The organism is Rhizobium sp. PP-F2F-G48 (assembly GCF_004342335.1).
Taxonomy (GTDB): Bacteria; Pseudomonadota; Alphaproteobacteria; order Rhizobiales; family Rhizobiaceae; genus Ferranicluibacter.
On record NZ_SLVH01000001.1, the window covers coordinates 451033 to 681718 of the forward strand.

At 64.2% G+C, this 230686-nt stretch carries 198 protein-coding genes, 2 tRNA genes, 2 other RNA genes, 1 pseudogene and 2 riboswitches (1 of these 205 cut by a window edge); of the genes and pseudogenes, 124 read left to right on the forward strand and 79 right to left on the reverse strand.

Annotated elements, in window-relative coordinates; genetic code table 11:
• The first annotated feature begins 4 nt into the window (after window positions 1-4).
• Window positions 5-1375, forward strand: a complete 1371-nt coding sequence (locus C8J36_RS02105) for an FAD/NAD(P)-binding protein (protein WP_132532094.1) — start codon at window positions 5-7, stop codon at window positions 1373-1375.
• Window positions 1376-1424: 49 nt separating this feature from the next.
• On the opposite strand, the gene C8J36_RS02110 is transcribed toward C8J36_RS02105, so the two are convergent.
• Complete coding sequence (locus C8J36_RS02110) at window positions 1425-4799, reverse strand: DNA methyltransferase (protein ID WP_132532097.1); 3375 nt, start codon at window positions 4797-4799, stop codon at window positions 1425-1427.
• A 265-nt stretch (window positions 4800-5064) separates the two neighbouring features.
• Between C8J36_RS02110 and C8J36_RS02115 the strand changes: the two genes are divergently transcribed.
• The 7 genes from C8J36_RS02115 to C8J36_RS02145 all read left to right on the forward strand — a co-directional run bounded on the left by C8J36_RS02115 (window position 5065) and on the right by C8J36_RS02145 (window position 10789).
• On the forward strand, window positions 5065-6591 hold the full coding sequence (locus C8J36_RS02115) for an aldehyde dehydrogenase (NADP(+)) (protein ID WP_132532100.1): 1527 nt from the start codon (window positions 5065-5067) through the stop codon (window positions 6589-6591).
• A 157-nt stretch (window positions 6592-6748) separates the two neighbouring features.
• Entirely contained in the window at window positions 6749-7507 is a 759-nt protein-coding gene (locus C8J36_RS02120) for a sulfite exporter TauE/SafE family protein (protein WP_132532103.1), read from the forward strand.
• Window positions 7508-7574: 67 nt separating this feature from the next.
• Window positions 7575-8183: a DedA family protein gene (locus tag C8J36_RS02125; protein ID WP_062592335.1), complete on the forward strand. Its 609-nt coding sequence runs from the start codon at window positions 7575-7577 to the stop codon at window positions 8181-8183.
• Between the two features lie 150 nt (window positions 8184-8333).
• On the forward strand, window positions 8334-8876 hold the full coding sequence (locus C8J36_RS02130; protein WP_132532106.1) for a sigma-70 family RNA polymerase sigma factor: 543 nt from the start codon (window positions 8334-8336) through the stop codon (window positions 8874-8876).
• Window positions 8873-9598, forward strand: a complete 726-nt coding sequence (locus C8J36_RS02135; RefSeq protein ID WP_132532109.1) for an anti-sigma factor — start codon at window positions 8873-8875, stop codon at window positions 9596-9598. Before C8J36_RS02130 ends, C8J36_RS02135 begins: the two co-directional genes overlap by 4 nt.
• Window positions 9599-9759: 161 nt before the next feature.
• Window positions 9760-10317 carry a fasciclin domain-containing protein gene (locus C8J36_RS02140; protein WP_062592338.1) on the forward strand — a complete coding sequence of 186 codons (558 nt, stop codon included), beginning with the start codon at window positions 9760-9762 and terminating at the stop codon, window positions 10315-10317.
• Between the two features lie 325 nt (window positions 10318-10642).
• A complete protein-coding gene (locus tag C8J36_RS02145; protein ID WP_082476848.1) occupies window positions 10643-10789 on the forward strand; it encodes a DUF1127 domain-containing protein in 147 nt (48 codons plus the stop codon).
• A 245-nt stretch (window positions 10790-11034) separates the two neighbouring features.
• Here C8J36_RS02145 and C8J36_RS02150 read toward each other — a convergent pair whose 3' ends face one another.
• Window positions 11035-12366, reverse strand: coding sequence for a dicarboxylate/amino acid:cation symporter (locus C8J36_RS02150; RefSeq protein WP_165914924.1), 1332 nt, complete (start codon window positions 12364-12366; stop codon window positions 11035-11037).
• Between the two features lie 211 nt (window positions 12367-12577).
• Here C8J36_RS02150 and C8J36_RS02155 point away from each other — a divergent pair, with 211 nt between their 5' ends.
• From C8J36_RS02155 to C8J36_RS02165, 3 genes are all read left to right on the forward strand, one after another.
• Window positions 12578-14428: an ATP-binding protein gene (locus tag C8J36_RS02155; protein WP_132532112.1), complete on the forward strand. Its 1851-nt coding sequence runs from the start codon at window positions 12578-12580 to the stop codon at window positions 14426-14428.
• Window positions 14425-15774, forward strand: coding sequence for a sigma-54 dependent transcriptional regulator (locus tag C8J36_RS02160; protein ID WP_132532115.1), 1350 nt, complete (start codon window positions 14425-14427; stop codon window positions 15772-15774). The genes C8J36_RS02155 and C8J36_RS02160 overlap by 4 nt, the downstream gene beginning before the upstream one ends.
• A 210-nt stretch (window positions 15775-15984) precedes the next feature.
• Window positions 15985-18810 carry an EAL domain-containing protein gene (locus tag C8J36_RS02165; RefSeq protein ID WP_132532118.1) on the forward strand — a complete coding sequence of 942 codons (2826 nt, stop codon included), beginning with the start codon at window positions 15985-15987 and terminating at the stop codon, window positions 18808-18810.
• Window positions 18811-18875: 65 nt separating this feature from the next.
• On the opposite strand, the gene C8J36_RS02170 is transcribed toward C8J36_RS02165, so the two are convergent.
• Window positions 18876-20597: a PAS domain-containing methyl-accepting chemotaxis protein gene (locus C8J36_RS02170; protein WP_132532121.1), complete on the reverse strand. Its 1722-nt coding sequence runs from the start codon at window positions 20595-20597 to the stop codon at window positions 18876-18878.
• A 321-nt stretch (window positions 20598-20918) separates the two neighbouring features.
• Here C8J36_RS02170 and C8J36_RS02175 point away from each other — a divergent pair, with 321 nt between their 5' ends.
• Window positions 20919-21326 carry a DUF4112 domain-containing protein gene (locus tag C8J36_RS02175; protein WP_132532124.1) on the forward strand — a complete coding sequence of 136 codons (408 nt, stop codon included), beginning with the start codon at window positions 20919-20921 and terminating at the stop codon, window positions 21324-21326.
• Window positions 21327-21434: 108 nt separating this feature from the next.
• Window positions 21435-21641, forward strand: coding sequence for a hypothetical protein (locus C8J36_RS02180; RefSeq protein ID WP_132532130.1), 207 nt, complete (start codon window positions 21435-21437; stop codon window positions 21639-21641).
• Between the two features lie 134 nt (window positions 21642-21775).
• Here the strand turns inward: C8J36_RS02180 and C8J36_RS02185 are convergent, their stop codons facing one another.
• The gene (locus C8J36_RS02185) at window positions 21776-21967 is read right to left on the reverse strand and encodes a hypothetical protein (RefSeq protein WP_132532133.1); all 192 of its coding nucleotides are present in this window, start codon (window positions 21965-21967) and stop codon (window positions 21776-21778) included.
• Window positions 21968-22200: 233 nt separating this feature from the next.
• On the opposite strand from C8J36_RS02185, the gene C8J36_RS02190 reads away from it, so the two are divergent.
• Window positions 22201-23565 (forward strand): pilus assembly protein TadG-related protein, encoded by a 1365-nt coding sequence (locus tag C8J36_RS02190; RefSeq protein ID WP_132532136.1) that lies wholly within the window; start codon window positions 22201-22203, stop codon window positions 23563-23565.
• 164 nt (window positions 23566-23729) lie between these two features.
• Window positions 23730-25604: a DEAD/DEAH box helicase gene (locus tag C8J36_RS02195; protein ID WP_062592359.1), complete on the forward strand. Its 1875-nt coding sequence runs from the start codon at window positions 23730-23732 to the stop codon at window positions 25602-25604.
• 62 nt (window positions 25605-25666) lie between these two features.
• Here C8J36_RS02195 and C8J36_RS02200 read toward each other — a convergent pair whose 3' ends face one another.
• From C8J36_RS02200 to C8J36_RS02210, 3 genes are all read right to left on the reverse strand, one after another.
• Entirely contained in the window at window positions 25667-26353 is a 687-nt protein-coding gene (locus C8J36_RS02200) for a sulfite oxidase-like oxidoreductase (RefSeq protein ID WP_132532139.1), read from the reverse strand.
• 75 nt (window positions 26354-26428) lie between these two features.
• Window positions 26429-26686, reverse strand: a complete 258-nt coding sequence (locus tag C8J36_RS02205) for a DUF982 domain-containing protein (protein ID WP_132532142.1) — start codon at window positions 26684-26686, stop codon at window positions 26429-26431.
• A gap of 126 nt (window positions 26687-26812) precedes the next feature.
• Complete coding sequence (locus C8J36_RS02210; protein WP_132532145.1) at window positions 26813-27541, reverse strand: GntR family transcriptional regulator; 729 nt, start codon at window positions 27539-27541, stop codon at window positions 26813-26815.
• A gap of 244 nt (window positions 27542-27785) precedes the next feature.
• On the opposite strand from C8J36_RS02210, the gene C8J36_RS02215 reads away from it, so the two are divergent.
• The 6 genes from C8J36_RS02215 (at window position 27786) to C8J36_RS02240 (ending at window position 34353) form a co-directional block, all read left to right on the forward strand.
• Window positions 27786-28874: an ABC transporter ATP-binding protein gene (locus C8J36_RS02215; protein WP_132532148.1), complete on the forward strand. Its 1089-nt coding sequence runs from the start codon at window positions 27786-27788 to the stop codon at window positions 28872-28874.
• 51 nt (window positions 28875-28925) lie between these two features.
• On the forward strand, window positions 28926-30221 hold the full coding sequence (locus tag C8J36_RS02220; RefSeq protein WP_132532151.1) for a PotD/PotF family extracellular solute-binding protein: 1296 nt from the start codon (window positions 28926-28928) through the stop codon (window positions 30219-30221).
• A gap of 170 nt (window positions 30222-30391) precedes the next feature.
• Complete coding sequence (locus C8J36_RS02225; RefSeq protein ID WP_062592371.1) at window positions 30392-31312, forward strand: ABC transporter permease; 921 nt, start codon at window positions 30392-30394, stop codon at window positions 31310-31312.
• Between the two features lies 1 nt (window position 31313).
• Window positions 31314-32135, forward strand: coding sequence for an ABC transporter permease (locus C8J36_RS02230; RefSeq protein ID WP_132532154.1), 822 nt, complete (start codon window positions 31314-31316; stop codon window positions 32133-32135).
• 8 nt (window positions 32136-32143) lie between these two features.
• The gene (locus tag C8J36_RS02235) at window positions 32144-32884 is read left to right on the forward strand and encodes an aspartate/glutamate racemase family protein (protein ID WP_132532157.1); all 741 of its coding nucleotides are present in this window, start codon (window positions 32144-32146) and stop codon (window positions 32882-32884) included.
• A 170-nt stretch (window positions 32885-33054) separates the two neighbouring features.
• Entirely contained in the window at window positions 33055-34353 is a 1299-nt protein-coding gene (locus tag C8J36_RS02240; protein ID WP_132532160.1) for an FAD-dependent oxidoreductase, read from the forward strand.
• A gap of 18 nt (window positions 34354-34371) precedes the next feature.
• Here the strand turns inward: C8J36_RS02240 and C8J36_RS02245 are convergent, their stop codons facing one another.
• On the reverse strand, window positions 34372-35121 hold the full coding sequence (locus tag C8J36_RS02245; protein ID WP_132532997.1) for a DUF1194 domain-containing protein: 750 nt from the start codon (window positions 35119-35121) through the stop codon (window positions 34372-34374).
• A gap of 230 nt (window positions 35122-35351) precedes the next feature.
• Between C8J36_RS02245 and C8J36_RS02250 the strand changes: the two genes are divergently transcribed.
• Window positions 35352-36641 carry a glucoamylase family protein gene (locus tag C8J36_RS02250; RefSeq protein ID WP_132532163.1) on the forward strand — a complete coding sequence of 430 codons (1290 nt, stop codon included), beginning with the start codon at window positions 35352-35354 and terminating at the stop codon, window positions 36639-36641.
• Between the two features lie 39 nt (window positions 36642-36680).
• On the opposite strand, the gene C8J36_RS02255 is transcribed toward C8J36_RS02250, so the two are convergent.
• From C8J36_RS02255 to C8J36_RS02270, 4 genes are all read right to left on the reverse strand, one after another.
• Window positions 36681-37469, reverse strand: coding sequence for a CbtA family protein (locus C8J36_RS02255; protein WP_132532166.1), 789 nt, complete (start codon window positions 37467-37469; stop codon window positions 36681-36683).
• 264 nt (window positions 37470-37733) lie between these two features.
• Window positions 37734-37910 (reverse strand): CbtB-domain containing protein, encoded by a 177-nt coding sequence (locus C8J36_RS02260; protein WP_062593342.1) that lies wholly within the window; start codon window positions 37908-37910, stop codon window positions 37734-37736.
• 48 nt (window positions 37911-37958) lie between these two features.
• A riboswitch (cobalamin riboswitch) is annotated at window positions 37959-38222 on the reverse strand.
• A gap of 93 nt (window positions 38223-38315) precedes the next feature.
• Window positions 38316-38789: an SRPBCC family protein gene (locus tag C8J36_RS02265; RefSeq protein WP_132532169.1), complete on the reverse strand. Its 474-nt coding sequence runs from the start codon at window positions 38787-38789 to the stop codon at window positions 38316-38318.
• A gap of 101 nt (window positions 38790-38890) precedes the next feature.
• The gene (locus C8J36_RS02270) at window positions 38891-39424 is read right to left on the reverse strand and encodes a hypothetical protein (protein ID WP_132532172.1); all 534 of its coding nucleotides are present in this window, start codon (window positions 39422-39424) and stop codon (window positions 38891-38893) included.
• A gap of 169 nt (window positions 39425-39593) precedes the next feature.
• On the opposite strand from C8J36_RS02270, the gene C8J36_RS02275 reads away from it, so the two are divergent.
• Window positions 39594-40097 (forward strand): ferritin-like domain-containing protein, encoded by a 504-nt coding sequence (locus C8J36_RS02275; RefSeq protein WP_132532175.1) that lies wholly within the window; start codon window positions 39594-39596, stop codon window positions 40095-40097.
• A 78-nt stretch (window positions 40098-40175) separates the two neighbouring features.
• Here the strand turns inward: C8J36_RS02275 and C8J36_RS02280 are convergent, their stop codons facing one another.
• The 10 genes from C8J36_RS02280 to C8J36_RS02325 all read right to left on the reverse strand — a co-directional run bounded on the left by C8J36_RS02280 (window position 40176) and on the right by C8J36_RS02325 (window position 51392).
• A complete protein-coding gene (locus C8J36_RS02280; RefSeq protein WP_132532178.1) occupies window positions 40176-41300 on the reverse strand; it encodes an ABC transporter substrate-binding protein in 1125 nt (374 codons plus the stop codon).
• A 6-nt stretch (window positions 41301-41306) separates the two neighbouring features.
• Entirely contained in the window at window positions 41307-42086 is a 780-nt protein-coding gene (fhuF, locus tag C8J36_RS02285; RefSeq protein ID WP_132532181.1) for a siderophore-iron reductase FhuF, read from the reverse strand.
• 6 nt (window positions 42087-42092) lie between these two features.
• Window positions 42093-44282 carry a TonB-dependent siderophore receptor gene (locus C8J36_RS02290; protein WP_132532184.1) on the reverse strand — a complete coding sequence of 730 codons (2190 nt, stop codon included), beginning with the start codon at window positions 44280-44282 and terminating at the stop codon, window positions 42093-42095.
• A gap of 180 nt (window positions 44283-44462) precedes the next feature.
• Complete coding sequence (gene msrA / locus C8J36_RS02295) at window positions 44463-45194, reverse strand: peptide-methionine (S)-S-oxide reductase MsrA (protein WP_062592393.1); 732 nt, start codon at window positions 45192-45194, stop codon at window positions 44463-44465.
• Between the two features lie 367 nt (window positions 45195-45561).
• Window positions 45562-46047, reverse strand: a complete 486-nt coding sequence (locus C8J36_RS02300) for a 6,7-dimethyl-8-ribityllumazine synthase (protein WP_062592395.1) — start codon at window positions 46045-46047, stop codon at window positions 45562-45564.
• Between the two features lie 88 nt (window positions 46048-46135).
• A riboswitch (FMN riboswitch) is annotated at window positions 46136-46301 on the reverse strand.
• A 73-nt stretch (window positions 46302-46374) separates the two neighbouring features.
• A complete protein-coding gene (locus tag C8J36_RS02305) occupies window positions 46375-47436 on the reverse strand; it encodes an ABC transporter ATP-binding protein (RefSeq protein WP_062592398.1) in 1062 nt (353 codons plus the stop codon).
• A gap of 14 nt (window positions 47437-47450) precedes the next feature.
• Window positions 47451-48239, reverse strand: a complete 789-nt coding sequence (locus C8J36_RS02310; protein WP_132532187.1) for an ABC transporter permease — start codon at window positions 48237-48239, stop codon at window positions 47451-47453.
• On the reverse strand, window positions 48236-49141 hold the full coding sequence (locus tag C8J36_RS02315; protein WP_132532190.1) for an ABC transporter permease subunit: 906 nt from the start codon (window positions 49139-49141) through the stop codon (window positions 48236-48238). The genes C8J36_RS02310 and C8J36_RS02315 overlap by 4 nt, the downstream gene beginning before the upstream one ends.
• A gap of 92 nt (window positions 49142-49233) precedes the next feature.
• A complete protein-coding gene (locus tag C8J36_RS02320) occupies window positions 49234-50337 on the reverse strand; it encodes an ABC transporter substrate-binding protein (protein WP_132532193.1) in 1104 nt (367 codons plus the stop codon).
• A gap of 161 nt (window positions 50338-50498) precedes the next feature.
• Window positions 50499-51392 carry a MurR/RpiR family transcriptional regulator gene (locus tag C8J36_RS02325; protein WP_244481100.1) on the reverse strand — a complete coding sequence of 298 codons (894 nt, stop codon included), beginning with the start codon at window positions 51390-51392 and terminating at the stop codon, window positions 50499-50501.
• A gap of 184 nt (window positions 51393-51576) precedes the next feature.
• Here C8J36_RS02325 and C8J36_RS02330 point away from each other — a divergent pair, with 184 nt between their 5' ends.
• The 6 genes from C8J36_RS02330 (at window position 51577) to C8J36_RS02355 (ending at window position 59092) form a co-directional block, all read left to right on the forward strand.
• Entirely contained in the window at window positions 51577-52344 is a 768-nt protein-coding gene (locus C8J36_RS02330) for an N-formylglutamate amidohydrolase (RefSeq protein ID WP_245506429.1), read from the forward strand.
• 215 nt (window positions 52345-52559) lie between these two features.
• Window positions 52560-54143, forward strand: a complete 1584-nt coding sequence (locus C8J36_RS02335; protein ID WP_132532199.1) for an amino acid permease — start codon at window positions 52560-52562, stop codon at window positions 54141-54143.
• Window positions 54144-54233: 90 nt separating this feature from the next.
• Complete coding sequence (locus C8J36_RS02340; protein WP_062592409.1) at window positions 54234-55598, forward strand: glutamine synthetase family protein; 1365 nt, start codon at window positions 54234-54236, stop codon at window positions 55596-55598.
• Between the two features lie 85 nt (window positions 55599-55683).
• The gene (locus C8J36_RS02345; protein WP_062593349.1) at window positions 55684-57069 is read left to right on the forward strand and encodes an aldehyde dehydrogenase family protein; all 1386 of its coding nucleotides are present in this window, start codon (window positions 55684-55686) and stop codon (window positions 57067-57069) included.
• Window positions 57066-58211, forward strand: a complete 1146-nt coding sequence (locus tag C8J36_RS02350; RefSeq protein ID WP_132532202.1) for an iron-containing alcohol dehydrogenase — start codon at window positions 57066-57068, stop codon at window positions 58209-58211. Before C8J36_RS02345 ends, C8J36_RS02350 begins: the two co-directional genes overlap by 4 nt.
• Before the next feature lie 188 nt (window positions 58212-58399).
• A complete protein-coding gene (locus C8J36_RS02355) occupies window positions 58400-59092 on the forward strand; it encodes a ParA family protein (RefSeq protein WP_062592414.1) in 693 nt (230 codons plus the stop codon).
• A gap of 58 nt (window positions 59093-59150) precedes the next feature.
• Here C8J36_RS02355 and C8J36_RS02360 read toward each other — a convergent pair whose 3' ends face one another.
• Entirely contained in the window at window positions 59151-60452 is a 1302-nt protein-coding gene (locus tag C8J36_RS02360) for an FAD-binding oxidoreductase (RefSeq protein WP_132532205.1), read from the reverse strand.
• Between the two features lie 172 nt (window positions 60453-60624).
• Window positions 60625-62001 carry a L,D-transpeptidase gene (locus C8J36_RS02365; protein ID WP_245506452.1) on the reverse strand — a complete coding sequence of 459 codons (1377 nt, stop codon included), beginning with the start codon at window positions 61999-62001 and terminating at the stop codon, window positions 60625-60627.
• 237 nt (window positions 62002-62238) lie between these two features.
• Here C8J36_RS02365 and C8J36_RS02370 point away from each other — a divergent pair, with 237 nt between their 5' ends.
• Window positions 62239-63165 carry a DUF4432 family protein gene (locus C8J36_RS02370; protein WP_132532208.1) on the forward strand — a complete coding sequence of 309 codons (927 nt, stop codon included), beginning with the start codon at window positions 62239-62241 and terminating at the stop codon, window positions 63163-63165.
• A 76-nt stretch (window positions 63166-63241) separates the two neighbouring features.
• Complete coding sequence (locus C8J36_RS02375) at window positions 63242-63583, forward strand: TIGR01244 family sulfur transferase (RefSeq protein WP_092984424.1); 342 nt, start codon at window positions 63242-63244, stop codon at window positions 63581-63583.
• Window positions 63584-63758: 175 nt separating this feature from the next.
• On the opposite strand, the gene C8J36_RS02380 is transcribed toward C8J36_RS02375, so the two are convergent.
• Window positions 63759-64706 (reverse strand): alpha/beta hydrolase, encoded by a 948-nt coding sequence (locus C8J36_RS02380; RefSeq protein WP_132532211.1) that lies wholly within the window; start codon window positions 64704-64706, stop codon window positions 63759-63761.
• A 199-nt stretch (window positions 64707-64905) separates the two neighbouring features.
• Here C8J36_RS02380 and C8J36_RS02385 point away from each other — a divergent pair, with 199 nt between their 5' ends.
• Complete coding sequence (locus C8J36_RS02385) at window positions 64906-65895, forward strand: ribonuclease (RefSeq protein ID WP_281029218.1); 990 nt, start codon at window positions 64906-64908, stop codon at window positions 65893-65895.
• Between the two features lie 152 nt (window positions 65896-66047).
• On the forward strand, window positions 66048-67697 hold the full coding sequence (ettA, locus tag C8J36_RS02390) for an energy-dependent translational throttle protein EttA (RefSeq protein WP_062592426.1): 1650 nt from the start codon (window positions 66048-66050) through the stop codon (window positions 67695-67697).
• A gap of 423 nt (window positions 67698-68120) precedes the next feature.
• Here ettA and C8J36_RS02395 read toward each other — a convergent pair whose 3' ends face one another.
• Window positions 68121-68642: an AAA family ATPase gene (locus tag C8J36_RS02395; RefSeq protein WP_207897443.1), complete on the reverse strand. Its 522-nt coding sequence runs from the start codon at window positions 68640-68642 to the stop codon at window positions 68121-68123.
• A gap of 147 nt (window positions 68643-68789) precedes the next feature.
• Between C8J36_RS02395 and C8J36_RS02400 the strand changes: the two genes are divergently transcribed.
• Both C8J36_RS02400 and metF read left to right on the forward strand, forming a co-directional pair.
• Complete coding sequence (locus tag C8J36_RS02400; RefSeq protein ID WP_132532217.1) at window positions 68790-69803, forward strand: metalloregulator ArsR/SmtB family transcription factor; 1014 nt, start codon at window positions 68790-68792, stop codon at window positions 69801-69803.
• Window positions 69804-70715, forward strand: a complete 912-nt coding sequence (metF, locus tag C8J36_RS02405; protein WP_132532220.1) for a methylenetetrahydrofolate reductase [NAD(P)H] — start codon at window positions 69804-69806, stop codon at window positions 70713-70715.
• A gap of 394 nt (window positions 70716-71109) precedes the next feature.
• Here the strand turns inward: metF and C8J36_RS02410 are convergent, their stop codons facing one another.
• Window positions 71110-72066 (reverse strand): DMT family transporter, encoded by a 957-nt coding sequence (locus tag C8J36_RS02410; protein ID WP_132532223.1) that lies wholly within the window; start codon window positions 72064-72066, stop codon window positions 71110-71112.
• A gap of 341 nt (window positions 72067-72407) precedes the next feature.
• Between C8J36_RS02410 and C8J36_RS02415 the strand changes: the two genes are divergently transcribed.
• The gene (locus C8J36_RS02415) at window positions 72408-73784 is read left to right on the forward strand and encodes a cation:proton antiporter (protein WP_281029219.1); all 1377 of its coding nucleotides are present in this window, start codon (window positions 72408-72410) and stop codon (window positions 73782-73784) included.
• Window positions 73785-73851: 67 nt separating this feature from the next.
• Here C8J36_RS02415 and C8J36_RS02420 read toward each other — a convergent pair whose 3' ends face one another.
• The 4 genes from C8J36_RS02420 to C8J36_RS02435 form a co-directional block, all read right to left on the reverse strand.
• A complete protein-coding gene (locus C8J36_RS02420; protein WP_245506431.1) occupies window positions 73852-75111 on the reverse strand; it encodes a lytic murein transglycosylase in 1260 nt (419 codons plus the stop codon).
• Between the two features lie 211 nt (window positions 75112-75322).
• Window positions 75323-76123, reverse strand: a complete 801-nt coding sequence (locus tag C8J36_RS02425; protein ID WP_062592438.1) for a GH25 family lysozyme — start codon at window positions 76121-76123, stop codon at window positions 75323-75325.
• Window positions 76124-76363: 240 nt separating this feature from the next.
• Window positions 76364-77014: a class I SAM-dependent methyltransferase gene (locus C8J36_RS02430; protein WP_132532226.1), complete on the reverse strand. Its 651-nt coding sequence runs from the start codon at window positions 77012-77014 to the stop codon at window positions 76364-76366.
• A 5-nt stretch (window positions 77015-77019) separates the two neighbouring features.
• On the reverse strand, window positions 77020-78300 hold the full coding sequence (locus C8J36_RS02435; RefSeq protein WP_132532229.1) for a DUF3419 family protein: 1281 nt from the start codon (window positions 78298-78300) through the stop codon (window positions 77020-77022).
• A gap of 251 nt (window positions 78301-78551) precedes the next feature.
• Between C8J36_RS02435 and C8J36_RS02440 the strand changes: the two genes are divergently transcribed.
• Entirely contained in the window at window positions 78552-79973 is a 1422-nt protein-coding gene (locus C8J36_RS02440) for a bifunctional diguanylate cyclase/phosphodiesterase (protein WP_165914926.1), read from the forward strand.
• Between the two features lie 248 nt (window positions 79974-80221).
• Entirely contained in the window at window positions 80222-81586 is a 1365-nt protein-coding gene (locus tag C8J36_RS02445) for a serine hydrolase (RefSeq protein ID WP_165914927.1), read from the forward strand.
• 156 nt (window positions 81587-81742) lie between these two features.
• On the opposite strand, the gene C8J36_RS02450 is transcribed toward C8J36_RS02445, so the two are convergent.
• A complete protein-coding gene (locus C8J36_RS02450; protein ID WP_132532235.1) occupies window positions 81743-82771 on the reverse strand; it encodes a lytic transglycosylase domain-containing protein in 1029 nt (342 codons plus the stop codon).
• A 292-nt stretch (window positions 82772-83063) separates the two neighbouring features.
• Entirely contained in the window at window positions 83064-84278 is a 1215-nt protein-coding gene (locus tag C8J36_RS02455) for a pyrophosphate--fructose-6-phosphate 1-phosphotransferase (RefSeq protein WP_062592448.1), read from the reverse strand.
• Window positions 84279-84624: 346 nt separating this feature from the next.
• On the opposite strand from C8J36_RS02455, the gene C8J36_RS02460 reads away from it, so the two are divergent.
• From C8J36_RS02460 to C8J36_RS02545, 18 genes and pseudogenes are all read left to right on the forward strand, one after another.
• Window positions 84625-85332 carry a DnaJ family molecular chaperone gene (locus C8J36_RS02460; protein WP_132532238.1) on the forward strand — a complete coding sequence of 236 codons (708 nt, stop codon included), beginning with the start codon at window positions 84625-84627 and terminating at the stop codon, window positions 85330-85332.
• Window positions 85329-86096 carry an N-acetylmuramoyl-L-alanine amidase gene (locus C8J36_RS02465; RefSeq protein ID WP_132532241.1) on the forward strand — a complete coding sequence of 256 codons (768 nt, stop codon included), beginning with the start codon at window positions 85329-85331 and terminating at the stop codon, window positions 86094-86096. Before C8J36_RS02460 ends, C8J36_RS02465 begins: the two co-directional genes overlap by 4 nt.
• 396 nt (window positions 86097-86492) lie before the next feature.
• Window positions 86493-86930, forward strand: coding sequence for a lytic transglycosylase domain-containing protein (locus C8J36_RS02470; protein ID WP_132532244.1), 438 nt, complete (start codon window positions 86493-86495; stop codon window positions 86928-86930).
• A gap of 55 nt (window positions 86931-86985) precedes the next feature.
• The gene (locus C8J36_RS02475; RefSeq protein WP_132532247.1) at window positions 86986-88167 is read left to right on the forward strand and encodes an FAD-dependent oxidoreductase; all 1182 of its coding nucleotides are present in this window, start codon (window positions 86986-86988) and stop codon (window positions 88165-88167) included.
• A 93-nt stretch (window positions 88168-88260) separates the two neighbouring features.
• Window positions 88261-88662: RNase P RNA component class A (gene rnpB, locus C8J36_RS02480), an RNA gene on the forward strand.
• 439 nt (window positions 88663-89101) lie between these two features.
• Window positions 89102-89542: a division/cell wall cluster transcriptional repressor MraZ gene (gene mraZ / locus C8J36_RS02485; protein ID WP_062592454.1), complete on the forward strand. Its 441-nt coding sequence runs from the start codon at window positions 89102-89104 to the stop codon at window positions 89540-89542.
• 14 nt (window positions 89543-89556) lie between these two features.
• A complete protein-coding gene (rsmH, locus tag C8J36_RS02490; protein ID WP_132532250.1) occupies window positions 89557-90582 on the forward strand; it encodes a 16S rRNA (cytosine(1402)-N(4))-methyltransferase RsmH in 1026 nt (341 codons plus the stop codon).
• Window positions 90583-90585: 3 nt separating this feature from the next.
• A complete protein-coding gene (locus C8J36_RS02495) occupies window positions 90586-90990 on the forward strand; it encodes a hypothetical protein (protein WP_062592458.1) in 405 nt (134 codons plus the stop codon).
• On the forward strand, window positions 90990-92741 hold the full coding sequence (locus C8J36_RS02500) for a penicillin-binding protein 2 (protein ID WP_132532253.1): 1752 nt from the start codon (window positions 90990-90992) through the stop codon (window positions 92739-92741). The genes C8J36_RS02495 and C8J36_RS02500 overlap by 1 nt, the downstream gene beginning before the upstream one ends.
• Window positions 92742-92804: 63 nt before the next feature.
• Window positions 92805-94259 (forward strand): annotated as a pseudogene (locus tag C8J36_RS02505) (UDP-N-acetylmuramoyl-L-alanyl-D-glutamate--2,6-diaminopimelate ligase); the annotation flags it as partial.
• Between the two features lie 115 nt (window positions 94260-94374).
• Window positions 94375-95811 carry a UDP-N-acetylmuramoylalanyl-D-glutamyl-2,6-diaminopimelate--D-alanyl-D-alanine ligase gene (locus tag C8J36_RS02510; RefSeq protein ID WP_132532259.1) on the forward strand — a complete coding sequence of 479 codons (1437 nt, stop codon included), beginning with the start codon at window positions 94375-94377 and terminating at the stop codon, window positions 95809-95811.
• A 95-nt stretch (window positions 95812-95906) separates the two neighbouring features.
• Window positions 95907-97007, forward strand: coding sequence for a phospho-N-acetylmuramoyl-pentapeptide-transferase (mraY, locus tag C8J36_RS02515; RefSeq protein WP_062592463.1), 1101 nt, complete (start codon window positions 95907-95909; stop codon window positions 97005-97007).
• 4 nt (window positions 97008-97011) lie between these two features.
• A complete protein-coding gene (murD, locus tag C8J36_RS02520) occupies window positions 97012-98400 on the forward strand; it encodes a UDP-N-acetylmuramoyl-L-alanine--D-glutamate ligase (RefSeq protein WP_132532262.1) in 1389 nt (462 codons plus the stop codon).
• A 149-nt stretch (window positions 98401-98549) separates the two neighbouring features.
• Window positions 98550-99704, forward strand: a complete 1155-nt coding sequence (gene ftsW / locus C8J36_RS02525; RefSeq protein WP_132532264.1) for a putative lipid II flippase FtsW — start codon at window positions 98550-98552, stop codon at window positions 99702-99704.
• A gap of 221 nt (window positions 99705-99925) precedes the next feature.
• Window positions 99926-101050: an undecaprenyldiphospho-muramoylpentapeptide beta-N-acetylglucosaminyltransferase gene (gene murG / locus C8J36_RS02530; RefSeq protein WP_062592468.1), complete on the forward strand. Its 1125-nt coding sequence runs from the start codon at window positions 99926-99928 to the stop codon at window positions 101048-101050.
• Window positions 101047-102474, forward strand: a complete 1428-nt coding sequence (gene murC, locus C8J36_RS02535) for a UDP-N-acetylmuramate--L-alanine ligase (RefSeq protein WP_132532266.1) — start codon at window positions 101047-101049, stop codon at window positions 102472-102474. Before murG ends, murC begins: the two co-directional genes overlap by 4 nt.
• The gene (gene murB / locus C8J36_RS02540; RefSeq protein WP_132532268.1) at window positions 102471-103445 is read left to right on the forward strand and encodes a UDP-N-acetylmuramate dehydrogenase; all 975 of its coding nucleotides are present in this window, start codon (window positions 102471-102473) and stop codon (window positions 103443-103445) included. The genes murC and murB overlap by 4 nt, the downstream gene beginning before the upstream one ends.
• Window positions 103445-103696 (forward strand): hypothetical protein, encoded by a 252-nt coding sequence (locus C8J36_RS02545; protein ID WP_132532270.1) that lies wholly within the window; start codon window positions 103445-103447, stop codon window positions 103694-103696. The genes murB and C8J36_RS02545 overlap by 1 nt, the downstream gene beginning before the upstream one ends.
• A gap of 178 nt (window positions 103697-103874) precedes the next feature.
• Here C8J36_RS02545 and C8J36_RS02550 read toward each other — a convergent pair whose 3' ends face one another.
• Window positions 103875-105179 carry an MFS transporter gene (locus tag C8J36_RS02550; RefSeq protein ID WP_132532272.1) on the reverse strand — a complete coding sequence of 435 codons (1305 nt, stop codon included), beginning with the start codon at window positions 105177-105179 and terminating at the stop codon, window positions 103875-103877.
• A 457-nt stretch (window positions 105180-105636) separates the two neighbouring features.
• Between C8J36_RS02550 and C8J36_RS02555 the strand changes: the two genes are divergently transcribed.
• From C8J36_RS02555 to C8J36_RS02610, 12 genes are all read left to right on the forward strand, one after another.
• Window positions 105637-106563, forward strand: coding sequence for a D-alanine--D-alanine ligase (locus tag C8J36_RS02555; RefSeq protein WP_132532275.1), 927 nt, complete (start codon window positions 105637-105639; stop codon window positions 106561-106563).
• Window positions 106564-106610: 47 nt separating this feature from the next.
• Window positions 106611-107486, forward strand: coding sequence for a cell division protein FtsQ/DivIB (locus tag C8J36_RS02560; protein ID WP_162242408.1), 876 nt, complete (start codon window positions 106611-106613; stop codon window positions 107484-107486).
• Window positions 107483-108814 (forward strand): cell division protein FtsA, encoded by a 1332-nt coding sequence (gene ftsA / locus C8J36_RS02565; protein WP_062474158.1) that lies wholly within the window; start codon window positions 107483-107485, stop codon window positions 108812-108814. Before C8J36_RS02560 ends, ftsA begins: the two co-directional genes overlap by 4 nt.
• A gap of 87 nt (window positions 108815-108901) precedes the next feature.
• On the forward strand, window positions 108902-110710 hold the full coding sequence (gene ftsZ / locus C8J36_RS02570; RefSeq protein WP_132532278.1) for a cell division protein FtsZ: 1809 nt from the start codon (window positions 108902-108904) through the stop codon (window positions 110708-110710).
• Window positions 110711-111029: 319 nt separating this feature from the next.
• Window positions 111030-111977, forward strand: coding sequence for a UDP-3-O-acyl-N-acetylglucosamine deacetylase (gene lpxC / locus C8J36_RS02575; RefSeq protein ID WP_132533009.1), 948 nt, complete (start codon window positions 111030-111032; stop codon window positions 111975-111977).
• A 222-nt stretch (window positions 111978-112199) separates the two neighbouring features.
• The gene (locus C8J36_RS02580; RefSeq protein ID WP_244481122.1) at window positions 112200-113018 is read left to right on the forward strand and encodes an outer membrane protein assembly factor BamD; all 819 of its coding nucleotides are present in this window, start codon (window positions 112200-112202) and stop codon (window positions 113016-113018) included.
• Between the two features lie 21 nt (window positions 113019-113039).
• Window positions 113040-114713 carry a DNA repair protein RecN gene (gene recN, locus C8J36_RS02585; RefSeq protein WP_132532281.1) on the forward strand — a complete coding sequence of 558 codons (1674 nt, stop codon included), beginning with the start codon at window positions 113040-113042 and terminating at the stop codon, window positions 114711-114713.
• A gap of 139 nt (window positions 114714-114852) precedes the next feature.
• Window positions 114853-117003 (forward strand): NAD-dependent DNA ligase LigA, encoded by a 2151-nt coding sequence (ligA, locus tag C8J36_RS02590; RefSeq protein ID WP_132532284.1) that lies wholly within the window; start codon window positions 114853-114855, stop codon window positions 117001-117003.
• 112 nt (window positions 117004-117115) lie between these two features.
• The gene (panC, locus tag C8J36_RS02595) at window positions 117116-117991 is read left to right on the forward strand and encodes a pantoate--beta-alanine ligase (protein ID WP_132532287.1); all 876 of its coding nucleotides are present in this window, start codon (window positions 117116-117118) and stop codon (window positions 117989-117991) included.
• Complete coding sequence (gene panB, locus C8J36_RS02600; protein WP_132532290.1) at window positions 117988-118821, forward strand: 3-methyl-2-oxobutanoate hydroxymethyltransferase; 834 nt, start codon at window positions 117988-117990, stop codon at window positions 118819-118821. The genes panC and panB overlap by 4 nt, the downstream gene beginning before the upstream one ends.
• Before the next feature lie 197 nt (window positions 118822-119018).
• Complete coding sequence (locus C8J36_RS02605; protein ID WP_132532293.1) at window positions 119019-119714, forward strand: AzlC family ABC transporter permease; 696 nt, start codon at window positions 119019-119021, stop codon at window positions 119712-119714.
• Window positions 119711-120037, forward strand: coding sequence for an AzlD family protein (locus tag C8J36_RS02610; RefSeq protein WP_132532296.1), 327 nt, complete (start codon window positions 119711-119713; stop codon window positions 120035-120037). Before C8J36_RS02605 ends, C8J36_RS02610 begins: the two co-directional genes overlap by 4 nt.
• Before the next feature lie 61 nt (window positions 120038-120098).
• Here C8J36_RS02610 and C8J36_RS02615 read toward each other — a convergent pair whose 3' ends face one another.
• The 4 genes from C8J36_RS02615 to C8J36_RS24740 form a co-directional block, all read right to left on the reverse strand.
• Entirely contained in the window at window positions 120099-121928 is a 1830-nt protein-coding gene (locus C8J36_RS02615) for an aminopeptidase P family protein (protein ID WP_132532299.1), read from the reverse strand.
• Window positions 121929-122381: 453 nt separating this feature from the next.
• On the reverse strand, window positions 122382-123263 hold the full coding sequence (locus C8J36_RS02620; protein WP_132532302.1) for a 50S ribosomal protein L11 methyltransferase: 882 nt from the start codon (window positions 123261-123263) through the stop codon (window positions 122382-122384).
• Window positions 123264-123379: 116 nt separating this feature from the next.
• The gene (locus C8J36_RS02625; RefSeq protein ID WP_132532305.1) at window positions 123380-123979 is read right to left on the reverse strand and encodes an SCO family protein; all 600 of its coding nucleotides are present in this window, start codon (window positions 123977-123979) and stop codon (window positions 123380-123382) included.
• Window positions 123980-124130: 151 nt separating this feature from the next.
• Complete coding sequence (locus C8J36_RS24740) at window positions 124131-124283, reverse strand: hypothetical protein (RefSeq protein WP_165914928.1); 153 nt, start codon at window positions 124281-124283, stop codon at window positions 124131-124133.
• A 224-nt stretch (window positions 124284-124507) separates the two neighbouring features.
• On the opposite strand from C8J36_RS24740, the gene C8J36_RS02630 reads away from it, so the two are divergent.
• The 3 genes from C8J36_RS02630 (at window position 124508) to pncA (ending at window position 127870) form a co-directional block, all read left to right on the forward strand.
• Window positions 124508-126574 carry a methyl-accepting chemotaxis protein gene (locus C8J36_RS02630; protein WP_132532308.1) on the forward strand — a complete coding sequence of 689 codons (2067 nt, stop codon included), beginning with the start codon at window positions 124508-124510 and terminating at the stop codon, window positions 126572-126574.
• A 2-nt stretch (window positions 126575-126576) separates the two neighbouring features.
• Entirely contained in the window at window positions 126577-127041 is a 465-nt protein-coding gene (locus C8J36_RS02635) for a chemotaxis protein CheW (protein WP_062474135.1), read from the forward strand.
• A gap of 178 nt (window positions 127042-127219) precedes the next feature.
• The gene (pncA, locus tag C8J36_RS02640; protein WP_132532311.1) at window positions 127220-127870 is read left to right on the forward strand and encodes a bifunctional nicotinamidase/pyrazinamidase; all 651 of its coding nucleotides are present in this window, start codon (window positions 127220-127222) and stop codon (window positions 127868-127870) included.
• Between the two features lie 27 nt (window positions 127871-127897).
• Here pncA and C8J36_RS02645 read toward each other — a convergent pair whose 3' ends face one another.
• On the reverse strand, window positions 127898-128398 hold the full coding sequence (locus C8J36_RS02645) for a CreA family protein (RefSeq protein WP_082476864.1): 501 nt from the start codon (window positions 128396-128398) through the stop codon (window positions 127898-127900).
• 245 nt (window positions 128399-128643) lie between these two features.
• On the opposite strand from C8J36_RS02645, the gene C8J36_RS02650 reads away from it, so the two are divergent.
• From C8J36_RS02650 to C8J36_RS02660, 3 genes are all read left to right on the forward strand, one after another.
• The gene (locus C8J36_RS02650; RefSeq protein WP_132532314.1) at window positions 128644-129885 is read left to right on the forward strand and encodes a YeeE/YedE family protein; all 1242 of its coding nucleotides are present in this window, start codon (window positions 128644-128646) and stop codon (window positions 129883-129885) included.
• 246 nt (window positions 129886-130131) lie between these two features.
• A complete protein-coding gene (locus C8J36_RS02655) occupies window positions 130132-131346 on the forward strand; it encodes a DUF2778 domain-containing protein (protein ID WP_132532317.1) in 1215 nt (404 codons plus the stop codon).
• A gap of 73 nt (window positions 131347-131419) precedes the next feature.
• Window positions 131420-132121 (forward strand): hypothetical protein, encoded by a 702-nt coding sequence (locus C8J36_RS02660; protein ID WP_132532320.1) that lies wholly within the window; start codon window positions 131420-131422, stop codon window positions 132119-132121.
• A 3-nt stretch (window positions 132122-132124) separates the two neighbouring features.
• Here C8J36_RS02660 and C8J36_RS02665 read toward each other — a convergent pair whose 3' ends face one another.
• The gene (locus C8J36_RS02665; protein WP_132532323.1) at window positions 132125-134746 is read right to left on the reverse strand and encodes a UvrD-helicase domain-containing protein; all 2622 of its coding nucleotides are present in this window, start codon (window positions 134744-134746) and stop codon (window positions 132125-132127) included.
• 232 nt (window positions 134747-134978) lie between these two features.
• Between C8J36_RS02665 and C8J36_RS02670 the strand changes: the two genes are divergently transcribed.
• The 4 genes from C8J36_RS02670 to C8J36_RS02685 all read left to right on the forward strand — a co-directional run bounded on the left by C8J36_RS02670 (window position 134979) and on the right by C8J36_RS02685 (window position 144976).
• A complete protein-coding gene (locus C8J36_RS02670; RefSeq protein ID WP_132532326.1) occupies window positions 134979-136205 on the forward strand; it encodes an efflux RND transporter periplasmic adaptor subunit in 1227 nt (408 codons plus the stop codon).
• On the forward strand, window positions 136202-139357 hold the full coding sequence (locus C8J36_RS02675) for an efflux RND transporter permease subunit (RefSeq protein ID WP_132532329.1): 3156 nt from the start codon (window positions 136202-136204) through the stop codon (window positions 139355-139357). Before C8J36_RS02670 ends, C8J36_RS02675 begins: the two co-directional genes overlap by 4 nt.
• A gap of 189 nt (window positions 139358-139546) precedes the next feature.
• Window positions 139547-140956: an FAD-linked oxidase C-terminal domain-containing protein gene (locus C8J36_RS02680; protein ID WP_132532332.1), complete on the forward strand. Its 1410-nt coding sequence runs from the start codon at window positions 139547-139549 to the stop codon at window positions 140954-140956.
• 198 nt (window positions 140957-141154) lie between these two features.
• On the forward strand, window positions 141155-144976 hold the full coding sequence (locus C8J36_RS02685) for an AsmA-like C-terminal region-containing protein (protein WP_132532335.1): 3822 nt from the start codon (window positions 141155-141157) through the stop codon (window positions 144974-144976).
• Between the two features lie 113 nt (window positions 144977-145089).
• Here C8J36_RS02685 and C8J36_RS02690 read toward each other — a convergent pair whose 3' ends face one another.
• The 5 genes from C8J36_RS02690 to C8J36_RS02710 all read right to left on the reverse strand — a co-directional run bounded on the left by C8J36_RS02690 (window position 145090) and on the right by C8J36_RS02710 (window position 147689).
• Entirely contained in the window at window positions 145090-145317 is a 228-nt protein-coding gene (locus C8J36_RS02690) for a ribbon-helix-helix domain-containing protein (RefSeq protein ID WP_132532338.1), read from the reverse strand.
• Window positions 145318-145387: 70 nt separating this feature from the next.
• Complete coding sequence (locus tag C8J36_RS02695; RefSeq protein ID WP_132532341.1) at window positions 145388-145597, reverse strand: DUF4169 family protein; 210 nt, start codon at window positions 145595-145597, stop codon at window positions 145388-145390.
• 6 nt (window positions 145598-145603) lie between these two features.
• Window positions 145604-146125, reverse strand: a complete 522-nt coding sequence (locus tag C8J36_RS02700; protein WP_132532344.1) for an SspB family protein — start codon at window positions 146123-146125, stop codon at window positions 145604-145606.
• A gap of 200 nt (window positions 146126-146325) precedes the next feature.
• Window positions 146326-146726, reverse strand: a transfer-messenger RNA (tmRNA) gene (ssrA, locus tag C8J36_RS02705).
• A gap of 84 nt (window positions 146727-146810) precedes the next feature.
• Window positions 146811-147689, reverse strand: coding sequence for a transglutaminase family protein (locus C8J36_RS02710; protein WP_132532347.1), 879 nt, complete (start codon window positions 147687-147689; stop codon window positions 146811-146813).
• A 340-nt stretch (window positions 147690-148029) separates the two neighbouring features.
• Between C8J36_RS02710 and C8J36_RS02715 the strand changes: the two genes are divergently transcribed.
• From C8J36_RS02715 to C8J36_RS02735, 5 genes are all read left to right on the forward strand, one after another.
• The gene (locus C8J36_RS02715; RefSeq protein WP_132532350.1) at window positions 148030-148824 is read left to right on the forward strand and encodes a thymidylate synthase; all 795 of its coding nucleotides are present in this window, start codon (window positions 148030-148032) and stop codon (window positions 148822-148824) included.
• On the forward strand, window positions 148821-149375 hold the full coding sequence (locus tag C8J36_RS02720; RefSeq protein ID WP_132532353.1) for a dihydrofolate reductase: 555 nt from the start codon (window positions 148821-148823) through the stop codon (window positions 149373-149375). The genes C8J36_RS02715 and C8J36_RS02720 overlap by 4 nt, the downstream gene beginning before the upstream one ends.
• Window positions 149376-149519: 144 nt before the next feature.
• On the forward strand, window positions 149520-150662 hold the full coding sequence (gene hflK / locus C8J36_RS02725) for an FtsH protease activity modulator HflK (RefSeq protein WP_062592530.1): 1143 nt from the start codon (window positions 149520-149522) through the stop codon (window positions 150660-150662).
• On the forward strand, window positions 150659-151600 hold the full coding sequence (locus tag C8J36_RS02730; protein WP_132532356.1) for a protease modulator HflC: 942 nt from the start codon (window positions 150659-150661) through the stop codon (window positions 151598-151600). The genes hflK and C8J36_RS02730 overlap by 4 nt, the downstream gene beginning before the upstream one ends.
• Window positions 151601-151842: 242 nt before the next feature.
• Window positions 151843-152229 carry an ACT domain-containing protein gene (locus tag C8J36_RS02735; RefSeq protein WP_062592534.1) on the forward strand — a complete coding sequence of 129 codons (387 nt, stop codon included), beginning with the start codon at window positions 151843-151845 and terminating at the stop codon, window positions 152227-152229.
• Window positions 152230-152278: 49 nt separating this feature from the next.
• Here the strand turns inward: C8J36_RS02735 and C8J36_RS02740 are convergent, their stop codons facing one another.
• Window positions 152279-152497, reverse strand: a complete 219-nt coding sequence (locus C8J36_RS02740; RefSeq protein ID WP_132532359.1) for an alkylphosphonate utilization protein — start codon at window positions 152495-152497, stop codon at window positions 152279-152281.
• 291 nt (window positions 152498-152788) lie between these two features.
• Between C8J36_RS02740 and C8J36_RS02745 the strand changes: the two genes are divergently transcribed.
• Window positions 152789-154435 carry a DegQ family serine endoprotease gene (locus tag C8J36_RS02745; RefSeq protein ID WP_245506432.1) on the forward strand — a complete coding sequence of 549 codons (1647 nt, stop codon included), beginning with the start codon at window positions 152789-152791 and terminating at the stop codon, window positions 154433-154435.
• 43 nt (window positions 154436-154478) lie between these two features.
• Here the strand turns inward: C8J36_RS02745 and C8J36_RS02750 are convergent, their stop codons facing one another.
• Together C8J36_RS02750 and serB are read right to left on the reverse strand one after the other, a co-directional pair.
• A complete protein-coding gene (locus C8J36_RS02750) occupies window positions 154479-155024 on the reverse strand; it encodes a GNAT family N-acetyltransferase (protein WP_132532362.1) in 546 nt (181 codons plus the stop codon).
• A complete protein-coding gene (serB, locus tag C8J36_RS02755; RefSeq protein ID WP_132532365.1) occupies window positions 155021-155923 on the reverse strand; it encodes a phosphoserine phosphatase SerB in 903 nt (300 codons plus the stop codon). Before serB ends, C8J36_RS02750 begins: the two co-directional genes overlap by 4 nt.
• On the opposite strand from serB, the gene miaA reads away from it, so the two are divergent.
• Window positions 155922-156818: a tRNA (adenosine(37)-N6)-dimethylallyltransferase MiaA gene (gene miaA, locus C8J36_RS02760; protein ID WP_132532368.1), complete on the forward strand. Its 897-nt coding sequence runs from the start codon at window positions 155922-155924 to the stop codon at window positions 156816-156818. The two genes, serB and miaA, sit on opposite strands and share 2 nt — an antisense overlap.
• Before the next feature lie 28 nt (window positions 156819-156846).
• Here the strand turns inward: miaA and C8J36_RS02765 are convergent, their stop codons facing one another.
• Window positions 156847-158913: an ATP-binding protein gene (locus C8J36_RS02765; RefSeq protein WP_132532371.1), complete on the reverse strand. Its 2067-nt coding sequence runs from the start codon at window positions 158911-158913 to the stop codon at window positions 156847-156849.
• Between the two features lie 356 nt (window positions 158914-159269).
• On the opposite strand from C8J36_RS02765, the gene C8J36_RS02770 reads away from it, so the two are divergent.
• Genes C8J36_RS02770 through ilvN form a run of 4 tightly spaced genes read left to right on the forward strand, consistent with a single transcriptional unit; the run spans window position 159270 to window position 162407 of the window.
• Window positions 159270-161057: an acetolactate synthase 3 large subunit gene (locus tag C8J36_RS02770; RefSeq protein WP_132532374.1), complete on the forward strand. Its 1788-nt coding sequence runs from the start codon at window positions 159270-159272 to the stop codon at window positions 161055-161057.
• 55 nt (window positions 161058-161112) lie between these two features.
• Window positions 161113-161427, forward strand: coding sequence for an AbrB/MazE/SpoVT family DNA-binding domain-containing protein (locus C8J36_RS02775; protein ID WP_132532377.1), 315 nt, complete (start codon window positions 161113-161115; stop codon window positions 161425-161427).
• Window positions 161408-161815, forward strand: a complete 408-nt coding sequence (locus C8J36_RS02780; RefSeq protein ID WP_132532380.1) for a type II toxin-antitoxin system VapC family toxin — start codon at window positions 161408-161410, stop codon at window positions 161813-161815. The genes C8J36_RS02775 and C8J36_RS02780 overlap by 20 nt, the downstream gene beginning before the upstream one ends.
• Before the next feature lie 19 nt (window positions 161816-161834).
• A complete protein-coding gene (gene ilvN, locus C8J36_RS02785) occupies window positions 161835-162407 on the forward strand; it encodes an acetolactate synthase small subunit (RefSeq protein WP_062474084.1) in 573 nt (190 codons plus the stop codon).
• A gap of 116 nt (window positions 162408-162523) precedes the next feature.
• On the opposite strand, the gene C8J36_RS02790 is transcribed toward ilvN, so the two are convergent.
• Together C8J36_RS02790 and C8J36_RS02795 are read right to left on the reverse strand one after the other, a co-directional pair.
• Window positions 162524-163366 carry an aldo/keto reductase gene (locus tag C8J36_RS02790; RefSeq protein ID WP_132532383.1) on the reverse strand — a complete coding sequence of 281 codons (843 nt, stop codon included), beginning with the start codon at window positions 163364-163366 and terminating at the stop codon, window positions 162524-162526.
• Window positions 163367-163429: 63 nt separating this feature from the next.
• Complete coding sequence (locus C8J36_RS02795; RefSeq protein WP_132532386.1) at window positions 163430-164524, reverse strand: AbrB family transcriptional regulator; 1095 nt, start codon at window positions 164522-164524, stop codon at window positions 163430-163432.
• A gap of 293 nt (window positions 164525-164817) precedes the next feature.
• Between C8J36_RS02795 and C8J36_RS02800 the strand changes: the two genes are divergently transcribed.
• Window positions 164818-165945 carry an ATP-dependent RecD-like DNA helicase gene (locus C8J36_RS02800; protein ID WP_132532389.1) on the forward strand — a complete coding sequence of 376 codons (1128 nt, stop codon included), beginning with the start codon at window positions 164818-164820 and terminating at the stop codon, window positions 165943-165945.
• 86 nt (window positions 165946-166031) lie between these two features.
• Here C8J36_RS02800 and C8J36_RS02805 read toward each other — a convergent pair whose 3' ends face one another.
• Window positions 166032-167315, reverse strand: coding sequence for a hypothetical protein (locus tag C8J36_RS02805; RefSeq protein ID WP_132532392.1), 1284 nt, complete (start codon window positions 167313-167315; stop codon window positions 166032-166034).
• Window positions 167316-167920: 605 nt separating this feature from the next.
• Here C8J36_RS02805 and C8J36_RS02810 point away from each other — a divergent pair.
• Window positions 167921-168676, forward strand: coding sequence for a pyridoxine 5'-phosphate synthase (locus C8J36_RS02810; protein WP_132532394.1), 756 nt, complete (start codon window positions 167921-167923; stop codon window positions 168674-168676).
• A gap of 34 nt (window positions 168677-168710) precedes the next feature.
• Here the strand turns inward: C8J36_RS02810 and C8J36_RS02815 are convergent, their stop codons facing one another.
• On the reverse strand, window positions 168711-169595 hold the full coding sequence (locus tag C8J36_RS02815) for an SDR family oxidoreductase (protein WP_132532397.1): 885 nt from the start codon (window positions 169593-169595) through the stop codon (window positions 168711-168713).
• 167 nt (window positions 169596-169762) lie between these two features.
• On the opposite strand from C8J36_RS02815, the gene C8J36_RS02820 reads away from it, so the two are divergent.
• Window positions 169763-170167 carry a helix-turn-helix domain-containing protein gene (locus C8J36_RS02820; RefSeq protein ID WP_062592567.1) on the forward strand — a complete coding sequence of 135 codons (405 nt, stop codon included), beginning with the start codon at window positions 169763-169765 and terminating at the stop codon, window positions 170165-170167.
• Window positions 170168-170176: 9 nt separating this feature from the next.
• On the opposite strand, the gene C8J36_RS02825 is transcribed toward C8J36_RS02820, so the two are convergent.
• Window positions 170177-170911, reverse strand: coding sequence for an aspartate/glutamate racemase family protein (locus C8J36_RS02825; RefSeq protein WP_132532400.1), 735 nt, complete (start codon window positions 170909-170911; stop codon window positions 170177-170179).
• Between the two features lie 164 nt (window positions 170912-171075).
• Between C8J36_RS02825 and C8J36_RS02830 the strand changes: the two genes are divergently transcribed.
• The 5 genes from C8J36_RS02830 to C8J36_RS02850 all read left to right on the forward strand — a co-directional run bounded on the left by C8J36_RS02830 (window position 171076) and on the right by C8J36_RS02850 (window position 176268).
• Window positions 171076-171540 carry an Lrp/AsnC family transcriptional regulator gene (locus C8J36_RS02830; RefSeq protein ID WP_062592571.1) on the forward strand — a complete coding sequence of 155 codons (465 nt, stop codon included), beginning with the start codon at window positions 171076-171078 and terminating at the stop codon, window positions 171538-171540.
• Between the two features lie 168 nt (window positions 171541-171708).
• Complete coding sequence (locus tag C8J36_RS02835; RefSeq protein ID WP_132532403.1) at window positions 171709-172353, forward strand: TetR/AcrR family transcriptional regulator C-terminal domain-containing protein; 645 nt, start codon at window positions 171709-171711, stop codon at window positions 172351-172353.
• A 37-nt stretch (window positions 172354-172390) separates the two neighbouring features.
• Window positions 172391-173410, forward strand: a complete 1020-nt coding sequence (gene ilvC, locus C8J36_RS02840) for a ketol-acid reductoisomerase (protein WP_132532406.1) — start codon at window positions 172391-172393, stop codon at window positions 173408-173410.
• A 572-nt stretch (window positions 173411-173982) separates the two neighbouring features.
• Window positions 173983-175212 carry a PLP-dependent aminotransferase family protein gene (locus tag C8J36_RS02845; RefSeq protein ID WP_132532409.1) on the forward strand — a complete coding sequence of 410 codons (1230 nt, stop codon included), beginning with the start codon at window positions 173983-173985 and terminating at the stop codon, window positions 175210-175212.
• Window positions 175213-175341: 129 nt separating this feature from the next.
• A complete protein-coding gene (locus C8J36_RS02850; protein ID WP_132532412.1) occupies window positions 175342-176268 on the forward strand; it encodes an SHOCT domain-containing protein in 927 nt (308 codons plus the stop codon).
• A gap of 52 nt (window positions 176269-176320) precedes the next feature.
• On the opposite strand, the gene C8J36_RS02855 is transcribed toward C8J36_RS02850, so the two are convergent.
• Window positions 176321-177379 (reverse strand): aldo/keto reductase, encoded by a 1059-nt coding sequence (locus C8J36_RS02855; protein ID WP_132532415.1) that lies wholly within the window; start codon window positions 177377-177379, stop codon window positions 176321-176323.
• A 167-nt stretch (window positions 177380-177546) separates the two neighbouring features.
• On the opposite strand from C8J36_RS02855, the gene C8J36_RS02860 reads away from it, so the two are divergent.
• The 4 genes from C8J36_RS02860 (at window position 177547) to C8J36_RS02875 (ending at window position 180593) form a co-directional block, all read left to right on the forward strand.
• Entirely contained in the window at window positions 177547-178650 is a 1104-nt protein-coding gene (locus tag C8J36_RS02860) for an endonuclease/exonuclease/phosphatase family protein (protein WP_132532418.1), read from the forward strand.
• Window positions 178643-179413, forward strand: coding sequence for an NUDIX hydrolase (locus tag C8J36_RS02865; RefSeq protein ID WP_207897445.1), 771 nt, complete (start codon window positions 178643-178645; stop codon window positions 179411-179413). The genes C8J36_RS02860 and C8J36_RS02865 overlap by 8 nt, the downstream gene beginning before the upstream one ends.
• 88 nt (window positions 179414-179501) lie before the next feature.
• Window positions 179502-180419, forward strand: coding sequence for a PhzF family phenazine biosynthesis protein (locus tag C8J36_RS02870; RefSeq protein WP_062592583.1), 918 nt, complete (start codon window positions 179502-179504; stop codon window positions 180417-180419).
• A gap of 98 nt (window positions 180420-180517) precedes the next feature.
• Window positions 180518-180593: transfer RNA gene (locus C8J36_RS02875), tRNA-Lys, on the forward strand.
• A gap of 134 nt (window positions 180594-180727) precedes the next feature.
• On the opposite strand, the gene C8J36_RS02880 is transcribed toward C8J36_RS02875, so the two are convergent.
• Complete coding sequence (locus C8J36_RS02880) at window positions 180728-181465, reverse strand: GntR family transcriptional regulator (RefSeq protein WP_062592585.1); 738 nt, start codon at window positions 181463-181465, stop codon at window positions 180728-180730.
• A gap of 283 nt (window positions 181466-181748) precedes the next feature.
• Between C8J36_RS02880 and C8J36_RS02885 the strand changes: the two genes are divergently transcribed.
• The 3 genes from C8J36_RS02885 (at window position 181749) to C8J36_RS02895 (ending at window position 185316) form a co-directional block, all read left to right on the forward strand.
• Entirely contained in the window at window positions 181749-183449 is a 1701-nt protein-coding gene (locus C8J36_RS02885; RefSeq protein ID WP_132532424.1) for a PAS domain-containing methyl-accepting chemotaxis protein, read from the forward strand.
• Between the two features lie 139 nt (window positions 183450-183588).
• Window positions 183589-184617, forward strand: a complete 1029-nt coding sequence (locus C8J36_RS02890; RefSeq protein ID WP_132532427.1) for a four-carbon acid sugar kinase family protein — start codon at window positions 183589-183591, stop codon at window positions 184615-184617.
• A gap of 3 nt (window positions 184618-184620) precedes the next feature.
• The gene (locus tag C8J36_RS02895; RefSeq protein WP_062592593.1) at window positions 184621-185316 is read left to right on the forward strand and encodes a FadR/GntR family transcriptional regulator; all 696 of its coding nucleotides are present in this window, start codon (window positions 184621-184623) and stop codon (window positions 185314-185316) included.
• A 106-nt stretch (window positions 185317-185422) separates the two neighbouring features.
• Here C8J36_RS02895 and C8J36_RS02900 read toward each other — a convergent pair whose 3' ends face one another.
• From C8J36_RS02900 to C8J36_RS02910, 3 genes are read right to left on the reverse strand one after another with little or no spacing between them, the layout of a single operon-like run.
• Complete coding sequence (locus tag C8J36_RS02900; RefSeq protein ID WP_165914929.1) at window positions 185423-186556, reverse strand: iron-containing alcohol dehydrogenase; 1134 nt, start codon at window positions 186554-186556, stop codon at window positions 185423-185425.
• The gene (gene pdxA / locus C8J36_RS02905) at window positions 186553-187518 is read right to left on the reverse strand and encodes a 4-hydroxythreonine-4-phosphate dehydrogenase PdxA (protein ID WP_132532433.1); all 966 of its coding nucleotides are present in this window, start codon (window positions 187516-187518) and stop codon (window positions 186553-186555) included. Before pdxA ends, C8J36_RS02900 begins: the two co-directional genes overlap by 4 nt.
• Window positions 187515-188711 (reverse strand): exo-alpha-sialidase, encoded by a 1197-nt coding sequence (locus tag C8J36_RS02910; protein WP_132532436.1) that lies wholly within the window; start codon window positions 188709-188711, stop codon window positions 187515-187517. Before C8J36_RS02910 ends, pdxA begins: the two co-directional genes overlap by 4 nt.
• A gap of 318 nt (window positions 188712-189029) precedes the next feature.
• Here C8J36_RS02910 and C8J36_RS02915 point away from each other — a divergent pair, with 318 nt between their 5' ends.
• The 7 genes from C8J36_RS02915 (at window position 189030) to C8J36_RS02945 (ending at window position 196502) form a co-directional block, all read left to right on the forward strand.
• Window positions 189030-190529, forward strand: a complete 1500-nt coding sequence (locus C8J36_RS02915; RefSeq protein ID WP_132532439.1) for an ABC transporter substrate-binding protein — start codon at window positions 189030-189032, stop codon at window positions 190527-190529.
• Between the two features lie 97 nt (window positions 190530-190626).
• On the forward strand, window positions 190627-191541 hold the full coding sequence (locus tag C8J36_RS02920) for an ABC transporter permease (protein WP_132532442.1): 915 nt from the start codon (window positions 190627-190629) through the stop codon (window positions 191539-191541).
• 10 nt (window positions 191542-191551) lie between these two features.
• Window positions 191552-192475: an ABC transporter permease gene (locus tag C8J36_RS02925; protein ID WP_132532445.1), complete on the forward strand. Its 924-nt coding sequence runs from the start codon at window positions 191552-191554 to the stop codon at window positions 192473-192475.
• Window positions 192468-194084: an ABC transporter ATP-binding protein gene (locus tag C8J36_RS02930; RefSeq protein WP_132532448.1), complete on the forward strand. Its 1617-nt coding sequence runs from the start codon at window positions 192468-192470 to the stop codon at window positions 194082-194084. Before C8J36_RS02925 ends, C8J36_RS02930 begins: the two co-directional genes overlap by 8 nt.
• 59 nt (window positions 194085-194143) lie before the next feature.
• The gene (locus C8J36_RS02935; RefSeq protein ID WP_132532451.1) at window positions 194144-195031 is read left to right on the forward strand and encodes a dihydrodipicolinate synthase family protein; all 888 of its coding nucleotides are present in this window, start codon (window positions 194144-194146) and stop codon (window positions 195029-195031) included.
• Between the two features lie 134 nt (window positions 195032-195165).
• Window positions 195166-195241 (forward strand) — tRNA-Lys (locus tag C8J36_RS02940).
• A 325-nt stretch (window positions 195242-195566) separates the two neighbouring features.
• On the forward strand, window positions 195567-196502 hold the full coding sequence (locus C8J36_RS02945; protein ID WP_132532454.1) for a dihydrodipicolinate synthase family protein: 936 nt from the start codon (window positions 195567-195569) through the stop codon (window positions 196500-196502).
• A gap of 81 nt (window positions 196503-196583) precedes the next feature.
• Here C8J36_RS02945 and C8J36_RS02950 read toward each other — a convergent pair whose 3' ends face one another.
• From C8J36_RS02950 to xylF, 4 genes are all read right to left on the reverse strand, one after another.
• A complete protein-coding gene (locus tag C8J36_RS02950; protein WP_132532457.1) occupies window positions 196584-197570 on the reverse strand; it encodes an aldo/keto reductase in 987 nt (328 codons plus the stop codon).
• A 184-nt stretch (window positions 197571-197754) separates the two neighbouring features.
• The gene (locus tag C8J36_RS02955; RefSeq protein WP_062593376.1) at window positions 197755-198510 is read right to left on the reverse strand and encodes an ATP-binding cassette domain-containing protein; all 756 of its coding nucleotides are present in this window, start codon (window positions 198508-198510) and stop codon (window positions 197755-197757) included.
• 98 nt (window positions 198511-198608) lie between these two features.
• Window positions 198609-199922 (reverse strand): sugar ABC transporter permease, encoded by a 1314-nt coding sequence (locus tag C8J36_RS02960; protein ID WP_062592612.1) that lies wholly within the window; start codon window positions 199920-199922, stop codon window positions 198609-198611.
• A gap of 142 nt (window positions 199923-200064) precedes the next feature.
• On the reverse strand, window positions 200065-201105 hold the full coding sequence (gene xylF / locus C8J36_RS02965; protein WP_062592614.1) for a D-xylose ABC transporter substrate-binding protein: 1041 nt from the start codon (window positions 201103-201105) through the stop codon (window positions 200065-200067).
• 222 nt (window positions 201106-201327) lie between these two features.
• Between xylF and C8J36_RS02970 the strand changes: the two genes are divergently transcribed.
• Complete coding sequence (locus C8J36_RS02970) at window positions 201328-202557, forward strand: ROK family transcriptional regulator (RefSeq protein WP_132532460.1); 1230 nt, start codon at window positions 201328-201330, stop codon at window positions 202555-202557.
• Window positions 202558-202615: 58 nt separating this feature from the next.
• On the opposite strand, the gene C8J36_RS02975 is transcribed toward C8J36_RS02970, so the two are convergent.
• Window positions 202616-204262, reverse strand: a complete 1647-nt coding sequence (locus tag C8J36_RS02975) for a Na/Pi cotransporter family protein (protein WP_062592619.1) — start codon at window positions 204260-204262, stop codon at window positions 202616-202618.
• Between the two features lie 191 nt (window positions 204263-204453).
• Window positions 204454-205107, reverse strand: a complete 654-nt coding sequence (locus C8J36_RS02980; RefSeq protein ID WP_062592621.1) for a TetR/AcrR family transcriptional regulator — start codon at window positions 205105-205107, stop codon at window positions 204454-204456.
• 128 nt (window positions 205108-205235) lie between these two features.
• Between C8J36_RS02980 and C8J36_RS02985 the strand changes: the two genes are divergently transcribed.
• The 3 genes from C8J36_RS02985 to C8J36_RS02995 are packed head-to-tail and all read left to right on the forward strand — an operon-like array spanning window position 205236 to window position 210474.
• A complete protein-coding gene (locus C8J36_RS02985) occupies window positions 205236-206321 on the forward strand; it encodes an efflux RND transporter periplasmic adaptor subunit (protein WP_165914930.1) in 1086 nt (361 codons plus the stop codon).
• Entirely contained in the window at window positions 206318-207385 is a 1068-nt protein-coding gene (locus C8J36_RS02990) for an efflux RND transporter periplasmic adaptor subunit (RefSeq protein ID WP_132532485.1), read from the forward strand. Before C8J36_RS02985 ends, C8J36_RS02990 begins: the two co-directional genes overlap by 4 nt.
• A complete protein-coding gene (locus tag C8J36_RS02995; RefSeq protein WP_132532488.1) occupies window positions 207382-210474 on the forward strand; it encodes an efflux RND transporter permease subunit in 3093 nt (1030 codons plus the stop codon). The genes C8J36_RS02990 and C8J36_RS02995 overlap by 4 nt, the downstream gene beginning before the upstream one ends.
• Window positions 210475-210533: 59 nt before the next feature.
• On the opposite strand, the gene C8J36_RS03000 is transcribed toward C8J36_RS02995, so the two are convergent.
• Window positions 210534-211391, reverse strand: coding sequence for a LysR family transcriptional regulator (locus tag C8J36_RS03000; protein WP_132532491.1), 858 nt, complete (start codon window positions 211389-211391; stop codon window positions 210534-210536).
• A 91-nt stretch (window positions 211392-211482) separates the two neighbouring features.
• Here C8J36_RS03000 and C8J36_RS03005 point away from each other — a divergent pair, with 91 nt between their 5' ends.
• Both C8J36_RS03005 and C8J36_RS03010 read left to right on the forward strand, forming a co-directional pair.
• On the forward strand, window positions 211483-212187 hold the full coding sequence (locus C8J36_RS03005) for a haloacid dehalogenase type II (protein WP_132532493.1): 705 nt from the start codon (window positions 211483-211485) through the stop codon (window positions 212185-212187).
• Between the two features lie 16 nt (window positions 212188-212203).
• Complete coding sequence (locus tag C8J36_RS03010; protein WP_132532496.1) at window positions 212204-212995, forward strand: aldolase; 792 nt, start codon at window positions 212204-212206, stop codon at window positions 212993-212995.
• Between the two features lie 21 nt (window positions 212996-213016).
• Here the strand turns inward: C8J36_RS03010 and C8J36_RS03015 are convergent, their stop codons facing one another.
• From C8J36_RS03015 to C8J36_RS03025, 3 genes are all read right to left on the reverse strand, one after another.
• On the reverse strand, window positions 213017-214519 hold the full coding sequence (locus tag C8J36_RS03015; protein WP_132532499.1) for a PAS domain-containing protein: 1503 nt from the start codon (window positions 214517-214519) through the stop codon (window positions 213017-213019).
• Window positions 214520-214695: 176 nt separating this feature from the next.
• A complete protein-coding gene (locus tag C8J36_RS03020) occupies window positions 214696-214848 on the reverse strand; it encodes a hypothetical protein (RefSeq protein WP_062592638.1) in 153 nt (50 codons plus the stop codon).
• Between the two features lie 91 nt (window positions 214849-214939).
• On the reverse strand, window positions 214940-215542 hold the full coding sequence (locus C8J36_RS03025; protein ID WP_245506433.1) for a DNA-3-methyladenine glycosylase: 603 nt from the start codon (window positions 215540-215542) through the stop codon (window positions 214940-214942).
• A gap of 111 nt (window positions 215543-215653) precedes the next feature.
• Between C8J36_RS03025 and C8J36_RS03030 the strand changes: the two genes are divergently transcribed.
• Together C8J36_RS03030 and C8J36_RS03035 are read left to right on the forward strand one after the other, a co-directional pair.
• Entirely contained in the window at window positions 215654-215995 is a 342-nt protein-coding gene (locus C8J36_RS03030) for a hypothetical protein (RefSeq protein WP_132532502.1), read from the forward strand.
• 30 nt (window positions 215996-216025) lie between these two features.
• Window positions 216026-217045 (forward strand): YihY/virulence factor BrkB family protein, encoded by a 1020-nt coding sequence (locus C8J36_RS03035; RefSeq protein ID WP_082476868.1) that lies wholly within the window; start codon window positions 216026-216028, stop codon window positions 217043-217045.
• 108 nt (window positions 217046-217153) lie between these two features.
• Here C8J36_RS03035 and C8J36_RS24745 read toward each other — a convergent pair whose 3' ends face one another.
• Complete coding sequence (locus C8J36_RS24745; protein WP_162242405.1) at window positions 217154-217330, reverse strand: DUF2735 domain-containing protein; 177 nt, start codon at window positions 217328-217330, stop codon at window positions 217154-217156.
• Window positions 217331-217753: 423 nt separating this feature from the next.
• On the opposite strand from C8J36_RS24745, the gene C8J36_RS03045 reads away from it, so the two are divergent.
• A complete protein-coding gene (locus tag C8J36_RS03045; RefSeq protein WP_062592644.1) occupies window positions 217754-218794 on the forward strand; it encodes a glutamine synthetase beta-grasp domain-containing protein in 1041 nt (346 codons plus the stop codon).
• Between the two features lie 470 nt (window positions 218795-219264).
• Here C8J36_RS03045 and C8J36_RS03050 read toward each other — a convergent pair whose 3' ends face one another.
• From C8J36_RS03050 to C8J36_RS03060, 4 genes are all read right to left on the reverse strand, one after another.
• Complete coding sequence (locus tag C8J36_RS03050) at window positions 219265-219948, reverse strand: TerC family protein (protein ID WP_132532508.1); 684 nt, start codon at window positions 219946-219948, stop codon at window positions 219265-219267.
• A gap of 176 nt (window positions 219949-220124) precedes the next feature.
• The gene (locus tag C8J36_RS24750; protein ID WP_165914931.1) at window positions 220125-220295 is read right to left on the reverse strand and encodes a hypothetical protein; all 171 of its coding nucleotides are present in this window, start codon (window positions 220293-220295) and stop codon (window positions 220125-220127) included.
• 102 nt (window positions 220296-220397) lie between these two features.
• A complete protein-coding gene (locus C8J36_RS03055) occupies window positions 220398-220580 on the reverse strand; it encodes a hypothetical protein (protein ID WP_062592647.1) in 183 nt (60 codons plus the stop codon).
• A 111-nt stretch (window positions 220581-220691) separates the two neighbouring features.
• Entirely contained in the window at window positions 220692-220877 is a 186-nt protein-coding gene (locus C8J36_RS03060) for a hypothetical protein (RefSeq protein WP_132532511.1), read from the reverse strand.
• Between the two features lie 629 nt (window positions 220878-221506).
• Here C8J36_RS03060 and C8J36_RS24755 point away from each other — a divergent pair.
• Together C8J36_RS24755 and C8J36_RS03065 are read left to right on the forward strand one after the other, a co-directional pair.
• Entirely contained in the window at window positions 221507-221671 is a 165-nt protein-coding gene (locus tag C8J36_RS24755) for a hypothetical protein (protein WP_156467990.1), read from the forward strand.
• A gap of 125 nt (window positions 221672-221796) precedes the next feature.
• Window positions 221797-222033 carry a hypothetical protein gene (locus C8J36_RS03065; protein ID WP_132532514.1) on the forward strand — a complete coding sequence of 79 codons (237 nt, stop codon included), beginning with the start codon at window positions 221797-221799 and terminating at the stop codon, window positions 222031-222033.
• Between the two features lie 30 nt (window positions 222034-222063).
• On the opposite strand, the gene C8J36_RS03070 is transcribed toward C8J36_RS03065, so the two are convergent.
• The 5 genes from C8J36_RS03070 to C8J36_RS03090 all read right to left on the reverse strand — a co-directional run bounded on the left by C8J36_RS03070 (window position 222064) and on the right by C8J36_RS03090 (window position 228069).
• The gene (locus C8J36_RS03070; RefSeq protein ID WP_132532517.1) at window positions 222064-224094 is read right to left on the reverse strand and encodes an acyltransferase family protein; all 2031 of its coding nucleotides are present in this window, start codon (window positions 224092-224094) and stop codon (window positions 222064-222066) included.
• A gap of 154 nt (window positions 224095-224248) precedes the next feature.
• Window positions 224249-225286, reverse strand: a complete 1038-nt coding sequence (locus tag C8J36_RS03075; RefSeq protein WP_132532520.1) for a sulfate/molybdate ABC transporter ATP-binding protein — start codon at window positions 225284-225286, stop codon at window positions 224249-224251.
• Window positions 225287-225302: 16 nt separating this feature from the next.
• Entirely contained in the window at window positions 225303-226190 is an 888-nt protein-coding gene (cysW, locus tag C8J36_RS03080) for a sulfate ABC transporter permease subunit CysW (RefSeq protein ID WP_062592658.1), read from the reverse strand.
• Window positions 226180-227037: a sulfate ABC transporter permease subunit CysT gene (cysT, locus tag C8J36_RS03085; protein ID WP_062592660.1), complete on the reverse strand. Its 858-nt coding sequence runs from the start codon at window positions 227035-227037 to the stop codon at window positions 226180-226182. Before cysT ends, cysW begins: the two co-directional genes overlap by 11 nt.
• Window positions 227038-227043: 6 nt before the next feature.
• Entirely contained in the window at window positions 227044-228069 is a 1026-nt protein-coding gene (locus C8J36_RS03090; protein ID WP_062592662.1) for a sulfate ABC transporter substrate-binding protein, read from the reverse strand.
• A gap of 165 nt (window positions 228070-228234) precedes the next feature.
• On the opposite strand from C8J36_RS03090, the gene C8J36_RS03095 reads away from it, so the two are divergent.
• Window positions 228235-228795, forward strand: a complete 561-nt coding sequence (locus tag C8J36_RS03095; RefSeq protein ID WP_132532523.1) for a DUF924 family protein — start codon at window positions 228235-228237, stop codon at window positions 228793-228795.
• Window positions 228796-228988: 193 nt separating this feature from the next.
• Window positions 228989-230686, forward strand: partial view of a mechanosensitive ion channel domain-containing protein gene (locus tag C8J36_RS03100; protein WP_132533015.1) — the 5' portion only. It continues 1203 nt past the right edge of the window; the window shows 1698 of its 2901 coding nt (coding positions 1-1698); its start codon is at window positions 228989-228991; its stop codon lies beyond the right edge, outside the window.

Here is a 230686-nt window from a genome sequence, read left to right on the forward strand (position 1 = left end):
GGTTTTGGTGTATGATGTGGCGGTTGTCGGTTCGGGGTTTTCGGCCATCGCGGTTAGCGTTCACCTGTTGCGGTCGCTGCCCGCGTCGGCCAGTATCGCGATCGTCGGCGACGATCCGGCTTTTGGCCGGGGCACCGCTTATCGGACCGAGTTTCATCTGCACCGGCTGAACGTGCCGGCCGGCCGCATGAGCGTTTTTCCCGATGAGCCCGATCACTTCCTTCAATGGCTCGAGCGGCAGGGGAGAGGCATCTCGCGTGACGAGTTCGCGTCGCGCGGGGATTACGGGCTGTATCTTCGGGACACATTGGCCTCGCTGCTCAGGGACCGGCCATCGCGGGCGAAGCTCGATTTCATCCGGGCGAAGGCGACGGGATGCGTTCGCCTGGCGGATGACGGGCTGCTGTTTCAGCTTGCCGAGGGTGAGAGCCTGCAGGCGCGGGCGGTGGCCCTGTGTCTCGGTGTCGGCACGGCGGATCTGCCGCTTCGCGACGCGCGGATTGCCGAGCCTGCCCGGCGGCGGCTCGTGCGCAATCCCTGGCGGTTGAAATGGCTGTCGAAGGTCAAGCCCGAGGAGACGGTCTCCATCCTCGGTTCGGGGCTGACGATGATCGACCAGGTGCTGACGCTGCGCGCCCGCGGCCATCGGGGCGTCATTCACGTTCTCTCGCGGCGCGGCCTTGTTCCGCATGCCCATGCCCGCCATCATGGGGCAGCCGTGCTGCCCGATCTTCCCGAAGATCCGCTGACGGTGAGCGGCATTCTGAAGGCGCTGCGGAGACAGGTTCGTCAGGGTGCGGAGTGGCGCACGGTGATGGACGGCCTGCGGCCGCGAACGCAGGCGCTGTGGCAGCGCCTGTCCCCACCCGAGCGCGCCCGCTTCCTGCGGCATGCGCTGGCCTGGTGGAACATCCACCGCCACCGTGTCGCGCCGGCCGTGTTCGAGCAGTTCGATGCCTTGCTGCGGGACGGCAGCGTGAAGGTTCATGCCGGATTTCTGAACGAGATCGGCTTTCGGGACGGCCGTCCCTGTCTTGCCTATCGGCCGCGCGGCGGGCGGAATGTCGTGTCCCTCCCGGTCGATTGGGTGATCAACTGTACCGGCATGGAGCGCGCGGGCATCGGGCATTCGCCCTTGCTGATGCATATGGCGGACCAGGGGATCATCGTTCCCGACGGTCTGGGTCTCGGTTTGCGTGTCGACGGCCTGTCACGCGCCATCGGCGCCGATGGCAACGCGCTGCCGGGCCTCTATGCCGTGGGTGCGCTGACGGCGGGGCAATTCTGGGAGATCACGGCGGTGCCGGACATCCGGGTGCAGGCGCAGACGGTCGCACACGCCATCATCGCCGAGCGCGCGGTTTCCGTCGCCTGACGTCACGATCACGTCGTTCCGTGCCCTGAGAGGCGTCATGCTTCAGGCGTCAGGCGGCGCGGCGGAAGGCGAAGGTGCGGCCCATGTCCGCGGTGGAGACCAGCCCCATCCGGTAGAGCGAGGCCAGCACGCTCGCGACCGCGGGACGGACCCGCTGACCCTGGCGAAAACGTCCCGCAATGCCTGCGGCATCTACGGCGCCGCCGGCCGCAATGAGAGCGTCGATGACGAGGGCGGTCTGAGCGGCGTCGTTGCGGCTGGGGAACGGGGGAAGGCTTCCTCTCGCCGCGATGCCAAGGGCCGGACCGAGATCGGCCTCGATCTGCCGGGCTTTCTCGGTTTCGGAGCCGAAGCGTTCGATCTGGTAGTCCGGGCGGACCCACCGAACGATGCCGCGCTTCTCCTCACGCGTGCGCTCTTTGTTCAGGGCTAAAAGATGGGCCAATATGTCTGTGTGCGCCAAGTCCGCCGGCCAGCCATAGGCGGCGGCTACCGCCGTATCCAGCTCGTCGTGCAGCTCCTTGAGTATCAGAAGGAGACCGTCCTCGAAAACACGGCGATCCCTGCGCTCCAGCCTGTCGGGATGCGTGCCGGAAACGATGAGGTCGAGCACGTTGTAGAGGCCTGTCAGCGTGAGATGCGGGTGGTCGGCGAGCACGCGCTTGCGGTGGGCGTCGAGCGCTTCACCGAGCAGGCCGATCGCCTGCCGGTCTGTGTTCGACAGCACGGGGAATGGGAAGGGGTCGAAGCAGCGGGATTTGGAGTAGCGCGGCCTGTCTTCCAGCGTGCCGCCCTGTGCCGATGCCCAGATCGTGTGCCAGCGCGACGAGAGGATGCCAAGATCGGCTGGGTCGGCTGTTGCGATGACGACCAGCATGTTGTCGGGAAGAACGTCCGCATCGAGGAACTGGAAGACGCGATGTTTCGCCGTCTCGACCGTGGCGACAAAGCGGGAGAGGCCTGCGAGCGCGGGGCGAAGCTCGCGACGGGGTTCGCCGAAGATCCACCAGTTGTCGCGATAGGTCGCCCTGTTGTTGCGATCGCGCTCCGGCTTCACGGTCAGCAACAGGTGCTGGTAGACCTCCGGATAGAGCCTTCGCACCGCGTCCTGTGTGCACCCGAACAGATCGATGGCCATGACATCCCGCGGCCGGTTCGTGAGATCGCGGCCGTTGCGATAGTTTCGGATATGCTTTTCAAGGCCCGGATGTCTGCCGCGGCCGAGATGCTCTGCCTCCTTCCGGGTGACGATGAAGCCGGACCCGTGAAGTTTGACGCCGGGAGAGCAGATCCCGGTGTTTCCCTTGAGCCCTTCCGCTGCGGTGACATCGACGCCGGTGGTCAGATCTGCATTGATCCGGCCGGATGTCTCGCGAAACAGGATCACCGGCGTGTCCGTGGCCACGCCGTCTTCCGATACCACCTGCATCAGCTGGCCTTCGAGCTTCCCCGCTTCCGCCACCGTCATGGCGATGCGCACTGCGGCGCTGTCGCGCGTGACCTTCGTCCAGGGGTGGTCGGGAATGGCCATGACCAGCGAAAGGGGAGACTTGGCGCCGAGATAGCGTTCCATCACGCGCCGCTGGAAAACCTGGCTGATGGAGTTGGTGGTGACGAAGCCGAAGCGTTTCAGGCTCGAGCCTTTGCGGGTCAGGAGTTCTGCCGAGCGATCCCACCAGTACATGACGAAATCGGCACTCTCGTTCATATGCGGATGCGCGGCCCAGAGCGCCTGCGCATAGGGCTGGCCAAGACGTGCCCGCAGGTCCTTGCCGCCGATGAACGGCGGATTGCCGACGATATAGTCGGCCTCCGGCCAGTCCGGTCGGCGCGGGTCCTCGGGCGAGACGAGCACCGCATCCATGCAGCGGATGTTGTGGAACGCCTTGAGGATCGGCTCGGAGGGGATGCCGCCATTGTTGCGGAAATGCAGCTGGAGATGGCCGATCCACAGGACGAGTTCGGCGATGGCCGCGGCGCGGGGATTGACCTCCAGGCCCAGGAACTGATGCGGATCGACCGTGTGGCTCTCCAGCCCGTGCAGCGCTTCCTGTCCGCCGAGATCGGTCAAGGCTTCCAGCACATCGCTTTCGAGCGTCTTCATCAGTTCGAGCGAGACATAGAGAAAGTTGGCGGTGCCACAGGCGGGGTCGAGAATGCGCAGATTGCAGAGACGGTCGTGAAAGGCCTGGACACTGGCGATCGCCTGCCGCTCGCGGCCTTCGCTCTTCTGTCGATCCGCCGTCGCGCGGATACCGGCCCATTCGAGACGCAGCGGTTCGATCACCGTGGCGATCACCAGCCGCTCCACATAGGCCCGCGGCGTGTAATGCGCGCCAAGGCGCCGCCGTTCCCCGGGGTTCAGCGCCTGCTCCAGGAAGGTGCCGAAAATCGCGGGCTCGACGTCCTTCCAGTCGTGATCGGCTGCCGCCGCCAGTTCGCCGATCTCCTCGCGCCGCAGCGGCAGGGCCCGGCGGTTGCGAAAGAATTCGCCGTTGAAGCGGCGCACCGGGTGGCGGATGGTGGCGGAGAAGCCGCCTTCGTCCATTGCGCGCCAAAGCTCCTCCATCATGCCGGGAAAAATCTCCGGTCGGTCGGCGCAATCCTTCAGGAGACGCTTGAAGCTGTTGCGGGGCAGGAGATCCACGTCTTCGGCAAACATGGTGAAGAGCACGCGCATCAGGAACATCGCCACGTCCTCGGTCGGATGCCCTGCCTTCTCCAGCGCTTGCGACACCTTGGCGATGCGGGTCGCGATTTCGCGGGTTACCTTGGCGGCGTGGCGGGCGGGATCGAGCGACAGCGGGTCGGACCAGATGGAGACGAGACGCTTGCGAACGGCCTCGTCGCGCAGATCTTCGAGGTAGATGCGATAGGTCCGGCGGTCGGGAAAAATGTCGTAGGCTTTTCCATCCCGGCGGAAATTGGCATAGATCTCGATGCAGTGGCCGACATCGCAGACAAGCAGGAACGGCGGCGGCTCGTGATCGGGCGGCAGCAGGCGCACGTAATCCTCGGCCTGGGCGCGCGCATTGCGCATCAGCACGTCCCAGGCACGCCCGGCCCCGCGCCGGCCCCGCGTCTGCGGTTCCATGCCGGGAAAGGGCAGCATGTTCTCCGCCGATCCCGCCGCGCCGCGCAGGCTCTTGTCGCCGAAGATCCGGCTCTGCTTGGCTTCGAGCACGAAGCAGTCCCGCTTGTAGAGGTCGATCCGGCGGCGCGTCGGGGCGCCATCGCGGTTGGGCTCCCGCACGACGCGCTCGAACACATAGTCGTTGGCTTCCGTGCTGGCCGCCGCCGGCTGGGCGTGGGGCAGGCCGAGCAGATCGCAGAGTTCGGTGAGAAACAGGGCGTAGTTGGCGCGCTCCTGCCCACCTTCCTGCCCCTGCCACCGACGAATGAACGTTTCGACCACAGACTGCACGCTTGGCCCTCTTCGAAGCGACAGTTCTCCGAAACTTCCGGCGAGGATGCAAGTAAAAATTACATTTCAACTTAACGCTCTTTTTGCGTGTATCGTCCGGTCTGTCGTGAGAGCCGAATTACCGTGCCGTCGTGCGGATATCTGGCGCCTGCGGTTTAAATCGCTGCCGCCGCGCCCTATACAGACCCCGACACGCGTTGGTGCGACCTGCGCCGGACGACTGGCGGCGCCAATGCCGCCTCATGACAGGACGAAGGAGACGAGCATGACCCTCACAGGCGAACTTCTGATCGGTGCAACGGCGCGCCGCGGGCAGGGCGGTGCGATCACCGGCTATGACGCGGCGACGGGCGCGGCGCTGCCCACGGTGTTTGCCGGGGCGACGGCGGCCGACGTCGAGGAAGCGGCTTCGCTCGCCTGGGACGCCTTCGCGATCTATCGCGAAACGGAACTGGAAGCCCGTGCCGCCTTCCTCGAAACCATCGCCCAGAACATCCTCGACATCGGCGACAGCCTGATCGAGCGGGCGAAGGCCGAATCCGGCCTGCCGCGCGGACGGCTCGAAGGGGAGCGGGGCCGCACCGTCGGCCAGTTGCGCCTGTTTGCCGCCGAAGTCCGTGCGGGGGATTTCCAGAGCCTGCGCTTCGATGCAGCCGATCCGGAGCGCAAGCCTGCGCCGAAGCCGGACCTGCGCCTGCGCAACATCGCCATCGGCCCGGTTGCGGTGTTCGGCGCCTCCAATTTTCCGCTCGCCTTCTCCGTTGCCGGCGGGGATACCGCATCGGCCCTCGCGGCCGGCTGCCCGGTGATCGTCAAGGCGCATTCCGCCCATCCGGGAACCTCGGAACTGGTCGGCCGCGCGGTGCAGAAGGCGGTTGCCGATTGCGGACTGCCGGCCGGGACCTTCTCCCTGCTGTTTGACGAGGACAGGGCGATCGGCCAGGCGCTCGTCGCCGATCACCGCATTCGTGCGGTCGGCTTCACCGGCTCGCGCGCCGGCGGCACCGCACTGATGAAGATCGCGGCGGAACGCCCGGTGCCGATCCCGGTCTATGCCGAGATGAGCTCGATCAATCCCGTCATCCTGTTCCAGCACGCGCTTGCCAACCGCGGTGCCGCCATCGGCAAGGCCTTCGCCGGATCGCTGACGCTCGGTGCGGGCCAGTTCTGCACCAATCCGGGCCTGATCCTCGCGATCGACGGTCCCGGCCTCGATGCCTTCATCGCGGCCGCCGGCGAAGCGTTGAGCGCCATTCCCGCGCAGACCATGCTGACGAGCGGGATCTGCAAGGCCTATCTTTCCGGCGTCGCACGCCTGTCGGGCCATGCCGAGGTGAAGACCTTGGCCGAAGGTCTGGAAGGGACGGCGACGCAGGGTCGGGCAGCCTTGTTCGAGACGAGCGCCAAATCCTTCCTCGCCCATCACGAGTTGCAGGACGAGGTTTTCGGTGCCGCCGGTCTCGTCATCCGCTGCGCCGATGCCGCAGAGCTCGAAAGCGTCATCGATGCCATGGAGGGCCAGCTGACGGCGGCGCTTCACATCGACGCGGCCGATCATGAGGCTGCGCGTACGCTGCTGCCGAAGCTCGAACTTCTGGCCGGACGCCTGCTCGTCAACGGGTTCGGCACCGGCGTCGAGGTCTCGCCGGCGATGGTTCACGGCGGTCCCTATCCGGCAACGTCAGATGGGCGCACCACCTCGGTCGGGACGCTCGCGATCTATCGCTTCCTGCGCCCGGTCAGCTATCAGGACATGCCGCATGCCCTTCTGCCGAAAGCGCTGGCTCGGTAAGTTCCGACGTCACCAACGCACTTTGACCGGCGCGTGATCGAAGGACTTGACGACGCGCCGCCGATCCTGAACAGATCGGCGGACACGCCGTCGCCTGCAGACCCGTCTCGACTTCGGCATACTCTTGCGTCGAGGCGGCGTCCGTGCCGGCAATCTCATGATCGAACATACGCCGTTGGTGATCGCCCTTGCCGTCGCCGCCGCTTTTCTGGTCGGGCTGTCCAAGGGCGGGCTGCCGATGGTCGGCACCATTTCGGTGCCGCTCCTGGCACTCGTCATCTCGCCGGTGACGGCGGCAGCGCTGCTGCTGCCGATCTACGTCGCAAGCGACATGGTCGGGCTCTATCTCTATCGCGAGGACTTTTCGCGCCGGAACCTTGCGATCCTCACGCCTGCCGCCATCTTCGGCGTGTTTCTCGGCTGGCTCTTCAGCGCCCATCTCTCGTCCGTGGTGATCGGCGCGCTGGTGGGGCTCGTGGGCGTGCTCTTCTGCCTCAATATCTGGTTCGGCGCACGCTACCGGACGGTCGCGCGCGAGGCCGATGTGCCGCGCGGGCTCTTCTGGGGCACGCTCACCGGATTGACGAGCTTCGTCTCCCATTCCGGCGCGCCGCCCTATCAGATGTACGTGCTGCCGCAGCGCCTCGAGAAGATGACCTTTGCGGGCACGTCCACCATTCTCTTTGCCATCGTGAACGCCGTAAAGATCCTGCCTTACTGGCAGCTCCAGCAGTTCTCCAACTACGATACATCGCTGGTCCTCTGGCTGGCGCCGGCTGCGATCATCGGCACGGTGGCCGGACGGCGCCTGACGCTGGTGATCCCCGATGGCCTGTTCTTCAAGATCGTGCAGTTCACATTGCTGCTACTGTCGATCAAGCTTATTGTCGATTACGTGATGACGCTGTTGCCGTAAGCCCCTTCCTTTCGCGCTGCAGCAACATAACATTGGGCTCGCCAAGACAGACGCGCTCCGAGGACCCATGGAAGATATCGTTGAAAGCCTGATGCAGATGTTCGGACCCTGGGGTATCGCGCTTCTGATGTTCCTCGAACACATCTTTCCGCCGATCCCCTCGGAACTCATCATGCCGCTGGCCGGCTATCGTGCATCGCAAGGCGATATGTCGATCGTCACCGTCATCGTCGCCGGCAGCATCGGCTCGCTGCTGGGAGTCATGCCGTGGTACTATGCCGGACGGAAGCTCGGCGAAGCGCGGATGAAACGGCTGGCGGCGCGACATGGGCGCTGGCTGACCTTGACCGAGGCGGATGTGGATGCCGCAAGCCGGCGGTTCCGCGAAAAAGGCGCGACCGCCATTCTGGTCGGACGGCTTATTCCGACGGTTCGGACGCTGATCTCGGTGCCCGCGGGCATCGCCCGGATGCCGCTGTCCACGTTCACGATCTTCTCGCTGATCGGGACGGTCGCCTGGACCTCCGGTCTGGCCATGGCCGGTTATCTCCTGGGGCAGGCTTATGACGTCGTGTCGGCCTATGTCGATCCCGTCTCCACCACGGTCATGGTGCTGATCGTGCTTTTCTACGGCTATCGCGTCGCGACCTTCAAACCGCAGCGGGGCGATGCCTGATGTCGCGTTGCCAAGGCCGAGCCCTGTGACTGGACAGGCTTGAAAAGCGCGGTATCTTCCGCGGCACTGTCGATGAGCAGCGGACGATCTGCTCTACCTTCGAAGCCACCGACCTTTTCGGTGGTTTCTTCCCGTGAGAAAGGCGGCTTCGTGCCAAGTCTTGATATCGCCGGACTGATCGCGAAGGTCGCCATGGGCGACCGTGCAGCGCTGGCATCCCTCTATTCCGCAGTCTCCCCGAAACTCTTTGCTATCTGCCTGCGTATCCTCAAGGATCGTACAGATGCCGAGGACGCCCTTCAGGATGTCTTCGTCAAGATCTGGCAGCGGGCGGACCGGTATGCGGCGACGGGCGTGAACCCAAACGGCTGGCTCGCCGCCATCGCCCGCAACCAGGCGATCGACATGATCCGGGCGCGACGGCCTTCTGCCGACACGATCGGCGAAGAAGGGCTTGAGATTGCCGATAGCAGTCCCGATCCGGAGGCCGTCTCGATCGGCCTTGGCGAGGGGCGGCGGATCGACCGCTGCATGGGCGAACTTCCGCCGGAACGGGCCGACGCCGTCCGGAACGCCTATGTCGAGGGATTGAGTTACCAGGAACTGGCGGAACGCTATAATGTGCCGCTGAACACGATGCGAACCTGGCTGCGCCGCAGCCTGCTCAAACTGAAAGAGTGCCTGGAGCGATGACCGAGATCGATGACAGCGACAGAGACCGCTCCCGCGACGAGGTGCTTGCCGCCGAGTATGCCGTGGGCGTGCTGTCCTTCGCCGACCGGAAGCGGCTGGAGGCGCGGATCGAGCGCGAACCCGCTTTCGCGCTGCTCGTCGCGCAATGGGAAGATCGCCTGAGCCCTCTGGAGCTGCCGACGGAGGAAGCTCCGCCGCGTTCCGTCTATCCGAAGATCGAGGCGCGCCTTTTCGGATCGTCTGCCTCTGCCGGTGCACGACGCGGGGGCTGGTGGCATTCGGTGGCGGTCTGGCGGGGCGTCGCCTTCGCCTCGATGGCCGCGGTCGTCGTTCTCGCGGCCATGCAGCAGGGCCTGTTCGGCGCCAAGCCGTCGCCGGCTCCGGCACCTCTCGTGGCTGCGATGAAGGGCGAGGGATCGCCGCTCGCACTGCTCGCCTCCTATGACGCTGCGAGCGGTCGTCTGGCCATCACGCCCGTGGCCGCCGATGCGGACGCGCCGCGCTCGCTGGAACTGTGGCTGGTTCCGGGTGGCGATGCTGCACCCGTTGCTCTCGGCGTTCTGCCGCAGGATGGTCGGGGCGTGATCGACATTGCTCCGGCGCACCGCGCGAACCTGAGCGAAGGCATCACGCTTGCCGTCAGCGTCGAGCCGCCCGGCGGGTCGCCGACCGGCCTGCCGACCGGTCCCGTGATCGCGGCCGGTGAGGCCCATCACCCCTGACGTCGCATGTCTGAACAATTCGTCAATTTTTTTCGGCCGGATCTCGATCCGGCCGAAACTGTTTCCGCGCCGGCCTCGTCTCTGTTGTGTCACCCGAGACGTGATGCCCCAAAAAGCGCGATCGCGCCGGGCCGAGAACCGAACAGGAAGAGGAACCACCCATGTTGACGTCCGCACTCCGTACCATCGCCCTTGCGACACTCGTTTCCGCCACCGCCGTTTCCGCCTATGCCGCCAATCCGAAGGTCGGCGGCGCCGCCATGTTCGAAGACAAGAACATCGTCGAAAATGCCGTGAACTCCAAGGATCACACGACGCTGGTTGCCGCCGTCAAGGCAGCCGGCCTGGTCGAGACCCTGCAGGGCAAGGGCCCGTTCACGGTCTTCGCTCCGACCAACGAAGCGTTCGAGGCGCTGCCGAAGGGCACCGTCGAAACCCTTCTGAAGCCTGAGAACAAGGCCCAGCTGACCAAGGTCCTGACCTGCCACGTCGTTGCTGCCGACGCGATGTCGACCGCGATCGCAAAGATGATCAAGGACGACGGCGGCGAGCATGACGTGAAGACCGTCGGCGGCTGCGTGCTGAAGGCCAAGGAGATGGGCGGCAAGATCACGCTCACCGACGAAACCGGCGGCGTCGCTCATGTGACCATCGCCGACGTCAAGCAGTCGAACGGCGTCATTCACGTCATCGACAAGGTTCTCCTGCCGAAGATGTAAGTCTTAGCAGAGACATGACGGCAAGCCGGTCGTCCCGAAAGGGGCGGCCGGCTTTTTCATGTCCTCTCGCGGTGACATGCCCCCCGTTCACCCCCCTATCGGTCCGCTTGTCGGCCTGGCTCTTTCCATGTGTTCACGGAAGGGCGAACCGATTGAATGTGGGCGAGCCGTGCGGCGGATGCATGGGTGGCCTGAGGGCTTCGCGCTGGTTGGCTGCGGTGTGCGGGCGTATAAACGGGACATCGAACACGAACGGGGCGCAACACTTCGGAAACATCCAGACGGTGTTTCGAGGCCCCCTTCAACACCTTGGAAAGGGAACATCATGAACGTCGCTCGCTCTTTCACTACCTGGCGCAAGTATCGTCAGACCGTCAACGAACTCGGCCGCATGTCGACCCGCGAACTGAACGATCTCGGCATCTCCCGCAGCGAAATCCGCACGGTTGCCCGTTCGGCTGCCGCTCTCTGATCGACCATCGAATGCCTGCCGCCGGCCTCTGCCGGACGGCTCCACCCAAACGCCCGCGCCTCGTCGCGGGCGTTTCGCGTTTGCGGATGAGGCGAGGGCGGACGTGGTCCGCGTATTTTCCGTCTGCTGATCGCTCAAACCAAAACCCCCGCTTGCGGCGGGGGTTCTGGCCTTGGGAGGCACCCCGCAGCGATGTCGGGGGAGTGCGGGACCAGACGCTCAGAAGCTCTGGCGCCGGACGAAGGTTACTCGGCCGCGTGGAGGACCGGAGCCGGCTCGAGCAGCGGCGGTGCGTTGCCGGCCAGCGCTGCGGCGAGCTGGTCCTTGTCCAGTTCGTTTTCCCACCGGGCGACAACCACGGTCGCGACCGCGTTGCCGATGAAGTTGGTGAGGGCACGGCACTCGGACATGAAGCGGTCGATGCCGAGGATCAGCGCCATGCCGGCGACCGGTACCGAGGGGACGACCGAGAGCGTGGCGGCAAGCGTGATGAAGCCCGCGCCGGTGATGCCGGCGGCACCCTTCGACGACAGCATGGCCACGAGCAGAAGCAGGATCTGATCACCGTAGGTGAGCGGCGTATCCGTCGCCTGGGCGATGAACAGGGCGGCAAGGGTCATGTAGATGTTCGTGCCGTCGAGGTTGAACGAGTAGCCCGTGGGGATGACGAGGCCGACGACGGAGCGCTTGCAGCCGGCCCGTTCCATCTTTGCCATCAGGCCGGGAAGCGCTGCTTCCGACGACGATGTCCCGAGGACGAGCAGCAGCTCTTCCTTGAGGTAGCGGATGAGCGCCACGATGGAGAAACCGTTGTAGCGGGCGACGGCGCCGAGGACGACGAAGACGAAGATCGCGGCCGTGAGATAGAAGGTGCCGATCAGGAAGGCGAGGTTGGCGATCGAGCCGATGCCGTACTTACCGATGGTGAAGGCCATGGCGCCGAAAGCACCGATGGGGGCGGCCTTCATGAGGATCGCCACGAGGCGGAACATGGGGGCGGTCACGGCATTCAGGAAGTCCGTGACGGGACGGCCCTTGTCGCCGACCATGCCGAGCGCGATGCCGAACAGCACCGAGAAGAACAGGACCTGCAGGATGTCGCCATCGGCAAAGGCGCCGACGATCGTCTGCGGGATGATGTTCATGAGGAAGCCGATGATGCTCGCCTCATGCGCCTTCGCCGTATAGGTCTCGACCGCCGTGGCGTCGAGCGAAGCGGCGCTGATGTGCATGCCGGCACCCGGCTGGACGACGTTAGCGACGACGAGGCCGACGGCCAGCGCCAGCGTCGAGAAGGTCAGGAAGTACAGCATCGCCTTGCCTGCGACGCGGCCGACCTTCTTCAGGTCCGACATGCCGGCAATGCCGGTGGTGACGGTGAGGAAGATGACCGGTGCGATGATCATCTTGACGAGCTTGATGAAGGCATCGCCGAGCGGCTTCAGCTGGGTTCCGAGCTGCGGGTAGAAGTGGCCCAGCAGGATGCCCGCGATGATCGCGGTGAGGACCTGGAAATAGAGATGCCGGTAAAAGGGCAGCTTTGCGCTCTGTTCCATGGGTTCAGGTATCGCGTGCATATCGTTCCTCCTTGCGTCCCCCGCCGACAGGCTCTCCCGGGACTGTTCCTTCTCGAAACTAAGATTGCAAAGAGCGTGCCAGTTTTGTCTCGCAGGTCTGGCGGTTGTTTTCATTCAGCTAAATTTTACAACCGTTCTTTCTCGAGCTTGGCGAATGCGGATATCCGCACGGTGCGGTTTGCGATGTGTCCGGATTTATGCACAATGGGACATGCACGATCCGCTACCGAAACCGTCCGTCTCCCGCTCGCGGAAACGCCTCCTCCCCTGGATCGTTCTCGGGGCCTTGGTGCTTGCGGGCCTTGTCGCGGCGATGGTGGCAGGGTCGTATTTCGGGCGGGAAGATGCGCTGCGGACGCTGGAGGCCCAGGCCCGGACCGATACGAGCCTCAAAGTTGCGCATTTGCGGGCGGTCCTCGAGCGTCCGCGCGCCTTGCCCATGCTGCTCGCCCGCGATCGCCAGCTGGCCGATACGCTGGAGCGACCCGATCCGCAGCGAAGCATCAGTCTCGATCGAAAGCTGGAGGAGATCGTCGCGGATACCGATGCCGCCGTGATCTACGTAATCGGGCGCGACGGGATCGCCATCGCGTCGAGCAACTGGAAGGAACCGACGAGCTTCGTCGGCAACGACTATACGTTCCGCGAATACTTCAGCAGGGCGATGGCGGCGGGCACGGCGGAGCATTTCGCCCTCGGTTCGGTCAGCAAGCGCCCGGGTCTCTATATATCCCGGCGGATCGAAGGCGCATCCGGGCCGCTCGGCGTGGTCGTTGCGAAGATGGAGTTCGACCAGATCGAGACCGACTGGCGCAGCGCGGGACGACCCACCTTCGTCACGGACCTGAACGGCGTCGTCTTGATCACCAGCATTCCGTCCTGGCGGTTCATGGCGATGACGCCGATCGCGTCCGATCGCCTCGCCGCCATCCGCACCAGCCTCCAGTTCGGCGATGCGCCCCTGACGCCGGTGCCGATGACGGTTCTCGAACCGGTGTCGGCTGGCGTCGAGCGGGTCAGCGCCGTCATGCCGGGGGAGCGCCAGCGGGATTTTCTGCGCCTGGCCGTCGCCGTGCCATCGACGGATTGGCGGCTCGATTATCTTGTCGAGACGGATGCCGCGGTTGCCGCCGCCGTCCAGAGCAAGCGCCTGCTCGGCCTTGCCATCGTGGTGCCGCTTGCAGCGCTCGCAGCCATCCTCACCGCCCGCCGGCAGCAGGCGATCGGTCGGCTGGCGCGGGAACTGGCCGCGCGCGAAGAGCTCGAGCGCCGCGTGCGGGAGCGCACCGAGGCGCTGACGTCGGCCCGTGACCGGCTGGAGGACGAGATTGCCGGACACCGGGCGACGGAGACGACGCTTCAGGGCGTGCAACAGGAGCTTGTCCATGCCAACCGGCTTGCCATTCTCGGGCAGGTGGCCGCGGGCGTCGCGCATGAGATCAACCAGCCGCTCGCCACCATCCGCGCCTATGCCGACAATGCCCGTGTTTTCCTGACGCGGGCACAGCCGGGGCCAGTCGACGAGAATCTCGAAAGCATCGCCGCGCTGACGGATCGTATCGGCAGCATCACCGACGAGCTGAAGACGTTTTCGCGCAAGGGCCGTGCCCCGGCCGGGCCGGTCTCGGTCCGTGCGATGCTGGAAAGCGCCGTAATGCTGCTGAAGAGCCGGTTTGGCGGGCGGCTCGATGCGCTGCAGATCGACTTTCCGGAGGACGCCCTTCTCGTTCTCGGCGATCGCGTGCGGCTGGAGCAGGTGCTGATCAACCTCCTGCAGAATGCGCTGGAGGCCCTGTCCGGCCGGTCCGATGCCCGGGTGGATATCGCAGTCGACACGGAGGGCGACGATGTCGAGCTGCACGTTCGCGACAACGGGCCGGGGATTTCTCCGGAGATCATGAGCGCTCTGTTCACGCCGTTCAACACGTCCAAGGAGCAGGGGCTCGGACTCGGGCTCGTCATCTCGCGCGACATTCTGGCGGATTATGGCGGGCGCATCGCGGTCGAGAGTTCGGATGCCGGCGCGCATTTCACCATTCACCTGAAAAGGGCGACGGTATGAGCGATGTCAACGTTCTCCTTGTCGATGACGATCCGGACCTCCTGAAGGCAACGCGGCAGACGCTGGAACTCGGAGGCTTCACCGTCCAGGCGGTGTCCTCCGCGCGCGAGGCGCTCCTGGGGCTCGATCGGCGCTTTGCGGGCGTCGTCGTCACGGATATCCGCATGCCGCAGATCGACGGGCTGGAGCTGTTCGACCGTGTCCGCCGCATCGACCCGGATATTCCCGTGATCCTGATGACTGGCCATGGCGATATTCCCATGGCGATCAAGGCGATCCGGGATGGCGCCTATGATTTCCTGCCCAAGCCATATCCGACGGACCGATTGGTGCAGGGGGTTTTGAATGCCGGGGAGAAGCGGCGGCTGGTGCTGGAGAACCGCGCGCTGCGGGAGGCCGCGGACGAGGCCCAGGACGGCGGCCTGCTGATCGGCCAGACACCGGCGATGGAGCGGCTGCGTGAAACCATCCGCCAGATCGCCGACACGGATGTGGACGTGCTGATGACCGGCGAGACGGGCAGCGGCAAGGAGGTCGTGGCGACGCTTTTGCATCGCTGGAGCCGGCGGGCGAAAGGGCACTTCGTTGCGCTGAATTGCGGGGCGCTTCCGGAACAGGTGATCGAGAGCGAACTCTTCGGCCACGAACCCGGCGCCTTCACCGGCGCGCAGAAGAAGCGCGTCGGGCGGATCGAGCATTCGAGCGGCGGCACGCTCTTTCTCGATGAAATCGAGAGCATGGCGCCGGCGACGCAAGTGCAGATGCTGCGCGTGCTGGAAATGCGCGAGGTGACGCCGCTGGGCACCAACGAGGTGCGCCCGGTCGATCTACGTGTGGTGGCGGCGACGAAGGTCGACCTTGGCGATCCGCGGGCGCGCGGCGATTTTCGCGAGGATCTCTATTACCGACTGAATGTCGTCACCCTCTCGATCCCGCCGCTGCGCGAGCGCCGCGACGATATTCCACTCTTGTTCTCGACCTTTGCAGCCCGTGCCGCAGCGCGGTTCAAGCGGGACGTTCCCGCCATGACCGACGCCGTGCGCCGATATCTGGCCGAGCACGACTGGCCGGGCAACGTGCGCGAACTCGGCCATTTCGCGGAGCGAACGGTTTTGGGATTCTCGCCGGACGGTCCGTCCAGGGGCAGCCTCGATGTGGCCGATGCGGGAACCGGCACGCTGCCGCAGCGAATGGACCGCATCGAGGCGGACTTCATCCGCGCGGCGCTGCGCGAGGCCCAAGGGGATGTGCAGCGCACGATCGAGGCGCTCGGCATTCCCCGCAAGACCTTCTACGACAAGCTGCAACGGTACGGCATCGTACGAAGTGATTTCGCGACGCGATAAAGGTGAGATTTCGACCCTAAATTTGGGACGTCTTAAACCTGTTTGAAGGTTTGGTGGATAGCGTAGGGTTCGTCATCGGCGGAGCCCGTACCGGGGCCTCTCGCCGATGGCCTCACATCTTTCCCCGCGCAGTCAGCCGACAGGGTGCCTGCCAATCCGATCTCCCGACCGTCGCGCGCTTCGCCACGAGGCGGTCGCCATGAGGCATCCATGCTCCGTGTTCTCTCCTGCATGTCACTCGAGCATGATGTGCGTCTGGTCGTTCTGGCGGCTCTTCTCTGCCTTGTCTCCTGCGCTTCGGCCATGATGCTGCTGAAGCGGGCGCATCGCGCGGACGGTTTTGCCCGGTGGATCTGGCTCGCTGCCGCCGGCATTTCAGGCGGCTTCGGTATCTGGGCGACGCATTTCGTCGCGATGCTTGCCTATGAGGCTGCGCAGGTGCTCGGTTACGACCCGTCGCGCACGCTGGCGTCGCTCGCCATCTCGATCGTCACCACGTTTCTCGCCGTCGCCGTCGCGACCTTGCTTGCGGGCCGTTCGGCCTATGTCATGGCCGGGCTCCTCTTCGGTCTCGGCGTCTCCACCATGCATTTCGTCGGCATGACGGCCATCGAGTTCCCGGGCGAGATCCTCTGGGACGTCCATCTCGTCTGGAGCGCCATCCTTTTTGCCGTGCTCTTCTCCGTTGCGGGATTTGCAGCCGTCCGGCACGGGCGTTGGGGCGCAAGGCGGCTGGCCTCTGCGGCGAGCTTTCTGGCGCTCGGCATCGTCTCCATGCATTTCACCTCGATGGGCGGCGTGACCATGACGCCGGTCGCGGACCCGCCCTTGCCGTCGAACCTGCTGTCGCCGGCCCTCATGGTGATCGTCATCGTCGCGACCGCGACGTCGCTGTTGTTCTCCGTGCTCGCGGCCGCGCTGTTTGCGAGCCGCACCGAAACGGCGACCCTCGCCACGAATGCGCGGTTTCGTCATCTCGTCCAGGGGGTCAGCGACTACGCCATCTATCTGCTCGATCCCGCCGGCTTCGTCACAAACTGGAACGTCGGGGCACAGCGTCTGAAGGGCTATGTCGATCGCGAGATCGTGGGCCGGAATTTTGCGCTCTTCTACTCGGAGGAGGATCGTCGCGCGCGGGCGCCGGAACAGGCGCTCGAAACGGCACTCCTCACGGGCAAGTTCGAGACGAACGGATGGCGCTACCGCAAGGATGGAACCAGGTTCTGGGCCTCCGTCGTCATCGATCCGATCTACGACGAGCACAAGCTCCATATCGGCTTTGCCAAGATCACGCGGGACTGCACGGAGGCAACCGACAGTGCGGCGCGCCTGCTGGATGTCACCAACAACCTCTCGATCGCGCTCAACACGATGGGCCATGGGATCGCGCTGTTCGACGCGAACGAGAAGCTCATTCTCCATAACGAGCTGTTCCGGGAGATCATCGCGTTTCCGCCCTCGCTCAATATCGTCGGGCGGAGCTTCCATTCGCTCTGCTACGAGCGCTTCAAGACCGATCAGACCGGATCGACGAATGCGGATGGGCTCTATGCGCTCCATCGCGCGCTGTTCATGGCTCCCGGCGGTGGCGAGACGGCGCGGGAGGTGGCCAACGGCCGGAACATCCGCACCGTGCATCGCCCGACGGGCGACGGCTCTTTCGTGATGACGCTGGAAGACATTACGGATCGCGTGCATGCCGAAGCAAAGATCCGGCATCTTGCGCGGCATGATGCCCTGACGGGCCTTGCGAACCGCCACCAGTTCGCCGAACGGCTGGACGCCGCGATCGACAGCGTCAGCGGGCTGGAGAAGGTTGCCGCGATCTGCATCGACCTCGACGAGTTCAAGGAGATCAACGACCGTTACGGCCATGCGATGGGCGACAAGGTTCTCTATGAGCTTGCCGGACGGATGCAGCGGCTGGTCGGTGAGAACGAGGCCGTGGGTCGCTTCGGCGGCGACGAATTCGTCGCCTTCAAGCGCTTCCTCGAGGACAAGGACCTCGAGGATTTCATCGGGCGGCTATTCCGGGCGCTGAACGAGCGCATCGTCATCGACACGACCGAGATCCTGCCCGGTGCCAGCATCGGCGTCTCGATCTATCCGCTGGATGCGCCGGATCGCGAGAAGCTTTTGAACAATGCCGACATGGCGATGTATCGATCCAAGGCACAGCCCGACCAGCGCATCAGCTTCTACGAGGCGGCGATGGACGAAGCGGCGCGCGAGCGTCGTGCCATCGGGCGCGACCTCAACGTGGCGCTCGACGAGAAACAGTTCTTTCTCGTCTATCAGGTTCAAAAATGCGCGCGCACCCGCAAGACGACCGGCTACGAGGTGCTTCTGCGCTGGCGGCATCCCCGACGGGGGCTGATCTCGCCGGCGACGTTCATCCCCATTGCCGAGGAATGCGGACTGATCTCCGCCATCGGCGACTGGGTTCTGGAGGAGGGCTGTCGGGAGGCTGCCCAATGGAATCTCGGTCACAAGATCGCGGTCAATCTTTCTCCCTTGCAATTGGGCGATGTCGCGCTGGTGGACAAGGTCCGTTCCGTACTCCTGCGCACGGGTCTCTCGCCGTCGCGCCTGGAGCTGGAGGTCACCGAAAGCGCCATCATCGGCGACAAGGGCAGGGCGCTGCACATCCTCCGCCAGATCCGCGCGATGGGCGTGACGATCGCGATCGACGATTTCGGCACCGGATATTCCTCGCTTGAAACGCTGCGGGCGTTCCCCTTCGACAAGATCAAGCTCGACCGGAGCTTCGTCCAGGATTTCGACGGCCGCCAATCGCGCGCGTTCATCCGCGCCATCGTGGCGCTCGGCAACAGCCTCGATGTCACGATTCTCGCCGAGGGTGCCGAGACCGAGGACCAGCTCGACGTGCTGGTTGCCGAAGGCTGCGATGAAGTGCAGGGTTTCCTCTTCGGCCGTCCATGCCCGATCTCGGAGCTCGCCGATCTGTCGCTCGATCGTCCGGCACTCACCGCCGGAAACCGCCCCCGTCCGGAAACCGGCATGAGAAACGCATAAAAAAGCCCGGTCTCAGCAACCGGGCTTTCGTTCGATGGCAGCGCGAAGGCTGTTCGCCTGACGCGTCAGGCGCTCTTGCGAAGTCCCCGTTCGCCCTGTTCCGCGTTATGACGGTCCGGCTTGAAGGTGCCGGGTTCGCGGGTGGTGGTGCGGCGGTTCAGCTGGAAACGGCAGACGAGATCGGCAAGCACGGCTGCGCCCTGCGCCAGGGTGTGGCTCAGTTCCGTGGTGCGCGCGACCATGGCGGCGTTTTCCTGGGTCATCCTGTCGAGATTGTTGACCGAGGCGCTGATGTCGCCAAGGCCGGTGGTCTGGTCCGAGGTCGCGGCGGCGATCGCATCGATGTTCTCGTTGATGGCGGCGACGAAAACCTCGATCTCGGTCAATGCCCTGCCGGTATCGCCGACGAGGCGGACGCCTTCGACGACTTCGTTGGAGGCGTTCGAGATGAGGCCCTTGATTTCCTTTGCGGCGCGCGCCGATCGCTGGGCGAGTTCGCGGACCTCCTGGGCGACCACGGCAAAGCCGCGACCCGCTTCACCGGCGCGGGCCGCCTCGACACCGGCGTTCAGCGCCAGCAGATTGGTCTGGAAGGCAATCTCGTCGATGACGCCGATGATGTGGCCGATCGAGGCCGAGGCGGTTTCGATCCGCTGCATGGCCGCCACGGTGTCGCTGACCACCATCGCCGAATGGCCGGCCTGCTCCTTTGCCTGCTTCACGAGATTGCGCGTGTCCTGCACGCGTTCGTTCGACTGGCGGACCGTGACGGTGATCTGTTCCAGCGCCGATGACGTTTCTTCGAGCGCAGTTGCCTGTGCATGGGTTCGCTCGGCAAGAACGTCGGACGCTTGCCGCATCGTATGGCTGTGGCCGTTCAGGTTTTCGGTTTGCCCGAGCACATCGACCAGTGTCTGCTGGAAGCCGCCGATCGACAGGTTGAAGTCGTGGCGCAGCTGTTCGAATTCCCGCGTGAAGGGGCGGTCGAGCGTCTGGCGGATATTGGCCTGTGCCAGACGGCCGAGACCGGCGCCCAGTTCCTCGACGGCGCGGACCCGCTCGGTCATGTCGGTCGCAAATTTCACGACCTTGATGACGCGGCCGCTGTCGTCGACGATCGGGTTATAGGTCGCCTGGATATGCACGCGCCGGCCGTCCTTGCCGAGACGCAGGAACTGGTCGGTCACGAAGGCGCCGCCGGCGAGGTGCTCCCAAAAGGTCCGGTAGGCTGCCGACTGCACATAGGCAGGCTCGCAGAAGATCGCATGGTGCCGGCCGACGATCTCCTCCAGCTGGTAGCCGAGGACCGAAAGGAAATTCTCGTTCGCAGTGACGATCTGCCCCTCGGGCGTAAACTCGATGACGGCCTGCGCGCGCGACAGGGCGTCGAGCTTGCCCTTGTCGCTGAGGCTGGTGATCTTCGATTGTGTGATATCGGTCGCAAATTTCACGACCTTGATCGGGCGCTTTCCCTTGAAGACGGGATTGTACGATGCCTCGATCCAGACCTCGCGACCGCCCTTGCCGAGCCGCTTGTACTGCGCCTGCTGAAACGTGCCGTCTGCAAGCGCACGCCAGAAGGCGGCATAGGACGGGGAGCGCGCTTCGTCCGGCAGAACGAACATACTGTGATGGCGCCCGACGATCTCCTTGCTGTCGTAGCCCATGGCACGGCAGAAATTGGCATTCGCGCGTAGAATCCTGCCCGTGAGATCGAATTCGATAATCGCTTGCGACTGGTTGAGCGCTTGCATGATGGCGCCATCGGACAGGGAGAAAATCGACATTCGGCTGGGATCGCTTCTGAAAGGAGAACGGGTGGGCAGTTCACCCCGAAAATAGGGTGTGAATTTAAATTATCTTTTAATTTCAATTGAGTTCGTGCGGTAACGGACGGAAAATCTTGCGATGTCCGCGAAGCGCTCGTCTCTGCAGCGCATGGTTCTTGCGGAATTTCGAGCAGGGCATTTGAAGTTGCGCGGGAGCGCCCGGCGACACTGAACGGCGGTGTATGTAACCCTTTTACGACAATCGAGAGGAGGGGAGCCTTGTGCCGCGGCAAACACTCTCCATATGCAAGAGAGAGCGAACACGGGAGACGAAGGACGATGCCAAGCACAGCCTATGCGGCAGACTTCATGCGCGCCGCCGACGATGTCGGGCGTGCCGAACGCCTGCGGCGTCTGCGCCGGTTGGCAAAGCTCGCGCGGATCATGGATACCGCCGTCGGCATTCCCGGAACGCGGTTCCGCTTCGGTGCGGACGCCCTTTTGGGCCTCGTTCCGGTCATCGGCGATGCCAGCGGCGCGATCATCGGTCTTGCGATCGTCAACGAGGCCCGGCGGCTCGGCGTGCCGAAGCGAAAGCTTGCGCGGATGCTTTATAATCTCGGCGTGGACGCGACCGTCGGTGCCGTGCCCTTGGTCGGCGATGTCTTCGACGTCTACTTCAAAGCCCACAAGAGAAATATCCGGGTGATCATGGATCACTTCGAGATCAGCGATCGCGATCTCTAATCGCGCAAACGTCCCGTATTCCGGTCATTTTAGACATATTGCGAACAAATGATGGAACCAGTTTGACTCTGCTTCCATTCCGAGGAGTCTGAAAAAGGAGAAAAGATCATGCCCATGTCGAAGCAGGCCATTCCGGTCGCGCAATCGAACGTCGTCACGGCCCGCGAAGCGCTGGAGCCGCTGTTCGTGAAGCTGGAAGTGGAAACGGATGCGCGCCTGATCAGGGCGGCCGTCGGCGCCGGCTGGACAGCGGAGGAAGCGGTCGCCGCGATCGACGATCTGCGGCGTCAGGACGTTGAGCCGTCGCGCCATTGAGTGGTCCCGGCATGCGTTCTTCGTGGCAAGAGCGCGTTTCTTGCCGGCGAACGTAACAAAGGCCGGGTTTGCCCCGGCCTCCTCGTTCTTTTAACATCCGCAACCGCGTCATCGGCGGGCTGGATTTATGCCCGCTAGTGTTGGGTTTCGGACTGCGGGTCCGAATAGTCCCAGTTCTTGCGGGCGAACTGGATGGCCGCTGCCTCTGCGCTTTCCTTCGTTCTGAAGCGCTCCGCGAGCACATGGCTCCGGTTGCGGCACTGGAGCAGGACCGTTCCGCTTCTGAAGTCGTATTGCACTCTCAGATGATCCGACGTTTCCATCATCATTCCTCCCATAGGCTTCGGCGACTCCTCATCGCAGTTGTAAATGTATGCGATCATGCGACTGACGCAAGGAAACTTAACCGTAAATACATTCACGGTTTCATGATCGGAACCTCGATCGCTGAATAGGTGTATCATTTGTTATTTCGTTTACCGCGCTGCTTCACGCACTATTGAAAGCATTCGCTTACGATCATCGGGCGCCGCCAGATACGGCGCTTGGGGTCGTCATCATGTTCAAGCGTTTTCTCGCCGATCGTTCCGGCAATCTGGCCATTATCGGCTCTCTGTCGCTCCTTCCGCTTCTCGGGACGGCCGGGCTTGCCCTCGACATCAGCAATGCGATCAAGGTTAAGTCGGAACTGCAAGGCGCGGCGGACGCAGCGGTCGTCGGATCCATCACGGATAAATCGGATGGCGTGGCGCAGGCGATGGCCATGTCGGCGGACGGCACGGTGAGCCTGAGCGAAACCGAGGCGCGCCAGATCTTCAATGCCCAGCTTTCCACGACGGCGGTCTCAGACGTGCCCGGCCAGGCGGTGCAGCCGCCGCCCGAAGACATGGAGACGGCGGCCAGAGTCTTTACCGTCAGCGCGGTGAAGTCCGGACGCGACATCAATGTGTCGGCGTCGTTCTCGACGCTCGTGCCGACGACGTTCCTGCGGATCTTGGGGAAGGATTTCATCCGGGTCGATGGCGTCGCCAAAGCGACGTTCCAGTCCAACTCGTTCATGGATTTCTACATGCTGTTGGACAATACGCCTTCGATGGGCGTGGGTGCGACCCCGGCGGATGTGGACAAGCTGATCGCCGCGACGAAGAACGCATCGGATGCGGGTTCGCGCAACTGCGCTTTCGCCTGCCACATCGTGTCCGAAAAGGGCGATGCCGACAAGACCAGCAACTATTTCGTCGCCCGAAAGGTAGGTGCCACCATCCGTATCGATGTCGTGGCGCAGGCCGTGGCCGCGTTGACGCGCGAGGCGGAGAAGACGGAGACCTACACGAACCAGTATCGGATGGCGGCCTATACATTCGGACAGAAGGCGGAAGATGCCAAGCTCTATCAGGTGTCCAAGCTCACCGACGACCTGAAGGATATCCAGACCAAGGTGGACACGATCTCGCTCATGAGCATCCCGTATCACGGATATAATGGCGACCAGATCACCAGCTTCGATCAGGCGCTGACGCGCATCAACACGGAAATCCCGGCACCAGGCGACGGATCGACGGCGGCGAAAGCCGAAAAGGTCGTCTATTTCGTCGCCGACGGCGTCGGTGACAGCTACAAGCCGAGCGGTTGCACGAAGAAGACGACGGGTGGCCGGTGCCAGGAGCCGATCGACGTCAGCTTCTGCAAGACCATCAAGGATCGCGGCGTCAAGATCGCCGTGCTCTATACGACCTACCTGCCGCTGCCGACGAACGACTGGTACAACAAGTGGATCAAGCCGTTCCAATCGGAGATCGGCACGAAAATGCAGGCCTGCGCCTCTCCCGGGCTCTATTTCGAGGTCAATCCGTCCGACGGGATCGAGTCGGCGATGAAGGCCCTCTTCGTCAAGATCATCCGCAGCCCGCGCCTGACAGGCTGAGGCCGGCTCCGGCCGCCAAAGGGCGTCCTTCGGCGATCCTCTGTACATTTGCGGATAGAGGGACTAAGAGAGCGCCATGGTATGGGCCGCAGCGTGCGGTCCTCAAGGCATGTGCGCATTCTATCGTGCACGCTGCACGGTTCGAACTTCCGAGAGACAGACATATGACAGAATTCGCAGGGGTCGTTCCGGCGATCGCCGAGGCGTTGACCAAACGCGGCTATTCCACCCTGACGCCGGTACAGGCCGCCGTCATCGAAGCGGAAATGTCGGGTCGCGACGCGCTCGTCTCCGCCCAGACCGGCTCCGGCAAGACCGTCGCCTTCGGGCTCGCGCTCGCCTCGACGCTGCTGGATGGCGCCGATCGCTTCGGCCCGGCCAGCAAGCCGCTGGCGGTGGCCGTTGCGCCGACGCGCGAACTGGCGCTGCAGGTTCAGCGCGAGCTCGAATGGCTTTACGAAATGACCGGCGCCGTGATCGCCGCTTCGGTTGGGGGTATGGACATCCGCAACGAGCGTCGCGCGCTCGATCGCGGCGCGCATATCGTCGTCGGCACGCCCGGCCGTCTCTGCGACCATGTCCGCCGCGGTGCGCTCGATCTGTCCGCCTGCAGGGCCATCGTGCTGGACGAAGCCGACGAGATGCTCGATCTCGGCTTTCGCGAGGACCTCGAATTCTTGCTAGAGACGGCACCGGCCGATCGGCGGACACTGATGTTCTCGGCCACGGTGCCGAAATCCATCGCGACGCTGGCCAAGAACTACCAGCGCGACGCGCTGCGGATCTCGACGCAGGCCGAGGCGAAGCAGCATCTGGATATCGACTATCGTGCGCTCGTCGTCGTTCCCTCCGATCGCGAAAACGCCATCATCAACGTGCTGCGCTACTACGAAGCGAAGAACGCGCTGGTGTTCTGCTCGACCCGCGCGGCCGTCAATCATCTGACCGCGCGCTTCAACAATCGTGGCTTTGCGGTCGTGGCACTTTCGGGCGAACTCAGCCAGAGCGAGCGGACGCATGCGCTGCAGGCCATGCGCGACGGGCGCGCGCGCGTCTGCATCGCGACCGACGTCGCCGCGCGCGGCATCGACCTTCCCGGTCTCGAACTCGTCATCCATGCCGACCTGCCGACCAACCCGGAAACGCTTCTGCACCGCAGCGGCCGGACCGGCCGGGCAGGGCGCAAGGGCGTCAGCGCCATCATCGTCACCTCGAACGCCCGCCGCAAGGCCGAGCGTCTGCTGCGGGATGCGCGCATCGAAGCCGACTGGGCAAAGCCGCCGTCGGCCGACGAGGTTTCGCAGAAGGACGACGAGCGCATTCTCTCGGATGCCGCGCTGAACGATCCGATCCGCGAGGACGAGACTGCTTTCGTGCAGCAGGTGCTGGCCGGTCATAGCCCGGAACAGGTTGCCGCAGCCTTCGTACGGCTCGCGCGTGCCGGCCGCTCCGCGCCGGAAGACATCATCGATACGCCAGCCTTCCAGCCGTCCGGCCAAACGTCGGGCCAGGGTGCCGGTGATCGCGGTCCGCGACCTGAGCGGTCGGAAGCGCGTGCGCCGCGTGGCGATTTCGGCGATGCCGTCTGGTTCTCGATCTCCGCCGGTCGCAAGCAGAATGTCGAGCCGCGCTGGCTGATCCCGATGCTCTGCCGCATCGGCCGTATCACCAAGCAGGAAATCGGCGCCATCAAGATGATGCCGGAGAACACGTTCGTCGAAATCGCGCGCGACTTCTCCGACAGCTTCGTCGAGGCGCTCGGCCCCAAGCGCATGCTCGAAAAGGGCATCACCGTGACGCAGCTCGACAGCGCGCCCGATCTGTCTGCCGCACCGCGCAAGCCGTTCGTCCGCAAGGACAATGCCGCGCCGTCGGACAGCAAGCCGCGCTGGAAAGACGGTGGCGAAAAGTCCGACCGCCCGGACAGCAAGCCCTGGGCAAAGAAGGCGGCAAAGCCCGGCTTCTCCAAGGCTGGCCCAAAGCCGACGGACGATGGCAGCAAGCCTGCCAAAAAGCCTTTCAAGAAAAAGGCCTACTGATCAGCAAAGAGGCTCCGGCGACGATCGCCGGAGCCTCTTTCTTTTTGGACCATCGCCTGTCCTCAATCGTCGGAATAGCGCTGCTCCCGCCAGGGGTCGCCCAGCATGTGGTAGCCGTTCTTCTCCCAGAAGCCGGCACGATCGCCCGTCATGAACTCGATCTTCGTCAGCCACTTCGCGCTCTTCCAGAGATAGAGATGCGGTACGATCAGCCGGGCCGGCGCACCATGCTCGCGGGTCAACGGCTGGCCCTCCCAATCGGTCGCGACCAGCGCATGCTCGCTCGCGAAATCCGCCAGAGGCAGGTTGGTCGTGTATCCGTCATAGCTCGTCAGCATGACATAGGTCGCCTCCGGCTTCGGTGCGACCAGGTCCAGCAGATCATGCGTCGAAACGCCTTTCCAGCTGTTGTCGTAGCGCGACCATGTGGTGACGCAGTGGATATCGGACAGGAATTTGCTCTGTGGCAGAGCTTTGAACTGCGCCCAGTCCAGCTTCGCCGGTTGCTCGACCGCGCCTGTCAGCGTCAGGGACCAAGCCGCGATGTCGATGATCGGGTGCTGGCCGAGATCGAGCACAGGCCAGTTCTTCACGAGATGCTGGCCCGGCGGCAGGCGATCTCCGCCTGCGCGCGCGACCTGGCCCGAGACCTGACCCGTCAAAAACCGGCCTTCTGCCGCCCAGCGCCGTTTGGAGCGTGTCAGTTTCGTATCGTCGGACGGTTCTTCCGGGGGATTTGCGTCCGACATGCTCTGCTCCTGGTGGCGCTTTGAAGGGTCCATGGTCGCCCGACCGGCGGCCTCCCGTCAAGCGGCGGCGACGCTTCAGACGGACTGTTTGCGTTTCGCGAGAATGCCGGCCTCGCGGGCTGCGGCCATGAAGGATGCCTGCGCCTTGCGCGGGCTGAGGATGCCGTCCAGGGCATCCAGGCAATGTTGGAGAGCAATGCGATAGGCTCTGCCGGAGCGACCGGCGGGCCAGCCGCGCAGAAATTCCAGGGCGTCCCAAGCGGATGCGATGACGCACTCCTGGCTCTGCTGGAGAATGATCCGGACCGGCTTCGGAAAACGCTTGTAACTCATACTCGCCTCGCATGCTGTCTTTCGTGCGCGTGCAAAACTGTTTCCGGACTGTTTGGTTCCGTTCATTGGTTAACAAAAAATCACGTATTTTTTCAGTGCGTTGTTCGCTCTCGCAAGATCCTTGTCTTAAGGAAGAAGCGCGTCGCGGAGCTCGTTGGCGCGGCGGACGCGCAGGTCGAGATCGGCCTCGATGTGGTGGATATGGTGGACCATCAGCCGGCCCGCGCGATCGATCTGCCCGGCCTCGATCGCGTCGACGATGTCGCTGTGCTCGTTATGGCCGCAGCTCGAGACGGTGGATTGTCCATAGAGCGAGATGACGAGGGACGAGCGGGCGATCAGCTCGTCCATGAAACGCTGCATGACGGTGTTTCGGGTCATGGCGGCGATGTGCAGGTGGAAGTCTCCCGATGCCTTGATTTCGGCCCGGCGTGCGCTCTGCCCCCGCTCGTTCATCAGGCGCCCCTCGTCCAGCAGCAGTTCACGGAGCTGGCGGATATGGGCCGGCGTGATGTGGCATGCAGCCTCGGCGAGAATGCCGGGTTCGATGATGCGGCGCGTCGCGAAGATTTGCCGGGCTTCCTCCGGCGAGGGGTTGGCGACGAAGGCGCCGCGGTTGCGCTCGACGGTCACGAGACCCTCATGCGCCAGCGCCTGCAGGGCGCCGCGCACCAGCGTCCGGCTCACCTGGAACAGGGCGCCGACATCCGTCTCCGTCAGTTTCGTGCCCGGCATCAGCCGCCGGTCGACGATCGCATCGCGGATGGCATCCCGAATAGCGCGCTGGCTTCCATCCGCCCTATCGGCGTCAGGTCGCGCGATCACGCTGTCCGGCTTGGTCTGGTGATTGTCCATGGTTGTCTAATCTAATTCAGATGACCATTGGAAAGAAGGGCCATTCGTATCCATAACATAACGAGATTGTATACGATCTGATATTTTATTCGGCACAATAGATGAAAAATTGGGCGATTTCATTCTCATATGGACGTCATGGTTTCAAAGATTTCGGATAATCATTTGGAAACAACGGACTGACGCCTGCCTGTCGAACTGGCACGCTTGATGCATTCTCTCTGTTACCAGAAGGGAATTTGTCATGACCAAAGCGGCAGAGATCGACATCGTATCCGTTTCCAAGATTTACGGAACTACGACGGCCGTTCATTCCATCAGTCTCAAGATCCCGTCGGGAAGCTATTGCTGCTTTCTCGGGCCGTCCGGCTGCGGCAAGACATCGACTTTGCGGATGATCGCCGGGCACGAGACGATCTCCTCGGGCGACATCCGGCTCGGCAACACGGTGGTGACAGACCTGCCCCCGGCCAAGCGCGGCACGGCGATGATGTTCCAGTCCTACGCGCTGTTCCCGCATCTCGACCTCATCGACAACGTCGCCTTCAGCCTGAAGATGAAGGGCGTGGACAAGGAAGAGCGTCGCGCAAAGGCGCTGGAGATGCTCCGGCTCATGCAGATGGAGCCCTATGCCAACCGGCGCCCGGCCCAGCTTTCCGGCGGACAGCAGCAGCGTGTGGCGCTCGCCCGCGCGCTGATCACCGATCCGGAAGCGCTGCTGCTCGATGAGCCTTTGTCGGCGCTCGATCCGTTTCTCAAGATCCGCATGCGGGCCGAACTGAAGAAGCTGCAGAAGAACCTCGGCATCACCTTCGTGCATGTGACGCATAGCCAGGAAGAGGCGATGGCGCTTGCCGACATCATCGTCATCATGAGCGATGGGCGGATCGAGCAGGCGGCCAGCCCGCGCGAGGTCTTCGAACGGCCGGCGACAGCCTTCGTCGCGCGCTTCATGGGGGATCACAACGTGCTGACCGGCCGGGTGATCTCCAGCGCCGACGGCGTGCTGACGTTGCAGGTGCCGGAGGGGCAGACCTTCGCCGTCGCGGGCGAGGGGCGGGACGAGGGGTCGCCGATCGACATCGGCATCCGCACCGATCGCGTTCGGCTCAGCGAACCGGCCGAGAAGACGCTCGGCTTCAACGGTGTCGTGTCCAACGTCGAATATCGCGGCGCGTCGGTGAAGATCACCGTCATGGGCGCGGGGTCCGAGGATTTCACCGTCATCGCGACCGATGCGGATTATTTCGAAAAGCCGGTCGCCGTCGGCGATGCGGTCTCCCTCAGCTGGGGCCTCGAAGACGCCGTCCTCCTGGGGGCTGCGGCCGCCTGACGTCTTCAAGCTCATCACGATCCGTCTCACCACAAGAAAAGGGAACAGACTATGACCGAGATCAAGGACACGAAGAAGGCGACGGGTATCAGCCGCCGCGCTTTGATGAAGACAGGAGCTGCGGCCGTCGGCGCCATTGCCGGCTCCGGCGCCATCACCGGTTTTCCGACCATCTGGGCGCAGAACCCGATCACGCTGCGCCAGTTCGGCACCGGCGTTTCCAACATCAACGCCATCGCCGAGAAGTGCAAGGCCGACCTCGGCATCACGCTCGAGATGACGGCGACCGACTCGGATGCCGCGGCCCAGCGCGCGGTGACCCAGCCCGACAGCTACGACATCGCCGACATCGAATACTGGATCCTGAAGAAGGTCTTCCCGGCCGGCGTCATCCAGCCGATGGAAATCTCCAAGCTGAAATATTACGACCAGATCGTGCCCCTGTTCAAAACGGGCAAGCTGACGCCGGACAGCGTGATCGCGCAGGGCACCGCACCGCACACGGTAGGCTATGTGGAGAAGGCCGGGGACAAGACCTTTGCCAAGTCCGAGACCGGTCTCTTCACCATGGTCCCGACCATCTACAATGCCGATACGCTCGGCATCCGCCCGGACCTCGTCGGCCGCGACATCACCTCCTGGGCCGATATCATGGACCCTGCCTTCAAGGGCAAGACCTCGATCCTCAACATCCCCTCGATCGGCATCATGGATGCCGCGATGATCATGGAAGCGCTCGGCAACATCAAGTATGCCGACAAGGGCAACATGACCAAGGCGGAGATCGACGCGACGATCGACTTCCTCATCAAGGCGAAGCAGGACGGCCAGTTCCGCGCCTTCTGGAAGTCGTTCGACGAGTCGGTCAACCTGATGGCGTCGGGCGAAGTCGTCATCCAGTCCATGTGGTCGCCGGCCGTCGCCGCCGTCCGCTCCAAGGGCATCGCCTGCAAATATCAGCCGCTCAAGGAAGGCTATCGCTCATGGGGCGGCGGTCTCGGCCTTGCCGCGCATCTGCAGGGCGCGCAGCTCGATGCGGCCTATGAATATATCAACTGGTACACGTCCGGCTGGGTCGGCGGCTATCTCAACCGCCAGGGCTATTACTCCGCCGCCATGGACACCGCCAAGAAGTTCATGACCGAGGACGAGTGGGGCTACTGGATCGAGGGCAAGGCCGCCAAGGGCGACATCATGTCTCCGGAAGGCAAGATCATGGAGAAAGCCGGCGCAGTGCGCGATGGCGGCTCGTTCCAAGAACGCATGGGCAAGGTCGCCTGCTGGAACTCGGTGATGGACGAGGACCGCTACATGGTCCGCCGCTGGAACGAGTTCATCGCGGCCTGATGCGGTGCGGGTCGCTCGCGCGGCGGCCCTTCAATCTCCGGCTCTTTCAAGCCGGGCCGATTGCCACAACCTTCCTTCTCCCCGCAGCCGGGGAGAAGGTGCAGGCAGGCGGATGAGGGGAAGCCCCTCACTCCGCTGCGCCTTGAGTCCTCAACGGAGACGACCGCACCATGGCGATCATCGCTGCAAGCAAGCCGACACCGGCGCCGGACGCGCGGGTGCGCACGCCAAAATCCTTCCGACTGCCGCCGCGCGCCGTCTCCTATCTGCAGTCGGCGCCGCTCATCGCCATTCTCGGCTTCTTCTTTCTCTTGCCGATCCTGATGATCCTGATCGTCAGCTTCTGGGACTATGATTTCGCAGGCCTCTACCCGGATTTCCTGACCATGAATTACGAGGAGACTCTGGGCTCCTGGGTCACCTGGAAGACCTACCTCAACACCCTGAAATATACGGTCGTCGTCTGGGCGCTGACGACGTTCATCGGTTTCTGGGTCGCCTATTTTCTCGCGTTCCACATCCGCACGACGACGATGCAGATGGTGCTGTTCCTCGTCTGCACCGTGCCGTTCCTCACCTCCAACATCATCCGCATGATTTCCTGGATCCCGGTGCTCGGGCGCAATGGCTTGGTAAATTCGACGCTGATCGAGATGGGGATCATTCCGGCGCCGATCGAATGGCTGCTCTATTCCGAGTTCGCCGTCATCCTCGCCATGGTGCATCTCAACACGCTGTTCATGGTGACGCCGATCTTCAACACGCTGATGCGGATCGACAAATCGCTGATCGAGGCGGCGCGTGACGCGGGCGCCAGCGGTTGGCAGATTCTCTGGAACGTCATCATTCCGCTCGCCAAGCCCGGCATCGCCATCGGCTCGATCTTCGTCGTCACCCTGGTCATGGCGGATTTCTCGACCGTGCAGGTCATGTCCGGCGGGCAGAGCGCATCGGTGGCACTGATGATGCGCAACCAGATGTCGCTGCTGCAATATCCGGCCGCCGCCGCCAATGCCGTCGTGCTCCTGATCGTCGTGCTGCTGATGGTCGCTGCGATCCTGCGCGTCGTCGATATCCGCAAGGAGCTGTGAGATGAGCCACGAGAAACGCACTTTCGAATTCTACGTGCTCGCCGCCTTCTTCGCGCTGTTCGTGCTCTTTCTCTACGGTCCGCTGTCGGCGGTGCTCATCCTGTCCTTCCAGGGACCGAACGGCGGCTTGACCTTCCCGATGAACGGGGTGTCGCTGCGCTGGTTCTACAATCTGTTCGAGCAGCAGGCGGTGGGCAATTTCGGCGCGTCGTTCCGGCGATCCTTCGCGCTCGGCATCATGGTCATGGTCGTCAACGTGCTGGTGTCGCTGCTCGCGGGCCTCGCCTTCCGCCGCAAGTTCCGCGGCTCGACCACGCTGTTCTACCTCACGGTCGCCAGCCTCGTCGTTCCCTCCATCATCATCTCGCTCGGCATCGGCGTCGTCTTCCAGCAGTTCGGGCTCAAGCCTGCCTGGTATTCCTCGGCCTTCGGCGCGCATCTCACCTGGACGCTGCCCTTCGGCGTGCTCATCATGTTCGCCGTGTTCAACCGGTTCTCGCCGGCCTATGAGGAAGCGGCGCGCGATCTCGGGGCGAGTGCCTGGCAGACCTTCCGCCATGTCGTGCTGCCGATGATCGCACCGAGCCTGATCGGCGTCGGCCTGTTCGGCTTCACGCTGTCCTATGACGAGTTCGCCCGCACGTTGATGACGTCCGGCACCTACAACACGCTGCCGCTCGAAATCTACGGCATGACCACCAATGTCACCACGCCGGTGCTCTATGCGCTCGGCACCGTCACCACCGTCTTCTCCTTCACCGTCATTCTGCTGGCGCTCGGCATCATCCTGATGCTCGGCCGCAAGCAGGTCAAGCTGGTCTGAATCCTCGCATGCGCATCCTCGTCGTCAATCCGAACACCACCGTTTCCATGACCGAGAAGGCGGCTGAGGCGGCGCGTCTCGTCGCCGCAGCGGGGACGCAGATCGTCGCTGCGACCGCCGCGATGGGGCCGGCCTCGATCGAGGGGCACTACGACGGCGCGCTGGCGCTGCCGGGCCTGCTCGCCGCGATCCGGGATGGCGAGGCGGCCGGAGCCGAGGCCGCCGTCATCGCCTGTTTCGACGATACCGGGCTCGATGCCGCGCGGTCGCTCGCCTCCATTCCGGTGCTCGGGCTCTGCGAAAGCGCGCTGGTGACCGCCGGATTCCTCGCGCAGCGCTTCACCGTCGTGACCACGCTGGAGCGGTCTCGCGTGCTGCTCGAAAACCTCACTCGGCATTATGGGTTCGGTGGGCGGGCCAAGGTGCGCGCGGCCGATATTCCGGTGCTGGATCTGGAAAAGGAAGGCTCCGGCGCACTCGACAAGCTGCGCCACCAGATCGAGCGCGCGCTCGCCGAAGACGGCGCGGAGGCCATCGTTCTGGGCTGTGCCGGCATGGCGGATTTGGTCCATGAGCTGCAATCCATCTATCGCGTGCCGGTCGTCGATGGCGTTTCCGCCGCGGTGAAGCAGGCCGAAGCGCTGATCGCCCAGCGGCTGACCACCAGCAAGCGGGGGTCCTATGCCGCACCTCTGGCCAAGCCCTATTCCGGCGTGCTGAGCGACTTCGCGCCGTCTACCGCTGCCTGAACCTTCGCACGGGCTGAAGTCGATCACACTTTACCTTTGTCTTTCCGCCTGCCGAGGGAGGCTATGGAACAAGCGCACGCTCGCGTGTCCTTTCGATCGCGTCCTGCTATATCCTTCGGACAGATGGCCTTGCTTGGCGAATTGTGGCCGGGGATTGCAGAGAGGGTGGCATGAAGCGGGATGTGGATGTGGTCGTGGTCGGGGCCGGCTTCACGGGATTGGCGGCAGCACAGGCTCTGGTCGATCGCGGGCTGTCGGTTCAGGTGCTTGAGGCCCGGTCCGACGTCGGCGGGCGCGTCCGGTCGTTCTTGACGTCGGACGGCGTGCGGCGGGATGCCGGCGGACAGTTCATCTGTGACGACATGCCGGAGGTGACGGCCCTTGTCCGCGAGGCGCGTCTCGACCTTGTCGAAAGCCGGTGGAAGGGCGCGTCGAAGACCGTGTCGGCCACGGCGTCCCGGCGGATCGCCCAGCGCGACAACATGCTGTTTGCAAAGATGGAAGCGGCCGATCCTGCGGATCCGGCGCTTGCCGGCCTCTCCATCACCGACTGGCTGGACAGGCAGGACACGACAGACGAGGCGAAGCGGCAGTTTTTGAGCATGGTGCACGGGCTCTGGTGCCTGCCGGCGGATGTCATCCCGTTCTGGTATCTCGTGGACAGCGACCGTCGGAACACCGCCGAGGTCTCGGAGCTTCAATACTTTCTGAAAGAGAGCGCGGCAGCGCTCGCCGAGGTCATGGCCGAGCGGCTGCAGCGCTCTCTTTGTCTCTCCACGCCTGTTTCGAGCATTCGGCGGGAGGAGGATCATGTCGTGGTGATAGCCGGCGACCGGCAGATCACGGCGCGGCATGCGCTCGTTGCGGTTCCGCCCGTGCGTGCGCGCGACATCCTCCAGCATCCGCCGCTGCCGGAGCCGCTTGCCCGTGCGCTCGGCAGCTGGCGAAGCGGGGCCGTGATCAAGATCCTGCTGCGCTATCCCGCACGCACCTGGTCGCCTTCCGTCTCTTCAGGAATTTCGTGGGACGATGTGAGCGGGCTCTATGCGTTCGACGTCAGCCAGGACGAGGATCACGCCGGTTTCGTGGTGTTTGTCGGCGGTCCGCTGGCGCTGGACTGGCGCGCCCGGGGCGAGGCCTATATCGCGCGGACGGTGGGGGAACGGATGGCCGCGTTGCTTGGTCCCGACGCGCCGGAGCCGGTCGAGTTCATCCTGCACGACTGGACGGACGACCGCTGGAGCGGCGGCGGCTATAGCGACGTGATCGTCGATCCCGCAGCCCACGATGCCGAGGCGGTTTTGCGCGCGGGCGTCGGCCGCGTGGCGTTTGCCAGTTCCGAACTGTCTCCGTCCTTTCCCACCTATATCGAAGGCGCGATCGTTGCGGGACGGCTTGCGGCCGGGCGTATCGCTGATCGGCTTGCGCGCGACGATCTGGCTATGGACGACGGGGCCGCGGAGCGCTGACCGAGGCCGTGAGCCCGCTCACTTGTCGAAAAAGCCGGGACGCAGCTTCTCGCCGATCAGGCAATCCGTCGCGGCCGGGCTTGCCGCAGGGATGACGCGGAACGGCGGTTGGCGCCCGCTCACCTCCATCACCAGCTTCTGCCGGATGGCAACGCCGAAATCGTCGGGATTGTGGATCGGCAGGACGAAGGAGCCCGGCCCGCCGATGACGCAGTCTCCGTAATAGCGGTCGAGCCGGACGCCGACGCCGGTCGGACGGATGATGATAGCGAGGCCGTTGACGATGATGCCGCTGCGCACCGCCGTATCCCGCGCGGGCACGACCGGTGGCCCGAGATTGTTGGGCCCGTCGCCCGAGACATCGATGACACGGCGCTGGCCTGCGAAGGCGTTGGTATCGATCATGCCGCTGGCATAGGTCAGCGCGTTGGATATCGAGGTGCCGCGACGGGTGGTGACGGGCCTTGCGGCAATCTCGTCCGCAAAGGCCGCAGCGTCCGCGGCCGACGCGATCACGCGCCAGTCCACGCGCGAGCTTTCATTGACGCTCCCGGCCCATTCGAAATAGCTGATGACGATCTCGCCGATCAGTCCGCCGCGCACGGCATCGATGAATTCCTTGTGGCGCAGGGCGTCGAGGTAACCGGCGCGCTGGATGCGGGCCTCCTCGATATCCATCGATCCGGACATGTCGACAGCGAGAACCAGCTCGACATCCACCTCCCGCGCGACACGTGCGGCAGCCGTGTGGCCGGAGACCGTTTCCATCGCGTAAGGCGTCGGTTGAATGCCTTGATTGCTAAGGCTCATCAGCAATGCAATTCCCGCCAAGATCATGTCATCCAATCCCCGCTTCGCCCCGTAGAAGCGAACATTAACACAACGGGTGATGGCGGCGACCGCTAAGCGGCTGCAGGAAGTCAACACTCGGTGAGACCATAAATTTTTGAGCACGAGAGATGTGGTACCCAAAGCGTGCCGACATCTGAGGAGTTGGAATGCTTTTCAAGGATACGACCGATGTCGGCCTGATCGACAGATTTCAGCTGGGCGCGTTCCGGTACTTCATGCGGTACACCCATCCGGAAACGGGTCTCGTGGCCGACAGTTCGCAGGACGGTTCGCCGGCCAGCATCGCTGCAACGGGCTTCGGTCTGTCCGCGCTCCCGGTCGGCGTCGAGCGTGACTGGCTGTCGCGCGAGGATGCTGCGACGCGTGCGTTGACGACCTTGCGGTTCCTTCGCGACAGCGAGCAGAGCCGCGATACGCTGGCCACGGGTTACAAGGGCCTCTACTATCATTTCCTGGATATGAAGACGGGACGACGGGCGTGGCGGAGCGAGATTTCGCTGATCGACAGCGCGCTTCTGATCGCCGGCGTCATCACGGTCGGTGCGTATTTTTCCGACAATACGCCGGCGGAGAAGGAAATCCGCGATATCGCCGACATGATCTATGCGCGGGCCAACTGGGCCTGGGCGCTGGACGAGCAGGATGCGCTGGCGCTCGGCTGGAAGCCGCGCAGCGGTTTTCTTCCCTTTCGCTGGCATGGCTACAGCGAAGCGATCATTCTCTACACGCTGGCCCTGTCGTCACCGTCCTATCCGATCCCGCCAAAGAGCTACCTGGCTTTCGGCAACCAGTGCGATTGGAAGGAGATGCAGGGCAAGCCGTTCCTCTCTGCCGGACCGCTGTTCATCCATCTCTTCTCGCATGCTTGGATCGACTTTCGGGGTATCCGTGATGCGGCAATGACGGAACACGACAGCGATTACTTCGAGAACACCCGTCTCGCCATCGATGTCCAGCGCGACTATGCCGCGCGAAACCCCGGATCCTTCGTCGGTTACGGTGAGGATTGTTGGGGCCTGACGGCGTGCGACGGCCCGGAGCGGTCGCGTCGGCTGCGGGATGGTCGCCAGCAGAATTTTTCGGGCTATGCCGCAAGAGGTGCGCCAGACGGACCGGACGACGGAACGCTTGCGCCCTGGGCGCCGCTTGCCTGCCTGCCCTTCGATGAGGCCGCGGCCCTTGCCGGAACGCGGCATATTCTCGATGCCTATCCGGGCGTGGTCGAAGAGGATGGCTTCATCGGCAGCTTCAATCCGAGCGTTCCCGCCCGCACGGCCGAGGGCTGGATGAACACGCGGCGGATCGGGCTCGATCAGGGTATTCTCCTGATGATGATCGAGAATCACAGGACCGGATTGTTCTGGAACCTCTTGCGCCAGTCGGTGCCGATCCGGCGCGGGCTGAAGCGCGCGGGGTTTGAAGGCGGCTGGCTGTAGGCCGGATCGCGGCGACCCGACCTGACGCGCCCGTCGCCGTCATGCCGTTTTCAGAAAACGATCGTTGATGGCGCCGGATACGGTTCCCAGCACGAGCCAGAAGGCCAGCGTGGTCGCAAGCGCGGCCACCGCGAACTCCGCGCCGAGAACGGCGGGAACAGGGCTTGCGAGGTCGCCGGGCTGTGGCGCGCCATAGAGGTGGGGCAGTGCGAGAAGTCCCAGACCGGCCGCCTTTGCCCAGATCTCCTTTCGCAGCGCGATGAGACCGAGCCCAAGCGCCGAGAGCACCGTAGCTATGAGCCACCAGATCTGGCGATCGCCGAGATCGCCTGCCGGAAAGCCCGGAAGTTCCGGCGGGAGGCCGAGGGCCGGCAGCATGTGAACCGACAGCCAGCCGAGCGCGCCCCAGACAAGGCCGTTCCGCATGGTTGGCGGTGTGCTCGTCACCAGGCCGAGGCCGGCGAGAAGGAGGCCGAAACCTGCACCCGTGACCAAATTGGCGATCAGCGTGCCGGAGAAGCGGCTCAAGCCGAACATGATGCCGCCATCCGCGTGCCCTGCCTCCTGGCCCGCGCTTTCATGCGCATAGGCCGGCGTGACGAGCTGGAGCGCGGATGCAAGGGAAGGGAAGAGCGAGCCGCCGGCGCGCGACGAGTGCTCGTGTGCCGCCGGGGTCCCCTCGGCTTCCGGCGCTCCCGGTAGGGGCGCAGTCTCGTAGGTTTCCGCTTCCAGTATGAGCGGGACGACGCGAAGCTCCTGGGCGGTTGTCATGAAGCTGCCCGCAATAAGGCCGGCGCAGATGGCGGCCAGCAGTGTTTTGACGATCATGGATAGTCCTTTTTAAGCAGCACCTTGCGGTCTGCTCTTGGATCCTTGTTGAGACTCTGCGGGAGGTCTGACGTCTAGGCTCGGCGCGGTTCCACGAAGCGACGCGGGCGCGGGGAAGCGATGCCGATCCGGCATGCCTCCACTGCGCGCAGCCGATCATTGGACGCGCGTCTGCCTTGACGCTCGACGGCGCGCACGGATGCACGCCTCACTTGCCACAAAGGCGAGGTCACGACCAGGCGCGCGATCGAAGACTCCCGAGCCTTAGTGGCAGGGGAAGCCGAACGAGTGGCGGACGTCGTGGGCCGTGTCGTGCAGCACGGACGAATTGGCGAGCCCCGCTCCAAACACGAGAAACGCTCCGATGAACAAGGACAGGAAACCCGCAATCATGCGGTCATTGAGGGAAAGCGAAACGCCGGATGCGTTGGTAACAGCCATGACAACCTCCGTGATGGCAGCGTGGGACATGTCCCACTCATTTGGGCGAAATGCCCGACATCAAGCGGCAGGTGTCCTGGCTCGCGGCGTCTGATGCCGGCTGGCATCGTCGGGTCTTTCTCGCCTTCCCGCAGATCGGAGTTGCCTCGTTTCCGCAGTGGCTTCTACCGGTCGCCCGGCATGAAAGACCCTGACCGCTCTACAGTCGCGGGGTCGGCCGTGATGAAGGTGCCGCACTGGGTCCACCCGTCACGTTCCCATTTACTCCCCGGATGGTGTGTCATCCGGAGAACCTCTTGATAAGGGTCACTATGACGCGTGCAGGGCGTGTGTCAATCGGCCCCGTGCTCGCGACCCTCGTGCTGGCGGCTCCTGTGCCGGCGGCTCCTGTGCTGGTGCCGCGCCTTACAGCGTCGCGGCGAGAGCGGCGAGTTGATCGGCACACTGGCCCCAGCCTTCGTGAAAGCCCATCTGCTCGTGCGCGTCCCGGTCGGTCTTCGTCCAGTGCCGGACACGGGCCGTGTAGCACGTCCCGCCGTTCTCCGGCTCGAAGGTGATGATGCCGGTCATGAAGGGCTTTTCCGAAGGCGTCCATGCCTGGATATAGGCGTCGGTGAAGACGATCTTCCGATCCGGGACGATCTCGAGATAGACGCCGCGATTGGGCATTTCCTCACCCTCGGGGCTCTGCATGACGATAAGGTTCGCACCGCCGACGCGCAGATCGATCTCGGCCGACGCGATCGTCCAGGGCCTGGGGACGAACCACTGCCGGATCAGGGCAGGCTCCGTCCAGCATCGGAACAGGGCATTCGGCGATGCGGCGATGTGGCGGGTGATGACGAGGTCGCGATCGTCGGCGGTGGTCTGTTGGGTCATGCGCGTGATCCTGGAGCGGCGGGACGGTTTTGCCGAGTTTCCGTCATCCGGCGCTGACTGTCGAGACCCTCAAGAGACGCATCTTCTCGCGATCGGGTCCGTCACGGACCGGCGGGCGACGACTGGATTTTCACGATCGCCGTGGTCCAGCGCGGCGCTTCCGGCGGGCCTGCGCGCGGGGCGGGGAAAACGAGCGAGGTGCGAAGCGCCGCGGATTGACCGGGCGGTATGCGGGCGATGATCAGCGCGTCGTCGCGGCCGATCGTCCGGCACGTGCCGGCAGGGCAATCGTCCAGCGTCACGTCGAGGGTGAAATAGTCGAGGAAAGCCGTGCTGTCGTTGTGCACTGTTCCGGTCACGACATAGCTGCTCGCCGGTGTGCTCTTTTCGAACTGAAGGTTTTCCAGTCGGATTTGGTTTTCCCCGATCGTTGCGACAGGGCGATCCGCCGTGACCGGCGACAGGGGCTCGCGCGTTTTCGCATTGTCGTCGGTCCACCAGACGACGAAGGCGCTGATGAGGCCGACCGCGACGAGCACGGAGAGAACGGGCTCCGCCAGCTTGCGAAACCGCGGCTCCCAGACCGCAAGCCCGACGATCAGCAGGCTTGCAGCAGCGAGCAATATCCAAAGCATCAACGTCCTCCCCATGCCCTTTCATATAGGAACGAGGGCGCCGGGGTCAAAGCGGAGCGGGCGAATCAAAACGGGAACAAAGGACGGATCGTCTAGTTCCTCAACCGCACAAACACCTTTGAACCACCGCGGCGAGACTTCGTGCGCGGACCCACGAAAGGAATGAACAATGGCTGGGAAAGCACTCGAAGATCTGTTCCACGACATGCTCAAGGACGTCTATTACGCCGAGCGCAAGATCGTGAAGACGCTTCCGAAGATGGCCCGCGGCGCACAGAGCCCGGAATTGAAGGCCGCTTTCGAAAAGCACCGTGAAGAAACCGAAGGCCAGATCGAACGCCTGCAGCAGGTTTTCGAAATCTTCGGCAAGCGCGCCACCGGCAAGACCTGTGCCGCCATCGAAGGCATCATCGAGGAAGGCGAGGAAGTCCTTGAGGAATTCAAGGGTTCGCCGGCCGTTGATGCAGGCTTGCTCGCCACGGCACAGGCCGTCGAGCATTATGAAATTGCGCGCTACGGCACGCTGAAGACATGGGCCGGCCTCCTGGGCCTCGACGAAGCCGTGAAGCTGCTGGACGAGACGCTGAAGCAGGAAGAAAAGACCGACGCCGATCTGACGAAGCTGTCGAAGGCCGTTAATGCCAGCGCCATGGACAAGGCGAAAGCTGCCTGAGCCATCGACTTTTCTGCTCAAGAACAACGCCGGCCGGATCGCTCCGCGCCGGCGTTGTCACGCGTGGTTCTTCGCGTCTCACTCCTTGAGGCTGATCCAGTAGGCGCCCTCGAACGGAACGGCGGCGAACCGGGCGTTGATGTCTGCCAGCGTCGCTGCGGGGTCGAGATCTGCGAAAAGCTCCGGCCGTAGCCAGCAGGCGAACGCCTCGGCCGCCAGGATGTTGAGCGGCACCGCATTGAAGAAATTCCAGAGGCCGTGGACCCGCCCGTCGCGCACGCCCTTGAGGTTGGAGAGGATGGGGGCCGTGACGACCTGCTTCAGCGTCCTGCGGGCTTCGTCGTCGGTCACGCCCGGGCCGATCGAAAACGTGCTGTAGGTGCCGCCGGGGGACCCTGTGGCGATGTAGACCTCGGGATCGGCGGCGATCAGATATTCCGTGCTGACGATGCCGCCCTGGGCGGGCAGGTTGCCATCGGCGATGTTTTGGCTGCCGGTGAGACCGATGAAGGCGCCGAGCCCGCCTGTGCCATAGGCGTAGCAGCATTTGTCCGGATTGGGGAAGGCATCCATCAGCACCGTCGGGCCCGGTGCCGTTGCCTGTGCAACCCGGTCCCGGATGCGCTGCAGGCGGGTCTCGTAGAACATCGCAAAATCCTCCGCCTGCGCTTCCCGGTCGAGCACGGCACCGAGGAGGCGCATGGCGGAGGGGGTATTCTTCAGGGCGTCGCTGTTGAAATCGACAACGATGACGGGGACGCCGGTGCTCTCCAGATAGTCGATGGCGCGCTTGCCGAGCTCCGTATCGGCCTGCCAGTTCGCCAGGATCGCAAGATCGGCCTTCAGCGACAGCATGGTCTCGAAGGACAGGCCGTCACCGGTGCCGTCACCGATGGTCGGGAGCTTGGCGATGTCGGGAAAACGCTTCTCGAAGGCGGCATAGATGTCCGGATTGTCGCCCTTCATGTCGCCGGACCAGCCGGCCAGCAGGCTGACCGGATCGGGATGGATGAGCGAGAGGGCGACGAGGTTGAAGCCGCTGCCGAGCAGGATAGCCTTCGGCTTCTCCTTGATCGTGACCGAGCGGCCGATCGAGTCCGTGACCGTCAGCGGATAGGTCGTTGCGGAGGCCGGGCCGGACGAAAGGATGCCGAAAAGCGAGACGAGACAGACGAAAACGGCGGAGAAGCGGAGCGGGTGCATCGGGGGTCAGTGTCCTTGTTGCGCAAGCTCGCCGCGCTGGCTCGGCAGGGCGCAGAGCGCGCCACAGCTCGGAATGCCGGGAAGCAGATAGCGCAGGCAACAGACCTTGCGACGACAGACGGTCGTTTCGCCTGCGGGCTCGTGCCGGAGACAGCCGCGAAAGGGGTTCGCGGTGCCGTCGGCCAGCACCGGCTGCTCGAACAAGGGACGGGAGGCCCAGGCATCGCCGCCGCCCGTCGGGGCCGTCGCGTTGAACGCGTAGTCGATATAGACGGCCGCATTGTTCCAGGCGAGCTTCGGTGCCAAACCGGCGGAGGTTTTCAAGGCGGCAATCACAGCGGCGAGATGACGGTGGACGAGGGGCACGACGTAGCCATCGGGTCCGTCGCCCGTATCGTCGTCGCTCCAGTCTCCCTCGGTCTCCAGGCCGAAGGCGCGGGGCAGGCCGTCTTCGGCGAGCGCGATGGTCATGCTGGCAAGATCGACCGGCAGGACGTGATCGGCGCGGCGGGCGACGATAAAGGGGATCGTCAACGCGGCGAAGTAATAGAGCGACCACATGGAGGTCACCGCCCGGCGGTCGCTGCCGCCGTGGGTGTTCGCGTAGCGATCGAGCGCCTCGGTGAAGACCGACGAGGAAAAGAACCCGGCGAGGGGCAGCGCGCCCTCCAGATCCCGCGACAGCATCATCTTTTCACCGCACCAGGCATGTTCGCCGGTGAACACGGATTTCAATCCCGGTGGCCGGAAGGCTTCGTTCGTCGAGGAGGGAGGGGTCTCGATCATCCGGGCCTACCAGCTGTATTTCAGCGAGCCGATCACGGTGCGGCCCTGATCGCGATAGCAGAAGCCGGCCGAGCAGACGGCATCGCGCCGATCGAAGAGATTGGTGGCGTTGACCTGCAGTTTCAGGCCCTCGTATTTCTTGTCGATGGCAGCGAAATCGTAATGCACGGCCGCATCGAAGAGGACCCGCGATGCATTTTTCCTCGTGTTCGTGTCGTTGCCGAAGCTCGAGCCGATGAAGCGCGCGCCAGCACCGACGCCGAGGCCGTGCGCGAAGGTGTCTTCGGGCAGATCGTAATTCGCCCAGACCGAGGCCATGTGCATCGGCACCGACGAGACGAAATTGCCCTGGCTGGTGGTCGGCCCCTCGACGATCTTCATGTGCGTGTAGGTGTAGGATGCCGTCAGGGAGAGGCCGTTGTCGAGGCTCGTCGTCGCCTCCAGTTCCAGCCCGCGGGAGCGCAGCTTGCCGCGCTGGACCTGAATGTTTTCGGGGCCGGTCGGCAGGTTGACGACTTCGTAATAGAGGCCGTTGTCCTGATCGATGTTGAAGAGGGCGGCGGTCAGGAGCGTGTTGCTGTCGGGCAGCAGATATTTCACGCCGACCTCCTGCTGCCGGCTTTCCGTCGGATCGAACGGCCGGCGCGTCTCCTGATTGATACCGGCATTGGGCGAGAAGGCGGTGGAGTAGCTGGCATAGGGCGCGAGGCCGAAATCCGTCTCGTAGGTCAGGCCGATGCGACCGGAAAAGGCTTTGTCGCGCTGCGAGGTCTTGGTCGTGTCGCCTGTCGCCAGAACGGTGTCGTCGGTATCGGTGTCGACCCAGTCGTAGCGGCCGCCGAGCGTCAGCGTCCAGGCGTCGTAGCGGATCTGGTCCTGCACATAGGTGCCTATCTGCCACTGGTCCTGCACGGTGCGGGTCGAGAAGGGGATGGGAGCGACGTCGCGCCCGGCATCGGGGTTCGCCGTGTCCAGTGGCGGGGTGGTGCCTGTGCCGTCGAGCGAGCGGTAGCGCAGTTTCTGAAAATCCACGCCGAAGAGAAGCGTATGATCGAACGCCCCTGTGGCGAATTTCGCCTCGATCTGGTTGTCGATGACGCCGGCCGTTAGGCGTTCGTCAAAAGTGCCGGCGCTGCTGTCGAGCAAGGTCGGGTCGAGCGCGTTCGGCGCATAAGCAAAGGCGTAGTCGGCATCGATGTTGAGGGTCGAGAGGCGCGCGTTTTGCCGGAAGACGAAGACGTCGTTCAGCCGATGCTCGAATTCATAGCCGATCCGCGCCTGCTTCTGGACGGAGCTGTTGAAGTCCGGATTGCCGCCAAAAATGTCGGTCACGTCGCCGGTGAGAGGGTCGTTATAATAGGCGGCGGTCCCGCCCGACCTCGTGCGGGAATACTCGCCGAGAATGGTCAGCTTGGTGTCCTCGTCCGGCTTCCAGGTGACGGCCGGCGCGATATAGGCGCGGTCGTCGGAGACGGACACCTGTTCGGTCTCAGCATCGCGCAGGAGCCCGGTCATCCGGTAGTAGACCGGATCGGTTTCGTTGATCGGACCGGAGACGTCGAACTGGCCCTGATAGCGCTGGTTGGTGCCATATTGCAGCTCGATCTCGTGCAGAGGCTCGATCGTCGGGCGCTTGGTGATGAGATTGTAGAGGCCGCCGGCACCGGATGCGCCGTAGAGCGCAGAGGAGGGCCCCCGCAGGATCGAGACACCTTCCAGACCATAGGGCTCCGTCTTGAACAGCGAGGAGCCCGCGCCCGGCTGGCGCAGGTTGTCGCGGAAGATGCCGGTATAGGTGACGTCGAAGCCGCGGACGGAAAAGCTGTCGAACCGCGGATCGAAGCCAAAGGCGCCGACGCGGGTGCCGGGGGTGTAGCCGAGGGATTCCTGTAAAGACTGCGGATTGCGGTCCTCAAGCTGCGCCTGCGTGACCGACGAGATGGATTGCGGCGTTTGCAGAAAGGGTGTGTCGGTCTTCGCGCCGGTTGCGCTCGCCGTGCCGACATAGCCGTCCCCCGTGATGACGCCGCCGCTGCCGCCGGTCACCACGATTTCCTCCAGAACCGTTGCCTCGCCGGTCGCTGCATCCTGCGCGAAAGCCTGAAGACTGCCGCCGCTGAAAGCCAGCGTGAGGATCGATGTGCTGGTGACGAGGGCTGACCGGAGGGGAAGGCGGCGGGGACAACGGATCGGCATGCGACAAGTCTCTCGGTGAAAGATGACTTTCACTATCAAGATTCTTTCCCGATAACAGCCCTTAAACATGATAATTGCAATCATGTTTAAGGGCTGTGGGAATTTCGCAACGCGTGCGCACAGACAGACGAAAGCCGCCACGGCGGTGCGGCGCGTGGCGGCGTGTAAGAGGCTTGGCTTTTAGCCTTTGGCCTGCGAGACGAGAGCCGGCTTTTCGCGATAGGCCTTGGGGAAGACGGTCTTCAGGTTCTCGATCTTCGGCAGGTCGTTATAGACGATATAGGGATAATCCGGATTGAGTGTCAGGAAATCCTGGTGATAGGCTTCGGCGGTGTAGAAGCCCTTGAGATCGTCTACCTGGGTGACGACCTTGTCTGGAAACACCTTCGCCTTGTCGAGCTGGGCGACATAGGCGTCCGCGACCTTCTTCTGCTCCGGGCTGAGCGTGAAGATTGCCGAGCGGTACTGCGTACCGTGATCGGGGCCCTGATAGTTCAGCTGGGTCGGATTGTGCGCCACCGAGAAGAAGATCTGCAACAGCTGGCCGTAGCTGACCTGCGACGGATCATAGGTCACCTCGACGGCTTCCGCGTGGCCGGTTTTGCCGCCGCTGACGGTCTCGTAGGAGGCGGTCTCCTTCGCGCCGCCGGAATAGCCGGAGACGGCGTTGGAAACGCCCTTCACATGCTGGAACACGCCCTGCACGCCCCAGAAGCAGCCGCCGGCAAAGACGGCCTTTTCGGTTTTGGCGGCGGTCTTCTCATCGATGCTAGGCGGCGGAATGACCACGGCTTCCTCGGCGGCGCCGGCACGCACGGCGGTGACGGCGATGATGAGGGCGGTCAGAGCGAAAGCGCCGAGGACGCCGCCGGTGAGGTTGCGACGGAGATTGGAACGGGAGGTCTTCGACATGCGGCAATCCCTGAGGGCGCGGAGGGCGGTAGGGCCTGACGACGCGCCGTAATGTTGCTGGTATGCGCGCCGTTGTGAGCCGATCCGCCGGCGGCGTCAAATCGCGATTTCGTGTAGTTTCGCGATGATCTGGCCGATCAGGCAGTATTCAGGATCTCAATCAACGCGCTCACCCAGGGCTTCAACGGTCCGGGAATATCGAATCCTGCGAATCGCTTGCGGGGTTTCGCTGAGACGATGAGTCGGAACCCGTGCGTTCGGTCTCTGTGTCGAAACGGCGATGGCGCCCGAGGTCTCGCAGGACTTCGGGCGCCATCGCCGTCATTCGGAACGGCTTCCAGGTGGATGGCTGTAGCCGGTTTGTCGGTCAGGCCGCCGCGTCGACCGGCGCGAGAGCGATCTCGGCGCGGGCAGCCAGCAGCTGGCGCGCCGCATTGGCCGCTTCGCCGCCCTTGATCACGAAGTGATCCGTGAAAAAGCGGATATGGGCTTCCGATTCCTGGAAATGATGCGGCGTCAGCACGGCGGAGAGAACCGGAACGCCCGTGTCGAGCGAGACGCGCATCATGCCGTCGAGCACGGTGGAGGCGACGAAGTCGTGGCGGTAGATGCCGCCATCGACGACGAAGGCGGTGCCGAGAATGGCGGAGAACCGGCCGGTCTTTGCCAGTGTCTGGGCGTGAAGCGGAATTTCGAGCGCGCCGGGCACGTCGAAGATCTCGACATCGGCCGCGTTGCCGCCGAGGTCCTGCCAGCGGGCGACGAAGGCGTTGACGCACTGATCGACGATGGCGGAGTGCCAACGGGCACGGATGACGGCGATCTTCTGCGTGGGGTGGGAAACGATGGTCATGCAAGTGGCCTTTCAAGGGTTAGCCGTTCGACGGGATCCCTTGGGCGAACACGCGGACGCGACCAAGCCCTTGCGAGGCCTGCCTGCCGTTTGCTCTCTTTCATCCGGACTATACCGTCGGCTCCGGAATCACACCGGATCTGCTGACCTTCACGACGTGCGGCAGTTGCCGAACGACCTGAAGCGCTCGCGGGCTCCAGACACTGACGCCTGTTACCGCCGGTGGGGAGTTTCACCCCGCCCTGAGAACGTACGCCGACAACTATAAGCAAGTGTGGCGAGGCGTCAAATCCGCATTATTCTGCCGTGAAGCGTTTTTGCGAAAAACTATTCCCGTACGACGAGAAGGTCGCCGGCGGTGAAGCGCAAGGTCACCGTTTCGCCGATCGCCGGCGGTTTGACGCCCGGATTGTTGAACGTGTCGAACGAGATGACGCTGTCGGCGATCTTCATGCGGGTGCGGATGACGGAGCCGAGGAAGTTGCTGGCAATGACATGGCCGGTCAGTGCGGTATCGCCCTTGGCGTCCGCGGCGATCGAGCCGGCTTCCGGCCGCAGCGCGAGCGAGACGGTGTCGCCGGCCTTGGCCGCGCCCAGCGGTTCCCGCAGCGTGATGCCCTGGTCGCCGATGGCGATGCGGTTTGCCGCGGGGTCCAGCACCTTCGCATCGATCAGGTTGAGCGTTCCCACGAAAGACGCGACGAAGCGGGTCGCGGGACGGTTGTAGATCTCGAACGGCGTGCCGATCTGGTCGGCGCGTCCCCCATTCATGATGACGATGCGATCGGAGATCGACAGCGCCTCTTCCTGGTCATGCGTGACGAAGACGGTGGTGATGCCGAGCTGCTGCTGGATCATGCGGATCTCCTCGCGCAGCGAGACACGGATCTTCGCGTCGAGGGCCGAGAGGGGCTCGTCGAGGAGCAGGACCTGCGGCTTTGGCGCAAGCGCCCGTGCCAGCGCCACGCGCTGCTGCTGTCCGCCCGACATCTGATAGGGATAGCGGTCCGCCAGATGCTCGAGATGGATGAGCGCGAGCATCTCTTTCACCCGTGCGTCGATCTCGGTTTTCGGCGCGCCGGCGACCTTCAGGCCGAAGGCGACGTTGTCGCGGACCGTCATGTTGGGGAACAGGGCATATGCCTGGAACACCATGCCGATATTGCGCTGGTTCGGCTTCAGCTCGGTCTGGTTCCGGCCGTTGATCATGATGGTGCCGGAGGACGGCGTCTCGAAGCCGGCGATCATGCGCAGCACCGTCGTCTTGCCGCAACCGGACGGGCCGAGAAACGAGACGAACTCGCCCTTCTCGATCGCCATGTCGAAGTCGTGCACGACCTGCGTCTGGCCAAAGGATTTCCGGATATGGGTCAGGGTAAGAAACGACATGGAGCCTGTGACCTTTATGCTTTGACGGGGGCGGACTTGCCAAAGCGCGAGACGAGATTGAGGAGGCCCATGGAGAGCCATGTGATGGAGAAGGCGATGACGGCGAGCGCCGACGGCTCGTAGGCCTTGTTGGCGCCGACGAGCTGAAGGTAGGGGCCGAATGCCGGACGGTTGAGCAGGGCGGCCATGGTGAACTCGCCCATGACAATGGCCAGCGTGATGAAGGCGCCGGAGAGCACGCCGCTCATGACGTTCGGAAAGATGCAGCGGAAGAGAATGGTCCCCCAGCTGGCGCCGAGGCTTTGCGCCGCTTCGGTCAGCGTGCGCACGTCGATGGCCCGCATGGCGGTATCGACGGCGCGGTACATGTAGGGCAGCGACAGGGTGATGTAGGAGAATACCAGCAGCACGTTCGTTCCCGTCGTCGAGCCGGTCAGCGGCAGGACGGAGGAGGAATTGTACATGCGCAGATAGCCGAACACGATGACGATGGCGGGAATGACCAGCGGCAGGAGCGTGATGAACTCCACCACCGGCCGCATCTGCGGCAGGCGCAGGCGCACCCAGTAGGCGGTGGGAACGACGAGCAGCATGCCGAAGACGATGGTCAGCAGCGCCATCAACATGGAATAGCCGAAGGTTTCGCGGAACTGCATGTCCGAGAAGACCGAGCGGTAGGCATCGAAGGAGTATTCGCCGCGGCGCATGCGCAACGAGAATTCGAAGGTGCCGATCAGGGGAATGACGAAGTAGCTCGCCCCGATGGCCATGGCGATCCAGGCGCCGATCCGGTTCGTCTTCATTTCTGCCACCTCTCGGCGCGCATGCGCAGCATGAGGTAGAGCACGTTGGACACGCCGGTGATGACGATCATGCCGAGCGCGATGGCATAGCCGAGGTTCGGATTGTGAAGTACGTCGCCGCGGATCTGCGCGTAGAGCAGGATCGGCACGATATTGAGCGAGCTGCCGGTCAGCGCATAGGCAGTTGCGATGGCGCCGAAGGCGTTGGCGAAGAGGAGCAGCGTGGTGCCGAGCAGGCTCGGCCACAGGATCGGCAGGGCCACCATGGTCCAGTATTGCCGGTTGGTGGCGCCGAGGATCTCGGAGGCTTCGCGCCATTCCTTCTTCATGCCATCGAGCGCCGGCGTCAGGATCAGCACCATCAGCGGGATCTGGAAATACATGTAGGTGAGCGTCAGGCCGGTGAAGCTCAAAAGGTTGAAGCCGGTGGAATAGAGATTGAAGCCGAACCAGTCGCGCAGGAGCACGGTGGCAAGCCCCGTGCGGCCGAGGGTGGCGAGGAAGGCAAAGGCGAGGGGAACGCCGGCGAAGTTCGAGGCGACGCCGGAGAAGGTCAGGAGGGTCGAGCGCACCGAGGCCGGCAGCCCGCCGAGCACGACCGCCCAGGCGAGAAAGAAGCCGATGAAGGCGCCGCCGAGGGCGGAGGCGAGCGAGATGCGGATCGAGATCCAATAGGCCGACAGAATCGACGGCGTGAACAGGTCGGCGATGTTCTGGAGCGTCAGCCGACCATCCGGCGTGAAAAAGGCGCCGATGACGAGATAGAAGGTCGGCGCCAGCAGGAACAGCAGGGCAAAGAGCATGAAGGGCGCGATGCCCAGCCAGTCGATGATCCGGTCCTTGCTGATGATCGGGGCTGGCCGCGATATCGGCGCTGTCACTGTGCTGATCGGTGGGCTCATCGGCGAGCTTTCGTGCGGGAGGGCGTGTGGCGAACCTCCCCGCGCGGACGCGGAGAGGCGATGTTGCCCGGTCGCTGGACCGGTTGTGCGGCTTACTTCACGTTGGCGCCGACGACGCTGTCCCACTTGCCGGTAATCTCGGTCTTGCCGGCAGCCTGCTCTTCGAGCGTCGGGAACACGGCCTTTTCATAGGCGGCGGCCGGCGGCAGCTTGTCGAGCATTTCCTTCGGGATCTTGTTGTTCTTGGCCAGATCGTTGAAGCGGATCGGGTGGCAATAGCCCTTCAGCCAGCCGAGCTGACCTTCGTCGGAATAGAGATACTCCATCCACAGCTTTGCCGCGTTCGGATGCGGTGCGAAGGCGGAGATCGCCTGAACGTAGACGCCGGCGACAACGCCGCTCGTGGGAACGACGACTTCGACGGGCGGGTTGCCGTTGAGGCTGTCGCGCCACGAGAGACCGTTATAGTCCCAGGCGACGACGATCGGCGTGGAGCCCTGCGCGAGCGAGGCCGACTTGCCGATGACGGGCACGAGGTTGCCGGCCTTGTTCAGTTCGCCGAAATAGGCGAGGCCGGCCGTTCCGGCCTTCGTCGCATCCTTTTCGCCGGCCGCGAGGCCTGCCGCGTAGACGGCCTGAACGGCCTGGTTGGAGGCGCGCGGATCGCCCGCCAGCGCGATGCTGTTGGCGTAATCGGACTTCTTCAGGTCGGCCCAGTCCTTGGGCACGTCCTTGACGATGTCGGTGTTCACGACGAAGGAGAGAACGCCGTAATAGTCACCGTACCAGTAGCCGTCGGCATCCTTGGCGCTATCGGGGATCGAATCCCAGGTGGAGACCTTGTAGGGCTGGATCAGGCCTTCAGCCTTGGCCGAGGGGCCGAAGGAGAGGCCGACGTCGATCACGTCGGGGGCCTGCGGACCCGTATTGCCCTTGTTGGCCTTGATGGCTTCGATCTCGTCGCCGGAGCCGGCATCGGGGTTCAGCTCGTTGACCTCGAGACCATACTTGGCCTTGAAGCCGGCGATGACGTCGCCGTAGCCGCACCAGTTGTGCGGAAGCGCGATGGTGGTGAGCGTGCCTTCCTTCTTGGCGGCAGCGATCAGTTCCTCGCTCGGCGCAGCCGCGGCAAGCGCGGTGGAGGCGACGAGCATCGCCGATGTCAGCGACAGAAGGCGGTGGGTCTTTGACAGCACGAAAGTCTCCTTGGGTTTGTCAGGCCGGGGTTTCCGACCCGGTGGGTCAAGCTGATAGAGCGGCGTCATGAAGCTTCTATGACAGACGCGGTGGACGGCTTCAGGCTTCGTTTCCCGGCTAACCCCCTGTCTTCAGGGTTGGTGTTGCCGGGTATCCGATCTCATCCCTTTCTTTCCTGAAAAGGCTTTCGAAACAACGGTGTCGCATCGAACAAGGTCTCCAGCGCCTTCATCCGGTCCCGGGTCTCCTCCCAGATCGAGTTCTGCACGGCTTCGATCAGCGCCTCCACCGTAAAGAGGGTGACGACCGAGCTGTCCCATGCAGAAGGCGCCTCGATGTGAATGCGGAAAACCTTGGCCGCGGACTTGGCGACGGGTGACGACCACTGGTCGGTGAAGAGAATGATTTCGGCACCGCGCGAGCGTGCGGCCTTTGCCAGCGTTTCGAGTTCCTGCTCGTAGCGGCGGATGTCGAACACCACGAGGACGTCGCCCTTCTTCATGTCGAGGACGTAGTGGGGCCAGGGGCTCGAGCCGGAGGCGATCAGCGTCACGCCGGCGCGGATGACCTGCAGATGCGTGAAGACGTAGTCGGCAAGCGTCCGCGTGATGCGGCCGCCGATGAGATAGACCCGCCGCTTCGGGTCCGCGACGAGCGCCGCGGCGCCATCGAAGTCCTGCGTCTCCATCTGGGCGAGCGTCGCCCTGAGATTGTTGATGGTGGCGTCGGCGAAACGGTTGAGGATGTGGGTGCCCGGCGCATTCGTCGCCCATCGATCATGCTTGCTGATCGGGTTGGAGATCGTCGCTTCCAGCTCCTGGTGAAGCCGGGCCTGAAAATCCGGAAAGCCGCGAAAGCCGAGTTTCTGCACCATGCGCGCGACGGTCGGCGTCGAGACGCCGGCATTCTCGGCCACGGTCGTGATGCTGCCGAGCCCGGAAACGGGATAGTTGTCGAGCAACGTCTCCGCCAGTTGCTTCTCCGCCCGGGTCAGTGCGGTGAAGTTCGCGGCGATCACGTCCGACACCGTCTTGTGTGTTTCGGTGCTGATCAAGATATTCCCCTGAGGCCGATCTTCGCCGGCCTTGTGTGACAGAGTAAACATCGCTGTCACAATCGGAGTCAATGGGGTGTATGAAGAGATCGTTTCAGTTTGCAATTGACAGACACGATTTTGTGAAGAATTCTCTTCAGTCATGAGGCCTGCCATGAGGGTGGGTGCGAGGACGGAGCCGGGTGTGAGTGCGCTGTTGACCGTCGAGGATGGCGCGCCTGTCGCGCTCGAGAATGCGGAGGCTGGCTCCCGCATCGTGCTCGTCTGCGAGCATGCCTCGCGGCGTCTCCCGCAGAGGCTGGGAACGCTCGGGCTTTCGCCGGAGGCGCTCGAAAGCCACATCGCCTGGGATCCGGGCGCTCTGGCCGTTTGCCGGATTCTGATGCAGGCGCTCGATGCGACGCTAATCTACCAGCGCTTTTCCCGGCTCGTCTATGATTGTAACCGTCCGCCGGATTCGCCGAGCGCCATGCCCGCAAGCAGCGAGATCTTCGATATTCCCGGCAATGCGGGGCTATCGGCGGCCGAACGTCTGGCGCGCACGGAGGCGATCTACAGCCCGTTCCGCAAGAGCCTTTCCGAACTGATCAAGACTCGGGTTGCAAACCATCGGCCGCCCGTTATCGTCACCCTGCATTCCTTCACGCCCGTCTGGCACGGGCAGCCACGGGACGTCGAGGTGGGCATCCTGCATGACAGCGACAGTCGGCTTGCCGATGCTTTTCTCAAAGAGGCCGCCAAGGATGAAGACTTCGTCACGCGTCGCAACGAGCCTTACGGACCGCAGGACGGTGTGACGCATACGCTGATCGAGCACGGCCTTCACAACGGCCTGCTCAACGTCATGATCGAGATCCGCAACGATCTCATCGCAAGCAAAGACGGCCAGAGGGTCCTGGCCGGCTATATCGGGGACCACCTGGGCAAGGCCCTGGCGGACCTCGAGCCATAAAAGACCCGGGGAGCGGCTTGTCCGCGGAAACCGTTCCCGCCCGGTTGGCGGGAGCACTGGCACGACTGCGTGAAGACCTCGAACAGAACCTGAAAAAGCGGGGCACACACGCAGCACGATCAAGCGTTGCAGCGTCCGTGCGCCATGAGGGTCGCGCGTCGCTGCACCGGCATCCGGCAATACCGCCCGGCGCCGAGCGTTCAGAGGGGAAAATCATGCCTGACTATAGTGACGTGGATAAACACGCGGACCTCCAGGTCCTTCATTCCATGGGATATGCGCAGGAACTCGAGCGGCGCATGAGCTCGTTCTCGAACTTCGCCGTGTCCTTTTCGATCATCTGCATTCTCTCCGGCGGCATCAATTCGCTGGCGCAGGCGACGGCCGGGGCCGGCGGCGCCGCCATCGGGATCGGCTGGCCGATCGGCTGCTTCGTGTCCTTCGTCTTCGCCATGGCGATGGCGCAGATCTCCTCGGCCTATCCGACAGCGGGTGGCCTTTATCACTGGGGTTCGATCCTCGGAAACCGCTTCACCGGCTGGCTGACCGCCTGGTTCAACCTGCTCGGCCTTGTCACCGTGCTCGGCGCCATCAATGTCGGCACCTATTACTTCTTCATGGGCACCTTCGGCACGCCGTATTTCGGGCTCGAGGACACCACCACCTTCCGGATTCTCTTCCTCGTCGTCATCACCGGCCTGCAGGCCGTGGTCAATCACATGGGGATCGGGCTGACGGCCAAGCTGACCGATTTCTCCGGCTACCTGATCTTCGTGACGGCCATCCTGCTGTCGCTCGCCTGCCTCGTCGCGGCCGATAGCTACGACATCGCCCGTCTCTTCACCTTCTCGAACTTCTCAGGGCCGGCCGGCGGCAATGTCTGGCCGGAAACGTCCTCCACCTGGGTGTTCCTGCTCGGTCTGCTCCTGCCGATCTATACGATCACCGGCTACGACGCTTCGGCCCACACCTCCGAGGAAACGGTGAAGGCGGCGACCTCCGTGCCGCGCGGCATGATCTCCTCCGTGCTCTGGTCGGCGCTCTTCGGCTACATCATGCTGTGCTCGTTCGTGCTGATGATCCCGACGCAGGCGCCGCTTGCCGACGGCACCGTCGTCGATGGCATGCAGGCCGCTGCAGCCCAGGGCTGGAACGTGTTCTTCTGGTCGATGGACACGCAGATGAACCCGATCGTCAAGGATGTGCTCTATCTCGCGATTCTGCTGTGCCAGTGGCTCTGCGGTCTTGCGACGGTGACATCGGTTTCGCGTATGATCTTCGCCTTCTCGCGTGACGGCGGCCTGCCGGCGTCCAAGGCTCTGGCCAAGGTGAGCCCAAAGTTCCGCACGCCGGTCTCGGCCATCTGGACCGGGTCGATCCTCTCGGTGCTCTTCGTCTGGGGCTCGTCGCTGATCACCATCGGCGAGACGCCGGTCTACACCATCGTCGTCTCCTGCACGGTCATCTTCCTGTTCTTCTCCTTCGCCATTCCAATCACGCTCGGCCTCTTTGCCTGGGGCACATCCAAGTGGCCGGCTCAGGGACCGTGGAACCTCGGCGAAGGCGTGTTCAAGCTCTTTGCGGGCCTGACCGTGCTCGCGATGATCCTGATCTTCGTTCTCGGCGTGCAGCCGCCGAACGGCCCGGCGCTCTACGTCACCGTCGGCTTCCTCCTTCTGACCGGCGTGATCTGGTTCGGCTTCGAGAAGCGCCGCTTCCGCGGTCCGCCGATCGGCGAGGAGGTCAAGCGTCGCGCTGCCGAGATCGCCGCAGCCGAAAAGGCCGTGGGCCAGGCGTAAGCTCTCCGAACCCTGCGGCGGCACCCGAGAACGGGGTGCCGCCGATCACCGACACGAAACGCATTTCGACCATCGCAGACAGGACGCCCGATGACCTATTCGTTCGAAGAGCTGAAGACCGACGTTGCCGAGGGCCGTATCGACACGGTTCTCGCCTGCCAGATCGACATGCAGGGCCGCCTGATGGGCAAACGCTTCCAGGCCGAATATTTCGTCGAGAGCGCCTATGAGGAGACCCACAGCTGCAACTATCTGCTGGCCACCGATCTCGAAATGGAGACGGTGTCCGGATACAAATCGACGAGCTGGGAGTCCGGCTATGGCGACTATACGATGAAGCCGGATCTCGGCACCCTTCGCCGGATTCCCTGGCTCGAAGGCACGGCACTGGTGCTGTGCGACATGCTCGACCACCAGACCCACCAGGAAGTGCCGCATTCGCCGCGCGCCATTCTCAAGCGGCAGGTCAAGCGGCTGGAGGCGATGGGGCTGAAGGCCTTCATGGCGAGCGAACTCGAATTCTTCCTGTTCGACCAGACCTATGATCAGGCCCGCGAGAGCGGCTATCGCGACCTGAAGCTCGCCAGCGGCTATAACGAGGACTACCACATCTTCCAGACCACCAAGGAAGAGGATGTGATGCGGGCGATCCGCAAGGGGCTGCAGGGCGCAGGCATTCCGGTCGAGAACTCCAAGGGCGAGGCATCGGCCGGCCAGGAGGAAATCAACGTCCGGTATGCCGAAGCGATCGATATGGCCGACCGGCACGTCATCATCAAGAACGGCTGCAAGGAGATTGCCTGGTCGAAGGGCAAGGCGATCACCTTCCTCGCCAAGTGGCACATGAATGCGGCGGGCTCGTCCTCGCACATCCATCAGTCGCTCTGGAGCCTCGACGGCAAGACATCCCACTTCTTCGACAAGGACGGCGAATACGGCATGTCGGAGACGATGCGTCACTACGTTGCCGGCCTCCTGACCCATGCGGGCGAGATCACCTATTTCCTCGCGCCCTACATCAATTCCTACAAGCGCTTCATGGCCGGGACGTTCGCGCCGACCAAGGCCGTGTGGTCCAAGGACAATCGTACGGCAGGGTATCGCCTCTGCGGCGACGGCACCAAGGGCATCCGCATCGAGTGCCGCGTCGGCGGTTCCGACCTCAATCCCTATCTCGCGATGGCGGCGCTGCTGGCCGCGGGCATTGCCGGGATCGAGGGCAAGCTGGAGCTCGAGGCGCCCTTCGTCGGCGACGCCTATTCCGGCAAGGACATCCGCGAGATCCCGAAGACATTGCGGCATGCGACCGAGCTGATGACGTCATCGTCCATGCTGCGGGAGGCGTTCGGCGACGAGGTGATCGACCATTACACGCGGGCCGGCACCTGGGAGCAGGAAGAGTATGATCGCCGGGTCACGGACTGGGAGGTCGCGCGCGGTTTCGAGCGCGCGTGATTGCAAAACCCGTCGCGGTGCGGCATGTCTCGGCATCCCCGCGTCGAGACGACGGCCTGCGGGCCGACTTCCTCTGGAGTTGATGATGACGATGATCCAATGCATTTCGCCGGTCGACGGCTCGGTCTATGCCGAGCGTGAAGCCATGCCCTACGAGGCCGCCGCCGAGGCGGTCGCCCGTGCGCGCAGAGCGCAAAAATCCTGGGCGAAACGACCGCTCGAGGAGCGCGTGCAGCTCGTGCTCAAGGGCGTGACCCGGCTGAACGAGATGGTGGACGAGGTGGTGCCGGAGCTTGCCTGGCAGATGGGCCGCCCGGTGAAATTCGGCGGCGAGTTCCGTGGCTTCAACGAGCGCTCCAACTATGTCGCCTCGATTGCCGCCGATGCCATGAAGCCGCTGGTGATCGAGGAAAGCGACCGCTTCGAGCGCCGGATCGTGCGCGAGGCGCATGGCGTCGTCTTCGTCATCGCGCCCTGGAACTATCCTTACATGACCGCGATCAACACGATCGCACCGGCGCTGATGGCCGGCAATGTCGTGATCATCAAGCATGCGAGCCAGACGCTGCTCGTCGGCGAGCGCATGGTCCGCGCCTTCACCGAGGCCGGCATGCCGGAAGACGTGTTCCAGAACCTCTTCCTCGACCATGAGACGAGCGCGCGCCTGATCGCGGCCAAGGCCTTCGACTTCGTCAATTTTACCGGCTCCGTCGAGGGCGGGCGGTCGATCGAGCGTGCGGCGGCCGGCACCTTCACCGGGCTCGGGCTTGAACTCGGCGGCAAGGATCCGGGCTATGTCATGGAGGATGCGGACCTCGATGCGGCCGTGGACACGCTGATGGATGGTGCCACTTTCAACTCCGGCCAGTGCTGCTGCGGCATCGAGCGCATCTATGTGCATGAGAGCCTCTATGACGACTTCGTGGAAAAGTCGGTCGCCTGGGTGTCGAACTACAAGCTCGGCAATCCGCTCGATCCGGAAACGACGCTCGGCCCCATGGCCAACAAGCGCTTTGCCGCCGTCGTGCGGGCGCAGGTGGCAGACGCGATCGCCAAGGGTGCGCGGGCGACGATCGATCCGAAGCTGTTTCCGGCGGATGATGGCGGCGCCTACATCGCGCCTCAGATCCTTGTCGATGTCGATCATTCCATGGAGTTCATGATCGAGGAAACCTTCGGTCCCGCCGTCGGCATCATGAAGGTCAAGAGCGACGCGGAAGCGCTTGCCCTGATGAACGACTGCAAATACGGACTGACGGCATCGCTCTGGACGCAGGACCCCGAACGCGCGGCCGCCATCGGCGCCGAGATCGAGACGGGGACCGTCTTCATGAACCGCGCCGACTATCTCGATCCCGCACTCTGCTGGACCGGCGTCAAGGAAACCGGTCGCGGCGGCTCGCTCTCCGTCTTCGGCTTCCACAACCTGACCCGGCCGAAATCCTACCATCTCAAGAAAGTCACGGCATGACCATTACCGCTAACTGGAGCTACCCGACCGCCATCAAGTTCGGGGCAGGGCGCATCAAGGAACTCGCCGAGCACTGCAAGGCCGTCGGCATGAAGCGGCCGCTGCTGGTGACGGATCGCGGTCTCGCGCCGATGGCGATCACGCAGACTGCGCTCGATATTCTGGAGGCTGCCGGCCTCGGCCGCGCCATCTTCGCGGATGTCGATCCCAATCCGAACGACGTCAACCTCGAAGCCGGCGTGAAAGCCTTCCACGATGGCGGGCACGACGGCGTCGTCGCTTTCGGCGGCGGCTCCGGGCTCGACCTCGGCAAGGCCGTCGCCTTCATGGCCGGGCAGACGCGCCCGGTCTGGGATTTCGAGGATGTCGGCGACTGGTGGACGCGGGCGTCCGTGCCCGGCATCGCGCCGATCATTGCGGTGCCCACCACGGCCGGCACCGGCTCCGAGGTCGGCCGCGCCAGCGTCATCACCGATCACGTGACGCACACGAAGAAGGTCATCTTCCACCCCAAGTTCCTGCCTGCGGTCACGATCTGCGATCCGGAACTCACCGTCGGCATGCCCAAGGTCATCACGGTCGGCACCGGCATGGATGCATTCGCGCATTGCCTGGAGGCCTATTCCTCGCCGTTCTACCATCCGATGTCGCAGGGCATCGCGCTCGAAGGCCTGCGGCTCGTGAAGGAATACCTACCGCGGGCGGTCGCCGACGGGCAGGATATCGAAGCGCGCGCCAACATGATGAGCGCGGCCGCAATGGGCGCCGTGGCGTTCCAGAAGGGCCTTGGCGCCATTCATGCCCTGTCGCATCCGGTTGGTGCGATCTACAACACGCATCACGGCATGACCAATGCCGTTGTCATGCCGGCCGTGCTGCGCTTCAACCGGCCTGCGATCGAAGAGAAGATCGGCCGTGCCGCCGCCTATCTCGGCATTTCCGGCGGGTTCGACGGGTTTACCGATTATGTGCTCGAGCTGCGCAAGAGCCTCGGCGTTCCCGACGCGCTGTCCGGCCTCGGGGTCGGTACGGACCAGATCGACCGCATGGCGGAGATGGCGATCGTCGATCCCACGGCCGGCGGCAATCCGGTCGAACTGACGCTCGACGCGGCGCGCGCGCTGTTCATCGAGACGATCTGAGACGGCTTCGAAGGCTGCCTGGCGCAACGGTTTCAAAGCCTGCGCCAGGCTTTCTCTCATTGGTTCTCGTATCGTGCGTTAAGACTTCATTAACCACGATTTGAAAGATTTGGCTTAACCGCGGCGGCTTCAGGGGCTGGAGCCGATTGCGGGGCAAACCGGGGCTCTGCGTCCCCAAAGAGGTTTCCATGCCAGTCATTACACTCGCCAACACGAAGGGCGGCGCGGGCAAGACCACTGCTGCGCTCATTCTCGCCACGGAACTCGCACGCGCCGGCAACCGCGTTACGGTGCTCGACGCCGATCCGCAGCGTTGGATCTCGACCTGGCACGAGATCTCCGGTGCCGTCCCGAACATCGACGTCATCTCGGAAATCTCGATGGCCTCGATCCAGGGCCACATCATCGAAAACCGCCGCAGCACCGACTATTTCGTCATCGACCTCGCCGGTGCGCGCAACAGCCTGCTGGCAACCGCCATCGGCCTGTCCGACCATGTGCTCATCCCCATCCAGGGCTGTTCGATGGATGCCAAGGGCGGCGCGCAGGTGCTGGAACTCCTGGCACAGCTCGAAAAGCAGGCCGGCGTGCGCATTGACCATTCCGTGGTGCTGACGCGTGTCAGCTCGCTGGTGACGACGCGGGCCCTGCAGGTGGTCAAGGGGCTTCTGGCCAGCCGCAACGTGCGCGTTCTGGAAACGCCGATCATCGAGCGCGCGGCCTTCCGCGATGTGTTCGATTGCGGCGGGACATTGCAGACCATGGACCCCGCGCGCGTGAGCAATCTGGACAAGGCACGCGAGAACGCCCGCCTGTTCGCCGAGGAGGTCCGCCGCCTCGTGCCGCTCAACGTCACTCGCGCTTTCCGCCGCGCGGCCTGATCGACGGTCCCGAACGCGGCATTATCACGGTGCCGCGTTCCGTGTCTCGGACCCTGCTTCAGAAGCGCCGGTCGATCAGGTGCTTTGCCTGCGCGCCGACATGGTAGAAGGCGGACTTCACCGTCCGCAGCGGATCGGGCGTGACAGGCGTCTCGTCGAGCGGCATGGCATGGGCGCGACCGGTAATCTGGTGGGCGAGGGCCCGACCGAACACGGTGCCGGGCGCGATGCCCCGGCCATTATAACCGCTGACCGAGAGGACGTCGGGCGCAACCGTGTGAAGCCTGGGCAGGGCATTGGTCGTCATGCCGATACGGCCGTCCCACCAATATTCGAAATCGATCGCGCCGAGCTGCGGAAAGAGCGCCGCAAGCGAGCGCTCGGCAAATCCGCGATGCGTCCCGGTCGCCACGGCATCGAGGCGTCCGATGCTGCCGAAGATCAACCGGTTCTGCTGGTCCATGCGAAACGAGGTCATGACCATGCCGGTATCCCAGCAACCCTGGCGCTCCGGCAGGATCGTGGCTGCGACGTTGGCGGAAAGCGGCTTCGTGGCGAACTGGAAATAGGGAAGAATGGTCAGCTCGCTCGCGGGCGCGCTCCACGGCATGCCATCGACCAGCGAGCCATAGGCATTGGTGGCCAGCACGACCTTCGGTGCCGTCACACGGCCGGCCGGCGTCTTCAGGACCCAGGCGACGCCTTCGCGGGCAGCACCCGTCAGCGGCGTCTCGGTATACACGCGGACGCCGGCTTTGACGGCTGCATGGGCCAGGCCATGGGCGTAAGCGAGAGGCTGGATGGTGCCGGCGCGGCGATCGAGAAGGCCGCCCGCAAATCCCTCCGCGCCGGTCAGCCCATGGGCCCGGTCCGTATCGAGCACCTCGACCGGGGCGCCGAAAGCGGCCCATTGCGCCTGCCGATCGGTGATATCCGCGAGACCGTCCGCCCCCACGGCCATGTGCAGCGTGCCGTTGCGCACCGCCTCGCATGCGATCTCGTGCCGCTCGATCAGATCGAAGACGAGGGACGGACCATCGCCGAGGGCGTGCAGCAGGCGCTCGCCAGGTTCTTTTCCAAGAGAGGCGATCAGATCGGCCGGCTTCGTCCACATGCCGGCGTTGACGAGGCCGACATTGCGCCCCGACCCGCCGAACCCGATCATGCGCGCCTCGATGAGGACCACATCGACGCCCTGCTCCGCAAGGTGCAGGGCCGCGGAAAGTCCGGTAAATCCGCCACCGATGACGGCGACGTCTGCCGTAACATCCGTGTCCAGCATCAAGGTCTGCGGCGGAGGCGGCGCGGTCGCATGCCAGAGGTTCGGCCCGATCTTGTAACGCGCGCGTTCATCCGCCATGCGGGCATCCTTACTGTGTCTAAAGCTCTGCAGCCCAGAGATAACCGATCCTGGCCCCGGATGCCTCATGACAATCGCGGATGACGTGATGCCGGGGCGATACCCTGACCTCCAGCGCTGTTCCTGCTCCGCCGTCTTCGCAGCCGTCCTTGTCTTGTCGCCGCGTCCGCGATCAGTCGAGGAACTCGACCGTCGTGCCGACGCTCACCATCTTGGCGAGTTCCGTCGCATCCCAGTTGGTCAGTCGCACGCAGCCATGGCTCTGGGTCTTGCCGATCTTCGACGGCTCCGGCGTTCCGTGAATGCCGTAGGTCGGCTTCGACAGCGCGATCCAGACCGTTCCGACAGGGCCGTTCGGCCCGGGCTGCAGGGTAAGGACCTTGTCGTTTTCGCCCTGCTTGAAGTTGATCTTCGGATTATAGGTATAGCCCGGGTTGAGCGCAATGCGATCGACCTGGACGGTGCCGGACGGCGAGGGCGTGTCCGAGGAGCCGATCGTTGCCGGGTAGGCCGCAATCAGCGCACCCGATTCGTCATAGGCGAAAACCTGCTTTCGCGGCTTGTCCGCGACGATGCGCGCCACCTTGCCTGTCTTCGGCTCGCCCGGATTGATGACCTTGATGATCGTTCCCGGAATGGTGAAATCGACGCCGGGGTTCAGTTCGCGCAAGTAAGCCTCGTCCATGTGGAAGCGCTCTCCGAGCATTTCCGTGGTCGAGGTGAAGGACATGTGCGGAAGGAGCGCCTTGTGGGCGTAATCGTCCGGAATTTCCGCGACATAGGGACCGGCAGCATCCGCAGCCGTGATGGTGTAGGTCGTGATCGCCAGGCCGCCGCTGAGACGCAGGCGCTCTAGCGTGTCTTCCGTGTTGTTCGGGTCGAGCGTCTCCCCGGTTGCCTGCTGCCACGCCTCGATCGCCTTGGTGACGTTCGAGCCGTTCTTGCCGTCAATCACGCCGGGCGAAAAGCCTTCGCGATCGAGGAAGACCTGCAGGGCCGTGATTTCGGCGCTGGATTTGCGGGTGATGGCCGTCGCGCGGGGCAGGGCGGTCCCCTGCGACGCCGGCGGCTGCTCGGGCGGCAGTGCGGCCATGTCGTTTTCGTCCGGAAGCGGCTCGTCTGCGGCCGGAAGATCGCCCCGCTCGACGCCTGGCGGCACGAAATTGCGATAATCCGGAACGCCGTTCCCGCCGTCGCGCCTGCGGACATAGGGTCGGTCGCCATAGGCCTCGTTGCCGAACGCGCTGTTTCCGTAGGTCCGGTCTTGCTGCGGCCGGCCGCCAAAGGCCTCGTCGCCATAGGGTTCCGCGCCGTAGGAATCGGGCGGCGGGCGGCGGCGTTCAGCATTGGCGGCGCGCGACCCCATCACGGTGGCGACGATATTGCCCCAATTGTCCACCAGCACCGTGCGGCCGCGGGTATCGCGCATCACGCGAACGTCACCATTCTCAGGGACAAAATCGAGAACATCCCCCTGTGGCGTCACCAGAACCTGATCCGGCGAGAGCACGAGGCGCGACTGCGCCGAAACCGGCGTGGAAACCGGCAGAAGGCCGGCCGCCAAAAGGGCGGCCAGAAGGAAGGGTGGGGTACGTCTCGGAGCGATCGTCACGACAATAACCTGTTGATAGGCGGGAACCTGTTGATGGGCGGGCCGACCCGCGAGCTACAAGCGGAATGGGACGTTAATATGAAAAGCCTGAATTCAACGTTAAAGAACTGCTAACCATGCGAAAAGCGAGACGTCGGAGAGCAAGGAAACGCCTGCCCGCGTCAGAAGGGGGAGATGATGCGACTGGACGATGATCATGCGGGAAAAAGGGTGACGCTGCTGCTGGACAGCGCATCCGCGATGGATGTGGCGGCGCTGGTGGTCGATGGACTGGACCTCTCGCCGGGCGAGGCCATTCCGTCCGATGGGGATCCGCGCATCGATCAGGCCCTGAAGGGGTTCCTCTTTACCTGCGGCCCGGACCATATCCGCCATCCCGAGCCAACGTCCAAAGGTGGCCTCTATCCTCTCCATGGCTCGCTTTCGGGCACGCCGGTCCAGGCCGAAACGCTGGAGGCGACGGAAAATACGTGCCATGCCATCGTCGATATCGCCTTGGCCGATGGCGGCAAGGCCCGACTGAGCCGCCGCTGGTCGATCACGCAGGGTGCGGTTCATCTCCGCGATCGGGTGGAGAATACCGGCGGTACGCCATTTCCGCCCCTGTGGATGTATCATCTGAATATCGCCGGTCGGCTCTTCGACAGCAGCACCTGTGTCACCGGCGCCATGATCCCGGGCGGGGTCATGGGCTGGCGGTTCGGCGAAAGCGAGAGCGCGCATGTGCTTTTTCCGGCTTACGGGGATGCTGCCGATCCAGATGCAAAACCAACTCCAGATGCAAAACCCGCTGGCCGTGCAGCCACCGGTGCGGCGATCGCCGCAGACGACTGGGCACGGGTGCGAATTGGCCCCTTTGCGGCGCTCGCGAACCGCTCGCTCGACATCCGTTTCAGGAGCGACCACCTACCGTTCCTCCAGATGTGGCGTTGCCAGCGCGGCGACGCGAACGTGGTCAGCATCGAGCCCGTATCCCACCGCATCGCCAAGCGCCCAGCGCTTGCCGAGAGCGGCGCGCTTTTCATGCTCAAGCGGGGCGCCGCAATCGCATACGAACTGATGTTCGGCATCGTCGCCCCGGAGGAAGCGGACCTGACCTGATTGACCTCTGCCGCAAAGGCGTCCTACATCTTCGACAACGAAGCTTGCGGCGCGCCGCGCGTCGAGGAGAACCAGCATGGACGACATCCGCCCGATCAACGACGAATATTCCGTGACCGGCCAAATTACAGCAGCCGACCTCGATCAGATCAAGGCCCTGGGCTTCAAGTCGATCGTCTGCCACCGCCCCGACCATGAGCAGCCCGGCCAGCCGGACTTTGCCGAGATCGAGCAACGCGCCCATGCGCTTGGCATAGAGACGATGCATATTCCCGTCGGCCCCGCTGGCGTGACCGCCGATGCCGTGCACAAGATGGTCGATGCGCTCGACACGTTCCAGCGCCCCATGCTCGGCTACTGCCGCTCCGGCGCCCGCTCGACCGCCGTCTACCAGCAGACGCAACATATCCGCGGGTAAACTCGATGTCTCCAGGAGGGCTCGGCGGCTCGCTCCGCACTGTGCCTCTCAGTATGGCCCTCTCAGTACCGCCCCTCAGGACCGTCCCTCTCGTATCGTCCCTCTCTGGCCTCCGTCCGAAGGCCCTCCGTGACATGCGCGCTTGGCGGAAAGCGCTTCGGCCTCCTGCTTCTGCCTAGTCTGGCGCACCCCGCGAGCGCTCGACGACGCTGCGACACCAGGCGGAAAACGCCTGTTCAGCGCGCGCCCGGACCGTGTCGTTCAGAGTGTCGTGGCGTGCGCCCGGATAGATCGTTGCGGTTACCTGCCGCAGGCCCGCTTTCTTCATCCGGGTTTGCAGCCATGATACGGCTTTTCCATTCTCGGTCGCCGGATCCTCTCCGCCGCCGACAAGGTTGACCGGCATGTCCGGCGGAAGCCGACGGAGACGATCCAGCGTCGCACCGGCGTAGCTCATACGAAACAGTTCGATCCAGAGCGAAACCGTGACGTCGAATCCGCAAAGGGGATCGGCAACATACCGATCGACCTCCATCGGGTCATGGGACAGCCAGTCGAAATCGGTTCTCCGCTCAGCGATCGAGCGCGCCCACGCACCGAAGGTGAGGCGAGCCAGTATCGGGCTCGGCACATCCGAGCCTTTCAACATCCGCTCGACCGCAAGAACGCCCTGCCCGAACCGACCGGCGAGGCCCGGATGAAAATTCGCATTCCACACGGCAAGACCGTCATAGAGCCCCGGATCTCTTTCCGCGGCATTCAGAGCGACCAAGCCGCCCATGGAATGGCCGAAAAGGATGATCGGCAAACCGGGATGATCCGACGCCGCCCAATTCCGGACCGCCGCCACATCCTCCAGCACGGCATCGAGACCTCCATCGGGCGCAAATCTCCCCTGAAGATGCGCCGGACTGCGCGTCGCACCATGTCCCCTGTGATCGTGGACATAGACGGCGAGCCCCTGTGCCGCCATCGACACGGCGAAGTTCAGGTAGCGCCGCCCATGCTCTGCCACGCCGTGATTGACCAGAAGCAAACCGCGCACCGGCGTCGTTGCCGGCATGTGATAGATCGCGAGATCCGCACCGGACGGGCTGGCCAGCCGCCTCTCCTCGAATGTCACGATCGTCTCCTCCAGAAGCCATCCCCGCCGCCACTATCCGGGCACAGAACGGAGATGTCAATATGAGCATTCCCTAAAAAATTGTGAGCCGTGCACAATTCGTTCTTGCATTTATCCTGTTTTAGTCCTTCATTGATCTTGTTTTGTTCTGGAGGTCGAAATGATGTTTTTGGGTGTTCCGAGTGCATTTTCCGCGCCGATGCGACTATGGCGTTTCTACCGAAACCTGCGTTCCCTCGGGCTATTCTTCTCCGTTTGCCTTGCGTTGGCGGTGGCGGGCTCAGCGGATGACGTCTACGCGGGGGAGGTGACGGCTCCAGCGGCTTCAACGGTACAGAAAGCGCCTCAAGCACTCGCTGCACCGACGTCCTCCAATCCCGCGGCGTCCTCCAATCCGCCGGCGCCGGCCGATCGCTCTGACCTGACGAGGAGCCAGGATCGCAAGCCCGCGGCAGGACGAACCGGTTCTGTCCTCGGGCTCAGCTGGTTGCCGGCTTTCTGCGAGACGAAAGCCAAACGCCCGGAATGCTTGGGGCAGACGTCGGAGCGTGCCGATGCGCGAGCTTTGACGCTCGCCGGCCTCTGGCCGGTTCGCAACAGCTTCTGCAAAGTCTCCGAGGCTCTGCAGGCTCAGGATCGCAAGCGCGATTGGCTGGCGCTGCCCGCGGTGCCGCTGCCGACAGAGCTTGCCACGAAGCTTGCTGTCGCCATGCCCGGGGTCGCCTCTGGCCTCGACCGACACATGTGGTTGCGAAGCGGCAGCTGCCAGACCCTCGAGCCGGACGCTTACTTCTCTCTTCAGATCCGCCTGCTCGAGGCCGTCAACCGTTCGGCCGTCGGCGCCTTGTTTCGCAGCAAAGTCGGTCTGGACATCACCGAAGCCGAGGTGAGGGCGGCCTTCGATACGGATTTTGCGGCGGGTGCCGGGGAGCGCGTTCGTCTTCAGTGCCGAAAGGTCGGCGATCGGACGCTTGTGACGGGACTGACGATCGGTCTCTCCGCAACGATGGACGAAGCATCGGATCTTGCGACGTCGATGCTTGGGGCGGCACCCATCCGCTCGCGCTGCAGTGCCGGTCTGCTCGATGCCGCCGGATCGTCACGGCAACTTCGGTCTCGAAACGAGGCGGTGGTCGGGACGGTGGGAACGGGAGCGAGCCGGGCCGGCGCTGCGATCGAGCTTCGTTAGCCGCCGCGTCGTTCGGTGCTCTAGGCTGTCCTCTGGCCTGCGCGCTTCAATTCCGCATCGGGGTGGAAATGAGGGCGGGCGTCATTGCTCCCCCGGCGCAATTCGCCTACATAGCGGGCCAAATTCCATTTCCCGCGGAGCATTGATCGAGCATGGCGCGTCAATTTATCTATCACATGGCCGGGCTGAACAAGGCCTACGGCACGAAGAAGGTCCTGGAGAACGTCCATCTCTCGTTCTACCCGGATGCGAAGATCGGTATTCTCGGCCCGAACGGTGCCGGTAAATCGACCGTCCTGCGCATCATGGCGGGTCTGGACAAGGAATACACCGGCGAAGCCTGGCTCGCCGAGGGTGCGACGCTCGGCTACCTGCCACAGGAGCCGCACCTCAATCCGGATAAGGACGTACTGGGCAACGTCATGGAAGGTGTGGCCCACAAGACGGCCGTGCTCGAGCGCTACAACGAGCTGATGATGAATTATTCCGACGAGACGGCCGACGAGGGTGCGCGTCTGCAGGACGTCATCGACAGTCAGAACCTCTGGGATCTCGACAGTCAGGTCGAGATGGCCATGGACGCGCTGCGCTGCCCGCCGGCCGATGCCGATGTCGCGGGCTTGTCGGGAGGTGAGCGGCGTCGCGTCGCACTCTGCAAGCTCCTTCTGTCGCAGCCCGATCTCCTGCTTCTCGACGAACCGACCAACCACCTGGATGCCGAGACGATCGCCTGGCTCGAAAAGCACCTCCGGGAGTACCCGGGTGCCGTCATGATGATCACCCACGATCGCTACTTCCTCGACAACGTCACGGGCTGGATTCTGGAACTCGACCGCGGCCGTGGCATTCCCTATGAAGGCAACTATTCGGCCTACCTCCAGTCCAAGGCCAAGCGTCTTGCCCAGGAAGGCCGTGAGGATGTCGCCAAACAGAAGGCGCTGTCCCGCGAGCAGGAGTGGATCGCGTCCAGTCCCCGCGCACGCCAGGCCAAGTCGAAAGCGCGTATCCGCGCCTATGACGAGTTGGTGGAAGCAGCCGAGAACCGCAAGCCCGGCGAAGCGCAGATCGTCATTCCGGTCGGCGAGCGGCTCGGTCAGGTGGTCATCGAGGCCGAAAACCTGTCGAAGAGCTATGGCGACCGCCTGTTGATCGACAACCTGACATTCAAGCTTCCTCCGGGCGGCATCGTCGGCGTCATCGGCCCGAACGGCGCCGGCAAGACGACCCTGTTCCGCATGATCACGGGTCAGGAAACGCCGGATACCGGCAAGATCACCATCGGGGAGACGGTCGATCTCGGTTATGTCGACCAGAGCCGCGACTCGCTGGGTGGCGACAAGACCGTCTGGGAGGAGATTTCGGGCGGCAACGACATCATCAAGCTCGGCAAGTACGATATGAACAGCCGCGCCTATTGCGGCGCCTTCAATTTCAAGGGCGGCGACCAGCAGCAGAAGGTCGGCTCGCTTTCGGGCGGCCAGAGAAATCGCGTCCATCTTGCCAAGATGCTGAAGGACGGCGGCAACGTCATCCTGCTCGACGAACCGACGAACGATCTCGACACGGAGACGCTTTCGGCTCTGGAAGAGGCCCTGGAAGCATTCGCCGGCTGCGCCGTGATCATCAGCCACGATCGCATGTTCCTCGATCGGCTCGCGACGCACATTCTCGCCTTCGAGGGCGACAGCCATGTCGAGTGGTTCGAAGGCAACTTCGAGGATTACGAGAAGGACAAGGTCCGTCGTCTCGGCCCGGAATCGGTCAATCCGCGCCGTGTCACCTACAAGCGCCTGACGCGTTAAGCGTCGGTCCAAGGGGCTCCGCGTCGTTCAGCCCGCGCCAGATGCATGTGCCTTCGCGTGAGGCGCATGCGTTCAATTGCAAGGATGTTGCGCCGACGTGTCAGGCGTGTCGTCTTAACGAGATGTCGGTGCGGCCCAAGAGTATGGCTCTCCGGTCGGTTTGATCGGGGTGCATTCCGCAGCAGGCGAAAGACGGCGGGGTCATATCCGATGCGTGGCTCTATCGCGGGTTCGATCCATACGCCGGACATCTATAGCTCGGCGTGGCAGACGCATGACGTTCCTGTGAATATGCCGGCTTGCGCCAGAGGGCGGCCGCCGGACGTTTGGTGGATTGAAGCAACGCAAGGCGGCGCCTGACGAAACGATCGAGGGCGTTGCCTTGATAGCCCCGGGGATGACGCCAGAGCCGCTGCATTATCCCTATGGGGTCGGCCTTAGGCTTCGGATCCGGGCCGCAATTTGTGCTGTTAGCGCCTCTGGGCTTGAGGTCGCGGTGTCCAAGGTCAGATCGGGTGGTCCGTCCCAAGGCTCATCGTCAAGGATAAAGATCCGGTCCCACGAGGGTTTGATCAGGCCGATGACATCGCTTTGACGGCTTTCGGCTCGCCGCCGATGCTCGCGGACGTCGCTGCAGATCAGGCGCACATCGAGGGGAATGGCGCCTGTCTCTGCTGCAACGGATCGCCATGCCTTTCTGGAAGCCTTGACCGGATTGACGCAGTCGGCGACGACGATGTGGCCCAGCCGAAGGTTGTCGGCAGCCACAGCTTGGGCGACGACGTATCCGAGTGGACTGTCTGCCATAGGGTGTCGGCTGGACTGCAGAGCGTGTTCGATACTGTCGATGCCCACATGGACGGCGGTTAAAAGGCGGCAAAGGCTGGTTGCTATCGTCGTCTTTCCCGTTGCTGGCAAGCCGGAGAAAACGATCAGGATCGACATGACATTGCCTTGGAGCCGGTTGGATAACGTCCGTATCCTACCGTTGTTGGATTTTGTGTCCAGAAAGGTTGTTCGCCAAGCCGTCTTTCTCCTTGCAGGCTCCTGCGTTATCACATAAAGATATCTTTATGTGTTGATGGGAAGAGCATGGCGAGCGAGATCAGATTGCGGCTGGAGGAGGTGGTGGATGTGCTGAAGGCGGCGGGCGAGCCCACGCGCCTGCGGTTGCTCGCACTGCTGGCTGCCGGAGACCTGACAGTGACGGACCTGACCGAGATTCTCGGACAGTCCCAACCGCGCATTTCCCGTCATTTGAAGCTTTTGACGGAAGCGGCGCTGATCGATCGCTATCAGGAAGGTGCCTGGGCCTATTTTCGGTTGCGGGGGCAGGGGGACGGCGTTGGGTTGATCCGCCAGGTTCTCGACGCGGCGGATAAGGACGACGCGGTTCTCGCCCGGGATAGCGAACGTCTGACCGCATTGAAGCAGGCGCGGTCGGATCGGGCGCAGGCCTATTTCAGCCGCAACGCGGCCGAGTGGGATGCGATGCGGCGGTTCCATGTCAGCGAGGCCGAGGTCGAGGCGGCGCTGGTGGCAGCCGTCGGGCCGGAGCCGGTCGAGAGCCTGCTCGATCTCGGAACGGGCACCGGGCGCATCCTGCAGCTCTTCCAGGGGCTCTACCAGACCGCGACCGGTGTCGATGCAAGCCGCGACATGCTGGCGGTGGCACGCGCCAATCTGGATCGCACCGGCGTCTCCACGGCGTCCGTGCGTCATGGCGATATCTTCAATCTTCCGCTCGATGGTCGCCAGTTCGATCTGGTGACGATCCATCAGGTCCTTCATTTTCTTGAGGCGCCGGAAGCGGCGATCGAGGAAGCGGCGCGTCTTCTGGCGCCGGGCGGGCGCTTGGCGATCGTCGATCTCGCGCCGCATATGCTGGAGCATCTGCGTCAGGATCATGCCCATCTGCGCCTCGGTTTTTCCCATCAGGTGATGGGAGAGTGGCTGGAGACGGCCGGTCTCTCCGTTCAGCGCGTCATCGATCTTTCGCCGAAGGCGGCGCAGGAGACGCCGCTCACCGTTACCATCTGGATCGCGGTCAAGCCCGCCGATTCCTCCGCCGAACAAACCCGGCGTCTTGCTGCAGGAGCCCGCTGAATGTACACCCGCACGCTTTACCCGGCCGAGCGCGGCGATCTGCGCCTCTCCTTCGAATATTTTCCACCGAAGTCCGATGAGATGGATGCGCAACTGACGCGGACGGCGGCGGCCCTGAATGCCTATGCGCCGGAATTCGCGAGCGTGACCTATGGGGCGGGCGGGTCTACGAAGGCGCGGTCGCTCACCACCGTTCGCCGTCTGATCGACGATTGCGCCATCCCGAACACGGCAGCCCATCTCACCTGCGTCGGTGCGACGCGGGCCGAGGTGGATGCCGTGGTCGATGAATTCGCGGCCGCCGGCGTTCGGCATTTCGTGGCGCTGCGCGGCGATCCGCAGGGCGGGATTGGTGCGCGCTACCAGCCGTTTCCGGATGGATACGAGAACGCGGCCGCACTTGTCGAGGCGCTGGCGCGCCGCGGCCGGTTCCAGATTTCCGTCTCCGCTTATCCGGAGAAGCATCCGGAAAGTTCCGATGTCGATGCCGATATCGATATGCTGAAGCGCAAGGTGGACAATGGCGCGACCCGCGCTTTGACCCAGTTTTTCTTCGATAACAACGACTTCGAACGCTACCTCGAGCGGGTGCGCAAGGCGGGCATCACCATTCCGGTCGTTCCCGGTATCCTGCCGATCAACCAGTTCTCGCAGGTCTCGAAATTTGCCGGCCTTTGCGGCGCGCGCATTCCCGAGGCGCTCGCTCTGCGTCTTGCGCATCTGGACGAGTCTCCCGAAGAGCGCTTCAAGGAGGCGACCCATATTGCCGCCGAGCAGATCGTCGATCTCGCGCGCAGGGGGGTCCGGGATTTCCACCTCTATACGATGAACCGCTCGCCGTTGATCACGGCCGTCTGCGATCTCGTGGGTTTCAAGCGGTTGGACGACATTGCCGAGGGTGCCGCGGCCTGAGCCCTTGCGGTCTCAATCACGGCGCCGGACGTACAAAAGCCCTCGAAGGTTCGTTCGAGGGCTTCTGCATGCCAGAGCAGAGAGACGATTTTCTCCCGTCCCACGCTGAGAGTGTCCCCATCGGCCTCCATCCTCAAGGCCGGCGGATTTTCATCTCCTCCTAGATGAAGAGCATCATCGCAACGAATGCGAACGAGGCACCTATCATGAGAACATTCACGGACCGTGCGATTCCCATTCAACCCTCCAAGCGTTAACGCTTGAAACATAGGTTGAAAATGTCACACCTCCAAGAAAATCTTGTGCTGCATTGCAGCGCCATTTGGCTCAGAGACCCTATTCATCTCCTTAAGTCACTGTTTCCTTAGATTATTCTGAAATTAACGATTCGTTTTCAGGTGTTAACAACATCCTGACCGGGCTTCCTGCGGGCCAGCAGGCGGCCATCGAGAACGATCAGACCGGCGGCAATCAGGGTCATTCCGCCGATATCCGTGATGTCGAGACGCTCTCCCAGAAAGGCGAGCCCGAAGAGGAGCGCGCTGGGCGGCACCAGCAGCGTGACGAGCGACGTATTGGTTGCGCCGGCGCGCGCCATGATCCGGAAGAAGAGGATGTAGCCATAGGCGGTCGATACGAGCGCCAGTGCGAGGATGGCGAGGATCGTCGTCAGCGGCGGCATCGCCAGCGTCCATGGGTGGTCCGCCAGCAGCGAGACCGGCAGCATGATCAGGCTCGAGGCGGTCAGCTGTCCGGCGGCGGTCACGGGCGGCGCCAGTCCGCGGAAACGGCGGCCGTAGATACCTGCGAAGCCATAGCTGATGGCCGCGCCCAGCGGCAGGATGAGCGCCCAGAGCGGAATGCCGTGGGATGTGGCGCCGAGATGGCCGAGAGCGCTTGGGCCGATGAGCAGAACCGTGCCGGCCAGGCCGAGCGCGGTGCCGCCGATCTTTCGCGGGCTCAGTTTCTCGTCGTTCGTCAGGACATGGGCCAGGAGGACGGTCCAGATCGGGGTTGTCGCGTTGAGGATGGACGCAAGACCTGCGCCGATCTGTGTCTGGCCGAGAAAGATGAAGCTGTGCGGGATGGCGTTGTTGAGCAGCCCCAGCACCAGAAAGGCGCGCCACCGCGCTGCAAGCGCCTTGTAGATGTCGAAACGGCCGCGAACGAACAGATGCAGGGCCAGCGCGGCGATCGAGACGCGCAGAAACACCAGCGTGAAGGCGGGGACGTGCTGGACGGCGATGCGCCCGAAAAAGAACGAAGCACCCCAGATGAGCCCGAGCAGCGCCAGCAGTCCCCAGGTGAGCGGCGTCATCCGCGTTTCCACCGGTGTTGTCGCGATCGTCATGTCGTCCTCCTCGCTCTGCGCTCGGGCACCTTGCGCCTTCGTTCCCGGTCTCTGCCGGGGGCTGTAGCGCAGTTGTCCGTGTCTCATCCACCCGTTTCTTGCTCGACGGGGCAGTGCGCTCTCCGAAGGGCCTTCAGCCGGACGGTCCGGCCTCGCTGAGGGTTGACCTCAGACGCTTCATGCCGATCATGCCGGTCTGTTCGGCTCCTTGATCGCAGGTCTGCGGTGCTGAGGGTCGATCCGCATGGATAAGGAGAGGGCTGCTGCAAACGTCATCCACCGCCCATTCGGCCGCAGAGGCGGCCGGTCACGGACAGGATCTCGTCTCGATCGCGCTGGTCATCGCGGTCGCCGCCTTGATGGGGCTCGGCTTCCTGCGGCTGCGTCAGCCGCCGCTTGTCGGGTTCATCCTGGCCGGCGTGGCGCTCGGGCCGACCGGGTTCGGGTTCATTTCCGACAGCGAAAACGTGACGCTTCTGGCGGAGATGGGGGTGATCGTGCTCCTGTTCTTCATCGGCATGGAGCTGTCGATCCGGGCTTTCATTCTCAGCCTCCGGCAGGCCCTGCTCGTCGCCGGCGGGCAGATCGGCGTGTCCGTCCTCCTCGCGCTGATCCTGTCGGGTGTCTCCGGAACGCCGCTTGCCGAAGGGCTCATTCTCGGCTTCGTCGTGGCGCTCTCGTCCACCGTCGTTGCGATGAAGATGCTCGATGACCGCGGGGAACTGCGCAACGAGACCGGCCGCATCGCGGTCGGCGTCCTGATCGCGCAGGACATCGCCGTCGTCCCCATGCTCATTCTCGTGACCAGTCTCGGTGGCACTGAAGGCGGCGGCGAGATCGGTTTCGTCCAGATCGCGATCAAGATGCTTCTCGCCATCGGGCTGCTCGGTGGCCTCCTCTGGTGGCTCGGACGTCGGGGAAAGCTGCGGCTGCCGTTCAGCGCGGCGATCGAAGGCAAGGTGGAGATTCTGGCGCTCGGCGCGCTTGCGGTCTGCTTCTCGGCGGCGGCACTCTCGGGCCTTGCAGGCATGTCGCCGGCCTATGGCGCCTTTCTCGCCGGCATCGTCATCGGCAATTCGACGCTGCGGGCGCATGTCATCCCGGTCATCGAGCCGATCCAAAGCGTGCTCCTCGTCGCCTTCTTCCTGTCGATCGGGCTTCTCATCGATCTCACCTTCATCGCCGCGCATCTGGTCCTCGTCCTGTCGCTCGCCGTCGTCGTCATTGCGGCTAAGACGGTGCTGAACATCGCGCTGCTGCGCCGCACGGGATCGCCGCCGCAGGTGGCGCTCGTCGCGGGGCTTTCCATGGCGCAGATCGGCGAATTCTCCTTCGTGCTCGCGGCCGCAGGCCTTTCGGCCGGGGCGCTCGATCTCGACGCCTATCGCATTGCGATCGCCGTCACGGCGCTCTCCCTTCTGGTGTCGCCGCTGTGGGTCTCGATCATGCACAGGCTGGACGGGCTGGCCGCGGAGCACCGCGAGAGCTACGGCCACGCCTTTGCGATCGCCTATCAGCGGGAGCTTGCCGAGGTGTCGCGTGGCGGTGCGGCGCTGGTGGGCATCGGCCGCGCGTTGCGCCTCCGCTATCGCGCGCTGCGGCTGGCCCGGCAGCATCGGCGCGACCAACCGGTCAAGGGCGGCTCCGCAGAGGATACGCCCGGCGCAGAGACGTCCGGAGACGACGTCGCCGACGATCACGGATCCGGCAGATCCTGATCCGACAATGCCAAACGCCGCGGTCGTTTCCGACGCGCGGCGTTTGATGCGAGGGGAGGTCTGACGTTTACGGCAGGGCGTCGAGGACGGCCTGGGTCGCCCAGCCATCGGCGGGAATGCCGAGGCGCTGCTGCTCGCGCTGCAGCGCTGCGCGGGTGCCAGAGCCCAGAATCCCGTCGATCTTGCCGACATCATGGCCGATGGCGTCGAGCTTGGTCTGCAGCACCTTCATGGCTTCGTCATTGAGGCCGGGTTCCGGATTGCGCGCCTCGTAAGGCGGGGCGCCGGCAAGACGGGTGGCGAAGTAGGCGGCGGAGGTCGTGTAGATGAACGACTGGTTCCATTCGAGGTAGATGTTGAAATTCGGATAGGTCATGAAGGCCACGCCCTTGCGGCCCTGCGGGATGACCACCGAGGCGGGGAGGTCGCCGAACGTCGTGTTGCCGTCGCGCGGCTTGACGCCGAGCGCAAACCACTGCCCGGCCGTCATTCCGGGCTGCAGGCCCGTCTTTTCCCAGGGCAGGTTTTCCGGCAGCGTGACTTCCTGGATCCAGGGCTGGCCCGCGGTATAGCCGAGGCTCTTGATGAACTTCGCCGCCGTCAGGATCGCGTCGGCCGAGCTGTCCTTCAGGTTGACGTGGCCATCGCCGTCGCCATCGACGCCCTGCGCGATGATGTCTTCGGGCAGCATCTGCACCTGGCCGATTTCCCCGGCCCAGGCGCCCGTGGTGGTCGCGGGATCGAGGTCGCCATGCTGGACCATCTCGATGGCGGCGATCAGCTGCGGACGAAACATTTCCGGACGGCGGCAGTCGTGCGACAACGTCACAAGCGCGTTGCGCGTGTTGAAATTGCCCTGGACCGCGCCGAAATCCGTCTCCATCGCCCAGAAGGCCGTGATGACCGGTGCGGGAACGCCATATTCCTGCTCTGCTCGGGCGAAGACGCTTTCATATTCCTTCATCTTCTTCGCGCCGATATCGAGACGCGCCTTGCTGACGGTGCGGTTCGAAAACTCGGCGAAGGTCTGCTTGAAGACGCCCTGCGCCCGGTCGCGCGCCAGCACCTTGTCATCGATGACAGCGCCGGCCAGCGCGCGGTCGACCACGTCGGCCGGAATGCCCTTGGCCACGGCTTCCGCCTTGACACCGCTGAGGAAGCCCGCGAGATCGCCGCCGCACGGGGCGGCGGGAGCGGCTGATGCGGGCTTTTCCACGGGCGGTGTCGCGGTCTGGGCCGATGCCGGTCCCGAGACGGCAGCCGACGTCATCAGCGCGAGCAGGCTGGCAGCGGCGAGACGGGACGAGAGCAGGCGAGTGCGAAGCATGAGCGGGTCCTTCGATTCAATCAGGGCAAGACAATGCGGGTCGGGCAAGACAATACGGGTCGGGCAAGACAATACGGGCAGACGCCACGACAAGAAAAAGGTCGCCGGTCGCAGGACCGGCGATGTCAGGCCGCTCTCACACGGCAATAGGGCGGAATGAAGAAGCGGGCGTAAGGAAGCCGGAGCCGGGAGCCCCGCGGCAGGGCGAGCGTCAGTTGCCGGCCACCTGCTTCGGCTCGGAAACGGCCTTCACCCATTTACGCCAGTTCTTCTCGGAGCCGGCGAAGACGTTGATGTCGGTGTTGCCGGAGATGCCCGGGATCTGTCCGGTGCTGGTATACTGCCAGAAGGCCCAACGACGGTCCTTGTAGATCTCGACCGGATGCTTGGCGACGGAGCGCACCCAGAAGTGATGCTCGTTGAACTGTCCGACGAGATTGTCGCGGTGGAAATCGACCGAGGTGTAGATGATCGGGCGCTTGCCGTAATAGGCTTCCAGCCGATCCATGAAACGCTTCATCTCCGTCTGCACCGTCAGCGGCGAGGGGCGATAACGGCAGGTCTTGGATTCGCCGTTCCACTCCACGTCCAGAACCGGCGGCAGATGGACCGCGCTTCTGGGAACGTTGCGGATGAACCAGTCGGCCTGCTCATCGGCCGTCGAGCAGAAATAGTAGAAATGATAGGGCGCATAGGCGATCCCGGCGGCGCGGGCCTGCGGCCAGTAGTCCGAGAAGCGGGTATCGACGACGTCCTTGCCCTCGGTCGCCTTGATGAAGGCGAAGGACACGCCGGACTGCTTGACGGCCGTCCAGTTGATATCGCCCTGCCATTTGGAAACGTCGATGCCGTGGATGCTGTGATGCTGGGGCGTGCGCACGCCGAAATCCTGCGGATCCTTGTCCTGGAAACGGGGCGATATGGAGGCTGTCTGCACGAGGTCGTAATCGGTCGACGTGCACGCGGACAGAAGCGAGACAAGCGGCAGAAGAGCAAGGAGCAGCCGGCGCATGGAGTTCCCGTTCGTTGATGATGGAACGTTGTGCCTCACCCGTGACTGCCCATATGTGCCGACCCCCGGAGACCTGAACCCCATGTTCATCATATCAACGTAAAAATTGGGTTAGTTTCAAGCCCTGATCGCAGCATAGCGTTCGTGGCTTGTGTCAAACAGCCCTCCAAATGCTCCGATCCGCCGGGATCGTCGGCCTTGCAGCACCCGTATCTGGCGGGAGGCCGTCTTGAATAAAAGCTACGTGCGTCGGCAGATGACGAGCCAGGCATAGCCACGGCCAAGCGCTTTCGTCTCCGTGCTCAGGCCGCGCGCGCGCGCTTTCGCCGTCACAACCGCCATCAGGCGGGCGCGCGGGGTGACATGGAAACGGGTGAGCCATGCCGAGAGGATGCGGCGCGCGATCGGCGGCAAGCCTTCCTGCTGGCCGAAATCGGCAATGTGCAGCGAACCGTCCGGCGCCAAAGCGTCGAGCGCCGCATCGATCGCCTTTTCCCAGTCCGGGATCATCGACAAGGCGTAAGAGATGACGATCCGCTCGAAGCCCTCGACGCCGAAGGCGCGGGCCTCGAAGTCCGTCGCATCCGCCGTCTTCAGCGTCGCCGCGCGGCCGGCCAGCGCCTTTTCGGCGGAAATCAGCATTTCCGCCGAGATGTCGAGGCCGTAGAGTCGCGCTTGGGGATAGCGCTTGGCGATGAGCGCCAGATTACGCCCGGTGCCGCATCCGACCTCCAGCACCCGGGCACCGGCGCCGGCGTCGAGACCGTCGATCAGCGTATCGCGGCCGAAGAGGTAATATTTTCGTGTAGCGTCGTAGATATGGCGTTGGGTCCGGTACATCCGGTCCATGCGGCCGGCATGCGCGCTGTCGGAAACCAGGGATTCGGTCATGCGGCTCAGGCCTGGCGACGGTAGATGTGGAAGCCGCCGTAGATCGCGGAGCGATCCTTGACGTTCAACGCTTCGGATTTCGCCTGGTCGTAATGCCAGTGCGCCAGGAGGTCGTCCGAGACGCGGCCTTCGAGAATGCTGCGTTCGGCCGCGGTGCGGAAGATGACCACGGCGCCCGGTGCGGCCGTGCGGGTGATCTCGCTCCAGAGATCGTCCAGTTGCTGGTCGGTCATCCAGTCCTGGGCATCGAGAAGGACGTAGCGATCGACGGTGCCCGGCAATTTGCGCGCCAGAAGGTCGGTGAAGCTTTCATGGTGGACGTGGACGCGCTCCGCATTGTCGCGGATCGCCTCGTAGGCCTCGGGCTGCAGGTGCAAGGGCAGCATGCCTTCGTGCGGCAGCGGATAGCGGCGGCCGAAGGCCTGCCAGGCGAAGTAGTTGTGGCGGAGCGGAAAATGGCAGACGAGCTTTTCGAGCCGGTGGCGCAGGACGGGCGCCAGCGTCTTTTCGCTGCTGAGGCTCGCGAGCTCGTCGAACTGCTGCGGGGGAATGCCGAGGCCGAAGAGCGAGCTCTTGCGGCCGGTCAGCCAGCGGATCACCGGACGTTCGAACAAGGGTGCCAGACGCTCGTCGAAGAACTGGCGCTGTTCCCGCATCGAGCGGGTGGCCGTCAGCTCCGACGGATCGACGCCATGAGCGCGGGCCAGCATATGGGCGAGCCAGATGAAGCGGCCGAGCAGGCCGGTCCGGTAGAGATTGGCGCCAAACACGGCGATCCGCCGGCGACCGTTCAGCTTGCGGCCTTCCCAATAGCTGCGCGTGAACCCATCGAGATGCTCGGCGATGAACCTGTCATAAGCGGCCACGTTGGAGCTGAGGTCTTCGCGGGCGAGAAAGCGCACGAGATCGCCCTGCGCCGGGAGATGGCGGAAGGCGGCGAGCTTCAGGCGGTTCAGCGCCACGTGGTGTCGGTTGAGATCGACCACATCGATGCGCTCCGGCATGGCGGAGAGATAGGCGAGCATGTTGCAGCCGCCGGAGCCGATGGTGACGATGTGATGTTCCGGGCGGATCTGCATCGCCTCCATGTCGACCGCCGGGTCCTCCCAGATCTGCGGGTAGACGAGGCCGGAGAAGAGCAGGCCGAAGAGGCGCTCGGACAGGCCGGAGGCCGACAGCGGCCGGTGCTGGATCAGCGCCTTGCGAAGCTTCTGGTTTCGACGCCGGCTGGGAGTATCCGCAACGCGCGGGGAGGACACGAGATCGGTGGGCGCAAGATCGGTCATGGTTAACAGCCGTTCGTTGAAGATGCGATGCTTCTAGGATGCTTGCGCAACACTTTCGTGACGTGCGCTCCGAGGGGGCTGTGGGCGGCTGTGGTGGGGCCCGTCGGCCTCGGCTTTCGGATGCTCTTCGTTTACCAATACGGCAGACTCCGCTTGGCACGACGCTTGGCATGCCCCACAAGTATAACATGTAGACGTCTGTCGGATTTTACCCGCCGGGACGGCATCGTGCCTGACCGAGCGAAATGATTATGTTCGGAAAGACCATGATGCTGGAGTGGCTGCAGAAGAGACGATCCGGGCGGAAGATCCTCGTGCATCCGCAGGGTGCCCACTCAGCTGCGGCGCACGCCAGCGGCCGTGACGCGCTGCCGATCGCGCCCATTCTGCACATCGACCATCTCACCGGCATCTCCAATCGATTCGCGCTCGAGCACGATCTGACATCGCTTTTGAACGATTCCCGGACGGAGGGGCGGGGAGCGTTGCTCCTCATCGATCTCGATCGGTTCCGCTTCATCAACGACACGATGGACCACGCCGCCGGCGACGAGGTGCTGATCCAGATCGCCACGCGTCTGTCCCAGGTTCTCAGCGGGGTCGGCACGATTTACCGGCTGGGCGCGGACGAATTCGCGGTTCACGTCGCGGGCGCTCCGTCGCACGGCAAGATCGAGGATGTCTGCGCGACGATCAAGACGGTGATGAGCACGCCCTTCGCGCTTGCGGCCGGCGAAGTCTGGATCGGGGGAAGCATCGGTGTTGCCTTGCCGACACCCGAGGACACGTCCATGTCGGCCCTGCTGCGCCGGGCAGACCTGGCGGTGATGCAGGCAAAGCAGATCGCCGGAAACAGCCATGCCTATTACGAGGTCGGCATGCTGACCGAGGCGTCGGCGCGCACCGAGCTGGAATACGATCTCTCGCGCGCTCTCGACCGAAACGAGTTCTTTCTCGAATACCAGCCGATCGTGTGCTCGGAGACACGCAAGATCAGCGCTTTCGAAGCCCTGATCCGCTGGCAGCATCCCCAGAAGGGCGTGATCGCGCCCGATCAGTTCATTTCGATCGCCGAGGCCACGGGCCTCATCCTGCCGATCGGCAACTGGGTTATCCGGACGGCCTGCGCGGAGGCGCGGCACTGGCCGGCGCCGATCGGCGTTGCCGTGAATGTCGCGGGCGACCAGTTCCGTGATCCGACCTTTCTGCCGTTCGTCCGGGATTGCCTGCGTCAGTCGGGAATAGCGCCCGGCCGCCTGACGATCGAAGTCACCGAATCGATCTTCTCCGTCGATCCCGCCGTGATCTGCGACAGCCTGACGGAACTGCGTGCCGAAGGTGTGCGGATCGCGCTCGACGATTTCGGCATCGGCTTTTCCTCGATCAACAATCTGCGCCGCTTTCCTCTCGATCAGTTGAAGATCGACCGCTCCTTCACCAAAGCCATGCTCGGCAGCAAGCGAGATGCGGAACTGGTGGATATCATCCTGCGGCTCGGCAACACCTTCGATGTGTCGACGACGATCGAAGGCGTGGAAACGGAGCGCCAACTGGAATATGCGCGTTCGCGCGGTGCCAAAGCCATCCAGGGATTCCTGATTTCGCGGCCGGTGTCGGCCGGCGACGTCTCGGCCATTCTGGATGGCAACCGCGCCCATTCCCTCAAAGTCTGAGCGCTCACTTTTCGGCTCGCGGGTCGTCGTGCAGGTCGTCTTGCGGGTTGCGTTTGCGGGGGTGAAACGGCCATAGTGGCAGCCGGCGCCGGCCTGTGCGCGGCGTCCTGCCGCCGCGTGGCCAGTCGCCCGGCGCGGTGCAGGCTCTGCCTTGGAGAGACGCAACGCCCCGGCAGCTTCACCCGCTGCACGGTCTTTTCGCCGCCGTTTCGGACGGTTGGGGGCCTGCAGTCCTGCGGAACCGGATCATGCGCAGACGCACCTTTTTCATGACGATGGCCGGTGGGCTCTTCACGCTCGTGGCCGGTGTCGGCACCTGGTTGACGGTCGCGCCTCCCGATCTCCTGAAACTTGGCGACAGCTACGCGGCGAAGATCGTCTGTTCCAGCCTGTTCGTTGCCGGGCGCAACGCATCGGAGGTTCTGGCCGACGACGTGCAGGCGCCGGGCCATCCCCTGCTGCGCTTCATCCGCGTCTCCGTCGACGAGCAGCGCAAGACGGTGACGGCACGGATGTTCGGTTTTGCCGCGCCGGGCCATGCGATCTTCCGCGATGGGCTCGGCTGCTCCAACGTGACCGATGGGGCGTTCGCTGCCTTTCCGGGCAACCGGTCGTTGCGCCGACGCAGCCTGGAGCCGGACACGGCGCAGCCCTGGCCGGAGGGTGGCGCGCTGGTTGCGGATGCCGGCGTGCAGGCGCTGATCGAGGACGAAGGCCGGGCAGGGCCGGGCATGCGGGGGCTGGTCGTCGTCCGCAACGGGCGGATCATCGCGGAGCGCTATGCTCCCGGCTTCTACGCCTCGACCCCCCTGCTCGGCTGGTCGATGACGAAAACCGTCACGGCAGCGCTGATCGGCCTGCGCGTTCGGGATGGGCAGATGGCCCTCGACGCATCCGACCTCCTGCCGCAATGGCGCAATGACGAGCGAAGCCGGATCACGCTGTCCGATCTGCTTGGAATGCAGAGCGGCCTCGGCTTCAACGAGAGCTACGGCAGCGTGACGGATGCGACGCGCATGCTCTTCCTCGAAAACGACATGGCGGCCTATGCCGCGTCGAAGACGCTGGATGCCGCGCCCGGCACGCAATTCTCCTATTCGAGCGGCACCACGGTCGTTCTCTCGCGCCTCTGGATGAATTCCTTCGCCAGCCCGCGCGAGGCCCTGACGTTCCCGCGCGCCTCCCTGTTCCGGCCGCTCGGCATGAGCAGCGCCATCCTGGAGCCGGATGCGCACGGCACCTTCGTCGGCTCCTCCTATATGTATGCGACGGCGCGGGATTGGGCGCGCTTCGCGCTCTTCCTGCTGCAGGATGGCGCCTGGAACAACGAACAGATCCTGCCGGCGGACTATGTCCGGCAGATGCGCACGGCAACCTCCGCCTCGAACGGCCGGTTCGGCTCCGGACAGGTATGGATGAAGACGGGGCCGGAGGCTCAGGGGTTCCCGAGCGACGCCTACTGGATGCGGGGTCATGACGGGCAGTCGATCCTGCTCGTACCCTCCATGCAGCTTGCCGTCGTGCGTCTCGGGCTGACGCCGCGCGAGCTGGGCTATGACGACAGCGTGCTCCATCGCGACATTGTCGCCGCCCTGTCAAAGCCGCAGCCCTGACGGCGCTCTGCCGGTCGTGGAAACGACGCCTACAGGAGGGGTGAGGGGCGGCCTCGAAGGCAAGGCCGGGCCGTCAAGGCACATCTCGCGACGTGAGGCGTCATGCGTCATCTCGGACGCAGCTGACCTCCCGGGATCGCAGACAGTGTTTCCGGCTCAGCGCATTCCCAGCGTGTCGAGCAGGCCCTTGCGCTTGGCATGGTAGTAATAGCCACTGGCATAGAGCTTGACGGCATTGTCGTTCTGGTTGTCGGCGACAACCCACGCGCCGCGGAGATATTGCGTCGCATATTTCAGGTTGGTTTCCGCATCGAACAGGCCTTCCGGCGTTCCCTCGTAGCCGAGACCCTTGGCCGTGTTGTAGCGGATCTGCATCAGGCCGTAATTGCCGTTGTGATAAGCGCGGGGATTGTAGGTGCTTTCGCGGCGGACGACGCGATGAACCAGGTCTTCCGGAACGCCGTTGAGCTTGGCGTAATGGGTGATCAGCTTGTCGAGCTCGGGACGCGAGCTTGTAGGCTTTTCACGACCAAGCAGGGCGCTGGCAGCCGATTCCATCTTGGAATAGGCGACCGAGATCAGCTGCGGCTTGGCGGCGGGAACGATCATGCGCTTGGCAACGAGCGTTTCGAGGCCGACCGGTTCGCCGGTATCGAAATCCGACTCCATGCCGCCGGCACTGGCGATCATCGGCTGAACCGCAACCTGCCGCACGGTGATCATCGCATTCGCGGTTTCCGGAAGTGCGTCGGTTGCCGTGTTCGCGAGGAGAGGATTGGCGGTCGTCGTCTTCCCCGGTGCGAGAGACGCGACCTCGGTATTGGCGAGCGCCTTGACGGCCGAGGGCGCGCCCGGCGCGGTCTTTGCAGCCTCGGCCGAAGCGATGGCCATCGGTGCGGAAACGCCAGGTGCGGCTGACGTCTGTTGTGCGGGCGTGGTCGCCGAAGCGTTGGCTGTCTGTGCGGCGAGGGCTTCGACCGCCGTGGCGGCTGCGCCATCCGGTGTCGGGAGCGCATATGCCGTCAACTCGGTTCCGGGCTTGGCGATCGGCGTCACCGTCTGCGCTGCCATCAACTGCTCCATCGGCGTGCGCTCGACACTCGAACAGCCGACCATCAAGGTCGCCGAGATCAGTGCACATGCCGTAAGAGACTGTTTATGAAGGGAAAGACGTGAAACTGCCATGCTGTCGCTTTCGTGCTTTTTGGCCCCGTAGCCTTACCAGTGCTGCAGCCAAAAGCCGCCATGTCGTCGCCGTCATTAACCTATATGAAGGCCGCTCGCAAGCGACGGCCGTCATTCGGCTCGGTCGCGGCCTGTCTCCGCCGGCGGAAAGCCCCAAAAACAAGGGTGCCGGAGCCTGTTTTCGAAGGCCCCGGCACGCGTCTTTCATCCGTCGTTAACACTCCCGACAGATGGCGCCCGATGGTGGAACCGGCCGCCGTGTTCGGGTGCGTCATGTTTGGATCGTCTTGCCTCAGTGCGCGGCTTTCCAGCTTTGGCCGATCGCATCCATGACCTCGCCGAACCAGGGCGTCGCCGTGTCGAAATGCTTGCCGCCGCGGATGCGCGGAAACTCGATCGTGCGCAGCTTGCCGCCCTGGTCCTCGTCGTGGCCGGTGACGCCCGAAACCTTGTCGAGGGCGCTCTGGACCGCGAGATCGACCATGCCCTGAATGAGGCGCAGGTCGTCGATGTTGGCGGGCGCCGAACGGGCGTAGTAGCCGGACTTCTGCACCATCGCCCGCTGGGCGCCGAGAAGGTCGGCAAACTGCTTGGAAAACCAGTTGCCGACATTGATGGTGTCGAGCTTGACGTGGCCGAATGCATCCCGCTTCACGGTTTCGCCGGCGGCTTCGCGTTCTGCGACGATCGCGTCCATGCAGGCGCCTTCGCTGACGAACAGGGTGACATAGCCGGTCCTGGCCATGACGGCGCGCAGGCGCTCGGCTTCGGCCTGCAGGTCGAAGGCCGTCTCGGGCAGATAGAGGCCGTCGATCGTCTTCAGTTCCCTGTTCATCATGAAGCCATCGACGAACTCGGTCTTCTCGACCGTCTGCATGTAGCTGCGCGCCGTTGCGGCGGTCAGCCAGCCGCAGTGGCGACCCATGACCTCGTGGACGATCAGGGTCTTCGGTGCCGCGCTCTGCTCGTTGCTGACATTGTCGAAGAACTTCGCGCCATATTCGGCCGCGGTCCAGGCGCCGAGCGACTGGCGGATCGGCACGACGTCGTTATCGACGGTCTTGGGCAGGCCGACGACGGTGAGGTCGTAGCCATTGGCGCCGAGATAGGCGGCGAGATCGGCGGCGGTCGTGTTGGTGTCGTCGCCGCCGATCGTGTGGAGGATCGTGACGCCGTCGGAGGCAAGACGCTCGGCTGCGACGCGGAGCGGGTTCTCACCCTCCTTGACGAGGCCGCGCTTGACGCAGTCGGCCGCATTGGTGAGCTTGACGCGGCTGTTGCCGATGGGAGAGCCGCCATAGCGGTGCAGAAGTCCTGCCTTTTCGCGCATCTGCGGCGTGATCGCGATCCGGTCGGCCAGCAGCAAGCCGTGATAGCCGGAGCGATAGGCCATCAGTTCGATATCCGGCGCGATGTCCGTGTAGCGCTCGATCAATCCGCCGACGGCAGACGAGAGGCACGGAGCCAGGCCCCCCGCGGTGAGCATTGCGACTTTCTGCTTGGCCATGATTCCTCCTCGGGACGATGCCATTCAACGGGTAGCGCACCTCTCCTAGCCCAGAACCATCACAAGTAAAATGACATGAACCGCACGGCTGCCGAGCGTCCAACGCAGAATGCAGCCTTAAATTAATGAGGGCCATCACAAAACTGTCATTCCGGGCCGTCCTTGTCTTGCATTCGCTGCCGACATCTGATCAGACTTCTCCTTCCTGCGCGGGCCCGGACCAAGGATGTCTGTGGTTCCCATGCAACAAATAGCACCTGCATTGCTTTTGTCCTGACATCACAGCCGGACGAAACGAGCCGGAGCAAGGGCCTCGACAGGTCCGCCAAACGGGAAAGACTCTTTCATGTCGATTTGGGATCGCCTCATCGGAATCATGACGTCGACCGGCAATGCGCTGTCGGGTCTCGTCGAGGCGATCCGGACGCTGTTCGAGGGCGATCCGGAAACCCGCCGCAAGGTTGCCTTTTCCGTCGCGATGATTGCGCTGTCGGCCAAGATGGCGAAGGCGGACGGTGTGGTGACCGAGGCTGAGGTTTCGGCCTTTCGCCAGATCTTCAAGTTTCCGGAAGACCAGGCGCAGAACGTGGCCCGGCTCTACAATCTCGCGCGTCAGGACGTGGCGGGATACGAGGCCTATGCCGAGAAGCTCTCGGCCCTCTGCGTCTCCTGCGAAGCCGATTGCCCCGTGCTTGAGGATATCGTGGACGGGCTGTTCCATATCGCGAAGTCGGACGGCGCGCTGCACGAGAAGGAACTGGCCTTCCTGCGCCGCGTCTCCGAAATCTTCGGGATGAACGAGGCGAAGTTCGAGACGATCCTGTCGCGCCATGCCTATCTCGAAGGCGTCGATCCCTATGCGTTGCTCGGCGTCTCCCGCAAGGACGACTTCTCGACCATTCGTCGTCGCTACCGCGTGCTCGTTTCCGAGCATCATCCGGACCTGCTGGTTGCCCGCGGCGCGCCGGCCGAGCAGCACGCCTCGGCCAACGACCGGATGGCAGCCTTCAATGCCGCCTATGCGGCGATCGAGAGAGAACGTCGCGCGGCATGAGTCTTCCCGTCTGCGATTTTCCGAAGGCGAGGTTCGTCGCCTCGCCCAATCATAACGAGCGTCTGAACGTTTCCGGCCCGGATCTGATCATCCTGCATTACACCGGCATGCCGACGGGGGAAGGCGCGCTCGATTGGCTGTGCCGGGAAGAGAGCCAGGTCTCCAGCCATTACTTCGTGCACGAGGACGGCCTAGTCGATCAGCTCGTGGCGGAAGACCGCCGGGCGTGGCATGCCGGCAAGAGCATCTGGAAGAACGAAACCGACATCAATTCGCGCTCGATCGGCATCGAGATCGTCAATGCCGGCCATCCCGGCGGGCTGCCGGATTATCCCGCCCTCCAGATCGCGGCAGTCGTCGAACTGTGTCAGTTTTGTGTCGAACGCTGGTCCATCCCTCTCGAGAGGGTACTGGCGCACAGCGATATCGCCCCCATTCGCAAGGTCGATCCGGGGGAAAATTTCCCCTGGAAGAAATTGTATGAAAAAGGGGTTGGTCACTGGGTCGAGCCCGCGCCGGTCGGTGGCGGACGCTACTTTCAGCGGGGCGACCGGGGCCAGCCGGTCGAGGCCGTGCAGAGCCTGCTGTCGCTCTATGGCTATGGCGTTGAGGTGACAGGCGAATTCTGCGACCGGACGCAGGGCGTCGTCGAAGCGTTCCAACGGCATTTTCGCCCCGAACGAATCGATGGAATCGCCGATATTTCGACGCTCGATACGCTGCATCGGCTGCTCGGTTCGCTGCCGCAGTTCACGCGCACCTGAAACCTGTCGCGTTTACCGTTCTGCAGCAATTTGCTGCATCGCCATATGATGACCATGTTCCACACGGATTTTGACACGGTACCGAGGGCGGGGTCCTAAGGGTTGCGTACCGTTCCCCGCTGATGACCATGATCATGGATCGGGCGAGACCGGGGCGGGGCGTCCGCTGGTCTCCCGATCCCAGCGGAGTTTACAAAATTCATGAGACGAACGACTGTCGTCCAGGCAGCCGCCTGCTTCTGCGCGCTTTTTTCTGGGGTTCAACCATCCTTTGCCGGTGCGACAGCACCGGTCGTTCCGGCACCGGAAGCCGCTTATCAAACGGCATCCACCGAACTGTCCCTTCAATCTCCATCGACACGGACAGCCTCTCTCGAAGACACGAGCGCGACCGAGATGACGCGCGCGTTGCCGGATATCGGGCGGACGCTCGGCTTCCCGCTCACCAGTTTCGAGATGGACGCGCCGGCCTATTCCGGCCTCATCGCGACCTATGCGCAGGCCAATGGCGTGCCGCTCGATCTGGCCCATGCGGTCATCCGGGTCGAGAGCAACTTCAACCCGAAGGCGCGCGGCAGTGCCGGCGAGGTCGGACTGATGCAGATCAAGCCGGCGACGGCCCGCATGATGGGCTATGGCGGCAGCCGGGCAGGGCTGTTCGATCCCGAAACGAATATAAAGTTCGGCATGAAGTACCTCGCCAAGGCGCATCGCCTCTCCGGCGGCTTCACCTGCGGCACGATCCTGCGCTACAACGCCGGACATGGCGCCACCCGCATGAACCCGGTCTCCAGGCGCTATTGCGGCAAGGTCCAGACTCTGCTCGACTCGTAAACGACAGGTCTGACGGAGACCGGACCTGTGCAGATGCGAAGATCCGGAGATGATGATGAGCGGGACGTTCGACACGATCGTGGTCGGCAAGGGCATGATGGGCGCGTCTGCCGCGCGCCATCTCGCATCGAGCGGGGCGAACGTCGCCCTGATCGGTCCCGACGAGCCGGGTGACTGGGCCACGCATGACGGCGTGTTTTCCAGCCATTACGACAATGGCCGGATCACCCGCACGATCGACAGCGACGGCGACTGGGCGCGCATGGCCCGTCGCTCCATCGAGCGCTACCACGCGATCGAAAGCCGTTCGGGCATCGGCTTTTATACCGAAGTCGGATGCCTGATCGCGGGAGCGGAGGGCGGTGCCTATCTCGGCCATGTCGATGCCGCCGCCAGAAGCCTGGGCGTTGCCATAGCGCATCTGGACCAGCCGGGTCTCCGGTCGCGCTTCCCTTCCTTTTCCTTCCGCGGCCATGAACGCGGGATCTTCGAGGCGCGCGATGCCGGGCACGTCAATCCGCTGGCCCTGGTTGCCGCGGAAACCGTCTGCGCCGCGATGGCCGGCGCGTCGGTCATCAGCCGGGAGGTAACGTCTCTTGTCGAGACGGCGGACGGCGTCACCGTCACCACGATCGACGGTGCCGCCTACCAAGCCGAGAATGTGCTGGTCGCCACTGGCGGGTTCGCGCTGTCGGATCGGCTTCTGCGTCGAACACCGGCCCTGCAGGTCATGGCGCGCACCGTCCTCTTCGCGGAGGTGGCGGAGGCGGACCGGGATCGGCTTTCCGCGATGCCGTCGCTGATCCGCAACGGAGCGAGCGAAGCCGACAGCTTCTACCTTCTGCCGCCGATCCGCTATCCGGACGGCAAGACCTATATTAAGATCGGCGGCGATCCGGACGATCTCCAGCTGCGCGACGAGGCGGCGATCCGGTCCTGGTTCCGCAGCGGCGGTCGCGCTGCGGCAGCCGCGCATCTGGCGCGGCATCTGGCCGATATCCTGCCGGATTTTATGCCGGCCTCCACGCATTTTTCGCCCTGCGTCGTCTCGCTGACAGAGACCGGCTATCCCTATATCGGCTATGTCGAATCCGACCGGGTCGCACTTCTCACCGGCGGCAACGGCATGGCGGCGAAGAGCTGCGACGAGATCGGACGGCTCGGGGCTTCACTGATCCTCGACGGGAAGGTCGACGGCGAAGGCTACAGCCAGTCCTTCGCACCGGTGTTCGCCTGAACCTGCCGTTCCAGCCCGTGATCGTTCCAGACCCTGTTCGTACCGGCCCGATAAAGCTGGCCAAGGCTGGAAGTCTCCGCTATCAGGGCGCTGCCAGTCGGCCGGGCAGCCGCTCTCCGCTATGACCGAAAGGTTGCGGGGGGAGGAAAGTCCGGGCTCCACGGAAAAACGGTGCCGGATAACGTCCGGCGAGGGCGACCTCAGGGAAAGTGCCACAGAAAGCAAACCGCCCGCGTTTACGCGGGTAAGGGTGAAAGGGTGGGGTAAGAGCCCACCGCGCGTCTGGTAACAGGGGCGGCACGGTAAACCCCACCGGGAGCAAGACCGAATAGGGATGACGTGGCAGCCGCAAGGCTGCCGGCCTGTTCCGGGCCAGTCATCCGGGTGGGTTGCACGAGGCGGCGCGCGAGCGTCGTCCCAGATGAATGGCTGCCACGTTCCGGTCCTCAACCGGCCGGAGCCATACAGAACCCGGCTTACAGGCCGACTGGCGTTTTTTCCTGTCGATACCCTTCCTGCGTGCAGTGCCCGTTTTCAGGCGCGGGCTGGGTTTAATCTATCCTGTTGTTATCAAATCCCTTTTGTCAGCATCGATTGCCGCCTGCGGTCGTTGAGCCATGCCGGAGGGTCTCTTCCGGATAGAGTGTCTCAGGGCGTGTCGTAACCATTTGTTAAACTTAACAGTCTATCAATGTTCGATGGAGGCGGCCCCTCCAGCGACCCAAATCCCATTGACCCCCATATGGTCCCATGCTATCCCAATCATGCACTGCACAGGGGTCGTTGACGGCCCGATCATCGCGAGCTTGGTGGTTGACCCTCAAGGGGTTGTGGAACGGGCATGTCGCCCGGCAGTGGCGTATAGTGTCTGCTTCCGGAGTTGCTTGCGGGCGTCTTCCGCCGGCGCGTTGGATGAAAACGGCTGTTACGCGTCATGAACCGATTTCTCTCGCATGCCACGAATCGCATCGATGCGAAGGGACGGGTTTCCGTTCCCTCGTCGTTTCGCGGTGTGCTGGCGACGCTGGATATCCGGGAATTGTATTGCTTCCAGGATTTCGTGTTCCCTGCGATCAGTGCGGGCGGGCCGGAACTGCTGGATCGTTTCGAGCGGCAGATTGCGGGCGAGGATCCGTTTTCGCCGCAAGCCAACGAGATGTCGCTCCTCATTCACGGGGGCGGGGTCTTCATGAAGCTCGACCAGGAAGGTCGGTTGATGGTCACGGATTTCATTCGCGACTTCACCGGCATCACCAACGAGGTGACCTTCGTCGGTCGGGCGGATCACTTTCAGTTATGGGCGCCGCAGGTGTTTCAGGAAACGCAGGCGGCGGCACGTCAGGAACGCAGGTTGCGAGGTCTGCGCCCCGGCTAGCATGGAGAGACGGAATGGTGGCGGATCTTGGCGACAGTGCAACTGGAGCCGATGGCGGACCGGTCCGCCACATTCCGGTTCTTCTCCCAGAGGTTTTGAACAGTCTTCAGCCGGGACCGGCCAAGACGATCCTCGACGGCACGTTCGGTGCCGGCGGCTATACGTCCGCGATCCTCGAGAGCGGCGCCGATGTGATCGCGCTCGATCGCGATCCGAGCGCGATTGCGGCCGGACAAGCTCTCGTCGCGGCGAGCGGCGGTCGCCTGACCCTCGTCCACGCACAGTTTTCCGACCTCGCGCGCCATGCCCCCGAAGGCGGGCTTGATGGCGTCGTGCTCGATATCGGCGTTTCCTCCATGCAGATCGACGAGGCGGATCGGGGCTTCTCCTTCCAGCGTCGCGGCCCGCTCGACATGCGCATGTCGTCGGACGGCGTTTCCGCCGCCGATGTCGTCAACCGCGCCAAGGTCGGCGATCTCATCCGCATCTTCGGCTTTCTGGGCGAGGAGCCCCAGTCCGGCCGCATCGCCCGGGCGATCGAGAAGCGCCGCGCCGAAACCCCGTTCGAGACGACCCGCGATCTTGCGGGCCTGATCGAGGTGGTGACCCCGCGCAAGGCCAAGGACAAGATCCATCCGGCGACAAGGGTGTTCCAGGCGCTGCGCATTTTCGTCAACGACGAACTCGGCGAACTGGCGCAGGCTCTGTTTGCCGCCGAGCGCGCGCTGAAGCCCGGCGGTCGGCTGAGCGTGGTCACCTTCCATTCGCTCGAAGACCGGATCGTCAAGAAGTTCTTCCAGGACCGGGCCGGCAAGGCCTCGGGGTCGCGTCACCTGCCCATCATGCACGAGCGCCCGGCAACCTTCGCACCAGTTGGTAAGGCCATGATTGCTGCGAGCGAAGACGAATCATCCAGGAATCCGCGCGCCCGCTCCGCCAAGTTGCGGGTCGGGGAACGCACGCATGCCCCAGCCGAGCCCGCCGACATGTCGATTTTCGATCTGCCAGACCTTGCAAGTCTTTCGAAGCTGGGAGGCTGACATATGCTGAGAACGCTGGATATCGTGTTGATCGTCGTCATGACGGCTGCAGCGACCGTCACCTATACGATCAAGCATCAGGCCGAGAACAAGCTGGAGGACGTCCGGTCGCTCGAGGCGCAGATCAAGCTCGAGGAGGATACGATCGACCTCCTGCGCGCAGACTGGTCGCTCCTGACGCAGCCGAACCGGCTCGATCGCCTCGTCAAGGCCTATGACAAGGATCTGCAGCTGGTTCCCACGGATCCGACCCAGCTCGTGCATCCCGAAGAGCTGCCGATGATGAAGGCCGACGTGCCTCCGCCGGAGGAAAAGGACAGCAAGGGCAAGAAGAAGGCCGCTCCGGCCGTCGCTTCGCGCGATGGGGCGGCGACCGACGAGATCTCAACAGGTTCGGTGGCGCGCTGATGTCGTTTCTCTCCCGCATCATGGTCGTCAAGAGCAAGGCGCACTTCTCCGCCGGCGGCAACAATCATCCCGGCGATCTCTCGCGCAGCGCACCCTTCGAAGGCATCCGCAAGCGGCGCGGCAACCAGGCCCGCAGCCGCGTCGCCATCGTCATCGCCGGCTTCTCCGTGGTCTACTGCATCATCGGCGGACGGTTGATCCAGTACGGTTTCGCCCAGCCGGAGACGGTGTCGAGCATCGGCCGCGCCGACAATCTGATGGCCTCGCGGCCCGATATTCTCGACCGCAACGGCCAGATTCTTGCGACCGACATCCGCACCGTGTCCCTCTTTGCCGAGCCGCACAAGATCGTGGATGCGGACGAGGCCGTCGAGCAACTGGCGACCGTCCTGCCCAATCTCAACAATGCCGACATCTATAACAAGCTGAAGTCGAAGACGCGCTTCCAATGGCTGCGTCGCCAGCTGACGCCGAAGCAGCAGAGCGAGATTCTCGCGCTCGGCATTCCCGGCATCGGTTTCCGGCCGGAGAAGCGCCGTTTCTATCCCGGTGGCGCCACCGCATCGCACGTCGTCGGCCACGTCAATGTCGACAATCGCGGCATTGCCGGCATGGAGCGCTGGATCGACAACCAGGGTCTCGCGGATCTCGCTGCCATCGGCATGACCAGCGACGCCAAGCTCGAGCCCGTGCGCCTGTCGATCGACCTGCGCGTTCAGAACATCATGCGCGACGTCGTGGTCGAGGCCATGGCCAAGTTCCGCTCGCTTGCCGCCGGCGGCGTCGTCATGGATGTGAAGACCGGCGAAATTCTCGCCATGGTCTCCTATCCCGACTACGACCCGAACAAGCCGGCGGACGGCGCCAAGGAAGGCTGGATGAACCGCATGTCGAACGGCACGTTCGAGATGGGCTCCACCTTCAAATCGTTCACCACGGCCATGGCGCTCGACAGCGGCAAGGTGAAGCTGACCGACAGCTTCGATGCCCGCTTCCCGATCCGCATCGGCGGCTTCACCATCAAGGACTTCCATGGCAAGAGCCGCGTCCTCACGGTGCCGGAAATCTTCCAGTATTCGTCCAACATCGGCACGGCCAAGATGGCCGACCTGGTCGGCATCGATGCCCACAAGGAATTTCTGACGCGGCTCGGGCTCCTGTCGAGGATCCCCACGGAGCTGCCGGAGATCAAGATGCCGAGCCAGCCGAAGGTGTGGAAGAAGATCAATTCGATCACGATCTCCTTCGGTCACGGCGTGTCCACCACGCCGCTCCAGACGGCGGTCGCCGGCGGGGCGCTGATGAACGGCGGCAAGCTGATCGAGCCGACCTTCCTGCCGCGCTCGGTCGAAGAGGCCGCTGCCGCGTCCACCCAGGTCATCAAGCCATCGACCAGCGCGGACATGCGCTACCTGTTCCGCTGGAACGGGGTTCACGGCTCCGGCAAGAACGCTCGCGTCCCCGGCTTCAACGTCGGTGGCAAGACGGGGACCGCCGACAAGGTGGTCAACGGCCGCTATTCGAGCGACGCCAACTTCAACGCCTTCCTCGCCGGCTTCCCGATCGACAATCCGCGCTACGTCGTGCTGACCTTCATCGACGAGCCGAAGACGGACAAGGGCAACGGGGCGGCACTCGCCGGCAATACCGCGGCTCCGATGGTTCATGACATCATCAGCCGTTCCGCGCCGCTTCTGGGCGTCGAGCCGAAGTTCGGCGCCGATGGTTCCGCCTTGCTTGTGGCGTATTGAGCGGTAAAGGACGGTCACGCGGCCGTGATGGCCGAGGGAATCGTGTTGGGAAAAGTGCAATCGATGAAGATCAGTGACCTTGCGACGCTTGCGGATGGACAGGATGGGGCAGGGATCTCTCTCTCCCCGGATCAGGCCGATGCCGACATCGGGGGGCTGACCGCCGACAGTCGCAAGGTTGCGCCGGGCACGCTGTTCGTGGCGGTTCCCGGCAACAAGGCAAACGGCAGCGTCTATGTGAACGACGCGGTCGCGCGCGGTGCCGTCGCCATCGTGACCGAGGAGGATCTCGGCGCGGATCTGCCGGTGCCCGTCATCCGCGTTGCCTCCACGCGAACGTTTCTCTCGCGGGCCGCTGCGACATTCTACGGGGCTCAGCCGGAAACCATGGTTGCGGTGACCGGCACCGCCGGCAAGACGTCGGTCGCCTCGTTCACCCGGCAGATCTGGGCGCAGGCCGGCCTCTCCGCCGCGATGATCGGCACGACCGGCGTCGTGGCGCCCGGCCGGAACGATTATGGCTCGCTCACCACGCCCGATCCCGTCTCGCTGCACAAGCTGCTGTCCGAGCTTGCGGCCTCCGGGGTCACCCATGCCGCCATGGAAGCCTCCAGCCACGGGCTCGACCAGAGCCGGCTCGACGGCGTGCGCCTTTCGGCTGCAGCCTTCACCAATCTCGGCCGCGACCACATGGATTATCATCCGACGGTCGAGCATTATCTCGGCGCCAAGATGCGCCTGTTCGAAGCGCTGCTGCCCAAAGGCGCGCCGGCCATCATTTTCTCCGACGACGAATGGTCGGACGCCGCGATCCGCGCCGCCAATGCGGCCGGCAGCGATGTGCGCACCGTCGGCCGCAAGGGCGACTATCTCACGCTGAAGCGCGTCGAGCATTTCCGTCACAAGCAGATTGCCGAAGTGCATGCCGATGGGCGCATCTTCGAGGTCAATCTGCCGCTGGCCGGCGATTTCCAGATTTCGAATGCGCTGGTGGCTGCAGGTCTCGCGATGGCGACCGGCGTCGAGGCCCGCATCGTGATGCTGGCGCTGGAAAAGCTGCAGGGCGCGCCGGGCCGGCTGGAACTGGTCGGGCAGACGGCGGACGGTGCGCTTGCCTATGTCGATTACGCCCACAAGCCCGATTCGCTGACGCAGGTCCTCACCTCCGTGCGACCCTTCACGACGGGACGCGTGGTCACGGTGTTCGGCTGCGGTGGCGATCGCGACAGGGGCAAGCGGCCCCTCATGGGCGAGATTGCAGCCCGGCTTTCCGACATCGTGATCGTGACGGACGACAATCCGCGGTCCGAGACGCCGGCGACGATCCGCAGCGAGATCCTTGCCGCGACACCCGGCGCGACCGAGATCGCCGATCGTGCCGAGGCCATCCGCCACGCCGTCGGCTTGCTTGGACCCGGCGATACCCTGATCGTTGCCGGCAAGGGGCATGAAGAAGGCCAGACGGTCGGCTCCGTCACGCTGCCCTTCTCGGATCACGCCGAAATTCGCAAGGCCCTCAGCGCCCAGACGACGGGTGCCCAGACGACGGGTGCCCAAAACGAGGGTGCCCAAATCGAGGGTGCTCGGCAAACGGGCGGGCTGACGGATAGCCAGGATTTGGGAGGCTGAGGGCATGGGTTTTCTCTGGACGAGCGCCGATCTCATGGCGGCCATGCACGGCCGCCCGGTCGGCAACCTGCCGCAAGGCATTACCGGCATCTCGATCGACAGCCGCGCCATCGGCAAGGGCGAGGCGTTTTTCGCCATCAAGGGCGACCGTGTGGACGGGCATGACTATGCGGGCTTTGCGATCGCCAATGGTGCGTCGCTTCTCGTGGTCAGCGAGGGCAAGCTGCCGGCGCTCGGCCGACTGATCGCGCCGATGATCGTCGTCGATGACGTGCTTGCCGCCATGGTGCGGCTCGGCTGCGCCGCCCGCGACCGCAGTGCCGCCAAGATCATTGCCGTCACGGGGTCGGTCGGCAAGACGACCACCAAGGAGATGCTGCGGCATGCGCTGTCTCCGAGCGGTCGGGTCCACGCGTCCGTCGCCTCCTTCAACAATCATTGGGGCGTGCCGTTGACGCTTGCACGCATGCCGGAGGCCACGGATTACGGAATCTTCGAAATCGGCATGAACCATCCGAACGAGATCCGCCCCCTGGTGCGCATGGTGCGTCCGCATGTTGCCGTCATCACGACGATCGCGCCGGCCCATCTCGGCAATTTCCGCGACCTCGATGAGATCGCTCTGGCGAAAGCCGAGATCATGGAAGGGCTGGTCGATGGCGGTCACGTCCTTCTCAACCGCGACAATGCGCAGTTCGGCACGCTGGCAAAGGCGGCGTCGATGCTCGGCGTGTCCAGCGTCCACAGCTTCGGCGTCGATCAACGTGCGGATTTCCGGATGATCGAATATGCGGCGACGCCGGAGGGCGGCACGCTCTGGGCGATGGTCGATGGCCGCACGCTCGAAATTCCGATCGGCGCGCCGGGTCGCCACATTGCCGAGAATGCGCTGGCCGTGCTTGGCGCCGCCTCGCTCGTCGGCGCGGATCTCGATACGGCGATCGCCTCTCTCGCGACGCTGCAGCCGGAGAAGGGGCGGGGCCAACGCCATCGCCTGTCGGTCGGCACCGGCCTGCTGAGGCTGATCGACGAGAGCTACAATGCCAATCCGGCCTCCATGCGCGCGGCCATCGCCCTTCTCGGCGAGGCGGAGCTTGGCACCGGCGGCGGCAGGCGCATCGCCATTCTCGGTGACATGCTGGAGATGGGCGATCATTCGGCGCAGGCCCATGCGGCACTCGCCGGGCCGCTGCTCGAGCATGGCATCGACACGGTCTGGCTCGCGGGGCCAGAAATGACGCATCTGCGCGATGCGCTGCCGGACACGGTTTCGGTCGTTCACTGCGATGCGGTCGACGATCTGCGCAATCATGCGGTCGCGTCGGTGCGGGCAGGCGACGTCGTCATGATCAAATCCTCGAAGGGCACCGGCTGCGGACGGATCGTCCAGGCGCTTCTCGATACATTTGCGGCCAAGGCCGAAGCGGAGCAGGCGGTCTAGGCCGCTCTCCATCTCATTTTCGGCCGGACGGCCGGTCTCCTTTCTCCGGTCGGCGGAAGGAGTGTCGACATCGAACTTTCGGGGAAGGGTCCCTCATGCTCATCTGGCTTGTCGAACTGGCGGACCATTTCCAGTTTTTCAATCTGTTCCGGTACATCACCTTCCGCACCGGCGCGGCGCTGTTCACCTCCGCCATGATCGTGTTCCTGTTCGGACCGAAGATGATCTCGTCGCTGCGGGTTCGCCAGGGCCGGGGGCAGCCGATCCGGGCCGACGGGCCGCAGACGCACTTCAAGAAGGCGGGAACGCCGACCATGGGCGGCCTGATGATCCTGGCCGGGATCGTCGTCTCCTCGCTGCTCTGGGCCGATCTGTCGAGCGTCTACGTCGTCTCGACCCTGCTCGTCACGCTCGGCTTCGGCGCCATCGGCTTCTATGACGATTATCTGAAGGTGACGAAGCAGTCGGACAAGGGCTTTTCCGGCAAGGCGCGTCTCGGGATCGAGTTCGCGGTCGCCGCCGTCGCTGTGTTCTTCATGATGCGTTCGGCGATTTCCGCAGGCACGGCGGGCTCGACGTTCGGCTCGTCGCTGACCTTTCCGTTCCTCAAGGATTTCACGCTCAATCTCGGCTATTTCTTCATCCTGTTCGGCGGCTTCGTCATCGTCGGCGCCGGCAATGCGGTGAACCTGACGGACGGTCTCGACGGGCTCGCCATCGTGCCGGTCATGATCGCCGCGGCCTCGTTCGGCGTGATCGCCTATCTCGCCGGCAACGCGGTCTTTGCCAATTACCTGCAGATCCATTTCGTACCCGGCACGGGCGAACTGGCCGTCATTCTCGGGGCGGTGATCGGGGCGGGGCTGGGTTTCCTCTGGTTCAACGCGCCGCCGGCCGCCATTTTCATGGGGGATACGGGCTCGCTCGCCCTCGGCGGCCTGATCGGCACCGTTGCCGTCGCCACCAAGCATGAAATCGTCATGGTCATCATCGGCGGCCTCTTCGTGATCGAGACGCTGTCCGTGATCATCCAGGTCTTCTGGTTCAAGCGCACCGGCCGCCGCGTCTTCCTCATGGCGCCGATCCATCACCATTTCGAAAAGAAGGGCTGGACGGAAAGCCAGGTCGTCATCCGCTTCTGGATCATCGCCGTCATCCTGGCCATGGTCGGCCTGTCCACGCTGAAACTGCGGTAATCCGATGATTCCGGTCACCTCCCTTCGTGGCGCTCGGGTCGCCCTTTTCGGCCTCGGTGGCTCCGGGCTTGCCACCGCGCGGGCGCTGGTGGCCGGCGGAGCCGTGGTGACGGCCTGGGACGACAATGCGGAGAGCGTCGCGAAGGCCGCGGCCGAGGGCATCGGCACCGGCGATCTGCGCCACGCCGACTGGTCGGAATTTTCAGCCTTCATCCTCTCGCCCGGCGTGCCGCTGACCCATCCGACGCCGCACTGGACGGTCGATCTCGCGCGCAGCGCCGGGGTCGAGGTGATCGGGGATATCGAGCTGTTCTCCCGCGAACGGCGTGCCCTTGCGCCCGAGGCACCGCTGATCGCCATCACCGGCACCAACGGCAAATCGACGACGACAGCGCTGATCGGGCATATCCTCTCGGCAAGCGGCCGCGACACGCAGCTCGGCGGCAATATCGGAACGGCGGTGCTGACGCTCGACCCGCCGGCGAAGGACCGCTTCTACGTGGTCGAGTGCTCGTCCTACCAGATCGACCTGTCGCCTTCACTCGAACCGACCGCCGGCATCCTCCTCAACCTCACGCCCGACCATATCGACCGGCATGGGACGATGGAGCATTATGCCTCCGTCAAGGAGCGCCTCGTCGCCGCGAGCCATACGGCGATCATCGGTGTGGACGATGCCTGGTGCGAAGCCATTGCGGACCGCGTGGCGCTTGCCGGCCGTTCTGTCATCCGGATCGCCCGGCACCGGTCGCTCGGCGACGGGTACTATGCGCAGGACGCCTCCGTCCTACGCGCCGAGGCGGGCCTTGCGGAGGTCTTTGCCGATCTCTCCGGCATCGCGACGCTGCGCGGAAGCCATAACGGGCAGAATGCGGCAGCCGCCATCGCCGCCTGCCTTGCGGTCGGCGTCTCCAAGGCAGAGATCCTCTCCGGGCTTGCCTCCTTTCCGGGCCTGAAGCACCGCATGCAGCCGGTCGCGATGTTGCGCGACATCACTTTCGTGAACGACAGCAAAGCGACGAATGCGGAGGCGGCGGCGCCCGCGCTGTCGAGCTTCGAGCGCATCTACTGGATTGCCGGCGGCGTGCCGAAAGAGGGCGGCATCGCGTCGCTTGCTCCCTACTTCTCCAGAATCGCCAAGGCCTATCTGATCGGCCGTGCTGCAGAGGATTTCGCGGCGACGCTGGGCGACGTCGTTCCGTTCGAGCCGTCGCAGACGCTGGAGAAGGCGGTGGCCGACGCAGCGGCGGATGCCGCGCGCGACGGATTGCCGGCAACCGTTCTGTTGTCACCGGCTTGCGCAAGCTTCGACCAGTACAAGAACTTCGAGATGCGCGGGGATGCCTTTGTCACCCATGTGGCCGCACTTCCCGGCGTGACCATGCTGGTATGACGGGCCTGGGCTCATGTGACGGGCTTGGGCTCATGTGATGGCCCTGGGCTGATGTGACGGACTTGGGCTGATTTGACGGGTGTGGCGGCATTTGCTGCCGCGGCCGCACGGTTTACGGCGCAGAGGCGCACTTTGACGAGGACGAAGACATGGTGAGTCGTGCGGAGCGGGGCCCGGTGGCCGATTGGTTCTGGACCATCGACAGGTTCTTCCTGGCGACGTTCATTCTGTTGATGGGCATCGGCTTCATGCTGTCCTTCGCTGCAAGCCCTGCTGTTGCCGAACGGCTGGGCCTCGACAGCTTTCATTTCGTCAAGCGCCAGGCGGCCTTCCTCATTCCGTCGCTGGTCGTTATGATCGGACTGTCGTTCCTGACGCCGCGTCAGGTGCGGCGCACGGCGATCGTCATCCTTGTCGCAGCCATCGCGATGATGATTCTCGCGCTGTTCTTCGGCATCGAGATCAAGGGCTCGCGCCGCTGGTTCTCGATCGGTCCGATCGGCATCCAGCCATCCGAATTCATGAAGCCGGCCTTCGTCATCGTCTGCGCCTGGCTCTTTTCCGAACATGCCCGCCAGCCGGAAATTCCCGGCAATCTCTTCGCCATCCTGCTTTACGGCATCGTCGCGACCCTGCTGATCGCCCAGCCCGACCTCGGGCAGACCATCCTGACGACGGCCGTCTGGGGCGGCATGTTCTTCATGGCGGGCATGCCCTGGCTCTGGATCGTCGTTCTCGGCGGATCGGCCGTCGGCGGTCTCGTCGTCGCCTACACGCTGTTGCCGCACGTGGCTGGCCGTATCGACCGCTTCATGACGGGCGAGGGCGATACCTTCCAGGTGGACACGGCGCGCGAGGCGATCATCCGCGGCGACTGGCTGGGGCAGGGTCCCGGAGAAGGCATCATCAAGCGGATCATCCCCGACAGCCATACCGACTTCATCTTCTCGGTCGCGGCCGAGGAGTTCGGCATCGTCTTCTGCATGGTCATCGTCGCCATCTTCTCGTTCCTCGTCATGCGCGGGCTCAGCCACGCTTTCCGCGAGCGCAACGACTTCAACCGCTTCGCGGTCGCCGGCCTCGTGCTGCAGATCGGCATCCAGTCGATCATCAATGTCGGGGTCAATCTGGAGCTGCTTCCGGCCAAGGGCATGACGCTGCCGCTGATCTCCTATGGCGGGTCGTCGATGATCGCGATCTGCGTCACGGCCGGCTTCATTCTCGCGCTGACGCGCCATCGCCCGGAAAAGCGCGCTCTGGAGCGCAGCCTGTTTCGGACCGGCGCACCGGTGGCGGCGGAGTAGCACCACATCAAACGAGGCGCGCGCCGCGCGTGCGCCGAAGAAAAAACAGCGTCGCGCGTCTTCCCGATGCGCGACGCTGTGGCACTTCAAGCGAAGCCTGGACGGGTGTGAAAACTCGTCACGATTTTCGACATTGTGCGGTAGTAGATATCAACGCGTTCGATTTTGACACATAGCTGCGCCGTTTCGCGCAACACGTTTCGTACTGGAGGTCTCGAGTCTTGACCAAGGGCATCGTCATGCTAGCCGCCGGAGGTACCGGCGGTCATCTTTTTCCAGCCGAGGCGCTCGCGCACGAACTGGCCGCACTGGACTTCACGGTGCACCTGATCACCGACCATCGGGCCGAGCGTTATGCCGGTTCGTTTCCTGCCGAGCGGATCCATGTCGTGCGGTCCGCAACGATCGGCTCGCGCAATCCTGTGAAGGTTGCGTCCTCCCTCTGGCAGCTGTGGTCCGGACTGCGCGAGGCGCGGGCGATCATCAAGACCCTTGCGCCGAAGGTGGTCGTGGGTTTCGGCGGATATCCGACCGTCCCGCCGCTTCTGGCGGCCAGTCGGCTGCGCATTCCCACGATCATCCACGAACAGAATGCCGTCATGGGGCGCGCCAACAAGGGACTTGCCGGGCGGGTCACGGCGATTGCCGGCGGGTTTCTGCCGGAGACCGATGGCCGCTATGCGCGCAAGACGGTGACGACCGGCAATCCGGTTCGCCCGGCCGTGCTCGAAGCCGCCGAGGTTCCCTATGCGGCATCCGGCGCGGGCGAGCCGTTCCGCCTGGTCGTGTTCGGGGGCAGCCAAGGCGCGCAGTTCTTCTCAAAGGCGATTCCGGCGGCCATCGCTCTGCTCGAGCCCGCGTTGCGCGCGCGCTTGCATGTGACGCAGCAGGCCCGACCGGAGGATCTCGACGGCGCGCGCACGGCGATGTCCAAGTTCGAGCTCACCTCGGAGATCTCTCCCTTCTTTACCGATATGGCGGGACGCATCGCAGCGGCGCATCTGCTCATCTGCCGTTCCGGGGCGTCCACCGTGTCGGAGATCGCCGTGATCGGCCGCCCCTCCATTCTCGTGCCCTATCCGTTCGCGCTCGATCATGACCAGGCCGCCAATGCCGCGGCTCTGGCCGAGACCGGCGCCGCCCGGCTCGTGCCGCAAAAGGATCTGACGCCGGAGGTTCTCGCCGGCTTCATCCGCGACGCGATGAACAGCCCGGAGAGCATGGCCGAGATGGCGACCAGCGCCAAGGCTGCCGGCCGCCCGGATGCCGCGCGCTTGCTTGCCGGCATGGTAGAGGCTATTGCCAGCGGCCAGACGATTGCCCAATTCAAGGAAAAACGCTCATGAAACTGCCGCAGACGATCGGCCTCGTCCATTTTATCGGTATCGGCGGGATCGGGATGAGCGGCATTGCGGAAGTGCTGCACAATCTCGGTCACCGCGTCCAGGGATCCGATCAGTCCGACAGCGCCAACGTCCAGCGGTTGCGCGAAAAGGGCATCGAGGTCTTCGTCGGCCACAAGGCCGAGAACCTCGGCGAGTCCGAGGTCGTCGTGGTGTCCACCGCCATCAAGAAGACCAATCCGGAACTGATCGCGGCGCGCGAGAAGCTGCTTCCGGTCGTGCGTCGTGCCGAGATGCTGGCCGAACTCATGCGCTTCCGCAGTTCGATCGCCATCGGCGGTACGCATGGCAAGACGACGACAACATCGATGGTCGCAGCGCTCCTGGACGCCGGCGGTCTCGACCCGACGGTCATCAATGGCGGGATCATCAACGCCTATGGCACCAATGCCCGCATGGGTGCCGGCGAATGGATGGTGGTGGAGGCCGACGAATCCGACGGCACCTTCCTGAAGCTGCCGGCCGACGTGGCCGTGGTCACCAACATCGACCCCGAACATCTCGACCATTACGGCACGTTCGACCAGGTCCGGGCGGCGTTTCGCCAGTTTGTCGAAAACGTCCCGTTCTACGGCTTCGGCGTCATGTGCCTCGACCATCCCGAGGTTCAGACGATGGTCTCCAAGATCGAGGACCGCAAGGTCATCACCTACGGCGAAAACCCGCAGGCCGACGTTCGCTTCTTCAATATTCGCATGGACGGGGCAACCTCGATCTTCGACGTCGCCATCCGCCGCCGGCGGACCGGCCAGCTGATCGAACTGAAGGACCTGCGCCTGCCGATGCCCGGCCGCCACAACGTGTCCAACGCGACCGCCGCGATTGCGGTTGCCAATCGGCTCGGGATGAAGCCGGAGGATATCGCCAAGGGCCTCGCCTCCTTCGGGGGCGTCAAGCGGCGCTTCACCTTCACCGGCGAGTGGAACAACGTGCGGATCTACGACGACTACGGGCATCACCCGGTCGAGATCAAGGCCGTGCTGCGCGCGGCGCGCGAGGCCTGCCAGGGCCGAATCATCGCCGTCCACCAGCCGCACCGTTACTCCCGTCTGCAGAGCCTGTTCGAAGACTTTGCAGCCTGCTTCAACGATGCCGATACGATTCTCCTGTCGCCCGTCTACTCGGCCGGCGAGGAGCCGATCGAGGGAATTTCGTCGCAGGAGCTGGTTTCCCGCATCAAAGCCGGCGGACATCGCGACGCGCGTTCCATAGAAGGGCCGGAAGCCCTTGCGCCTCTGGTCTCCACCATTGCACAACCCGGTGACTTCGTGGTTCTTTTGGGCGCCGGCAGCATTACCTACTGGGCTGCGGCGCTGCCAAAGGAATTGGCCGAGATCACAGGGCAGGGGACGGGACAGGACGCATGAAACAGGTCGACGGAACAAAGCTGCTCGCATCGCTCGGCGAGGGCGTCAACGCGCTTAGGGGACGGCTGACGCCGGATGCGCCCATGGACCGCGTGACCTGGTTCCGCGCCGGTGGCCTGGCCGAACTGATGTTCCAGCCGCATGACCTCGACGATCTCGTGACCTTCCTGAAGCTCGTTCCGGACGAGGTTCCCGTGATGGTGGCCGGCGTCGGCTCCAACCTCCTGGTGCGCGACGGCGGCATTCCCGGCGTCGTCATCCGGCTGTCGGCGAAGGGGTTCGGCGATATCGAGCTCGTGAGCGACAACCGGGTCAAGGCGGGTGCGATCTGCCCGGACAAGAACCTCGCGGCCATGACGCTCGATCATGGGATCGGTGGATTCTTCTTCTATTACGGCATTCCCGGCACGGTCGGCGGCGCCTTGCGCATGAATGCCGGCGCAAATGGCGGCGAGACGCGCGAGCGGGTGGTCGAAGTGCACGCGATCGACCGGAAGGGCGAGACGCACGTGCTCAGCAATGCCGACATGGGCTATAGCTACCGGCATTCGAGCGCGCCGAAGCACCTGATCTTCACGCATGCCGTGTTCGAGGGCTATCCAGAGGACAAGGCGAAGATCCGCGCCGACATGGACGCCGTGCGCCAGCACCGCGAGACCGTTCAGCCGATTCGCGAGAAGACCGGTGGCTCGACGTTCAAGAATCCGGACGGACTTTCCGCCTGGAAGCTGATCGACGAGGCCGGCTGCCGCGGCATGATGATCGGCGGCGCCCAGATGTCGCCGATGCACTGCAACTTCATGATCAATACGGGACAGGCGAGCGGCTACGAGCTCGAATATCTCGGCGAAACCGTGCGCCAGCGCGTGATGGAGCATTCCGGCATCAAGCTCGAATGGGAGATCAAGCGGATCGGCACCTTCATGGCCGGTTATGAGGTGCGGGAGTTTCTGGGCCGGGCGACGGTGTGATGGCGGAGGGCGAGGCCGATATCGAGGCTTCGCGCCGCAAGCTCGTTGGCAACGAAAGGCGCAAGCTCGCCGCCGGTGCGCTTGACAGGCTGTCCACGGCGTTTCTTGCCGTTGGCGGTTTGGGGCAGGTGCTGTCGCTCAAGCCCGAGTCGACCACGATGCGCGGGCTGGCGGTGTTCGGTCGTTGGATTTTGGGCGCAGCTCTCTTACATTGGGCTGGACACCGCATCCTTGGAGGGTTGAAAGCATGACCTCGCAAGACTTCGTCTGGTATGTTTTCCCATGGATCGTTTCCGCGATCACCTTGGGATGGATCGCATATGATTACTACAACAATCCGGGCCGGTGAACTCGGCCCATTGTCATTGAAAAAAGGCCGCGATGTCAGGGACATCGCGGCCTTTTTGCTTGTTCTGATTCTGCTTGAGGTCAGACTTCGTGTTTGCCGGAGAGCAGGATGCAGATGAGCGTGATGATGGCTGCAAACAGCACGTAGTAGCCGACCGCGGTCATGCCGTAGGTCGCCTGCAGGTATGTGGCGATGTAGGGCGCGAGCGAGGCGCCGAAGATGCCGGCGAAGTTGAAGGTGATGGAGGAGCCGGTGTAGCGGACATTGGTCGGGAAGGGGGCGGCCAGCGCCGTTCCGATCAGGCCGTAGGTGATACCCATCAGCGCCATGCCGATGACGACGAAGAGCACGACGCTCGCTTCGCCGCTGGTCAGGAGACCGGGAAGGAAGAAGGAGAAGATGCCGATCAGCACGGTGACGCCGATCAGGATCTCGCGGCGGCCGAATCGCTCGGCGAGCTTGCCGGCGATGGGGATGAAGATGCCGAAGAGGACGGCGCCGAGGAGCTGGATTTCCAGCGCATCGACGAAGGGCAGCTTCAGGACCTTGATGTTGTACGACAGGAGATAGGCCGAGCCGATATAGAAGAGCACGAAGGTCGCAAGCGCCACGAAGGTGCCGAGAACGAGGCTTCGCTTGTGGTTGCGGAAGAGTTCGACGACCGGAACCTGGACGCGCTCGTGGCTGTCGATCGCCTTCTGGAAGGCGGGCGTCTCGGTGATGGAGAGACGGACCCAGAGGCCGACCGCGACCAACAGGATCGAGGCGATGAAGGGCACGCGCCATCCCCAGCTGAGCAGCGCCTCCTGCGACATGACATGCAGCAGCAGCCAGAAAACGCCGGAGGACAGGAACAGGCCGACAGGCGCGCCGAGCTGCGGGAACATGCCGTACCAGCTCTTTTTGCCTTCGGGCGCATTTTCTGTCGCGAGCAGAACGGCACCGCCCCATTCTCCGCCAAGCCCGAAGCCCTGGCCGAACCGGCACAAGGCCAGAAGCAGCGGTGCGACAACGCCGATGGAGTCATAGGACGGGAGAAGGCCGATGATGACGGTCGAAATGCCCATGGTCAGAAGAGCCGCGACCAGCGTGGTCTTGCGGCCGACCCGGTCTCCATAATGGCCGAAGACGACCGCGCCGAGCGGGCGGGCGAAAAAGGCGATGGAGAAGGTGGCAAAGGATGCCAGAAGCGCCGTCGTCGGGTCGTTGTTCGGGAAGAACAGCGTCGGAAACACGAGGACGGCAGCCGTCGCATAGACGTAGAAATCGAAGAATTCGATGGTGGTGCCGACGAGGCTCGCCAGGAGCACGCGAGCCGGGGAATTGGTAGCGCGTGCGTCCAAGACGTCTGCCGTCGGCGATACCGAAGATATCGCGTTGGTCATGATCTTGTCCGTGTTGAGGATCCGCCACCCTCATAGGTAGCTGGCGGCTTCATAGGGCAAGTTAATGTCGGAAGAAACCCTGTTCGCGCAATAATATGACGCAGAGTCCGGCGGTAACGCATGAGGTGCAACGCTGGCGCATAGCCGAAGCGGGGATCCCCCGCTCGATGCCCGGCCTTTGGGCGAAAGCGGGGACGGCACGTGGTTTGGCCGCGGAAACCGCATCGAAATCCTCTCCAGCCATGCAGATCGGGGCCCGTGCCATTTTCATCACAGGCGTCAGGTTCGCGGATGCCGTGGTGCCTCGGAGGGACCTCCCGACGCTTCGGGTTAACGAAAGTAAACGGTTCGTTAACCTTAATGACGCTTTAGTGAGCGTCAGCAGGCAGGCATTGAGTCGAGGTTCGACACGGTCGCTTCGCCGCCATCGGATCGAGAAGAAATGGCAGGGGTTTTCATGAGTGGCAAACACGTTGCCGTGTTGATGGGGGGCTTCTCGTCGGAGCGGCCGGTCAGCCTGTCTTCGGGCGCCGCCTGTGCCGATGCGCTGGAAGCCTTCGGCTATCGCGTCACCCGCGTCGATGTGGATCGCGATGTCGCATCCGTTCTTGGGGCGCTTCGCCCGGATGTGGCGTTCAACGCGCTGCATGGACCGTTCGGCGAAGACGGGACGATCCAGGGTATCCTGGAATATCTCCAAATTCCCTACACGCATTCCGGCGTTCTCGCCTCGTCGCTCGCGATGGACAAGGCGCAGGCGAAGATCGTCGCGAAGGCTGCGGGCATTCCCGTCGCCGAGGCGAAGGTCATGGACCGGCACGATTTCGGCCGGGACCATCCCATTCCCACGCCCTATGTGGTCAAGCCGGTGCGGGAAGGGTCGAGCTTCGGCGTCGTGATGGTCCAGAAGGAGCAGTCGCATCCGCCGCAGATCATCACCTCCAGCGAATGGCGCTATGGCGACCTCGTCATGGTCGAGCGCTACATTCCCGGCCGCGAGTTCACCTGCGGCGTGATGGGTGGCGAGCCGCTCGCCGTGACCGAAATCATCCCGCAGGGGCATGCCTTCTACGACTATGATTCGAAATATGTGAAGGGCGGCTCCACGCACGTCATTCCGGCGGAAATTTTACCGAATATTTACCAAAACATTCAAAGACTGGCCGTTGCGGCACATCATGCGATGGGGTGCCGCGGTGTCAGCCGCTCCGACTTCCGCCTCGACGACAGCTCCTCCGGCGAGGGCGAGCTGATCTGGCTCGAAATCAACACGCAGCCGGGCATGACCCCGACATCGCTGGTGCCTGAAATGGCGGTTCATGCCGGCCATTCCTTTGGTGAGTTCCTCAGCTGGATCGTGGAGGATGCGTCGTGTTTGCGTTGAGAGGTCGTCTTCAGAGCCGTGTCCGCGCGCCGCAGGAATATCGCGATATGGAGGGCCATGTCGTCCTGCCGCGTCCTCTGCGCCGTGTGGCCCGCTTCTTCGTGGCGCTCGGCACCGGCCGCATCCATTTCGCCCCCTATACCGGCACCGTCTCGGCGCTGGCCCTGTTTGCGGCAACCGGATTCTACGGCATGGCGATCGGCGGGCACACGCCTGAAGTCGCCAAGGCAACGACGACGGCGGCCGGCTTCGCCATCGAGGACGTCAAGATTTCGGGCAACGACCAGACATCGGAAATCGACATCCTGCAGGAGATCGGTCTGGATGGCGCAACGTCGCTCGTCGCCCTCGATATCGACGCCGCGCGTCTGGCCATCGCCAAGATGCCCTGGGTCGAAGAGGTGACGGTTCGCAAGGTCTATCCCGGCACGGTCGAGGTCAACCTGAAGGAGCGCAAGGCGTTCGGGATCTGGCAGCACGGCTCCGACCTGTCGCTCATCGAAAAGAGCGGCAGCGTGATCGCGCCGTTGCGGGACAACAAGTTCGCCGAACTGCCCTTGTTCGTCGGTCGGGATGCGGAAACGGCTGCGGCCGGCTTCTATGCCCGCTTCGCCGAATGGCCGGAAATCGCCGGCCGCGTGAAGGCCTATGTCCGTGTCGCCGGCCGTCGTTGGGATCTGATCCTCGACAATGGCGTCATGGTGAAGCTTCCCGAGCAGGATCTCGACCGCGCCATGCAGGTGCTGTCCACGATGGAGGAGGGCCAGCAGCTGCTGGAGCGCGACATCGCCGCCATCGATCTTCGTCTCGAAGATCGCACCACCATACAACTGACCCCCGGCGCCGCAGAGCGCCGACAGGTCGCCCTGGAAGCCCGTACCAAGCAGCTCAAGAAACTTGAGAGCCAAGAGGACCGCATATGAGCCTGTTCGGTTCGTCGCATTTCGGCCTGCCGCGTCTAAAGCCCCTGTCGGCGAAGCGATCGCATATCGTTTCGGTTCTCGACATCGGTTCGACCAAGGTCGTCTGCATGATCGGCCGCCTGACACCGCGCGCCGAAAGCCAGATCCTGCCCGGTCGCACCCATGCGATCGAGGTCATCGGTCTCGGCCATCACAAGTCGCATGGCATGAAGAACGGCGTGATCGCCGATCTGGACGCCGCCGAAAGCGTCGTTCGGCTGGCCGTCGATGCGGCCGAGCGCATGGCGGGGCTCACCATCGACAGCCTGATCGTCAACGTCTCCGCAGGCCGTCTGCAGAGCGACATCTACACCGCGTCCGTCGATCTCGGCGGCCAGGAAGTGGATGCGGCCGACCTGAAGCGGGTTCTTGCGGCTGCCGGCCAGCGCTCGCAGCGTCAGGACCGTGTGATTCTCCATTCTCTGCCGACGGGCTTCTCGCTCGACGGCGAACGCGGCATCCGCGATCCGCTCGCCATGTTCGGCGACAGCCTCGGCGTCGACATGCATGTGCTGACGGCCGAACGTGCGGCCCTGAAAAATCTTGAGCTCTGCATCAACCGGGCGCATCTCTCGGTCGAGGGCATCGTCGCGACGCCTTATGCCAGCGGTCTTTCGGCCCTGGTGGACGACGAGGTCGAACTCGGCTGCGCCTGCATCGACATGGGCGGCGGTACGACGACGATCTCGGTATTTGCCGAAGGCAAGCTCGTACATGCCGATGCCGTAAGCCTTGGCGGACATCATGTGACGACGGACCTTGCACGTGGTCTTTCGACCCGGATCGAAGACGCGGAGCGACTGAAGGTCGTGCATGGCTCGGCCATGCCGAACGATGCCGACGAGCGCGAAATGGTCACGGTTCCCCCGATCGGCGAGGACGATCGCGACCAGCCGACTCACGTGCCGCGCGCGCTCGTCTCGCGAATCGTTCGCGCCCGCGTCGAAGAAACGCTCGAACTCATTCGCGACCGCATCCAGCGTTCCGGCTTCTCGCCGATCGTTGGCAAGCGCGTCGTTTTGACCGGCGGCGGAAGCCAGTTGACGGGTCTGCCGGAAGCCGCGCGCCGTATTCTCGCCCGCAATGTGCGGATTGGTCGCCCTCTTGGTGTCTCCGGCCTGCCGCCGGCGGCCAAGGGTCCGGCCTTTTCCACGGCCGTCGGCCTGATGATCTACCCGCAGGTCGCCGAGATGGAGACGCATGCCGCCCAGGGCGGGATGCTGTCATCGCTCGGCGGCGGCGACAGCCGCATCGCCCGAATGGGTCAGTGGCTGAAAGAGAGTTTCTAGGTTCGCGTAAGGTAGGACCGGCATAAGAGTGAATTGAGATTTGGTCGGCTCGGCAAGGCGACCAGAAACCAGGAAGGAACGGGTAAAATGACCATCAACTTGCAGAAGCCGGATATCACCGAGCTCAAGCCCCGCATCACCGTCATCGGTGTCGGCGGCGGCGGCGGCAATGCCGTCAACAACATGATCACCGCAGGCCTCCAGGGCGTCGACTTCGTTGTCGCCAACACGGACGCCCAGGCACTGACCATGACCAAGGCCGAACGAATCATCCAGATGGGTGTGGCCGTTACCGAAGGTCTCGGCGCGGGTTCGCAGCCGGAAGTCGGTCGTGCAGCCGCCGAGGAGTGCATCGACGAGATCATCGATCACCTCTCCGGCACGCATATGTGCTTCGTCACCGCCGGCATGGGCGGCGGCACGGGGACGGGGGCTGCTCCGGTCGTCGCACAGGCGGCGCGCAACAAGGGCATTCTGACCGTCGGCGTCGTTACCAAGCCGTTCCACTTCGAAGGCCAGCGCCGCATGCGTCTTGCCGATCAGGGCATCGCCGAACTGCAGAAGTCGGTCGATACGCTGATCGTCATCCCCAACCAGAACCTCTTCCGCATCGCCAACGACAAGACCACCTTCGCCGACGCCTTCGCGATGGCCGATCAGGTGCTCTATTCGGGCGTTGCCTGCATCACCGACCTGATGGTCAAGGAAGGCCTCATCAACCTCGACTTCGCCGACGTTCGCTCGGTCATGCGCGAGATGGGCCGCGCGATGATGGGCACCGGCGAAGCCTCCGGCGATGGCCGCGCCATGGCAGCTGCCGAAGCCGCGATTGCCAACCCGCTCCTCGACGAAACGTCGATGAAGGGTGCGCAGGGCCTGCTGATCTCGATCACCGGCGGTCGCGACATGACGCTGTTCGAAGTCGATGAAGCTGCGACCCGCATCCGCGAAGAAGTCGATCCGGACGCCAACATCATTCTCGGCGCGACGTTCGACGAAGAGCTCGAAGGCATGATTCGTGTCTCCGTCGTTGCAACCGGAATCGATCGTACGGCCGCGGAGGTGGCCGATCGGACTTCCAGCTTTCGCCCGGTAGCAGCAAAGCCCGCCACGCGTCCGGCAGCTCCGGCCGCCGCACCCGCCATGCAGGCCCAGCCCGCCCCCGTCATGCAGCAGCCGGCTCCCCAGCCGGTCGCCCAGGCGCCGCAGGCCGACCACATCGCCGAAGCCATCCGCCAGGCCGAAATCGAACGCGAGCTCCTGATCCAGGCGCGCGCTGCCGAAAAGGCCCAGGACGACTTCCGTCCGCAGAGCAAGCTGTTTGCCGGTGCCGCACCGGAAGCCGCCCCCGTCATGCGGGCTCCGGCGCCGCAGGTTGCCATGCAGCCGGCTCCGGTCGAGATGCCGATGTACCAGCAGCAGCCGATGCAGGCCGCTCCGATGCATTCCCAGCCGGTACACCAGCAGGTTCAGGCACCCTACATGCAGCATGAGCCGATGGTTCAGCGTCACGAGCCCGCTCCGATGATGCGCCAGCCGGAACAGGCCCGCATGCCCAAGGTCGAGGACTTCCCGCCGATGGTGAAGGCCGAAGCCGAGCACCGGTCACAGCCGGCTGCAGCGCACCAAGAAGAGCGTGGTCCGATGGGCCTTCTCAAGCGAATCACCAATTCGCTCGGCCGCCGCGAAGAGGAAGACCATTCCGTCGCGTCGGACATGACCTCGGGAGCGCCGAGCGCTGCATCGCAGCAGCGCCGTCCGCTGTCCCCCGAGGCGAGCGTCTACGCACCGCGTCGCGGTGCGCTCGACGAACGCGGCCGCACGAACCCGCAGCCGCGTGCGCAGGACGACGATCAGCTCGAGATTCCGGCGTTCCTGCGCCGTCAGTCGAACTGATTTTCCACCCGCCTTCTACCTTGCCGGAACGCCTGGGCTCCAAGCCCAGGCTTTTCCGTTTTTCCGCTATGTTTGCAACGGGATAGTTGCAGACGGAGAAGCGTTACAAAGCGAAAGAAACAGTGATTTGGAATGGCCGAACGAGGGCCTTATCTTCAAACTCGAAAGTCTGTGGATATCCGCGCTCTCGACCGCTTCGAAGGATCAGGCCGCACGTCGCATGTGCCGGCGAAAGGTTGACCTGAGGCTCAAAGACGTATCTTGCAGACACGGAATAGGGCGGCTCGCCGCCAGGATTGTGAAAGTGAAGAGTATGGGACTGGGAATTGGACTGCTGGGATTTCAGACGACGATCGCCGACCAGGTCACCCTGAGCGGCACGGGCGTTCATTCCGGCACCGACGTTTCGATCACCTTCCACCCCGCTGAGGCCAATACCGGCGTCGTCTTCCAGCGCGTCGAGGGCGAGCGTGTTCTCGGCGAATATCGCGCCGTGTCCTCCAATGTCGGCAATACCGATCTCTGCACCATTCTCGGCACGTCCCCGGCCACCTGGATCGCCACGATCGAGCATGTGATGGCCGCCATCTATGCCGTCGGCATCGACAATCTGCTGGTCGAGGTTCACGGCGCCGAAATGCCGATCATGGACGGCAGCTCCGCACCCTTCATCGAAGCGATCGAGCAGACGGGTATCAAGGCGCTCGCCGTCAAGCGTCGCTACATTCGTATCCTGAAGCCGGTGCGCATCGAGCATGGCGCCTCTTGGTCCGAGTTCGTGCCCTATGACGCCGGCATGCGCTTCGAAGTCGAGATCGATTTCGACACGCCGCTGATCGGCCGCCAGTCCTGGAAGGGCGACATGACGGCTGCGACCTTCAAGAACGAACTTTCGCGCGCCCGCACCTTCGGCTTCATGCGCGATGTCGAGCGGATGTGGGCGGCCGGTCGTGGTCTCGGTTCGTCGCTTGAAAACTCTGTCGTCATTGCCGACGACCATACGGTCATCAATGTCGAGGGCCTGCGCTACGCCAAGGACGAGTTCGTCCGTCACAAGACGCTCGACGCCGTTGGCGACCTGGCGCTGGCGGGCCTGCCGTTCATCGGCTGCTACCGCTCCTATCGCGGTGGCCACAAGATGAATGCCAATGCGCTTCAGGCTCTGTTCAGCGATGCCACCGCTTACGAGATCGTGGAAACGGCCATGCCGCGGACGCGTCTTCCCCGCGAGAAGCAGGTCGCCGGCGCCTCCGAACTCTCGGCCTGACGCATCTCAGCCATCGGAATTGCCTTAAAGCCGGTCACAAGACCGGCTTTTTCATGGACGCGATGCCACAAAATTGCGTTATTCGATCACCATGACGTTGCGGACTTGTTCTAGTATGATCTAGAACCGCATGGTCGGCGGCGGGGCAGCTGCCACTCGAGTTGGGATTTTCTGATGGTTTTTGCAGACGGCTTCGAATGGAAGACGATCAAGCGCGTGGCGATGGTCACGCTTGTTGCGGCGACAACCAGCATCGTGGTCACCGGTTGCCAGAACGACCCCGACATCGACATCACCAAGCTCTCGGCCGAAACCGATCCGCCTGAGGTGCTCTACAATCAGGGCCTCGCCAACCTGAATGCGGGCAAGACGACGGAAGCCGCGCGCAAGTTCGACGCGATCGACAAGCAGCAGCCGTTCTCCGAATATGCCCGCAAAGCCTTGGTGATGAAGGCCTTCGTGAACTACCGCCAGGGTCAGAACCAGGACGCGATCAACGCGGCCAGCCGTTATCTCAATCTCTATCCCGAATCGGAAGACGCGGCCTACGCCCAGTACATTCTGGGTCTCGCCTATTCCAAGCAGATCCCCACGGTCACGCAGGACCAGAAGCCGGCCTTCAAGACGATCGAGGCCATGCAGGTCGTCGTCGATAAATATCCGAATTCGGAATATGTCGAGGATGCGCAGGCCAAGATCCGCTATGCGAAGGACCAGCTCGCCGGCAAGGAAATGCAAGTCGGGCGCTATTATCTGGAGCGCAAGGAATATCTGGCCGCCGTCACCCGGTTCCGCACCGTGGTCGAGCAGTATGCCGGCACCAACCAGGTCGAGGAAGCGCTGGCCCGCCTCGTCGAGAGCTATTTCGCCATGGGGATCACCAGCGAAGCCCAGACGGCTGCCGCCGTTCTCGGACATAACTATCCCGACAGCCAATGGTATGCGGACAGCTACAAGCTGCTGCAGACCAACGGGCTCGAGCCGCGCGAGAATGGCGGATCCTGGATTTCCCGGGCCGGCAAGAAGCTTCTCGGCGTCTGATCCGAAAGAACAGAAGACCGAATGCTTGCACAGCTCTCGATCCGCGATATCGTCCTGATCGAACGGCTTGATCTGTCCTTCGATGCGGGCCTTTCGGTCCTGACCGGCGAGACCGGGGCTGGGAAGTCTATTCTGCTCGACAGTCTTTCGTTAGCGCTCGGCGGTCGCGGCGACGGTTCGCTCGTGCGGCATGGCGGGACCAAGGGGCAGGTGACGGCCGTCTTCGACGTCGCGATGGATCATCCCGCCCGTGTGCTCGTGCGCGAAAATGGCATCGATGACGATGGCGATCTGATTTTCCGCCGCGTGCAATCCTCCGACGGCCGCACCAAGGCCTATGTCAACGACCAGCCGGTCTCCGTCCAGCTCCTGCGTCAGGCAGGCCAGCGGCTCGTGGAAATCCATGGCCAGCATGACGATCGCGCGCTCGTGGATACCCATGCCCACCGGCTGCTGCTCGATGCCTTCGGCGGCCTCACGGCCGAGGCCGAGACGGTCGGCGATCTTTTCCGGATCTGGCGGGACGCCGAGCGCAGCCTGAAGCGCCACCGCGAAAAGGTGGATGCCGCCGCGCGCGAGGCCGATTACCTGCGCGCCGCCGTCGAGGAACTCGAAGCCCTGTCGCCGCTCGATGGCGAGGAGGACGAGCTTGCCGAGCGCCGGGCGACGATGATGAAATCCGAGCGCATCGCGTCGGATATCAGCGAGGCCAGCGATTTTCTCAACGGCAACGCCTCTCCCGTGCCGCAGATCGCCTCTCTGGTGCGGCGCCTGGAGCGCAAGAGCCATGAGGCGCCGGGCCTGCTGGAGGAAACCGTCAACCTGCTCGATCTGGCGCTGAACCATTTGTCCGACGCGCAGATGGCGGTCGATGCGGCCTTGCGGCGGACGGAATACGATCCGAAGGAACTGGAGCGGGTGGAAGAGCGGCTGTTTGCACTGCGTGCCGCCGCCCGCAAATATTCGGTTCCCGTCACCGAGCTTCCGGCGCTGGCCGTGCGCATGATCAACAGCGTGGCCGATCTCGATGCCGGCGAGGAAAAGCTGAAGCAGTTCGAGGCGCAGGTCGCCATCGCACGGGCCGATTTCGACGCGGCCGCCGCCGCTTTGTCCTCCAAGCGACACAACACCGCCCATGCGCTGTCCGAAGCGGTCATGGCGGAGCTGCCGGCCTTGAAGCTGGAGCGCGCGCGCTTCATGGCGGAAGTCGTGAGCGACCCGACGCAACTGACGGCCGAGGGCATCGATACGGTCGAATTCCACGTGCAGACCAATCCGGGTACACGGCCCGGGCCGATCATGAAGGTCGCTTCGGGGGGCGAACTGTCGCGCTTTCTTCTGGCGCTGAAGGTGGCGCTTGCCGACCGCGGCTCCGCTCCGACGCTCGTCTTCGACGAGATCGACACCGGCGTCGGCGGCGCGGTGGCCGATGCGATCGGGCAGCGGCTGAAGCGGCTGTCGAAGACGGTTCAGGTGCTCTCCGTCACCCATGCGCCGCAGGTGGCCGCGCGGGCGGCGACGCATCTTTTGATCTCCAAGGGCCCGTCCGAAAAATCCTCGGAGATGATCGCGACGCGGGTGGCGCGCATGGACGACAAGGCCCGCACCGAAGAGATCGCCCGGATGCTCGCGGGCGCCTCGATCACCGAGGAGGCGCGGGCGGCGGCGGCGAAATTGCTGGCCGGCGGCGGCTGAGGTCGGAGCTGCTTTTTTAAGCGTAGTCACAAGTCCTTACGCGAAATCTTCCGAGCGATAGGCTTGGAATCGCCAGCTTCCTCCTCTTCTCAAAAGAATGATTTTCGCTACAACACTCCCGACAGCAGGAGTGAGCGCCATGACCGATACGAAGCCCGTGGATGCGCTGAGCGAAGCCGATGCCGTGGAGGAACTGGCGTTTCTGGCCTCCGAGCTTGCCCGTCACGATGCGCTCTATCACGGCAAGGACGAGCCGGAGATATCGGACGCGGAATATGATGCGCTGAAGCGGCGCAACGGCGAGATCGAGGCGCGCTTTCCCGATCTCGTGCGGCCCGATAGTCCTTCCGGAAAAGTCGGCGCGGCACCGTCCGGCCTCTTCCAGCAGGTCACCCATGCCCGTCCCATGCTGTCGCTCGACAACGTGTTTTCCGACGAGGACGTCAGCGACTTCATCGCCAGCGTCTACCGGTTTCTCGGCCGGTTGCCGGATGATTCCATCGCGTTCACGGCCGAGCCGAAGATCGACGGCCTTTCGATGTCGCTGCGCTATGAGAAGGGCACGCTGGTGACCGCTGCCACGCGAGGCGATGGCACGACGGGCGAGAATGTCACCACCAATATCCGGACGATCGCGGAAATTCCCCAAACGCTTCCCGACGGCGCGCCCGATGTGGTCGAGGTGCGCGGCGAGGTCTACATGGCCAAGAGCGATTTTCTCAAGCTCAATGCGCAGATGGAAGCCGAGGGCCGGCAGACCTATGTCAATCCGCGCAACACGGCTGCGGGCTCGCTTCGCCAGCTCGATCCCGCGATCACCGCGACGCGCAAGCTGCGCTTTTTCGCCTATGCCTGGGGCGAGATGTCGGAGATGCCGTCGGATACCCAGTCCGGCATGGTCGAGGCCCTGAAGGGCTGGGGCTTCCCGGTCAATCCGCTGACGCAGCGGCTGACATCGGTTGCCGAAATCCTCGATCACTATCGGCGGATCGGCCTGCAGCGGCCGGAGCTGGACTACGACATCGACGGCGTCGTCTACAAGGTCGATGACCTCGCTTTGCAGCGCCGGCTCGGCTTCCGGTCGCGCTCGCCGCGCTGGGCGACCGCGCACAAGTTTCCGGCCGAACAGGCTTTTACCATTCTGACCGCCATCGATATCCAGGTGGGACGGACCGGGGCGTTGACGCCCGTGGCGCGCCTCGTGCCGGTAACGGTCGGCGGGGTCGTCGTCACCAATGCGACGCTGCACAACGAGGATTACATCAAGGGCATCGGCAATGCCGGCCAGCCGCTGCGCGACGGGCGCGATATCCGCATCGGCGATACCGTCATCGTCCAGCGCGCCGGCGACGTCATTCCGCAGATCGTCGATATCGTCGAGGAGAAGCGCGGGGCCGACAGCACGCCGTACGTCTTTCAGAAGACCTGTCCCATTTGCCACAGCCATGCGGTGCGGGAGGTCAACGAGAAGACCGGCAAGGTCGATTCGGTCACGCGCTGCACCGGCGGCTTCGTCTGCCGGGCGCAGGCGGTGGAGCATCTGAAGCATTTCGTTTCGCGCAACGCCTTCGATATCGAGGGCTTCGGTGCCAAGCAGATCGACTTCTTCTTTGCCGCGGAAGACCCAAGCCTGTCGATCCGCACCGCTCCTGACATTTTTACGCTGGAAGAGCGGCAGAACGGTTCGCTCTCCAAGCTCGAAAATATCGACGGGTTCGGCAAGGTCAGCGTCCGCAAGCTCTACGAGGCGATCAACGAGCGGCGTCAGGTGGCTTTGCCCCGCTTCATCTATGCGCTCGGCATTCGCCATATCGGGGAGACCACGGCGAAGTTGCTCGCCCGCTCCTATGGCAGCTATGGCGAGTTCGACAAAGCGATGCGGGCGGCGGGCGAGCCGGGGTCGGAGGCCCGGGACGACCTCAACCGGATCGACGGGATCGGCGAGGTCGTCGCGCGGGCTATCGTGGAGTTCTACAAGGAAGAGCGAAACGTGGCGGTGGTCGATCGTCTGCTCGAACAGGTCACGCCGCTCGATGCGGAGGCGCCTTCGGGCGGGGGGAGCCCGGTGGCGGGAAAGACGGTGGTCTTTACCGGGTCACTTGAAAAATTCACGCGCGACGAGGCCAAGGCGCGGGCGGAGAGTCTGGGTGCCAAGGTCTCCGGGTCGGTTTCCAAGAAGACAGATATTCTCGTCGCCGGTCCCGGTGCGGGCTCCAAGCTCGACAAGGCCCGGGAGCTTGGCGTTCTGACGATGGACGAGGACGAATGGCTGGCTTTGATCGGCGGGTGAGGCGTCGCCGTTCTTCGTCCATCAGCCGTTTATTTTGCTCCTGCGTCGGCTTTGAATTGTCTTCCGGCACGGCACGCGATACCGGATGCCTGTAACGGAGGGGAGGTCCGGGATGGAGACAGTTTCAGCGATTGCGGATCTGCGGCGGTTGGTCGGCGATCATCGGCGGGCCGGGCGCTCGATCGGCCTCGTGCCGACCATGGGCTATCTCCATGCGGGGCATATGGACCTCGTGCGGCAGGCGCGTGCCAGCAATGACATCGTCGTCGCCAGTATCTTCGTCAATCCGCTTCAGTTCGGGGCGGGCGAGGATCTCTCGCGTTACCCGCGCGATCTCGCGCGCGACCAGGCGATGCTGCTTGGCGGCGGCGTCGATATCCTGTTTGCGCCCGGCGTGTCCGATATGTACCCGCGGGCCATGGAGACGGTTGTCGATGTTCCCGCGCTCGGGGCCGAACTCGAAGGGGCGGTGCGTCCGGGACACTTTGCGGGCGTCGCGACCGTGGTGACGAAGCTCTTCAATCTCGTCCAGCCGGACCGCGCCTATTTCGGCGAGAAGGATTATCAGCAGGTTCAGATCATCCGCCGCATGGTCGAGGATCTTGCGCAGCCGGTCGCGGTGGTGGCCGTCCCGACCGTGCGGGATGCCGACGGTCTCGCTCTCTCCTCGCGCAATGTCTACCTCTCGCCGGACGAACGCCGCGCGGCCGCGATCGTGCCGCAGGCTTTGGACGAGGCCGGACGGCTGCTCGGCGCTGGCATAGGCTCGGCGGACGCGCTGGAACAGGCCGTCACCGACTTCATCCGCCGCGAGCCCCTCGCGGTGCCCGAGGTCGTCGCCGTTCGCGATCCGGAAACCCTTGCCCCCATCGACACGGTTTCGGGGCGTCCGGTGCTTGTGCTTCTCTTCGTGCGGTTCGGCGCCACGCGGCTCCTCGACAATCGCGTTTATCCACCGTCGTCCTCTCTCGAAAGCCGCCTGTCATGAGCGTTCAGCCCGCGTCCCCCACACCCCGCCGCCGCCTCACACCCTCCGCCATCCAGGCGCTCAAGGGCGAGCGGCCGATCGTCAGCCTCACGGCCTATACGACGCCGATCGCCCGGCTGCTCGATCCGCATGTGGATTTCCTGCTGGTCGGCGATTCGCTCGGCATGGTGCTCTACGGCATGGATTCGACGCTCGGCGTGACGCTGGAGATGATGATCGCCCATGGCCAAGCCGTGATGCGGGGAACGTCGGCGGCCTGCGTCGTGGTGGACATGCCGTTCGGCTCCTACCAGGAAAGCCGCGAGCAGGCGTTTCGCAATGCCGCGCGCATCCTGAAGGAGACCGGCTGCAATGCCGTCAAGCTCGAAGGCGGGGCGGAAATGGCGGAGACGGTCGATTTCCTGGCGAGCCGGGGCATTCCGGTTCTCGGTCATGTCGGGCTCATGCCGCAGCTGGTCAACACCACGGGCGGCTACCGCTCGCTCGGTCGCAACGAGCGGGAGGCAGCAAAGATCCGGCGGGATGCGAAGGCGATCGACGATGCCGGGGCCTTCGCCATCGTGGTCGAGGGGACCGTCGAGCCGCTCGCCCGCGAGATCACCGCTTCCCTCAAGGCGCCGACCATCGGCATCGGCGCATCGCCGGCCTGCGACGGGCAGATCCTCGTATCCGACGACATGCTCGGCCTCTTCAACGATTTCAAGCCGAGGTTCGTCAAGCACTTCGCCACTCTCGCACCCGACATATCGGCCGCCGCCAAGGCCTATGCAGACGAGGTGAAGGCGCGCAGCTTCCCCGGCCCCGAGCATACGTTCACGGTCAAAAGTTGAACGGCCTCCTGCCGCCGCACGATGCATGACGCTGGTTGATCCGGTCATCAGCGGATTTCATTTGCCGATGCCGGGATCGATGGCTAAAGCCGGGTACAGCCCTTTTCGATCGCCGCATCGTTCGACGGCCGAGCAGCCATGCTCTGTCCGGACATGCTCTCGTGCCGCCGGTTCGGCAAAGCCCTTGGATTGTCTGCATGGCATCTCGTGATTTCTGGGACGGCGCCCGCCGTGGCGTTCCCATCGTCCTGTCCGCATCCCCCTTCGGAGCGCTGTTCGGCGCGCTTGCCATCGACAACGGCTTCAGCATCGTCGATGCGCTCTTCATGAGCGCGACGGTGTTTGCCGGCGCGAGCCAGATGGTGGGGCTCGATCTCTTCGGCCATGCCGTCCAGCCATGGCTGATCGTGCTGTCGGTCTTTGCGGTCAACTTCCGCCACGTCCTCTATTCCGCCTCCATGGCGCGCCACATCGCGCATTTCTCGCTTGTCCAGAAAGCGGCGGCGCTCTTTCTTTTGACCGATCCGCAATATGCCGAAACGGAGAAGCGGGGCGAGCGCGGCGAGCCGGTCACCTTCGTCTGGTATATGGGGCTCGGCCTTGCGATCTACCTGCCCTGGCTGGTCGCGACCGCCCTCGGCGCCGTCTTCGGCGGGTTGATCGGCGATCCCAAGGCGATCGGCCTCGATGTGATGTTGCCGATCTATTTCATGGCGCTGGTGCTCGGCTTTCGCAGCCGCGACAACTGGCTGCCGGTGGTCGCGGTCAGCTCCGTCGTGTCGGTCATCGCGATGCGCCTCGTCGGTTCGCCCTGGCATGTCAGCATCGGCGCGCTCGCCGGCGTCGTGCTCGCCGCCTGCCTGCCGGTCAAATCCGGGGAGGCCGCGCGATGAGCTTCGATCATTTCCTGCCGCAGGATCTTCGGCTGATCGCCGTTATCATCCTCGCGGCCATCGCCACCTATCTCACGCGCATCGGCGGCGCGATCATGATGGCGCGGATGGAGCGCATTCCACCGCGGATGGAAGCGGCGCTCAACGCCGTGCCGGCTGCGGTCCTCTCGACATTGGTGGCGCCCGCGATCGTCTATGGCGGCGTGGATGTGACGATCGCGATCCTTGCCGCCTTTCTCGTTGGCCTGAGATTTTCGGCGCTGCCCATGCTGCTGGCCGGATGGGCCGTGGTCATGGTGCTTCGCACGGCCGGGCTGTTCTGACCCGGGCTTCGGCCGACGAGGGTTTTCCTTCCTCCGGCCGATGCCCGTTTCCGACCTCGCTCTAAAGCGCTGCCGTCGCGGTCTCCAGCCAGCTTTTCACCGCCGCGCTGTCGATCAGCGGCGCCAGCTTTTCGCGCGTTTCGGCATGATAGGCATCGATCCAGACGCGTTCTTCTTCGGTCAGAAGCTCCTGCAGGATAAGCCGGCGGTCGATCGGGCAGAAGGTCAGCGTCTCGAATCCGAGCATCTTCTGGTCGCCGCCCTCGATCGCGGCGGGCTCCAGGACATGCAGCAGGTTCTCGATGCGGATCCCGAAGGCGCCGGGACGGTAATAGCCGGGCTCGTTGGAGAGGATCATGCCGGGCAGAAGCTCCTGCATGCCGGCGCGCGAGATGCGCTGTGGTCCCTCGTGGACCGAGAGGTAGGACCCGACGCCGTGCCCGGTCCCGTGGCCGTAATCGGCACCCGCCTTCCACAGGGCGATGCGGGCGAGCGGATCGAGCTCCACCCCACGCGTGCCCTTGGGAAAGCGCGCCGTGCTGATCGCGATCATGCCCTTCAAAACCAGCGTGAAAAAGCGCTTCTGCTCTTCGGGCACGTTGCCGATCGCCACGGTGCGGGTGATGTCCGTGGTGCCGTTGACGTATTGGCCACCGGAGTCGATCAGGAACAGGGTGCCTGCTTCGAGCGGCTGGTCGCTTTCGCGCGTGACGCGATAATGCATGATCGCCGCATGCGGCCCCGCGCCGGCGATCGTGTCGAAGGACACGTCCTTCAGCGGATTTTGCAGCCGCTCGCCGCAGGCCATCCGCACGGCTTCGAGCTTTTCCGTCGCGGCGATCTCGGTGACCGTCCCGGGCGTCGTGCCGTCGAGCCAGGCGAGGAACTCGACCATGGCGGCGCCGTCCTGCAGGTGGGCGCGGGCCGAGCCCTCGAGTTCCACCGCGTTCTTACGCGCCCGCGGCAACCGGGCGGGATCGGCAGCCTCGATGACGGTGCCGCCGTCCTTGCGGATCCGGTCGGCCAGCGCGAAGGCGGCGTGGTCCGGATCGAGCATGAGGCCGACGCCGGATGCAGCGAGCGTCGATATCCGGGCTCCGAAGGTCTCGGGCGCCTTGATATCGGCCATCTGGGTCAGATAGGCTTTCTCCTCGATGCCGGTCTTGCGGGCGTCGAGGAAGATCTCGGCACCGCCATCGGCATGGATGATCGCGCGGGCGAGGGGATGCGGCGTGTGGGGAACATCGTTGCCGCGCAGGTTGAAGGTCCAGGCGACGGAGGAGGGGTCGGTGAGAACGACGGCCGCAGCCCCGGCCTTCACCACGGTTTCGGCCATGTCGGCGATCTTTTCGGTGGCGAGGATGCCGGCCTGCTCGATTCGCTGGATAACGACGCGGCCGAGCGGCATGTCCGGCCGCTCGGCCCACAGCCGGTCGAGCGGGTTGTGGTCGAGGTGAATGAGCGTCCCGCCGATCTTTGCAAGTGCGGTTTCCAGTCGGCGCACCTCGGCGCTGGTGTGCAGCCATGGATCGATGCCGAGACGGAAGCCCTTCGGCGCGTGGCGCTCGATCCAGAGATGCGGCGGCTCGCCGATCAGGTCGCCGCCGGTAAAGACCGTGCCGTCCACCTGCTCGGCCAATTGCGTGACGTAGCGTCCGTCCACGAAGACCACCGCCGTCTCGCGCATCACGAGGGCGATGCCGGCCGAGCCGGTGAAGCCCGTCAGCCAGGCGAGGCGCTCGGCGCAGGCCGGGACATATTCCCCCTGATATTCGTCGGCGCGCGGCACGAGAAAGCCATCGACACCGAGCGTGTCGAAGGAAGCGCGGAGACCTTCAGCCCGTTCGCGCCCGAACTGCGGAGTGGAGGTGACGTCGAAGGACTGGAACATGATGTCTTCCTGCATGCGAATGAAAGGGGTTGTCCGCTTATAGCAAATCCGGCTGCGCTGTCCCATCAAAGCGGTCGGCTGGCCGGTGCGCATGGCCATTCATCATACTTATGCGGAATCTGCATGGCACCTATTCGCGCCAGCCTCTAGCTGGTTTCGCTGAAAGCGTTAGAAGGGCTGCCAACGGACGGGCTGCGAACACCCTGTTCCCGCAGATGCCGAGAGGCAATCGTCTGAGTGATCCGTTCGATCGTTGGCCTTCTCCTCCCTCCGGGCAACGTTTAGGGATCACGCAGAGTCCGCTTGAGCGATCCTCCTCCCTGAGCTCGCGGACATGGCCGGCTTGCCGGTCACGGGCGATGCTTCGGCATCGCCTTCGTTTTGAAAAAAAGGCCGTCCGATGCGAAAGCAACGGACGGCCATTTTCGTGTCGTCGTCTGTCGGTGAGGCGCCTCAGGCGCGGCTGTCGAGGTGGATGGTCACCCAGCCATTGCGCCAGAGCGTGCGGACATGGCGCAGCTTCTGGGCATTGTAGGCGGACAGAACCTTCCAGCGCTGCTCGGCGAGGATGCCGGAGAGAATGACTGAGCCGCCGGGCTGAAGGTGACGGGCAAGCTCCGGCGCCATGCGCATCAGCGGACGGGCGAGAATGTTGGCGATGATGAGGTCGAAGGGGCCGTGTTCGGCGAAGGCCGGCGACTGGAAACCGGTGGCCGTGACGGCAGAGATGCCGCTCGCGATACCGTTGCGGCGAATGTTTTCGCGGGCGACTCGGGTCGCGATCGGATCGATGTCGGTGGCCAGCACCGGCACGGTCTTGATCTTGCGCAGGCCGATCGCGAGCACGCCGCTGCCCGTTCCCAGATCCAGCGCATTGGTGACGCTGCGCGACCGCGCCACGCTCTCGATCATCTCCAGGCAGCCGGCCGTGGTGCCATGATGGCCCGTGCCGAAGGCCTCGCCGGCATCGATCTCGATGGCGATCTGCCCGGCCCGCACCTTGTCCCGGTCGTGCGAGCCATGGACGAGGAAACGCCCGGCGGCGACGGGGCTCAGACCCTCAAGCGACTTCGCGATCCAGTCGATGTCGGGGATTTCCTCGCGCAGGATCTCGGTGCCGGGTTTCCAGTGCTCCACGATGTCGGCGAACCGGGCGCGGACCTCATTCTCTTCGGCGAAGTCGAGATAGACGGACGCCTCCCAGATATTGCGCTTCTCGTCCATCTCCATGGTTGCGATCGCATGGCCTTCGTCTTCGAAGGCGTCGGTCATGAGGGCGAGAATGCTGTCGGCACCTTTTTCGGTGGTGGTGAGATAGAGGCGCAAATCAGCCACGGGTCGTCCTTCGGGTCTCAAGAGCTTCGGATGAGCGCTTTACCACGACGGCAGGGCTTTGCACGGCCAAAATGCCGAATGGCGCTCCCCGCCGCTCGCCCCGCGCGGCGTTCCGGTCAGCTCTTGGTGAGATTCTTCAGTTTCTGGATCGCCGTTTCCGTGTTCTCGCCATAGGCGATGGTGCCGCGGAAGCCGCCGTCGGCATCCAGCAGGAACACGGAAGCCGAATGGTCCATCGTGTAGTCCCCATCCGGTTTGGCGGCGTCGAGCGGCACCTTCTTGGCAAAGACCCTGAAGCCCTTGACCATCTCCATCACCTTGTCCGGCGGGCCGGAAATGCCGGTCACGCGGCTGGTGACGTTGGAGACGTACTGGCCGAGGATCTCCGGCGTATCGCGCTCGGGATCGACGGTGACGAAGAAGGCGTTGAGCTTGGTGTTGTCGGGGTCGACCGTCTGGAGCCAGCCGTTCATCTCGAACAGCGTCGTCGGGCAGACTTCCGGGCAATGGGTAAAGCCGAAGAACACGGCGGAAGGCCGGCCGGTCAATGCCTTCTCCGTGATCGGCTGACCGTTCTGCGCCACCAGCGTGAAGGGTACGCCGAACGGACCGCCGGCTGCGGCCTCCTTGGTCTGCGTCATCTTGTACGTCAGAAAGCCAAGCGCGGAGGCCGTGACCAGAACGGCAATCCACAGCACCACTCGAAGAAGTTTCATGTCAGGCTCGTCTCACGTCCACGCCGCATCATTGTTTAGGCGCAAGGCATAGAGCCAAGCGGCGATCCGCGCAAACCGATTTGCACGGCATAACCCATCGCCACGATCACGTCCGCGGCACCCCGCGTCTTCTGTTTCTGTGTGCCCGCGCTCAGAAGCAGAGCGACAGGCTGCCTGCGGCCAGTGCGAGGATCATGTCGGGGCCATATCTCCACCAACCGATCAGCCCCGCCCATCCGACCAGCAGCAGGCCCGCGCCCGTCAGGGCGATCAAGGCGGCATGGTTGGTGATTTGGCTGGTCATGTGGCGTTTGTCCATGACACCGATATAGCGCATCTGCCGGCCGGCTAGAAGCGGGAGAGCGTTGCCAACATCTTTACCAGATCTTTAACGCATCGCTGTTATTCTTCCCTTCCGTGCAGGTCTTTTGCGCGTCGACATGACGTCGGCCGTTCCCGCCATCGCCATCTGTGACCGCTGCTCCTTCACCTGCGCGCGACACGATCCGCGCTATTCCGGACGCTTTAATGATTCATCCCGAGACCCGTCAGAGCTCTCTTACCGTCAGTCAGCGACTGGCCACGCTGGGCGTGGCGTCGTTCGTCGGCATCAGCGCCATCCTGGCGACGGGATGGTACGAGCATCGGCAGGTCGAGCGGGTTCTGGATGAAGCCAGCATTGCGAAGACCGTCGAGACCAAGGCGATCACCTTGCGCGCCACCAGCCTCGACCTCGTGCTTGCGGCCATGGACACGATCGTCGACAAGGCCGACAAGGCGATCGCGCCGGATCGCATGACCGAAATCGACACGACGGTGTCCAGCCTGACACGCGCAAGCGGGGAGATCGCCGGTCTTGCCGCAGCCGTCGGCAAGCCGGAGCTGAGCGTGGGCGTCCCGGAGATGATTGCGCAATTGACGCAGTCCATCCAGACGGAACTCAAGGGATTGGTCGAATCCGGCGCCGACCAGGCAGCCTTCGACGCGATCGACGACAAGATCGACGCTGCCGGCTCACAGCTGACGGAGCGTTTCGCACATCTTGCCGACGCCAGCATGGCGCTGACGCAGGCGCGCATCGCGGAAGCGAGCGCCATCTCGGGCGATGCCTTCTTCTGGCAGTTTGTCTGCGGCCTTCTTTCGATGGGCCTCGTTCTCGGGTTGCTGACCGTGCAGGGCAATATCCTGCGCCGCGGCATCCTCGGCGTGCGCGACAGCATGCAGCGCATTCACGGCGGCGACTACGCCACGGCGGTCGGCGCGGTGGAGCGCAGCGACGAAATCGGCGACATGGCGCGCTGCGTCGATCGCTTCCGCACCGATGCCATCGACAAGCAGCGGCTGGAGCGGGATGCCGCTGACAGCCGCAGTCACAACGACACGGATCGTCGCCAGCGCGACGCTGCAACGGCCGACGACGCCCGCCAGGTGCAGAGCGCCGTCACCGCCCTCGGTCAGGCCCTCAACAAGCTTGCGGATGGCCAGTTGACCATCGCCATCGATACGCCGTTCCGTGCCGACCTCGAATCGCTCCGCCTCGATTTCAACCAGGCCGTCGAGAAGCTGCGCACCGTGCTTTCGGGCATGCGCGACAACAGCGCCTCGATCAATGCCAACGGACGCCAGATGCGGTCCGCGGCTGACGATCTGGCCAAGCGGACCGAACAGCAGGCCGCCTCTCTCGAGGAGACCTCCGCCGCGCTCGACCAGATCACGGTCACCGTGCGCACGGCCACCGAGAAGGCGGAAGAGGCGAGCCAGATGGTCAGCCGGACCCACGCCAATGCCGAGGAGTCCGGCCGTATCGTGGGCGAGGCCGTCGCCGCCATGGCGCGCATCGAGGATGCCTCCGCCGAGATCGGCAAGATCATCAACGTCATCGACGAGATCGCTTTCCAGACCAACCTGCTCGCCCTGAATGCCGGCGTCGAGGCTGCCCGTGCCGGCGAGGCGGGCAAGGGCTTTGCCGTCGTCGCGCAGGAAGTGCGCGAACTGGCCCAGAGGGCCGCGGGCGCCGCCAAGGACATCAAGGGCCTCGTCAGCCGGGCTTCGGCCGAAGTGGGAACCGGCGTGCGACTGGTGCAGGAGACCGGCGACGCGCTCGGCCGCATCGGAACCGATGTCGACCAGATCAATGAGCATATGCGCACCATCGTCGTTGCCGCACGCGAGCAGTCCACGGGCCTGAACGAAATCAATATCGCGATCGGCCAGCTCGACCAGATGACCCAGCAGAACGCAGCCATGGTCGAGCAGACCAATGCCGCAAGCCATACGCTGGCGCAGGATGCGGAAAGCCTTTCCGCCCTGATCGGCCAGTTCGCCATCGGCGGCGCTGCGGCATCCTATGCGACCGCGTCCTCGCACGCACCCCGCGCGACGTCCTCGTCGTCTTCGAGCTACCGCCCTGCGGCGCCCGCAAAACTGACGTCTGTCGCCACGCGGTCGGGGGATGCCCGCCCCGCGGCCATCCGGCCGGCAGCCGCCAATACCCGTCCGGCCCCGTCGCCCGCAAAGGCGCTCATGGGCAAGCTTTCCGGCGCCTTTCCAACAGCGCCGGCCTCCAGTTCCAAAGATCAATGGGAAGAATTCTGATCATGAACACCACGTCCAAACAGTCGGGAAGCTCGATGGAAATCGTGTCCTTCCATCTCGGTAACCAGGAATTCTGCATCGACATCATGGCGATCCGCGAAATCCGCGGCTGGGCGCCCGTGACGCCGATGCCGCACACGCCGCCCTACGTCCTCGGGCTGATCAACCTGCGCGGCGCCGTCATTCCCGTCATCGACATGGCGTGCCGCCTCGGCATGAACATGACGGAGCCGTCGGAACGCTCGGCCATCATCGTGACCGATATCGCCGGCAAGCTGGTCGGCCTGCTCGTCGAGCAGGTTTCCGACATGATGACGATCCGCAGCGAAGACCTGCAGTCCGCACCGGAAATCATTCCGGAAGAGCAGCGCGCCTTCTGCCGCGGCATCGTGGCGCTGGAAAAGACCATGGTCTGCTTCCTCAACCTCGACACCGTCATCGCAGACGAGCTCGCCCAGGCCGCCTGATCGGCGTGGCGGCACGCTGACGATCGCTGCAACGCCTCCGCGTCGGGCTCGCCCCGCGCGGGGACATGGTCTGTCGGGCTAGCCCCGCGCGGGGACACGGTCTGTCGGGCTAGCCCCGCGCGGGGACGCGGTCTATGGTCCGTCTCGCCAGACCATGTCTTGGGGAGACACGCAGCCGATGAAATGCCTCTTGCTCGTCGATATCCAGAACGGCTTCTGCCCGGGCGGAAACCTTGCCGTGCCCGGTGGGGACGCGATCGTGCCGGTCGCCAATCGGCTGATGGCCGAGGGTGACTACGATCTCATCGTCGCCTCGCAGGACTGGCATCCCGCCGATCACGGCAGCTTCGCCTCGCAGCATGAGGGGGCGGCACCCTTCACCATGGGCACGCTGAACGGCCAGCCGCAGATGCTGTGGCCGGACCATTGCGTTCAGGGAACAGAGGATGCGGCGCTCCGGTCCGATCTCGATCTCGACCGGATCGATCTCATCCAGCAAAAAGGTCTCGACCGCCGCGTCGACAGCTACTCCGCCTTTCGCGACAATGATCGCGCGGCACTGACCGGCCTCTCCGACCTTCTTTCGGCGCGGGGCGTGACCCGTCTCGATATCTGCGGACTGGCGACGGATTATTGCGTGAAATTCTCGGCGCTCGATGCCCGGACCATGTTGCCCGAGGCGCAGATCCGGTTCATCGAGGATGCCAGCCGGGGCATTGATCCAGCCGGTGTGCGCAGCGCCATCGACACGATGACGCAGGCCGGAATTGCCGTGGTCACCTCCGACACCGTTCTCAGCGAGACAGACCCGAGCGAACCAAGGGCCTGACGGCGGGCTCGCTGCCGGGCGCGCGCCTTATTGCGGCGCACCCTTCTTCCAGGTGACCTGCTGGTTGAACAGCGGCACGGTCGAGATCGACATCTTCGCCGAACCTTCGACGACTTGGCGGGAATGCGCGAGGTAGATCAGCGTGTTGTTCTTCCGGTCATAGATCCGCGTGACCTGGAGCGACTTCCAGATCAGCGACAGGCCGGACCGAAATACCTCCTCGCCGCCCTTCGACAGGTCGATGTCGTCGATGACGATGGGGCCGGTCTGGCGGCAGGCGATGGAATTGTTGGACGGATCTTCGAACCAGTTGCCCTTGCGCAGGCGGTCGATGACGCCACGATCGAAATAGGTCACGTGGCAGGTGATGCCCTCGACCTTGGGGTCGGTGACGGCATCCACGACGATGTCGTTGCCGGTCCAGTCGACGCCGACATCGCCGACGGTCTCGGCCATGGCCGGAGATGCAAGGCCCGCAAGGCCGAGGAGGGCGGCTGCGGCAGCAAGGCGAATAGGGGGCAGGGGCATCGGCAGATCTCCGGATCGGGTTCACAGCCGAGATAAGTGTGTGACGACGCAATACAAGCCATCGATGATGAAATGTCTGGGCGAGCGCGAACGCTCTATCGCCTGCGTCCCCCTCGCAGTCTTCGGAGATGGCCTTAACCGGCTTACGGAACAACTTTCTACCATCCCGCTCAAGCGCAGAACGCCATTGCTCGAAGCGCGGTGCCGTCATTCCTATATCCCAACGAAATAGGAGGCTTACGCTCATGTCCGTTCTCTCGTCTTCAACCGTGTCTCCATCCCCTCCATCGCCGCGAAGCGAGGCACCGCCTCTCGGGGGGCCGGGCCTGATCGCCATTGCCGTTCTTCTTCTTGGCACTGTCGTGCTCGGCCTTTTCTACGGGCCGGTGCAGGGGGCGCTTTTCCTCGTCGGCGGTGCGCTCGGCATCTCGCTTTATCACGCGGCGTTCGGCTTCACCTCCGCCTGGCGCGTCTTCATTGCGGAAGGCCGCGGGCGGGGTCTTCGGGTTCAGATGATCCTCCTGGCGCTCGCCGTCATTCTGTTCTTCCCGGCGATTGCCGACGGCACGCTGTTCGGCAATCCGGTCAAGGGCTCCGTTTCGCCCGCGGGTCTCGGCGTCGTGGCCGGTGCGTTCATGTTCGGCGTCGGCATGCAGCTCGGCGGCGGATGCGCGTCCGGCACGCTCTTCACGGCGGGTGGCGGCAATGCGCGCATGCTGGTGACGCTCCTGTTCTTCATCATCGGCTCGGTCGTTGCCACCGTGCATTTCGACTGGTGGACGAGCCTGCCGTCGCTGCCGCCCGTCTCGCTGGTCCAGACGTTTGGCGCCTGGGGCGGCATCGCGGTCTCGCTTGCGATCTTCGCGGCAATCGCGGGGCTGACCGTGATCGTGGAGCGGCGGCGCAACGGTGCGCTGGAGCAGGCGCCGCAATCGTCGCGGAGCGGCTTCGGGCGCTTTCTCCGCGGCCCCTGGCCGCTCGTCTGGGGCGCCGTTGCGCTGGCGCTTCTCAACTTCGCCACTCTGGCGCTGGCCGGCCGGCCCTGGGGCATCACCTCCGCCTTTGCGCTCTGGGGTGCAAAGGGTGCGCAGGCCATCGGTTTCGATCCGTCCGCCTGGGCCTATTGGCAGACGCCGGCCAATGCCAAGGCGCTGAGCGACAGTGTCTTTGCGGACGTGACCTCGATCATGGATTTCGGGCTGATCGCCGGGGCCATGCTCGCCGCATCTCTCGCCGGGCGATTCGCGCCGCGCCTCGATATTCCGCTCAGGTCCGTTCTCGCGGCCGTCGTCGGCGGGCTTCTGCTCGGTTACGGCGCGCGGATCGCCTATGGCTGCAACATCGGGGCCTATTTCTCCGGTATCGCCTCCGGCAGCCTGCATGGCTATCTCTGGGCGGTCGCCGCCTTTGCCGGCAATGTCCTTGGCGTGCGGCTGCGCCCCTGGTTCTTCCTCGAAGGCCGGGCTCCCGCGCGCATCGACGGCTAGACCAACGGCCAGTCAGCGCGAATCACGACAAAGCCGCGGGGACGCTCGCGGCTTCCGCATTTCGACAATCGTCAGAATTCGGGATGCTCGTAAAGGAAATGGTTACCATGTTTCGCCATTCTTTCGCCTAGCCGCAGTGTTCTAGGGAGCGCGCAACATCAGCGCCAGGCGACCCAAACGGCCGGCTTCGACAACAGTGCAGCGTGCTGTTTTCGAATTGCGTAACCATTTTGGGTAAAGAGTTCCATGGCGCCAGCGATTGAGAATGTTCGACAGGTCGATACGCGTTCGCAGACGCGTCCCCTCCGCCAGCCGTCCCATTCGCCGCAGAGATCGGGCCTTCCCAAAGAGAGAGGCTCGCGCCTGCTTCCAGGGCTTGTCGCCGCGGGCGTCGGCCTTGCCGGTGCCGGCTGGCTTCTGGCCACAATTCTGACCATGCACGGCGTGGCCGGCGATCTCGCCACCCGCGGGCGTCCGGTCTTCCAGACCTCGCTCGGCCTCAACGCCATTGCCCGCGCGCCGGTCGGCGAGCGAACCGTGCATGTGGCGAAGTTCTCGCGCCTCGTGAAGACGCCGGTCGTCGCCGTCGCGGTCGCCACGACCCAGCCGCAGATGGCCTCTGCCAGCACCATTCATCGCATCGTTCTCGCGGCACTGCCACCCAAGGCGGTGGCGCCGGCGGCGACGGTTGCTCCGGTTCAGGTCGCATCCCTCGAAGACCGCACGGATATCGCTGTTCCCTTGCGCGAAAATGCCATGCTGGAGCCGGACGCCCTGCCGACCGGGTCGCTGCCGAAGCCCTTCAGCCTCGTGCTCAACGATGACGAGACGACGGAGCGCCTGCCGGATCTGGGCCCCCTCCCGCTGTCGCGCCCCGGCGTCACCATCGAAGCGGACGACGCGCCCGCAGCCAATGAGCGTCCACGCAAGCCGGCGGTGCAGCTTGCCTATGCCAAGCCGAACGCACCGATCGACCTTGACGATGACGAGCCGTCGATGGCGCCGAGCCGGCCGCTCTTCGGCAGCCGCAAGGGTGTCGCCTATTACGACATCTCGGCCGGCGTCGTGCACATGCCGAACGGCGAAAAGCTCGAGGCGCATTCCGGGATCGGCAAGCTGCGCGACAACCCCAACGCCGTGCACATCCCGATGAAGGGCCCGACGCCGCCCGGCACCTATAAGGTGACGATGCGCGAAGCGCTGTTCCACGGTGTGGAAGCCGTTCGCCTGACACCGATCGACGGCGTCGCACCGCATGGCCGCGTCGGCCTTCTGGCGCACAGCTATCTCCTGCGGAACCGCGGCGACAGCCATGGTTGCGTCGCCTTTGCCGACTATCCGCGCTTCCTCAAGGCCTTCAAGCGGGGCGAGATCTCGCAGATGGTCATCGTCAAGAGCATGAAGGGCGGCTTCTCCAAACCGGCCAAGACGCTGGCATCGCTGTTCTCGCGCAACGGCTGATTCGGGTTTCGACCGGTTTCCGTCCGCCGCGATCTGCGGTAGGGAGAGCCCGTGTTCAACCGGACCGCTGACGATGCTTCCCTGGATCGAGATCGATAGAGCCGACATTCCCGGCGCAACCCACGACGCAGGCGGCGGCGGCAGCGCCGGCGAACTGCGGCTGAAGAGCCGCGGCCAGGAATTTTCCATCATGCTCGGCAATAACGAGCTGATGAACAGCCGGCTCAGCGGGTCGGAAGAGGCGCTGGCGTCGCTCGCACGCGACAGGATCGGCGACCGCCCGCGTCCGGCCTTCCTCATCGGCGGGCTCGGCATGGGGTTCACGCTGCGCGCCGCGCTCGGCGTTCTGCCCGACGATGCCGCGGTGACGGTGGCCGAACTGGTGCCCGCGGTGGTGCGGTGGGCGCGCGGGCCGATGGCCAGCGTGTTCAAGGGCTGTCTCGACGATCCCAGGGTCGCGATCCATGAGGGCGACGTCGGCGGCTGCATCGCATCGGCGCACGCGGCCTATGATGCCATCCTGCTCGACGTGGACAACGGCCCCGACGGGCTGACGCGCGCGTCCAACGATCGCCTCTATGATCACCAGGGCCTGCGGGCCGCGCATGCGGCCCTTCGCCCGGGCGGCGTGCTGGCCGTCTGGTCGTCCGGGCCGGACCCGCGGTTCACGCGCCGGCTGAAAGACTCAGGCTTCGATGCCGAGGCGGTCTCGACGCGTGCCAACGGCAAACGCGGCGGCGCCCGTCACGTGATCTGGCTCGCCGTCAAACGGTAGGCGTCACACCTTCTCGACGAAGCCGTCCAGCACACGCTTCTGGCCGGCGCGGTCGAAGTCGATCGTCAGCTTGTTGCCTTCGATCCCCGCGATATTGCCATTGCCGAACTTGATGTGGAAGACGCGGTCGCCAACGCTGAACTTCGAGGGCGTCTCGACGGTCGAGCGGACGGTCAGCTCCCCTTCGATCGTGCGGGCCTTCGGGCCGCTTTCACCGTAACCGATACGGTCGATGGCGACGCCGGAGCGGTTGCCCCAGTTGTCGCGGGTCGCGTCCGTCTTGTTGGCCTGGGCACGCTTCCAGCCCGGCGTGGCATAGGTGTTCTGGAACGGCTCCTGCTTGTCGAAGCGCGACTGGCCGTAGCCACCGCGCCCGTAGCCGCCATAGGACTGCTCCATCTCCGCCACCTCGACATGATCCACCGGCAGCTCCTCGATGAAGCGGGAGGGAATGGTCGACTGCCAGAGGCCGTGGATGCGGCGGTTGGAGACGAACCAGAGGTGGCAGCGCCGCTTGGCGCGGGTGATGCCGACATAGGCGAGGCGGCGTTCCTCCTCGAGCCCGGATCGGCCGCCCTCGTCCAGCGAGCGCTGGTGCGGAAACAGCCCTTCCTCCCAGCCGGGAAGAAAGACCGTGTCGAATTCCAGCCCCTTGGCGGAGTGCAGCGTCATGATGTTGACGGCGTCGAGATTCTCGTTCTGCTCGGCATCCATGACCAGCGACACGTGTTCGAGGAAGCCGCGCATGCTCTCGAAGGCTTCCATCGAGCGCACGAGTTCCTTCAGGTTTTCAAGCCGGCCCGGCGCTTCCGCCGTCTTGTCGACCTTCCACATGTCGGTATAGCCGGATTCCTCGAGGATGATTTCGGCAAGCTCGGTGTGCGGCGTGTTTTCGAGCAGGCCCTGCCAGCGACGCACCATGGTGACGACGTCGAACAGCGACTTGCGGGCTTTGGCCTTCACCTCGTCGGTCTCGATGATATCGGCGGCGGCGGCCAGCATCGGGATGTCGCGGGCGCGGGCATAGTCGTGCAGCAGGCGGATGGTGGTGTCGCCGAGGCCGCGCTTCGGCGTGTTGACGATGCGCTCGAAGGCGAGATCGTCGGCATCCTGGCAGACGAGCCGGAAATAGGCCATCGCGTCGCGGATCTCCATACGCTCGTAGAAGCGTGGGCCGCCGATGACGCGGTAGTTGAGGCCGAGCGTGACGAAGCGGTCTTCGAACTCGCGCATCTGGAAAGACGCGCGCACCAGGATCGCCATGTTGTTCAGCAAATGCTTGTCGCGCTGGAGCTGCTCGATCTCTTCGCCGACGGCACGGGCTTCCTCTTCCGAATCCCAGGCCGCGTGGACCTGAACCTTCTGGTCCTCGGGATCGTGGCGGTCGGTGAAGAGCGTCTTGCCGAGCCGGCCTTCATTGTGGGCGATGAGGTGGCCGGCCGTGGCGAGGATATGCGCGGTCGAGCGATAGTTGCGCTCCAGCTTGATCACCGTCGCGCCGGGAAAATCCTTGTCGAAGCGGAGGATATTGTCCACCTCCGCCCCGCGCCAGCCATAGATCGACTGGTCGTCGTCGCCGACGCAGCAGATATTGACGTGTTGTTCGCTCACGCTGCTGCCGCTCTGCGAGGGCGCGCCATCGGACGCGACGGCCGCTTGGCCTTGCCGGTCGTCTGTCGGTTGCGTGCCCCCTTGTCGCAGAGTGGGCCGCTGGGCGAGCAGCCGAAGCCACATATATTGCGCGGTGTTGGTGTCCTGATACTCGTCCACCAGAATATAGCGGAAGCGGCCGTGATACTCGCGCAGCAGATCGGGATGCTTGCGGAAGATCGCGATCGGGTGGAGCAGCAGATCGCCGAAGTCGCAGGCGTTCAGCGTGCGCAAACGCGCCTGATAGGCCGCGTAAAGCTCGCGGCCCTTGCCGTTGCCGAAAGCGCGCGCATCGCCTTCGGGGATGTCTGCGGGCGTCAGGCCCTTGTTCTTCCAGCCGTCGATCAGCTGGGCAAACTGCTTGGCCGGCCAGCGTTTGTCGTCGATCGATTCGGCCTGCAGGATCTGCTTGATCAGGCGGGTGACGTCGTCGGTGTCGAGAATGGTGAAATCGGAGCGGATGCCGGCGAGTTCGGCATGGCGCCGCAGCAGCTTGACGCCGATGGAGTGGAACGTGCCGAGCCAGGGCATGCCCTCGACAGCGCCGCCGACGAGGACGCCGATGCGTTCCTTCATCTCGCGCGCCGCCTTGTTCGTAAAAGTGACGGCGAGGATCTGGCTCGGATAGGCTCGGCCCGTCGCCATGATATGGGCGATACGCGTGGTCAGCACCCGCGTCTTGCCGGTGCCGGCGCCCGCCAGAACGAGCACGGGGCCATCGAGCGTTTCCACCGCGAGGCGCTGTTCCGGGTTGAGGCCCGAGAGATAATCCGGTGCGCGGTCGCGGTCGCGTGCGGCCATGGCGCGGGCTGCGAGACCCGAGGGGCCCTTGGCGGGACTGTTGCCTTCCACCGGGGACGCACCGCGCGCGCTCTCCGCGGACTTTGGCGATGACGCGCTTGCGCGTTCGCCTCTCGCGGGCGCACGCGCGGGCTCTTCGTCGAAGAAGGGGATGTCGTCGAAACCGTTGCTCATGCGGCTCAATGTAGTGATTCGGGTCTGAAAGGCCAGAATTGCGTTCTTCTTTTATTCCGTGCCGGATGACGAGGCGATCTCGGGAACATCGGAAATCCACTACCATTACAAATACGTAATGAGGGCCATGCGGGATTGCGCGACATGCGCGCTGCCCGGTACTTTGCCGCAAACCGTCGCATTCCGCCATCTGAACCGTCCCCTTTCGGGAATGCCGACTTCGGAGACCTGCATGCAGATCTGGAAACAGCTGGCCCTCAGCCTCGTCCTTCTCCTCATCGGTCTGGCCGCATGGGTGCGCTTCGTGCCGTCCGCGGGGCCCATGCTCGTCTCGGCCGGCGTTCCCGGCGGGGTCGTCGCGCTGGTCGCGCCGGCAGCCGCTCCGGGAGAAAAGGGTCAGGGACGCAGCGGGCAGAGCGGGACGCAGCGCGCCGCCGCCGGCAACCAGACGCCGCTCGTCGTGACCGAGCCGGCGGGCACCGCGCTCGTCAACGACCGGCTGAACGCCATCGGCAATGGCGAGGCGATCCTCTCCGTCACCGTGACGCCGCTCTCGACCGGTAACCTCATCGAAGTTCTGGTAAAATCCGGCGACCGGATCGAGCAGGGGCAGGTGATTGCCAAGCTCGACAGCGACGAGCAGGTGCTGGCCGTCGCGCAGGCCAAGGTGCTGCTGGACGCCGCCCGCGACAAGGTGGAACGCAATCGACGCCTCGGCAATGCGGTCTCGATCGCGACGCTGCGGGAGGCCGAGTTCGCCGAGCAGGCGGCGGAACTGGCGCTGAAGACGGCCGAACTCGATCTCAGCCGTCGCAACATCACGGCGCCGTCCAAGGGCGTCGTCGGCATCATCACGGTCAATCCGGGCGATTATGTCACCACCTCGACACCGATCGCCCTGGTCGACGACCGTTCGCAGATCCTCGTCGATTTCTGGGTTCCCGAGCGGTTTGCAAACGACATCAAGGTCGGACAGGAGGTGTCCGCGGTCGCCGTCGCCCAGGTTACGCGCCAATTGACCGGCGCGATCCACGCCATCGACAACCGGATCGATCAGGCCAGCCGGACGCTGCGGGTGCGCGCGCGTCTCGACAATCCGGACGACAGCCTGCGGGCCGGCATGTCCTTCTCGGTGACCGTCCGCTTTGCCGGAGACAGCTATCCCACGGTCAACCCGCTTGCCGTGCAGTGGAGCGCCGATGGCTCCTATGTCTGGCGCGTCGTGGACAGCAAGGCCGAGCGCGTGCCGGTGACGATCATCCAGCGCAACTCCGACAAGGTTCTGGTGGACGCCAAGCTCCAGAAGGGCGACCTGGTGGCGACCGAGGGCGTGCAGCGGCTGCGCGACGGCGGCGAGGTGAAGATCGCCAATGCGCCCGCAAGGCCTGCCGGAGATCAGGCCGAGCAGAAGGTGTCGAACGCGCAACCCGTAGTGCCAGGCACGGAGGTGGCGCGATGAGCGGCGCGCACAAGGCCGGCGCCGGGGGATCGGCGGGGTTCACCGCTCTCTTCATCCGCCGTCCGATCTTCGCTCTGGTGGTCAATACGCTGATCATCGTTGCCGGGCTGGCAGCGCTCAACGGCGTCGAGATCCGCGAACTGCCGGAGGTCGATCAGCCGGTCGTCTCGGTCAACACGCGCTTCGAAGGTGCCGCGCCGGAGACGGTCGACCGGGAGCTGACCTCGGTGATCGAGGGCGCCGTGTCGCGCGTGCAGGGCATCAAGGACATTTCGTCCACCTCGCAATATGCGCAGAGCCGCGTGACGCTGCAATTCTCCGACACGACGGATATCGGTCAGGCCTCCAACGATGTGCGCGACGCGCTCGGCCGCGTGACCAACGATCTGCCCGATGGCGCGGACGCGCCGCAGATCGTGAAGGCAGACGCCGACAGCCAGCCGATCCTGCGGCTTGCGCTCACCTCCGACACGCTATCGATGGAGGATCTGACGCTTCTGGCCGAAAACGAAGTGACCGACCGGCTCGCCTCCGTCGAAGGCGTGGCCGACGTCCAGCTGAACGGAGACCAGGAGAAGATCTTCCGCATCGACGTCAACCAAGGCAAGCTCGCGGCGCGCGGCCTGACCGTGGCCGATCTGCGCACGGCGCTTGCCACTGCCTCGCTCGACGTTCCCGCAGGATCGCTGACCAGCGCCAATCAGGACCTGTCCGTCCGCGCGACGGCCGATCTGCAGACGCCGGAGCAGTTCGAGAAGGTCATCCTCGGGCCGAACGTGCGGCTCGGCGACGTCGCCACCGTGACGATGGGTCCGGATATCGGCACGTCGTCGCTCCGCTCCGGCGGCAAACAGGGGATCGGCCTCGGCATCATCCGACAGGCGCAGTCGAATACGCTGGACATCTCGAACGGTGTGAAGACCACGGTGGCCGAGATCGGCAAGATCCTGCCGCCGGGCACGGAGCTGACGATTACCAGCGACGATGCCGTCTTCATCCAGGGCGCCATCCACGAGGTCGAGATCGCGCTCGTGGCCTCCGTCATCATCGTGACGGTGGTCATCTACCTGTTTTTGCTCGACTGGCGGGCGACCCTGATCCCGGTCCTGACCATGCCGATCGCACTGATCGGCACCTGCGCCGCGATCTACATGGCCGGCTTCTCGATCAACATCCTGACCCTGCTCGCCATCGTGCTTGCCACAGGTCTGGTGGTGGACGATGCGATCGTGGTGCTCGAAAATATCGTGCGACGGCGAAGCGAGGGCATGGGGCCGCGCGCGGCGGCCGTGCTCGGCACGCTCGAAGTGTTCTTTGCGGTCATCGCGACGACGGCGACGCTTGCGGCCGTGTTCATTCCCCTGTCCTTCCTGCCGGGGCAGACCGGCGGTCTCTTCCGCGAATTCGGCTTCGTTCTCGCCTTCGCCATCCTTCTCTCGGCCTTCGTGGCGCTGACCTTCTGTCCCATGCTCGCCTCGCGCATGCTGAAGGCCCAGCATGACGGGCACGGTCACAGCGGCGCTCTCGGCCGCATCGGCGGCGTGTTCGCGCGGGGGTATCGTCGTTCCCTGAAGGCGTGCCTCGACTCGCCGCTCGTCGTGTTCCTCGCGGCCGCAATGGTGGTGATTGCCGGCGGCATCGCATTTACGACGCTCCCCTCGGAGCTGACGCCGACGGAGGATCGGGCGCGTATCCTGCTGCGCATGCAGGCGCCCCAGGGCGTCTCCCTCGATTACACCCAGGCCCAGATGCGCCGGGTGGAGGACGCGCTGCAGCCAATGGTCAAGGCCGGCGAGATCGCCAATGTCTATTCCATCTCGGGGCAGGGCGGCGCGGTCAATTCCGGCTTCATGGTCCTTTCGCTCTCGGCATGGGGCGATCGCGAGCGGACGCAGCAGCAGATCTCCCGCGAGATCTCGCGCCTGTCGGCCGAAATCCCGTCGATCCGCGTCTTCCCGGTCCAGCCGAACAGCCTGGGTATCCGCGGGGCCGGCAACGGGCTGCAGCTGGCGCTGGTCGGCAACGACTACAAGGCGCTCGGCGATGCTGCCGCCAAACTGGTGCGGCAGATGGAGGACAGCGGCCGCTTCGAAAACGTCCGCCTGAACTACGAGGCGAACCAGGCGCAGCTGTCCGTAACCATCGATCGGGAGCGCGCTTCCGATCTCGGCATCGACATCAACGGCCTGTCCGCCGCCCTGCAGGCCATGCTCGACGGCAACAGCGTCATCGACGTCTATGTCGAGGGCGAGGCCTATCCGGTCAAGCTGCTCTCGACCACCAATCCGGTCAACGACCCGACCGACCTGCAAAACCTGTTCCTGAAGACCGGCGACGGCAAGATCGTGCCGATGTCCTCCATCGCCAGCGTCAAGGAGCAGGCGGTCGCGCCGCAGCTCTCGCGCGAATCGCAGCTTCGCGCCGTCTCGCTTTCGGCCGGCCTTGCGCCCGGAACCGGGCTTGGCGAGGCGCTCGCCTATGCCGAGCAGGTCGCAAAGCCGCTGCTGCCGGCCGGTTCCCGCGTGGTGCCGCTCGCCGAAGCCGCGACGCTCAACGAGAATTCGGGCGCGCTGTTCGTCACCTTCGGTTTTGCGATCGTGATCATCTTCCTCGTGCTGGCAGCCCAGTTCGAGAGCCTGATCAGCGGCCTTGTGATCATGTCGACCGTGCCGCTCGGTCTCGCCTGCGCCGTCTTCGCGATGATCCTGACGGGCAACACGCTCAATATCTACAGCCAGATCGGGCTCGTGCTCCTGGTCGGCATCATGGCGAAGAACGGCATCCTGATCGTCGAATTCGCCAACCAGCTGCGCGACCGCGGGCAGGGGCTGCGGGAGGCGATCGAGAACGCGTCCAATATCCGGCTTCGTCCGGTCATGATGACGATGATCGCGACGATCGTTGGTGCCGTGCCGCTCGTGCTTGCCAGCGGTGCCGGGGCGGAAGCGCGCGTCGCGCTTGGCTGGGTGCTCGTCGGCGGCCTCGGTCTCGCCACCGTGGTCACGCTCTACCTGACCCCCGTTGCCTACCTCGCCATCGCACGCTTCTCCAAGCCACAGGTGGACGAGGAGCGCCGGTTGCAGCGCGAGCTTGCGGCCGCCTATGGCGTCCATGCGGTGGAGCCCGAGGAGAGACTGCGCGCGGCGGAATAGACGGTCGCGCGACCGTCCTGTTTCGAAATGGTGCACCTGTGGCGCTCGTGACCCACGCGTTTCGCAAAATGGAAGGTGACCTTCACGCGGTGAAGGAGAGGCTGGACAAAGTGATTCCGGATTCTACAGTAGGGCCTTGATATTTCAGCAGGACCGCAGTCAGCGTGCCTGGGCTGGAGGATGCGGTCGATGGCTCTGAAGGCGATCAGGTCGGGCGTTCGCAATGAGCCGGGGATCGTCGCTGCAGTTGCGGCGCTGAAGACGTCGTTCGGCGAGCGCCTGCAGACGGGTCAGGCGATCCGCGCGCAGCACGCGCACACCACCACCTATATTCCGGCGCAGCTTCCCGATGCCGTGGTGTTTCCGGAAACGAGCGCGGAGGTCCAGGCGATCGTTCGCATCGCCGGCGAATACCGGGTGCCGCTCATTCCGTTCGGAACGGGCTCCTCGCTCGAAGGTCATGTCAATGCGCCGCATGGCGGCATCAGCGTCGATATGAGCCGGATGAACCGCGTGCTCTCCGTCAACGAGAGCGATCTCGACTGCACGGTCGAGCCCGGCATCACGCGCGAGGCGCTGAACCGGGAACTGCGCGCGACCGGCCTGTTCTTCCCGATCGATCCCGGCGCCGATGCCTCGATCGGCGGCATGGCATCGACGCGGGCCTCGGGGACGAACGCCGTGCGCTACGGCACGATGCGGGAGAACGTGCTGGCCGTCACCGCGGTCATTGCCGATGGCCGCGAGATTCGCACCGCGCACCGGGCGCGCAAATCCTCGACCGGCTACGACCTGACCCGGCTGTTCGTCGGCGCGGAGGGCACGCTCGGGGTGTTGACCTCCGTCACCTTGCGGCTGCACGGCATTCCTGAAACGATCGCGGGCGGGGTCTGCGCCTTTGCCGATGTCGGTGCCGCCTGCAATGCGGTGATCCTCACCATCCAGTCGGGCATCCCCGTCGCGCGGATCGAGCTTCTGGACGAGACGCAGGTGCGGGCGAGCAATGCCTATTCCGGTCTGCATCTTGCGGAAAAGCCGACGCTGTTCGTCGAATTCCACGGCAGCGCGGAAAGCGTCGCGCTGCAATCGGCGGCCTTTGCCGAGATCGTCGAGGCCTTCGGCGGCGGCGATTTCAGCTGGACCTCGAATGCCGATGAACGCGCCATCCTGTGGAAGGCCCGCCACAATGCCTACTGGGCGCAGAAGGCGCTGCGGCCGGACTTTGCCATGCTGTCGACCGACGTCTGCGTGCCCATTTCCAGGCTTGCAGACTGCGTCGAGGCGACGCGGGAGGACATCAGGGAAAACGGCCTCATCGCGCCCATCGTCGGGCACGCCGGCGACGGGAACTTTCATGTCGGCCTTCTGTTCGACGACAAGGACGCCGCCTTCGTCGCGCGGGCGGAAGCCTTCGTGGAAAGGCTGAATGCGCGGGCGCTCGCCATGGACGGCACGTGCACGGGGGAGCATGGGATCGGGCAGGGAAAAATGCCGTTTCTGGAAGCGGAGCTCGGGGATGCGCTCGATCTGATGCGGCAGGTCAAACGGGCGATCGACCCGACCGGAATCTTCAACCCGGGCAAGATTTTTAACGGATGAACGAGAATTTGCCGTTGCGCCATGCTACTGCATCGACGGCACCCTGCCGCGCCCGCAACGGGAGGACGGCCACTGTTTGATGCAAGGCAGCCGGCAAGACGCGGACGGGATGACGCGGCGCATAAGGCGGCAAGGGTAACGGGGATACACCAGCCCATGGGGGGCTGCGTGGCAGGATCGGACAGGACGTAAGGCTCGGTGCTTTCACGTATTTTCGTCATCGTCGGCGGTTTGTTTGTGCTCGCGCTGTTTGCCGCGCTGATCGCACCGCTGTTCATCGACTGGACGGATTTCCGCAAGGATTTCGAGCGCGAGGCCAGCCGGATCATCGGGCAGCCGGTGGTCGTGCATGGCAGCGTCGATGCGCGGCTCATTCCGTTTCCCTCGGTAACCCTCAGCGATGTCCGCATCGGCGAAACCGAGGCCGGTGCACCTCTCGTGCAGGTCGAACGTTTTTCGATGGACGCCGAGCTTGCGCCCTTCCTGTCCGGCGAGGCGCTGATCTTCGACATGCGGCTGGACAAGCCCAAGGCCAAGATGCGGCTTCTGCCGGATGGCACGCTCGACTGGGCGCGTGGACGCCGTGCGGCCATACCAGCCAAGACCGTCGTCCTCGAAAACGTCGAGATCACCGATGGCGAGATCGAGTTCATCGACGAGCAGACCGGTCGCACGCGCGAAGTGACCGGGCTCAACGCCGATCTCTCGGCCCGCACGCTCGCCGGGCCCTGGAAGGTCGAGGGGCGGGCGGCGCTCGATGGCGAGGCCGGCAGCTTCGCCTTTTCGAGCAGCGAGCTTCTGGACGGCGGCGGCCTGCCGCTGCGGGCGCGGCTGACGCCCGACAAGCGACCCTTCGGCGTCGATCTCGACGGCGAGTTGAAGGTGGTCGAATTCCGCCCCGTCTATCAGGGCAAGTTCACCATGACGGAAAACCGCCCCGCCGACGCGCCGAAGCGGGAGGACGACGCGGCGGCCCTGCGGATCAACGGACAGTTCGAGCTGACCAACGACCGGATCCGCGTGCCAGAATACCGTGTCGAGGTCGGCCCGCGGGACGATCCCTATCTCGTGACCGGCGAGGCGACGCTCGATACCGGCAAGACGCCGGAATTCCTGCTGCTTGCCGACGGGCAGCAGATCGACGTCAGCCGGATCGGCGGCAAGGCCGGGGCTGCGGGCAAGACGGGGCGCGATCCCGCGATCTCGATCCGCCAGCGGCTGTCCGCGATGATGGAGATCATCGCCAATATTCCCATTCCCCAGGTGCCAGGCAGAGCCAATCTGAAGCTCCCTGCGATCGTCATCGGCGACACGACCGTCCGCGACGTGCGGCTCGATCTCCGTCCGGACGGGGCGGGCTGGATGGTCGACAATGCCGTCGCGCAGTTTCCGGGCCGGACGCAGCTCGAAGCCAAGGGGCGGCTCAATCTGTCCGGCCAGCGCGCCTTTCGCGGCGATCTGCTGGTCGCGTCCAACCAGCCGTCCGGGCTCGCCTCCTGGCTTGCCGGCTCCGTCGATCCCGCGATCCGCCGCCTTCGCACCGCCGGCTTTTCCGCGACCGTCAACCTGACGGACACGCTGCAGCAGTTCGAACGTCTCGAAGTGGCCGTCGGACCCGCCACCTTGAACGGGCGCGTCGAGCGGCAGGCGCTGAACGGCGTTGCCCCGACGCTCTCCGTGCAGTTGAAGGGCAATCGCATCGATCTCGAGGCGCTGCAGGCGCTGACAGGGCTGGTGGCCGGCGATGCGTCCTATGAGACGCTGCTGTCGCACACGATCGCCGCCGATATCTCGGCCGACACGCTGCTGGCCTTCGGGGAGGAGGCGCGCGATGTGCAACTGGTCGCAACGCTCAAGAACGGACAATTGCAGGCCGAGCGTGCCTCCATCGGCAACATTGCCAGCGCGCAGCTCGCCGCCTCCGGGCGCATGGGCGGGACGCTGGCGGCGCCGATCGTGTCCGCCAAGATGAAGATCGCCGCGCCTGATATGACCGCGTTCTTCCAGATGGTCGAGCGGCATGCGGCGGCGCATCCCATCCTCGCGCGACTTGCCCGCAGCGGCGGATATTACAACGACGCGGCGCTCGACGTGACGCTGACGGCCGGCAGCCGCGAAGGCGATGCGCCCGTGACCTTCGGCATCGTCGGCACGGCCGGCGGCAGCCGCGTGGCCGCCAACTACCAGGCGCCGACGATCGCGCAGGCACTGGCGGGGCAGGGCATCTTCCTGGAAGCCACGCTCGAAAATCCGTCCAGCCTGGCGCTGCTCGGACAGGCGGGTTTCGATCCGCTGCCGTTCGATACGGATGCGAACGGCCTTCTCTCGATCAAGCTGCAGAGCACGGAAGGCGACAAGGCCTCGGGAACGCTGAGCTTCACCACGGAGAAGACGGCGCTGAATGCGAGCGGCGAGATCGATCTGTCGCGGGACCGGTTCCTCAGTGGCCAGACCAAACTGACCCTCGAAAGCCAGGATTTCGAGCCCTTCCTGCTGGTGCAGGGGATCGCGCTGCCGCAGACGGGAACGGGCCTGCCGCTGAGCCTGAAGAGCGATGTGACCGTGACGCCCGAGGCGGTGACGCTGTCGGCTGTGGAGGGCAAGGCCGACAGGAACGGCTTTACGGGACAGATCGCCTTCGATCGGACCGTCCCCGGCAAGGCGACCGGGCAGCTGGCGATCGACACGCTGGACCTTGCCTGGGCCGCCGATGGCCTGCTCGGGCCGGTGCTCGACCCGCTCGAGGGAACGCTGGCGACGTCTCCGGTCGCGCCCGTGGCGTGGAACGGTTACGACATCGCGCTCGACCTCACGGCCAAGCAGGTCTGGCCGGGCGTCTACGGCGCCATTTCCAACATGATCGGCAAGGCCGTCTGGAAGGGCGACCAGCTGGAGATCACCGATGCGGCCGGCGACTGGCTGGGCGGCAAGATGTCCGGCCGGATGTTGCTCGGCAACGGCAACGGATCCGGCTTCCTGCAGGCCCGGCTCGACCTTGCCGGGGGCGACCTCTCGGCTGCGGCCTGGAAGACCTCCGGAGCCGCCGTCGCCAACGGGCGGTTCGATCTGTCGCTGGCGCTCGAAGCCTCCGGCAAGACGGCGGCGTCCATGGCCGAATCGGCGAGCGGATCGGGGGAGGCCAACCTCTCGGACCTCACGGTGCGCGGGCTGAATGTCGGCGCGCTTCCTGCGATCCTTTCCGGCGCCGACCGGATCGAAGGCGAGATCACGCCGGCGGCGGTGGAGCCGATCGTCCGGCCGGCCATCCTGTCCGGCGATGCCGCCCTCGGCGCGGTCAAGGTGCCCTTCAGCATCGCGGGGGGCACGCTGCGGGCGCAGAACGTGACCGCCAAGGTCGACGGTGCGACCGTGACCGGCGATGCCGAGGTGTCGCTCCCCGACCAGACGCTGAACGCTGCCCTCTGGGTTCTCTTCGATGCCGGCGACCAGACGGTTGCCGGTGCCGAGCCGGAGGTCGAATTGTCCTATACCGGTGCCTTGGATGCGCCGGGGTTCCAGCTGCAGACCGGGGAGATTGCGAGCTTCCTGTCGCTGCGCGCCTTCGAGCGCGAGCGGCGGCGGGTGGAAATTCTCCAGGCCAATGTGCTGGAGAAACAGCGCCTGCGTCGGGAGGCCGCGCTCTACAAGGCGCGGGCCGAAGAACGGGAGGCCGACCGGGTGCGTGCCGCGGAAGAGCAGCGGCGGCGTGTGCTGGCGCTTGAGGAAGCGGCCCGGCAGAAGGCGGAAGAAGACACCCGTGCGGCCGCTGCCGCCAAGGCGGCTGCCGAGGCGAAGGCGCTTGCCGACCAGCGCGCCGCACAGGCGGCCCGACAGGCCGCGGAAAAGAAGGCTGCCGCAGACGCGCGCGCGGCGGCGCGTGCTGCCGAAGACGATCGCCAGCCCGGTCTGATGCCGGTCGATCCCGGCGATCAGGTGGAGCGTGGCGGAACCCTGCCTTCGCCGGGAGCAAGCCCGGACAGACTGAATTTCCAGACCCTGCCAGGCGTCACCCCGCAATAAGGGCGCACGCGCAGGCTCCGGGCACGAATGTCATGCGCCGATGCGGCCCGGCACGTGTGCAATCGGCTGGTAGAGCGCTACCCATGGCCACCGTCACGTCTGCGCAGCCGCCATCAGTCCTGCGTGGCCTCGCGCTGTGCCTTGACCCAGGCAAGCACGTGGACCCGCAGCGCGGAGGAGAGATTGCTGTCGGCCGAGCGGGCATCGTCGATCTCGGCAATCAATCGGGCGAGGGGAATGGCGCGGGCGGCAGCGATGTCCTTCAGTTCCTCCCAGAAAACGTCTTCCAGCGAGAAACTGGTGCGGTGTCCGTGGAGCGTGGCGGAGTGCTTTTTCAGCATGGGTGACGCCCACATTGCCAGGACGGCCGTCTCGGGTGCGGCATCATTGAGCGAACGGAGGGAAAGCGGATCAATCTTCGTTCGGCCGTTCGATGCCGGACGGGGTCTCCCGCCGGCCCTGGTCCAGCCGACGCTCGGCGGTCTCGTTCAGCGTCTGCGTCAGCGTCTTCTCGGCCTTGGTTCGGCCGAAGGTGATGCGGTTCTGCTCCGCGGCCCTTTCGTGGTCGCTACGGGTCTTCTGCTTGCGGAACTGGCGCAGATTGACGACGTCGCCGGCCATGACGGATCAGTTCTTCTTGCGAAACGCGTCGAGCGAAACGACGGAGGCGCCCGGCTTGCCGTCTTCGGTCTTCGGCGCTTCGGCGTCCGCCGCTTCGTCACGCTCTATGGTGACGCCGGGATAGGCCGTGATCTCGGCGGATTCCGTCTCCGCATCCTCGTCCTCGCCGACGGCCACGTCGAATTCCAGCTCGAAATTGACCGAGGGATCGTAAAAGCCGCGGATGGCGTTGAACGGAATGACCAGCTTTTCCGGCGTGTCGGAGAAGGACAGGCCGATTTCGAACAGCGATTCCGTGACCTTCAGCTCCCAGAACTGATGCTGCACGACGATCGTCATCTGCTCGGCATATTTCGACTTCAGATGCTGGGAGATGCGCACGCCGGGTGCGCCGGTGAGGAAGGTGATGAAGAAATGATGATCGCCGGGAAGGTGACCTGTCGCTGCAACTTCGCTCAGAACCTTGCGGATGACGCCCCGAAGCGCGTCCTGTGCGAGAATGTCGTAGCGGATATGGTCCTGGCCCATCGGATCCCCGTCTTGCCTAGAAGTTTCAGTGCGCAAGACCGTCTGCCACGTGAGCGGCGATCGACCGTGCGTCGTCCATCAAACCATTTGCACTATTGATGGACGATTTCAAGGCGCGCCGGTCTACCTGTGGGAAATGACTTCGACGCGCCGATGTCGTGCAGACGTGACGTGAGCTTATTCTGATATGTGGGGGGAGAAGTGGAGGTTTCTGTTGCCAGGTACCTCCGAACCCCGCCTTACGGTGCGAACCGGAAGGACTTGATTTGAAGTGTCACACCGCGATTAAGCAGCGAGACGAGCTTCCGCATAGTTGTCGTTTGCAACTACTGTTTAAGCCCGATAACGGTGGTACAATGCCGAGCAAAAGTTCGATCTTTACGCCCTTGTCGATCCTATTTCGCCCCCATCAAAAGCCGGCCGCTCAAGGCATTTCGCCGTCCGGGCGTCCTGTTTCCAGTCACCCTTCAGGCCGGTTTTTGGTGGAGGCGCCGGGTACCGCCCCCGGGTCCAATAGGTTTATTACACCGACAGTTTATTGCCATATCCGCCTTGCGACGGCAGGGGAGATATAGGCGTTCCCGCAGCCGATGAAAAGGGCAAAGCGCATCGAAAAAGGGCATCGCCGCCAAAAAGCGGGATGCCCTTTCCGTATGGCATCACGACATGGTCGCGCGCGCGTTTGTCAGGCGGCGTCCTGTTCGATCTCGGCGATCTCGATGCGGTCGTCCGTGGAGATGGCGTCGATCGTCCGGCCGGGCTTTTCGGGCGTGCCATCGGCATGTTCGATCGTGATATCCACGGCACCCGGGTCCATCAGGCCGAACGGCGTGCAGAAGGCGATCTCGGCCGCATCGCGACCGACGCCGATCCGCACGAGGCCATCGAGATTGGCCTGGCGTGTGGCATCGAACAGCCACCAGCGGCCATCGAGATAGGCTTCGAAGACGGCATGAAAATCCGACGGCCGCAGACCATAGGCATAGCAGCTGACGAAGCGGGCGGGGATGCCGAGCGCCCGGCAGAACGCGATGCCGATATGGGAGAAATCGCGGCAGACGCCGGCGCGCAGCAGCAGGCTCTCGTCCGCTGTCGTCTGGCCGTTGGACGAGCCGCGCTGGTAATCGATATTGTTGTAGATCCAGTTGCAGATCGCCGTCACGCGCTCATGGCCTTTCGGCAGATTGCCGAATTCGCGCAGCGCGAAGGCTGCGAGACGATCGGACGACACGAAGCGCGAGGGCAGGAGGAACGGCATGATGTCGAGCGGGATCTCCGACAGCGGCGTCTCGTTGATCGTGGCGGGATCCGCGCGGAAGACGTCGAGCGTGACCTCTGCGGCATAGGTGACCTCAAGCGGGCCGGGGGCGACGTCGATCTTGAAGTAGCGGTTCTGCTCTTCCGGCACCGTATAGGTCCAGCGGGGTCCTTTGGGGTTGATCGTCAGCGTTTCCACCAGATCGTGATGGCGCTGAAGCTTGGCGACTTCGACATTGAAGATGAACACGGTGGGTTCGAGCACCTCATAGGTGAGGGTGCAGCCGAGCTTGTAACGGACGGTCATGGATGTGCTTTCGTGGCGAGGAATGGCGCGGGGTTCGTGCCCGGAGGACGGGATCGGGGAGGTGCCGGGGAACACGCGGCATGGGAAATGGTTCCATCGTTTTTTCGAAAAGGATAAATGTCGCGAATGTCAGGGCTGTGACCGGCGCTCAGGGCCTGTTCACTTCGTCCGAATAAGACGAATCTTGCCAGCGATCCACACCGGATTGTGCGTGGGTAACCGATGTCGGGACAAGCAAGGGCGGGACAACCAAGGGCGGGGACAACGGGGCAAGGGGTCTATCGCGCCTGCGCGCCAGGTCTTATCCTTGTCGGACTCGAATTTCGCGGATCCGTCTCTCATGAAGCAATATCTCGACCTCCTGCGCCACGTCATGGAGACCGGCACCGACCGGAGCGACCGGACGGGCACGGGCACTCGCTCTGTCTTCGGCTATCAGATGCGCTTCGACCTTGCGGACGGATTTCCCGTGCTGACGACGAAGAAGCTGCATCTCCGCTCGATCATCCACGAGCTGTTGTGGTTCCTTCGCGGCGATACGAACATCGCCTATCTCAAGGAAAACGGCGTCAGCATCTGGGACGAATGGGCCGATGCCGAAGGCGATCTCGGTCCCGTCTATGGCTATCAATGGCGCTCCTGGCCGGCACCCGACGGGCGGCACATCGACCAGATCGCCCAGCTTGTCGAGGGATTGAAGACCAACCCGCATTCCCGGCGCCATATCGTCTCGGCCTGGAATCCGGCCCTTGTGGACGAGATGGCCCTGCCGCCCTGCCATTGCCTGTTCCAGTTCTACGTGTCCGACGGAAAGCTGTCCTGCCAGCTCTACCAGCGATCCGGGGACATCTTTCTCGGGATTCCGTTCAATATCGCGTCCTATGCCCTGCTGACGCTGATGGTGGCGCAGGTGACCGGGCTCAAGCCGGGGGATTTCGTACATACGCTCGGCGACGCGCATATTTACAGCAACCATTTCGAGCAGGCGCGCCTGCAGATGAGCCGGACGCCGAAGGCGTTGCCGGCGATGCGCCTCAACCCCGATGTGAAGGACCTGTTCGCATTTCGCTACGAGGACTTCGAGCTCGTGGGCTACGAGGCCGATGCGGCGATCCGGGCGCCGATCGCCGTATGAGCGCGGCAAAGATCGTCATCGTCGTCGCGGCCGCGCGCAACGGCGTCATCGGCCGGGATGGAGACATGCCCTGGCGGTTGCCGACCGATCTCATGCACTTCAAGGCGCTGACGCTCGGGCGTCCGGTGGTCATGGGTCGGAAGACCTGGCAATCGATCGGCCGGCCGCTGCCGGGCCGCCCGAACATCGTCATCACGCGGGATACCAGTTTCGTGGCGGAGGGTGCTGCGCGCGTCGGGTCGCTGGAGGAGGGGCTGCGGCTCGCCCGGGACCTTGCGGCTGAAAGCGGCGTGGACGAGGTCTGCGTCATCGGCGGCGGGCAGGTCTACCGGGAGGCGATGGCCTCTGTGGATATCATCCACCTGACCGTGGTCGACGCCGATCTCGATGGCGACACGATGTTCCCCGCGATCGATCCCACCGTCTTCGACAGGGTTTCCGCGGTTTCTGCGCCAAGGGCCGAGAAGGACAGCCACGCCGTCACGTTCACCACATGGCGGCGGCGGACGGGTGCATCGGAGCCCGGTCACGATGGTTTGCTCGAACTTTAGGAATAAACGGAACGAAATCGCCTTGTTAACGCCAAAGTTATGACGCGGCGCGTTGAAAGGCTTCGGGGCGATACCTATAACGGGTTCACTTCCCAGTCGGTTCCGCCGATTGCCGGAGGCGGGAGTTTAACGAAAGAGGTATGAATGCCCTGGAGCAATCAGAACGGCGGCGGCGGCGGTCCTTGGGGCGGCGGCGGTAACGGCGGCGGTGGTAATGGCGGTGGTGGAAACAAAGGCCCCTGGGGCCAAGGTCCCAACCGTCCGCGTGGCGGCGGCGGTGGCCGCGGCAATGGCGGCCCCCCGGATCTCGAAGAGATATTGCGCCGGGGTCAGGACCAGTTGAAGAACGTCGTTCCCGGCGGTTTCAACGGCGGCGTGGCGGCCATCATCGGCCTGTTGATCGTCGGCTTCATCCTGATCAACTCCATCTACACCGTCCAGCCGGACGAGCGTGGCGTCGAGATGCGCTTCGGCAAGCCGAAGGACGAGATTTCCATGCCGGGCCTGCATTACCATTTCTGGCCGCTTGAAACGGTCGAACTGGTGAAGGTCACCGAGCAGCAGCAGAATATCGGCAGCAAGTCCGTTTCGGCCGATCCGTCGTCCGCGGGCCTGATGCTGTCGGGCGACCAGAACATCGTCAACGTCCAGTTCTCGGTGCTGTTCTCGGTCACGGATCCGAAAGCCTATCTCTTCAACGTCGAAGATCCCGCCAACACCCTGCAGCAGGTTGCCGAAAGCGCCATGCGCGAGGTGGTCGGCCGTCGTCCGGCACAGGACATCTTCCGCGACAACCGTCAGGCGATCGCGCAGGACGTGAAGGCGACGATCCAGGCGACCATGGACACCTACGGCGCCGGCATCTCCGTCAACACGGTCGCGATCGAAGACGCGGCGCCGCCGCGCGAGGTCGCCGATGCGTTCGACGAGGTGCAGCGCGCCGAGCAGGACGAGGATCGCTTCGTCGAGGAATCCAACCAGTACGCCAACCAGGTGCTCGGCCAGGCCCGTGGCCAAGCGGCGCAGAACCGCGAAGAAGCGGCGGCCTACAAGGATCGTGTCGTCAAGGAAGCCCAGGGTGAGGCGCAGCGCTTCATCTCGGTCTACGACGCCTATGCGCAGGCTCCCGACGTGACGCGCAAGCGCCTCTATCTGGAAACCATGCAGGAGGTTCTCGGCAAGTCCAAGAAGGTCATTCTGGACGAGAAGAACGGGCAGGGCGTCTTGCCTTATCTGCCGCTCACCGAAATCGGCCGGCCGGCCCCGCAGGTCGGAGGAAGCAACTGATGAATAGCCGTCTTCCTTATTTCCTGATCGCTTTCGCGGTCATTCTGATGGCCGTCTACTCCTCCGTCTTCGTCGTGACCGAACGCCAGCAGGCGGTCGTCGTCCGCTTCGGTCAGATCCAGGACGTCAAGACCGAGCCGGGCCTCTACTTCAAGCTGCCCTTCGCCTTCATGGATGCCGATCGCGTCCAGTATGTCGAAGACCAGGCCCTGCGGTTCGACCTCGACAACATCCGCGTTCAGGTTTCCGGTGGTAAGTTCTACGAGGTCGATGCCTTCGTCGTCTACCGCATCCAGGATCCGCGCCGTTTCCGGGAAACCGTTTCCGGTGACCGGACCTCGGCCGAAGCCCGCTTGCGCACGCGTCTCGATTCGTCGCTGCGCCGCGTCTATGGTCTTCGCGGGTTCGAATCGGCCCTGTCGGAAGAGCGTGCTTCGATGATGCGGGAAGTCCGCGCCGACCTGAAGAACGATGCCGAATCGCTCGGCCTCAACATTCAGGATGTCCGGATTCGCCGGACCGACCTGACGCAGGAAGTGTCGCAGCAGACCTTCGACCGCATGAAGGCGGAGCGGCTTGCCGAAGCCGAACTCATCCGTGCCCGCGGCAAGGAAGAAAGCCAGCGCCGCCGCGCCATCGCCGATCGTCAGGTCGTCGAACTCGTGGCCGACGCCCAGCGCGATGCGGAAATCCTGCGCGGTGAAGGCGAGGGCGAGCGGACCCGCGTGTTCGCCGATGCGTTCGCCCGCGATCCGAGCTTCTTCGAGTTCTATCGCTCGATGACGGCCTATGGTGCCGCGATCGCAAGCCCGGATACGACCCTGGTCATCTCTCCGGACTCCGAGTTCTTCCGCTACTTCAACAGCTCGCAGGGGGCTCCCCAGGCGCCGGCGGCACCGGCACCGGCGGCGGCTCCGGCCACGCCTGCTGCGAACTGAGCGAGAGCGAACGACACGATAAAAGAAGGGGCCGGCAGCGATGCCGGCCCCTTCGTTCTTGACGGCATGCGCTGGGGATGGCAGGGCAAGGCCAGCAGGGCTCCGCACCTTTCGCGTCCGGCCCTGATCGAATGGTTTGGCCTGCTGCCTTCGCGCAGCAGACGTTGCGTCCACCGCGCTTGCTGCCCGTCAGGCGTCTCCAGAAGACCCTTGCTCGGGCGCCGGCGTCTCGAGGGGTATGAATGTCTCGCAAACTGCTGATCCGGCTGGTTGAAGCCGAATATTCGATCACCCGCCTGAATGTCGGCTCGCCGTTGCCGGAGTGGCTGCCGGGCGCCGGTTTCTGGTCGGTCTCCTCGTCGCGCGAGGAAATGACGCTCGTCTGCCGCGCCGCGCGCGTGCCGACCGGGGTGATCTCCTCGAACGGCTGGCGGTGTCTCCGGATCGAGGAACACTTCGCCTTCGATATTCCGGGCATTCTCTCCTCGGTTCTGGAGCCGCTTTCCACGGCCGGTGTCGGCCTTTTCGCCAATTCCACCTTCAGCACCGATTATATCTTCATCCTCGGCTCCGACCTCGAAAAAGCCGTCGCCGCGCTCAAGACCCACGGCCACGAGGTCATGGTCTGAGGCCCGATGCCGGACCCTGACGCCCGCAGAGGATGTGGGAACGCTGCGCTCAGGCCTTCTTAAGGAATTCGGTGCGCAGCACCAGACCCTTCACCTTTTCCGCGTTGCACTCGACTTCGGCCGGATCGTCCGTCAGGCGGATGTTCTTGACCAGCGTGCCGCGCTTCAGCGTGACCGACGTGCCCTTGACCTTGAGGTCCTTGATCAGCGTCACCGAGTCGCCCTCGGCGAGCGCTGTTCCGTTGCTGTCCCTGACGACGATGCTCATGCGTCCATCCTCTCCGGCGCGCCGGGCGCCCGCGTATCTGTTTCGTCGCTTATGAAGGGCGGCGGTCGCCTGTGCAAGGGCCTCCGAGACGGGATCGGACGACGATTTCCTCTCCGTCCCGGCATAACGAAAAGATGACTGGACGCGTCGGGTGTGCGCCTTATCTTCGCTTCACCAATGCTGCTATCTGCGCTCGCAGGGTTCGTCTGTCCCGCCCGAGGCTTTTCCTTCCGACATCGGGCCGATAAGGTGCGAGCGAACCGACGGCTTAATTTCCGAAACGAGGACTTCATGGGATCACACCGCTCCAGCTTCACCCGGACGGCGGCGCTTGCCCTGTCGACGGCTCTCGTTTTGACGGCGCCTTTCGAGGCCGCAGCGCAGGTCGCAAAGCCCATCACGCCGCCGACGGCGGGGACCGCGGGGCCGCTTCCGGTTCCGCCACAGCCATCGCCCTCCATCGCCCCGCCCGGACGCACGGCGCAGGGGCCGGACTCGGTGGCCGATCTCGCCGCAGGGCTGCTCGATGCCGTCGTCAACATCTCGACCTCGCAGAACGTCAAGACGGATGACGACGCGCCGATGCCGAAGGTGCCGCAGGGGTCGCCGTTCCAGGATTTCTTCGACGAGTTCTTCAAGGGGCAGAACGGGCAGGGTGCGCCCGGTCGCAAGGTCGAATCGCTCGGTTCCGGCTTCGTCATCGATCCCACCGGCTACATCGTCACCAACAATCACGTCATCGAGGGCGCCGACGATATCGAGGTCAACTTCGCCAACGGCTCGAAGCTGAAGGCCAAGCTGATCGGCACCGACACGAAGACCGACCTTGCGGTGCTCAAGGTCGAGCCGAAGAAGCCGCTGACGGCCGTGCCGCTCGGCGACAGCCGCGCGATGCGGATCGGCGACTGGGTGATGGCGATCGGCAACCCGTTCGGCCTCGGCGGCACGGTGACCGTCGGCATCATCTCGGCCCGCGGCCGCAACATCAATGCGGGACCGTACGACAATTTCATTCAGACCGATGCTGCCATCAACCGCGGCAATTCGGGCGGTCCCCTCTTCAACATGAAGGGCGAGGTCATCGGCATCAACACCGCGATCATCTCGCCGTCCGGCGGTTCGATCGGCATCGGCTTTTCCGTGCCGACCGAGCTTGCCTCCAACGTGATCACCCAGCTCAAGGATTTCGGCGAGACCCGGCGCGGCTGGCTCGGCGTCCGCATCCAGCCCGTGACCGACGACATCGCCGAAAGCCTCGGCATGGATACGCCGCGCGGCGCCCTGGTGGCCGGCATCATCGAGGGCGGGCCGATTTCGAAGGGCGAGATCAAGACCGGCGATGTGATCACCAAGTTCGACGGCCGCGATGTCGCGGAAATGCGCGATCTGCCGCGCGTGGTGGCGGAAAGCCCGGTGGGCAAGGCCGTGGACGTCATCGTCATCCGGGACGGCAAGGAGATGACCGTGCAGGTCACGCTCGGCCGGCTCGAGGATGCCGATGTCGCGAATGCAGAGACGGCGCCATCATCCGACGATGCGCCGGCGGACGGGGGCGAAGACGGCAATGTTGGCCCGGGCAGCCCGGGCAGCCAGGAGGGAACGGATCAAGCCGAACCGCCCGCCGCCGAACTGCCGAAATCCGACGAGGTGCTCGGCATGAAGCTGGCGCTGCTGGAGGCCCCGAACCGCCGCAGCTTCGGCATCGCCGACGATATCGAGGGCGTCGTCATCACCGAGGTCGAGAAAGGTTCGGCTGCTGCCGAACGCCGGATTGCGGCCGGCGACGTGATCGTCGAAATCGGTCAGGAAGCCATGAAGACGCCGGAGGACGTGACCGCGCGGATCGAAGAGCTGAAGGCGGACGGGCGCCGGAATGCGTTGCTGATGATCTCCAACAAGACCGGCGAGCTGCGCTTCGTAACGGTGCGCATCGAATAGCCGGCGCGCGCGCCGGAGGCCGATGCGCCTCCGGCGAAATAGGCTAAACCGGTCGCGTGCCGCGATAGAGCACGTGACGCCTCAGCTGGGGATGCGTCGCGGGCACGCGCGGATGGTCGAAGTCGGCATCGGCGTCGCGAACCAGGCCGATACGCTCCATCACGGCAATCGAGCGGTGGTTGCCGGGCACGGCGAAGGAGACGATTTCGCCGAGCCCGCGGGTCTCGAATCCGAAGGCAAGAAGCGCTCGGGCCGCTTCCGTCACATAGCCCTTCGCCCAGTGGCGGCGCGCCATGCGCCAGCCGATCTCGATGGTGCCGCTTGGCAGAATCGGGCTGAGATCCACCGCAGCCAGACCGCAAAATCCCAAGGCTTCATCGGTTTCCTTAAGGGCGAGCGCGTAAAAACCGAAGCCGGTGTCGGCGATCGTTTGACGGTTCCGGTCGAACAGCGCGTCCGCCTCTGCGCGGGTCCGGCGATAGGAGAAGAACGTCATCACCTCGGGGTCGCTGTTGATCTCGAAGAAGAGATCGCGATCCCGGTATTCCCAGTTGCGCAGGCGCAGCCGTTCGGTTTCCGTGACGATCATGGCCGGTCGGCCGGCCGGGCGAAATCTGTCTTGCGATAGCCCTGGATGTAGAGGAGCGCCGTGAGGTCGCCATGGTCGATGCGGATCTTGGCTTCGGCGGCAACGGCGGGTTTGGCGTGCAGGGCGACGCCCGAGCCGGCAAGCTTGATCATGCCGAGGTCATTTGCGCCGTCGCCGACCGCCATAGCGTCCTCCGGCGTGATCCCGAGCCGCTGCGTGATGTCGATCAGCGCATCGACCTTGGCCTGCCGGCCGAGGATTGGTTCCTCCACGGTGCCGTCGAGCACGCCGTCCGCGACGTTCAGCCGGTTGGCACGGTTTTCGTCGAAGCCGATCCTCTTGCCGATGGGCCCGGTGAAGACGGTGAAGCCGCCCGAGACGAGCGCGGTATAGGCGCCCTTTGCCTTCATGGTCGCGACCAGCTCCACGCCGCCGGGCGTCAGCGTGATGTGCTTTGCGATCACCTCATCCACGACGCCGACCGGCAGGCCCTTCAACAGGGCCACGCGCTCGATCAAAGCCGGTTCGAAGGCGATTTCGCCGTTCATGGCACGCGCGGTGATGGTGGCGACCTCGTCCTTCAGGCCCACTTCGGCGGCGAGCTCGTCGATGCATTCCTGACCGATCATGGTCGAATCCATATCGGCGATCAGCAGGCGCTTGCGCCGCGTTTCCGCATCCTGCACGATCACATCGACGGCGAATCCGTCGACAGCGTCGCGCAACTGCCGCGCGGCCTCGACCGGGTCGGTTCCGTCGCGCAGCGCGATATCGCAGGCGATACCATCGGCCAGCCAATAGAGACCGGACGCCTGAACGGCGGCTGCGGCCTTTTCACCGAGGGCCGCGCTCAGCACCGGATTTGACGGATTGGCGACAAGCGTGGCAACGAGAGCCATGATGAAAAACCTTGAAAGAGGACAGGACACGATCCTGATAACGGGACCGACTGCCAGCGGCAAGTCCGCGCTCGCCGTCCAGCTGGCGCAGGCGCATGGTGGGGTGGTCGTCAACGCCGACAGCATGCAGGTCTACGACACGCTCCGTGTGTTGACCGCGCGACCGGCAGAGGCGGATATGGACGGCGTACCGCACCGGCTCTACGGGCATGTGCCGGCCGGCCGCAGCTATTCCACCGGCGAGTGGCTTCGGGATGTGACGGCGCTGCTCGAAGATCTGCGAGCGGAGGGACAGGTTCCCGTCATCGTCGGCGGCACCGGCCTCTATTTCAAGGCGCTGACGGGCGGCCTCTCCGATATGCCGGCCGTTCCCGATGCGATCCGCTCGTCCCTGCGGGCGCGGCTCCTTGCGGAAGGGGCTGATGTGCTCCACGCGGAACTGGCGAAGATCGACCCTGAGACCGCCGCTGTGCTGAGACCCGGGGACGGGCAGCGGATCGTGCGGGCTCTCGAGGTCTTCGCGGCGAGCGGCCGGTCGATCCGCAGCTTCCAGGACGCGCGCGGCGCGATGGTGGTCGATCCGGATCGATCGCTGAAGATCGTCGTCCTGCCGGATCGCGACGAACTCCGTCGGCGCATCGACCGGCGGTTCGAGGCGATGCTGGAACAGGGTGCGGTGGAGGAGGTCGAAACGCTTCTCGCGCTCGATCTGGCGCCCGATCTGCCGGCGATGAAGGCGATCGGCGTGCCGCAGATCGCAGCGATGCTGCAGGGAACCATGGGCCGGCGCGGCGTGATCGAGACCGCATCGGCTGCCACGCGGCAATATGCCAAGCGGCAGATGACCTGGTTTCGCAACCAGCTGGATGAAAGCTGGCAGCGCGTCGTGCCGTGACGATGGGACGGATGGCGCGGTGGGTGCACTATTTTCGGATCATGCTGCCGAGCGGTTTGCGGAGGAGGCTTTCGCGCAGCGATGGCGCCCGCATCGAGGCGGCAGCGTCATCGAGCCCTTGCGGTGCTGGGGCGGTTGGGGCTGAAGCGTCCGCCTCGCCGCCGAGGATCTGCCGACGATAGGCATTGAAGCGGTCGGCCTGGGGATTCGACAGGGGATCGGTATATTGCGGTTCGACGCGGGGCAGCATGTCCGGGCGGTAGCTTTCGAGCCTGTCCGTCGGGCTTCGTGCGTCCGATCGGGTCGCCGTGTCTGATCGGGTCGACGTGTCTGGCCACTCCGCAGCGCGGTCGGGAAGGGACGGCGGAGCGAGTGGTTCCCCGGCGGAGAACCCGCCGCCCGCCGCCGAATGGGCCGCAAACGACGCCGTTTCGCCGATGGAACTCGCGCGCATGCGCGCGACGATGGTGCGCAGATCGACATTGGCCGGCGTTTCGTCGTCGGCCTTCACAAACCCGCCGGCCGCCTTCGGCAGGCGGTTGTCCGGGATGCGCGCGAAGCGCATGCGCATCGGCACCGAGACCGCTTCGCCGAAAGCGATGGCCTCGCCGTTTCCGATCGAGGAGAGGAAGCTCATGGTCGAGACCGACGAATCCGGGATGGCCGAGCGGATGATGTCCTGGTCGCGATCGTTGGAGAGGCGCATGGCAAAGACCGTGGAGCACTGCGACAGGATGGTCGGGTCCAGTTCGCCGGGACGCTGCGTGATGATGCCGAGCGAGACGCCGTATTTCCGGCCTTCCTTGGCGATGCGGGCGATGGCCTGGCGCGTCGGCAGGAAGCCGAGGGACTGATCCGACGGCACATAGCGGTGCGCCTCTTCGCAGACGACCAGCATGTGGACGCCGCCATTGCTCCAGAGCCCGATCTCGAAGGCCATGCGGCAAAGGACGGAGGCGACCGAATTGACGACCTCCGAGGGAATGCCCGCCAGCTGGAACGTGGTGATGGGGCGCCCTTCGCCCGGAATGCGAAAGATCTTCGCGATCGTTTCCAGGATCGTATCGTTGATCGTGTTCGACGAGAACATGAAGGTGTAGCGCGGATCGTTGACGGCTGCCATGACGCGAACCTTCAGCGACCGGAGCGACGGCTTCTCCCCACGCCCTTCCAGACGACCGATCCGCTCGTCGATCAGTGCGATGAGGTCGGCGATGCGATAGGGCACCGGCGTGTCCGCCGTCAGGGAGCTTTTCTCCGTCTGCCGCCGCATCACGCCGCCGTCGCCCTTGAAGCCTCGCTTGGCCTCGGGAATGAGATCGCGCAGGATGTCGAGTTCCTCCGCAATGGCGGAGCGTCCCCGGAACACGACTTCCGCGAACTCTTCCAGCCGCATCAGCCAGAAGGGCAGGTCCAGCGTGTCTGTGTCGATGACGACGGCATGGTCGGGAAAGGCGGCGGCGAACTCGTTGTGGGGATCGAGGATCAGGATTCGCAGCTTCGGGTCGGCTTCGATCGCCTTTCGCAGGAGAAGCGTGACGGCCGTGGATTTGCCGACGCCGGTGGTGCCGACGACGGCGAAATGTTTCGACAGCATGGAGGGGATGTGGATCGTCGCGTCCAGGCTGTCGTCCTGCGTCAACTGGCCGATGGTGAAGCAACCGCCGCGACCCGTGTCGTAGATGCGGGCAAGGTCGGCGGTGCGGATACGGTGGGCGACGGCGCCAAGATAGGGGTACTGGCTGATGCCGGCGGAAAATGCCTCGCGCCCGTCGATATCGACCCGCACCTCGCCCACGAGTTCCACGTCGATGCGGAAGACATTGTCCTGCTGTTCCGCCCAGTTGTCGTCGCTCGTGCGCATGGAAGAGACGAGGGCGACGACCCGATTGGTCCCGACGGTGATGGACACGAGCCGCCCGACCGACCAGAGTTCGGTCAGCGACGTTTCGCCATTTTCGGCCAGTGCGGCGATGGTCGCGCGGGAACCGTTGCAGGCGATGACGCGACCGAGGAAGCGATTGCCCCGGGCGACCGTATCGCGCCTGTCCGCCTCCGCTGTCCGGCCTTCGGCCTGAAGTTCGTTGTTCACCACGTAGTACCTCGCTTACGTTTCGGAATGTAAGCGTCGGACTTTAAGAAGATGTTTCTCATCGGCTATTTTCATGCGGGGCGGCCTGACCGGATCGGCATCGCCGCAGATGGAACGCGCTCGGGCATGATCGCGGCAAAGGTGTAAAAACCGTTGACGACCTGGCCGAATGCCGGTATCAGTGCGCCCCATGAACATTCAAGCAATCATTCTTGTGGTGGGATCGCGCATGGGCAGGATGGTGTAACCATCCGGCGATAGCCACCCATGCGCAAACCAAGGCTCCTGACGGGGCCTTTTTTTATGCCTTCGAACAAGCAGAGCACAGGATCCAAGACATGTCGGGCGGGAAGAGCGAAATGGATGAAGCGAGCAGGGACGAGAACAGGATGACGGGCGCGGAGATCGTTCTGCGTGCGCTCAAGGACAATGGCGTCGAGGTCATCTTCGGCTATCCCGGCGGTGCCGTCCTCCCGATCTACGACGAGATCCACCAGCAGGAAGACATCAAGCATATCCTCGTCCGTCACGAGCAGGGCGCGGGCCATATGGCCGAGGGCTATGCCCGCTCGACTGGCAAGGTCGGCGTCATGCTCGTCACCTCCGGCCCCGGCGCGACCAATGCCGTGACGCCGCTGCAGGATGCGCTGATGGATTCGATCCCGCTCGTGTGCCTGTCCGGCCAGGTTCCGAGCTCGCTGATCGGTTCCGACGCCTTCCAGGAGTGCGACACGGTCGGCATCACCCGGCCCTGCACCAAGCACAACTGGCTGGTCAAGGACGTCAACGAGCTGGCAGCGACCATCCACGAGGCGTTCCGCATCGCAAAGTCCGGTCGTCCCGGTCCGGTTCTGGTCGATATTCCCAAGGATATCCAGTTCGCGACGGGCACCTACACGCCGCCGTCGGCCGTTCCGATCCAGACGAGCTATCAGCCGAAGATGGATGGCGATATCCGCCGCATCGAGGAAGCGGTCGCGTTGATGAAGACGGCACGCCGTCCGATCATCTATTCCGGCGGCGGCGTCATCAATTCGGGCGACGAGGCGACGCGGTTGCTGCGCGAGCTGGTTTCGCTGACGAATTTTCCGATCACCTCGACCCTGATGGGCCTCGGCTGCTACCCCGCCTCCGGCACCAACTGGCTCGGAATGCTCGGCATGCACGGCACCTACGAGGCCAACATGGCCATGCACGATGCCGACGTCATGATCTGCATCGGCGCGCGTTTCGACGACCGGATCACCGGCCGGCTGAACGCGTTTTCGCCGAACTCCAAGAAGATCCACATCGATATCGACCCATCCTCGATCAACAAGATCGTTCGCGTCGATGTCCCGATCGCCGGCGATGTCGGCCGCGTTCTCGAAGAGATGGTTCGCCTTTGGCACGCCGGATCGGCCGAGCTCGACACGGCGCGGCTGAACGACTGGTGGGGCGACATCGCCCGCTGGCGGGGGCGCAAGTCGCTGTCCTACAAGCAAAGCGCCGACGTCATCATGCCGCAATATGCCATCGAGCGCCTGCATGCGCTGACGAAGGACCGCGATACCTACATCACGACGGAAGTCGGCCAGCACCAGATGTGGGCGGCGCAGTTCTACGGCTTCGAAGCGCCGAACCGCTGGATGACCTCGGGCGGGCTCGGCACGATGGGCTATGGTTTCCCGGCTGCGATCGGCGTTCAGGTCGCGCATCCCGACAGCCTCGTCATCGACATCGCGGGCGATGCCTCGATCCAGATGTGCATCCAGGAAATGTCTTGCGCCGTGCAATACAGTCTGCCGGTCAAGATCTTCATCCTGAACAACCAGTATATGGGCATGGTGCGCCAGTGGCAGCAGCTGCTGCACGGCAATCGTCTCTCCAACTCCTACACGGAGGCGATGCCCGATTTCGTCAAGCTGGCGGAAGCCTATGGCGGCGTCGGCATTCGCTGCGACAAGCCCGGCGAGCTGGACGATGCGATCCTGCGGATGATCGACAGCCCGGCCCCCGTCATCTTCGACTGCCGCGTCGCCAATCTTGCCAACTGCTTCCCGATGATCCCCTCGGGCAAGGCGCACAACGAGATGCTGCTGCCGGACGAGGCCACCGACGAAGCGGTCGCCACCGCGATCGACGCCAAGGGCCGCCAGCTGGTTTGATTGCACGGACGGGACGCGGTAGATTGGCCGCGTCCCGTTTGAAAAGGTGAGGGCGATGGCGAGAGTGAGACTTACGGAAGCTGGCGACTTGCATCTCCCTCTTGAGGTGCGAGAGAGGCTTGGCCTCATTCCCGGCGTGGAACTGGATCTGACGACGAGCGACGGACGGATGATCGCTGTTCCCGTTCAAAGCACGGCAGCGCCGGAGAAGAAAACACTGAGCATGGCGGAGTTTCTGGATCGGATTCCATCCTATGAAGGACCCGCTATCGATGTGACGCAAGCCGTGATCGACGAGGCGGTTCTGGAGGAAGCAAAACGTCGATTTGAGAAAGTGAATCGGCAGTCGCATGACAACGATCACGATTGATACGAATATTCTCTTTCGGATCCTTCTGAAAGACGGCAGTGATCAATGGCAACGTGCGGCGCGGCTTCTGCAGTCTCATCGCGTCGTGATCATCCCCACCGTTCTTCTCGAAACAGAATGGGTTCTTCGGAGTGTTGCGAAATATTCGCGCAGTCGCGTCATGCATCTCTTTCAAGCGATTATGGCATCACACGACTTCGTGATTGCTGAACGAAATGGCATCGAGAAGGCTCTTGCAGCCTTCGAGGCCGGAATGGATCTCGCGGACGCCCTGCATCTCTGCCTCAGTGATGAGGCTACCATGTTCGTCACCTTCGACCGCGATCTCGTGCGGCGGGCAAGACGGCACTCGCCAAATGCCAGCGTCGAACTGGCAGACCTACTCTAGAGGAAACGGACCCAATCTCATGAACGCCCACCTACAGCCGACCGGCTCTGCCTATTTCATCGCCAAGGAAACCGAGATCGCGGAGAAGCACACGCTGTCCGTCCTCGTGGCCAACGAGCCGGGCGTGCTGGCGCGGGTGATCGGGCTGTTTTCCGGGCGCGGTTACAATATCGAGAGCCTGACCGTGTCGGAGACCGAACACGAGGCGCATCTGTCGCGGATCACGATCGTGACGCGGGGGACGCCGCATGTGCTCGAACAGATCAAGTCGCAGCTCGAACGGCTGGTGCCGGTTCACCGCGTCGTGGATCTGACGGTGCGTGCCGGTTCTCTCGGGCATGACCGTCCGATCGAGCGGGAGGTGGCACTGGTGAAGGTCAAGGGCACCGGTGAGAACCGGGCGGAGACGCTGCGTCTGGCCGACGCTTTTCATGCCAAGGTGGTCGATGCGACGGTCGAGCATTTCATTCTGGAAATCACGGGGAAGTCGTCGAAGATCGACCAATTCGTCGCCGTGATGAAGCCGCTCGGCTTGCTGGAAGTCTGCCGCACGGGCATCGCCGCCATGAACCGCGGCGCGCAGGGAATGTAAAAACACGCCTACCGTCAGGGCCTTGAGGCGTTTTCCCGCGAAACCGAATCCGGTTCCTGATCCATTCTTCGAACCCATAAAGCCGCGCGTCCGAAAAGGTGGGCGGCTTTGTCGTTTCAGATCATCTCGAGCGGTCGCTTCCGCGAGGGCGGCGGGAAGGCGGCGTCCAGCGCCAGTCTGTCCTCGTCCGTCAGCCGGATATCGAGGGCGGCCAGGTTCTCGCGGATGCGATCCGGCCGGCCGGTCTTCGGGATCGCGATCACGTCCGGCGTTGCCAGCACGAAGGCGAGGGCGATCTGGGCCGGCGTTGCGCCATGTGCTGCTGCGACGCGATGCAGCGTGGCGTTGCCGAGCAGACGGCCTTCGTCCAGCGGCGAGTAGGCCATGATCGGCATGCGCTTTGCGGCACACCAGGGCAGGAGATCGAAGGCGATGCCCCGGCGCGACAGGTTGTAGAGCACCTGGTCGGTCGCCGCCCGGCCCGGCGCCAGCTGCTCGATTTCCTCCATGTCGTCGACATCGAAATTGGACACGCCCCAGGCGCGGATCTTGCCGTCCTTCAGCAGGCGTTCGAAGGCCTCCAGCGTTTCCGAAAGCGGCGTGCCGCCGCGCCAGTGCAGGAGGTAGAGGTCGATGTGATCGGTGCCGAGCCGCGTCAGGCTGTCCTCGCAGGCCCGCAGCGTCCGGGATGTCGACGCGTTCGACGGCAGGACCTTGCTGACGACGAAGGCATCGCCGCGGCGGCCCGCAATGGCCTCGCCCACCACACGCTCCGCGCCGCCATCCGCATACATCTCCGCCGTATCGATCAGCGTCAGGCCGAGATCGAGGCCGAGCCGGAGACTTGAGACTTCCTGGGATCTCGCGGCTGCGTTTTCGCCCATGTGCCACGTGCCCTGGCCAAGCACGGGAACCGAGGTTCCGTTCGGAAATATGGTGCTGGTCAACGTCGCGGGCATCGGGGCGTCCTCTCTTCCTGGTGAGCGAGGATATAGGCTTGTGTCTGCCGGGCGGAAGAGGCGTCAGCCGAGGTTTGGCCGCGCGCCGGCGCGCTTGGCGACGAAGCGGGCCAGCGGCGGGCCCATGGCCATGACGATCAGCAGCCGAGCCGTCTGCAAGGCCATGACGAAGGCGATATCGACATTGCTGGAGGCCGCGATGATGGCGATCGAGTCCATGCCGCCGGGGCTGGTCGCGAGATAGGCGGTCAGCGGATCGATGCCGGCCGTGCGGGTCAGGATGAACGCGAGGATGCCGGAAATGCCCATCAGCACGAGGATGGAGGCGACCGTGGGCAGGAGCACCCGACGGGCATGCGCGAGGATGGGTCGCGTAAATCCGAGGCCGATGTTCCAGCCGAGGGCCGCATAGCTGATCGCGAGCAGCCATTCGGGGAGATGGATGTGGACGCTGCCGGTGACGCTGAGCAGGCCGCCGATGAGGAAGGGCACGAGGAGGGCGCCGGCGGGGATGCGGAGATACCAGCCGAGCGTGCCGCCAAAGACGGCGACGGCAAGCGTCTGGGCCAGGGACAGGGCCGCAATCGGCTCGAACCAGACGATCGTGGCGGTGGCACCGTCCAGTCCAGCCCAATAGCGCGCGACGAGAGCGGCGGCGGCGGCGACGAAGACCACGCGCAGATATTGCATGAAGGCGACCAGCCGGACATCGGCGCCATAGGCCTCCGCCATGACCATCATCGTGGTGGCGGCACCGGCCGAACAGCCCCAGATGGCGGTCGTGCCGGGAAGGACGTTGAGGCGGGTGATCAGGTAGCCGCTGAGCGTGCTCATGGTGATGACGCAGACGACGATGCCGAGAAAGAGCGGCCAGTTGCTGAGGAAAGTGCCGACGATATCGGCGGTGATGGAGCCCGCGATCATCGTGCCGATCAGCGTCTGGGAGGACAGAACGAGCGCGCGGTGGAGGCGGATCGTGCTGCCGTTGAGGCCGAGAATGCAGCCGGCGACCATCGGACCCATCAGGAGCGCCGCGGGTATGCCGAGCGCTTCGAGGGCCGCAGCGACGGCGATGGAGAGGGCGAGAAGCAGGAACCACTGGACGCGTCGCGAACGCCGGCCAAGCCCGGTCCTGCTTTTCTCGGATTGCAACGTCATCGGGCGGCTCGATTTCTGGCCATTCTCGCTCGGGCAGGTCCAGCCGGGGCATCAGGCTCAGCCGGGTTGTAAGAAGCGCCGCGCGCACTGCGGGCGGGCAGCGGGCGGACCGTCAGCGGGTTAAGAGCCATCGGCCGGTGGAAGTCAAGAATTCTCAAACGTCAAAGGAGGAGGATGCAGCCTCCATTTGCCTTTTCGTTTGCGGCTGCCACAGCGGGCGGCCTCTCGCGCATGCGGGGGGAAAGCGCGCCGGCGGGCTTGCGCTCCGGCGCCGAATCCTGCCACGTCGTTGCATGGAATTTGCACCCCAGCAGGACGAGGCGTTGAAGGCCGTCAGCCAGTGGCTGAAGGCCGGGCGCAAGCCCTTGTTCCGGTTGTTCGGCTATGCCGGCACGGGCAAGACCACGCTTGCCCGCCATTTTGCCGAACATGTGGATGGCGAAGTGCTGTTTGCCGCCTTTACGGGCAAGGCCGCGCAGGTGCTGCGCTCCAAGGGCGCCTCGAACGCCAAGACGATCCATTCGCTGATCTACCGGCCGCGCGGCGAGGAAGAGGTGTCCGACGAGGAAACCGGCAAGACCTCGGTCTCGCCGATGTTCTCGATCAACCGCCAGAGCCCGGTCGCGAAAGCCGCGCTGATCGTCGTCGACGAATGCTCCATGGTCGATGAGGCGCTGGGCAAGGATCTGATGAGTTTCGGTACGCCGATCCTCGTGCTCGGCGATCCCGGGCAGCTGCCGCCGGTGTCCGGCGGGGGCTATTTCACGAATGACGAGCCCGACTATCTTCTGACCGATATTCACCGGCAGGCGCGCGACAATCCTATCATCAAGCTTGCCATGCAGGTGCGCGAAGGCAAGGAGATCATGTTCGGCGACTACGGCACGGCGAAGATCATCCCGAAATCCGAGGTGACGCAGGATCTCGTTCTCAAGGCCGATCAGGTGCTGGTGGGCACCAACAAGACCCGGCGGCGCTACAATACGCGACTGCGGGAGCTGAAGGGGTTCACGACCGAGTATCCGCAATCCGGCGACAAGCTGGTGTGCCTGCGTAACGACCCCGCGAAGGGGCTGTTGAACGGATCGCTGTGGCAGGTGATGACCTCGTCCAAGGAAACGGTGAAGCCGGGCATCAATCTGATGATCCGGCCCGAGGAGGACGACCTCGATCGGGGCGCGGCCAAGATCAAGCTGCTCAAGACGGCTTTCGAGGATGTCGAAGGCGAGATCCCCTGGTCGACGCGCAAACGCTATGACGAGTTCGACTACGGCTATGCCCTGACCGTGCACAAGGCGCAGGGGTCGCAATGGAACGACGTCGTGCTGTTCGATGAGAGCTGGGCCTTTCGCGACACGCGCGAGCGTTGGCTTTATACGGCGATCACGCGTGCGGCGGAAACGCTGACGATTGTGCGCTGAAACGGGCGTTCACGGAGCCGGGCACAACCTGCATCCCCGATCCGCGATAAGCGAATACCAATATCCTCCGCACGAACGTTTGCTTTTTACGGATGAACGTTGCGCTTCAACTCACTGGCGCTGATGATGAATTCTCTCTCGGTCTTCCGCTTGCCCAGAAGTTTTTCCTGACAGAGACGCGCTTCCTTCAGCGCATCCCGGCTCTTCTCCCGGCGATAGGTGTCGGTGATCAGCATGCACTGCATCAGCGGGCTCGATATCCCCTTGTCGACCGCGTAGTGGAAAAGGTCGCCATTGGTCGCAAGTGTCTTGGCGGCCACGCCGAGGCTCTCGAACAGCAGGTCGAAATCGTTCGAGAGATTCTCGTTGTCGATCCACATCTGCGACACGATCTCGCCCGTGGCATCGCTCGACACCCGGACACGCGTCTGCTGATCCGTTTCCGCGGGGCCTATCGAAATGGTGAAGGAGAGGGGGCTTTTCGACGGTGCCTGCCAGGCGAGCGCGTCCGGCTGCGATCCGGGGATGATCACCGTGTAATAATCCATCGCCGCGCGGATCTGCTGGGCAAGGCGCGTCGCAAAAACGTCGTCCCCGTTGGCGGCCGGGCCATCGACCCGAACTGTCACGCGCGGAACGTCGGTATCGTCGGCGTTTGTCGAAAGCGAAAGACGGGCCTGGATCTGCGGACTGACGCCGAGGGCTGTCGAACTCAACGGGGTGAAAAGCAGGAGAGGCAGAAGCGAGATCATCGCGACGGGCGTCGCCAGCGGCGCCGGCAGCCAGCTGGGCCTCGCCCGCTTGCCGATCGACGCTCGAGATCCCGCAGGCGCACCGGCGCGCACCGGCGCCGCTTCGGCAGTGGAGACGTTGGCCGTTCCGGCGGCCAAGGGCACTCCGTGGACGACGGCATCCGGCGCGGGCTTCGACGGCGCGATCGATACGATCGCGCGGGGGGCAGTGGACTCGCCTTCGACATTCGCTTCCGTCGTCAAGGTCGTGACACCTTGAGGGCATGCAGCAGCCGGACGACGCAGATAGACCGGGGCATAGCCGCCCTTGGGGATCTCGATCTGCCAGACGGCATCCTGCCCTTCGGTCTCATAGAAAGCCGTCAGAAGCTTGCGCAGCTTGCCGGCGTGGACGCGGACCAGCGGGTCGCTGTCGGCGTTGAAGGCGTCTGGACGGCGGAAGACATCGACCGCGATCGTGTAGCCTTTCAGCTGCATGGACTGGCCGGCAAGATCCTTGGTGACGACATAGGAGAGGAAAGCACGCAGGCGCTCGGAGCGCGCGAAAGCTGCGCTCGCCAAGACATCGGCAAGCGCCGTGCGGATTTCCGTATCGGTGGGTCTGTCCAACGGCTTCAAGACACACTGCCTCCTTTCTCTTTCAACGAGCACCGATCGATTTCGTCTCACGGATGCCTCGGCTCTTCACATCGTCTGTAACGTTGCAGGTCTTCACCCGCGCTTCTCGTTTTGATCTGAGTGAGAAGCATCATCCTACCACATAACGAGGACATTTTCACCAGATACGCGCAGAATAACTCTTCAAGGTTGCGTAATTTTCCACTGACTCTTCAGCGGTATAGGTTGCCGACGAACCCGTCTCCCATCGAGGCATCCGACTCGGTGCGCGCACAGCGCGGCCGGCAGGCCTATTGTTGGTTCAAGCGATCCTTCTAGCAAGACCTGATATCATGCGCGTTTAAAAATGATGTCATTTACTTACTAATGATAGAGAAATAAACCTTTCGCGCACCTTTATGGGACGTCGGCGAACATCGTCCGGATGCAGTCTCCTCGGAGGCGAGCATCCTGGGGTTGTGAAGCGGTGATCTTAAAAGGCTGATCGGCGGCGATGGCAAGCCGCCCACCGCCTCTGGAACGGCGTCCCGGGGAGTGATAGACGTGGCCTGTCGCCTCCGGGCGCCGCTCGCCGTCCCGATGTCTCCGATCTTTCAAGGTGTCACATGCCCGCCAAGCTTTCGGTCAACCTCAATGCGATCGCCATGCTGCGAAACCGCCGCGACCTTCCGTGGCCGTCTGTGGTCGGTATCGGCAAGCAGGCGCTGGAGGCCGGAGCGCATGGGTTGACGGTGCATCCGCGTCCCGACCAGCGCCACATTCGCTTTTCCGATCTCGGCCCTCTGCGGACGCTGATCGACGAGATGTTTCCGCAGGCGGAATTCAACATGGAAGGCTATCCCAATGCCGAGTTTCTGGGGCTGGTGGAGCGCCATCGCCCCGAGCAGGTCACGCTCGTGCCTGACGATCCGGCGCAGGCGACGTCCGATCACGGGTGGGATTTCCGGGCGAACCGGGAGCTTCTGACGGATGTCATCTCCCGGCTCAAGGATCTCGGGCTTCGCGTCTCGCTGTTTGCCGATGGGGATGGCGACCGGGAGGCGCTCGACATTGCACGCGCGACCGGGGCCGATCGTATCGAACTCTACACCGGTCCCTATGGCGGTTGCTTTGGCGCGCCGGATCGGGCGGCCGTCATCGCCCGGGAATTGGGCCGCACGGCGGCAATCGCGCGCGAGCTCGGGCTCGGGGTCAATGCCGGGCATGATCTGACGGTCGACAATCTGCCGCCGCTCGTCGAGCATATTCCCCATCTCGATGAGGTCTCGATCGGGCATGGTCTGACGGCCGATGCCCTGGAATATGGCATGACGGAAACGGTACGCCGTTTCCGTCGGGCCTGCGGCGAGGTTTTCGCCTGACCGCAGACCCTTCGAGAGGTGTCTGACCGATGGTTTAGCCGGCGAGCGCGGCCTTGTTCTCCTCGAGGAACGCCCGGAGGTTTTTCGACGGCCGGCCGTTCAGTGTTTCCACCGAATCCGTGACGATCTCGATGTGGCCGAGGCGCGCGTTCGCGTCGAACGACACGAGTGTCGGGATGAGAAAGGTGGGGACGCCGGCTGCCTCCATCCCGCGTGCGAGCTGCTCGTCCGTGAGGTTCACTACGGCGAGCGGCTTGCCGGAGATCTCGCTGACGAGAGCTGCAATCTCGGCATTGGTGTAGGCGACGGGGCCGGTGAGGGTCAGCGTCTCATTGCCGGTTCGCTCGCCGAGAAGGGCTGCGGCCGTCGCTGCGGCGAGATCCGCCCGTGCGACGTAGGACGTCTTGCCGTCGCCGGCCGACGTGTACCAGGTGCCGGACTGGAGCGCGGTCGGCACGGACAGGAACAGGTTCTCCATGTACCAGCTGTTGCGCAGGATCGTGTATGCGAGACCGGTGGCCTTGATGGCCTCCTCGGTGCCGAGATGATCCGGTGCGAAGCTGACCGCCGATGTCGCAGCATTCGGCAGCGAGGTGTAGAACACGCGGCCGACGCCGGCCTTCCTGGCGGCGGCGACGGCATTTTTATGCTGGCTCAGGCGCTGGCCGGGAACGGCGAGCGCGTCCGTCGAGATGATCAGCGCCTTGTCGATGCCTTGAAAGGCCGCGTCGAGCGTGGCGGCATCATCGAAATCGGCCTTGCGCAGCGTCACGCCTTTTTCGCCATAGGCGGCAAGCTTTGCGGGGTCCCGACTGGCCGCGACGATATCGGCGGGAGCGACCTGACCCGAGGCGAGGAGTTCGTCGAGAACGAGACGGCCGAACTGGCCGGCGGCGCCGGTAACGAGGATCTTGGACATGGACTTGCTTCTCCAGATGACAGGCTCAAGAATGACGGGTGCCGCATTGCAGCGGGAGCCGATGAAAGATATAGTCTCGAAAAGAGACCTGCTCTTTCTTCTTCACTTGGACGCATCTGTAAAGGCGGCAGTTTTTTCGCCGATAGGCACAGAAAGGGAACCGACCCATGAACACGAACGTCCGAAGGGCCCAGGGTACTAGCGCCGTCATCATCGGCGGCGTCGTGTTCGATGCCGCCAATTGCCCCATGCGCGACGTGCTCGGCAATATCGCCGGCAAATGGACGACGCTGATGATCCACGCGCTCAGCGAGGGGCCGATGCGGTTTTCGGCGCTCAAGCGCACCATTCCGGACATCTCGCAGCGCATGCTGACGCAGACGCTGCGCGACCTGCAGCGTGACGGATACATCGCCCGCACCGTCTATCCGACCAATCCGCCGAGCGTCGATTACGCGCTGACGGATCTCGGCCGCTCTTTTCTGGACGTTCTCCTGCCGCTCGTCGACTGGTCGACGAAACACCACGGCACGATCCGCCAGTCTCGCGACGTCTTCGACGCTGCGGGCTGAGCTGCCGTATCAGGCCGCCTGGCGGCAACCGGCCTCGGTTTTCAACTCCGCGGACGCATCCAGAGCGAAGGCCACGGCAGCGCCGGCATGGATGGCGGTCGAATCGAAGCCGGGCAGAGCGAGAGCATCCGGATCGAGGATGAGGCAGATTTCGGTGCAGCCGAGGATGACGGCATCGGCACCCTGCGCCTTCGCCTTGGCGATGACGGCATGCAGCGCGGCGCGCGAGGCGTCGAGGACATGGCCGGCGCAAAGCTCCTTGAAGATGACGTCGTGGACGAGCGTGCGATCCTCGACTGACGGCACCATGACGTCGATGCCGTGACCGGCCATGCGCTCCGCATAGAAGCCATGCTCCATCGTGTAGCGCGTGGCGAGCAGCAGAGGGCGCCGGATGCCGGCGGCAGACATCGCCTGCGCGGTTTCGTCGATGATGTTGATGAGGGGGATACCGATGGCGGCCTGCACCTCTTCAGCCACGAGATGCATCGTGTTCGTGCAGATCAGGACGCAATCCGCGCCGGCCGCTTCCAATGCGCGGGCGACATCGGCGAGACGCTGGGCGGCATCCGTCCAGCGACCTGCCATCTGGAGATCGACGATCGACTGGAAATCGACGGAGTGCAGCAGCACTTCGGCTGAATGCAGGCCGCCAAGATGCGCGCGCACGGCTTCGTTGACCATGCGGTAATAGACAACCGAGCTTTCAAAGCTCATTCCACCGATCAGACCGATCTTTCGCATGGCGCCGTTTCCCCTGCTGAGCTTGCGTTGACGACCATGATGCGGCGGAACGAGCGGCATGTGCTTGCATTTCCCGGCTAAAAAACACTGTTTGACGCACAGGAATTGCGCCATAGAAAAATTTCATGCAATATTTCGGCGCCGGATCCTGTGGAGGCGCATGAATGCTGGACGATCGTGACCGAAAACTGCTCGGCTTGTTGCAGGAGGACGCCGACCAGTCCGTGACGGTGCTGGCGGAGAAAATCAGCCTGTCGCTCTCGGCCTGCTCGCGTCGCATCCAGCGGCTGGAGGAGGCGGGCTATATTGCGCGCCGCATCGCGGTGCTTGATCGCGACCGCATCGGCGTGCCGACGACGGTGTTTGCGTTGATCAAGACGACCCAGCATTCCGACGACTGGATCGACGGGTTTCGCCGGATCATTCGCGACATTCCCGAGATCGTGGAGGTGCACCGCCTGACCGGCAATTACGACTATATTCTGAAGATCGTGCTGCCGCGCGTCGAGCACTACGACGTCATCTACAAGCAGATCGTGCGCAAAACCGAGCTCTTCGACGTCTCCGCGTCGATCTCCATGGAGGTCTTGAAAAGCGGGGCCGCATTTCCGGTCGATTACGCCGTGTAACGGTTCTTTCTCGGCACGGTGAGGAGCGTATCTTCGTTGCCTTGAGACAGGGCACCGTCGCGCCTTTTGGTTCACGCAAGAATTTTCCACCTCTCCGGCTTGACCGCCTGATCCACATTCGGCATAAGAAGAACCGTACCGTACGGTACTAATCTGGAGGTTCTCGTCGTGTCGTCCCTGTCCACCCAGCCGGAATTTTCGCCGCGCCAGAACGCCGTTCTGGATAGCGCGTTGCGACTGCTGGTCGATGGCGGCGAACGGGCGCTGACGACGGCGGGTGTCGCGCGGGCGGCGAACTGCTCCAAGGAAAGCCTCTACAAGTGGTTTGGCGATCGCGACGGCATTCTGTCGGCGATGATCGGTTATCAGGCGAGCAAGGTGCGCACGCTGGAAGAGCGGGCGGAAACGCTGACCGTGGAGAGCCTGCGGGCGCATCTCGTGGTTTTCGCGCGCGATCTGCTCGACGTTCTCAGCGGCGACGTTTCGCTGGCGCTGAACCGTCTTGCGATTGGGCAGGCGAGCCGCGACGGCTCGCATCTCGGGCAGATGCTGCAGGAGCGCGGTCGTCGGCAGATCGGCAAGCGGGCCGGAGGGTTGCTGGATGCCGGCCGCAGGGCAGGGCTCCTGCGGTTCGACAATGGTGAGGAAGCCTACGGCGTTCTCTACGGGCTCATCGTCACCGACCTGCATCTCCGCATGCTGCTCGGCGAGGACGTGAAGCCGACACAGCAGGATTTCAGCCGCAGGGCGGAGCGGGCGGTCGACGCCTTTCTCGATCTCTACGGCACGAAAAGACAAACGGCCAAGCCCTGAAGGCGGCCGAGATTTCAACAAGGGAAGGATACATTCCATGCGCGTCTATTACGATCGTGATGCCGATCTCAATCTCATCAAGTCCAAGAACGTCGTCATCGTCGGCTATGGCAGCCAGGGTCGCGCCCACGCGCTGAACCTCAAGGACAGCGGCGCCACCAATGTCGTCATCGCGCTCAAGGCCGGCTCCCCGACCATCAAGAAGGCCGAAGCCGACGGCTTCAAGGTCATGACCGTCGCCGAAGCCGCCAAGTGGGGCGACCTCCTGATGATGGCGACCCCGGACGAGCTTCAGGCCGACATCTACAAGGCCGACATCGCCGGCAACATCCGTGACGGCGCAGCCATCGCGTTCGCACACGGCCTCAACGTCCATTTCGGCCTCATCGAGCCGAAGGACACGCTCGACGTCGTCATGATCGCGCCGAAGGGCCCGGGCCACACGGTGCGCGGCGAATACCAGAAGGGCGGCGGCGTTCCCTGCCTCGTCGCCGTCGACAAGGACGCTTCGGGCAACGCGCTCGATCTCGCGCTGTCCTACGCCTGCGGCGTCGGCGGCGGCCGTTCGGGCATCATCGAGACGAACTTCAAGGAAGAGTGCGAAACCGACCTCTTCGGCGAACAGGTCGTTCTCTGCGGTGGTCTGGTCGAGCTGATCCGCGCCGGCTTCGAAACGCTGGTCGAAGGCGGCTATGCGCCGGAGATGGCGTATTTCGAGTGCCTGCACGAAGTGAAGCTGATCGTCGACCTGATCTATGAAGGCGGCATCGCCAACATGAACTACTCGATCTCCAACACGGCCGAGTGGGGCGAATACGTCACGGGCCCGCGCATCATCACCTCGGAAACGAAGGCCGAGATGAAGCGCGTCCTGCACGACATCCAGACCGGCAAGTTCACCTCCGATTGGATGCAGGAATACCGTTCGGGCGCTGCGCGCTTCAAGGGTATCCGCCGCATGAACGACACCCACCAGATCGAGGAAGTCGGCGCCAAGCTGCGCGGCATGATGCCCTGGATCGCCAAGAACCAGCTGGTCGACAAGGCCCGCAACTAAGCCTCTTCCTTCATCGGAAACGGCGATGCCGGGCAGCCTTGCCCGGCATTTTCGTTCCCGCTGTATCCGCGTTCCCAAGACTGTTTTTGCAGCGCAAAATCGATTGTGCTTTGCAAAACAGGTAATTAAGGGTTGCATGATCGCGCGGTTGGGCGCACACTTTGCCTGTCTCGTTCCACATCGAGGAGGATAGTGTGATGACGACCGTGATGGAGTATTTCGCCTGGTTCGACTTTGCGATTCTCTGCGCCATCGGCGCCCTGATCGCGTGCAGCATGACATCCGGCAGCGCTTGAGGCCTGTCGGCTAGGCTGACATCCGGCGACAACGGGTTAGACGTCCCGTTGCCTCTGGAAAGAACACGCCGGGCATTCGTGCCCGGTGGTCCACGGTGTCTGCTGCCACGCGGTCCGCTCCTGCAAGCCCTCCCGCCATCGCTCTCCGCATGATCTGCAGCCTCTCTCTGGCCGCGTCGATCGATGCGGATTTTTTACGCTGATTTAGGTCAGCATTGTTGACTTATTCCACCTGCCGTGATGTGGTTCGGCAAAAGCATCATCGAGGAAATATCCATGCTGGACTGGGAATCCATTTTCGCAACGCGCTCGAGCCGTATGCGCGCGTCGGAAATCCGCGAACTTCTGAAGCTGCTCGATCGCCCCGACATCATCTCCTTTGCCGGCGGTATTCCGGACCCGGCGCTGTTTCCGGACGCGGAATTCAAGACCGCCTATGCCGACATCTTCTCCGGGCCGGCCGTCGGTGCCGCGCTTCAATATTCGGTGAGCGAAGGCTACCTTCCGCTGCGCGAATGGCTGGTCGGCGAGATGGCGAAGATCGGCATGCCCTGCGAAGCGGAAAACATTCTCATCACCTCGGGTTCGCAGCAGGCGCTCGATTATCTCGGCAAGCTTTTCCTGTCGCCGAACGATACGGCACTGGTGACATGGCCGACCTATCTCGGCGCGCTGCAGGCCTTCAATGCCTATGAGCCGAATTACGACCAGTTGACGCCCGGCGGCAACCGGACGCCGGCGGCCTATCAGGAGACGGCGGCCAAGGCCGGCGGTCGCGTCAAGTTCGCCTATCTCTCGGCGGACTTCTCCAACCCGACCGGCGAGACCGTGTCGCGCAGCCAGCGCGAGGCGCTGATCGACATGGCCGACGAGATGGATATCGCCATCATCGAGGACGGCGCCTACCAGTCGCTGCGCTTCAACGGCGATGCGATCCCACCGATCCTCGCACTTGAAATCGCCCGCAAGGGTGCCATCAACGAGACCCGCACCATCTATAGCGGCTCGTTCTCCAAGACGCTGGCACCCGGCCTCCGGGTCGGGTTCGTCGTGGCCGCCATGCCGGTCATCCGCAAGCTGGTCCTGATGAAACAAGCGGCCGACCTGCACTCCTCGACCATCAACCAGATGGCGATCTGCCATGTGGCCGAACGCGGCTTCGATCGGCAGGTCGACAAGATCCGCTCCGTCTACAGCCAGCGCCGCGATGCGATGCTGAAGGCGCTGGAGACGCACATGCCCGACGGCGTCTCCTGGACGCGTCCGGAAGGCGGCATGTTCGTCTGGCTGACCCTGCCGGTCGGCATGGAGGGGGCGGCGCTTCTCGCGAAGTCGCTGGTCACCGCCAAGGTCGCGTTCGTGCCCGGAAAGGCGTTCTTCGCCGATGGATCGGGTGCCAACACGCTGCGTGTCAGCTTCTCCTGCGCCAATGAGACGATGATCGAGGAAGGCATTTCGCGCCTCGCCACGCTCATCCGCGGCGAAATCCTCGCCAAGGTCGCCTGATCGCTCTGATCGCCCTGATCATCTGCCAGACCTGATCGTCTGCAAGCCTTGCTCTATATATTCGCGTACCACTCTGTCATGAGGGTGGTACGCGGCTTCTCCGCGTGGTGAAAGCGAAGAGGACGATCGATGCAGGGCCAGAGCGATGCCACAAAAGCTTTTCTTTCCGAACTCGCCGGGCGCTTCCAGCTGAGCGAGAACGCCGTGGCGGCGATGCTCGTCGCGGTGAAGCGCGGACACGGCACCATGGCCCAGTTCGATATCGCCGAGCTTGGCGGCCACGGGCAATGGATGCGCGGCGGCATGACCATGGTTGGCGATATGTTCAATCACGGACTGAAGAACACGGTCGACAATCTTTGCAACAGTCTGGCCGAAGCCCTGTCGTCCGGGCGGATCGAGGTTGCCGGCGCCTCCACCGGGCAGCATGCCTGGTGGCCGCAATGGCTGGGCGTGCCCTCCAGCACCGGCGCGCAGAACGACAGCGCCTATGCCGTCTTTCCCTCCCAGCACTGCCTGGCCATCAAGGACGGCGACGGCGTGACGCTTTACGACACCGAGGACCATCTGATCTCGGGCGTCGGCCAGCAACAGGGCGTCGGGGGCTCGCAGACCTTCACCAGCCAGCGCGGCTCGTTTTCGGTGTCCAGCCTCCGCCGTCTCAACAATGGCGGCGACCTGCCCGGCGCGGAGCCGATGCCCGATCAAGCCACGAGCCACGCCGGGGCGGGCTACACCGCTGCGCCGATCTCATCCACGCCAATCTCATCCACGCCGGCCTACCAGCCGGACGCCGCTGCCAGCGGATATGCGGCCGAAAGCTGGTCTGCCGCCCAGTCGGCGCCGCTCGCCGCGATCGATCCCGCGAAGACGTCTCTCGAGGAGCGTCTCGTGGACGCGGCAGAGGCTCGGCCACAGGCGCCCGGTCCGTCCTCCTCCTCCGATGGCCTGCAGATCATCGCCTTGATCGAAAAGCTCGCGGCGCTGAAAACGGCGGGCATCTTGTCGGAAGAGGAGTTTTCGGCGAAGAAGGCCGAACTTCTCAAGCGTCTTTAGACGACGCCAGAACGGCGGCGGATATGCAATCCGTCGCCGTTCGATTTTCCGCTCACGCCTTGGCGATATGCGGGCCGAGCAGCGAGAGGTCGGCCTCGCCGAGGCGATCCGCTGCCGTCTGCATCTGGTGCCAGTAGGGGTAGAGGATGGGCGGGGCGCTGACCGTGTCCAGCCGGGTGCGCTCCTCAGCCGTGAGTTTGAGATCGGCGGCGGCGAGATTGTCGCGAAACTGCGCCTCCGTTCGCCCGCCGATGATGACCGACGTCACCGCCTTGCGGCCAATCAGCCAGGCCAGCGCCACCTGCGCGGCCGACACGCCGCGGCTCTCGGCGATCTCGACCAGCACGTCCACGATCGCCCAGAGGCGGTCCACGTCGCGGATCGGCGGTTCTGTCCAGCCGGCGGCCTGGCGGCTGCCCTCCGGGGTGTGGTTGCGGCGATGCTTGCCGGACAGAAGCCCGCCGGCGATCGGGCTCCAGACGAGGACGCCCAGGCCCTGATCGATCGAAATCGGCAAGAGCTCGTATTCGGCCTCGCGGGCTTCCAGCGTGTAGTGGATCTGCTGGCTGACGAAGCGATGACGGTGATCGCTCGCACTGATGCCCATGGCCTTCATGATGTGCCAGCCCGAGAAATTGGAGCAGCCGATATAGCGCACCTTGCCGTGCTGCACGAGCGTGTCGAGCGCCGCCATCGTCTCCTCGAGCGGCGTCTGCCCATCCCACTGGTGGACCTGATAGAGGTCGATCACATCGGTGTTCAGCCGCTTCAGGCTCGCCTCGCATTCGCGGATGAGATGGTGGCGCGAGAGGCCCTGATTGTTGATGCCGTCGCCCATTGGAAAGCGGGCCTTGGTCGCAATCAGCACGTCGTTCTTGCGCTTGCCGCCGAGGACCTCGCCGATGATCTCCTCCGAGGCGCCGGCGGAATAGGCATTGGCGGTGTCGATCAGGTTGACGCCGGCGTCCAGACACATGTCGATCAACCGTCGCGCCTCGTCCACACCCTGGCTGCCGACCATCGAGGCCCAGCCTTTTCCACCCATGGTCATCGTGCCCATGGTGATGGTGGAGACCTTGAGACCGGAGCGGCCGAGATTGCGGTATTCCATGCTGTTTCCTCCTGTTGATGCGTCGTGCCGCGGCAGATAGGGCGGTGCCGGTCGTCCGGAAATGCGGCGGCCGGCAGATGAGCACATGCTTGCGCGTATGGCTGCCTTCAGCGCTTGCCTCTCGGGCCAGCCCGTCTATGGTCGGGGACGAGACAGCGGATGCCTTCATGACCCTTCGACTTGCCACCTTCAACATCGAAAACCTCATGCGCCGGTTCGATTTTTCCGGCTTCCGCAACCCGTCCAAGCAGGATCGCGTGCTGCGGCTGTTCGATATCGGCAACGAGGCGGCTTACGAGCGTCTCGAGGAAGCGCGCACGATCACGCACGCCGACGATACGCGGCAGATGTCGGCGCTGGCGATCGCCGATTGCGACGCGGATATTCTCTGCCTGCAGGAGGCCGACGACATGGCCGCGCTGGAGGCGTTCGAATATGGCTATCTCTATCGGATGATGGGCAGCGGCTATCGCAAGAAGGTGCTGATCGAGGGGAATGACGGGCGTGGCATCGACGTGGCCGTGATGATGCGGGAGGCGACGCGGGACGGCGAGGCGATCGTCTGCACCAGCGCAATTTCGCATGCCGCCCTGACCTATGCCGATCTCGGCCTGCACGATGCGGAGATCAAGCGGACGAACGTGCCGGAGGACCGAATTTTCCGGCGGGACTGCCTGCAACTCGAGTTGACCATCGGCGGACGACCGCTGACTGTGTTCGTGGTGCATTTCAAATCGATGGGTCCGAACCGGGACGGCGTGGACGGCAGGTCGTCCACCATGCCGGTGCGGCGTGCGGAGGCGCTTGCCGTGCGGCGCATCGTCGAGAAGCGGTTTCCGGGCCAGACGCGGACGGCAAATTTCGCGATCTGCGGCGACATGAACGATTATCGCGAACGCATCGACGTGACCGGCGATCGACGGAGCGGTTATGGTTTCGTCCCGGCCGTGGACGCATCCGCCGCGCTCGACGTGTTTGCGGCGGACGGCTTCGCCGAGAACGTCGTGCAGCGGCGGCCGGTGCTCGATCGCTGGACGCTGTTCCACAGCCGTGGCCCGGCCGAGCGCCATCTCTGCCAGCTCGATTACATCTGGCTGTCGCCCGCTCTTGCGGCCCGCAACCCGCATGCCGTGCCGGAGATCATCCGCGCCGGGCAACCTTACCGCACCGTTTTTCCGCCCGGGCAGGATGTCGAGCGATATCCCCGCATCGGCTGGGACCGGCCGAAGGCGTCGGATCACTGCCCCGTCGTGGTGGCGCTCGATGTCTGAGATGCCGCATATTCCCCCGGCAAGCTCGTCCGGGATCGCAGACGGTTGGCCCGGGGAGGGCGTCATCTTCCCCGTCACCGGCATCGACCTGCGCGTCCTGCCGGGCCCGCATCCCGTTATCGCGCAGCATGGACCTGACATTGCGCAGAACTGGGAGCGGGAGCATGCCGCCAATCCCGCGCTCTTCAATGGCGAGATGGTGCTGCAGCATCGCCTCACCGTTCGATCCGGAACCATCGTCGGCGAAGGCTATCTCGCGCCCTATGCGGCCTTCCTCTGGTGGCGTTCGGCCGCGCGTCCGCCCGTTGCCTGCCATCTCGCTGCGGTGCCGGTGATCGAGACCTCGGACGGTGCCGTCATTGCCGTGCGGATGGGCGCGCATACCGCCAATCCCGGCAAGATCTATTGCGCGGCCGGGTCCATCGACGCCTCCGATCTCGTGGAGGACGCGCGTGGCCTCGTGTGCGACGTGCCCGGCAACATGCGCCGCGAGGTTTTGGAGGAGACCGGATTGGATATCGGCGAGGCGGTGCCGGGGCCGTTTGAGGCGCTACAGATGAGCGGCTCCGCCACGCTGTTTCGCAGGCTTCGCTTTGCCGAAACATCGGCCTCCATCCTGTCGCGCATCGCGCGCCATGTGGAGACCGCCGACGACGACGAGATCGACGGTGCGGTCGCGATCTTCGACGCCGATCCGCAGGCGCACAACTACCAGCCCTTTATGCGGGTGATTCTCGCGCACATCTTCGGAAGGCATCGATGACGATTTTGCCTTGCCCGCGGCGGAGCGCGAAGGCAAGGTCCGGTGGCGGCTGACCGTCAGAGGCGGTCGCAGGAATGGGAGAACGGATTTGGCACGCCGATACGCGATCTACGACGTCTTCACGAAGGAAAAGCTTCAGGGCAATCCGCTTGCCGTGGTGTTCGACGGCGACGGGCTTTCGAGCGAGGCGATGCAGGCGATCGCCGGCGAATTCAACCTTTCGGAGACGGTTTTCATCTGCCAGGCGGACAATCCGACCTCCGCCGCGCGGTTGCGGATCTTTACCCCGGGCACCGAGCTTCCCTTTGCCGGACATCCGACCGTCGGCGCGGCCGTGGCCCTGGCGGAGGCGGCGCAGGCCGGCGAGGGCGTCAATCGCGATCTCGTCCATGTGCTGGAGGAGAATGTCGGTCCGGTGCGCTGCGCGGTGAAGCTGCGGCCGGGGGAGGCCGGCTTTGCCGAGTTCGACCTGCCGCGCAAATCCGTGCGGCTCGATGCCCGTTTCGATATCGGCCGCATCGCCGATGCCCTCAGTTTGAAGACGACGCAGATCGGGTTCGAAAACCACGTCCCCGCTCTCTGGAGCGCGGGCGTGCCCTTCGTGGCAATCCCCCTGCACGACCTCAAGGCCATGGCCGAGCTGGAGTTCGATGCGGCGCGATGGGAGCAGATCGCGCCCATGGCCGACGGGCGGCTGGCCAGCGCCTATCTCTATTGCCGCGGCGGCATCAATCATCACGCCCGTTTCCACACGCGCATGTTTGCGCCCGCCATGGGCGTCCACGAGGATCCCGCGACCGGGTCGGCGCTCGCCGCCTTCTCGGCGGCCATCCACTGTTTCGATCAGCTCCCGGAAGGGCATCATAGCTATCTCGTGGAGCAGGGCGTGGAAATGGGCCGTCCGTCCTACCTTCATCTTCATCTGGATATCGGCAATGGCGGCATCGTCGGGGCGCGGATCGGCGGGCAGGCGGTCAAGATCGCCGCCGGCGAACTTTATCTCTGATAAGTTTGCGCTTTCCACGAATTCCTATGCGGGACAACTGGACAAGCTGCGCGAAGGCCTTTATACGCCGCGTCAGACAGCAGCGATGCCGTCTTAGTGGGTGATTAGCTCAGTTGGTAGAGCAGCTGACTCTTAATCAGCGGGTCGTAGGTTCGAACCCTACATCACCCACCAAATTTTTCCAGAATCCTGTTTTTATCAATTGTTTAAGGCCTGTGCCGATCTGGTGGCGGATGTCTGCGGCAGCACAAACCTGCCATGGTAGTATATCGAGAAGGCAGGCTTCACCTTACATGGAAGCGGTGGACTCAGGCTTCGATCAGGTCGACGCCTTCTTCCCGCAGCCGGCGGGCGGTCAGCAGAACGTCGCGCAGATGGGCCGTCATGTTGTCTCCGGCGGCGATGACGTCGCCCGCCTCGATGGCGTCCACGATGGCGCGATGCTGCTGGAGCAGCAGTCTCAAATGCGACGGATCGGGAAGGTTCAGATATCGGACGCGGTCCACCTGAAGCTTGACGGACTGGATGATGCGCCAGCTCTTCGATAGGGAGGCCTCCTCGCAGAAACTGCGGTGGAAGGTCTCGTCGAGTTCGCGGAACTGATCGAGCGCCTCCGCGGCGACCGCCTTTTCCTGATCGTAGAGGTTGCTCTTGATCTCGGTCAGGAAGTGCTTGGAGCAGCCGGCCGCGAGGCGCTTTGCGACTGCAACTTCAAGGCTTTTGCGGATGAACTGCGCTTCCTCGACATCGCTGAGACGGATGGGGGCGACGAAGCTCCCGCGTTGCGGAAGGATGTCGATCAGCCCCTCGTCGGCCAGCCGGATCAGAGCCTCGCGAACGGGCGTGCGGCTGACGCCGAGCTGTAGCGAAAGCTCTTTCTCGCTCAGCGCTTCCATCGGCATCATGGCCAGCGTGATGATCGCCCGCCGGAGCTTCTCGTAGATCTGCGCGGTGATGGGAAGGCGGGGATTGATGGTCAAATCCAGCGCGGGTGCAAACGTGCCTGTCTCTTGAGCCGATATGTCTGCGACGCGCTTCGTCACCATTTCGGAAAACCCTATTTTTGTCATTCCTATTGTAATTGCATAGTTTCGGACGGATTTCCACGCCCCGCACCCCAATCGGGTGATATGGTAGTATATTAATTTGGAAAGGCGGTGCCGCCGGGTGCTGGTCGCCCGTACGGCCGCTGACGCTTCCGTCGCTGCGAGCCTCGGCTTGGCGTGGCATGGCGTGGCGTGGCGATGAAATTTAAGTCCCGACTTTCATGTTAGCAAACTCTTCATCTAAAAGAGCGATTATACGTCACACTTTCAGGGGGAGCGTGACGTGGCTGGGCTTTTTACTTCGACATCCGACAAGGTCCTGGACGCGCTCGATCTTTCATTCGCCATCATCGAATTCGATCCCTCGGGGAAGATCCTGAAGGCGAACAAGAATTTCTGCGATCTCATGGGCTATGCCGAGCGTGAGATCGTCGGGCAGAACCACCGGATCTTCGTCGATACGGACTATGCCGCGAGCGGCGACTATGCCGCTTTCTGGAAGAAGCTTCGGGATGGCACCTTCGTCTGCAGCGAATTCATGCGCATCGCGAAGGATGGCTCCGAGATCTTCATCCGCGGCAATTACAACCCGATCAAGAACGCGTCCGGCAAGGTCGTGAAGGTCGTCAAATTTGCCAACGACATCACGGCGACGAAGCTTGCGGGCATGGATACCGGCGCCAAGATCGATGCGGTCTCACGCGCTCAGGCGATGATCGAGTTCAAGCCGGACGGGACGATCATCACCGCCAACGACAATTTCCTGACGGCGCTCGGATACAGCCTCGGCGAAATCGCCGGCCGGCATCACAGCATGTTCGTCGATCCGGCGTACCGCGCATCGGCCGCCTATACGGCGTTCTGGACAAAGCTGAACGCCGGCGAATTCGTCTCGGACGAGTTCATGCGGATCGGCAAGAACGGGCAGGCCGTCTTCATCCAGGCATCCTACAATCCGGTTTTCGATCTCAAAGGCCGGGTCATCAAGGTCGTGAAATTCGCAACCGATGTCACCGAGCGCGTCATGAACGTCGATCGCCTGGCGGACAGTCTCTCCAGGCTTGCCGAGGGCGATCTGAGCCAGCAGATCGAAAAGCCGTTCCTGCCGAGCCTCGACAAGCTGCGAACCGATTTCAACGCGGCCTGTCGCAAGCTTGAAACCGCCCTCAAGGCGGTCCGGACGAATGCGGAAGCGATCGCGTCGGGCGCAGACGAGGTGCGGACGTCGGCGGACGATCTCGCCCGCAGAACGGAACAGCAGGCCGCCTCCGTCGAGGAAACCGCGGCCGCGCTCGAACAGATCACCACGACGGTCAAGGGGTCCAGCAAGCGTGCCGAAGGTGCCGGCGTTCTCGTCGGTCGCGCCAAGGAAAGCGCCGATCACTCCGGCGATGTCGTGCGCGAAGCCATTTCGGCGATGGACAAGATCGACAATTCCTCCCGCGAGATCGCCAATATCATCGGCGTCATCGACCAGATCGCGTTCCAGACCAATCTTCTGGCGCTGAATGCCGGTGTCGAGGCTGCGCGTGCCGGAGAGGCGGGCAAGGGCTTTGCCGTGGTCGCTCACGAGGTGCGGGAGCTGGCGCAGCGGTCCGCCGGTGCGGCCAAGGAGATCAAGGCGCTCATCACCACGTCGAGCGCGCATGTCGAGAGCGGCGTGTCGCTCGTCAGCAAGGCCGGCGAAGCGCTGCAGACGATTGCCGGCCACGTGCAGCACATCAACGAAGATATCAGGGCCATCGTCGAGGCGGCTCGGGAACAGTCGACCGCGCTCGGCGGGATCAACCAGGCCATCAATACGGTCGATCAGAGCACGCAGCAGAATGCGGCGATGGTCGAGCAACAGACGGCTGCGAGCCACGGTCTTGCCGAAGAAGCAAGCGCGCTCTTCCAGCTGCTGGAACAGTTCCGGTTCGACGACAAGGGTGCCCATCGCGGAACCTCGACGCCGCGTGACGGCCGCAGCAGGTTCGCCGCCTGATTAAGCGGCGTTCCCCCGACGCCTTCTCCATCTTCTAAAGGCTCACGTCGCGATACCTGTCATTTCGACGCCAAAAATGTTGACAAAACAACAGATCATGGTCGAATAAAGATGACAACTTATTGCGGAGGCCGTCATCTTGCTGGTCATACTTGCCGACGATCTCACAGGCACGCTCGATGCCGCCGCGCCGTTTGCCGCGCGGGGCCTGACTGTCGAGGTCGCCCTCGTTCCGGCTGCTATCCCCGAGGCCCTGGCAGAAAGCCCTGATGTCCTGTCGATCAACGTCCAGTCGCGCGAAGTCGGGGCGGAGGCTGCGCAGGCGGCGACGCGGACCATTCTGGCTGCCCTGCCTGCCGGTGTCGTGCTCTTCAAGAAGGTCGATTCGCGCCTGAAGGGCCATATCGCCGCCGAACTCGACGTGACGCCCTTTCGCAATGCTTTGGTGGCGCCGGCGATCCCGGATTTCGGCCGCGTCGTCATGAACGGTGAGGTCCGTGGCTTCGGCGTCGATCTGCCGATCCCGATCGCCGACCGTCTCGGCGGCCACGCCGGGAAAGCGCGGATTCCGGAGACGGCCGATATGGCCGGGATGGCGGCGCAGCTCGATGCGGCGCTGGCGGAGGGCGTCGATCTCCTGGTTGGTGCGCGCGGACTGGCCGAGGCCCTGGCCATGCGCATGACCGGGCACGTGCCGGCGCGTGCCGCGACGATCCCGGCCGGACCCGGCCTCTTCGTCATCGGCTCGCGTGATCCGATCACGCTTGCACAAATCGACCATCTCCGCGCCCGCCATGCGCCGGCCTATCTCGCGGCGCCCAATGGACGCCCGGCCTCCCCAGGGGTCGAGAGCGCGTTCCTCACACTCGTTCAGGCCGTGCCCGGCGAGCAGGACATTTCGTCCGCTGACGTGGCGCTGCATCTGGCTGCCGGCGTCTTTCCAGAGTTGGTGCCGGCGTCTGCCACGCTGGTGCTTTCGGGCGGCGCGACGGCGGAAGCGGTTCTGGCGCGGATGGGGATCCATCGGTTCCGCCTGCTCGGCGAATGCCTGCCGGGGCTTGGCGTTGCTTTTGCGAACGGGCATTGCATTATCGCGAAATCCGGCGGTTTCGGCGGCGCGGAAACGCTGAGCGAGATCGCGGCCCAGATGCTTCGCGACGGGGGTTGAGGAATGGGACTGGAAGCGGGAACGACACGCAAGAGCCTCGGCGACGTCGTCTTCGAGCGGATGCACCGTGCCATCAAGTCGGGCGCCTACCAGCCGGACGAGCGCCTGCCGACGGAGCATGATCTGGCGGCGGAGTTCGAAGTGTCCCGGCCGATCATCCGCGAGGCGCTGCGGCGGCTGCGGGAGCAGGGCCTGATCTATTCGCGCCGGGGTGCGGGAAGCTTCGTGCGGGCGCTGGGGTTGAAGGAGCCGCTCGGGTTCGGGCAGCTCGAAAACGTCGCCGATCTCTTGAACTGCTACGAGTTTCGCCTGACGCTCGAGCCGGCAGCGGCCAGTGCGGCTGCCGCGCGGCACACGGAGGCGAGCCTGACGGCCATCCGTCAGGCTTTGGAATTGATGCGGGACGCCACCAACCGGCAGTCCCATCGCGTCGATGCGGATTTCGAGTTCCATCTCGCGATCGCCCGCGCGGCGCGCAATTCCTATTTTTCGACCGCCATGGAGGCCCTGAAGGAGCATATCGCCGTGGGCATGAAATTCCACGGCGCCTCGGTCAAGCGCGACAGCGCCGGGCTTGCCCGCGTGTTCGGCGAGCACGAGGCGATCGCCAAGGCGATCGCGTCCGGCGATGGTCCGCTTGCGGGCGAGTTGATGCGGGAGCATCTGACCGGGTCGCGCGAGCGGCTGTTTCCGAACTGACGCCAGACAAGTCTTGATCTTCGGTCACAGGTTCGCCCCCGAAATCGACGCCGATGTCGGGGGCGATATCTGGGGGCGATGTCCGGGCGCCGCGCTCCGTGGCCGGTCAGTAGGCGGCGCGGTAGATCGCCAGAACATCCTCGACGCTCATGTCGATCGGGTTGTTGTCCATCAGGCGGCGGTTGGCATGGGCGTCGGATGCATAGATCGGCAGATCCGCCTCCGTGGCGCCGTGCGCGCGCAGCGACATCTCGATGCCGAGATTGCGACAGAAGATGTGCGCCTGACGCAGGAGGTCGTCCTGCGACAGCCGTTCGCCCGCGCCGAGGCCGAGGGCTTGCGCGACCTCCGCGGATTTCTCGGCTGCGACCGGCTGGTTGAAGGCGAGGACCTGCGGGAAGATGATGGCGTTCGCCAGACCGTGCGGCAGGCGGAGCCGTGTTCCGAGCGGATAGGCGATGGCATGACCGGCGGCGGTGTTGACCGGCCCGAGGCAGATGCCGCCGTAATAGGAGGCGAGCATCATGCCCTCGCGGGCTTCGGTATCCGTGCCGTCGCGCACGGCGCGGGCGAGGAACCGTCCGACGAGGCCGAAACCCATGCGGGCGAAGCCGTCGATCATCGGATGGGCGCGGCGGTTGGTAAAGGCCTCGACGCAGTGGGCCATGGCATCGACGCCGGTGGCCGCCGTCACGGACGGCGGCACGGAGTAGGTGAGTTCCGGATCGAGCACGGCGACATCGGCGATCAGATGCGGGCTTTCCACCGCGATCTTGTTGCCCTTTTCCGGGTCGGTGATCAGCGAGCGGATGCCGGCCTCCGATCCCGTGCCGGCGGTGGTCGCGACCTGCACGAGGCGCGTGCGGCGTCCGGCGACCTTGTTCGGCCCGGCAACATCGGCGAGCGTCTGGTCGCCATCCCAGAGCGCGGCCACGAGCTTGGCGACGTCGAGAACCGAGCCGCCGCCGAGGCCGACGATCAGATCCGGACGGCAGCTGCGCGCAGCCTCGATCGCGGCGTTCAGCGTGGCGATATCGGGCTCGCCGGGAATGGCGTCGAAAACGGTGATGCGGCCCTTCAGTTGCAGCCGGTCGATGAAGCCGGCGGTGATCGGGGTGGCGATGACCAGCACGGAGGCCGCATCCGCGGCCCAGCCGCCGACCTCGCGAATGGTGCCGGCGCCGACGATGAGGCGGCGCGGCTGGTGAAGGGTGATGGGAGCGATCGCCATGGCGGTCATCCTTGCTGTGCGGGGTCGGCGCGGCCGGCCACGAGCTTGCGGGCATAGGCGATGGCTTCGTTCATGTTGCCATGATTGGCGATGCCCTTGCCGGCGATGTCGAAGGCGGTGCCGTGATCGACCGAGGTGCGGTCGATCGGCAGATCGACGGAGACGTTGACGGCGGTGTCGAAGGCCACGAGCTTGATCGGGATGTGTCCCTGGTCGTGATACTGCGCGACGATCAGATCGAACGCGCCGGTATAGGCCCGATGGAAGACGGTATCGGCCGAGATCGGGCCGTGCGCATCGATGCCCTCGGCACGCGCCGCGACGACGGCGGGGCCGATCTGGTCGTCGTCCTCGGTGCCGAACAGGCCGTTTTCGCCGCAATGCGGATTGATGCCGGCAATGGCGATGCGGGGTGCGGCATAGCCGATGCGCTTCAGATGCGCATCGCCCGCGCGGATGGTGGCGAGAACACGCTCCGTCGTCGCCCGCTGGATGGCTTCCTTCAGCGAGACGTGGGTGGAGACATGAATGACCTTCAGCTTCTCGGAGGCAAGCAGCATATAGGCGGCCTTCGATCCCGTGAGGCTGCGCAGCATGCCGGTATGGCCGTCATAATGGTGGCCGGCAAGGTTCAGCGCTTCCTTGTTGATCGGCGCGGTGACGATGCAGCCGATGGTCTTCGCCTCCGCATCGCGCACGGCCTTTTCGATGAAGCGGAAGGCGGCGTCGCCCGCGACCGGGCTCAACTGTCCCCAGGCGAGCGGCGCGCCCTCGATCGGCAGGTCGACGACATGGGGTACGAGATCGATATCGAGCCCCAGCGCATCGCGTGCGGCCTCCAGCGTCGGCAGGTTGCCGTAGATGCGGGTGCGGTCCCGGTCTTCCTTCGACATGTCGAGAAGGGCGCGGACGGAAATCTCCGGACCGACGCCGCAGGGGTCGCCCATGGTGATGCCGATGATGTTGCTCATGAAACTCTCCGTCCAGCCGCACTGTCCCAGCCGGGAGCCAGGCGGACATGTTTGATCGCGCGACGATGATAGGTGTAGGCAAGATGCAGCGTCCCGTCCGGCTCTTCGAGCAGCCAGGGATAGGACATCTCCTTGTTGCGGCCGTCGATGGAATCGTTCGAGAGGCAGGTGCCCGGTCCCGCTTCGATGACGATCCTTTCCGGGAAGGTCAGGCCGTCATCGCTCGACAGGCACAATGCCACCGGTGCGCGGGGCACGCCCCAGATCGGCACGCAGCCGCCGGTCGGGTCCGCGTCCGGCCGGTCGTCTGATTCGCCAAGCTCGTCATAGAGCGATGCACGGCGTTCCGGCGATTGCTCCGCATTGACAGGGTTGCAGATGATGGCGAGCCGGCCATCGCGCAGGCGGGTGGCGGCGATGGAGGAATTGTTGTTCGGCACATCGGTCGGGGCCGGCGGCGACCATGTGCGGCCACCGTCCACCGTTTCCGTGCGGTAGATGAAATCCGCCTGGCGACGGCGGAAGAAGGCGGCGTAGCGACCCTCGCCCAGAATGACCGGCCCGAGATGGACGCAGCCGATGGAGGCGTCGATATCCTGCAGGCGCCAGGTGACCCCGGCATCTTCCGAGATCGCGACCGCTGCGGTGTCGTGACTGCCGTTCCATTTCTGATTCGGCCGCTGGATGCAGCGGAAGATCGGCAGCAGCCAGGCGCCGTCCGTTCTGACGACGATGCCGGCGCGCACGAAGCAGCCGCGGGGCAGGTCGAGATAGCGTCCGCCCGGTGCGCTCAGACCATGCGGGTCGGTTTCGTCGCGCAGAACCTCGACCATGCGAATGCGGCATTCGTCCTGGTTTCCGGAGGGCTGCGAGGTGTGGAACAACCAGAGCCTGCCGTCCGGCGCGGTAAAGAACATCGGGTTCTGTTCGGAATGGGCGGGGTCGTTGCTCAGTTGCTGGGGCGGGCCCCATTGCGATGCGCCCTTCGGCAGGACGCAGGCAAAGATGGAAATGTCCGACTTGCCTTCCAGCGTTCCGCCGAACCAGGCGCAGACGAGCGCGCCGTCTGCAAGCCTGTGCAGGAAGGCGGCGTGATTCTGGATCATCGGCGAGGGGAGCAGGGCTTCCTCCCGTCCTGAGGCGACGGACGCAAGGGCTCCGCTCATGCCGCGGGCGATTTCTTCGGGATTCATCTTGTCCTCCATCGCCTCAAAAGCCACGGAAATTTTTGAGTTGTCAAGTTTTACGATGTTAGTGCGGATTGATTTCGATATGTTCTAAAATACCATGATACTGTAATTGCTGTTTATTTTTGAAATTAATTTTTTGATCGAAATGACATTCGAAATTAATTTGACAAAGTCGTGGTGAGGTCCGATGGTATGGGCAGCCTTAGCGGGAGGATGCTCGGGACGAGGATCATCGCCGACCGGACGTTTGGAGCGGCAGCGCGACACCCGTGCCTTGAGAGGCCGGCGTCGCGATCAATGGATAAAAGGGAGGAGACTATCGTGAAGAAGACACTGATTCTCGGCGCACTGATGTTGTGCACCGCCTTGACGCCGGCATTTGCCGCGTCCGGCCCGATCAAGATCGTGCTGGCCGAAGAGGCCGACCTGCTGGAACCCTGCATGGCGACCCGCTCGAATATCGGCCGCGTCATCATGCAGAATGTCAGCGAGACGCTGACCGAACTCGACGTTCGCGGCCAGCAGGGCGTCAAGCCGCGTCTGGCGGAGAAGTGGGAGCAAAACGCTGACGGTTCGTGGCGCTTCCACCTGCGCCAGGGCGTGAAGTTTTCGGACGGCACCGCCTTCGATGCCAAGGATGTGAAGCACAGCTTCGACCGCATCATGAGCGACAAGAACGCCTGCGAATCCCGCCGCTACTTCGGAGGCATGAAGATCGAGGCGAAGATCGTCGACGAGAACACGGTCGATTTCACCGCCGACCCGGTCCAGCCGATCCTGCCGCTCCTGATGTCGCTCGTCACCATCGTTCCCGAGGAGACGCCGCTCGAATTCATCCGCGAGCCGGTCGGCACCGGGCCCTACAAGCTCTCCAACTGGACGCCGGGCCAGCAGATCGTGCTGACCGCGCGCGACGACTACTGGGGTGCGAAGCCCGACGTCACCGAGGCGACCTATCTGTTCCGTGCCGATCCCTCCGTCCGCGCCGCCATGGTGCAGGCCGGCGAGGCGGACCTTGCGCCGTCGATCTCGCAGCTCGAAGCGACGAATGCCGCGACCGACCTGTCCTATCTCGACAGCGAGACCGTCTATCTCCGCATCGACCACAACATCCCGCCGCTCTCCGACGTTCGCGTCCGCCGCGCGCTGAACATCGCCATCGATCGCCAGGCGTTCCTCGGCACCCTTGTTCCGGAAAGCGCGGTTCTCGCCACGGCCATCGTGCCGCCGACGACGCTCGGCTGGAACCCGGATGTCAAGCAGTTCCCGTTCGATCCGGACGGCGCCAAGAAGCTTCTCGCCGAAGCCAAGGCTGACGGCGTGCCGGTCGAGACCCCGATCGAGATCATCGCCCGCTCGGCAAACTTCCCGAACGTCACGGAAATCATGGAAGCCATCCAGGGTCAGCTTCAGGATGTCGGCTTCAAGATCAACCTGAAGTTCGTCGAGGTGGCCGAGCACGAACAGTACTATTCCAAGCCTTTCAAGGAAGGCCGTGGACCGCAGATCGTCGCCGCGATGCACGACAATTCGAAGGGCGATCCGTCGTTCTCGATGTTCTTCAAATACGCAACCGAGGGCACGCAGTCCGGCTTCTCGGACCCGAAGGTCGATGACCTGATCAAGCGCGCGTCCGCAGCCGTCGGCGACGAGCGTGCCAAGCTCTGGTCCGAGGTGATCGCCTACCTGCATGACGATGTGGTGGCCGACGTGCTGCTCTTCCACATGGTCGGCTTTGCCCGGGTCTCCGAGCGTCTGGAATTCACGCCGACGATCGCCACGAACTCGACGCTCCAGCTGTCCGAGATCAAGATCAAATAAGACACCATTGCGGGCGCTCCGGCGCCCGCAGCCGAGGTTGCGGCGGCGGCGGGATGATCCCGCCGCCCTTGCCGCAGGACTTACTGGCGAGGATGCCATGCTCAGCTTCATTCGAAAACGCGCCGTCGCCAGCCTGATCTCCCTCGTCGGATTGATCGTGATGGTGTTCTTCCTGTCGCGCCTGACGGGCGATCCCGCGGCCCTCTTTCTCCCCGTCGAAGCATCCGCCGAGCTGAAGCAGCAATTCCGCGAATTGCATGGCCTCAACGATCCCCTGCTGGTGCAGTTTGCCAACTATGTCGGCGATGTCGTCACCGGCGATTTCGGCGAATCGCTGCGCAAGGCGCGCCCCGCACTCGACGTTGTGCTCGAAGCCTTCGTCTGGACGCTGTGGCTGGCCACCATCACCATGACCCTCGTCACCGGCGCGGCCATCGTCGTCGGCTCGCTTGCCGCGTTCCGGGCGGGCGGTTTTTTCGACCGGTTCTCCTCGGTCGTCTCGCTGATCGGCGCGTCGGTGCCGGATTTCTGGCTGGCGATCGTCGCCATCGTTGTGTTCTCGGTCAATCTCGCCTGGCTGCCGACGTCGGGCACCGGCGCGATCTGGCACTGGATCCTGCCGATCTGCGTGCTGTTCGTGCGCCCCTTCGGCATCATCGTGCAGATCGTGCGTGGCTCGATGATCGGCGCGCTGTCGTCCGCCTATGTCAAGACGGCGCGGGCCAAGGGCGTGAAGTCGGGCCCGATCATCTTCATCCATGCGCTGCGCAACGCCATGCTGCCGATCATTACGGTCATCGGCGATCAGGCGGCGAGCCTCTTGAACGGCGCGGTCATCGTCGAGACGATCTTCGGCTTTCCCGGGGTCGGCAAGCTGATGATCGACAGCATCCTGCAGCGGGACTTCAACGTCGTGCTCGCTGCGATCCTCGTGACCGCGCTCGCGATCTTCCTCATGAACCTGTTGATCGACCTCGCTTACGCGCTGCTCGATCCGCGCATCCGGCATTGAGGCGCAGACCATGACACTCCAGACCATCGACGCGCCGCTCCTGGAAGAGCCTTCCTTTCTCAAGCGCATGGGCCGCATGCTGTGGGCCGACAAGTTCGCGCTTTGCGCCGCCATCTTCCTCCTCGTCATCCTGGTGCTGGCCATCATCGGTCCGCACTGGATGGGAGATCTCGCGACCAAGCAGAACCTGCGCGGCCGCAATGCCGCGCCGTTCGACTGGAGCCGCGGCTGGGTGTGGTGGATGGGCGCCGATGCGCTCGGCCGGCCGCTGCTCGCGCGCATCGTCGTGGCGACGCAGAACACGCTGATGGTGGCGGCCGGGGCGGTTGCCATCTCCTCGATCACCGGCACGTTGCTCGGGCTGATCGCCGGTTTCTCCTCGCCCCGCGTCAACCAGATCATCATGCGGCTTGCCGATGTCATCATGTCGTTCCCGTCGCTGCTGATCGCGGTCATCGTGCTGTACGTCCTCGGCGCCTCGATCCTCAATCTCATGCTGGTCCTCGCCATCACCCGCATCCCCGTCTACCTGCGCACCACGCGGGCGGAGGTTCTGGAAATCCGCGAGCGCATGTTCGTGCAGGCGGCACGGGTGATGGGCGCGTCGAGCAAGCGCATCCTGTTCCGCCATATCCTGCCCGTCGTGCTGCCGACGCTGACCACGCTGGCCACGCTCGACTTCGCCTATGTCATGCTGGCGGAAAGCGCCTTGTCCTTTCTCGGCATCGGCATCCAGCCGCCTGAGATCACCTGGGGCCTGATGATCGCGCAGGGTCGCCAGTATCTGCAGAACGCCTGGTGGCTGTCGTTCTGGCCGGGGCTTGCGATCATCCTCACGACCATGTCGCTGAACCTTTTGTCCAACTGGATGCGGATCGCGCTCGATCCCGTGCAGCGCTGGCGCCTCGAAATGAAGGGTCGCAAGAATGGCTGACCATCTCCTCGAAGTCCGCAACTTGTCCGTCGAATTCCACACCGCCCTCGGTGTGGTGAAGGCGGTCCGCGACATCTCGTATCATCTCGACCGTGGGGAAACGCTGGCCATTCTCGGCGAGAGCGGCTCGGGCAAGTCGGTGTCGTCCTCGGCGATCATGAACCTGATCGACATGCCGCCGGGCCGGATCAGCGGCGGGCAGATCCTGCTGAACGGCGTCGATCTCCTGACCATGCCGGCGCAGGCCCGGCGCGAGGTCAATGGACGCCGCATCGCCATGATCTTCCAGGATCCGCTGAGCCACCTCAATCCGGTCTATACCGTGGGTTGGCAGATCCGCGAGGCGCTGACGACGCATGGGACGGATGGCGCGACCGCCCAGGCCGAAGCTTTGCGATTGATGGGACGCGTCGGCATTCCCGATCCGGAGCATTCGCTCGGCAAGTATCCGCACGAATTCTCCGGCGGTCAGCGCCAGCGCGTCATGATCGCCATGGCGCTCGCGCTGCGGCCCGACCTGCTGATCGCCGACGAGCCGACGACGGCGCTGGATGTGACCGTGCAGGCGGAGGTGCTGGCTCTGCTCGAAGAACTGCAGCAGGAAACCGGCATGGCCATTCTCATCATCACGCACGATCTCGGCGTCGTTGCCGAGGTGGCGGACCGCGTTGTCGTGATGGAGAAGGGCCAGCTTGTGGAAAGCGGTACGGTGCGCGAGGTCTATCGCAATCCGCAGCATCCCTATACCCGCAAGCTGATCGCCGCCGCCCCCGGCAAGGGCGAGATGCATGCGCCGCTGCCGCGCATTGAGCCTGTGCTGTCGGTGCGCGACGCGCGTAAGACCTATGGCGCCTTCGACGCGCTGAAAGGCGTCTCGTTCGACCTGATGCCGGGCGAAACGCTGGCCGTCGTCGGGGAGAGCGGATCGGGTAAATCGACGCTCGCACGCATCCTCCTGCGGCTCGACGAGCCGACCGGCGGCACGGCGCTCTGGAAGGGCAGGGACCTGTTCCAGATGGGGGCCGCCGAACTCTACAAGCTGCGCCGCGACCTTCAGATGGTCTTTCAGGACCCAACGCAATCGCTGAACCCGCGCATGACGGTCTACCAGCTCGTCTCCGAGGCGTGGGTCATCCATCCGGATATCCTGCCGAAGGCAAAATGGCGTGCCCGGGTGGCGGAACTCCTAGTGCAGGTGGGTCTCGGGCCGGAGCATATGGGGCGCTATCCGCACCAGTTTTCCGGCGGGCAGCGGCAGCGTATCGCGATCGCCCGTGCGCTGGCGCTGGAGCCGAAGCTGATCATCTGCGACGAGGCGGTTTCCGCGCTCGACGTCTCGGTGCAGGCACAGGTCATCGCGCTGCTCGACGATCTGCGCAAGACCATGGGCATCGCTTTCATCTTCATCGCGCACGACCTGCCCGTCGTTCGCGACTTTGCCGACCATGTCATGGTGATGCAGAACGGCAAGGTGGTCGAGCTCGGCACCGTTCGCGAGGTGTTCGAGACCCCGCGCGAGGCCTATACGCAGTCTTTGCTGGCAGCCGGTCTCAACCCCGATCCGGATGTCCAGGCCGCCCATCGCGCCGCCCGCCTGCAGCGGGCCTGAGGCCTCGGGTCTGGGATATGAGGCCCTTGCGGCATCTTTCGGGAATTTAGGAGAATATCATGTCCAAGAAAGCCTTCGTCGCGCTCGTCACCTGTTTCAACGATGATGAAACGATCAACTATGCAGCGACTCGCGCGCAGGTCCGCCGACAGGTTGCGGCCGGCAACAACATCATGTGCGCCGGCACCAATGGCGACTTTTCGGCGCTGACCTATGACGAGAAGGTGCGGCTGACGGAAGAGGTAGTGGACGAGGTCGGCGGCAAGGTCGACGTCATCGTCAATGCCGGCATGCCGGCGACCTTCGAGACGCTGAAGCTCGCCCGCGCCTTCGACCGGATCGGCGTCACCGGCATCGCCGTCATCACGCCCTTCTTCATCGCCTGCACGCAGGATGGCCTGATCCGCCATTTCTCGACGGTTGCGGACGCCGTGCAGACGCCGGTCTATCTCTACGACATTCCCGCCCGGACGCAGAACCATATCGAGCCGGAGACGGCCCGGGCCCTGGCCGCGCATGGCAACATCGCCGGGATCAAGGATTCGGGCGGCGCCAAGGAGACGCTGGAGGCCTATCTCGCCGTCGGCAAGAGTTTGGAAGGCTTCGAGGTCTATTCCGGCCCGGACCATCTCGTGCTCTGGTCGTTGCAGAACGGCGCTGCGGGCTGCATTTCCGGCCTCGGAAACGCCATGCCCGCGGTGCTCTCCGGCATTCTGGATGCCTTCAACGCCGGCGATATCGCCGAGGCGGAACGCCAGCAGGCGATCTACACGGCGTTCCGCACCGATCTCTACGCGCTGGGTTTCCCGCCGGCGCTGGTCAAGCGGGCGCTCTACCTCACCGATTCCTCGGTCGGCGCCAGCCGTCAGCCGGCCTTGCTTCCCGACCGCGAGCAGGACGAAAAGATCGCCGCCATCCTCAAGCGCTACGGCCTGATGGCCGCCTGAGGGGACCTGACAAGAAAACCCATGGGCATCGGCAAAAAGATGCCCATGGTCGCTGGACAAGCCGGGCGAAGGCCTTTATACGCCCGGTCACACCGCAGCGATGCAGTGCGGCACCGCAACATGCGGTGCGGGATGGGTGATTAGCTCAGTTGGTAGAGCAGCTGACTCTTAATCAGCGGGTCGTAGGTTCGAACCCTACATCACCCACCAAATCTTTCTAAGATTATCGTTTTCTTGTCTTCGACAGCGCCTCGGGCGCGGTCGGGCTGAGCGATAACCGACGTTTTTTCCGCCGCCTTCACCGCCCGACCGCTGCGATCTTTCCGCGCAAGACGATCCCGCGCGACGTCATTTTCCATCCGTCGCAGGATCCTCTGCTTCTGACAGCCGCGGCATATCGTGAGCGCAGATTTGTGCACGAAAATCTTCTGTATTTATTTTGTCGACAGAGATGCGTCGATTTGCTAGAGCCATTCCGGACAGCGGGCGAGCGGTGGCACATCGTTTCGGTTCGCGCTTTTCTTGGAGAGATGAGATGACCGAGTCCGTTTTTGCCGGCTGCATTCCCGCTTTGATGACCCCCTGCCGTCCCGACCGCACGCCGGATTTCGATGCGCTGGTGCGCAAGGGTCGCGAGCTGATCGACCTCGGCATGTCCGCCGTCGTCTACTGCGGATCGATGGGCGACTGGCCGCTTCTGACCGACGAGCAGCGCCAGGAAGGCGTTCGCCGACTGGTCAAGGCCGGTGTTCCGGTCATCGTGGGCACGGGCGCGGTCAGCACGGCTTCGGCTGCGGGCCATGCGGCGCACGCGGCGAAGGTGGGTGCCAAGGGCCTCATGGTCATTCCGCGGCTCCTGTCGCGCGGCTCGTCGCTGGCCGCCCAGAAGGATCACTTCTCCGCCGTGCTGACGGCGGCCGACGGCCTGCCGGCCGTCATCTACAACAGCCCCTATTACGGTTTTGCCACGCGCGCCGATCTCTTCTTCGCGCTGCGCGCCAGCTTCTCGAATCTGGTCGGCTTCAAGGAATTCGGCGGCAAGGCCGACATGACCTATGCGGCCGAAAACATCACCACGGGCGATGACGATCTCATCCTCATGGTCGGCGTGGATACCGGCGTCTATCACGGCTTCGTCAATTGCGGCGCGGGCGGCGCGATCACCGGCATCGGCAACGCGCTTCCCAAGGAAGTGCTGCACCTCGTCGCCCTCTGCGAAAAGGCGGCAAAGGGCGACGCCGAGGCGCGCCGGGACGCCAAGGAGCTGGAAGAGGCGCTCTGGGTGCTCTCGACCTATGACGAGGGTCCGGACCTCGTTCTCCACTACAAATATCTGATGGTGCTGAACGGCGATGCCGAGTACGAGGTGCACTTCAACGAAGGCGACACGCTGAGCGCCTCGCAGCGCCGGCATATCGAAAACCAGTACACGCTGTTCAAGGCCTGGTACGCGTCGCGCTATCCCGCATAAGACGACGACGCCCCGACATGAAAGAGCCCATGCCGCGTTCTGCGGCATGGGCTCTTTGCTTTTCGAACGGGGCGTTTCAGACTACCATTTCTGATGGACGTGCGGCGCGATCAGGCTCGTGTAGATCTCGCGCGATGCTGCCATCACGTCGTCCGAAAGGGGGGCGAGATCGGCGGCGGCCGCATTGGCACGGGCCTGTTCGGCATTGCGGGCACCGGGAATGACGACGGTGACGGCATCGCTCATCAGGATCCAGCGGAGCGCGAAGGCGGCCATGGTCGCGCCCTGCGGCACCAGCTTGCGCACCTCTTCGACAGCCTGCAGGCCGACCTCGAAGGGAACGCCGGCAAAGGTTTCGCCGACGTCGAAAGCATCGCCGTTGCGGTTGAAGTTGCGGTGGTCGTCGCTGGCAAAATGCGTGTCCGCCGTGATCTTGCCGGACAGGAGGCCGCTTGCGAGCGGCACGCGGGCGATGACGGCGATGTTCTTGCGGCGGGCCTCCGCAAAGAACAGGTGGTAGGGGCGCTGGCGGAAGAGGTTGTAGATGATCTGGATGCTCACGACGCCCGGAAACGCGATCGCCTTCAAGGCCTCCTCGACCTTCTCCACCGAGACGCCATAGCCCCGGATCTTGCCTGCGGACTGCAGGGCGTCGAGGCCTTCGAACACGTCCGGACGATAAAGCACTTCCGTCGGCGGGCAGTGCAGCTGCACGAGGTCGAGAACATCGACGCCGAGATTGGACAGGCTCCGGTCGATGAAGCCTTCCAGATTGGCCTTGGTGTAGCCGTCGGCCACATGCGGGTTCAGCCGGCGGCCGGCCTTGGTGGCCACCATCGGGCGCGTGTCCCCGCGGGCCTTCAGCACGTCGGCGATGATCTTTTCCGAGCGGCCATCGCCATAGACGTCGGCGGTGTCGATGAAGGTGATGCCGGCATCGAGCGCTGCGTTCAGCGCATCGCGTCCATCGGCCTCGCTGACATCGCCCCAGGAGCCGCCGATCTGCCAGGCGCCGAAGCCGACATTGGACACGGTGAACGGCAGTCTGCCGAAGGAATGGTTTTTCATGGTGATCTCCCTTGTCGAAGTCTCCTCAGCGACCCGGATGTCGGGCCTCAGAGCGCCTTCCGGTCGAAGGCTATGGCCGAAGGATAGGGCCATGGCAAGCAAAGCCATGCTCGCGGTGTTGGTTCCGAAAAACAAAGCCGGGCATTGCGGACATGCCCGGCTCGATGATGCGTGAAGAGGCGTCTCAGGCCGTCTGCATGGCGCCGGGACCGGGGATGGCCTTCGGCGGAACCTTGCCGAGAATGATCATGCCGAGCACCTCGTCCTTGGTCACGTCCTCGGTGCGGGCATGGCCGACGACCTGGCCGTTCTTCATGACGGAGACCCGGTCGGCGAGATCGAAGACGTCGTGAATGTCGTGGCTGATCAGGAAGATGCCGATCCCCTCGCGTTTCAACTGGCGGATGAGATCGCCCACCTGTGCGGTCTCCTGCGGCCCGAGGGCCGCCGTCGGCTCGTCCATGATGAGGATGCGGGCATCGAACAGGATCGCGCGGGCGATCGCCACGGATTGCCGCTGCCCGCCCGAGAGCGCCTTCACCGGCTCCTTGAAGCGGCGGAAGTTCGGGTTCAGCCGTCCCATCACCTCGCGGGCTTTCGCTTCCATGGCGACGTCGTCCAGCGTGCCCCACGGTGTGCGCAGTTCGCGGCCGAGATAGAGGTTTGCGGCCGCATCGACATTATCCGCGACGGCCAGCGTCTGGTAGATCGTCTCGATGCCGTATTTCTTGGCGTCGCGCGGGTTGGAAATGTCGGCAGGCTCGCCATTGATCAGGATGTCGCCGGCATCGCGCTTGTAGGCGCCGGAGAGGATCTTGATCAGCGTCGATTTTCCCGCCCCGTTATGACCGAGAAGCGCCACCACCTCGCCGGGGTAGAGGTCGATCGAGGCATTGTCGACGGCGTGGATGCCGCCGAACGAGATCGAGACGTTCTTCATCTCGACCAGCGGCGTGCCGGATGGTGTCGTCGCGGCGCTGTCGCCGGCGGCGGTTGCCGGGATGCCCTGGGGTGTTGTCGTGGTCATGATCGGCCTCCTTACTTGGCGCGCGCGCGATAGACGGTGTCGAGCCAGACGGCGACGACCAGCACGAAGCCGACGACGATGCGCTGGAGCGGGCTGTCGATGCCGAGAAGCACCATGCCCGACTGCAGGGACTGCATGACGAAGGCGCCCAGCATGGCGCCGGCAATGGTGCCGACGCCGCCGGCAAGCGATGTGCCGCCGATGACCGCTGCGGCGATCGTGTAGAGTTCGTCGAGTTCGCCCTGCGCATTGGTGGCGGCGTTGAGGCGGGCGGTGGAGATGGCGGCGGCGATGGCGCAGAGGATGCCCATCAGCGCGAAGATGCGCACCGTGACCCAGCGGGTCTTGATGCCTGCCAGTTCCGCCGCTTCCTGGTTTCCGCCGATGGCGAAGACATAGCGGCCGAAGCGCAGGCGGGTGGAGATGAAGGTCATCACGATGCCGACGGCAATGGCGATGAGGACGGGAACGGCGATGCCGTGCGCGATCTTCAGTCCGCCTTCCGGCACCGGAATGGCGTTGGCCTCGGCATAGCGCGTCGCGATGTTGATCGGCCAGTAATAGCTGTTGGCGACGAGGACCGCGCCGATGACGATGGCACAGGAGAGGGTGGCCAGCACGTATTCCGCCCAGACCGGGCGACGCGGGAAGCCGAAGCGCTTGCGTTGCTTGCGGGCGTTGAGGATGGCGCCGACGATGGCAAGGCAGGCGATGAGCCCGACGACCCAGCTGGCGGTGGCGCCGATGGAGCCTTCCGTGCCGCCGCCCATGAGGCGGAAGGTGGCGTTCATCGGGGCGACCGTCTGGCCCGAGGTGACGAACCATGTGGCGCCGCGCCAGACCAGCAGGCCGCCCAGCGTCACGATGAAGGAGGGTACGCCGAGAAAGGCGATGATGACGCCGTGCAGCGCGCCGATGAGGCCGCCGACGACCACGCCGCAGGCAAGCGTCACGATCCAGATGAGAGAGCTGTCGAGGCCGAGATATTGCGGCAGTATCTGCGCCTGCATGACGCCCATGACCATCCCGCAGAAGCCGAGCACGGAGCCGACGGAGAGATCGATGTTGCGGGTGACGATGATCAGCACCATGCCGGTCGCCATGACGGCGACGGAGGAGGTCTGGACCGTGAGGTTCCAGAGGTTGCGCGGTGTCAGGAACAGGCCGCCCGTCAGCAGGTGAAAGCCGATCCAGATGATCAGCAGCGCGCCGATCATGCCGAGCAGGCGCGTGTCGATCTCGGTGGCGCGAAAGAAGCGACGCACCGGGTTCTCGGTCGCTGTCCGCGCGGTGTTGAAGGGTATCGTATTGGTGGTTTCGGCCATGGCCTCGTCGTTCTCCCTCATGAGCCGGGCAGGCATGTCGTCTGGCTGGCAGTGCCCTCCGCCATGCCCCCTGCCGTGCGCGATCGGGGCGGACGCGGCATGCTCCATGCCCCGTCCGCCCCGTTTCACGTCGATAGGCCTATCAGTTGCAGGCGGCGACCGAGCCGGCCTTCACGCCCTGGCAGGCTTCTTCCTTGCTGATCCACTTGGCGTCGATCACGGCGTTCAGATTGTCCTTGGTGATCGGCATGGGAGACAGGAAGACCGACTTCATGGCCACCTTCTTCGGGCCGCCTTCGAAGGTCTGGACGTCGGCGATCTGGTCCATCTTCTTGCCGTTGGCCAGATCGACGGCGATTTCCGCGGCGCGCTTGCCGAGGACGCGGCTGTCCTTCCAGACCGATACGGTCTGCGTGCCGAGTGCCACGCGGTTCAGGGCTGCCTTGTCGGCGTCCTGGCCGGAGACCGGAACCGAGCCTGCGAGCCCCTGCGCGTCGAGCGCTGCGATCGCGCCGCCGGCCGTGCCGTCATTGGAGGCGACCACGGCATCGACCTTGTTGTCGGCGGCGGTCAGGAACTGTTCCATGTTCTTCTGGGCCAGTTCCGGCTTCCAGCCGTCGGTATAGGCTTCGCCGACATTCTTGATCTTGCCGGCGTCCATGGCTTCCTTCAGCACTTCGACCTGACCGGAGAAGAGGAAGTCGGCATTCGGGTCGGACGAGGAGCCCTTGATGAAGACGTAGTTGCCTTCCGGCTTCGCCTTGAACACTTCGCGGGCCTGCATGCGGCCGACTTCCTTGTTGTCGAAGGTGATGTAGAAGGCGGCAGGGTTTTCGATCAGGCGGTCGTAACCGACGACCGGAATGCCTTCCGCAGCGGCCTTTTCGATTGCCGGGCCGATGGCCTCGCTGTCCTGGGCGAGCACGATCAGGGCGTTGGCGCCCTGCGAGATCAGCGATTCCACATCGGTCAGCTGCTTGGCGGCGGACGACTGGGCGTCGGCCGAAATGTACTTGTCGCCGGATGCTTCGAGCGCTGCCTTGATGGCGGCCTCGTCCGTCTTCCAGCGCTCTTCCTGGAAGTTCGACCAGGACACGCCGACGACGAGGTCCTTGGCCTGCACGGCCGTGTGCAGGGATACGATGACGGCGACGCCGGCCATGAGTTTCAGAACGGATTTCATCAAAACCTCCCAAACGCGGCTGACCGTTCGCGCGAACCTCCCGCACGACCCCCGCCCAGCCCGAAAACCTGCCGATCTCTCCTCCTGAGAGTTTTTTCTCGACAGTCGAGAAAATAGATGTCAGAGAAATTTGAGGCTGTCAACACGTCCTCATGTTTCGGATTTCGACATCGTTTTCGTGCGGGTTCCCGCGCTTATGGCCCCAGGGGAGGTCAGCTTCGCATGCTCATCAAGGCCGGCTCCGAGCAGATGCGACAGCAGAATATCCTGCTCGTTCTCTCCGCGCTCAGACGCCATGGTCCGCAGGCGCATACGGACCTTGCGACACGAACCGGCCTGTCGTCGGCAACCGTCTCGGCGATCACCGTGGAGCTGGAAAAGGCCGGCGTGCTGGAGCGCAGCGAGCAGCAGCCGGGGGCAGGGCGGGGACGACCGCGGGTTCTGTTTTCGCAGAGACGCGATTGCGGCTACCTCATCACCGCGCAGATTTCCTCGGATGCGGTTCAATATTCGCTCGTCGATTATGCGGGTCGCCTGATCGACCGGTTCGACGAGGCGCGGCGGCATGACGAGCAGAGCACGTCGCGGTTTGCGCCGCAATTTCGCGAGGCGCTGGCCCGGCTCGCCGAGCGGTCGCGGCTTGCACGCGACGCGGTCATGGCGATTTCGATCAGCAGCAAGGGCACGGTCGATGCCGATGGGCACCGCCTTCTCTGGTCGCCGCTTCTGGGCGGGCAGGAGATCGATTTTGCCGCGCTCCTGTCCTCCGACTGGCGTGCCGTGGTGACCCTCAGCAACGAGACGCTGCTCGTGGCGCAGGCGCTCGGCATTGCCTTGAAGCCCGCAACGGAGGGCCACGCCCTCGCGGTCGTCTCGCTCGGCCACAGCATCGGGCTCGGCATCGCCCGGCGGCGGCAGCACGACGAGGTGGAGGCGAGCGCGCCCAATTTCGGGCACATGCTGCACGCGCCGGGCGGCGGTCTCTGTCGCTGCGGCGGGCAGGGATGCATCGAGGCGACCGCCGGGTTCTACGGCATCCTGCGCACGGCCTTTCAGGTGCCGGCGGATACGATTCCGGCGAAATTCGTCCCGCTGCCGGAGATGGACAAGATCGCGCAGACGGCGCGTGCGGGAAACCGGATGGCGGGCTACGCCTTCCGGCAGGCGGGGCTCGCGCTCGGCAACGGCCTGTCGCGGCTGATGAGTTTCCACGGTCGCCTGCCGGTCGTGTTCACCGGTCCGGGAACGCGCTATTTCGATCTTCTGTCGCCGGGGATCGAGGAGGGGCTGTCCGCCTCGCACGAGGTGCGGCTGAAGGGGCGGCCGGAGATCGCCGTGCACCCGGACGAGCAGCGCCTCGTGTTCGAGGGACATCTCGACCGGGCCCTGACAGGCATCGACCAGGCCATCGCCGAAGCCCGGCTCTCCCCCTCCGAAAAGCGGTCGGCCTGAAGCGGCGCTTTCTTTGGTCTTTTCGTGAAAAGCGGTTTGCGTCCGTTCGTGACGATGTTCAGACCCCGAGCGTCTTCAGCCGGCTTTCGCGCAGGAGGCCGCTTGCATCCATGATCGGATGGGCGACGGAGACGATGTGGGCATTGATGCGCTTAAGGTCGCGCAGCATGTCGAGATGCAGCGAACTGGTCTGCAGGCTGTCGGCATGGCCGTCGCGCAGGCGCTGGAAATGCCGCTCCGCCGATTGCTTCTCGAGATTGCGCACCTCGACCTTGACCTCCATCAGCTGGCGGGCGAGGTCGATATCGCGGGTGACGAAGATCGTCTGAGCGATGCGCAGGTTGTCGATCGTCATGTCGAACAGGGTCTGCAACTCCTTGAAACCCTCGTCGGAGAATTTGAGCCCGAGCGTGACCGTCTTCGTCACCTGATCGAGCAATCCCTTCTCGATGATATCGCCGACATGTTCGAGATTGATCGCGTAGTCGATGATAACGATGGAGCGCCGGCCGTTCTCCTCGTCCAGACCCTTCCGGCCGAGCTTGGAGAGATAGATCTTCACCTCCTGCTGCAGGATGTCGACGCTGTGCTCCAGCGCCGGGATCTGCCGCAGCGGCGCGATGTCCTTCGTGCGGAAGGCGTCCGATGCGAGGATGAGCATGCGCTCGATGAGGTCTCCGACGCCGAGCACCTCGCGCGTGGCGCTGGTGAGGGCGACGACGGGCGTGGACAGTTCGTGGTCGTCGAGGAACTTCGGTGCGTTTTCGCGCTCGGGCTGGTCCGGCACCAGGCGCATCATCAGGATCGACAGGCTGCGGGCAAAGGGCCAGGCGGCAGCGGCCAGAAGGATGTTGAAGATCAGATGGGCGTCCACCGGCAGTTTTTCCGGCGGCAGCGGCAATTGCCGCAGGAGATCGGCGCCGATGCCGGCGAGCGGCAGGGCAATGAGACAGCCGCAGGTGCGCACGATCAGGTTTCCGAGCGTCACCCGGCGCGCGGCCGGTGGTCCGTTGAGGGTGGCGACGAAGGGCGGGATGGCGCCGCCGAGATTGGCGCCGAGCACGAGCACGACGATGAGGCCGGGCGAGAGGATGCCGGTCGAGGCGAGCGACAGGATGAGGACGACGATCGCAAGGCTCGAGGACGAGACGAAGGCGAGCACGGCGCTGAAAACGAGCGCGACCAGCCAGGCGCCGTCGAGCAGCGCAATGAAGGCGGCCAGCGCGGGCGAGGTGCGCATCGGCTCCGTCGCCAGGCTGAGGAGATGCAGCGACAGCAGCATGAGGCCGATGCCGATCAGCGCCGTGCCGCCGCCCTGCCGTCCGCTGTGCTTGCCGCGATACAGCACGGTACCGGAGAGAATCAGCAGCGGCGACAGCCATTCGATGCCGGTGGACACGATCCAGGCGGTGACGGCGGTGCCGATATTGGCGCCGAGAAGCACGATCTGGGCGAGCCGCTGCTTGACCATGCGACGTTCCACGAAGGACGACACCATGAGGGCCGTGGCGGTCGAACTCTGCAATGCGACGGTCGCGACGAAACCCGAAAGGAAAGCCCGCCAGCCATGCTTCGTGCCCGTCGCCAGGCCCGTGCGCAGCCGGGCGCCGAAGGCCCGCGAGACCCCGTCCTTCACCAGCGACAGGCCGAAGAGAAGGAGCGCGATCGCGCCGAACAGGTTGATCATGACGATGGTGGATTGCATCCGTCTTCATTCCCGGCATGTCGTGCAGAAGGGGCTTCGCCTGCAGACATGTCGGAGCATAGGACGCGAGACGAAGAGGGGCAACGATACCGCCGAAAGTAGCAGCTTGGGCGCGTTTTTCACGGCGTTCCTGCGACGTCGGCCGTCGCACTCCCTTAATCGAAGGGGCGGGGACGCGGTTTCCCGACCGTTCAAGGTGCCCTATCGGGCATCAGGGCGGGCCGGACGAGCGCGAGCAGGTGTTCGATGCGGCCCTCGCGTTCCCGGTCTGTCATCGGTTGCGGCCGTCTGATCAGCGCGGTCACCAGCGATTCGCCGATCACGGCGCCGACCAGGAGGCTTGCAAGGTCCGCCGGACGGTCGCCGTTCAGGCGGCCCGTCGCCTGCAGGCGCGCGATGATATCGGTGAGTTTTTCCTTGCAGCAGCGCAGGCCGTTGTCGTGGAAGGCGCCGGCGAGTTCCGGCGCATGCGCGCTTTCCGAAATGACGAGGCGGGCGATGCTCACCTGGCGATCCGAGAGCACGAAGGCCGAAAGGCGCGACAGGACGTCGGCGATGACGACATCGGCCGCCTGATCCTCTTCGGGCATGTCCAGCGTGATGTCCTCGTGCATGACGCGGTCGATCAGGGCGACGAACAGGTTTTCCTTCGTCCCGAAGCTGCGATACACCGTCTTCTTCGACATGCCGCAGGCTTTGACGACATCGTTCATCTGGGTCGAGCGATAGCCTTGAGACACGAAACAATGTTCTGCCGCGTCGAGGATCTGGTCCCGGCGGTCCTCCTCGCTCAAGGTCGCGGGACGGCCCGGTCCTCTCTTCTTGCCGATTCCGAAGCAGCTCATGAGGTCCCTCTTGACTTACGGAAACCGATGGGTTTTCTATTGATAGGAAACCGCAGGGTTTCTCGTCAAGTCCGATCGGCCTGTTCTTCGGCCTCTTCCTCGGGCAGAACGGCAATATGGATCCGATCATGACCTTCTCCTTCGCCCGCATGGCGCTTGCCGCGACTTTGGCGGTGACGTCGCTGACCGCCTGTTCCGACGATGAGGTGCCGCCGCCAAAGCCGCTGCCGCGCGTCCGCATCGAGACCGTTGCCCCCAAGCCTTCCGTGACCGAGATCAGCCTGACGGGTTCGATCGCGGCGCGGACGGAGACCCATCTGTCCTTCCGCACCAGCGGACGCATCATCGAGCGTCTGGTCGATGTGGGCGATGCCGTGCGCAAGGGACAGCTGCTTGCCCAGATGGACGACGAGGTGCAGCAAGCCGATCTCGAATCGGCCCGCGCGACGCTGTCAGCCGCCACGGCGGACCTGTCGCATGCCACGGCGGCCTTTACCCGGCAGCAGACGCTGCTCCGCGCGAACTCCACGGCGCAGACGACCTATGATCTGGCGGAAGAGAACCTGAAGGTCGCCCGCGCCTCGGTCAAATCGGCGGAATCGGCGCTCTCCAATGCCGAGGAGACGCTGTCCTATACGAAGCTCACAGCCGACGCGGACGGGGTCGTGACGGCGCGAAATGCGGATGTCGGCGAGACGGTGCAGGCGGCGCAGGCCGTCTTCTCGGTTGCGGTCGATGGACCGCGCGATGCGGTCTTCGATATCTACGAGTCCCTGTTGCGGAGCGGCGAGCCGCCGGAGGTGACCGTCAGTCTCGCCTCCGACCCTTCCATCGTCGCGCGCGGCCCGGTGCGCGAAATCGCGCCGACGGTCGATCGGCAGACGGGAACCGTGCGGGTCAAGGTCGGGCTCGACCGGCCGCCGGCCGCCATGACGCTCGCCTCGGTCGTGCGGGGCACGGTCTCGCTCGCCGGCCCGCCGGCCTTCACGCTGCCGCCAAGCGCGCTTGCCGCGTCCGGCGGAAAGCCTGCCGTGTGGGTCCTCGATCCTGCCCAGACCACCGTGTCGCTCCGGCCGGTGACGGTTGCCGAGTACCAGACCGACGCGATGATCATCGCCACGGGGCTGCAGGCCGGCGACCGGGTCGTCGTCGATGGCACCAAGCTCCTGCGTCAGGGCCAGACCGTCCTTCTTGCCGAGGGGAGCGCCCCATGAAGCCCGTCCTTATCCTCCTGCCGCTCGCCCTGATGCTCGCGTCCTGCTCGGACGACGGCGAAACGGCGCCGCCACCGCCGCGGCCGGTCAAGTCGCTGGTGCTGGAAGAGACAAATTCGGTGCCTCTGTCCTTTGCCGGCACCGTCGAGCCGCAGATCGTCACGAATTACAGCTTTCAGATCCTCGGGCGCATGATCTCGCGCAATGTCCAGGTGGGCGATCCCGTGGAGCGCGGAACGCTGCTGGCCGTGCTCGAAGCGACGGCGCTCGAACAGGACGTTCAGGCCGCGCAGGCGTCGCTCGTCAGCGCCCAGGCGTCCGCCAACAATGCCCGCGTCGTCGAGCAGCGCCAGCAGGGCCTCTTTGCCAAGACGGTCGTGTCGCAGGCCGCCGTCGAGGATGCCGTGCAGGCGGCGCAGGCCGCGCAATCCGCCGAGGTTCGGGCCCGGGCGAACCTCGCCAAGGCGAAGGAGCGGCTGAGCTACGCGAAAATCTCCGCCGACTATACCGGCGTGGTCACCAGCACGGCCGCCGAGCCCGGCCAGGTGGTGGCGGCCGGACAGACGGTGGTGACGGTGGCGCGGCCCGATCTTCGCGATGCGGTGGTCGATCTTCCGTCGTCCGCTGCGTCTGGCGCCAAGATCGGCGATCCCTTCCGCGTCGTCCTCCAGTCCGATCCGACGACGGTCGTCAAAGGCCGGGTGCGGCGGATCGAGCCTTCGGCCGACCCGGTCACCCGCTCGCAACGCATCCGCATCGCGCTGCAGGCGGCGCCTGCCGCCTTTCGTCTCGGCTCCGTCATTTCCGTCACGCTGCCGGACACGCGCCCGTCCGAACTGCTGCTGCCGGCGGCCGCCATCGTCACGCGCGACGGCAAGACCTTCGTCTGGATCATCCCGGAGGGCACCGAGGCCGTCGCGATGCGCGAGGTCACGACCGGTGACGCCGGCAGTGGCCGCGTCTCCATCTCGTCCGGCCTCAAGCGCGGCGACCGCGTCGTCGTCGCCGGGGTCAACAGCCTGACCGACGGGCAGAAAATCCGCATTTCCGGAGATTTGAAATGAAGCCGTTCAACCTGTCGGACTGGGGGCTGGGGCACCGCTCGCTTCTCTGGTATTTCATGCTGGTCTTCTCGCTGGCCGGCCTCCTGTCCTACCTCAATCTCGGACGCGAGGAGGATCCGTCCTTCACCATCAAGACCATGATCATCACCGCCCAGTGGCCCGGCGCCACGGTGGAGGATACGATCAAGCAGGTGACGGAGCGCATCGAGAAGAAGCTCGAGGAACTGCCGCAGCTCGACTACACCAAGAGCCAGACGGTGGCCGGGCAGACGACCGTGTTCGTCTATCTGCGCGAAACGACGCCGGCAGCCCAGGTCGCGCCGACCTGGGTGCGGGTGCGCAATCTCGTCAGCGATATCAAGGGCAGTTTCCCCTCGGGCGTTCAGGGGCCGTTCTTCAACGACAGCTTCGGCGACGTCTACGGCAATATCTACGCCTTCACCTCCGACGGCTTTTCGCAGCGCGAGCTTCGCGACACGGTGGAAGCCGTGCGGGCCGAGGTGCTGACCGTGCCCAATGCCGGCAAGGTCGATATCATCGGGGCGCAGGACGAGGTGATCTTCCTCGAATTCTCCTCGCGGCAGCTCGCCGCCCTCGGGCTCGACCAGCAGAGCGTGGTCGATACGCTGCAGGCCCAGAATGCGGTGGCGCCTTCCGGCGTCATGCAGGATAGCCCCGAGCGCATCAGCGTCCGCGTTTCCGGCCAGTTTTCCTCGGAGGAAAGCCTGCGCAACCTCAATCTGCGCGTCAACGACCAGTTCTTCCGCTTGAGCGACGTCGCCTCGATCCGCCGTGGCTATGCCGATCCGCCGAGCACGATCTTCCGCTACAATGGCGAGCCGGCGATCGCGCTGGCCGTCAACATGAAGCAGGGCGCCAACCTTCTCGCCTTCGGCGAGGCGCTGACCGAACGCATGGACACGATCGAGCAGAAGCTGCCGGTCGGCATCGATGCGCATCTGGTGTCCGATCAGCCGAAGATCGTGGACGAGGCGGTGTCGGGCTTCACGCGCGCGCTGTTCGAGGCCATCGCCATCGTGCTCGCGGTCTCCTTCGTCAGCCTCGGCCTGCGGGCCGGGCTGGTGGTGGCGGTGGCGATCCCGCTCGTGCTCGCGATGACATTCGTCATCATGGAATATCTCGGCATCTCGCTGCAGCGCATCTCGCTCGGCGCGCTCATCATCGCGCTCGGCCTGCTGGTGGACGACGCGATGATCGCGGTGGAAATGATGGTGGCGCGACTGGAGGCGGGCGACGACCTGCGCAAGGCCGCCACCTATGTCTACACGTCCACGGCGTTCCCGATGCTGACCGGCACGCTGGTGACCGTCGCCGGCTTCATTCCGGTCGGCCTCAACAACAGTGCGGCCGGCGAGTTCACCTTCACCCTGTTCATCGTGATCGCCGCATCGCTGATCCTCTCCTGGATCGTAGCCGTGCTCTTCACCCCGCTTCTCGGCGTGCTGATGCTGCCGAAGACGATGAAGCAGCATCACGGCTCCAAGGGCATCGTCGCCCGGATCTTCTCGCGCCTTCTGCTGATCTGCATGCGCTTTCGCTGGGTGACCATCGCCGTCACGCTGATCGTCTTCGCAGGCTCCGTTTACGGCATGCAGTTCGTGCAGCAACAGTTCTTTCCCTCGTCGGACCGCAACGAGCTGATCATCGACTGGAACCTGCCGCAGAGCGCCTCGATCCGCGAGACGCAGCGCCAGATCGCCCAGTTCGAGAACGAAAAGCTGAAGGGCAATCCGGACGTCGAGCATTGGTCGAGCTATGTCGGGCAGGGCGCGGTCCGCTTCGTTCTCTCGTTCGACGTGCAGCCGAACAGCCCGGCCTTCGGGCAGACGATCATCGTCAGCAAGAGCATCGAGGCGCGCGACCGGCTGAAGGGCGATCTGGAGGCCTATCTCAAGAAGACCTTTATCGGCACGGATGCCTATGTGAAGCTGCTCGACATCGGTCCGCCGGTCGGCCGTCCCGTCGCCTATCGCGTCAGCGGGCCGGAGATCCAGACGGTGCGGCAGCTCGCACTCGATCTCGGCAACATCGTCGGCGAGAATAAGCATCTCGGCGACGTGGCCTACGACTGGAACGAGCCGTCCCGCGTGGTCAAGATCGACGTTCAGCAGGACAAGGCGCGCCAGCTCGGCATCACCTCGCAGGCCATCGCGACGACCATCAACGGCATCGTCGGCGGCACGACAGCGACGCAGGTGCGCGACGATATCTATCTCGTCAACATCGTCGGACGCGCGGTCGAGGCCGAGCGCAGCTCGATCGAGACGCTGCGCGACCTGCAGCTTCCGGTCGGCGACGGGCGGTCCGTGCCGCTCGCAGCCGTCGCCACGTTCCGCTACGATGTCGAGCAGCCGCTGATCTGGACGCGCTCACGCATTCCCACGGTCACCGTGCGGGCTGGCATGATCGACAAGGTGCAGCCGGCAACGGCCGTGGCCGAGCTTACCCCGGCGGTCAAGACGTTCGAGGCGACACTGCCGCCCGGCTACGCGATTGCGGTGGCCGGTGCCGTCGAGGAAAGCGGCAAGGCCCAGGGGCCGATCGCCGCCGTCGTGCCGCTGATGCTGTTCGTCATGGCGACGATCCTGATGATCCAGCTGCAGAGTTTCAGCCGCCTCTTCCTCGTCTTCGCGGTCGCCCCGCTCGCCATCATCGGCGTCGTCGCGGCCCTGCTGCCGAGCGGCGCGCCGATGGGCTTCGTCGCCATTCTCGGCATCCTCGCGCTGATCGGTATTCTTATCCGCAACTCGGTCATTTTGATCGACCAGATCGAGACGCTGCGTCGGGACGGGGTTGCGCCCTGGCGGGCGGTGGTGGAGGCGACCGAGCACCGCATGCGGCCGATCATGCTGACGGCCGCCGCGGCCAGCCTTGCGCTCATCCCGATCGCGCGTGAAATCTTCTGGGGGCCGATGGCCTATGCCATGATCGGCGGCATCATCGTGGGCACGATCCTCACCCTGCTGTTCCTGCCGGCGCTCTACGTCGCCTGGTTCCGCATCCACGAGGACACGCCGGAGGCCGAGCCCAAGGCGGATGTCCATCCGGCGCCCCAGCCCCAGACCTGAAGGCCTTCCGCGCCCCAATCTTGCAGCGCCGCCCCTCCACCCGACGGGCGGCGTTTTCGTCAGAGCGAAAGGTTGCGCGTGATGAAGTCGGCGAGGTCCTGCGCTTCGGGTCCGAGCGTCGCGCGGCCCTTCACCAAAGCGAGTTCCGCTGCGGGTTGCGGCTCGAAGCCTTCGGCCGGCGTCAGCCGCCGATGATCCGGCAGGACGGCATTGGCCGGCACGAGGCTGACGCCGAGACCGGAGGCGACGGCGGCCTGCACGCCCATCAGGCCCTGGCTGGTATAGGCGATCCGCCAGCGCCGACCGCTGCGTTCCACAGCGCGCATGGCGCGCTCCCGGTAGATGCAGCCGACCGGGAAGACGGCGAGGGGCACGATGTCGTCCTCGACGGCGCGGTTCTCGCTGCCGATCCAGACGAGGTCCTCCTTCCAGCTCGCGAGACAGGCGCCCACACTCGGCTCGCGCTTGACCAGCGCCAGATCGATCTCGCCCGCCTCCAGAAGCCGCCCGAGGCCCGTGCTCCAGCCGCTCGTCGTATCCAGGCGAAGATGCGGCGAGGCATCGGCGAAGCCCGACAGCAGATCGATCAGCCGCCGACCGGCGAAATCTTCGGGAACGCCGAGCCGTACCGTGCGTGGTGCCGAGGGTCGGCGCATCACCTCCGTCGCCTCGTCGGCCGTGGCCAGCAACCGGCGGGCATAGCTCAGGAGCAGCTCGCCGGCTTCCGTCGTCTGCAGCGTCCCGCTCGACCGGTCGCGCAGGATGAGGGTCTGGGACAGGCCGGTTTCCAGCTTCTTGATCTGCTGGCTGACGGTGGATTGTGTGAGGAAGACGCGCTCGGCCGCGCGGGTGAAACCGCCACTGTCGATGACGGCTACGAATGTGCGCAGCAGGTCGAGGTCGAACGGGTAGCTCATCGGATTCCGTAATTCGGTTTATCGGTACATTTAATTTCCCGATGACGTCGATCTTTGTCAACATGAGCCGGAACGGAAAGGAGAACCCGGGATGACATTATCCGGACCACGGCCGGAATGGCTGACATTCGATTGCTACGGCACCTTGATCCAGTGGGACGAGGGGCTGATGGCGGCGATCGAGACAATTCTGTCGGACGAAGTTGCGACCGTCGATCCCGCAGCCTTCATTGCGACCTTCGACGGTCACGAGCACGCGCTGGAAGCGGAGCGGCCGCACCGATCTTTCCGCACGGTCAGCGCGCTCGCCCTGGAAAAGACGATGGCGGCGTTCGGTCTCCGCTTCGATGCCGCGGATGCCGAGATCCTCACCGGATCGATCGGCCGCATGCCGCCTTTTCCAGAGGTGGTCGAGACGCTTCGCCGGCTCAAGGAGGCCGGATTCAAGCTCGCGATCATCTCCAACACGGACGATGCGATCATCGCCGGAAACGTCTCCCAGCTCGGAGGGGTCATCGATCGGGTGATCACGGCCGAGCAGGCCGGCGCCTACAAGCCGACGGCGCAGATCTTTCAGCATGCCTGGGACAGCCTCGGCATTTCGCGCGACGCACTGGTGCATATCTGCGCCAGTCCGCATCTCGACCTTGTCGCGGCGCGCAATCTGGGCTTTCGTACGATCTGGATCGACCGTGGAACGAGTCGCAAGCCGCCTTCGGATTACCGCCCGGAGGCGCGCGTCCCCTCACTCGACCACGTGCCCGGCCTGCTCCGGGCGGCTGGATGGATGACATGAGACTTTGGAGGCCGATATGGCGCATGAATTGACGATCCCGAAGACCGGCCCTGCCTTGCTGCGCAACGTGTCGCTGGAGACCGACGAGATCTGGCAGGCGCGTGCCGATCTTGCCGCCTGCCTGCGCATGGCGGCGCGGCTCGGGCTGGAGGAGGGTATCTGCAACCATTTTTCCGCCGTGGTGCCCGGGCATCCCGATCTCTTCCTCGTCAACCGGCTCGGCTGGGCGTTTCAGGAGGCGACCGCCTCGTCGCTGCTCGTCTGTGATTTCGAGGGCCATGTGATCGCGGGCGACGGGGTGCCGGAGGCGACGGCGTTCTACATTCATGCCCGGCTGCACAAGCAGAACCCACGCGTCGGCGCCGCCTTTCACACGCATATGCCGAACGCGACCGCGCTCAGCATGGTCGAAGGCGAGCCGCTGGTCTGGGCGGGGCAGACGGCGCTGAAATTCTACGGTCGCGTCGCCGTGGACGCGGCCTATAACGGGCTGGCGCTGGACGAGAGCGAAGGCGACCGCATCGCGGCGGTCCTGGGCGACAAGGACATTCTGTTCATGAAGAACCATGGGGTCATGGTCTGTGGGCCGACGATCGCGGAGGCATGGGACGACCTTTACTACCTCGAGCGCGCGGCGGAGGTGCAGCTGAAGGCGATGAGCACCGGGCGCCGTCTGCTGCCGGTCTCGCCGGAGATCGCGACCCTTGCCGCACGGCAGATGCGCGAGGGCGACCCGGAAAGTGCAAGGCTCCATCTGGAAAGCGTGCGGCGGGTTCTGGACCGGCAGCAACCGGACTATACGGGCTGAGGCATTCGGCGAAGGCCGCGCTCAGCGCGGGTGCATTTCCTCGCCGTCCTCGTCCTCGTCCTCGTCCTCGTCGCCGATCGGCGCGTCCATGGTGAAGACCACGCCCGTCACGTCGAAGCGCAGTTCGGCGCTGCCGCCGAGGCTGTTGGACAGCACGCGTTCGATCATGCGCGTGCCGAAGCCGCGGCTGGTCGGGGGTGCGACGGGCGGTCCGTCGCGCTCTTCCCAGGTGAGCTTCAGGCGTTTCAGCGGCGCGTCCGGCACGGCATGCCAGCGCACGCGAATGCGTCCGGCGAGGTTGGACAGCGCGCCGTACTTGATGGCGTTGGTCGCCAGTTCATGCAGCGCCATGGCGAGCGTCAGCACGAGATTGGAGGAGACCTGCAGATCCGGCCCGTCGATATCGATCCGGTTCGGATAGCTGTCCCAGAACGGATCGAGCGTCGCGCGCACGATGCGGCCGAGATCGGCGCCCGCGAAGTTGCCGGACACCAGCAGGTCCTGTGCAGCGCCGATCGATTGGAGGCGCGACGTGATGGCCTTGCCGGCGGCTTCCTTGTCCGGGGCCTGACGAAGCGTCTGGTTGATCACGGATTGCACCGTGGTCATCAGGTTCTTCATGCGGTGGCTGAGTTCCCGCACGGTGATGGCGCGGGCCTCCTCGGTGCGCTTGCGGTCGGTGATGTCCACCGACAGGCCGGACATCTGCGACGCGTGACCGTCCTGCTCGTAGTAGACCAGCCCGCGGATGTGCACCCAGCGCAGCCGACCATCGGGCAGGACGCATCGATGCTCGACGTCGTACTCCTCGTGGCGTTCCACGGCGTTGCGAAAGGCCTCGTGGACCCGCGCCTGGTCCTCCGGCAGGACGGCGTTCAGGAGATCGCTGATCGTGAAATCCTGCTCGGGTGCGAAGCCGAAGTTCGCCTTGCAGTCCGGTGAGGCGACGAGATCCATGGTCGCGATATTGAGGGTCCAGTAGCCGAGATGGCCCGCTTCCATGGCAAAGCGAAGCTGCGTCTCGTTGCGCTTCAGTTCGGCCGTGCGCTTCTGGACTTCACCCTCCAGCAGGTCGCGGTCCCGTTCCAGCCGCACGACCCGGTCGCGCTCCATCGTGACATCGAGCTGCGACGCGAAGAAATAGGTAAGGTCGCCCTCCTCGTTGAACACGGGCGAGATCAGCAGGCGATTCCAGAATTTTTCGCCGTTCTTCTTGTAGTTTACGACATCGATTTCGATCGGATACAGATTGTCGATCGCATCGCGAATTTTCTGGATATCGTCGCGGTCGGTTTCCGGGCCCTGGAGAAAGCGACAGTTCTTGTCGATGATCTCGTGACGCTCGTAGCCGGTGAAGCGCAGGAAGGCTTCGTTGACGAACACGATCGGATTGTCGGGCCTCGACGGATCGGTAATCAGCATGGGCATGCGCGTTGCGCGCACCGCTGCTGCAAAGGGGTCGTGCCCGACATCCCTCCGGGCAATCTGGGCCTCGATACGCTGATGCTCTGTGACGTCGTTCAATGACTGTCCTCTCGGTGGCCTTTCTCCTAGACGGTTAATTCAGGGCGGCCATTTAAAAAAACAATATCCGAGTCAAAAACTTGGGGAAACGGAGGATCTGGGGCGTCATGATCGGCCGGACGTCGATGGATCGTGCGAGACGGCCCGGGAAGGGCCGCCTCGGAGATCTCTCGGCCTTATTTCTTGCCCGTCGACAGCACGCGGCTGGACGCGTCGTCAAGAGCGCGGCTGCTGTCCTGACCGTCACGCTTCAAGCCGTTGGCCGTGTTGCCGCAGCCGGCAAGCGTCAGGGCGGAGATGGTGAGGATGGCGATGAAGATCGGGCGCATGGTTTCTCCTTCGGACAAGATTCGGTTGGGTTATTCGGGCGGTTGGGTCATTCAGGTCTCGATCCGGAAAATGTGGCGAGCCGCGACTTTGTCAATCCTCGACGTGCGGTTCGCCTGACGCCGGCATCGGACCGCGTTTCTTCGCCGCAAAGCTGCGGCTGAGATACAGCGAGCCGGCCAGACCGAACCGCCAGGGATGATCGATTGCCTTGGTGATGCCGATCCGCGGGCCCGCGACGATGTCGACCGGCGATTTCGCTGCTGAAAGATGAAAGGGCGCGGCCAGCAGCGACAGGCCGTCATGACCGGCGTTAATGCCGAGCGCCTGGCAGAGGCGACCCGGCCCGGCGCAGAGGAGCCTCGGATTGTCGAGCCCGCGGCGATCCACCATCGCCTGCAGGCCGGATATCGGCTGCAGCGCGCGAACGAGCACGGCGCTCCCCGGGCGGCAGACCATATTCACGCACCAGTGCATGCCATAGGATCGGTAGACATAGGCATGCGCCGGCGGCCCGAACATGGCGCGGTTGCGCGGCGTCGGACCGCGAAAGCTGTGGGAGGCCGCATCGTCCGGCTCATAGGCTTCGGTTTCCACGATGACGCCGCCGATCCCGTCGACAAGCAGGGACGCGCCGACGAGGTCGCGAGCGGCATCGACAGCGGAACGGTCGAAAAAATCGGCGTGGATCATCATGGTCGTCTGTGGTCCAGCCCTTTGAGCGAGGGGGGGCGGATCGTCCTCTGGCGCGAACCCAAGGGAACGATCCGGCACGATTTCTCGTTGGGGAGGAAAAGGAGATTTCCCATGCTCGTCAAGTCTTCCACTCGAAACGCGCTGCTGACCGCCGCCGGCGCCGCAGCTTTTACGGCGACCGTCCTGTCCGTCGTGATCGTGCCCACCCGTGCCGCCTTCGCCCAGGCGCAGCAGGGCGAGTGCGCCGTCGGCACGCCGCAGAAGGGGACGGCGCCGAACGCAAATCCCGGCAGCGGCTCGCTGACCGAAAAACTCGACGACTGCAACGGCGTGCTCAAGCCACCGGCCGTCGGCGATAGCGAGATCGTCGAGCCTGCACCGCAGACCGGCCAGATGCCGGTGATCACGCCAAATGAACTGCCCAAGGATGGAAATCCGCCGCAACAGCCGTAAGTCTCACTCATAAGACCGAGAGAGGGTTTCATGGCAGACGGACATCAGGCCGGAAGGCAGGCAGTAAGCGGCGCAGTATCGCTCGGGGATCAGGCTCCGGAAAGCGATATCCGTGGGCGGCTCGCTGAGACGCCGTCCGCCATTCCCTTTCATGGGCTGAAGGACGTCTTCTGGCGGGTGATTGCGGAGATCAGCGAGGACCGCGTGACGCTGATTGCGGCCGGGGTCACCTATTATCTCCTGCTCGCGTTGTTCCCGGCGCTCGCCGCTCTCGTCTCCATCTACGGTTTCGTCGCGGATCCCGGTGCGATCGGCGCACAGGTGACCCTGCTTGCCGATGTCGTTCCGACCGGCTCGCTCGATATCATTCTCGAACAGTTGAAGACGCTCGCCACACAGAAGGCATCAACGCTGTCGATCGGCTTCGTGTTCGGTCTCGGCGTCGCCCTCTGGAGCGCGCATAACGGCATGCGCGCCTTGTTCGACGCGATGAACATCGCCTATGGCGAGACCGAGAAGCGCGGGTTCTTCAAGCTCACCGGTCTGGGGCTGCTGTTCACGCTCGGTGCGCTCGGCGTCGCGGTCGTCGTCATCTCGGCGATCGGCATCCTGCCGGCCGTTCTGGCGTTTCTCTGGCTCGACCGATGGGTTGAGCTTCTGGCGCGTTTCGCGCGCTGGCCGCTGATGCTGGCGATCGTCTGCTTTGCCACGATGATGCTCTATCGCTACGGCCCGAGCCGGGAGACGGCCAAACTCCGCTGGCTCACCTGGGGCGCCGCCTTCACCAGTTTCGCCTGGCTCGGTGCATCGCTCGGCTTTTCCTACTACATCGAGAATTTCGCCAATTACAACGCGACTTACGGCACGCTCGGCGCCTTGATCGGCTTCATGGTGTGGACCTGGATGTCCGTGATCATCCTGATCGTCGGGGCGGAGATCAATGCGGAGCTGGAGCACCAGACCACGATCGATTCGACCACTGGGCATCCAAGGCCGATGGGAGAGCGCGGTGCCTATGTGGCCGACACGATCGGCGATCCCGCGTCCTGAGCCGCACCGAACCGTCCAAGGCCCGCATGTCGCGATCATGAAAAAAGCGACTGTCGCATCCCTGCGGCAATCGCTCCTAACGTTTCGAAGAATATGGCATGTCGACCCTTACTGGGGCTTCGTCTCGTTCATGGCGGCTTCGTGATACCAGCTGTCGATGATGACAGGGGAGGCGGGGGTCTCGACTTTGACGTCGGGGGCCGTCTTCCAGCTGTTCAACCCTTTCAGGCCTCCAACCGGGAATTGGTAGATCGTTGCCGACTGGCGCTGTGGTGTCATTGGCATGGCATCGGCTCCCTTTTTCTGTGTCCGAGGTATATGACGTTCATATGCACATATTTTGCGCTGAATGTCTAAAAATAAATCAATTTCCTGTCGGGTTTTCGCGCAATTTTCGCTTCGGCGGCCAATTTCGCGCTGAATGCGCATTTTTTCTGCCTGCATTTTCCCCGTATCACCTCGCCGTGGTCCTGCAGGGTTCCGCCCGGCTGCCGAAGTGCTGTGCTGCAGGGCGCAAATTGCTGCATCTTTTCAAGCGGGAGGCGACGAGGCTGCGGTTTCCTGCGCTGGAACACACAGAATAATCGGCTTGAGGCGCTCTTCGTCACAAAACTGGCACGGCATGTGCATTCCCTTCTGGTCTGAGGGTTCGGTGGCCGGTTTCGGCGTCGATCTCCTGGATTGCTCACCACTTATGAGAGATTTGCCATGACCAAGTATAAGCTCGAGTACATCTGGCTCGACGGGTACACACCGGTACCGAACCTGCGCGGCAAGACGCAGATCAAGGAATTCGACGCGTTCCCGGCGCTGGAGCAGCTGCCGCTCTGGGGCTTTGACGGTAGCTCGACCATGCAGGCCGAAGGCCGCAGCTCCGACTGCGTTCTCAAGCCGGTCGCGCTCTACCCGGATCCCGCCCGCACGAACGGCGTTCTGGTCATGTGCGAAGTCATGATGCCGGACGGCGTCACCCCGCATGCGAGCAATTCCCGCGCGACCATCCTCGATGACGAAGGCACGTGGTTCGGCTTCGAGCAGGAATACTTCTTCTACCAGAACGGCCGTCCGCTCGGCTTCCCCGAGCAGGGCTATCCGGCACCGCAGGGCCCGTACTACACCGGCGTCGGCTACAGCAATGTCGGCGACGTCGCACGCGAGATCGTCGAAGAGCATCTGGACCTCTGCCTGGAAGCCGGCATCAACCACGAAGGCATCAATGCCGAAGTGGCCAAGGGCCAGTGGGAATTCCAGATCTTCGGCAAGGGCTCCAAGAAGGCTGCCGACGAAATCTGGATCGCTCGCTACCTGCTGCAGCGCCTGACCGAAAAGTACGGCATCGACATCGAGTACCATTGCAAGCCGCTCGGCGACACCGACTGGAACGGCTCGGGCATGCACTGCAACTTCTCGACGGCCTATATGCGCGAAGTCGGCGGCAAGGCCTATTTCGAAGCGCTCATGGGTGCCTTCGAGAAGAACCTGATGGACCACATCGCCGTCTACGGCCCCGACAATGACAAGCGTCTGACGGGCAAGCACGAAACGGCTCCGTGGAACAAGTTCAGCTACGGCGTCGCCGACCGTGGCGCGTCCATCCGTGTTCCCCACTCGTTCATCAAGAACGACTACAAGGGCTACCTGGAAGACCGTCGCCCGAATTCGCAGGGCTGCCCCTACCAGATCGCTTCCGCCGTTCTCAAGACGATTTCGGAAGTCCCGACCGAAGGCTTCGCCTCGGCCGCTGCCTGATCGGATCGTCCTCGCCGGGTGATCGGTGGGAATGATGCGCGATTGGCCTGCAAGACGGGCTGATGTGACAAAATGTAAAACGACGCCGGGAAACTGGCGTCGTTTTTTCTTTGACGCGATCCGGCGAGATTCTTGCCGTGTGCGCAAGGCCTTTGGCTATTTCCGGGGTGGTTGGCTCTGGTGACGTGGCACGTGACAGGCCTGCGGTGCGACAGGCTTGCCGTGTGACTGGCGTTACGCGTCGATCACTGCACGCGAAGGTCATTACGGTCGGTCTGCGACGGATCTCGGCGGAACGCTTTTGAGGGCAGTTCGTCGCGGGTCAGAGCCGTGCTTCGGGTCATAGGAGGTTCGTCGCGCGGGCCGCAGGTGGAAACGAAAAAACCCCTCTGCCGGGATGGCAGAAGGGCTTGGCTCTCAATCCCCAGGATCTCTTTTGGCCGAGATCGGGTGTCGTCGCTGCAGGAATGTTACGGCGCCGGTGTCGCTGCCGGCGGCGTGACGGGTGTCGTTACCGCGGGCGTCGTGGCGGCGCTGCCGTCGATGTAGGGCAGGATCTCCATGCCGCCGTGGTAGAGCATGCTGAGTGCGACATAGAAGATGACGGCGAGACCGACATAGGCGATCCAGCGATGCTTGTGCAGCAGGTTGGCGATGAAGCTGGCGGCGAGACCCATCAACGCGATGGAGACGATCAGGCCGATGACCAGCACCGTCGGGTGATCCTGCGCAGCACCGGCGACCGCGAGAACATTGTCGAGCGACATGGAAACGTCGGCGATGACGATCTGCGTTGCCGCCTGGAGGAACGTCTTGCGGACGCGGGTCTCGTCGGCCGCGTCCCCGGTTTCGTGTGCGGCGTTCTGATCCGCCTGGCGAAGCTCGCTCCACATCTTCCAGCAGACCCAGAGCAGCAGGAGACCGCCGACGAACTGCAGGCCGACGATGGCGAGAAGCTGGACGGTGATGGCGGCAAAGGCAATGCGCAGGACCGTGGCGGCGATGATGCCGACGAGGATGGCCTTGCGGCGCTGATCCGTGGGCAGGCCCGCAGCAGCGAGGCCGATCACGATGGCATTATCGCCGGCCAGCACCAGATCGATGGCAATGACCTGCAGAAAGGCAGCCATTCCGGCCGCTGTAAAAATTTCCATGTCGGATCTGTCTCCCTCGTGCCGTTCATTCCGAATGACAATTGCGTTACCTGTTCGCTAAAGCCATTCAAACCATCAAGGCAAGGGGAAATCGCCACATTTCCGTTTCCAGCGTGCTTCCGAAGGTCACCCTGTCGCAATTCCGCATGGCCGGGACCGACCAGCCTTGGGACGTCCTATCGGCGCAACGGATCGACGGCCAGATGATCGCGTTGCGTCAACTCGTAGAGCGCCGGCTCGATGGTGCTGTTTTCGACATTGGGGAGATAGTAGACGTGGACGAAGACCAAGGCGAGCAGGCCGCCGATCACGTTCATGGCGGCGAAGATCAGGATTTCTTTGTCCATTTTGCGTCTCTCTTGAGAACGCCCCGGTTCAACGATGGACAGGACGACCTTTTTTGCCCAGAGGTCCGCCCTGCCGTTCAGGATAAATCCAAGTTTCCAGGCCTAAAGCGCGGGAACACGGCGCTTGGCGGCCATCAAGAGGTCCAGTTCGGTCGAAGACGGCCCGAAGCGTTCATAGAGACGTTTCGCCTCCTCCGTCTGCAGACCGTAGCGCGATTGAAACTCCTCCAGCGTGCAGGATTCCCCGCGTACCGTCTTTCCTCGTATTCCCTTCAGATCCGTCATGTCACCGCTCCCTTGCAAGTCGCATCCGCACTCTCGCCTGTGAACGCCTCGATTCCGCCGAAGTTCCCTGAACGGTCCGGATTTCCAACCGGGATCGCGGTGATGTCCCGCTTAGCCGCGCGAACGCCCCTCCAGGGCTTTCAGAGCCGCCATGCCGGCCGTCTGCGCCTGGAGCTGGGACTGGAACTTGCCCGTGGCAGGGTGGGTCACGCCACGGAAGGTCAGGATAAAACTCCACGTCCCGTCACGCTGCTTGGCAATGGCAATGTTCGACTTCGCCGGTGTCGTCTCGCTCATCTCGGTCGTCTCTCCTGTGCCATCGAAGCTCTATCGCCTCGTTACCGATCCCTTAAGGCAACTTCGCTCCCGCGGACATCCCTATTTCCCGTCGGCCCGGTTATCCCACCGCTTCCGGAAGGGCCTTTTCGCATGTGCGAAACACATAGCTGCATTGCAATATCGTCGCTCGCTCGGCTCCGGGATCATTGTATGATGAACCTATCGAAGCGATGCACCTCCTCCCGCAGAGCTTCGATGATCTTGACGCTCCCATCCTCCTCCCGGGATCGTCAGTGTTGGTTGCAGCTTCTCCTCCTCCCGAGCTGCCAACCGGAATTGAGAGCCTGCTGCACCTCCTCCCGCAGCAGGCTCTTTTCGTTTCAGAAGCGTCTGTTTTTCGAATCCTTTCCTGCTGATGATCGATGCGATGCCCTTTGCATCGTTCAGCGGAACATTGATCAGGAATATGCGTTTCGCATTGTGGTTCAGAGAGCGCCAAGCCTCTGGGTTCGAACGCCAAACTGTCCGGTCGTCGCCCTCATCCGATGAGGCGGGCGCGAAGGCAGACGAGGGCGATCCGGACTCCCCAGAACCAGCGTCATCAGTATCGGCCATTGTCGCGCCGAAATCTTGTCGAGGAGCGCGTCTTGCCCGTCCGTTATCTCATGCTCGGTGTGATCGGCTTCGTCGTCGCCGCCATCCTCAGCGTCGTTGTCGTGCAGCGTCTGGAGGGAAAATCCGGCGATCAATCCACCACCCCGCCGGACCCGCTCGTCGTCGCGCCGGAAAAGGCCGCAGAACAGAGTCCGTAAGAACGAAATTAGGTTCCCGCGTTCGAACGATCGCATGCGGTCGCCGCCCTTGCTGTCGAGCTGCTTCTTCCTGTTTTCTCTCTCGCGTGCTCCACAGGCGCGAATGTGTCGTCAAGGCGGTCACCATGCCTCACTTCTATTTCAACCTTGTCGATCACGAAGGCTTCTCAGGCGGCGAGGAGGCCTATGCCTTTCCGGATGTCGCAACGGCGTTGGTCGAAGCGGAGATCGTGCTGGCGGAAATGGCGCTCGACGGTCTGCCGCAGGGACCGCTCGGGCGACTCGAGGTCGAGGTCCTCGATGAAGCCAGGGTCTGCGTCGGCAAGGTCAGTCTGGAGCTGAGACGGCAGATTTTTCCGTAAGGCCAAGGTCGCTGCCGAAAAAACCGCCGCTCACGGGGCCGTCGTCCTGCCGGTCAGGTGGCGGACCGCGTCGATGATCGGTTGCATCAGCAGAGCGGCGCCAGCATCCGACAGGTGGTCGTCGTCGAAATAGAAGATCCTGTCCGTCGAGAGACTGTTGACGCAGCGCGCCGCAACGAAGCTGTCGCACAAGATCGCATCCGGCCGGATTTTGACGAGACGGGGATGCTCCAGCGTGTCGAAGGCGGCGATGACAGCCGCGTTGCGCGCACGATACCGGTCCGCTGATGTTCCGAGCGGCTCGACATCCGTTCCGGTCATCGCCGCGCGCGCCAACAGGTCCGGCACGTTCCAGCCGGCCTCCGGTATGGGATAGACCAGCACGACATTGTAGCCACGATCGAGATAGGCGCGGATGTCTGCGAGGAAAGCCGCGAGCACGCGGTCCTTGCGGGCCGGGTCGTTCTCGCCGCCCATGTCGTCGCGCCGGGCGTAGAGGTCGGCATAGGTCGGCTTCAGCGCCTCGATGCCGCCTTCGCCATTGTCGAAGGCCGTTCCGTCGAGATAGAGCGACCAGCGGCTGACCATGATGATCGTCCGGATGTCGTTCGCGGCGATATAGTCTTCGACGCCTTTGAAGAAGCTGTTGCAGCGCAGGCGATACTTTGCATTCGAAACGACGAGGCCGGAAAATCCGGCGCAGGAGGAGTGGGAGAGGGCGTAGAGGTCGAGCCCTGCTGCCGTGAAGGCTCTGAGAGCCTCGCCCGTGATCGCGCCCGCATGGGAATCGCCGATCATGATCGTGTCGCTTTTGTCGATGTCCGGCGTCATGCAGGCGCGGACGGGATGCGGCAACGTCGCCTCGCCCTTGTCGAAGAGGCATGTCGCCATCGCCGGATCGGGATGCGCCTGCACGTCGAGCGCGGCCAAAGCCTCCGGCGGCAGCCGAAACGCCAATCCCTCGTCCAGCCGGCCCACCGCACCGATCGCCATCAGGATGGCCGCGACAGCCGCCGTCGCGCCGAGAATGCGCGGGCCGCTGGCGAGCAGCGTGATGCGGCCGGTGCGGAACGGGGTCTCGACGAAGCGCCAGGAGAGGATGGCCAGAAGGACGGCTGCGATCGTCAGGATCGTCATCACAAGCGGTGTCGGCTCGGTCAGGCTGCGAATGCGGGCGAAGGCGAACAGAGGCTGGTGCCAGAGATAGAGGCTGTAGCTGATCAGGCCGATGCCCGTGAGCAGCCGGAGCGACAGAAACCGGTGCACGAGCGTGCCGGGGCCGGCAAAGAGGATGATCAGGGCCGTGCCCCCCACAGGCGCCACCGTCCAGGCCGACGGAAACGGCGTGCCTTCGTCATAGAGGAACACGCCGGCCAAAACCGCCACGATGCCGATCAGCGAGAGGACGTCGTTGCCGGGCTGCGGGCGTTTCAGAAGAATGAGCGCGCAGAGCGAGCCGGCCAGCAACTCCCAGGCGCGTGTGTGGGGCAGGTAGAAGGCGGCGTTCGGAAATGCGACGGCGCCATAGACCGCAAGGGCGAAGCTGACGAGCGCTGCCAGCAGGACGGTCGCGAAACGCACCCGGGCACCGTACCGCTGGAGACCCATCAACAGGAGCGGGAAGACGACGTAATACTGCTCCTCGACCGCCAGGCTCCAGGTGTGCAGCAATGGCTGCTTCTCGGCCGCGGCGGCGAAATATCCGCTTTCCTGCCAGAAGAGCACGTTCGACACGAACAGGCAGACGGCAATGATGCTTTCGGCAAAGCTCGTCATCTGCGCCGGCAGCATCCAGGCCCAGGCAAAGGGCAGGCAACAGAGAATAACGGTGAAGAGCACCGGCATGATGCGCCGCGCCCGTCGCTCGTAGAAGCCGAGAATGGTGAAGGCGCCTTTGTCCTGCGCCGTCGCGATGATGGTGGTGATCAGGTAGCCGCTGATGACGAAGAAGACATCGACACCGACATAGCCGCCGGAAAACCAGGCGACGCCGGCATGGAAGAGGATGACCGGGACGACGGCCACGGCCCGGAGGCCATCGATTTCAGGTCGGTGCTGCATGAAACTCGGATCAGGGGGCTGCGAGACGGACGTATACGGAAACCAGAACGCGGCGGATGCTCGATCCGCCGCGAAAAAGGCTCCCTGATCATCCCTTAAATCACAATCGATTTCGGGATGAAATCCCGCGACGAAGCCTTTCCGCCGCGATGTCTCAGGACCGGAAGAGCTTCCAGCGGTTGGGCCGGAAGGCAATGCGCGTGCCGGGCGCTGCGGCGACGTCCGCGGGCAGCTCGATCTCGATCCGGCGCGTGCTGCCGGCAATGTCCAGCTCGACGTGACGCGTGCCGGCCACCCGCCGGCTGATGGTCACGACACCGGCCAGACAGCCGCCGCAACCGTCGAGCAGGTCGATGTCGTGCGGACGGAAATAAAGCTCGGCCGGCCCTTGCGGCTCGCCCGGCGCGCTGACGCCGATCGAGCGATCTTCGAGCCAGAGCTGACCGTTTTCCACGCGCACCGGCAGGGTGTTGGATTGCCCGATGAAGCCGAAGACGAAGGGGGAGTTCGGCGTGTCGTAGATCTCGTCCGGCGTTCCCACCTGCTCGATCCGGCCCTTGCTCATGACCACGACGCGATCGGCGAGTTCCAGCGCCTCGTCCTGGTCATGCGTCACGAAGACGGTGGTGTGGCCGGTGCGGTCGTGGATCTCGCGCAGCCAGCGGCGCAGCTCCTTGCGCACCTGCGCATCCAGCGCCCCGAACGGCTCGTCGAGCAGCAGCACGTTCGGCTCGACCGCCATGGCGCGGGCGAGCGCCACGCGCTGGCGCTGGCCGCCCGAAAGCTGGGCGGGATAGCGCTTCTCCATGCCGCCGAGCTGGACGAGCTCGATCAGATCCTCGGCCCGCTTACGGATGTCGGCGGCCGAGGGGCGGCGCGCGGAGGGGCGAACCTTCAGGCCGAAGGCGACGTTGTCGATCACCGTCATATGCCGGAAGAGGGCATAATGCTGGAACACGAAGCCGATATTGCGCTCCTGCACCGTCTTCTTCGAGGCATCGGCGTCGCCGAAGAAGATCGTGCCGTCGGTCGGACTTTCGAGCCCTGCGATCAGCCGCAGCAGCGTCGTCTTGCCGGACCCGGACGGGCCGAGCAGGGCGATGAGCTCGCCGGAGCGGATATCGAGCGACACTTTCTCGAGAGCCGGAAACCGGCCGAATTCCTTGCGAATGTCCTGAACGCGTACTTCCATAAAACCCTGTACCTTTTCAGTGCTTGCGTGCGGCGGCGATCTGCGCACTGAACTTGAATTCGAGCAGCGACTTGATGACGAGCGTGACCAGCGCCAGAAGCGCCAGCAGCGTGGCCACCGCGAAGGCGCCGACAAAATTATATTCGTTGTAGAGGATCTCGACCTGCAGGGGCATGGTGTTGGTCATGCCGCGAATATGGCCCGAGACGACCGAAACGGCCCCGAATTCGCCCATGGCGCGGGCGTTGCAGAGCAGCACGCCGTAGAGCAGGCCCCATTTGATATTCGGCAGCGTGACGTACCAGAAGGTCTGCCAGCCGCTGGCGCCGAGCGACAGCGCCGCTTCCTCGTCGCTCGTGCCCTGCTCCTGCATCAGCGGGATCAGTTCGCGGGCGACGAAGGGGAAGGTGACGAAGACCGTGGCGAGCACGATGCCCGGCACCGCAAACAGAACCTTAATGCCATGGCTGGAAAGCCAGGGCCCGAGCAGGCTGTGCGACCCGAACAGAAGCACGAAGACGAGGCCCGATATGACCGGAGATACCGAGAAGGGCAGGTCGATCAGCGTCGTCAGGAACGCCTTGCCCTTGAACTCGAACTTGGCGATGGCCCAGGCTGCGGCGATGCCGAAGACGAGATTGAGCGGCACGGCAATCGCGGCCACCAGAAGCGTCAGCCGTATCGCCGCCCATGTCTCGGGGTCGGCCAGCGCTTCGTAGAACCGTCCGGGCCCGTTGCGCAAGGCCTCGGTGAAGACGATGGCGAGCGGCATCACGAGGAACAGGCCGACGAAGGCGAGCGACAGGGCGATCAGGCCATAGCGGGCAAGGCGGCTTTCCGAGGTTGCCGACCGCACCATTTCGGAGGTGTTGCCAGACGCGGGCGCGAGGGCATCATGTGCCATAACCATACCTCCGCCGGCTCCAGGCCTGGATGGAATTGATGACGAGCAGCATGACGAAGGAGAGGATCAGCATCACGGCGGCAATCGCGGTCGCGGCGGGATAGTTGAACTCCTCCAGCCGGATGACGATGAGCAGCGGTGCGATCTCCGAGACGTAAGGCAGATTGCCCGCAATGAAGATGACGGAGCCGTATTCGCCGACGCCACGGGCGAAGGCGAGCGCGAAACCGGTCAGCACGGCGGGGGCGAGCCCCGGCAGGAGCACGCGGCTGACGGTCTGAAAGCGCGACGCGCCAAGCGTGGCTGCGGCTTCCTCGACCTCGCGGTCGATCTCTTCCATGATCGGCTGCACGGTGCGCACCACGAAGGGCAGGCCGACGAAGATCAGCGCGAAGACGATCCCGACCGGCGTGAAGGCGACCTTGATCCCGAGCGGCGTGAGCAAACTGCCGATCCAGCCGTTCGGAGCATAGAGCGTGGTGAGCGCGATGCCGGCCACGGCCGTCGGCAGGGCGAAGGGCAGATCGACCATGGCGTCGATGACGCGCCGGCCGAAGAATCGGTAGCGCACCAGCACCCAGGCGAGCAGCACGCCGAAGACGACATTGGCGAGCGCCGCGACGAAGGCCGTGCCGAAGCTGATCTTCAGCGCGTTCAGCGTCCGCTGGTCGGTCGCCAGCGTCCAGAACGTGCTCCAGCCGAGCGCGCTCGAGCGCCAGGCGAGGCCCGAGAGCGGAATGAGAATGATGAGAATGAGCCATGACAAAGTGACGCCGAGCGCCAACCCGAATCCCGGGATGACGCTCGGCTGTCGAAATTGCCACCGCTGAGGGAGGCTTGCGGTCATGTAATCTTATTGCCCCGGCTTGTAGATCTGGTCGAAGACGCCCCCGTCTCCGAAGAATTTCGGTTGAGCTTCCTTCCAACCACCGAATTCGTCAATGGTCGAGAGCTTCACGTCGGCAAATCGCTTGATATCGTTCGGATCGGCCGCTTCCGGCTTGAACGGGCGATAATAATGCTTGGCCGCGATCTTCTGCCCCACATCGGAATAGAGATACTGGAGGTAGGCTTCCGCCACCTTGCGGGTTCCCTTCGCGTCCACATTGCCATCGACCAGGGCCACCGGCGGCTCGGCCTTGATGGAGATGGAGGGGGTGACGATGTCGAAGCTGTCGGGGCCAAGCTCTTCCAGCGAAAGATAGGCCTCGTTTTCCCAGGCGATGAGCACGTCGCCGAGACCGCGCTGGACGAAGGTGGTGGTCGCGCCGCGGGCGCCGGTGTCGAGAACCGGGACGTGCTTGAACAGCTGGCCGACATAGGCTTGCGCCTTGGCGTCGTCGCCGCCGTTCTGCGCGCGGGCCCAGGCCCAGGCGGCGAGGAAGTTCCAGCGCGCGCCGCCGGAGGTCTTCGGGTTCGGCGTGATGACCTGGACATCGTCCTTGACCAGATCGCCCCAGTCCTTGATGCCCTTGGGATTGCCCTTGCGCACGAGGAAGACGATCGTCGAGGTATAAGGCGCGCTGTTGTTGTCGAACTTCGTCTTCCAGTCAGCGGGGATCTTGCCGCTTTCCTTGGCGATGGCGTCGATATCGGCTTCGAGCGCCAAGGTGACGACATCGGCTTCGAGACCGTCGATCACCGAGCGGGCCTGCTTGCCCGAGCCTCCATGCGAGGTCTGGATCGTCACCGTTTCCCCGGTGTCGGTCTTCCACTTCTCGGCAAATGCGGCGTTGAAGTCCTTGTAGAGCTCACGCGTCGGATCGTAGGACACGTTCAGAATCGTCTGGTCGGCATAGGCAAAGCCCAAACCCCCAACCTGAATGCTGGTGGCCAGCAGGGCCACCGTGAAAAATCGGGTTATACGCTTTGCGTTCATCGCTCTCGACCTCCGTCTTGTCGCGAGCAGTCTAGCCGGTCTGTCGATTGGGGTAACGAAGAAGTTTGCGCTGGAGGCACCGTTTGGAGAAAAGTCCTGCCGTCAGGTCTCCCGCTTGCGCAAGATTGATGCAACAAGGCGCTATCACATCCGGAAGAGAAAGAAATGTCCATGACCGAAACGCTATGCGAACCTCAGGACGTCCTCTCGTTCTGGTTCGAGGATATCGACCCGGAGAACTGGTACAAGGCGCATCCGACGCTCGACGCGGAATGCGACCGGCGGTTCCGCGCAAGCCATCTGGCGCTCTCGCGCGACGTGCCTCCGGCCTGGCGGGAAACGCCGGAGGGGCGGCTTGCGACCCTCATCCTGTTCGACCAGATGTCGCGCAACATCTATCGCGGGTCTCCGCTCGCCTTCGCCACGGACGGTCTGGCGCGCCGCGAAGCCCGGCTGGCGCTGGAGGCCGGCGCGGACCAGGCGGTCGAGCCGGTGCGGCGCGCGTTCTTCTACCTGCCGTTCGAACACTCCGAGGCGATGCCCGATCAGGATCTCGCGGTTCAGCTGTTTACCGCGCTCGGCGATCCGGTGCTTCTCGATTTCGCCGTGCGTCACCGGGAGATCGTGGCCCGTTTCGGACGTTTCCCGCATCGCAACGCAATCCTCGGTCGCCTGCCGAGCCCGCAGGAGGAAGCCTTCCTACTGCAGCCCGGTTCCCGCTTTTGATCGGCGGGGCAAGGCCCAAAATTCGCCATACCGAGCCGTCAACCGGAACGCGCAGGGCGTTTTTCTTCGCCTGATTCTCTTCGGTCGCACCGCAATCCTCGGCCGCGATCCTCGGCCGTGATCCTCTCGAAAGCCTTTCGGCCCTGTCCGTTGGGAGAAGACAGATCCAAACGTGAAAGCATGTTCCCCCGCGATGCACCGTCTCCTCGCCATCCTGCTCATTCTTGTGTCCAGCCTGTCGCCGGTCCTCGCCCAGCAACCTGCCGAAAATCCGCCAGCACCCAGTCAGCCGGCACCGAGCCAGCCAGCCACTGCCCCCTCGACCCCGCCACCATCGACCCCGCCACCATCGGCCCCACAACCATCGACCGCCCCGGCCGCAGCCCCGGCTGCGACGGGGCCGCAAGGTGCAGCCGATGGCGGGTCGGCGCGCGATCGGACCGATGAGGCGCAGGCCGACACGGCGCAGCAGCTCGATGCGGCGCGCAAGCGGCTCGACGCTTTGGCCGCCCAGGTCGACAATGCCAATGCGGCAGAGACCGCGCGTTCCACCCAGGCCAACAATGCCAATGCTGCCGACAACCGGCTTGCCGAGATCAAGGCACAGGTGGACGACCTGTCGCAGCAGGTGGCCGCTCAGATGGATGCGGCCCGCACGCGCATCGAGCAGATCAAGGGGCGCCTGACCGAGATCGGCGATCCGCCGGCCGCCGGTGCCGAGGCGGAAGCGTCCGTCGTCACCGAAGAACGGAGCCGCCTGATCAGCGAGCGCAATGCGCTGAATGCGGTGACCGGTACGGCGGAAACGCTGGTTGCCGACGCCAATGCGCTGTCGACGACGATCACGGAAAAGCGCCGCGTGCTGTTTTCCAACACGCTGCTCCGGCACACCGACATCAATATCGACATGCTGGTCGATGCGGGGCAGGCGCTGGTGGTCGAGGCGCGGGCCTTTTCCCGCAATATCGGCAGCTGGCTGACCTTCGTCTTCACCTATAAGCGCGTGCCGCTGATGTCGGCGCTGTTTCTGTCGCTGTGCTCGGCGCTGGTGCTTCTGGCCGGCACGCACCGTCTCTTCGCGCCGCTGCTTCGCCGCTCCGTGCGCGATCTTCATCCGACCTATATCGCCCGCCTGTCGCGCGCCTTCGGCTCGACGCTGGTTCCGACCATCGCCGCCGCCACCTTCGCGACGTCGGCCTTCTTCTTCCTGCAGTCCTTCAACGTGCTGCGGCAGGACATCGCCCCTGTCGTGACGACCTTCCTCGCGCTCTGTGTCGCCCTGCAGTTCGTCTGGACGATATCGACGGCGGTTCTCGCGCCGGGCCAGGCCGTCTGGCGGCTCGTGCGCGTCTCGGATCGCGGCGCGCGCCTGCTGGTCGCCCTCATCATGGCGATGGCGTTTGCCAACCTGTTCGATTACCTCCTCGAGACGATCAGCGTCACGCTCGGCTCGCCTCTGGTGCTGACCGTCGCAAAAAGCCTGATCGCCTCGATCATCATCGGCCTGCTGCTGATGGCGATCGCGCTGATCCGTCCGGTCATTCCGCAAGGCGAGCCGCTGGACGGGCAGGGGCGACCGTGGCCCCGCGCCATCTCCATCCTGCTGCTGCTGGCGGGCCTCGGGCTGATCACCGCGGCGCTTTCCGGCTATGTCGGGCTCGCCCGCTTCATCGCCACGCAGATCGTCGTCACCGGCGCGATCTTCGTCACCATGTATATCGGCATCCTCACCGGCAAGGCGCTGGCCAAGCAGAACGCGCTCGCCAAGACCGTCGGCGGCCGCTATCTCTCGCATCGCTACCGGCTGGAGCCGATGGCACTCGACCAGATCGGCCTTGCGGTCGGGCTCGGCATCTATCTCCTTGTCATCATGTTCTTCGTGCCGCTGCTC

Excerpts from the sequence above, each read along its gene's own strand:
- C8J36_RS02855 (WP_132532415.1), bottom strand. The coding sequence starts at position 177,379 with ATGGAATACCGCAATCTCGGCCGCTCCGGTCTCAAGGTCTCCACCATC.
- C8J36_RS02350 (WP_132532202.1), top strand. The coding sequence starts at position 57,066 with ATGACCATTACCGCTAACTGGAGCTACCCGACCGCCATCAAGTTCGGG.
- C8J36_RS02830 (WP_062592571.1), top strand. The coding sequence starts at position 171,076 with ATGCTGGACGATCGTGACCGAAAACTGCTCGGCTTGTTGCAGGAGGAC.
- ilvN (WP_062474084.1), top strand. The coding sequence starts at position 161,835 with ATGAACGCCCACCTACAGCCGACCGGCTCTGCCTATTTCATCGCCAAG.
- C8J36_RS02555 (WP_132532275.1), top strand. The coding sequence starts at position 105,637 with ATGAGTGGCAAACACGTTGCCGTGTTGATGGGGGGCTTCTCGTCGGAG.
- C8J36_RS02195 (WP_062592359.1), top strand. The coding sequence starts at position 23,730 with ATGACAGAATTCGCAGGGGTCGTTCCGGCGATCGCCGAGGCGTTGACC.
- C8J36_RS02700 (WP_132532344.1), bottom strand. The coding sequence starts at position 146,125 with ATGGGCCAGGACCATATCCGCTACGACATTCTCGCACAGGACGCGCTT.
- C8J36_RS02475 (WP_132532247.1), top strand. The coding sequence starts at position 86,986 with ATGAGCGGGACGTTCGACACGATCGTGGTCGGCAAGGGCATGATGGGC.
- murD (WP_132532262.1), top strand. The coding sequence starts at position 97,012 with ATGATTCCGGTCACCTCCCTTCGTGGCGCTCGGGTCGCCCTTTTCGGC.
- C8J36_RS02995 (WP_132532488.1), top strand. The coding sequence starts at position 207,382 with ATGAAGCCGTTCAACCTGTCGGACTGGGGGCTGGGGCACCGCTCGCTT.
- C8J36_RS02300 (WP_062592395.1), bottom strand. The coding sequence starts at position 46,047 with ATGACCATCGTTTCCCACCCCACGCAGAAGATCGCCGTCATCCGTGCC.
- C8J36_RS02610 (WP_132532296.1), top strand. The coding sequence starts at position 119,711 with ATGAGCTTCGATCATTTCCTGCCGCAGGATCTTCGGCTGATCGCCGTT.
- C8J36_RS02985 (WP_165914930.1), top strand. The coding sequence starts at position 205,236 with ATGACCTTCTCCTTCGCCCGCATGGCGCTTGCCGCGACTTTGGCGGTG.
- C8J36_RS02450 (WP_132532235.1), bottom strand. The coding sequence starts at position 82,771 with ATGGCAGTTTCACGTCTTTCCCTTCATAAACAGTCTCTTACGGCATGT.
- serB (WP_132532365.1), bottom strand. The coding sequence starts at position 155,923 with ATGGCTCTCGTTGCCACGCTTGTCGCCAATCCGTCAAATCCGGTGCTG.
- C8J36_RS02975 (WP_062592619.1), bottom strand. The coding sequence starts at position 204,262 with ATGCAATCCACCATCGTCATGATCAACCTGTTCGGCGCGATCGCGCTC.
- C8J36_RS02580 (WP_244481122.1), top strand. The coding sequence starts at position 112,200 with ATGGTCACGCTTGTTGCGGCGACAACCAGCATCGTGGTCACCGGTTGC.
- C8J36_RS02355 (WP_062592414.1), top strand. The coding sequence starts at position 58,400 with ATGCCAGTCATTACACTCGCCAACACGAAGGGCGGCGCGGGCAAGACC.
- C8J36_RS03045 (WP_062592644.1), top strand. The coding sequence starts at position 217,754 with ATGACCAAGTATAAGCTCGAGTACATCTGGCTCGACGGGTACACACCG.
- C8J36_RS02220 (WP_132532151.1), top strand. The coding sequence starts at position 28,926 with ATGACCGAGATCAAGGACACGAAGAAGGCGACGGGTATCAGCCGCCGC.
- C8J36_RS02750 (WP_132532362.1), bottom strand. The coding sequence starts at position 155,024 with ATGATCGTCACGGAAACCGAACGGCTGCGCCTGCGCAACTGGGAATAC.
- C8J36_RS02690 (WP_132532338.1), bottom strand. The coding sequence starts at position 145,317 with ATGCTGAAAAAGCACTCCGCCACGCTCCACGGACACCGCACCAGTTTC.
- C8J36_RS02180 (WP_132532130.1), top strand. The coding sequence starts at position 21,435 with ATGCCCATGTCGAAGCAGGCCATTCCGGTCGCGCAATCGAACGTCGTC.
- C8J36_RS02190 (WP_132532136.1), top strand. The coding sequence starts at position 22,201 with ATGTTCAAGCGTTTTCTCGCCGATCGTTCCGGCAATCTGGCCATTATC.
- murC (WP_132532266.1), top strand. The coding sequence starts at position 101,047 with ATGAAACTGCCGCAGACGATCGGCCTCGTCCATTTTATCGGTATCGGC.
- C8J36_RS02135 (WP_132532109.1), top strand. The coding sequence starts at position 8,873 with ATGACCGAGATCGATGACAGCGACAGAGACCGCTCCCGCGACGAGGTG.
- C8J36_RS02455 (WP_062592448.1), bottom strand. The coding sequence starts at position 84,278 with ATGGCCAAGCAGAAAGTCGCAATGCTCACCGCGGGGGGCCTGGCTCCG.
- C8J36_RS02680 (WP_132532332.1), top strand. The coding sequence starts at position 139,547 with ATGGCTCTGAAGGCGATCAGGTCGGGCGTTCGCAATGAGCCGGGGATC.
- C8J36_RS02125 (WP_062592335.1), top strand. The coding sequence starts at position 7,575 with ATGGAAGATATCGTTGAAAGCCTGATGCAGATGTTCGGACCCTGGGGT.
- C8J36_RS02735 (WP_062592534.1), top strand. The coding sequence starts at position 151,843 with ATGTCTCGCAAACTGCTGATCCGGCTGGTTGAAGCCGAATATTCGATC.
- C8J36_RS02630 (WP_132532308.1), top strand. The coding sequence starts at position 124,508 with ATGATTCATCCCGAGACCCGTCAGAGCTCTCTTACCGTCAGTCAGCGA.
- C8J36_RS02225 (WP_062592371.1), top strand. The coding sequence starts at position 30,392 with ATGGCGATCATCGCTGCAAGCAAGCCGACACCGGCGCCGGACGCGCGG.
- C8J36_RS03030 (WP_132532502.1), top strand. The coding sequence starts at position 215,654 with ATGCTCGTCAAGTCTTCCACTCGAAACGCGCTGCTGACCGCCGCCGGC.
- C8J36_RS02260 (WP_062593342.1), bottom strand. The coding sequence starts at position 37,910 with ATGGCTGTTACCAACGCATCCGGCGTTTCGCTTTCCCTCAATGACCGC.
- C8J36_RS02150 (WP_165914924.1), bottom strand. The coding sequence starts at position 12,366 with ATGCACGCGATACCTGAACCCATGGAACAGAGCGCAAAGCTGCCCTTT.
- C8J36_RS02845 (WP_132532409.1), top strand. The coding sequence starts at position 173,983 with ATGCTGGACTGGGAATCCATTTTCGCAACGCGCTCGAGCCGTATGCGC.
- pdxA (WP_132532433.1), bottom strand. The coding sequence starts at position 187,518 with ATGAGCAACATCATCGGCATCACCATGGGCGACCCCTGCGGCGTCGGT.
- C8J36_RS02275 (WP_132532175.1), top strand. The coding sequence starts at position 39,594 with ATGGCTGGGAAAGCACTCGAAGATCTGTTCCACGACATGCTCAAGGAC.
- C8J36_RS02240 (WP_132532160.1), top strand. The coding sequence starts at position 33,055 with ATGAAGCGGGATGTGGATGTGGTCGTGGTCGGGGCCGGCTTCACGGGA.
- C8J36_RS02720 (WP_132532353.1), top strand. The coding sequence starts at position 148,821 with ATGAGCGCGGCAAAGATCGTCATCGTCGTCGCGGCCGCGCGCAACGGC.
- C8J36_RS02865 (WP_207897445.1), top strand. The coding sequence starts at position 178,643 with ATGTCTGAGATGCCGCATATTCCCCCGGCAAGCTCGTCCGGGATCGCA.
- ftsA (WP_062474158.1), top strand. The coding sequence starts at position 107,483 with ATGAGCCTGTTCGGTTCGTCGCATTTCGGCCTGCCGCGTCTAAAGCCC.
- C8J36_RS03055 (WP_062592647.1), bottom strand. The coding sequence starts at position 220,580 with ATGACGGATCTGAAGGGAATACGAGGAAAGACGGTACGCGGGGAATCC.
- C8J36_RS02175 (WP_132532124.1), top strand. The coding sequence starts at position 20,919 with ATGCCAAGCACAGCCTATGCGGCAGACTTCATGCGCGCCGCCGACGAT.
- C8J36_RS02770 (WP_132532374.1), top strand. The coding sequence starts at position 159,270 with ATGGATGAAGCGAGCAGGGACGAGAACAGGATGACGGGCGCGGAGATC.
- mraZ (WP_062592454.1), top strand. The coding sequence starts at position 89,102 with ATGAACCGATTTCTCTCGCATGCCACGAATCGCATCGATGCGAAGGGA.
- C8J36_RS03095 (WP_132532523.1), top strand. The coding sequence starts at position 228,235 with ATGTCCATGACCGAAACGCTATGCGAACCTCAGGACGTCCTCTCGTTC.
- C8J36_RS02340 (WP_062592409.1), top strand. The coding sequence starts at position 54,234 with ATGACCTATTCGTTCGAAGAGCTGAAGACCGACGTTGCCGAGGGCCGT.
- C8J36_RS03070 (WP_132532517.1), bottom strand. The coding sequence starts at position 224,094 with ATGCAGCACCGACCTGAAATCGATGGCCTCCGGGCCGTGGCCGTCGTC.
- C8J36_RS02210 (WP_132532145.1), bottom strand. The coding sequence starts at position 27,541 with ATGGACAATCACCAGACCAAGCCGGACAGCGTGATCGCGCGACCTGAC.
- rsmH (WP_132532250.1), top strand. The coding sequence starts at position 89,557 with ATGGTGGCGGATCTTGGCGACAGTGCAACTGGAGCCGATGGCGGACCG.
- C8J36_RS02775 (WP_132532377.1), top strand. The coding sequence starts at position 161,113 with ATGGCGAGAGTGAGACTTACGGAAGCTGGCGACTTGCATCTCCCTCTT.
- C8J36_RS02460 (WP_132532238.1), top strand. The coding sequence starts at position 84,625 with ATGTCGATTTGGGATCGCCTCATCGGAATCATGACGTCGACCGGCAAT.
- C8J36_RS02895 (WP_062592593.1), top strand. The coding sequence starts at position 184,621 with ATGGGACTGGAAGCGGGAACGACACGCAAGAGCCTCGGCGACGTCGTC.
- C8J36_RS03075 (WP_132532520.1), bottom strand. The coding sequence starts at position 225,286 with ATGGAAGTACGCGTTCAGGACATTCGCAAGGAATTCGGCCGGTTTCCG.
- C8J36_RS03065 (WP_132532514.1), top strand. The coding sequence starts at position 221,797 with ATGCCTCACTTCTATTTCAACCTTGTCGATCACGAAGGCTTCTCAGGC.
- C8J36_RS02360 (WP_132532205.1), bottom strand. The coding sequence starts at position 60,452 with ATGGCGGATGAACGCGCGCGTTACAAGATCGGGCCGAACCTCTGGCAT.
- C8J36_RS02215 (WP_132532148.1), top strand. The coding sequence starts at position 27,786 with ATGACCAAAGCGGCAGAGATCGACATCGTATCCGTTTCCAAGATTTAC.
- C8J36_RS02970 (WP_132532460.1), top strand. The coding sequence starts at position 201,328 with ATGCTCATCAAGGCCGGCTCCGAGCAGATGCGACAGCAGAATATCCTG.
- C8J36_RS02825 (WP_132532400.1), bottom strand. The coding sequence starts at position 170,911 with ATGCGAAAGATCGGTCTGATCGGTGGAATGAGCTTTGAAAGCTCGGTT.
- C8J36_RS02935 (WP_132532451.1), top strand. The coding sequence starts at position 194,144 with ATGTCCAAGAAAGCCTTCGTCGCGCTCGTCACCTGTTTCAACGATGAT.
- C8J36_RS03035 (WP_082476868.1), top strand. The coding sequence starts at position 216,026 with ATGGCAGACGGACATCAGGCCGGAAGGCAGGCAGTAAGCGGCGCAGTA.
- C8J36_RS02880 (WP_062592585.1), bottom strand. The coding sequence starts at position 181,465 with ATGGTGACGAAGCGCGTCGCAGACATATCGGCTCAAGAGACAGGCACG.
- C8J36_RS02625 (WP_132532305.1), bottom strand. The coding sequence starts at position 123,979 with ATGAAACTTCTTCGAGTGGTGCTGTGGATTGCCGTTCTGGTCACGGCC.
- C8J36_RS02860 (WP_132532418.1), top strand. The coding sequence starts at position 177,547 with ATGACCCTTCGACTTGCCACCTTCAACATCGAAAACCTCATGCGCCGG.
- C8J36_RS02140 (WP_062592338.1), top strand. The coding sequence starts at position 9,760 with ATGTTGACGTCCGCACTCCGTACCATCGCCCTTGCGACACTCGTTTCC.
- fhuF (WP_132532181.1), bottom strand. The coding sequence starts at position 42,086 with ATGATCGAGACCCCTCCCTCCTCGACGAACGAAGCCTTCCGGCCACCG.
- C8J36_RS02980 (WP_062592621.1), bottom strand. The coding sequence starts at position 205,107 with ATGAGCTGCTTCGGAATCGGCAAGAAGAGAGGACCGGGCCGTCCCGCG.
- C8J36_RS02850 (WP_132532412.1), top strand. The coding sequence starts at position 175,342 with ATGCAGGGCCAGAGCGATGCCACAAAAGCTTTTCTTTCCGAACTCGCC.
- C8J36_RS02235 (WP_132532157.1), top strand. The coding sequence starts at position 32,144 with ATGCGCATCCTCGTCGTCAATCCGAACACCACCGTTTCCATGACCGAG.
- ligA (WP_132532284.1), top strand. The coding sequence starts at position 114,853 with ATGACCGATACGAAGCCCGTGGATGCGCTGAGCGAAGCCGATGCCGTG.
- ilvC (WP_132532406.1), top strand. The coding sequence starts at position 172,391 with ATGCGCGTCTATTACGATCGTGATGCCGATCTCAATCTCATCAAGTCC.
- C8J36_RS02305 (WP_062592398.1), bottom strand. The coding sequence starts at position 47,436 with ATGTCGTTTCTTACCCTGACCCATATCCGGAAATCCTTTGGCCAGACG.
- metF (WP_132532220.1), top strand. The coding sequence starts at position 69,804 with ATGTACACCCGCACGCTTTACCCGGCCGAGCGCGGCGATCTGCGCCTC.
- C8J36_RS02960 (WP_062592612.1), bottom strand. The coding sequence starts at position 199,922 with ATGGCCGAAACCACCAATACGATACCCTTCAACACCGCGCGGACAGCG.
- C8J36_RS03020 (WP_062592638.1), bottom strand. The coding sequence starts at position 214,848 with ATGCGCCCGATCTTCATCGCCATCCTCACCATCTCCGCCCTGACGCTT.
- C8J36_RS02715 (WP_132532350.1), top strand. The coding sequence starts at position 148,030 with ATGAAGCAATATCTCGACCTCCTGCGCCACGTCATGGAGACCGGCACC.
- C8J36_RS02900 (WP_165914929.1), bottom strand. The coding sequence starts at position 186,556 with ATGACCGCCATGGCGATCGCTCCCATCACCCTTCACCAGCCGCGCCGC.
- ettA (WP_062592426.1), top strand. The coding sequence starts at position 66,048 with ATGGCGCGTCAATTTATCTATCACATGGCCGGGCTGAACAAGGCCTAC.
- panB (WP_132532290.1), top strand. The coding sequence starts at position 117,988 with ATGAGCGTTCAGCCCGCGTCCCCCACACCCCGCCGCCGCCTCACACCC.
- C8J36_RS02465 (WP_132532241.1), top strand. The coding sequence starts at position 85,329 with ATGAGTCTTCCCGTCTGCGATTTTCCGAAGGCGAGGTTCGTCGCCTCG.
- C8J36_RS02925 (WP_132532445.1), top strand. The coding sequence starts at position 191,552 with ATGACACTCCAGACCATCGACGCGCCGCTCCTGGAAGAGCCTTCCTTT.
- C8J36_RS02205 (WP_132532142.1), bottom strand. The coding sequence starts at position 26,686 with ATGAGTTACAAGCGTTTTCCGAAGCCGGTCCGGATCATTCTCCAGCAG.
- C8J36_RS02660 (WP_132532320.1), top strand. The coding sequence starts at position 131,420 with ATGCTTCCCTGGATCGAGATCGATAGAGCCGACATTCCCGGCGCAACC.
- C8J36_RS02425 (WP_062592438.1), bottom strand. The coding sequence starts at position 76,123 with ATGCGCCGGCTGCTCCTTGCTCTTCTGCCGCTTGTCTCGCTTCTGTCC.
- recN (WP_132532281.1), top strand. The coding sequence starts at position 113,040 with ATGCTTGCACAGCTCTCGATCCGCGATATCGTCCTGATCGAACGGCTT.
- C8J36_RS02695 (WP_132532341.1), bottom strand. The coding sequence starts at position 145,597 with ATGGCCGGCGACGTCGTCAATCTGCGCCAGTTCCGCAAGCAGAAGACC.
- C8J36_RS02605 (WP_132532293.1), top strand. The coding sequence starts at position 119,019 with ATGGCATCTCGTGATTTCTGGGACGGCGCCCGCCGTGGCGTTCCCATC.
- C8J36_RS02410 (WP_132532223.1), bottom strand. The coding sequence starts at position 72,066 with ATGACGATCGCGACAACACCGGTGGAAACGCGGATGACGCCGCTCACC.
- C8J36_RS02375 (WP_092984424.1), top strand. The coding sequence starts at position 63,242 with ATGGACGACATCCGCCCGATCAACGACGAATATTCCGTGACCGGCCAA.
- C8J36_RS02420 (WP_245506431.1), bottom strand. The coding sequence starts at position 75,111 with ATGCTTCGCACTCGCCTGCTCTCGTCCCGTCTCGCCGCTGCCAGCCTG.
- C8J36_RS02395 (WP_207897443.1), bottom strand. The coding sequence starts at position 68,642 with ATGTCGATCCTGATCGTTTTCTCCGGCTTGCCAGCAACGGGAAAGACG.
- C8J36_RS02665 (WP_132532323.1), bottom strand. The coding sequence starts at position 134,746 with ATGAGCAACGGTTTCGACGACATCCCCTTCTTCGACGAAGAGCCCGCG.
- C8J36_RS24750 (WP_165914931.1), bottom strand. The coding sequence starts at position 220,295 with ATGGACAAAGAAATCCTGATCTTCGCCGCCATGAACGTGATCGGCGGC.
- C8J36_RS02740 (WP_132532359.1), bottom strand. The coding sequence starts at position 152,497 with ATGAGCATCGTCGTCAGGGACAGCAACGGAACAGCGCTCGCCGAGGGC.
- C8J36_RS02315 (WP_132532190.1), bottom strand. The coding sequence starts at position 49,141 with ATGAGCCCACCGATCAGCACAGTGACAGCGCCGATATCGCGGCCAGCC.
- C8J36_RS02160 (WP_132532115.1), top strand. The coding sequence starts at position 14,425 with ATGAGCGATGTCAACGTTCTCCTTGTCGATGACGATCCGGACCTCCTG.
- cysW (WP_062592658.1), bottom strand. The coding sequence starts at position 226,190 with ATGGCACATGATGCCCTCGCGCCCGCGTCTGGCAACACCTCCGAAATG.
- C8J36_RS02560 (WP_162242408.1), top strand. The coding sequence starts at position 106,611 with ATGGAGGGCCATGTCGTCCTGCCGCGTCCTCTGCGCCGTGTGGCCCGC.
- C8J36_RS02270 (WP_132532172.1), bottom strand. The coding sequence starts at position 39,424 with ATGCTTTGGATATTGCTCGCTGCTGCAAGCCTGCTGATCGTCGGGCTT.
- hflK (WP_062592530.1), top strand. The coding sequence starts at position 149,520 with ATGCCCTGGAGCAATCAGAACGGCGGCGGCGGCGGTCCTTGGGGCGGC.
- C8J36_RS02795 (WP_132532386.1), bottom strand. The coding sequence starts at position 164,524 with ATGACGTTGCAATCCGAGAAAAGCAGGACCGGGCTTGGCCGGCGTTCG.
- C8J36_RS02950 (WP_132532457.1), bottom strand. The coding sequence starts at position 197,570 with ATGAAAAACCATTCCTTCGGCAGACTGCCGTTCACCGTGTCCAATGTC.
- C8J36_RS02400 (WP_132532217.1), top strand. The coding sequence starts at position 68,790 with ATGGCGAGCGAGATCAGATTGCGGCTGGAGGAGGTGGTGGATGTGCTG.
- C8J36_RS03005 (WP_132532493.1), top strand. The coding sequence starts at position 211,483 with ATGACATTATCCGGACCACGGCCGGAATGGCTGACATTCGATTGCTAC.
- C8J36_RS03010 (WP_132532496.1), top strand. The coding sequence starts at position 212,204 with ATGGCGCATGAATTGACGATCCCGAAGACCGGCCCTGCCTTGCTGCGC.
- C8J36_RS02780 (WP_132532380.1), top strand. The coding sequence starts at position 161,408 with ATGACAACGATCACGATTGATACGAATATTCTCTTTCGGATCCTTCTG.
- C8J36_RS03060 (WP_132532511.1), bottom strand. The coding sequence starts at position 220,877 with ATGAGCGAGACGACACCGGCGAAGTCGAACATTGCCATTGCCAAGCAG.
- C8J36_RS02955 (WP_062593376.1), bottom strand. The coding sequence starts at position 198,510 with ATGAAGAACGTCTCGATCTCGTTCGGCGGCATCCACGCCGTCGACAAT.
- C8J36_RS02550 (WP_132532272.1), bottom strand. The coding sequence starts at position 105,179 with ATGACCAACGCGATATCTTCGGTATCGCCGACGGCAGACGTCTTGGAC.
- ftsW (WP_132532264.1), top strand. The coding sequence starts at position 98,550 with ATGGTGAGTCGTGCGGAGCGGGGCCCGGTGGCCGATTGGTTCTGGACC.
- C8J36_RS02820 (WP_062592567.1), top strand. The coding sequence starts at position 169,763 with ATGAACACGAACGTCCGAAGGGCCCAGGGTACTAGCGCCGTCATCATC.
- C8J36_RS02445 (WP_165914927.1), top strand. The coding sequence starts at position 80,222 with ATGCGCAGACGCACCTTTTTCATGACGATGGCCGGTGGGCTCTTCACG.
- C8J36_RS02165 (WP_132532118.1), top strand. The coding sequence starts at position 15,985 with ATGCTCCGTGTTCTCTCCTGCATGTCACTCGAGCATGATGTGCGTCTG.
- C8J36_RS02670 (WP_132532326.1), top strand. The coding sequence starts at position 134,979 with ATGCAGATCTGGAAACAGCTGGCCCTCAGCCTCGTCCTTCTCCTCATC.
- C8J36_RS02435 (WP_132532229.1), bottom strand. The coding sequence starts at position 78,300 with ATGACCGATCTTGCGCCCACCGATCTCGTGTCCTCCCCGCGCGTTGCG.
- C8J36_RS02990 (WP_132532485.1), top strand. The coding sequence starts at position 206,318 with ATGAAGCCCGTCCTTATCCTCCTGCCGCTCGCCCTGATGCTCGCGTCC.
- C8J36_RS02710 (WP_132532347.1), bottom strand. The coding sequence starts at position 147,689 with ATGACCGTCCGTTACAAGCTCGGCTGCACCCTCACCTATGAGGTGCTC.
- C8J36_RS02345 (WP_062593349.1), top strand. The coding sequence starts at position 55,684 with ATGACGATGATCCAATGCATTTCGCCGGTCGACGGCTCGGTCTATGCC.
- C8J36_RS02440 (WP_165914926.1), top strand. The coding sequence starts at position 78,552 with ATGTTCGGAAAGACCATGATGCTGGAGTGGCTGCAGAAGAGACGATCC.
- C8J36_RS02510 (WP_132532259.1), top strand. The coding sequence starts at position 94,375 with ATGGGTTTTCTCTGGACGAGCGCCGATCTCATGGCGGCCATGCACGGC.
- C8J36_RS02810 (WP_132532394.1), top strand. The coding sequence starts at position 167,921 with ATGCCCGCCAAGCTTTCGGTCAACCTCAATGCGATCGCCATGCTGCGA.
- C8J36_RS02280 (WP_132532178.1), bottom strand. The coding sequence starts at position 41,300 with ATGCACCCGCTCCGCTTCTCCGCCGTTTTCGTCTGTCTCGTCTCGCTT.
- C8J36_RS02800 (WP_132532389.1), top strand. The coding sequence starts at position 164,818 with ATGGAATTTGCACCCCAGCAGGACGAGGCGTTGAAGGCCGTCAGCCAG.
- C8J36_RS02335 (WP_132532199.1), top strand. The coding sequence starts at position 52,560 with ATGCCTGACTATAGTGACGTGGATAAACACGCGGACCTCCAGGTCCTT.
- C8J36_RS02170 (WP_132532121.1), bottom strand. The coding sequence starts at position 20,597 with ATGTCGATTTTCTCCCTGTCCGATGGCGCCATCATGCAAGCGCTCAAC.
- C8J36_RS02145 (WP_082476848.1), top strand. The coding sequence starts at position 10,643 with ATGAACGTCGCTCGCTCTTTCACTACCTGGCGCAAGTATCGTCAGACC.
- C8J36_RS02675 (WP_132532329.1), top strand. The coding sequence starts at position 136,202 with ATGAGCGGCGCGCACAAGGCCGGCGCCGGGGGATCGGCGGGGTTCACC.
- C8J36_RS02310 (WP_132532187.1), bottom strand. The coding sequence starts at position 48,239 with ATGAAGACGAACCGGATCGGCGCCTGGATCGCCATGGCCATCGGGGCG.
- miaA (WP_132532368.1), top strand. The coding sequence starts at position 155,922 with ATGATGAAAAACCTTGAAAGAGGACAGGACACGATCCTGATAACGGGA.
- C8J36_RS02495 (WP_062592458.1), top strand. The coding sequence starts at position 90,586 with ATGCTGAGAACGCTGGATATCGTGTTGATCGTCGTCATGACGGCTGCA.
- ftsZ (WP_132532278.1), top strand. The coding sequence starts at position 108,902 with ATGACCATCAACTTGCAGAAGCCGGATATCACCGAGCTCAAGCCCCGC.
- C8J36_RS02815 (WP_132532397.1), bottom strand. The coding sequence starts at position 169,595 with ATGTCCAAGATCCTCGTTACCGGCGCCGCCGGCCAGTTCGGCCGTCTC.
- C8J36_RS02290 (WP_132532184.1), bottom strand. The coding sequence starts at position 44,282 with ATGCCGATCCGTTGTCCCCGCCGCCTTCCCCTCCGGTCAGCCCTCGTC.
- C8J36_RS02945 (WP_132532454.1), top strand. The coding sequence starts at position 195,567 with ATGACCGAGTCCGTTTTTGCCGGCTGCATTCCCGCTTTGATGACCCCC.
- C8J36_RS02385 (WP_281029218.1), top strand. The coding sequence starts at position 64,906 with ATGCGACTATGGCGTTTCTACCGAAACCTGCGTTCCCTCGGGCTATTC.
- C8J36_RS02185 (WP_132532133.1), bottom strand. The coding sequence starts at position 21,967 with ATGATGGAAACGTCGGATCATCTGAGAGTGCAATACGACTTCAGAAGC.
- C8J36_RS03000 (WP_132532491.1), bottom strand. The coding sequence starts at position 211,391 with ATGAGCTACCCGTTCGACCTCGACCTGCTGCGCACATTCGTAGCCGTC.
- C8J36_RS24745 (WP_162242405.1), bottom strand. The coding sequence starts at position 217,330 with ATGCCAATGACACCACAGCGCCAGTCGGCAACGATCTACCAATTCCCG.
- C8J36_RS02500 (WP_132532253.1), top strand. The coding sequence starts at position 90,990 with ATGTCGTTTCTCTCCCGCATCATGGTCGTCAAGAGCAAGGCGCACTTC.
- C8J36_RS02230 (WP_132532154.1), top strand. The coding sequence starts at position 31,314 with ATGAGCCACGAGAAACGCACTTTCGAATTCTACGTGCTCGCCGCCTTC.
- C8J36_RS02545 (WP_132532270.1), top strand. The coding sequence starts at position 103,445 with ATGGCGGAGGGCGAGGCCGATATCGAGGCTTCGCGCCGCAAGCTCGTT.
- C8J36_RS02790 (WP_132532383.1), bottom strand. The coding sequence starts at position 163,366 with ATGCCCGCGACGTTGACCAGCACCATATTTCCGAACGGAACCTCGGTT.
- C8J36_RS02255 (WP_132532166.1), bottom strand. The coding sequence starts at position 37,469 with ATGATCGTCAAAACACTGCTGGCCGCCATCTGCGCCGGCCTTATTGCG.
- C8J36_RS02615 (WP_132532299.1), bottom strand. The coding sequence starts at position 121,928 with ATGTTCCAGTCCTTCGACGTCACCTCCACTCCGCAGTTCGGGCGCGAA.
- cysT (WP_062592660.1), bottom strand. The coding sequence starts at position 227,037 with ATGACCGCAAGCCTCCCTCAGCGGTGGCAATTTCGACAGCCGAGCGTC.
- msrA (WP_062592393.1), bottom strand. The coding sequence starts at position 45,194 with ATGTCGAAGACCTCCCGTTCCAATCTCCGTCGCAACCTCACCGGCGGC.
- C8J36_RS03025 (WP_245506433.1), bottom strand. The coding sequence starts at position 215,542 with ATGATGATCCACGCCGATTTTTTCGACCGTTCCGCTGTCGATGCCGCT.
- C8J36_RS02910 (WP_132532436.1), bottom strand. The coding sequence starts at position 188,711 with ATGAATCCCGAAGAAATCGCCCGCGGCATGAGCGGAGCCCTTGCGTCC.
- C8J36_RS02200 (WP_132532139.1), bottom strand. The coding sequence starts at position 26,353 with ATGTCGGACGCAAATCCCCCGGAAGAACCGTCCGACGATACGAAACTG.
- C8J36_RS02470 (WP_132532244.1), top strand. The coding sequence starts at position 86,493 with ATGACGCGCGCGTTGCCGGATATCGGGCGGACGCTCGGCTTCCCGCTC.
- C8J36_RS02120 (WP_132532103.1), top strand. The coding sequence starts at position 6,749 with ATGATCGAACATACGCCGTTGGTGATCGCCCTTGCCGTCGCCGCCGCT.
- C8J36_RS03050 (WP_132532508.1), bottom strand. The coding sequence starts at position 219,948 with ATGGAAATTTTTACAGCGGCCGGAATGGCTGCCTTTCTGCAGGTCATT.
- C8J36_RS02265 (WP_132532169.1), bottom strand. The coding sequence starts at position 38,789 with ATGACCCAACAGACCACCGCCGACGATCGCGACCTCGTCATCACCCGC.
- C8J36_RS02745 (WP_245506432.1), top strand. The coding sequence starts at position 152,789 with ATGGGATCACACCGCTCCAGCTTCACCCGGACGGCGGCGCTTGCCCTG.
- C8J36_RS24740 (WP_165914928.1), bottom strand. The coding sequence starts at position 124,283 with ATGACCAGCCAAATCACCAACCATGCCGCCTTGATCGCCCTGACGGGC.
- C8J36_RS02635 (WP_062474135.1), top strand. The coding sequence starts at position 126,577 with ATGAACACCACGTCCAAACAGTCGGGAAGCTCGATGGAAATCGTGTCC.
- pncA (WP_132532311.1), top strand. The coding sequence starts at position 127,220 with ATGAAATGCCTCTTGCTCGTCGATATCCAGAACGGCTTCTGCCCGGGC.
- C8J36_RS02370 (WP_132532208.1), top strand. The coding sequence starts at position 62,239 with ATGATGCGACTGGACGATGATCATGCGGGAAAAAGGGTGACGCTGCTG.
- C8J36_RS03090 (WP_062592662.1), bottom strand. The coding sequence starts at position 228,069 with ATGAACGCAAAGCGTATAACCCGATTTTTCACGGTGGCCCTGCTGGCC.
- murB (WP_132532268.1), top strand. The coding sequence starts at position 102,471 with ATGAAACAGGTCGACGGAACAAAGCTGCTCGCATCGCTCGGCGAGGGC.
- C8J36_RS02245 (WP_132532997.1), bottom strand. The coding sequence starts at position 35,121 with ATGGAAACGGTCTCCGGCCACACGGCTGCCGCACGTGTCGCGCGGGAG.
- C8J36_RS02155 (WP_132532112.1), top strand. The coding sequence starts at position 12,578 with ATGCACGATCCGCTACCGAAACCGTCCGTCTCCCGCTCGCGGAAACGC.
- panC (WP_132532287.1), top strand. The coding sequence starts at position 117,116 with ATGGAGACAGTTTCAGCGATTGCGGATCTGCGGCGGTTGGTCGGCGAT.
- xylF (WP_062592614.1), bottom strand. The coding sequence starts at position 201,105 with ATGAAATCCGTTCTGAAACTCATGGCCGGCGTCGCCGTCATCGTATCC.
- C8J36_RS02250 (WP_132532163.1), top strand. The coding sequence starts at position 35,352 with ATGCTTTTCAAGGATACGACCGATGTCGGCCTGATCGACAGATTTCAG.
- C8J36_RS02655 (WP_132532317.1), top strand. The coding sequence starts at position 130,132 with ATGGCGCCAGCGATTGAGAATGTTCGACAGGTCGATACGCGTTCGCAG.
- C8J36_RS02650 (WP_132532314.1), top strand. The coding sequence starts at position 128,644 with ATGTCCGTTCTCTCGTCTTCAACCGTGTCTCCATCCCCTCCATCGCCG.
- mraY (WP_062592463.1), top strand. The coding sequence starts at position 95,907 with ATGCTCATCTGGCTTGTCGAACTGGCGGACCATTTCCAGTTTTTCAAT.
- C8J36_RS02645 (WP_082476864.1), bottom strand. The coding sequence starts at position 128,398 with ATGCCCCTGCCCCCTATTCGCCTTGCTGCCGCAGCCGCCCTCCTCGGC.
- C8J36_RS02115 (WP_132532100.1), top strand. The coding sequence starts at position 5,065 with ATGACCCTCACAGGCGAACTTCTGATCGGTGCAACGGCGCGCCGCGGG.
- C8J36_RS02930 (WP_132532448.1), top strand. The coding sequence starts at position 192,468 with ATGGCTGACCATCTCCTCGAAGTCCGCAACTTGTCCGTCGAATTCCAC.
- C8J36_RS02430 (WP_132532226.1), bottom strand. The coding sequence starts at position 77,014 with ATGACCGAATCCCTGGTTTCCGACAGCGCGCATGCCGGCCGCATGGAC.
- C8J36_RS02920 (WP_132532442.1), top strand. The coding sequence starts at position 190,627 with ATGCTCAGCTTCATTCGAAAACGCGCCGTCGCCAGCCTGATCTCCCTC.